179 protein-coding genes and 3 tRNA genes are annotated in these 197,156 nt (G+C 44.7%); 97 read left to right on the forward strand and 85 right to left on the reverse strand.

The genetic code is table 11. The features are described 5' to 3' along the window. Positions 1-140 precede the first annotated feature (140 nt). On the reverse strand, positions 141-623 hold the full coding sequence (locus DK187_RS08095; RefSeq protein WP_111606848.1) for a universal stress protein: 483 nt from the start codon (positions 621-623) through the stop codon (positions 141-143). Between the two features lie 40 nt (positions 624-663). Continuing rightward, on the reverse strand, positions 664-885 hold the full coding sequence (locus DK187_RS08100) for a hypothetical protein (RefSeq protein ID WP_111606849.1): 222 nt from the start codon (positions 883-885) through the stop codon (positions 664-666). Positions 886-1,074: 189 nt separating this feature from the next. Here DK187_RS08100 and DK187_RS08105 point away from each other — a divergent pair, with 189 nt between their 5' ends. Further along, on the forward strand, positions 1,075-1,695 hold the full coding sequence (locus DK187_RS08105) for a BamJ family beta-barrel-assembly machinery protein (RefSeq protein ID WP_111606850.1): 621 nt from the start codon (positions 1,075-1,077) through the stop codon (positions 1,693-1,695). A 142-nt stretch (positions 1,696-1,837) separates the two neighbouring features. Here the strand turns inward: DK187_RS08105 and DK187_RS08110 are convergent, their stop codons facing one another. From DK187_RS08110 to DK187_RS08150, 9 genes are all read right to left on the reverse strand, one after another. Continuing rightward, on the reverse strand, positions 1,838-2,254 hold the full coding sequence (locus tag DK187_RS08110; protein ID WP_111606851.1) for a GNAT family N-acetyltransferase: 417 nt from the start codon (positions 2,252-2,254) through the stop codon (positions 1,838-1,840). A gap of 24 nt (positions 2,255-2,278) precedes the next feature. Next, entirely contained in the window at positions 2,279-3,478 is a 1,200-nt protein-coding gene (locus tag DK187_RS08115) for a cupin domain-containing protein (protein ID WP_111606852.1), read from the reverse strand. A 111-nt stretch (positions 3,479-3,589) separates the two neighbouring features. Then, positions 3,590-4,963, reverse strand: a complete 1,374-nt coding sequence (purB, locus tag DK187_RS08120; RefSeq protein WP_111606853.1) for an adenylosuccinate lyase — start codon at positions 4,961-4,963, stop codon at positions 3,590-3,592. A 154-nt stretch (positions 4,964-5,117) separates the two neighbouring features. Then, a complete protein-coding gene (locus DK187_RS08125; RefSeq protein ID WP_111606854.1) occupies positions 5,118-7,337 on the reverse strand; it encodes an NADP-dependent isocitrate dehydrogenase in 2,220 nt (739 codons plus the stop codon). Between the two features lie 308 nt (positions 7,338-7,645). Then, complete coding sequence (hflD, locus tag DK187_RS08130) at positions 7,646-8,275, reverse strand: high frequency lysogenization protein HflD (protein ID WP_111606855.1); 630 nt, start codon at positions 8,273-8,275, stop codon at positions 7,646-7,648. A 17-nt stretch (positions 8,276-8,292) separates the two neighbouring features. Beyond that, entirely contained in the window at positions 8,293-9,414 is a 1,122-nt protein-coding gene (gene mnmA, locus DK187_RS08135; RefSeq protein ID WP_111606856.1) for a tRNA 2-thiouridine(34) synthase MnmA, read from the reverse strand. A gap of 75 nt (positions 9,415-9,489) precedes the next feature. Beyond that, positions 9,490-9,894: an NUDIX domain-containing protein gene (locus tag DK187_RS08140; protein ID WP_111606857.1), complete on the reverse strand. Its 405-nt coding sequence runs from the start codon at positions 9,892-9,894 to the stop codon at positions 9,490-9,492. Continuing rightward, the gene (locus DK187_RS08145) at positions 9,830-10,540 is read right to left on the reverse strand and encodes a pseudouridine synthase (RefSeq protein WP_111606858.1); all 711 of its coding nucleotides are present in this window, start codon (positions 10,538-10,540) and stop codon (positions 9,830-9,832) included. Before DK187_RS08145 ends, DK187_RS08140 begins: the two co-directional genes overlap by 65 nt. Before the next feature lie 124 nt (positions 10,541-10,664). Then, positions 10,665-10,919, reverse strand: a complete 255-nt coding sequence (locus tag DK187_RS08150; protein WP_111606859.1) for a cold shock domain-containing protein — start codon at positions 10,917-10,919, stop codon at positions 10,665-10,667. Positions 10,920-11,242: 323 nt separating this feature from the next. Between DK187_RS08150 and clpS the strand changes: the two genes are divergently transcribed. Then, entirely contained in the window at positions 11,243-11,590 is a 348-nt protein-coding gene (gene clpS / locus DK187_RS08155) for an ATP-dependent Clp protease adapter ClpS (protein ID WP_111606860.1), read from the forward strand. Between the two features lie 20 nt (positions 11,591-11,610). After that, on the forward strand, positions 11,611-13,866 hold the full coding sequence (clpA, locus tag DK187_RS08160) for an ATP-dependent Clp protease ATP-binding subunit ClpA (RefSeq protein ID WP_111606861.1): 2,256 nt from the start codon (positions 11,611-11,613) through the stop codon (positions 13,864-13,866). A 307-nt stretch (positions 13,867-14,173) separates the two neighbouring features. Here the strand turns inward: clpA and infA are convergent, their stop codons facing one another. Together infA and aat are read right to left on the reverse strand one after the other, a co-directional pair. Further along, complete coding sequence (gene infA / locus DK187_RS08165; protein ID WP_012070936.1) at positions 14,174-14,392, reverse strand: translation initiation factor IF-1; 219 nt, start codon at positions 14,390-14,392, stop codon at positions 14,174-14,176. A 265-nt stretch (positions 14,393-14,657) separates the two neighbouring features. Continuing rightward, positions 14,658-15,437: a leucyl/phenylalanyl-tRNA--protein transferase gene (gene aat / locus DK187_RS08170; RefSeq protein WP_111606862.1), complete on the reverse strand. Its 780-nt coding sequence runs from the start codon at positions 15,435-15,437 to the stop codon at positions 14,658-14,660. 571 nt (positions 15,438-16,008) lie between these two features. On the opposite strand from aat, the gene DK187_RS08175 reads away from it, so the two are divergent. The 7 genes from DK187_RS08175 to cobA all read left to right on the forward strand — a co-directional run bounded on the left by DK187_RS08175 (position 16,009) and on the right by cobA (position 24,481). Further along, positions 16,009-16,890 (forward strand): hypothetical protein, encoded by an 882-nt coding sequence (locus DK187_RS08175; protein WP_111606863.1) that lies wholly within the window; start codon positions 16,009-16,011, stop codon positions 16,888-16,890. 162 nt (positions 16,891-17,052) lie between these two features. Next, positions 17,053-19,806 (forward strand): DNA translocase FtsK, encoded by a 2,754-nt coding sequence (locus DK187_RS08180; RefSeq protein WP_373289528.1) that lies wholly within the window; start codon positions 17,053-17,055, stop codon positions 19,804-19,806. 66 nt (positions 19,807-19,872) lie between these two features. Next, positions 19,873-20,496 carry an outer membrane lipoprotein periplasmic chaperone LolA gene (lolA, locus tag DK187_RS08185; protein ID WP_223232211.1) on the forward strand — a complete coding sequence of 208 codons (624 nt, stop codon included), beginning with the start codon at positions 19,873-19,875 and terminating at the stop codon, positions 20,494-20,496. After that, a complete protein-coding gene (locus tag DK187_RS08190; RefSeq protein ID WP_111606864.1) occupies positions 20,496-21,845 on the forward strand; it encodes a replication-associated recombination protein A in 1,350 nt (449 codons plus the stop codon). The genes lolA and DK187_RS08190 overlap by 1 nt, the downstream gene beginning before the upstream one ends. 52 nt (positions 21,846-21,897) lie before the next feature. Next, positions 21,898-22,269 (forward strand): fluoride efflux transporter CrcB, encoded by a 372-nt coding sequence (gene crcB, locus DK187_RS08195; RefSeq protein WP_111606865.1) that lies wholly within the window; start codon positions 21,898-21,900, stop codon positions 22,267-22,269. Between the two features lie 67 nt (positions 22,270-22,336). Continuing rightward, on the forward strand, positions 22,337-23,638 hold the full coding sequence (gene serS / locus DK187_RS08200; RefSeq protein ID WP_111606866.1) for a serine--tRNA ligase: 1,302 nt from the start codon (positions 22,337-22,339) through the stop codon (positions 23,636-23,638). A gap of 99 nt (positions 23,639-23,737) precedes the next feature. Further along, on the forward strand, positions 23,738-24,481 hold the full coding sequence (gene cobA, locus DK187_RS08205) for a uroporphyrinogen-III C-methyltransferase (protein ID WP_111606867.1): 744 nt from the start codon (positions 23,738-23,740) through the stop codon (positions 24,479-24,481). Positions 24,482-24,604: 123 nt separating this feature from the next. Here the strand turns inward: cobA and DK187_RS08210 are convergent, their stop codons facing one another. The 6 genes from DK187_RS08210 to hpf all read right to left on the reverse strand — a co-directional run bounded on the left by DK187_RS08210 (position 24,605) and on the right by hpf (position 27,217). After that, complete coding sequence (locus DK187_RS08210) at positions 24,605-24,925, reverse strand: TusE/DsrC/DsvC family sulfur relay protein (RefSeq protein WP_111606868.1); 321 nt, start codon at positions 24,923-24,925, stop codon at positions 24,605-24,607. Positions 24,926-24,930: 5 nt separating this feature from the next. Further along, positions 24,931-25,218, reverse strand: a complete 288-nt coding sequence (locus DK187_RS08215) for a DsrH/TusB family sulfur metabolism protein (RefSeq protein WP_111606869.1) — start codon at positions 25,216-25,218, stop codon at positions 24,931-24,933. A 2-nt stretch (positions 25,219-25,220) separates the two neighbouring features. Next, positions 25,221-25,565 (reverse strand): DsrE family protein, encoded by a 345-nt coding sequence (locus tag DK187_RS08220; protein ID WP_111606870.1) that lies wholly within the window; start codon positions 25,563-25,565, stop codon positions 25,221-25,223. Positions 25,566-25,569: 4 nt separating this feature from the next. Continuing rightward, positions 25,570-25,962 (reverse strand): sulfurtransferase complex subunit TusD, encoded by a 393-nt coding sequence (tusD, locus tag DK187_RS08225; protein ID WP_111606871.1) that lies wholly within the window; start codon positions 25,960-25,962, stop codon positions 25,570-25,572. 98 nt (positions 25,963-26,060) lie between these two features. Next, complete coding sequence (locus tag DK187_RS08230; protein ID WP_111606872.1) at positions 26,061-26,717, reverse strand: Bax inhibitor-1/YccA family protein; 657 nt, start codon at positions 26,715-26,717, stop codon at positions 26,061-26,063. 182 nt (positions 26,718-26,899) lie between these two features. Beyond that, complete coding sequence (gene hpf, locus DK187_RS08235) at positions 26,900-27,217, reverse strand: ribosome hibernation-promoting factor, HPF/YfiA family (protein ID WP_111606873.1); 318 nt, start codon at positions 27,215-27,217, stop codon at positions 26,900-26,902. Positions 27,218-27,522: 305 nt separating this feature from the next. On the opposite strand from hpf, the gene DK187_RS08240 reads away from it, so the two are divergent. From DK187_RS08240 to DK187_RS08275, 8 genes are all read left to right on the forward strand, one after another. After that, positions 27,523-28,332 (forward strand): DnaT-like ssDNA-binding domain-containing protein, encoded by an 810-nt coding sequence (locus DK187_RS08240; protein WP_111606874.1) that lies wholly within the window; start codon positions 27,523-27,525, stop codon positions 28,330-28,332. Continuing rightward, complete coding sequence (locus DK187_RS08245; RefSeq protein ID WP_223232210.1) at positions 28,295-29,074, forward strand: replication protein P; 780 nt, start codon at positions 28,295-28,297, stop codon at positions 29,072-29,074. The genes DK187_RS08240 and DK187_RS08245 overlap by 38 nt, the downstream gene beginning before the upstream one ends. Positions 29,075-29,194: 120 nt before the next feature. Beyond that, complete coding sequence (locus tag DK187_RS08250; protein WP_111606876.1) at positions 29,195-29,836, forward strand: response regulator; 642 nt, start codon at positions 29,195-29,197, stop codon at positions 29,834-29,836. 18 nt (positions 29,837-29,854) lie between these two features. Continuing rightward, the gene (uvrC, locus tag DK187_RS08255) at positions 29,855-31,678 is read left to right on the forward strand and encodes an excinuclease ABC subunit UvrC (RefSeq protein ID WP_111606877.1); all 1,824 of its coding nucleotides are present in this window, start codon (positions 29,855-29,857) and stop codon (positions 31,676-31,678) included. A gap of 39 nt (positions 31,679-31,717) precedes the next feature. Continuing rightward, positions 31,718-32,278: a CDP-diacylglycerol--glycerol-3-phosphate 3-phosphatidyltransferase gene (pgsA, locus tag DK187_RS08260; protein WP_111606878.1), complete on the forward strand. Its 561-nt coding sequence runs from the start codon at positions 31,718-31,720 to the stop codon at positions 32,276-32,278. 96 nt (positions 32,279-32,374) lie between these two features. After that, positions 32,375-32,449, forward strand: a tRNA-Gly gene (locus tag DK187_RS08265). A 23-nt stretch (positions 32,450-32,472) separates the two neighbouring features. After that, positions 32,473-32,546: transfer RNA gene (locus DK187_RS08270), tRNA-Cys, on the forward strand. Positions 32,547-32,557: 11 nt separating this feature from the next. Then, positions 32,558-32,644, forward strand: a tRNA-Leu gene (locus DK187_RS08275). 383 nt (positions 32,645-33,027) lie between these two features. On the opposite strand, the gene DK187_RS08280 is transcribed toward DK187_RS08275, so the two are convergent. The 5 genes from DK187_RS08280 to DK187_RS08300 all read right to left on the reverse strand — a co-directional run bounded on the left by DK187_RS08280 (position 33,028) and on the right by DK187_RS08300 (position 39,685). Next, a complete protein-coding gene (locus tag DK187_RS08280; RefSeq protein WP_111606879.1) occupies positions 33,028-34,989 on the reverse strand; it encodes a RecQ family ATP-dependent DNA helicase in 1,962 nt (653 codons plus the stop codon). After that, complete coding sequence (locus tag DK187_RS08285) at positions 34,986-36,008, reverse strand: serine/threonine protein kinase (protein WP_223232209.1); 1,023 nt, start codon at positions 36,006-36,008, stop codon at positions 34,986-34,988. Before DK187_RS08285 ends, DK187_RS08280 begins: the two co-directional genes overlap by 4 nt. A 21-nt stretch (positions 36,009-36,029) precedes the next feature. Next, a complete protein-coding gene (locus tag DK187_RS08290) occupies positions 36,030-37,295 on the reverse strand; it encodes a response regulator (RefSeq protein WP_111606881.1) in 1,266 nt (421 codons plus the stop codon). 325 nt (positions 37,296-37,620) lie between these two features. Further along, a complete protein-coding gene (locus DK187_RS08295) occupies positions 37,621-38,874 on the reverse strand; it encodes a response regulator (protein ID WP_223232208.1) in 1,254 nt (417 codons plus the stop codon). Between the two features lie 160 nt (positions 38,875-39,034). Continuing rightward, positions 39,035-39,685 carry a 2OG-Fe dioxygenase family protein gene (locus DK187_RS08300; protein ID WP_111606882.1) on the reverse strand — a complete coding sequence of 217 codons (651 nt, stop codon included), beginning with the start codon at positions 39,683-39,685 and terminating at the stop codon, positions 39,035-39,037. Between the two features lie 276 nt (positions 39,686-39,961). On the opposite strand from DK187_RS08300, the gene DK187_RS08305 reads away from it, so the two are divergent. Continuing rightward, on the forward strand, positions 39,962-41,524 hold the full coding sequence (locus DK187_RS08305; RefSeq protein WP_111606883.1) for a methyl-accepting chemotaxis protein: 1,563 nt from the start codon (positions 39,962-39,964) through the stop codon (positions 41,522-41,524). A 32-nt stretch (positions 41,525-41,556) separates the two neighbouring features. On the opposite strand, the gene glgX is transcribed toward DK187_RS08305, so the two are convergent. The 4 genes from glgX to DK187_RS08325 form a co-directional block, all read right to left on the reverse strand. Next, entirely contained in the window at positions 41,557-43,596 is a 2,040-nt protein-coding gene (gene glgX / locus DK187_RS08310) for a glycogen debranching protein GlgX (RefSeq protein ID WP_111606884.1), read from the reverse strand. Positions 43,597-43,642: 46 nt separating this feature from the next. Next, positions 43,643-45,838, reverse strand: a complete 2,196-nt coding sequence (gene glgB / locus DK187_RS08315) for a 1,4-alpha-glucan branching protein GlgB (RefSeq protein WP_111606885.1) — start codon at positions 45,836-45,838, stop codon at positions 43,643-43,645. 26 nt (positions 45,839-45,864) lie between these two features. Next, positions 45,865-48,990, reverse strand: coding sequence for a phosphorylase b kinase regulatory subunit alpha/beta (locus tag DK187_RS08320; RefSeq protein WP_111606886.1), 3,126 nt, complete (start codon positions 48,988-48,990; stop codon positions 45,865-45,867). Positions 48,991-49,328: 338 nt separating this feature from the next. Beyond that, the gene (locus tag DK187_RS08325; protein WP_223232207.1) at positions 49,329-50,984 is read right to left on the reverse strand and encodes a methyl-accepting chemotaxis protein; all 1,656 of its coding nucleotides are present in this window, start codon (positions 50,982-50,984) and stop codon (positions 49,329-49,331) included. Positions 50,985-51,180: 196 nt separating this feature from the next. Here DK187_RS08325 and DK187_RS08330 point away from each other — a divergent pair, with 196 nt between their 5' ends. After that, positions 51,181-51,612, forward strand: a complete 432-nt coding sequence (locus tag DK187_RS08330; RefSeq protein ID WP_223232206.1) for a YqaA family protein — start codon at positions 51,181-51,183, stop codon at positions 51,610-51,612. A 126-nt stretch (positions 51,613-51,738) separates the two neighbouring features. After that, a complete protein-coding gene (locus tag DK187_RS08335) occupies positions 51,739-52,422 on the forward strand; it encodes an SPOR domain-containing protein (protein ID WP_111606889.1) in 684 nt (227 codons plus the stop codon). 212 nt (positions 52,423-52,634) lie between these two features. Here the strand turns inward: DK187_RS08335 and DK187_RS08340 are convergent, their stop codons facing one another. Further along, entirely contained in the window at positions 52,635-53,987 is a 1,353-nt protein-coding gene (locus DK187_RS08340) for a YdgA family protein (protein WP_111606890.1), read from the reverse strand. Between the two features lie 139 nt (positions 53,988-54,126). On the opposite strand from DK187_RS08340, the gene DK187_RS08345 reads away from it, so the two are divergent. Further along, positions 54,127-54,810 carry a hypothetical protein gene (locus tag DK187_RS08345; protein WP_111606891.1) on the forward strand — a complete coding sequence of 228 codons (684 nt, stop codon included), beginning with the start codon at positions 54,127-54,129 and terminating at the stop codon, positions 54,808-54,810. Between the two features lie 61 nt (positions 54,811-54,871). Here the strand turns inward: DK187_RS08345 and DK187_RS08350 are convergent, their stop codons facing one another. The 3 genes from DK187_RS08350 to argC all read right to left on the reverse strand — a co-directional run bounded on the left by DK187_RS08350 (position 54,872) and on the right by argC (position 59,070). After that, on the reverse strand, positions 54,872-56,551 hold the full coding sequence (locus tag DK187_RS08350) for an NAD(P)/FAD-dependent oxidoreductase (protein ID WP_223232205.1): 1,680 nt from the start codon (positions 56,549-56,551) through the stop codon (positions 54,872-54,874). Positions 56,552-56,634: 83 nt separating this feature from the next. Further along, entirely contained in the window at positions 56,635-58,071 is a 1,437-nt protein-coding gene (locus DK187_RS08355; protein ID WP_223232204.1) for an SLC13 family permease, read from the reverse strand. A 60-nt stretch (positions 58,072-58,131) separates the two neighbouring features. Then, on the reverse strand, positions 58,132-59,070 hold the full coding sequence (gene argC, locus DK187_RS08360) for an N-acetyl-gamma-glutamyl-phosphate reductase (RefSeq protein WP_111606892.1): 939 nt from the start codon (positions 59,068-59,070) through the stop codon (positions 58,132-58,134). Between the two features lie 276 nt (positions 59,071-59,346). On the opposite strand from argC, the gene DK187_RS08365 reads away from it, so the two are divergent. After that, positions 59,347-59,721, forward strand: coding sequence for a Fis family transcriptional regulator (locus tag DK187_RS08365; protein WP_111606893.1), 375 nt, complete (start codon positions 59,347-59,349; stop codon positions 59,719-59,721). A 43-nt stretch (positions 59,722-59,764) separates the two neighbouring features. Here DK187_RS08365 and DK187_RS08370 read toward each other — a convergent pair whose 3' ends face one another. From DK187_RS08370 to aguA, 4 genes are all read right to left on the reverse strand, one after another. Then, the gene (locus DK187_RS08370; protein ID WP_111606894.1) at positions 59,765-61,639 is read right to left on the reverse strand and encodes a cation:proton antiporter domain-containing protein; all 1,875 of its coding nucleotides are present in this window, start codon (positions 61,637-61,639) and stop codon (positions 59,765-59,767) included. Between the two features lie 61 nt (positions 61,640-61,700). Next, a complete protein-coding gene (gene hemG / locus DK187_RS08375) occupies positions 61,701-62,231 on the reverse strand; it encodes a menaquinone-dependent protoporphyrinogen IX dehydrogenase (protein ID WP_111606895.1) in 531 nt (176 codons plus the stop codon). 168 nt (positions 62,232-62,399) lie between these two features. Next, positions 62,400-63,377: a GTPase RsgA gene (rsgA, locus tag DK187_RS08380; RefSeq protein ID WP_111606896.1), complete on the reverse strand. Its 978-nt coding sequence runs from the start codon at positions 63,375-63,377 to the stop codon at positions 62,400-62,402. Positions 63,378-63,667: 290 nt separating this feature from the next. After that, positions 63,668-64,768, reverse strand: coding sequence for an agmatine deiminase (gene aguA / locus DK187_RS08385; RefSeq protein WP_111606897.1), 1,101 nt, complete (start codon positions 64,766-64,768; stop codon positions 63,668-63,670). Between the two features lie 465 nt (positions 64,769-65,233). Between aguA and DK187_RS08390 the strand changes: the two genes are divergently transcribed. Then, the gene (locus tag DK187_RS08390; RefSeq protein ID WP_111606898.1) at positions 65,234-65,572 is read left to right on the forward strand and encodes a lipoprotein; all 339 of its coding nucleotides are present in this window, start codon (positions 65,234-65,236) and stop codon (positions 65,570-65,572) included. 117 nt (positions 65,573-65,689) lie between these two features. Here the strand turns inward: DK187_RS08390 and DK187_RS08395 are convergent, their stop codons facing one another. Continuing rightward, positions 65,690-67,039, reverse strand: a complete 1,350-nt coding sequence (locus DK187_RS08395; protein ID WP_111606899.1) for a sigma-54 interaction domain-containing protein — start codon at positions 67,037-67,039, stop codon at positions 65,690-65,692. Positions 67,040-67,194: 155 nt separating this feature from the next. Between DK187_RS08395 and DK187_RS08400 the strand changes: the two genes are divergently transcribed. Beyond that, the gene (locus DK187_RS08400; RefSeq protein ID WP_111606900.1) at positions 67,195-67,665 is read left to right on the forward strand and encodes a hypothetical protein; all 471 of its coding nucleotides are present in this window, start codon (positions 67,195-67,197) and stop codon (positions 67,663-67,665) included. 60 nt (positions 67,666-67,725) lie between these two features. Here DK187_RS08400 and DK187_RS08405 read toward each other — a convergent pair whose 3' ends face one another. Beyond that, a complete protein-coding gene (locus DK187_RS08405) occupies positions 67,726-68,499 on the reverse strand; it encodes a hypothetical protein (RefSeq protein ID WP_111606901.1) in 774 nt (257 codons plus the stop codon). Between the two features lie 175 nt (positions 68,500-68,674). Then, a complete protein-coding gene (gene hisA / locus DK187_RS08410; RefSeq protein WP_111606902.1) occupies positions 68,675-69,442 on the reverse strand; it encodes a phosphoribosylformimino-5-aminoimidazole carboxamide ribotide isomerase in 768 nt (255 codons plus the stop codon). Between the two features lie 160 nt (positions 69,443-69,602). Between hisA and arfB the strand changes: the two genes are divergently transcribed. The 7 genes from arfB (at position 69,603) to DK187_RS08445 (ending at position 76,880) form a co-directional block, all read left to right on the forward strand. Beyond that, positions 69,603-70,016 (forward strand): alternative ribosome rescue aminoacyl-tRNA hydrolase ArfB, encoded by a 414-nt coding sequence (gene arfB / locus DK187_RS08415; protein WP_111606903.1) that lies wholly within the window; start codon positions 69,603-69,605, stop codon positions 70,014-70,016. 148 nt (positions 70,017-70,164) lie between these two features. Next, entirely contained in the window at positions 70,165-70,365 is a 201-nt protein-coding gene (locus DK187_RS08420) for a DUF1289 domain-containing protein (protein ID WP_111606904.1), read from the forward strand. A gap of 236 nt (positions 70,366-70,601) precedes the next feature. Continuing rightward, positions 70,602-72,176, forward strand: a complete 1,575-nt coding sequence (locus DK187_RS08425) for a cytochrome ubiquinol oxidase subunit I (protein ID WP_111606905.1) — start codon at positions 70,602-70,604, stop codon at positions 72,174-72,176. 1 nt (position 72,177) lies between these two features. Then, positions 72,178-73,314: a cytochrome d ubiquinol oxidase subunit II gene (gene cydB / locus DK187_RS08430; protein WP_111606906.1), complete on the forward strand. Its 1,137-nt coding sequence runs from the start codon at positions 72,178-72,180 to the stop codon at positions 73,312-73,314. 62 nt (positions 73,315-73,376) lie between these two features. After that, positions 73,377-73,487, forward strand: a complete 111-nt coding sequence (cydX, locus tag DK187_RS08435; protein WP_111606907.1) for a cytochrome bd-I oxidase subunit CydX — start codon at positions 73,377-73,379, stop codon at positions 73,485-73,487. A 5-nt stretch (positions 73,488-73,492) separates the two neighbouring features. Next, a complete protein-coding gene (gene cydD / locus DK187_RS08440; protein ID WP_111606908.1) occupies positions 73,493-75,253 on the forward strand; it encodes a thiol reductant ABC exporter subunit CydD in 1,761 nt (586 codons plus the stop codon). Then, entirely contained in the window at positions 75,225-76,880 is a 1,656-nt protein-coding gene (locus DK187_RS08445; protein ID WP_111606909.1) for an amino acid ABC transporter ATP-binding/permease protein, read from the forward strand. The genes cydD and DK187_RS08445 overlap by 29 nt, the downstream gene beginning before the upstream one ends. A gap of 682 nt (positions 76,881-77,562) precedes the next feature. On the opposite strand, the gene DK187_RS08450 is transcribed toward DK187_RS08445, so the two are convergent. Beyond that, on the reverse strand, positions 77,563-77,835 hold the full coding sequence (locus DK187_RS08450; RefSeq protein WP_111606910.1) for a Txe/YoeB family addiction module toxin: 273 nt from the start codon (positions 77,833-77,835) through the stop codon (positions 77,563-77,565). Then, positions 77,816-78,088, reverse strand: coding sequence for a type II toxin-antitoxin system Phd/YefM family antitoxin (locus DK187_RS08455; RefSeq protein ID WP_111606911.1), 273 nt, complete (start codon positions 78,086-78,088; stop codon positions 77,816-77,818). The genes DK187_RS08450 and DK187_RS08455 overlap by 20 nt, the downstream gene beginning before the upstream one ends. A 543-nt stretch (positions 78,089-78,631) precedes the next feature. Between DK187_RS08455 and DK187_RS08465 the strand changes: the two genes are divergently transcribed. The 9 genes from DK187_RS08465 (at position 78,632) to nadS (ending at position 84,528) form a co-directional block, all read left to right on the forward strand. Then, positions 78,632-80,299 carry a methyl-accepting chemotaxis protein gene (locus tag DK187_RS08465; protein WP_111606913.1) on the forward strand — a complete coding sequence of 556 codons (1,668 nt, stop codon included), beginning with the start codon at positions 78,632-78,634 and terminating at the stop codon, positions 80,297-80,299. Positions 80,300-80,408: 109 nt separating this feature from the next. Beyond that, positions 80,409-80,606, forward strand: coding sequence for a hypothetical protein (locus DK187_RS08470; RefSeq protein WP_111606914.1), 198 nt, complete (start codon positions 80,409-80,411; stop codon positions 80,604-80,606). A gap of 35 nt (positions 80,607-80,641) precedes the next feature. Continuing rightward, positions 80,642-81,217 carry a helix-turn-helix domain-containing protein gene (locus tag DK187_RS08475; protein ID WP_111606915.1) on the forward strand — a complete coding sequence of 192 codons (576 nt, stop codon included), beginning with the start codon at positions 80,642-80,644 and terminating at the stop codon, positions 81,215-81,217. Further along, positions 81,214-81,936, forward strand: a complete 723-nt coding sequence (locus DK187_RS08480; protein ID WP_111606916.1) for an AzlC family ABC transporter permease — start codon at positions 81,214-81,216, stop codon at positions 81,934-81,936. The genes DK187_RS08475 and DK187_RS08480 overlap by 4 nt, the downstream gene beginning before the upstream one ends. A gap of 2 nt (positions 81,937-81,938) precedes the next feature. Then, entirely contained in the window at positions 81,939-82,280 is a 342-nt protein-coding gene (locus DK187_RS08485; protein ID WP_111606917.1) for an AzlD domain-containing protein, read from the forward strand. 281 nt (positions 82,281-82,561) lie between these two features. Next, the gene (locus DK187_RS08490) at positions 82,562-83,251 is read left to right on the forward strand and encodes a hypothetical protein (protein WP_111606918.1); all 690 of its coding nucleotides are present in this window, start codon (positions 82,562-82,564) and stop codon (positions 83,249-83,251) included. Positions 83,252-83,403: 152 nt separating this feature from the next. Continuing rightward, positions 83,404-83,850, forward strand: a complete 447-nt coding sequence (gene trxC / locus DK187_RS08495) for a thioredoxin TrxC (protein ID WP_111606919.1) — start codon at positions 83,404-83,406, stop codon at positions 83,848-83,850. Positions 83,851-83,903: 53 nt separating this feature from the next. Then, positions 83,904-84,251: a type II toxin-antitoxin system RelE/ParE family toxin gene (locus DK187_RS08500; protein ID WP_111606920.1), complete on the forward strand. Its 348-nt coding sequence runs from the start codon at positions 83,904-83,906 to the stop codon at positions 84,249-84,251. Beyond that, positions 84,244-84,528 carry a NadS family protein gene (nadS, locus tag DK187_RS08505; RefSeq protein ID WP_111606921.1) on the forward strand — a complete coding sequence of 95 codons (285 nt, stop codon included), beginning with the start codon at positions 84,244-84,246 and terminating at the stop codon, positions 84,526-84,528. Before DK187_RS08500 ends, nadS begins: the two co-directional genes overlap by 8 nt. A gap of 77 nt (positions 84,529-84,605) precedes the next feature. Here nadS and DK187_RS08510 read toward each other — a convergent pair whose 3' ends face one another. From DK187_RS08510 to rnt, 7 genes are all read right to left on the reverse strand, one after another. Then, complete coding sequence (locus DK187_RS08510; RefSeq protein ID WP_111606922.1) at positions 84,606-84,857, reverse strand: YfhL family 4Fe-4S dicluster ferredoxin; 252 nt, start codon at positions 84,855-84,857, stop codon at positions 84,606-84,608. A 10-nt stretch (positions 84,858-84,867) separates the two neighbouring features. Continuing rightward, complete coding sequence (trhP, locus tag DK187_RS08515; RefSeq protein ID WP_111606923.1) at positions 84,868-86,250, reverse strand: prephenate-dependent tRNA uridine(34) hydroxylase TrhP; 1,383 nt, start codon at positions 86,248-86,250, stop codon at positions 84,868-84,870. Positions 86,251-86,419: 169 nt separating this feature from the next. Then, positions 86,420-88,579: a TonB-dependent siderophore receptor gene (locus DK187_RS08520; RefSeq protein WP_111606924.1), complete on the reverse strand. Its 2,160-nt coding sequence runs from the start codon at positions 88,577-88,579 to the stop codon at positions 86,420-86,422. A gap of 207 nt (positions 88,580-88,786) precedes the next feature. Further along, positions 88,787-89,047 carry an HP1242/YdcH family protein gene (locus DK187_RS08525; RefSeq protein WP_111606925.1) on the reverse strand — a complete coding sequence of 87 codons (261 nt, stop codon included), beginning with the start codon at positions 89,045-89,047 and terminating at the stop codon, positions 88,787-88,789. A gap of 307 nt (positions 89,048-89,354) precedes the next feature. Then, entirely contained in the window at positions 89,355-92,849 is a 3,495-nt protein-coding gene (locus DK187_RS08530; protein WP_162623485.1) for a DUF748 domain-containing protein, read from the reverse strand. Between the two features lie 26 nt (positions 92,850-92,875). Continuing rightward, positions 92,876-93,262, reverse strand: a complete 387-nt coding sequence (locus DK187_RS08535; protein ID WP_111606927.1) for a YbaN family protein — start codon at positions 93,260-93,262, stop codon at positions 92,876-92,878. Between the two features lie 65 nt (positions 93,263-93,327). Further along, positions 93,328-93,996 carry a ribonuclease T gene (gene rnt, locus DK187_RS08540; protein WP_111606928.1) on the reverse strand — a complete coding sequence of 223 codons (669 nt, stop codon included), beginning with the start codon at positions 93,994-93,996 and terminating at the stop codon, positions 93,328-93,330. A 95-nt stretch (positions 93,997-94,091) separates the two neighbouring features. On the opposite strand from rnt, the gene DK187_RS08545 reads away from it, so the two are divergent. The 5 genes from DK187_RS08545 (at position 94,092) to DK187_RS08565 (ending at position 98,860) form a co-directional block, all read left to right on the forward strand. Beyond that, positions 94,092-94,979 (forward strand): flagellar protein MotY, encoded by an 888-nt coding sequence (locus DK187_RS08545; RefSeq protein WP_111606929.1) that lies wholly within the window; start codon positions 94,092-94,094, stop codon positions 94,977-94,979. A gap of 187 nt (positions 94,980-95,166) precedes the next feature. Next, positions 95,167-96,399: an argininosuccinate synthase gene (locus DK187_RS08550; RefSeq protein ID WP_111606930.1), complete on the forward strand. Its 1,233-nt coding sequence runs from the start codon at positions 95,167-95,169 to the stop codon at positions 96,397-96,399. A 201-nt stretch (positions 96,400-96,600) separates the two neighbouring features. Then, complete coding sequence (locus DK187_RS08555; RefSeq protein ID WP_111606931.1) at positions 96,601-97,494, forward strand: ribokinase; 894 nt, start codon at positions 96,601-96,603, stop codon at positions 97,492-97,494. 75 nt (positions 97,495-97,569) lie between these two features. Then, positions 97,570-98,511, forward strand: a complete 942-nt coding sequence (locus DK187_RS08560) for a nucleoside hydrolase (RefSeq protein WP_111606932.1) — start codon at positions 97,570-97,572, stop codon at positions 98,509-98,511. A 76-nt stretch (positions 98,512-98,587) separates the two neighbouring features. Further along, on the forward strand, positions 98,588-98,860 hold the full coding sequence (locus tag DK187_RS08565) for an RNA recognition motif domain-containing protein (RefSeq protein ID WP_111606933.1): 273 nt from the start codon (positions 98,588-98,590) through the stop codon (positions 98,858-98,860). Positions 98,861-98,928: 68 nt separating this feature from the next. On the opposite strand, the gene DK187_RS08570 is transcribed toward DK187_RS08565, so the two are convergent. The 10 genes from DK187_RS08570 to metG form a co-directional block, all read right to left on the reverse strand. After that, on the reverse strand, positions 98,929-99,255 hold the full coding sequence (locus tag DK187_RS08570; RefSeq protein WP_111606934.1) for a Rossmann-fold NAD(P)-binding domain-containing protein: 327 nt from the start codon (positions 99,253-99,255) through the stop codon (positions 98,929-98,931). A gap of 169 nt (positions 99,256-99,424) precedes the next feature. Next, positions 99,425-100,750, reverse strand: a complete 1,326-nt coding sequence (gene aptA, locus DK187_RS08575) for an omega-aminotransferase AptA (protein WP_111606935.1) — start codon at positions 100,748-100,750, stop codon at positions 99,425-99,427. A 126-nt stretch (positions 100,751-100,876) separates the two neighbouring features. Further along, a complete protein-coding gene (gene nth, locus DK187_RS08580; RefSeq protein ID WP_111606936.1) occupies positions 100,877-101,512 on the reverse strand; it encodes an endonuclease III in 636 nt (211 codons plus the stop codon). Positions 101,513-101,544: 32 nt separating this feature from the next. Continuing rightward, complete coding sequence (locus DK187_RS08585; protein WP_111606937.1) at positions 101,545-102,324, reverse strand: electron transport complex subunit E; 780 nt, start codon at positions 102,322-102,324, stop codon at positions 101,545-101,547. 9 nt (positions 102,325-102,333) lie between these two features. Further along, the gene (rsxG, locus tag DK187_RS08590) at positions 102,334-102,951 is read right to left on the reverse strand and encodes an electron transport complex subunit RsxG (protein WP_111606938.1); all 618 of its coding nucleotides are present in this window, start codon (positions 102,949-102,951) and stop codon (positions 102,334-102,336) included. After that, on the reverse strand, positions 102,951-104,009 hold the full coding sequence (gene rsxD, locus DK187_RS08595) for an electron transport complex subunit RsxD (protein ID WP_111606939.1): 1,059 nt from the start codon (positions 104,007-104,009) through the stop codon (positions 102,951-102,953). The genes rsxG and rsxD overlap by 1 nt, the downstream gene beginning before the upstream one ends. After that, a complete protein-coding gene (rsxC, locus tag DK187_RS08600; protein WP_111606940.1) occupies positions 104,010-106,712 on the reverse strand; it encodes an electron transport complex subunit RsxC in 2,703 nt (900 codons plus the stop codon). Then, positions 106,712-107,308, reverse strand: a complete 597-nt coding sequence (gene rsxB / locus DK187_RS08605) for an electron transport complex subunit RsxB (protein WP_111606941.1) — start codon at positions 107,306-107,308, stop codon at positions 106,712-106,714. Before rsxB ends, rsxC begins: the two co-directional genes overlap by 1 nt. A gap of 9 nt (positions 107,309-107,317) precedes the next feature. Continuing rightward, entirely contained in the window at positions 107,318-107,899 is a 582-nt protein-coding gene (rsxA, locus tag DK187_RS08610; RefSeq protein ID WP_111606942.1) for an electron transport complex subunit RsxA, read from the reverse strand. A gap of 314 nt (positions 107,900-108,213) precedes the next feature. Beyond that, positions 108,214-110,259 carry a methionine--tRNA ligase gene (gene metG / locus DK187_RS08615; RefSeq protein WP_111607020.1) on the reverse strand — a complete coding sequence of 682 codons (2,046 nt, stop codon included), beginning with the start codon at positions 110,257-110,259 and terminating at the stop codon, positions 108,214-108,216. 232 nt (positions 110,260-110,491) lie between these two features. On the opposite strand from metG, the gene apbC reads away from it, so the two are divergent. The 5 genes from apbC to DK187_RS08645 all read left to right on the forward strand — a co-directional run bounded on the left by apbC (position 110,492) and on the right by DK187_RS08645 (position 115,648). Next, positions 110,492-111,562, forward strand: coding sequence for an iron-sulfur cluster carrier protein ApbC (gene apbC, locus DK187_RS08620; protein ID WP_111606943.1), 1,071 nt, complete (start codon positions 110,492-110,494; stop codon positions 111,560-111,562). Between the two features lie 9 nt (positions 111,563-111,571). Next, positions 111,572-112,156 (forward strand): dCTP deaminase, encoded by a 585-nt coding sequence (gene dcd, locus DK187_RS08625; RefSeq protein ID WP_111606944.1) that lies wholly within the window; start codon positions 111,572-111,574, stop codon positions 112,154-112,156. A gap of 1,093 nt (positions 112,157-113,249) precedes the next feature. Further along, positions 113,250-113,573: a hypothetical protein gene (locus DK187_RS08635; protein ID WP_111606946.1), complete on the forward strand. Its 324-nt coding sequence runs from the start codon at positions 113,250-113,252 to the stop codon at positions 113,571-113,573. A gap of 670 nt (positions 113,574-114,243) precedes the next feature. Beyond that, the gene (locus DK187_RS08640) at positions 114,244-114,996 is read left to right on the forward strand and encodes a hypothetical protein (protein WP_204355604.1); all 753 of its coding nucleotides are present in this window, start codon (positions 114,244-114,246) and stop codon (positions 114,994-114,996) included. Between the two features lie 88 nt (positions 114,997-115,084). Then, a complete protein-coding gene (locus tag DK187_RS08645; RefSeq protein ID WP_111606948.1) occupies positions 115,085-115,648 on the forward strand; it encodes a hypothetical protein in 564 nt (187 codons plus the stop codon). A gap of 321 nt (positions 115,649-115,969) precedes the next feature. Here the strand turns inward: DK187_RS08645 and DK187_RS08650 are convergent, their stop codons facing one another. From DK187_RS08650 to DK187_RS08670, 5 genes are all read right to left on the reverse strand, one after another. After that, on the reverse strand, positions 115,970-116,266 hold the full coding sequence (locus DK187_RS08650) for a type II toxin-antitoxin system RelE/ParE family toxin (RefSeq protein ID WP_111606949.1): 297 nt from the start codon (positions 116,264-116,266) through the stop codon (positions 115,970-115,972). 6 nt (positions 116,267-116,272) lie between these two features. Beyond that, positions 116,273-116,515, reverse strand: a complete 243-nt coding sequence (locus DK187_RS08655; protein ID WP_111606950.1) for a type II toxin-antitoxin system Phd/YefM family antitoxin — start codon at positions 116,513-116,515, stop codon at positions 116,273-116,275. Positions 116,516-116,727: 212 nt separating this feature from the next. Beyond that, positions 116,728-117,045 carry a CcdB family protein gene (locus tag DK187_RS08660; protein WP_111606951.1) on the reverse strand — a complete coding sequence of 106 codons (318 nt, stop codon included), beginning with the start codon at positions 117,043-117,045 and terminating at the stop codon, positions 116,728-116,730. Further along, entirely contained in the window at positions 117,045-117,290 is a 246-nt protein-coding gene (locus tag DK187_RS08665) for a type II toxin-antitoxin system CcdA family antitoxin (protein ID WP_111606952.1), read from the reverse strand. Before DK187_RS08665 ends, DK187_RS08660 begins: the two co-directional genes overlap by 1 nt. 184 nt (positions 117,291-117,474) lie before the next feature. Continuing rightward, positions 117,475-118,215, reverse strand: coding sequence for a tellurite resistance TerB family protein (locus DK187_RS08670; protein WP_111606953.1), 741 nt, complete (start codon positions 118,213-118,215; stop codon positions 117,475-117,477). A gap of 144 nt (positions 118,216-118,359) precedes the next feature. Between DK187_RS08670 and DK187_RS08675 the strand changes: the two genes are divergently transcribed. From DK187_RS08675 to DK187_RS08685, 3 genes are all read left to right on the forward strand, one after another. Further along, positions 118,360-118,692: a DUF1294 domain-containing protein gene (locus tag DK187_RS08675; RefSeq protein ID WP_111607021.1), complete on the forward strand. Its 333-nt coding sequence runs from the start codon at positions 118,360-118,362 to the stop codon at positions 118,690-118,692. Between the two features lie 143 nt (positions 118,693-118,835). Next, a complete protein-coding gene (locus DK187_RS08680; protein WP_111606954.1) occupies positions 118,836-119,717 on the forward strand; it encodes a diguanylate cyclase domain-containing protein in 882 nt (293 codons plus the stop codon). Positions 119,718-119,986: 269 nt separating this feature from the next. Further along, positions 119,987-120,985, forward strand: coding sequence for a branched-chain amino acid aminotransferase (locus DK187_RS08685; RefSeq protein WP_111606955.1), 999 nt, complete (start codon positions 119,987-119,989; stop codon positions 120,983-120,985). Between the two features lie 69 nt (positions 120,986-121,054). Here the strand turns inward: DK187_RS08685 and DK187_RS08690 are convergent, their stop codons facing one another. After that, on the reverse strand, positions 121,055-121,606 hold the full coding sequence (locus DK187_RS08690) for a hypothetical protein (RefSeq protein ID WP_111606956.1): 552 nt from the start codon (positions 121,604-121,606) through the stop codon (positions 121,055-121,057). A 209-nt stretch (positions 121,607-121,815) separates the two neighbouring features. Between DK187_RS08690 and DK187_RS08695 the strand changes: the two genes are divergently transcribed. Then, positions 121,816-122,094, forward strand: coding sequence for a hypothetical protein (locus tag DK187_RS08695; RefSeq protein WP_111606957.1), 279 nt, complete (start codon positions 121,816-121,818; stop codon positions 122,092-122,094). An 83-nt stretch (positions 122,095-122,177) separates the two neighbouring features. On the opposite strand, the gene DK187_RS08700 is transcribed toward DK187_RS08695, so the two are convergent. Beyond that, positions 122,178-122,684 carry a CpxP family protein gene (locus DK187_RS08700; protein WP_111606958.1) on the reverse strand — a complete coding sequence of 169 codons (507 nt, stop codon included), beginning with the start codon at positions 122,682-122,684 and terminating at the stop codon, positions 122,178-122,180. A 252-nt stretch (positions 122,685-122,936) separates the two neighbouring features. On the opposite strand from DK187_RS08700, the gene DK187_RS08705 reads away from it, so the two are divergent. From DK187_RS08705 to DK187_RS08715, 3 genes are all read left to right on the forward strand, one after another. Next, positions 122,937-123,623 (forward strand): response regulator, encoded by a 687-nt coding sequence (locus tag DK187_RS08705; RefSeq protein ID WP_111606959.1) that lies wholly within the window; start codon positions 122,937-122,939, stop codon positions 123,621-123,623. Beyond that, on the forward strand, positions 123,623-125,002 hold the full coding sequence (cpxA, locus tag DK187_RS08710) for an envelope stress sensor histidine kinase CpxA (RefSeq protein WP_111606960.1): 1,380 nt from the start codon (positions 123,623-123,625) through the stop codon (positions 125,000-125,002). Before DK187_RS08705 ends, cpxA begins: the two co-directional genes overlap by 1 nt. A gap of 324 nt (positions 125,003-125,326) precedes the next feature. Next, entirely contained in the window at positions 125,327-125,548 is a 222-nt protein-coding gene (locus DK187_RS08715) for a hypothetical protein (RefSeq protein WP_111606961.1), read from the forward strand. Positions 125,549-125,567: 19 nt separating this feature from the next. Here DK187_RS08715 and DK187_RS08720 read toward each other — a convergent pair whose 3' ends face one another. From DK187_RS08720 to DK187_RS08730, 3 genes are all read right to left on the reverse strand, one after another. Beyond that, positions 125,568-126,311: a class I SAM-dependent DNA methyltransferase gene (locus tag DK187_RS08720; RefSeq protein WP_111606962.1), complete on the reverse strand. Its 744-nt coding sequence runs from the start codon at positions 126,309-126,311 to the stop codon at positions 125,568-125,570. Between the two features lie 183 nt (positions 126,312-126,494). Further along, entirely contained in the window at positions 126,495-127,787 is a 1,293-nt protein-coding gene (locus tag DK187_RS08725) for an NCS2 family permease (protein ID WP_111606963.1), read from the reverse strand. A gap of 192 nt (positions 127,788-127,979) precedes the next feature. Beyond that, positions 127,980-128,840 (reverse strand): TraB/GumN family protein, encoded by an 861-nt coding sequence (locus DK187_RS08730; protein WP_111606964.1) that lies wholly within the window; start codon positions 128,838-128,840, stop codon positions 127,980-127,982. 198 nt (positions 128,841-129,038) lie between these two features. On the opposite strand from DK187_RS08730, the gene DK187_RS08735 reads away from it, so the two are divergent. The 14 genes from DK187_RS08735 (at position 129,039) to DK187_RS08800 (ending at position 144,327) form a co-directional block, all read left to right on the forward strand. After that, positions 129,039-129,563, forward strand: a complete 525-nt coding sequence (locus tag DK187_RS08735; RefSeq protein ID WP_111606965.1) for an RNA methyltransferase — start codon at positions 129,039-129,041, stop codon at positions 129,561-129,563. A 228-nt stretch (positions 129,564-129,791) separates the two neighbouring features. Beyond that, a complete protein-coding gene (locus tag DK187_RS08740; protein WP_111606966.1) occupies positions 129,792-130,547 on the forward strand; it encodes a DUF481 domain-containing protein in 756 nt (251 codons plus the stop codon). 96 nt (positions 130,548-130,643) lie between these two features. Further along, on the forward strand, positions 130,644-131,663 hold the full coding sequence (locus DK187_RS08745) for a CobW family GTP-binding protein (protein ID WP_162623486.1): 1,020 nt from the start codon (positions 130,644-130,646) through the stop codon (positions 131,661-131,663). A gap of 209 nt (positions 131,664-131,872) precedes the next feature. Further along, positions 131,873-133,678 carry an acyl-CoA dehydrogenase C-terminal domain-containing protein gene (locus tag DK187_RS08750; protein WP_111606968.1) on the forward strand — a complete coding sequence of 602 codons (1,806 nt, stop codon included), beginning with the start codon at positions 131,873-131,875 and terminating at the stop codon, positions 133,676-133,678. A 93-nt stretch (positions 133,679-133,771) separates the two neighbouring features. Then, positions 133,772-134,086, forward strand: a complete 315-nt coding sequence (locus tag DK187_RS08755) for an SCP2 sterol-binding domain-containing protein (RefSeq protein ID WP_111607022.1) — start codon at positions 133,772-133,774, stop codon at positions 134,084-134,086. A gap of 108 nt (positions 134,087-134,194) precedes the next feature. Next, a complete protein-coding gene (locus DK187_RS08760; RefSeq protein ID WP_111606969.1) occupies positions 134,195-135,892 on the forward strand; it encodes an AMP-binding protein in 1,698 nt (565 codons plus the stop codon). Positions 135,893-135,928: 36 nt separating this feature from the next. Then, on the forward strand, positions 135,929-136,489 hold the full coding sequence (locus tag DK187_RS08765) for a DUF2889 domain-containing protein (protein ID WP_111606970.1): 561 nt from the start codon (positions 135,929-135,931) through the stop codon (positions 136,487-136,489). Further along, complete coding sequence (locus DK187_RS08770) at positions 136,489-137,241, forward strand: enoyl-CoA hydratase-related protein (protein ID WP_111606971.1); 753 nt, start codon at positions 136,489-136,491, stop codon at positions 137,239-137,241. The genes DK187_RS08765 and DK187_RS08770 overlap by 1 nt, the downstream gene beginning before the upstream one ends. Positions 137,242-137,551: 310 nt before the next feature. After that, positions 137,552-138,304 carry an electron transfer flavoprotein subunit beta/FixA family protein gene (locus DK187_RS08775; protein ID WP_111607023.1) on the forward strand — a complete coding sequence of 251 codons (753 nt, stop codon included), beginning with the start codon at positions 137,552-137,554 and terminating at the stop codon, positions 138,302-138,304. Further along, on the forward strand, positions 138,301-139,230 hold the full coding sequence (locus DK187_RS08780) for an electron transfer flavoprotein subunit alpha/FixB family protein (protein WP_111606972.1): 930 nt from the start codon (positions 138,301-138,303) through the stop codon (positions 139,228-139,230). Before DK187_RS08775 ends, DK187_RS08780 begins: the two co-directional genes overlap by 4 nt. A gap of 117 nt (positions 139,231-139,347) precedes the next feature. After that, the gene (gene fadB, locus DK187_RS08785) at positions 139,348-141,498 is read left to right on the forward strand and encodes a fatty acid oxidation complex subunit alpha FadB (RefSeq protein WP_111606973.1); all 2,151 of its coding nucleotides are present in this window, start codon (positions 139,348-139,350) and stop codon (positions 141,496-141,498) included. A 27-nt stretch (positions 141,499-141,525) separates the two neighbouring features. Further along, positions 141,526-142,701 (forward strand): acetyl-CoA C-acyltransferase FadA, encoded by a 1,176-nt coding sequence (gene fadA, locus DK187_RS08790; protein ID WP_111606974.1) that lies wholly within the window; start codon positions 141,526-141,528, stop codon positions 142,699-142,701. A gap of 192 nt (positions 142,702-142,893) precedes the next feature. Next, positions 142,894-143,859: a D-2-hydroxyacid dehydrogenase family protein gene (locus DK187_RS08795; RefSeq protein WP_111606975.1), complete on the forward strand. Its 966-nt coding sequence runs from the start codon at positions 142,894-142,896 to the stop codon at positions 143,857-143,859. A 54-nt stretch (positions 143,860-143,913) separates the two neighbouring features. After that, the gene (locus DK187_RS08800; protein WP_111606976.1) at positions 143,914-144,327 is read left to right on the forward strand and encodes a hypothetical protein; all 414 of its coding nucleotides are present in this window, start codon (positions 143,914-143,916) and stop codon (positions 144,325-144,327) included. A 168-nt stretch (positions 144,328-144,495) separates the two neighbouring features. Here the strand turns inward: DK187_RS08800 and codA are convergent, their stop codons facing one another. Continuing rightward, positions 144,496-145,755, reverse strand: a complete 1,260-nt coding sequence (gene codA, locus DK187_RS08805) for a cytosine deaminase (protein ID WP_111606977.1) — start codon at positions 145,753-145,755, stop codon at positions 144,496-144,498. A gap of 268 nt (positions 145,756-146,023) precedes the next feature. On the opposite strand from codA, the gene katG reads away from it, so the two are divergent. The 4 genes from katG (at position 146,024) to DK187_RS08825 (ending at position 151,475) form a co-directional block, all read left to right on the forward strand. Continuing rightward, complete coding sequence (gene katG / locus DK187_RS08810) at positions 146,024-148,249, forward strand: catalase/peroxidase HPI (protein ID WP_111606978.1); 2,226 nt, start codon at positions 146,024-146,026, stop codon at positions 148,247-148,249. 269 nt (positions 148,250-148,518) lie between these two features. Further along, positions 148,519-150,399 (forward strand): methyl-accepting chemotaxis protein, encoded by a 1,881-nt coding sequence (locus DK187_RS08815; protein ID WP_111606979.1) that lies wholly within the window; start codon positions 148,519-148,521, stop codon positions 150,397-150,399. Between the two features lie 172 nt (positions 150,400-150,571). Continuing rightward, on the forward strand, positions 150,572-151,039 hold the full coding sequence (locus DK187_RS08820) for a DUF2127 domain-containing protein (protein ID WP_111606980.1): 468 nt from the start codon (positions 150,572-150,574) through the stop codon (positions 151,037-151,039). A 16-nt stretch (positions 151,040-151,055) separates the two neighbouring features. Further along, positions 151,056-151,475, forward strand: a complete 420-nt coding sequence (locus tag DK187_RS08825) for a GNAT family acetyltransferase (protein ID WP_111606981.1) — start codon at positions 151,056-151,058, stop codon at positions 151,473-151,475. Here the strand turns inward: DK187_RS08825 and DK187_RS08830 are convergent. Continuing rightward, the gene (locus tag DK187_RS08830; protein WP_111606982.1) at positions 151,472-152,332 is read right to left on the reverse strand and encodes a MurR/RpiR family transcriptional regulator; all 861 of its coding nucleotides are present in this window, start codon (positions 152,330-152,332) and stop codon (positions 151,472-151,474) included. The two genes, DK187_RS08825 and DK187_RS08830, sit on opposite strands and share 4 nt — an antisense overlap. A 173-nt stretch (positions 152,333-152,505) precedes the next feature. After that, entirely contained in the window at positions 152,506-153,465 is a 960-nt protein-coding gene (locus DK187_RS08835; RefSeq protein WP_188322909.1) for a sugar ABC transporter substrate-binding protein, read from the reverse strand. 469 nt (positions 153,466-153,934) lie between these two features. On the opposite strand from DK187_RS08835, the gene DK187_RS08840 reads away from it, so the two are divergent. The 9 genes from DK187_RS08840 (at position 153,935) to iolG (ending at position 165,576) form a co-directional block, all read left to right on the forward strand. Further along, positions 153,935-155,092 (forward strand): ABC transporter permease, encoded by a 1,158-nt coding sequence (locus tag DK187_RS08840; RefSeq protein WP_223232203.1) that lies wholly within the window; start codon positions 153,935-153,937, stop codon positions 155,090-155,092. A gap of 53 nt (positions 155,093-155,145) precedes the next feature. Beyond that, complete coding sequence (locus tag DK187_RS08845; protein ID WP_110573690.1) at positions 155,146-155,943, forward strand: ATP-binding cassette domain-containing protein; 798 nt, start codon at positions 155,146-155,148, stop codon at positions 155,941-155,943. An 11-nt stretch (positions 155,944-155,954) separates the two neighbouring features. Next, positions 155,955-157,121, forward strand: a complete 1,167-nt coding sequence (locus DK187_RS08850; RefSeq protein WP_111606983.1) for a Gfo/Idh/MocA family protein — start codon at positions 155,955-155,957, stop codon at positions 157,119-157,121. Further along, positions 157,118-159,076 carry a bifunctional 5-dehydro-2-deoxygluconokinase/5-dehydro-2-deoxyphosphogluconate aldolase gene (locus DK187_RS08855; RefSeq protein ID WP_111606984.1) on the forward strand — a complete coding sequence of 653 codons (1,959 nt, stop codon included), beginning with the start codon at positions 157,118-157,120 and terminating at the stop codon, positions 159,074-159,076. Before DK187_RS08850 ends, DK187_RS08855 begins: the two co-directional genes overlap by 4 nt. Continuing rightward, complete coding sequence (gene iolD, locus DK187_RS08860; protein ID WP_111606985.1) at positions 159,076-160,938, forward strand: 3D-(3,5/4)-trihydroxycyclohexane-1,2-dione acylhydrolase (decyclizing); 1,863 nt, start codon at positions 159,076-159,078, stop codon at positions 160,936-160,938. Before DK187_RS08855 ends, iolD begins: the two co-directional genes overlap by 1 nt. Positions 160,939-161,002: 64 nt before the next feature. Then, positions 161,003-161,935 (forward strand): myo-inosose-2 dehydratase, encoded by a 933-nt coding sequence (iolE, locus tag DK187_RS08865; RefSeq protein WP_111606986.1) that lies wholly within the window; start codon positions 161,003-161,005, stop codon positions 161,933-161,935. A gap of 53 nt (positions 161,936-161,988) precedes the next feature. After that, on the forward strand, positions 161,989-163,509 hold the full coding sequence (locus tag DK187_RS08870) for a CoA-acylating methylmalonate-semialdehyde dehydrogenase (RefSeq protein ID WP_111606987.1): 1,521 nt from the start codon (positions 161,989-161,991) through the stop codon (positions 163,507-163,509). A gap of 20 nt (positions 163,510-163,529) precedes the next feature. Beyond that, positions 163,530-164,345 (forward strand): 5-deoxy-glucuronate isomerase, encoded by an 816-nt coding sequence (iolB, locus tag DK187_RS08875; protein WP_111606988.1) that lies wholly within the window; start codon positions 163,530-163,532, stop codon positions 164,343-164,345. Between the two features lie 232 nt (positions 164,346-164,577). Beyond that, positions 164,578-165,576: an inositol 2-dehydrogenase gene (iolG, locus tag DK187_RS08880; RefSeq protein WP_111606989.1), complete on the forward strand. Its 999-nt coding sequence runs from the start codon at positions 164,578-164,580 to the stop codon at positions 165,574-165,576. A gap of 79 nt (positions 165,577-165,655) precedes the next feature. Here iolG and DK187_RS08885 read toward each other — a convergent pair whose 3' ends face one another. From DK187_RS08885 to DK187_RS08915, 7 genes are all read right to left on the reverse strand, one after another. After that, on the reverse strand, positions 165,656-166,069 hold the full coding sequence (locus DK187_RS08885; RefSeq protein WP_111606990.1) for an acyl-CoA thioesterase: 414 nt from the start codon (positions 166,067-166,069) through the stop codon (positions 165,656-165,658). Positions 166,070-166,179: 110 nt separating this feature from the next. Next, entirely contained in the window at positions 166,180-167,196 is a 1,017-nt protein-coding gene (locus tag DK187_RS08890) for a LacI family DNA-binding transcriptional regulator (protein ID WP_111606991.1), read from the reverse strand. Further along, positions 167,193-167,828, reverse strand: coding sequence for a protein-tyrosine phosphatase family protein (locus tag DK187_RS08895; protein WP_111606992.1), 636 nt, complete (start codon positions 167,826-167,828; stop codon positions 167,193-167,195). Before DK187_RS08895 ends, DK187_RS08890 begins: the two co-directional genes overlap by 4 nt. Positions 167,829-167,885: 57 nt before the next feature. Beyond that, a complete protein-coding gene (locus tag DK187_RS08900) occupies positions 167,886-168,758 on the reverse strand; it encodes an inositol monophosphatase family protein (protein WP_111606993.1) in 873 nt (290 codons plus the stop codon). 92 nt (positions 168,759-168,850) lie between these two features. Next, positions 168,851-169,975 (reverse strand): ABC transporter substrate-binding protein, encoded by a 1,125-nt coding sequence (locus DK187_RS08905; protein ID WP_111606994.1) that lies wholly within the window; start codon positions 169,973-169,975, stop codon positions 168,851-168,853. A 24-nt stretch (positions 169,976-169,999) separates the two neighbouring features. Beyond that, entirely contained in the window at positions 170,000-171,184 is a 1,185-nt protein-coding gene (locus DK187_RS08910) for an ABC transporter ATP-binding protein (protein WP_111606995.1), read from the reverse strand. A gap of 1 nt (position 171,185) precedes the next feature. Next, positions 171,186-173,015 carry an ABC transporter permease gene (locus DK187_RS08915; protein WP_111606996.1) on the reverse strand — a complete coding sequence of 610 codons (1,830 nt, stop codon included), beginning with the start codon at positions 173,013-173,015 and terminating at the stop codon, positions 171,186-171,188. Positions 173,016-173,209: 194 nt separating this feature from the next. On the opposite strand from DK187_RS08915, the gene DK187_RS08920 reads away from it, so the two are divergent. From DK187_RS08920 to rnk, 9 genes are all read left to right on the forward strand, one after another. Then, complete coding sequence (locus DK187_RS08920) at positions 173,210-173,824, forward strand: pentapeptide repeat-containing protein (protein WP_111606997.1); 615 nt, start codon at positions 173,210-173,212, stop codon at positions 173,822-173,824. Positions 173,825-173,856: 32 nt separating this feature from the next. Further along, positions 173,857-174,396, forward strand: coding sequence for a hydrolase (locus DK187_RS08925; RefSeq protein WP_111606998.1), 540 nt, complete (start codon positions 173,857-173,859; stop codon positions 174,394-174,396). A gap of 117 nt (positions 174,397-174,513) precedes the next feature. Next, positions 174,514-174,798, forward strand: a complete 285-nt coding sequence (locus DK187_RS08930; RefSeq protein ID WP_111606999.1) for a hypothetical protein — start codon at positions 174,514-174,516, stop codon at positions 174,796-174,798. A gap of 99 nt (positions 174,799-174,897) precedes the next feature. Further along, entirely contained in the window at positions 174,898-177,300 is a 2,403-nt protein-coding gene (locus tag DK187_RS08935) for a zinc/cadmium/mercury/lead-transporting ATPase (RefSeq protein WP_111607000.1), read from the forward strand. 339 nt (positions 177,301-177,639) lie between these two features. Beyond that, complete coding sequence (gene fucP / locus DK187_RS08940; protein ID WP_111607026.1) at positions 177,640-178,944, forward strand: L-fucose:H+ symporter permease; 1,305 nt, start codon at positions 177,640-177,642, stop codon at positions 178,942-178,944. Between the two features lie 112 nt (positions 178,945-179,056). Further along, complete coding sequence (locus DK187_RS08945; protein WP_111607001.1) at positions 179,057-179,956, forward strand: AraC family transcriptional regulator; 900 nt, start codon at positions 179,057-179,059, stop codon at positions 179,954-179,956. Between the two features lie 129 nt (positions 179,957-180,085). Further along, positions 180,086-181,432 (forward strand): MFS transporter, encoded by a 1,347-nt coding sequence (locus tag DK187_RS08950; protein WP_111607027.1) that lies wholly within the window; start codon positions 180,086-180,088, stop codon positions 181,430-181,432. A 28-nt stretch (positions 181,433-181,460) separates the two neighbouring features. Next, positions 181,461-183,122, forward strand: a complete 1,662-nt coding sequence (locus tag DK187_RS08955; protein WP_111607002.1) for a glycoside hydrolase family 3 protein — start codon at positions 181,461-181,463, stop codon at positions 183,120-183,122. Positions 183,123-183,418: 296 nt separating this feature from the next. After that, positions 183,419-183,832, forward strand: a complete 414-nt coding sequence (gene rnk / locus DK187_RS08965) for a nucleoside diphosphate kinase regulator (RefSeq protein ID WP_111607004.1) — start codon at positions 183,419-183,421, stop codon at positions 183,830-183,832. A gap of 85 nt (positions 183,833-183,917) precedes the next feature. Here the strand turns inward: rnk and DK187_RS08970 are convergent, their stop codons facing one another. From DK187_RS08970 to DK187_RS08995, 6 genes are all read right to left on the reverse strand, one after another. After that, entirely contained in the window at positions 183,918-187,916 is a 3,999-nt protein-coding gene (locus DK187_RS08970; RefSeq protein WP_111607005.1) for a non-ribosomal peptide synthetase, read from the reverse strand. A 180-nt stretch (positions 187,917-188,096) separates the two neighbouring features. Then, a complete protein-coding gene (locus tag DK187_RS08975; protein ID WP_111607006.1) occupies positions 188,097-189,338 on the reverse strand; it encodes an MDR family MFS transporter in 1,242 nt (413 codons plus the stop codon). Then, positions 189,329-190,159, reverse strand: coding sequence for an ABC transporter ATP-binding protein (locus DK187_RS08980; RefSeq protein WP_111607007.1), 831 nt, complete (start codon positions 190,157-190,159; stop codon positions 189,329-189,331). Before DK187_RS08980 ends, DK187_RS08975 begins: the two co-directional genes overlap by 10 nt. 2 nt (positions 190,160-190,161) lie before the next feature. After that, on the reverse strand, positions 190,162-191,214 hold the full coding sequence (locus DK187_RS08985) for a FecCD family ABC transporter permease (protein WP_111607008.1): 1,053 nt from the start codon (positions 191,212-191,214) through the stop codon (positions 190,162-190,164). Positions 191,215-191,250: 36 nt separating this feature from the next. Further along, the gene (locus DK187_RS08990; RefSeq protein ID WP_111607009.1) at positions 191,251-192,351 is read right to left on the reverse strand and encodes an ABC transporter substrate-binding protein; all 1,101 of its coding nucleotides are present in this window, start codon (positions 192,349-192,351) and stop codon (positions 191,251-191,253) included. A gap of 131 nt (positions 192,352-192,482) precedes the next feature. Continuing rightward, positions 192,483-193,964 carry a glycosyl hydrolase family 79 N-terminal domain-containing protein gene (locus DK187_RS08995; RefSeq protein ID WP_111607010.1) on the reverse strand — a complete coding sequence of 494 codons (1,482 nt, stop codon included), beginning with the start codon at positions 193,962-193,964 and terminating at the stop codon, positions 192,483-192,485. A 120-nt stretch (positions 193,965-194,084) separates the two neighbouring features. Between DK187_RS08995 and DK187_RS09000 the strand changes: the two genes are divergently transcribed. Further along, positions 194,085-194,600: a lipocalin family protein gene (locus DK187_RS09000; protein WP_111607011.1), complete on the forward strand. Its 516-nt coding sequence runs from the start codon at positions 194,085-194,087 to the stop codon at positions 194,598-194,600. On the opposite strand, the gene DK187_RS09005 is transcribed toward DK187_RS09000, so the two are convergent. Then, complete coding sequence (locus tag DK187_RS09005) at positions 194,592-195,164, reverse strand: hypothetical protein (RefSeq protein WP_111607012.1); 573 nt, start codon at positions 195,162-195,164, stop codon at positions 194,592-194,594. The genes DK187_RS09000 and DK187_RS09005 overlap by 9 nt on opposite strands. A 132-nt stretch (positions 195,165-195,296) precedes the next feature. Here DK187_RS09005 and DK187_RS09010 point away from each other — a divergent pair, with 132 nt between their 5' ends. Beyond that, a complete protein-coding gene (locus DK187_RS09010; RefSeq protein ID WP_111607013.1) occupies positions 195,297-196,520 on the forward strand; it encodes a pepsin-like aspartic protease in 1,224 nt (407 codons plus the stop codon). Positions 196,521-196,535: 15 nt separating this feature from the next. Beyond that, positions 196,536-197,117 (forward strand): avidin/streptavidin family protein, encoded by a 582-nt coding sequence (locus tag DK187_RS09015; RefSeq protein WP_111607014.1) that lies wholly within the window; start codon positions 196,536-196,538, stop codon positions 197,115-197,117. Positions 197,118-197,156 lie beyond the last annotated feature (39 nt).

The following is a 197,156-nucleotide window of genomic DNA, read 5'->3' on the forward strand; positions in this document are numbered from 1 at the left end:
TTGAGTGATGAAGATTTTATGATCATCACTATATATTGACATTGGTTGCTCTAAATGGATAGCCCTTTTATATATACAGTAAGTGTATCGAACCGAGGTGAACGTGGCTAGAGCGAAACGCTATTTTATCGTACAAACGGCTATTTTATTGGCACAACAAGCACGGGTATTGAGCTGGTGTGAATAACCTTGTTCGCAGTTGAGCCAATGATCATTTGACTTAAGCGGCCGTGTGTTCGGCTATTCATGACGATTAGGTCGGCATTTTTTTCTTTGGCAATACGCTGTATCGATTCGGCAGGAACGCCGTTTACTATCATCGTTTCAGGTTTTTGCTCTAAGCTAGACAGCTCTTGTGAATATTGTTCCATAAACTCAGAAAGCAGTCTTTCCATACGCGTATTGATGTCTTTGATAGCGTCTTTGCGCATCGCGGCTCTTACTTCTTCAGACATGTGGTTATTAATCATATTGGCTGCCTGTGCATTGAGTGGCTCTACCGCGTGCATCAATATGACTTTTGCGCCATGGGTATTGGCTAAGCTTAATACGAGCTCCATAGCCGCTTGTGTTTTGCCTTCTAGATCGCAAGCATAAATAATGGTGTTTATTTTAGGTAACATGGCAAGATCCTCTTTTTATGTACCTATAAGCTTAATCTTTTTAACTTTTGTTGCTCTGATCTGTATCAATGATCGTGTTGCTTATTTTATGGGCTGAATCCGACAAGCGGTTGGTAGCGTGTCGATCACTATGATTTGCAAATAAGAAACAGCTCATTGACGATAGCAATATAAAACCAATAAACAGCATTCCCCAATAATCCGTGGGTTTTTTACTGTTAGGACATTGTTTAGGGGCTGGGATAAAGTTTTTGGATTTCATAACACGCTCCTCGTAAATCGCGATTTATTAAATGATAATGAATATCATTTAATAAATCTATGGGGATGATTAATAAATTTTTAAAGCGATGTTTTTGGTAGGTGATTGGTTTGAAAAACAAGCCCATGAGATCTGCTTATGGTATGATGTGCGTCCAATTTTTTAGTCAATCAATAAGAGAGAGTAAACATGTCAGAACTGTCGTTCGACTCTAACGAAGCTAAAATCGCCTACGGTATTGGTCGTCAAATCGGTGATCAACTCCGTGGTAGTGATCTTGGTGAATTGTCTCTAACGCATCTTTTCGCTGCGATTGAGGATGCCCTAAATGGCGCTGAAATGCGTGTTCCTGGTGCAGAGCTAGAAGCGGCTTTTGCTGAGCTACAGCAAAAAATGGAAGAAAAAAGCCGTGCAGCATCTGAAGAGAATGTAAAAGCCGGTGAAGACTTCCTTGCATCAAACAAAGTCAAAGACGGTGTTCAAACGACAGAGAGTGGTTTGCAATTCGAAGTACTGGAAGAAGGTACGGGTGCGACACCAAGCCGTGAATCAACTGTTCGTGTCCATTACGAAGGTCGTCTAATTGACGGTCAAGTATTTGATAGCTCTATTGCTCGTGGTGAACCTATTGAGTTCCCTCTAACTGGCGTTATTGCTGGTTGGACCGAAGGTCTTCAGTTGATGAAAGAAGGCGCGAAGTACCGTCTTACTATTCCTGCTGAATTGGCTTACGGTGCTCAAGGCGCTGGCGCCATGATTCAACCTTTCTCTGTGTTGCAATTTGATGTTGAGCTGATTGCGGTTGTTTAATAGAACAGTTTAATAAAATGTAGGCCGGATGAGCCGAGGTACGAGGCACTTACCTGTAAAAAAATAGCGGCGAATGGTCTCAATCCAACGCCTGATTACGGTCGTTCCTCCCTCATCAGGCCTACAACTTAATGAATCACAATTAAATGTCGCGTTCCATGCGGATGTGCATCTTGCCGGCTTCTAAAAACATTTTGCCATCAGTATGGAAATTTTGTTTTTCGTAGAAGGTTTGTACATCAACTTGGGCATGCAAAAATACCTTACGAATGCCCATTTCTCTTGCCACTTTCACCGCTCGAGTTAATAGCATTTCGCCATAGCCTTGATGGCGATAGGCAGGCAACACAGCAAGTCGGCCAATTTGACCCTTCTCTGTTAAGCGACATGTTCCTGTGGGAACAGCGGTTGTACCAAAAGACACAAAGTGTACTGCGTCCTCATCAAGCTCGTCCCATTCGTCCTTTGGATCGATGCCTTGCTCGATGATAAAGACTTGTTTGCGCACAAAGGTGAGTTGATCTTTGCTACTGTTCCAGTCTGATGTTAATACCTTCATGTTATTCCCTTAATAAATGTGCTTTTATTCTTCCGCCGCCAATTCGATAAGTCCTTGCTGACGAATTAGAAAGCGTACAAGAGGCTCTAGGTCGGTATTTTGTGTCAGATCCAGCCCAGAAAAATCGAATTCAACTTGATGGCAAACCGCTTCCACAAAGCCTGTTAGTTCTGCGTCAACGAGTAGGTGTTCACCATTACAAAATACACGAATTTTGCCCTTATCTTCAGCACTTTGTTGAGCATAGTAGCAAAGACGTGCATCGCCGGGGCGAATGAAGGTTTGGCCCTGTGTTGCGCTGTTAAAAGCATTGTTTAGTTCTTCTTGATTCAGTGGCTCAAGGTATTCAGGGTATTTGCTTTCACTCATTGTTTCCCCTAACCATTCTGCCAGTAGGTCAGGCTGGTTAATAAGACGAGTCAGTTCGGTTTGCAAATATTGAATGTCATCTTTGCTGATGTGCGCGCTGTGTTGGCGAGCCGCTGTTTCTGGCGCTGCAAAACGGTCCTTTACATTGTCTGTTTCACACAGTTTATCGCGAATGCCAGTTAAAACATCCTGCATGCTTGGCGCACGGAAACCGATGGAGTAGGTCATACATTCATCATCCAATGCGCGGCCATTGTGGGCAAAGTTCGGTGGTAAATACAGAATATCGCCCGTTTCTAGTTCCCAATCCATGTCTGGATTAACCGGAAAGTTATCCAAAATATGTAATTTGATGTTCGGGATCGCCGAATCCTGGTATTCATCTGGTGCTAGAACTTGCCAGCGACGTTTGCCTGATACTTGCACTAAAAACACATCGTATTGATCGTAATGAGGGCCAACACTGCCGCCTTCTGTGGCGTAGCTGATCATCACATCGTCTAAGCGCCAGCTTGGTAAAAATTCAAATTGTTCTTTTAACGCTTGGACTTCAGGTACCCAATGGTCCACGGCTTGAACCAGTAGCGTCCATTCTTTTTCAGGTAGGGTCGCAAAAGTATCTTCGGTAAAAGGGCCTTGGCGCATTTCCCAAGGTCTGATTCCGTTTTCGATGACAATACGAGATTCAATGTCTTCTTCCATTGCCATACCAGCGAGTTCATCTGCTTCTAATGGCAGAGTGAAATCAACAAGACCACCACGAATTAATAACGGCTTTTTTTGCCAATATTCGTCGATAAAGGTTTGGGCAGTCATGCCGCCAAGAATAGTCAATGGGGTGTTTAGGTCTGTCATAAATCGCTCATTAAAAGAACAAAAGAAGTGGTGATGATCTTAGAAGCTAATGGCTTAAAAGGCAAAAAGAGCCGATAAATCGGCCCTTTTATTTACTTGTTACAGTAAGGCTTAGTTACGAATCGCTTTTGCTTGTGCAACGGCGTTACCGATATAAGTCGCAGGGGTTAGCTTTTTAAGGTCTGCTTTTGCCTGCTCTGGCATGTCTAGGGTGTCAACAAAGGCTTCAATTGTCGCTTGGTCGATCGTGCGGCCACGGGTTAGCTCTTTTAGCTTTTCGTATGGCGACTCAATACCGTAACGACGCATGACCGTTTGAATAGGTTCTGCCAATACTTCCCAAGCATTGTTAAGGTCGGCTTCAAGGCGAGGTGCATTGATTTCCAACTTGCTGATGCCTTTTAGGGTTGCTTGGTAAGCGATTAAGCTATGAGCCAATCCAACGCCAAGGTTGCGAAGAACCGTAGAGTCCGTTAGATCACGCTGCCAACGAGAAATTGGCAATTTAGCGCTCAAATGCCCCATGATGGCATTCGCAATACCCAAGTTACCTTCGGAGTTTTCGAAGTCAATTGGGTTAACTTTGTGCGGCATGGTAGAAGAACCGATCTCGCCAGCAATGGTTTTTTGCTTGAAGAAACCCATAGAAATGTAGCCCCACACGTCGCGGTCGAAATCGATCAAGATGGTGTTGAAGCGGCAAATGGCATCGTATAGCTCGGCAATGTAATCATGCGGCTCGATTTGAGTGGTATAAGGGTTCCAAGTCAAGCCGAGAGACGTCACGAAGGCTTCAGCGTGTGCTTGCCAATCCACATCTGGGTAAGCGGAAAGGTGAGCGTTATAGTTACCGACAGCACCGTTGATTTTGCCTAAAAATTCAACGTTTTCGATTTGTTTCAATTGACGCTTCAAACGTGCCGCAACGTTGGCCATTTCTTTACCAACCGTTGTCGGAGACGCTGTTTGACCGTGCGTACGAGACAACATGGATTGCTCTGCGTGCTCAATTGCTAGGTCTTCAATGGCTTTGATGACGTTTTTAAGCTCAGGAGTAATGCCTTCCTCCAACGCTTCACGCAACATCAAGGCATGCGATAAATTGTTGATGTCTTCGGAAGTGCAGGCAAAGTGAACAAATTCTGAGATGGCGGCCAATTCAGCGTTTCCAGCCATTTTGTTCTTGATGAAATATTCTACCGCTTTGACATCGTGGTTCGTGGTTTTTTCAATGTCTTTAATGGCTTGGGCATCGGCTTCACTGAAGTTATCGGCTAGCTGATCCAACAAAGCACTGGCTTCATTGCTCAAGGCTGGCACTTCAAGAATTTGTGGGTGTTTGGCAAGAGCCTGTAGCCAGCGAACTTCGACTATGACTCGCATACGCAGCAAACCATACTCGCTCACGGAGCGACGTAGTACGTTTGTTTTCGATCCGTAACGACCGTCGATAGGGGAAATTGCATTTAAGCTAGTTAATTCCATTGAGATAACGCCTCGAACATGGTTTTCAGGGAGTGGCTATTATAGGCAAAAGGGCGCAGGTAATACAGAGATTCACTGGTGGGATTGGTATAAAAAAGCCCCGATGCGGCTTAAGTCGCATCGGGGCTGGTTGATATTGCTATCAGGTTTTCGCTTAGAGCGACGCTAACGCTTGGTTGAAGGTCGCGCTTGGACGCATGATCTTAGCGACTTCTTCTAGGTTAATGTGGTAATAACCTGTCAGACCTGCTGGTTTACCTTGAACCGCTGTCAGTTCCGCAACGATCGTCGCTTCTTTCTCAGTCAGTGCTTTCGCCAATGGCGCAAATTTCGCCGCCATTTCAGTATTGTCTGTTTGCGCAGCAAGCTCTTGAGCCCAGTACATGGCTAGGTAGAAGTGACTACCACGGTTATCGATTTCGCCAACTTTACGAGAAGGGGACTTGTTGGTGTCGAGCAATTTGCCAGTGGCTTTGTCTAGACATTTAGCAAGAATTTTTGCTTTCTCGTTGTTTTGCTTGATGCCAAGCTCTTCGAAAGATACCGCTACTGCCAGGAATTCACCTAGAGAGTCCCAGCGAAGGTAGTTTTCTTCCATTAGCTGTTGAACGTGTTTAGGAGCAGAACCACCCGCGCCAGTTTCGTACATGCCACCGCCATTTAGCATTGGGACGATTGACAGCATTTTTGCAGAGGTGCCCAATTCTAAGATGGGGAACAAGTCAGTTAGGTAATCACGTAAGATATTACCAGTAACAGAAATGGTATCTTTACCGCGAATAATACGTTCCATAGAGAAACGGATCGCTTCGTTGTAGGACATAATTCGAATGTCTAAACCGCTTGTGTCGTGGTCTTTTAGGTAAGTTTCTACTTTTTTACGAAGCTCGTTATCGTGCGGACGAGCATCTTCTAACCAGAATACCGCTGGAGTATCAGATTGACGAGCACGAGTCACGCCTAGTTTTACCCAGTCTTTAATAGCCGCGTCTTTGGTTTGACAAGCGCGCCAGATGTCGCCTTTCTCAACGTTGTGTTGCATCAGGATGTTGCCGTTTGCATCCACAACGCGCATCACGCCATCGGCTTTCATTTCGTATGTTTTGTCATGAGAGCCGTATTCTTCTGCTTTCTGAGCCATTAGGCCAACGTTTGGTACAGTCCCCATTGTTACTGGGTTAAAGGCACCGTTGGTTTTACAGAAGTTAATGGTTTCTTGGTAGATACGTGCGTAAGTACTGTCTGGAATAACGGCTTTTGCGTCGTGCGCTTTGCCATCACGGCCCCACATTTTACCTGAGTTACGGATCATCGCAGGCATAGACGCGTCAACGATGACGTCACTTGGTACATGAAGGTTCGTGATGCCTTTGTCTGAATCGACCATGGCAAGTTCAGGGCGTACTTTGTATACGTCTTGGATAGCTTGCTTGATTTCTTCTTGTTTCGCTTCAGGAAGTGTTTTGATTTTATCGTAAACGCTGCCTAGACCGTTGTTTGGGTTAACGCCAATTTCTTTGAAAAGTTCGCCGTATTTTTCGAAAACGTCTTTATAGAAAACGGTTACTGCGTGACCAAATACGATTGGGTGAGAGACTTTCATCATGGTGGCTTTTAAATGCACAGACCACATGATGTTGTCTTCTTTCGCTTCTTGTAATGTTGCTTCAAAGAAAGCGCGAAGCTTTTTAGTGCTGATATTCATGCTGTCGATGATCTCGCCAGCAAGAAGCGGAAGTGATTTTTTCACTTCGACAGAACCGTCTTGACCAACAAACTCAATTTTAACGGTTTGAGCGGAATCCATAGTAACGGACTGCTCGGAAGAGTAAAAATCGCCTTCACGCATGTAATCAACGTGAGAAACAGAGGTCTTGCTCCATTTGCCCATTGAGTGAGGGTTTTTGCGAGCGAAGCCTTTAACAGCCGCTGGTGCGCGACGGTCAGAGTTACCTTGACGTAGAACAGGGTTTACTGCGCTACCAAGTACTTTTGAGTAGCGTGCTTGAATGTCTTTTTCTTCGTCGGTTTGTGGGTTTTCAGGGTATTCTGGAAGATCGTAGCCTTCAGCGTTCAGTTCTTTGATGGCGGCGTTAAGTTGTGGCAAAGACGCACTAATGTTAGGCAGTTTTACGATGTTCGCTTGTGGGTCCGCGGTGAGGTCACCTAAGAACTTTAGGCCGTCTTCTGCTTGTTTGTCTGCAGGCAAACGATCCGAAAACGCAGAAATAATGCGGCTTGCTAAAGAAATATCGGTAAGTTTTAGTTCAATATCCGCTTCTTTTGCAAACGCGCCAAAGATTGGCAGCAAAGATGCTGTCGCGAGTGCTGGTGCTTCATCGGTCAACGTGTAATAGATGGTTTGTTTCGACATATAATTCCCCTAACATTTAAGGCTAGTTGCCTATTTGAATCGAAGATGACTTTTCGCCGCCATTCCCTTATTTAAATCTTTTGAGCAGAAAACTGGTTTACAGATTTAAAAATTTGTGCCGTATAGTAACTTAAAAAACCACTTTTAAGATATTGGCCTTGAGATATACTCAAAATTGATTTCAGTTATCTCCTGAAGGCGCGACCTATTTTTTTGTAGGTCGTGCTTTAGCGCGTCAAGGGTTTTGGTTTGGTGTTACCAGCTTTTTGTCGGCCTGAAGGCGCGACCTACATCGTTTTGTGTGATAGTTAATTCCGTGCGTCTAAGGCGTTTAATAAGGCTTTTCTCTTAAAGATTAAATGCCAGCGTTTGCCGCCGAGTTGTCGCCATAGCATGGCGGCACGGATGCCTGCCATGAGGATGGCTCGAACTTGATTGGCCACATGTGGCTGTTGCAAAAATCGACTGTCGCCTTGCACTTGAATTCGAAAAGGCAGTTTGCTTAATGTGTCTTGGTACAGGCCTGAGATGGAGGCCAGCATATTTTCGTGTAAAACGCTTTCGTAGTGAGTTTTCTTCTGTTCTATCTGGGGGATGCGTTGGCCAATGATAGAGAGCATCTCAGGAGCTTTAGAAAGCTTGTTTTCAAGATGGATAAGGCTAAGAGCGTACCGTAGCGTATCTGGATTAACGCTGCTGCGTTCTTTTCCTAGCGCCTGTCGGGTAATTTTCCGGCCTAGTCCAAGGTTGCTTGAGCAATCCCATTGCCCACCATAAATGTCTTCTGTAGAGGCGGCGCTAACCATTAAAATGCTGTCTAGTAATGGTTGTAAGCTGGCGTTATCGACTTGCCCGGTTTTTGCCAAAATGGACACCAATTCCGCGGCCTGAAACACAGCGGATAGGGCGATGGTTTGCTCTTTTTCTCTACTACTCACGTTTTTTCTCTCAATAATTACTTGTTAAAAGCGACGTTGATGATGCCACCACCAAGACACACATCGTCTAGGTAAAACACCACAGATTGACCCGGTGTAATGGCTCGTTGCGGCTCGATAAACGACACTTCAACACGGCCATCAGCAAGCTCTGTGATGGTACAATCTTGGTCTGCTTGGCGATAGCGGCACTTGGCTTTGCAGGTGAGAGGGAAGGTGGGTTTTGTCCTTGCAACCCAATCGAAATTGTCGGCAATTAAGTGTGTTTTAAACAAGGATTCGTGTTGTCCACCTTGTGTCACTTTCAACACATTGCGTTCCAGATCTTTTTCCACCACATACCAAGGATCGTCAGAATACTTTGCGAGACCACCAATACCCAAGCCTTGGCGTTGCCCAATAGTGTGGTACATCAACCCATGATGGCGGCCAATTTTATCGCCTTCGAGGGTTTCTATATCACCAGGTTGAGCAGGCAAATATTGCTCTAAGAAGTCTTTGAAGCGGCGCTCGCCAATAAAACAAATGCCAGTACTGTCTTTTTTGTTGTGAGTCACTAGACCAAATTCTTCGGCTAAACGACGCACTTCAGGCTTTTCAAGTTCACCAACGGGAAAGAGGGTTTTGGCAATTTCATCTTTCCCAACAGCGTATAAAAAGTAGCTTTGATCTTTATTGCCATCTAAGCCTTTTAATAATAAAGGTTCGCCGTTTTTTTCACCGCGGCGAACATAGTGGCCTGTGGCTATGTAGTCAGCGTTCAGTGCCATGGCGTATTCTAAAAAGGCTTTAAATTTAATTTCTTTGTTGCATAAAATATCTGGATTGGGTGTACGTCCAGCTTTGTATTCTGCTAGGAAATGCTCGAACACATTGTCCCAATACTCTGCGGCAAAGTTGGCTGTGTGCAGTTTGATGCCTAATTTATCCGATACCGCTTGTGCATCTGCAAGATCGTCTTTGGCTGTGCAATATTCTGTACCATCGTCTTCGTCCCAGTTCTTCATGAACAGACCTTCAACCTGATAGCCCTGCTGCATCAAGATAAGTGCAGACACAGAGGAATCAACACCGCCAGACATACCGACGATGACTTTTTTTGAATGGTTTGCGATGTTCGCAGTAGGGCTTTCTTTCATGCGTTGTTGTGTCTCGACTGTTATTCGTAAAGCGAAGAGGCGCAGCCTCAAATGAATGTAATATTTGCTATTGTATCACTTTCTTAGTGTCGGCATAGGCCGAAGAAACTGATCGGACAAAAAGCTTAAAGGAATAATGGGGTTATTAAATGAATCTTCAATGCAGGCACGAATTAACGGACTACGATGAGGTAACTCGAGTATTTCTTCATAGCTTAACCAATGGCTAGAAACGATGTCATCATCGAGTGGCTCATTGCTTTCACTCACGGCTTCACAGACAAAACACAAGCGATGAAAAGTATCGGCCCCTTCATAAGGGGTGAAGGCATAAATGCCCAGTAAGCCGATGGGTTTTACTAGCCAGCCAGACTCTTCTTTTGTCTCACGAATCACGGCTTCGATGACGCTCTCATTATTTTCGACGTGGCCCGCTGGTTGGTTTAGGACGAGCTGGCCGTTTTGCCACTCTTTCACCATGAGAAAACGCTGGTCCTTTTTCACCAGAGCGGCGACGGTTAGGTGAGGCAGTCTTTCTCTTTCTTTGTGCTTCAAAATGAGTCACCTCTTTCAATAAACTATCGGTTGGTGTTATATGATTCCATTGGCCTACAGGGGTGTTTTCTAGTGTATAAGGACCAATGGCATAGCGAATGAGTCTAAGTGTTGGAAAGCCAACCGCGGCTGTCATTCGACGAACTTGTCGGTTTTTTCCTTCGCGAATTTGCAACGACAACCAGCTAGTGGGAATGTTCTCCCTGTGTCTGACCGCTGGTATTCTTTCCCAAATATTAGGTTCTACTATGCGTTCAGCATGAGCTGGTTTCGTCAGCCCATCTTTCAGTTCGACACCTTGTTTTAGTTTGTCTAACGCGTCGTCTGATATTTCTCCTTCCACTTGAACCCAGTAAGTTTTGGGCAGTTTGAAGTCGGGGGAGGCGATAATATGCTGCAGTGCCCCTTGATTCGTGAGCAGTAATAATCCTTCCGAGTCAAAGTCTAGCCGCCCAGCAGGGTAAAACTCTGGTATGTCAATATAGTCGGCTAGGGTAGATTTATCGCCTTCAGCAGAAAACTGGCTGAGTACTCGAAAGGGTTTGTTAAATAAAATTAAGTTGGAAGACATGGGTGCTATATATGTTTAAGAAGAACGGAAAGCGTAAAAAATACGCGAAAAAACACGTATCTTACTCCTCGAGTGTGAGGAGTAAGATAGCAAATCCGTAAGAGGATAGCGATGACGTTCTGTTTTAAGCGGGCTGGGCTTTTTTGTCGGTGGAATGAGTATCCTCTTGTTTCGTTGTTGTGGGATTAATCTCAATGGCGTGTAGGCCCCTTTCCCCAGGCTCAACATTAAATGTTACTGTCTGTCCTGCTTTGAGGGTTTTATAGCCTTCGACATTGATCGCCGAATAATGAATAAACAAATCTTCATTAAAATCCTCTGAGACAATAAACCCGTAGCCTTTTGCGTTGTTAAACCACTTCACTGATCCGTGATACATGAGTTACTCCTTACGACTCTGATCGTTGTAAAACGTCTAACCATATGGTTGCCTGCATCATCAAAAATGCGCCATGATGTTGCTGGGCACCTTAAAAATTCAACCCGAATAGCGTAGATTACTAAATAGGTGCAACTTGTTTGTGTTGGATCAATGCTAGAATTTTAAGCATAAACATTGATTGCACATTTAGTTACCCCAATAAAGAGCGTAGAAGCCCTTTTAGGATTTGTAAAATCCAAGTAGCTAAGTGTTGCGTATATAAGTCGTAATGCGTCAAGTTTGGCAAATTACGTAAAAAATTGTAGCCTCAGAGGCATGGGATGATTGTAGATCAACAAATTAGACTAGTATCAGAAGATGAGCAGCACGGACACTCCAATATCGCGATTGCTCCTGAAGAAACAGAATTAAAACCACCTTCCATGTATCAGGTGGTGTTGTTTAATGATGACTATACGCCAATGGATTTTGTCGTGTTTGTGTTACAGCGTTTTTTTTCTATGGATGGGGAGAAGGCCAAGCAAGTAATGTTAGAAGTGCATACAAAAGGCAAGGGTGTTTGTGGTATTTACCCTTTTGATATTGCCGAAACCAAAGTCGCAATGGTACAACAGTTCGTGGAACAAAATGAGCACCCCTTAATGTGTGACCTACAAAAGGTCGACTGATTCAGAGTGAGGGAATAGCAATGTTAGATAAAGAACTAGAACAAACCCTGAATATGGCTTTTAAAGCGGCGCGTGATAAGCGCCATGAATTCATGACGGTAGAGCATCTATTACTCGCTCTTATTGAAAATGGCGCTGCTTCAAGCGTCCTAAAAGCATGTGGTGTTAATTTAGAAACCTTAAGTCGGGAGCTTGAGGAATTTGTAAACAGTACAACACCGTTGATTCCAGAAAACGATGATGAGCGTGAAGTGCAGCCTACGTTAGGTTTTCAGCGCGTATTGCAGCGTGCTGTTTTCCATGTTCAGTCATCAGGTAAACGAGAAGTGACTGGTGCTAACGTATTGGTGGCTATTTTTAGTGAGCAAGAAAGCCAAACGGTTTACCTATTGAAGCGTCACGGCGTGGCGCGTATTGATGTGGTTAACTACGTGGCTCATGGTATTTCTAAACTAGGTGACTCTTCCTCGCATGAAGCGGAACACGATGACGAAGCAGACGATTCCGTCGCGGCGCCGTTGCAAAAGTTTGCGACCAACCTAAACGAAGAAGCCAAAGCTGGGAAAATCGATAAGCTAATTGGTCGAGAATACGAAGTCGAGCGGGTGATACAAACCCTTTCGCGTCGTCGTAAAAATAACCCCTTGCTTGTGGGCGAGTCCGGAGTGGGTAAAACAGCGATTGCTGAGGGCCTAGCAAAACGAATCGTAGATGGACAGGTTCCTGATGTGATTGCGGATGGCGTTGTTTATTCGCTTGATTTAGGGGCTTTACTCGCAGGCACAAAATATCGTGGGGATTTTGAAAAGCGTCTTAAACAATTATTAGGCGATTTGAAAAAACTGCCCAACGCTATTTTGTTTATCGATGAAATTCACACCATTATTGGTGCGGGTGCGGCCTCTGGTGGTGTTATGGATGCCTCCAATTTGCTTAAACCCGTGCTTAGCTCTGGTGGTCTACGCTGTATTGGTTCAACCACTTTCCAAGAGTTTCGCGGTGTGTTTGAAAAAGACCACGCTTTGGCTCGTCGTTTTCAGAAAATCGACGTCAATGAGCCAAGCGTAGACGATACGTATCAAATTCTGAAAGGCATTATCGGGGCGTTTGAAGAACATCATAAGGTGAAATATGAAGAGCCTGCTTTGTTGGCAGCGGCAGAATTGGCGCAGCGTTATGTGACCGATCGCCACATGCCAGACAAAGCCATTGATGTTATTGACGAGGCGGGTGCTTATCAGCGTTTGCAACCAGAAGGCAAGCGTAAGGCCATTATCACGGTTGCCGATATTGAAGACATCGTTTCTAAGATTGCTCGGGTGCCTGTGAGGGCGGTTAACTCTGATGATAGACAAGTGTTGTCTAATTTAGAGCGCAACTTGAAAATGGTGGTGTTTGGACAAGATAAAGCCATTGATTCTTTGTCCTCAGCGATCAAGTTGTCGCGTGCGGGATTGAAAGCAGAGCAAAAACCAATTGGTTCTTTCCTCATGGCTGGGCCAACGGGCGTCGGTAAAACCGAAGTCACTAAGCAACTTGCTAAACAGTTGGGCTTGGAGTTAATTCGTTTTGATATGTCGGAATATATGGAACGACATGCGGTGTCTCGCTTGATCGGCGCTCCTCCAGGTTATGTGGGGTTTGATCAAGGCGGTTTGTTAACGGAAGCCGTGACTAAGAACCCACACAGTGTGGTGTTGTTGGATGAAATTGAAAAAGCGCACCCAGAAGTCTTTAACTTGCTGTTGCAGGTAATGGATCACGGTACTTTGACCGATAACAACGGGCGTAAGGCGGATTTCCGCAACGTGATCTTAGTGATGACATCGAATGCGGGAGCAGAAGAATTAGCGCGTCGTTCGATAGGCTTCTCGAGTCAAGATAACTCTACCGATGGCATGGAAGTGATTAATCGCACGTTCACACCTGAATTTAGAAACCGTCTTGATGCGGTGATTCAATTCCAGCAGTTAGACGAACGCATTATCTTTAATGTCGTGGATAAGTTCTTGGTGGAGCTGCAGGCTCAATTGGATCCTAAAGGCGTCTTGTTGGAGGTCTCAGACACCGCCAGAGGCTGGTTAGCAAACAAAGGCTACGATCGTCAAATGGGCGCACGTCCAATGGCTAGGGTCATTCAAGAGCATCTGAAAAAGCCGTTAGCGGATAAGATACTGTTTGGTGATCTGCATGAAGGTGGTCATGTTAAAGTGGCTTTGGATGAGAAAAGTGATGAACTGAAATTCGAAGTGATCAAAGAAGAGGTGGTTCATTAAACGGTCACAAAACGAATTCTATTGAGCTTGTAGGTTGCGCTTTAGCGCGTCAAGGTTTTTAGTTTGGTGTTATCGGGCTTTTGACGGCCTAAAGGCCGACCTACATGGGATTGGTTTTTAGTTTGGTGTTATCAGGCTTTTGACGGCCTAAAGGCCGACCTACATGGGATTGGTTTTTGGTTTGGTGTTATCGGGCTTTTGACGGCCTAAAGGCCGACCTACAGGTATTAGAGACATAAAAAAACCGGACTCAGTCCGGTTTTTTTATGTCATCGATTTAAGTAGGCCGATTGAAGGCTACTTAATATTAACGAGCACGGTACACGATACGGCCTTTTGAAAGATCGTATGGTGTTAACTCAACTTTTACCTTATCGCCAGTCAAAATACGAATGTAGTTTTTACGCATTTTTCCAGAGATATGAGCAATTACAACGTGTCCGTTTTCTAATTCGACACGGAACATGGTATTAGGCAACGTATCAATGATAGTGCCCTCCATTTCTAAGCCTTCTTCTTTTGCCACAATAAGTGTCCTATGGTGTTAATACTTACATTTAGAGAGCTTTGCACGACTTAACGTCCTGCAAAGCTCTCATTTAGTAGGCGCCGCTGTTACAGTGTGTCGCGCTACTTTTGTCAGTTTAGTGCTGCTTTTTATCGGTTAGGCACTAATTATCACGTGCATTAAGCAACGCCTGAATTTTGATCGAGCGTATTTTGCCTAAAAACGCAGCGTAAGGCAAACCTAGTTGTGCGCTTATCGCCTCTATTTTTAGTGATCCTCTTGCTTAAATGCGTTGTTTTTGTGTTTTTTGCCCCAGTTGAATGAGTGCTGGGTTGGTTGTTGTGGCGGGTATGAGTTGCTCCAATTGTTTTGAAAACACTTCTCGCTCGATTAATTTGGCACCCAGCGAAAGCAAATGCTTTGATTCGACTTGGCAATCGATGAGTTCGATATGGCAGTTTTGTGCGAGTTCGCAAAAAAGCTTTAGGGCCACTTTTGAGGCGTTGGGAACCAGCGAAAACATGGATTCGCCAAAGAACATGTTCCCCATCGCGATGCCGTAAAAACCCCCAATAAGTGTTTCATTTTGCCATATTTCAATGGAGTGGGCGTAGCCCAATTTATGCAACTTTTGATAAGCGGTTTTGATGTCTTTTGATATCCACGTTCCTTCTTTGTTGACCCTTAACCCCGCGCAATGATTGATCACGGCAGAGAAATCTTGGTTTATTGAAAAAAACCATTGCTCATGCTTTGACGCGGTTTGGTCTATTTTTTTAAGGGCTTTTTTGAGTGATTTTGAAAGATGGAAATCGGCGGGTTTTAGTACGCATCGCTGTCTAGGATGCCACCATAGAATAGGGTCTGGATCACTGAACCATGGGAAAAACCCTTTGCTGTATAAATGGATTAATCGCGTGGTAGATAGGTCTCCTCCAATGGCTGATAAGCCCTCAGGGTCTTGTAATGCTTTGCTTGGATTTGGTGTGTCGTAGGGCGACTCGGTGAGTAAAACGAGCTCTTGTGTGTCATCGGTATCTGAATCGGTGGTAGAGGTTTGCATAGGGTGAGGATTATCCTGATGGATCTCGTTTTACAGCATTGTGTGGTGAGTATTTATTAAAACGACCGACGAAAAAAAAGTCTATGAAAAAAAACCTTAAAAGCGCATAAAAAAATTAAAGAAATAAGTTTCCGATCCGTTAAATAGGATAAGTGGGTCGAATTAAGTAAAAAAAAATATTAGACTTGCGACTTGCTGACACAATCTCATGCTCAATTGATTGAACTGTGCATGAATAAACGAAAAAAAATGTTCTTCGTTGTCTTTATTGGGTGTTTTTTGTCCAAAAAAGGCTTCAAGATGAAAAAAAAAAGAAAAAAAGTGCAAGGAATGCTTGACCGATAATAGAAAACTTGGTTTTAATCAATGCATTCCATAACAGTAATTCGAAAGCATAATCGAATGCAGTATTGGGAATTAAGATAACTGGCTTTTTTGGCAATTGTCACAAAAGTGAAATCGATCGGTTTTAAGATACATGAGTCGTTGATTTAGCAACGTTTCTTGGTTTGACGAAAATCTATCAATAGGTCTACAAGGCCACACAATATAATATAAAGGGGAATCTTGAATGAAAGCGATTAAACTTGCTTCTGTGTTTGCAGTATCTGCTGTTGCGGCTGCTGTTTCTACTGCCACTTTCGCTGCTGATGCCATCATTACTGGTGAAGCTGGTGTTGAGTATGTTTCTTACAATAGCAGCGCAAATATGAATGATGCTGCTGACGGTACTGGTCTTGGCGAGCTAGAATTGCACGTTGATACTGGTCTTGTTTACGCTGAGCTTGAGTTCAAAACAACTGATGACAGCGAAACCGGTTACGGAAACGACGAAGCCGTTAAAATTGGCATCGAGAAATTGTATGTTAAGCAAGGTGCCGTGTCTTTTGGTCGCTTTGATGGCTCAGTAGCAACTGGTTCTTTCTACGGCATGGATGAGATTTTCGATGGTGTAGACCTAGTAACGAGTGCAAAAAATGATACTGATAACACTGGCGTTCGTTACAAAGTAACGCCTGAGTTGACAATTGCTCTAGAAGCTACTTCTCCAACTGCAGCAGAAGATTCTGAAGTGGGTGTTGCTGCGTCTTACAAAAAAGACTTCGGCTTCATCAAAGCAGGTATCTCTGGTGGCGCTGTAGGCGATGCTAACGCAGCAAACGTAGGTATTCAGACAGTATCTGGTCCTTTCACTGTGTCTTTGAACTACGGTGTGGGCGAGAAAGGCGCGACAGGCCAAACTGATGTTGAGCAAATGACCTCTTCGATTGCTCTTGCTGCGACTGATGCTTTGACTTTCACTCTAGAATACTCAAATGATCTAGAAGCAGAGCAAGATGGCACTTACTTCATCGGTGAGTTGGCTTCTGGTGACTTGACTTACTACGTGAAAAACTACAACGGTGATTTGACTGTTGAACGTACTATTGTTGGTGTAAAAACTTTCTTCTAAGATTTTTCTTTACAAGGCTTTTTCAATCAGAGAAAGCCTTTCTTAGTAAAAGCGAAAGCCAGCCCTTTGGGTTGGCTTTTTTTATGGTAAGCTTAGCCAACTTGTGGCTCCGCTGGATGGAGTGTGGTTTGTTTTGATTAGCATAAGATAGGAAGGCGCGTTTTGTCAGAAGAAATGAGTGAGTCGGTACGATCACCAATTTGGGAATTGTTTGCCAAACAAGCGGCGTTTATTGCCGCTTTGCTAATGTTGTTTTTTTTCGCGTTGGCAACGTATTCTTATAGCCCTCAAGATGCGGGTTGGTTTTATTCCGGTAGTGGTGGTGCTATCCAAAACTCTATGGGCCCCATTGGCGCGGTTATTGCGGATTTGGTGTCGGGTTTTTTTGGTTCTTTGTTTTATTCTTTACCTCCGCTGTTTATTTGGGTGGCTATTATTCTATGGCGTAACCCCCATTCTTTATTGCCGCTTAATAATGCGCTGCTTTGCACTATTGGTAGCATTTTGTATTTATCCTTTGGTTCTGTGTTGTGTTTTTTGCACACAGTGGGGGAATACTCATTGCAATACGGATCCGGTGGCATATTGGGCCGCGGTCTGGGGACATTGCTGTATGGCTTTATAGGTTACGACGGTGCCACGTTGGTGAGTTTAGCCTTAGTTGTTTTATCTTTTACCCTGTTGGCTCAATTGCATTGGCTGCATTTAATGGATCGCCTTGGTGAGAGTGCTTATAAAATGGTGGTCTTTATCCGTCATAAGTGGGCTGACCGTCAAGAGGCAAAATCGACTCAACGTGCCGAAATGGCCGATTTGTTTGTGGATGAGGTGGAAGTTGAAGAGCCAGCCATTGTTCGTAAACGAAGAAAGGCGGCGACTGAGCCGTCAATAAATACCGTACCGTCCGATGGACATGCCAAAACGGATCCCTTATTTGAGGACGTTCGCATTGACAGCGAGCATTATGACGATGGCGGGCAAGCTAAAAAATTCAAGTTTCGTCTGCCTGCGTTGTTTTCGCGTTCAAAAGCTGCCAACACAGAAGACGCCCCAAGTGATGTGGTGACGGTTCATGAGGAGCCAGAGTTTAGTGGTCTAGATGATTTATCTATCCATGACGATGATATTCAGTTTGGTGACACGCTGTATATTGAGGAGTCGTGGGACGATCCTAGAGAGAGTGCAGCACAACACAAGGCAATGGCTCCCAAGCAGCCCCCGGTGAGCAAGCCAGTTGCATGGGAAGACGAACAAGATGAGATGACGTTTGGTATTTCGAAAGAACAAGCCGACGCTAAGTTGTTTCAGCACGATAGTGAAGACATGGTTCCCCCTGCACATAAACCCGCGTTTCGTACATTGTCTGAAGCTAAGCAGTTGGATTCGCTGGGTGGGCCTTATGCGGATGAAGTGGAAAACAAAAGAAAGGTAGAAACCTATTCGTTGCCAGATCGTTCGGTATTGACCACGCCTAAGCCCAAGCAGGGTGGTTACTCAGAAGACGAACTGTTGGCTTTGTCCGAGTTGTTGGAGCAGCGTCTTCAGGACTTTGGGGTGAAAGCCGATGTGGTGGAAGTGAATCCAGGTCCGGTGATTACGCGTTTTGAAATCCAGCCTGCACCGGGTGTAAAAGTGTCTCGTATTACCAATTTGGCGAAAGATCTTGCGCGTTCGTTAAGTGTGATGAGTGTGCGCGTGGTTGAAGTGATTGCGGGTAAATCCACCATAGGCATAGAGATTCCGAATCAGGTTCGCGACACCGTTTATTTTTCAGAGGTGATTAATTGCGAGGCCTATGATAGATCCTCTTCGCCCCTGACATTGTCGTTAGGTCACGATATTTCTGGTGAGCCTGTTGTGGTCGATCTTGCCAAAATGCCCCATGTGCTGGTTGCTGGTACGACAGGGTCAGGTAAATCGGTTGGTGTGAACGCCATGATTCTGAGTATGCTACTCAAATCCACTCCGGATGAAGTGCGTATGATCATGGTGGACCCGAAAATGTTGGAATTGTCCATTTACGAAGGCATTCCTCATCTTTTGACCCCTGTTATCACAGACATGAAAGACGCTGCTAACGGGTTGCGCTGGTCTGTCGATGAGATGGAGCGTCGTTATAAGCTGATGTCCAAGTTAGGGGTGCGAAATATTGCGGGTTATAACAAGAAGGTCCGTGATGCGATTGAAGCAGGTAAACCCATTCAAGACCCATTATGGCAGCCTGAGATGGCCATGTTTTCAGAAGACGGTGTAGCGCGTACCGTGCCCCATTTAGAGCCTTTGCCTTACATTGTTATCATCGTTGATGAGTTTGCTGACATGATGATGATAGTGGGCAAAAAAGTAGAAGAGTTGATTGCGCGAATTGCTCAAAAAGCCCGTGCGGCAGGCATTCATTTAATCTTGGCGACTCAGCGCCCTTCGGTAGACGTTATTACGGGTTTGATTAAAGCCAACATTCCAACTCGTATGGCGTTTCAGGTGTCGTCAAAAATAGACTCACGAACCATTCTTGATCAGGGTGGTGCGGATCAGCTGCTGGGTATGGGGGATATGTTGTATCTTCCTGCTGGTTTGCCAACGCCAATTCGAGTGCATGGTGCCTTTGTTTCCGATGAAGAGGTGCATGCGGTGGTGGAAGAGTGGAAACAGCGAGGGGAGCCAGACTACATTCAAGATGTGGTGGTGAACCCAGAAGATCTGATGTCAGGAGAGGATAGTGAAGATAAAGACGCACTTTATGACGAAGCCGTGAAAATTGTCATTGAAACGCGTAAAGCCTCTATTTCCTCTATTCAACGTCGTCTTAAAATAGGGTACAACAGGGCGGCTAATTTGGTTGAGTCTATGGAGGCGGCGGGCTTAGTTGGACCAATGGGAACCAATGGTCAGCGTGATATTTTGATTCCAGAATAAAAGCGTCAATTTGGTGTTCTTGTATTGTGGGGCATTACCTTTTTAATGTGTTAGTGGAGAGTCATTTTGTTAAATAAAATCGTCACTGTGATTATGTTTGTTGTCATCATCGCAGCTCAAGTGGCAAGCGCTCAAGCGGAAGAGGCTGGCTCAATAGAAAATTTGTTAGAGTCAAATCGAAACATTGAGGGTGAGTTTCGACAGGTTACGTATGATGAGAAAGGCAAGCAGTTACAAGTGAGTGAAGGTGTCTTCCTGCTTGCGCAACCTAATCAATTTGTTTGGGACAGTGTCACGCCTTTTGCGCAGCGTATCATCTCTGACGGTAAAACAGTTACGATTTGGGATGTGGATTTAGAGCAGGCGACCAAGAAACCGCTATCGGGTACCGTAGGGAACTCTCCGGCCGCGCTGTTAGGGCAACCCGCAGCAGACGTTCTTCCTCATTACAACGTGACGGCGTTGGGTGATGAAAAGTTTCGTTTAACGCCAAAAGAGAATCAGGATCTCTTTCAGACACTGACTTTGTCTTTTCGAAATAAAGTCATTAGTGCCATGAGTATTTTGGATTCTTTGGGTCAGACAACGGTGATTGAGTTTAAAAATGTTGAGACTCATGAAGGCGTTGCAAAAGAGAATTTCATTTTAGATTTGCCTGACAATGTGGATGTGATAGTAGAAGGCCAGTAATGAAAGATCTTTTTTCGGACATACCTGCCGAGGCATATCAGCCTTTGGCAGCGAGAATGCGACCTGTCAGTCTTGATGATTACATTGGGCAGTCGCATTTGGTCGGTCCGGGAAAGCCATTGCGAAGAATGGTTGAAACAGGTCATTGCCATTCTTTTATTCTATGGGGACCGCCTGGGGTGGGGAAAACCACCTTTGCTCAGTTGTTGTCCCACGCCCTTGATGCTCAGTTTATTGAGATTTCAGCGGTCATGTCTGGGGTCAAGGACATTCGTGCGGCGGTAGATCAGGCGAAGCAATTGCGCATGATGAACGGCACTCAAACGGTTTTATTTGTTGACGAAGTGCACCGTTTTAATAAATCTCAACAAGATGCTTTCTTGCCTTTTATTGAAGATGGCACCTTTTTGTTTATTGGTGCCACCACGGAAAATCCCGCTTTTGAATTAAATTCAGCGTTATTGTCGAGAGCGCGAGTGTATCGTTTAAAAACGCCGAGTGTTGACGAAGTAAAGTGTGCTCTCCTGCGGGCGTTACAAGATCATCAGAAAGGTCTGGCTGCCAATGCTTTCTCTGGTGGCTTGCAAATAAACGATTACTTTCTGTCTGTGTTGGCTCAAGCGGCGGATGGGGATATTCGACGTGGGCTGAATTTCTTAGAGATATTGTCTGATCTTGTGGAGCCCGGAAGCAAGGTCACTCAAGAGCAGCTAGAAGATGTATTAGGCGGCAGTGTGCGTCGTTTTGATCGTAAAGGGGATGTGTTTTACGATCAAATTTCTGCTTTTCATAAGTCGGTTCGTGGTTCTTCGCCAGATGGCGCCTTATATTGGATGGCGCGCATGCTAGATGGCGGCTGTGATCCTTTGTATATCGCACGGCGTTTATTGGCGATTGCTTCAGAAGATATTGGCAATGCGGATCCTCGTGCCTTGCAAATTGGTTTAAATGCTTGGGATGTTTTTGAGCGTGTGGGACCGGGGGAGGGGAATCGTGCCATTGCCCAAGCGGCCGTGTATATGGCGTGTGCGCCTAAAAGTAATGCTGTTTATAAAGCCTTTAATCAGGCCATGGCGGACGTCGCTGCGCAACCCAGTTACGAGGTGCCTGTGCATTTGCGTAATGCGCCGACCTCATTGGCAAAAAGCATGGGGCATGGTGATGAATATCGCTATGCTCATAACGAAGAACATGCGTATGCGGCGGGTGAGAATTATTTGCCAGAGGAATTGGCCGAGATGCGTTATTATCAGCCAACTGACCGCGGTTTAGAGAAAAAAATCTCTGATAAATTGACTTGGTTGGAGAATCTAGACGCTCAAAGCCCACTGCGACGTTACGAGTCCTAAGGTTTGTAGTGATCTGATTTGTTCCTGTAAAAGACACGCGAGAGAGACGCACATGATGTATTTTATGATTGCTTTTGGTGGTGCTTTTGGTGCCTTGAGTCGTTATGGCATGACGAAATGGGTGAATACCTATTGGCATCATTATTTTCCCTTTGCCACCATGCTGATTAATGTATTGGGCAGTGTGCTAATGGGCGTGGCGTTTGTTCTGATAAGCGAGCGCATGCCATCACTTGAACCTTATCGACCGCTTGTTATGGTCGGATTTTTAGGGGCGTTTACGACTTTTTCGACTTTTTCGTTGGAAATTGTGTCACTTATTAATATGCAGGCTTGGCTAAGTGCCGTAAGCTATTTATTATTAAGCTGCATTTTAGGTGTGGCTGGTTTGGCGATTGGAATGACGTTAACTCGTGCATTCTGATTTCTATGCTAGATTGAAGACACCCTAATTTATTTTTATAGACTGTTTGAAGGATATTGTTGCCGAGATGTTAGACATTAAAGCCTTGCGCACTGACCCAGATGCCATTGCGGCTCAACTTAAAAAGAAAGGCTACGAGTTGGACGTGGCGACCTTTTCTTCCTTAGAGGAGCGTCGTAAAGCCATTCAAGTAGAAACGGAACAGCTGCAGCAAGCTCGCAACTCGGTATCCAAAGAAATTGGTCAGGCGATGAAGTCTGGCGGCAAAGATAAGGCCGCAGAGCTAAAAGCACAAACCGCCACCTTAGGTGATGACCTTGAAGCGGCTAAGATTCAGCTGACACAGATACAAGATGCGATGGAAAGCTTCTTGGAAGGTATTCCGAATATTCCTCATGCTTCTGTGCCAGAAGGTAAGTCTGAAGACGACAACGTAGAGATTCGTCGTTGGGGTGAGCCGAAGCAGTTTGAGTTTGAGCCTAAGGATCATGTGGATCTTGGCGAAGCCATGGAAATGTTAGATTTCGAAGCGGCTGTAAAGATTACCGGTTCTCGTTTCGCTGTGATGCATTCTGATTTAGCGCGTCTACATCGTGCTCTAACACAATTCATGATCAATACTCACGTTGATCTTCATGGGTATTCAGAAGTGTATGTGCCTTATTTGGTCAATGCAGCGTCGCTAAAAGGAACGGGGCAACTGCCTAAGTTTGAGGCGGATCTGTTTAAGGTGCCAGTGGATAAAGACAGTGGGAACAATGATTTTTATTTGATCCCAACGGCAGAAGTGCCGGTCACCAATTTGGTGCGTGATGAAATTCTTAATGATGCGGATTTACACAAAAAATTTGTCGCCCATACGCCTTGTTTCCGTAGTGAGGCTGGCAGCTATGGTCGTGACACGCGTGGCATGATTCGTCAACATCAGTTTGAAAAAGTAGAACTGGTGCACGTTTGTCGTCCAGATATGTCCGAGCAAGTGCTTGAAGAGTTGGTTGGGCATGCGGAAGTGATTTTGAAGAAGCTTGAGCTTCCCTATCGTACCGTAATTTTATGCGGTGGTGATCTTGGTTTCTCTGCCCATAAAACCTATGACATTGAAGTGTGGTTGCCCGGTCAGGGCAAGTACCGTGAAATTTCTTCTTGCTCTAATATGTGGGATTTCCAAGCACGTCGCATGCAAGCGCGCTGGCGTAACCCTGAAACCGGTAAGCCAGAATTGGCACATACCTTGAATGGTTCAGGTTTGGCGGTGGGTCGTACACTGGTTGCCGTACTTGAAAATTACCAAAATGCCGACGGTAGCGTGCGTGTTCCTGATGTATTGGTGCCTTATATGGGCGGAAAAACACTGTTAAAGAAAGCCTAACGCTTTTGTTTTAGGGTGCTTTTGCGCTGACGTGCGATCGGTTTTAAATGAAAAAGCTTCTTAGAGGCTTTTTTTATATGAAGTGGAAAACAGAAAACTATGACGGGCAAGGTCTATTTGATTGGTGCGGGTCCAGGCGATCCAGAGTTATTGACGCTGAAAGCGTATCGATTATTAAAACAAGCGGACGTGGTGCTATATGATCGCTTGGTTGGTAAAGAAATTATCGAACTCATTCCTGAATCTGCAGAAAAAATGTATGTTGGAAAGGCCAAGTCTTTGCACAGTCTTCCGCAAGAAGAAATTAACAGCCTACTTGCCGCTAAGGCGAAAGAAGGCCACATGGTAGTGCGTCTCAAAGGGGGTGACCCTTTTATATTTGGGCGCGGTGGTGAGGAGCTTGAGGAGTTAATTGAAGAGGGTGTGCCTTTTGAGGTAGTGCCAGGTGTGACTGCTGCGGCCGGATGCGCGGCTTACGCGGGCATTCCTTTGACCCATCGTGACTACGCGCAATCTGTGCGTTTTTTAACGGGGCATTTAAAAGACGGTACAACGGATTTGCCTTGGGAAGAATTGGTTCATCCTGCACAGACCTTGGTTATCTACATGGGCTTAACGGGCTTAAAAGACATCAGTCAATCATTGATCCGATTTGGTATGAGTCCATCGATGCCAGTCGCGATTGTAGAGAAAGGCACGACGAGTGAGCAGCGTGTTTTTACCTCGACGATCCAAGATGTGTATGGTGTATCTATAGAGAATGAAGCCAAATCTCCCGCTTTGTTGATTATCGGTGAAGTGGTGACCTTGCAGAAAAAATTAGAGTGGTACGGAAAATATTAGTAGTGGCTTGATGGATTGTTGTAGATCGTGCTTTAGCGCGTCAAGGTTTTTGGTTTGGTGTCATCCGGCTTTTGACGGCCTAAAGGCCGACCTACATGGTTTTTTGTCGGCATAAATGCGGACCTACAAGCAATTCGCAGGTTTTGGGAGGCCGGCAATTTTAGCAGCTAGCTTAGGGGGGCTGCCGGGAAATAAGGTCATTAGATAAATGCTTCGACCTTTTTCGGCCCCAAGTTTTTTGCTCACGGCTTTGACCAATGGGCGCATAGCTGGCGATACTTCATATTCTTGGTAAAAATCACGCAATATATAAATGATTTCCCAATGGGCTTCCGTTAGTGCAATGTCAACGTCTTGTGCTAATTGATGGGCAAGTTCGGGTGTCCAATCTTGTAGATTGAGCAAGTAACCTTCTTCATCTAAAACGGCGGTTGTGTCTGTCATATTGGTTACCAACTAATGTTCGCTTCGGCGGCAAAGGTTAAATCCACCCACTCTTGATCCGATAGCCCAATGCCAATTTTTGGCGATATCCCATACGCTACAGCATCACTTTGCAAATAGTAGAGTTGAGTGTTTTTTGTCTCAATGGCTGTTTGTAGGGGTGCGGCATTCTGGACAGTACGCAAAATCCCACTTTCTATCAGTAATACCTGATCATTGGTTTGCAAGCTATTTTGCCATGTGCTTTCCAGTGGTTCAGGGTAGGTAAGTTGATTGATTTGATGAAGTCGCATGATTAAAACCGGAAAACTTGTTGATAGTGGGAGAACATTGCTTGCCATTCTGCCTGATTAAGCGGCTGAACGCCTTGCCAAGTCTTGGTGTTGTCTAGCCCTGAATTGGCCTCGATGAAAACGTTTTCGATGTCGTAAAACTCTAGTCCTGCCAGTAGCTTGTGAAGATTTTTACCGTGCTCTACGGTCGGCTGTTGGTCGTCTGTTAAGAGGGCTAAAGCGGCGCCAGATAGACACAAGTCGACAGGTTGTTCAAAGGTGGCCAATACCAAGGCGAGATCAAGGCCTTCTTTGCACGCTAGGCTAGAATAAGGGCTGGTATTTAGGTGAATCAGAGTGTGTTTCATAGGTTTACCTAAATTGGATGACTTTATTGGTGGTGTTCATCAGGTCAACGAATGTGCCCAAGCCTTCCAGTTGGAAACCTTCGGCTAGGGTGTGCTGCTCTAGTTCATAACGACGGCTTTCAGTGTCGTTAATAATGCCGCGTCTTACCGCCGCGGCGATGCATAAATACAGCGGAATGTTGTGCTGCTGTGCGATGTCTTGCCAAGCTTGAGTGATATTGATTTCGTCCCTTGGTGGCTGTGCTATTTGGTTGCCAATGAGCACGGCATCTTCATAAAAAAATACACCCTTTATGCTGTTGGGATATTCTAACAAGGCGGCTTTTATAAAGCGCAGAGCGCTATGGCACGCTTTAGTTTGATAGGGGGAGCCTGTGATAAGCAGGGTGTATTGCATTAAAAAATGACCTTTTGAGTAAACTGTAAAAGCGAATTAACCGATTTTACACAGAAAAAAGGCCGCAGTCAGCGGCCTTTTCGAATGGCTAAATAGAATTACTCGTCGCGAGCCATACCAAGTAGAGACAGAATGCTTAAGAACATGTTGTATAAAGACACATACAAGTTCACTGTTGCCATGATGTAGTTGGTTTCACCACCACGAACGATTTGGCTAGTTTGCAGCAAAATAACCGCCGCTGAGAAAAGCGCAAAACCCGCAGAAATGAAGATCTGTAGAGCTGGCATTTTTACAAAAATACCGGCGATAACAGCAAACAAGAGAACAAAGAAGCCAACAGTAATGAATCCATTTAGGAAGCTAAAGTCTTTCTTTGATACCAGTGCATAAGCAGACAGACCAAGAAATGATAGCCCTGTGATGCCCAGCGCACTCATGATTAAGCTAGCACCATTAGACAAACTTAGATAAGCGCTTAAGATAGGACCAAGAGTAAGGCCCATAAAACCAGTCAAAGCGAACACACAAAGAATACCAGCAGAGCTGTTCTTAAATTTATGTGTTAGGAAAAGCAAACCATAAAAGCCTACTAATGTGATAATAAGACCTGGATGGGGTAAGTTGAAAGCCATGCTCATGCCCGCAGTGAAGGCGCTGAACAAAAGGGTAAGCGACAACAGTCCGTAAGTATTGCGGAGCGTTTTGTTGGCCGCTTGTGACGAGTGTGTCGAAAGGGCTTCAGTATAACGCATGGAATTACTCCTTTAGGGTTTAAGACAATCAATAGACTTAATATGCAGCCGAAAGTTCCAAACTTCAAGCGTGATTGTTTTTTTAGGGGGTAAATACAAAAAAACACCGCAACATGGCGGTGTTTTTTCCAGTATTTACAGTGACAAATTAAATGACCATTAACGGGTCGTGTCTTACCGTATTAGTGTGTTATCGGCATTTTGTGTGTGGTGCTTGATTGCTTGGTCTTGTGCTTATCAATTTGCTTTGCCAATTTATCGACCATTTCGTCTATGGCGTAAAATAATCTGTCTTCAGATGAGGCGGCGGCAAAAATTTCTTTGCCAGGAATGTGTACTCTCGCTTCCGCCTTTTGACTTTTGCTGTCTTTGAGTAAGGTGACATTCACTGAGGTTATTTGGTCGGTAAGTTTTGATATTTTACTGAGCTTGTCATGGATATGCTCTTTTATTGCAGGGGTTACATCGATATGGTGACCAGAAATTTTGGTAGTGTGCATACTGCATTCCTCCTGAGTAACATTTGCAAAACAAATAACAGATAGGATCTAGAACACGTAATCTAGAACAGGTATAGCGAGGTGTAATTACCATCCTGTTGTTATCAGCATAGGCCTGCTTTTGGCTTGTGTCAAAGCTTTTCAATCGACTGATATTGGCAATATATTAGGGTGAAGCCTTGTCATTTTTAGGTGTGCTTGATCACAGTTCATTGAAGGTTCTCGTGCTTATGGGAACGGCTTTTGATAGACTGTTAGGCTAACTGTTGTGTTAGGTATGCAAAGCAAAGCGCAAAGCGAGATTTATGTTGGATAACGACTATTCATTACCGATATCATTTTCAATGGCAGCCAAGATCGGCTTAGAGGAAACGGTATTGCTGACTTTTTTGAAGCAGCAAGCGTACCTAGTCAGCTCCCATGTTTTACGAGTTGAAATGAGTCGACTGAGTGCCCAGTTGCCATTTTGGACTGTGCCGATGCTGATGCGTTTATTGGCGAACTTGCAAATCAGTCAGCTGTTGAGTTTTCAGCGCCAAGAGGAAATATTGGAGATTCATTTGTCCTCACCTCAAAAAGTCGCTCAAACCGTGATGCCAGCGGCGCCAATAGCAGAAAAAGACGACCCATTAATGAATAAAATGGACCGTTTACACAGGGCGGCTCGAGAAAAAAGCGAAGAGTTCACGCCGCAACCTAAAAGCTATCCACCAAAGCAGCCAGCTCGGCAATATGATGCTCCGTCTTCTCCGCCCGTGGTGAACGATCGTCGCGGTGTCACGGATTTTGATTTGTATTTGGAGCAAAAAGAGCGTGCTCGACAACCAGACCAATGGCAACCTGAAGAAGCCACGTTAGAGCAAATTGGGCAGGCCGGTATTGCCCGTGAATTTGCTTTGTCGTTACAGACTGAATTTTTGTTAAGAATCAAAGAACAGCGCAAAAATGTTCGAACTTGGAACAGTGAATTTTTTAAATACGTAAAACGTCAGTGGCAATACAAACAATCGGATCGGTCTTCATATGAAGGAACCTCAGACAGTACAAAATTTACTAAAACCTCTCGAGAACAAGTTAGTGACGCCCTCAACAACATCCACGACACAGACTGGTGAGTACGGTTCGGGCGCTTATGCTAATAGTGGCCACACGGCGCGCGAATCAGGTCCAACAGAGGCAGAACAGCAAACCCGAGTGTTAGTGAACATGTTGTTTGCACGCTTTAAGGCAATTTACACTCATAAATTTGCTTCTGCTTACAGCACCACAGACGAGGTGAAGTTGGCAAAGCGCGAATGGGCTATTGCCTTAAAAGGCTTTCAAGAGCCCTTGTTGGCGTATGCGGTAGAACGGACAAAAGAAGTTCACTCTTGGCCACCGACCATCGCGGATTTTTTAAAGCTGATTAATACGGCTTATAAAGCGTATGGTTTAGTCGATCCTCGTTCTGCGTACCTTGAAGCCTGTGCTTGTCGCACTGATCCGTTACAATATAAATGGAGCCACCCTGCGGTTTTTTTTGCTGGTTCAGAGGTGGGCTGGTACAAAATCAAATCTGAAGAAGAGCGCATTAGTTGGCCGCTCTTTGAGCAAAGTTATTTGAAGGTGGTTGATCGTGTGATTGCTGGGGAGCGCCTAGTGGTGCCAAAAGTCATTATGATTGAAAATCAGCAACCACTTGCCGTGAAGGATTTGGCCAGTAAAATTGCTAAGGTTTTGTCTGTCGATGAAGCGCAAATCGCGCCTTTGCTGTATTACACGCAAAAAACGTATGGATCTGGTGTACGTAATCGTTATCGTGACATCAGTCAGAAAAAGCTGTTAGAAATGGGCTATACAGAAAAGTTGCCAGAATAACGGTGCGTTTTTTCTATTTCTTATATAACATAATTTTTTATTAGCAGGATGCTATAGGCGGTTTCATTCTAGGTAAGGTGGAAATCGACACAAGGCGTAGGAAAGTTTGGTGAGGTTGTTATGTTGAAGGTATTGATTGTTGACGACCATGATGTGGTGAGCCAAGGCATTAGTCGTGTATTACAGGATGTAAAGGGTGTTGAAGTGGTTGGTGTGGTGCATTGTGGTGAAGAGGCTATTATTCATGCCAAAAAATGGTTGCCAGACATCGTCTTAATGGACGTGCATATGCCGGGCATCGGCGGCTTAGGGGCGACAAAAGAGATAAAGCGTCTTCTGCCTAAAACCAAGATCATTGCGTTGTCCGCATTGGATGACAACTTATACCCCGTAAAATTACTTGAGGCTGGAGCCTCTGGCTATTTAACGAAAGGTACCAACACCTCCGAGTTGCTCGAAGCCATTCAAATTGTGTCGAGAGGTGAGCACTATATTTCCAAGGGTATCGCCCAAAAAATGGCGTTGTCTAAATTCTCGATCGATGGTCAAGGGTCTCCTTTGGGGCAGCTATCAGACAGAGAGTTGCAGGTGGCGCAAATGATTGTGGATTGCAAAAAATCCAATGAAATCGCTGAGCATTTAAACGTGAGCCCTAAAACCGTAAGTACCTACCGTACTCGTATTTTTGCAAAGCTGAATATCGAAAGCGATGTTGAACTGATTCATTTAGCAGTACGTTATAATGTGCTTGGTATGGGCTAGGCGAAAAACGAGGTTTGTTTGAGCCATTCAGAATTTGATCCTAAACACTTTGTCAGCAATTTAACCACTCGGCCAGGCGTGTATCGCATGTACGATGTAAAAGGTGAGTTGCTTTATGTTGGCAAAGCTAAAAATCTTAAGAACCGTGTGGCGAGCTATTTTCGCGTGACGGGGTTAACCACCAAAACCATGGCTTTGGTGAGTCGTATCCACACCATTGAGATAGCGGTTACCAAAAGCGAAACGGAAGCGTTGTTGCTTGAGCAAACGCTGATTAAACAGCATCGTCCACCGTACAACATTTTGCTCCGTGACGATAAATCTTATCCCTATATTCTGCTATCCAATCATTCTCATCCGGCGCTGTTGTTTCGACGCGGCGATAAAACGGATAAAGGAACGCTATTTGGCCCCTTTCCGAGCGGCAGCGCGGTAAAAGACAGTTTGATCACCATGCAAAAGGTGTTCAAGGTGCGTCAGTGCGAGGACAGTACCTACTCGAATCGCTCTCGGCCATGTCTACAATATCAAATTAAGCGTTGCTCCGGGCCTTGTGTTGGGCTAATCAGTGATGAAGAGTATGAGCTGGACGTTCGTCACGCTCGCATGTTTTTGCAGGGAAAAGACCAAGAGTTAACAGCAGAAATTTCTTCCCAGATGAGCGCGGCTGCAGCCGACATGGAGTTCGAGCGCGCCGCTGAGCTACGTGACCAAATCATTCAGCTTAAACACATTCAAGAACAGCAACATGTCTATGGACAAACGGGCGAAGCTGACGTGATTGCTTCGATTATTCAGCCGGGTGGTTTGTGTGTTCATGTGATGATGGTGCGCAAAGGTAAAGTGGTTGGGAGTAAAAGTTATTACCCCAAAATGCCCATTGAAATCACCGAAGGCGAATTATTGTCGTCTTTTATTGCACAATTTTATCTTGGTGGTATTCAAGAGTTACCGAAGACGCTTATCATAAGCCATGAGTTAGAGGATGGTGATGCGTTGGTAGAAGGCATTTTTGAAACCACGCAGAAAAGAATCGAAGTGTTAAGCAATGTCAGAGGGCAGCGTGCCCGTTGGTTGGATTTGGCGAAGCTGAATGCCGAGCAAGGCTTGCAAGCTCGATTGTCGGATAAGCGTAATCATTTTAGCCGTATTACGGCATTGCAAAAGCTATTGGGCTTTTCCGAACCGCCAAAACACATGGAATGCTTTGATATTAGCCACTCTAGTGGTGAAGCAACGGTGGCATCTTGTGTCGTGTTTGGGCCAGATGGGCCGGACAAAAAGCGATATCGCTCCTTTAACATCGAAGGGGTTGAGCCTGGTGATGATTATGGCGCGATGAAGCAAGCCTTAACTCGTCGTTACAAACGAGTGAAGAGTGGTGAGCTTGAAGCGCCAGATGTATTGCTTATCGACGGTGGTAAAGGTCAGTTGACGCAAGCAGAAAATGTATTGAAAGAATTGGGGTTGGTGAACATATTTTTGTTGGGTGTCGCCAAAGGTGACACTCGTAAGCCAGGCCTTGAAACCTTGTATATTGGTTCAAAAGAGGATGAGGTGGTTTTGCCGCCTGATTCAGCGGCGCTGCATTTGATTCAGCATATACGTGATGAAGCGCATCGGTTTGCCGTAAAAAGTCACCGACGTAGACGAGATAAGAAACGTCGTCACTCGGTGTTGGAAGATATTCCTGGTATTGGGCCAAATCGCCGTAAAGAGCTGCTGACGGCGTTTGGAGGGTATCAAGAATTGTTATCGGCAAGTCAGGAAGATATTGCTAAGGTGAAAGGGATTAGTGTCAAAAAAGCAGAAGAAATTTACCTCCACCTTCATAAAAGCTAGGGTTTGCTAAGTGCATTTAGCGTAATAATTGGGAATAATATGAACATACCGAATATATTAACGTCCGTACGGATCTTTATGATTCCGATTCTTGTGGTAATTTATTATTTGCCGTGGGAAGGGCGCTACTACACCTGCGCGATTATTTTTGCCTTGGCAGCTATTACGGACTGGTTAGACGGTTACCTAGCAAGAAAACTGGATCAAACCACCGCGTTTGGCGCTTTTTTTGATCCCGTTGCCGATAAACTTATGGTATCCATTGCCTTAGTTCTGCTGGTGGCCAGCTATTCTAATCCATTATTAACCTTAGCCAGTGCTGTCATTGTTGGTCGTGAGATTGTGATCTCGGCACTACGCGAATGGATGGCGGAAATGGGTAAGCGTGCCAGTGTCGCCGTGTCGTATATCGGTAAGCTAAAAACCACCATGCAAATGTTGGCCATTTTCATTTTATTGGGTAGCCGGCCAGATACACTAGAAGCCCACGTAGGGGAGGCGGTCTTAATTGCGGCTGCGTTATTAACGCTTTGGTCTATGTATGTCTACTTAAAAGCCGCTTGGCCTGAGCTAATGTCTAAAGAGTCGAACAAAAACTAAACAGATTTAAAAAAAGTGCCTAAGTTAGCTATTTATTTGGATTTTTTCCTTGACGTGAAAGCTCAAATACATAGAATAGGCACCGTCTTTTGAGACGCGGGAATAGCTCAGTGGTAGAGCACAACCTTGCCAAGGTTGGGGTCGCGAGTTCGAGCCTCGTTTCCCGCTCCAATCAAAAGATGTATCTGATATGAGGCCGGATGGCAGAGTGGTCATGCAGCGGACTGCAACTCCGTGTACGCCGGTTCGATTCCGACTCCGGCCTCCAAAATCAGATATGCCCGGGTGGTGAAATAGGTAGACACACAAGACTTAAAATCTTGCGATAGAAATATCGTACCGGTTCGATTCCGGTCCCGGGCACCATTTATGGTGCCTTTTTTTATGCCCAAACTTTCTTATCCCCTTCAAACCCTCGCCATTTCTGGCTTTCAGCGTTTTCTTTCCATTATTAAAATTTTAAACTCCTCCTATCTTATGCTATGTTTTTCTGAATTTAGCGCATAAACAGCAGACTCTTTAGCACACATTTGGAGTTCAAAATTGGCAACCGCATATAAGTACGGCAATGGATGGCGAGCACAAACTTGGATAAATGGAAAAAGAAAAAGCGGTTTTTTCGACAAAGCGCGAGGCTGATCTTGGGCGCTTGGCAAAAAAACCAACAAAATTGAGAAAAAAGCAGACGTATGACTGTAATTCCGAGATAAGATTAGTATTGTTCCATTGATGCTTTTTAACTTTTTATTTTAACGAGAAAGGCACTGTTGTACGACATTTAATACGGTCAAATAGTTTTGTTCCTCATACACACCAAACCCGCTAAGCTGACGGGCTTTTATTTTGGTGAAGATAGGTTGTGTTAGGCCTGTTAAAAAACGCGTTATTAAGACGGCTGTCACCGGTGTGGCTGGGCTTTTGCTTCCAACATGCGCAGTGAACTCCTGTATATAGCCAGCCAAATCTCCCCATTTTTCTATATCATTGTTTAGGCCGGATGGCTGAGCAAATATAAGTACTTTTCCCCGACAAACCGAGCAATGCCCGCAATGCTCTGGTGAATCCTGATCCCCAAAATAACGGGCTAGATTGTGGTTTAAGCAGCGATCCAATTGAAAGAAGCGAATCATAGTGGCAAGACGTTCAATTTCGGCTGTTTGTTTTTCTTCAACGTATTGCTGTAATTGATTGGCCAAGGTTTGATGATGAAAGTGCTCGGTATGAACTTGATACACTTCGGTTAAGCCTTTACTTTCGAGGGTAAGAACATGGTAATCGGCGGCGAATTCTAAGACTTGCAAGACATCGCCTCGGGATAATCCCGCTTCCTGAAAAAGTTTGTCGAAATTGGGTGTGCCCCAAATTTTCTTGTATTGAATGCCTTTTAATATGGCCTGGTAGGCGGCTTGCCATTGGGTTGGGATGTGTTGTGCAAAAGCAATAGGGTCACCTTCCCATTTTAGGCGAACATCAGCGTAATAGCTGTATTTTGGCGTGATGGCACCCAATAGTTCGAGTTGTACCAGCAAGGTTTTTAAAGGCAAAGAGCGAATATTTGTCTGCTGAGATAATCCATAAAGCTGTGTTTCCCATTCACTTTCATGAGTCTGTTCGGCTGTTTGCGCGGTAATGCAGCTCAGTAAATTGTCAATGTCGTGGGGCTCTGGCGTGTCACCATAGACAAAATTTTCTAAAGTATTTAATCCTTCTAGATTAGCAAGCAATACACAACGGCTTGGCTGATTGTCTCGCCCTGCGCGGCCAATTTCCTGGCTGTAGTTTTCGATTGATTTGGGCAGATCAAAGTGTACCACTAAGCGAATATCTGACTTATCGATCCCCATACCAAACGCGATGGTGGCCACGATAATACGCGTTTTGCTGACCATGAAATCGGATTGGATTGCACTGCGAATCTCACTGTCCAAACCTGCATGGTAGGCGACAGCCGAGTAGCCATCGGCTTGTAGAGCGTGAGCGACATCTTCGGCCGTTTTCTGCTGAGTAACATAAACGATACTCGCGCCTTGTGTTTCATTGAGAATATTTTTTAAGGCGTTTAGTTTTTGATGGCTTTGTATGGGGATAAGATCAATATCTAAGTTGTGTCGATAAAAGCCCGTTTGCACTATGTGCTGAGGGTGAATTGCAAACTTTTGTGCCATATCTCGTTGCACACGACGCGTCGCGGTGGCGGTTAGCAGTAAGACCAATGGTATGGCGAGTTCTTGTTGATAAGAGGGTAGCTTTAAGTAGTCAGGTCGAAAGTTATGGCCCCATTCTGAAATACAATGGGCTTCATCCACCACTAGCATAGAAATGGGGATGTGTTTGATAAAGCGTCGAAAACGTTCGTTTTTAAAGCGCTCAACCGAAATCATCAAAATCTTAATGGTGCCATTCTGCACGCCAGACATAACAGCTTGGCTTTGATCTTTGCTTTGGCTGGAATCGAGGCAAGCGGCTGGAATGCCTTTGGCGTTTAAAAATGCCAATTGGTCATGCATTAAGGCGATTAATGGCGAGATGACCAATGTTAAATGGGGAAGTTGGGTCGCCGTAAATTGATAACACAGGGATTTTCCGGAGCCTGTCGGAAACACCGCAAGCGATGAATGCCCTGCGAGTAATTGTTCTATTGTTTGTTGTTGTCCTTCTCGGAATTCGTTAAAACCAAATATATTATGCAGTCCTTGCGCTAATGGTATCATTTAGACATTTCTCCCCATTCTAGTTCACAGTTTTTCAGCTCATTAAGATGGTTTGTCCAGTACTCCTCACTGCCAAACCATGCGAAAGCCTTATTAAACGCTGGGTCATCCCAACGACTTTGTAACCAAGCCGCGTAGCTGATCACACGCGTACTTTTGAAAACATCTATTAGACTGAGTTCTCTTCTATCGAAGGGTAAATAGGTCTCATACCCTTCAATTATTTCACTCAACTGCAGTTGTGGATTTTCTGTTTGAGTGATGTGTAGCCATAAATCTTGCACAGCGACGCCGTTTTGGCAATCGTCAAAGTCTAACAAATGAAATTGTTCATTGTGTAGCATCAGGTTGCTGCGATGGCTATCGCCATGTATAGGTCGTAAAGACACTGGCCAGTATGCGTTTATCGCAGCTTGGCTCATATCGCGCAATTTGGCGATTTGCTTTTTGTAAATAGGCTTGAGTTTTTCAGGCAGCTGGCATTTTGTAGAAAAAGTATTTCCCACAAGAATCTGGTTAGCGGCGTTATCTATTTGCGTTAAAGGGGAAACCGTAATGCGCTCTACAAAAGGTGATGACATGGTGTGGTGTAACTGACCAATTAGCTCACCAAGCTGATACAGCTGATCCAAATTATCCGCTTCAGGATGCTGTCCAATTAGCCGAGGAGACAAGCAAAAGAACATGCTGTTATGACGCAATACACTGTCGCCGTTAAATTCCAATGGTGCGACAACAGGTACCCCTGCCGCTTTTAACGTTAGTAGTGTTTGATGCTCTTCTCGAATTTGTGCTTCTGTCCAGCGTGCTGGACGGTAAAATTTAGCAATGACAGGTGTGCCATCTTCAATGCCGATTTGATAGACACGATTTTCATAGCTGTTAAGTGGGTAAATACGCGAGTCACTCCACAATCCAGTGGATTCGACTGCGTCTAAAATGGCATCTGGCACTAAGGTCGAAAAAGAATGGGTAGCCGTCATAGTCTGCTGCTCTGGCGTAATAAAAAATGAGCGCATGACGATAACGGTGTCGCAGGATTATAGCAAGCCGAGGCGCTTTTTAAGCGTATACTTTTGAGCATCACTGAGTGGGGAAGCGTGACCAGATTTAATCAATCGATTCCACTGTTTCCAAGATTTAATGGCTTCACCTAGGTGGTCACGAGCTAGGTATTGTTGTATCTCCGCGCGGAAAGAGTTAGACACGGCCGCTGGATTGCCTTTTCCGAATGTACGTAGGCGAATGAGAGTACGTTTAAATTTATCGGCTAATTTTGAGTTATCTGTGCTGCTTGCCATCATGTTTGTTAAGCATTTTAAATAGTCGTAGTAGAACTCGACTTTTTCATTGCTGGTTTCTCGCGTTAGGCGAATGACCCGAGAGTAGGCTTGTTCAGCGCAGGGCCAATCTTCTAGCCGCATGCTTATCTGTGCAAGTCTAAGGGCTCTTTCATATGATCGGGGCGACACTTCCAAGACACTTAGCATTGCGGACTGAGCGGCTTCTAAATTGCCTAGACTTTCTTGTGCGTCAGCAAGTAGATCGTAAGCGGATAAAAAGTGTCGGCTTAAGCTGATGGTGTGTTCGAATTTTTTTATCGCGGCAGCGATCGCGCCAAGTTTTAACTCGCACAAGGCGATACCAAAATGCGCCCAAGCCAAATTTTTGCTTTTTTGGGTGATCAGCATATAGTGGCTTTTTGCATCCTTGTAGCGACCCCGAGCATAGAGTGACTCACCAATGACTTTTAGGCATTGGCTCGCAAAATGCGGATATTGCACCATGACGGATTTGGCTTGAGATTCCATGGTCTCAAAATCGTTTATTTTTCGTGCGTTGTTTATACTCTCAAAAGTTTTCTTTTGCGTTTCGACTCGCTCAAAGCGGCGAAAAAAAGCAGCGGGGGGAAAGGGTTTTACCAAATAACTATCAGGTTGATATTCCAACACACTGACCACACTTTCGTAAGCGGTGTCAGCGGTAATCATAATGAAAATAGTGGAGTGATCTTGTGAATAGTTTTTACGAGAGGTTTCTAGAATTTGCTGACCATCTATGGTTCCACCTAAATTATAATCGGATAACACCACATCATAACGCTTTTCCAAAATGCGTTTTATAGCGGCTTGTCCTGAGGGTTCGACATCTATATCGGAGTAGCCCATCGATACCATTAAGGATTTGAGCATCAATCGCATTTCACCAAGATCTTCAATGATCAAAACCCGTTTTTTTGCGGTCTCTGTTGATTTTCGCTGAATGTTATTGGTGTTTTCAACGCCTAGAGTGATTGCATCTGTCAAAGGGACTACCTGACTCTAATAGGTTCTGGTTAAATCTAATTTTTCATTTATATCATTTGATAAATTAAAAAACCTATAGTTATCGTAAGTTATCGTTTAAATTTGTGATGATTTATTTCTTTTCCTTTTGAATCAACGTCTTAACTTATTCTTAAAATTGTTACAGAATGTAATTTTGTTTTTGTAAATCATTATTAAAAGTGAATCAGGTAGCGTTACTTATGAAGCAAGTTGTCTCTACGAGACCGTTTATTTTTTTAATAAAATAGGCCGCTTTTGATTGACGATATCAAGTACATAAAAACATGTATTTTGCACTTGATAATCAGAATAGTCCAAGTCTTCTTTTTAGCGTTAGTTCCTGTTCTTGTGTAATGGAGGAGGCCTTTCCAGATAAGATTAATTGTTTCCATTGCTTCCAAGATTTAATAGCGTCTTGTTTGCGTTCCCTATGAAGGTGTTGCTGAACTTCGACACGAAAAGAATTTGAGACAACAACAGGGTCGTCTTTCCCTAACAGGCGCAACCTTGTTAAAGAGCGCTGGAGTTTTTCGGCTGTCTGTAGTGAAGGCTCTTCAGTTTCTTGCAGTGCGAGAAGACATTTAAGATGTTCGTAATAGAATTCTATTTTTTCGTGCTGGGTATCTTTAGTTAAGCGAATCACTCTTGAATAGGCCTGCTCTGCCATTTGCCAATCTTTTAGTTTTACGCTGATTTTTCCTAGTTTTTTGGTTCTGGCTAGTGATCTAGGAGTGATTTCTAAACTTGCTAATATCGCCTTTTGTGCGCCTTTGAGATTGCTAAGTTGTTCGTGAGCATTAGCAAGAGTGTCATAAGCGGGTAAAAAATGGCGACTGATGCCGATGGTTTTTTCTAGACTTTTCACAGCAGACAGTGGCTGACCTAGAGACAGATCTGCTTGAGCAACCCCATAATGTGCCCAAGAGGCTTCTTGGTTATTTTTGAGTACGCGCATGTAGTGAATTTTAGCGGCTTTATAGTCTTTTCTAGAAAGCAAAGATTCGCCAATAGCCTTTAGACATAAGCTGATGTATTGAGGGTGTGTAGCCATAATCGCTTTGGCTTCGCTTTCCATGGCCTCAAAATTCATTTTGCTTCGATGATCATCCATTGTTGAGAAGATGCTTTTTTGTAGCTTGATACGGCTTAGTCGACGATGCAAAGTGGCAGGAGTAAACGGTTTTACCATGTAACTGTCGGGACGATGCTCGATTGCGCTGACCACGCTGTCATAACCCGTATCGGCGGTGATCATGATGAAAATAGTCGAGTGACCTAAGATGTTATTTTGTCGAGAAATTTCTAAAACTTGTTGGCCGTTAATTCGGCCACCAAGGTTGTAGTCAGACAATATGATGTCAAAATGTTTAGAAGCAATACGTTTCAGGGCACTTTGTCCTGAAGCCTCCACTTCTATGCTTGTATAGCCTAATGAAAGCATCATGGATCTGAGCATTAGACGCATTTCGTTCATATCTTCGATAATCAATACTGATTTTTTACTGAGATCTTCCGTAATATTTCTATCTTTTTCCTGTGTGGTATGCACTTTTGTCACGGGGTTTTCCTTGCTGACTCACGGTGTGAGTACAAAAAATTACAAATTTTTACATTTGTAATTTATACCATGTTTAGTTGTATCCCCCATAATGCTTTTTGATTGATTCAACAAGGAAAAGCGCTGTATCAGGTGTATTGTGTTTGTCCGTAGTGCTTCGCTAATGCACTAAATTTGCTGTAAGCACAAAAATATCCATGTAACCTTGCTCATCATTACGTGGCTTTATGGGCAGAGCGCTATGGAAAAACTTTCGGTCGTTTAGCACCACAAATTCTCCTCTGTCAAAATCGTGGCTGATCAGCGCAGGACTATTTTTTCCGAGATGAACATGGATTTTGCCACCTTCGATATTATGACGTTGCATCACATAGATTCCTATGCGGTCAAAGCCATCTTGGTGAATGCCCTCTGGTGCGACCTCGGCACTTTTATGGTCGGCGAAGATTCGTAATTGGTGCACTTCGATAGGCGTGTTATCAGCCACGTCGGCCATCGTTTGGAAGTGTTCAAATAGTTCGAGGAAGGCAGGGTCGTTGACTATTTTATCGTCGATCTCTTCATAACGGCGCACAATATTGCCTTGGAAATGATTAATGCTTTCGTCTTGAACAAATGCCTGAGACGGTAAACGATGAATCTTGTTTTGAGTGAGAGTAAAACGTGAATAGCGACGTAATCGAAACGCGCCATCGGCATAAGGGTTCGGTGGTAAATGATCAAAAGAAGGAATCAGGTGGTTAACACTGTCTGATGTTAGCTGACCTAGTTCAAGGTAAAAGGGGGTATTTTTTGTTTTGTTGGTGATCATGGTTTTATCCTCAAGACTCTCATCGGCAGATTGTGCGCGATGGGGAAATTATTTTTTAGCGCCTTGTGAGCGTATTTTTAGTCTAGTCGGGTTTTGATAAAAAAACCTTTTTTTTATGATTCTTGCTATCAAGAATTGGCTCTACGGTAGGCCGTGGTTGTTTTGATGGATTGATGAGGGTACGACTTTAGTCGCAAACTTCTTGTTTTACATTGATCTTTTAGAAGTGTCGTTCAACACTAGCAAAAAAATAATAGTCAACAAAAGGGAAGACTGATGCTTTATCTCCGCTTAGGTAGTGTTTTAGGACTGTTTGTACTCTTTACTTTGGGATATGCGCAAAATGTTATTTCCCCGCCATATATTATTGCCGGTTTATTGCTGAGTGGCATCTTAGGTGTTTCTGTGTTATTGCAGAAAAAAGATCCCTCTCAAATGTCCGTAGTCGCGTTAGACGGGGCTTCGTCAGCCGTGTTTTCAGACGTCAGTAAAACCGTAACTCATGCCACATCAAAAATGGCGATGGGAGCCGCCGAAGTCTCGCATTTTGTGGATACGCTTAGCAAGGACATTCACCTTACCCGTGACGACAGTCAGCAAATTACACAAGCGGTTGGAGCGCTTTCAGAGACAGGACTGACTCTTTCAAATCATTTAGGGCAATTAGCTCAGACAATGAGTGTGACGGCCAAATCCAGTCAGACGGCACAGCGCGCGCTTTTACAGAGTGCGGAGCAAATCAATCAGCTCACGCAAAAAGTACAGACTGCCAGTCAGCAGTTGGCTTTACTGACAAAAAGTGCCGATGATATTGATAGCATTACAGCGGTGATTAAAGGCGTTTCCGAACAGACCAATTTACTGGCTTTGAATGCGGCTATTGAGGCCGCTCGGGCTGGTGAGCAGGGTAGGGGCTTTGCTGTCGTGGCGGATGAAGTTCGCGCTTTAGCGGGTAAAAGTGCTCATGCATCGGAGCAAATCTCAAGCTTGTTAGCGGACGTACGTCGCAATAGTGAACTGACAAATAATGAAATGGCAGCGCTACAAGAGTTAACAGAATCCTTATCCAATACCTTACTGGGGGAAACCCAGCGTTTCCTCTCGTTAACAGAAGAGGTTCAAAATGCGTCCATGGTGTTGTCCGAAGTGGAACAGGCAGGGGAAGATCTAGGCACCACAAGCACGCAAATCAATGGTTCTATTTCACGTATTAGTCAGTCTTTACACGATATTTCTGAGCGCAGTGATCGGCTTTCTCAGGAAGCCGCGCATTTGAGTCAGGGGGCTGAAGTGGTCTTTAGAGAATTGGATAAAGTCGATCAGTCGTTGTTTTTCTCTGAGTTGCTTAAGGTTGGTAAGGCGTCTGCCCAGGCGATTGGGCATTTGTTTGAAGAGGCAATCTCGAAAGGCGAGTTGACTCAACAAGCGGTATTTTCCACCGATTATCGCCCTATACCGGGTACTAAGCCGCAAAAGTTCAGTACGTCTTATGATACTTTTAGTGACCGTCACTTTCCTGCTATTCAGGAAGCGGTATTAGATAATTGTAAAGAGGTGATGTTTGCCGGGGCGGTGGATGTGAAGGGGTATTTCCCCACTCATAATAAAAAGTTTAGTCAGCCATTAACCGGTGATTATGAAAAAGATTTATTGAATAACCGAACCAAGCGAATTTTTAACGATGCGACAGGCCGTCGTTGTGGCGCCCATACAGATTCGTTTTTGCTACAAACCTATAAACGGGATACTGGCGAAATATTGCATGACCTTTCTGTGCCTATTTTTGTTAATGGTAAACACTGGGGCGGTTTTCGAATGGGATTCAAACCCATATCTTAGGGAGTTTGAATCCTCTGTTTCGAGTTTGATGGTTAACGTTTAGCAACAAAAACGCCACGATAAGCGCAGTGAAGAGTATTGTCTTTAATACTGAAGCCTGGCGTTTGGTAAACAACTTCTAGTGCATCACTTTCTGCTGGAAAAGGAACGCGAATAGGCGTATCGCTGCTGTAAAAGACGATCCAAAAATAACTAGAAAGGTCGGCAGACGTTAGCGTTAATGCGATAAAGTGACGCTCTTTATCGGCCCAATTTTCTGCGCTCATGGGTTCGCTGTGTTGGTTGAGCCAATGGATGTGATCAGATGAGGTGTGCTGATAAAGCGGGTCGTCTTCAAGACGAATTTCAGCCAATATTGGGTAGGTTTTGCGCAGTGTCATTAAGGTAGAAATGGTATGCTGCATGGCGTCTCTTGCAAGACGTGTTTCCTCATCTATATCCTGCCAAATTTGCCATGTCATGTCGTTGTCTTGGCAATAGGCATTGTTGTTTCCTTGCTGAGTGTGGGAAAGCTCGTCCCCCCCTAAAATATGAGGCGTGCCTTGGCTTAGTAGCAGTGTCGCCATAAAGCAAAGTTGCTGGTTAAGGCGCTGTTGTTGAATATTTATGTCGTCAGTGTCGCCTTCTGTACCAAAGTTTTGGCTAAGATTGTCACTGTGCCCGTCACGGTTGTCTTCCATATTGGCAAGGTTATGGCGCTGGTGATAGGACACCAAGTCTTTCATGGTATAACCGTCATGATAGGTGATGTAGTTGACTGAAGTTAGAGCACTTTTTTGTCCTTTGTGAAACAGGTCTCTTGAACCTAAAAGGCGTGTCGCAAATTCAGGTACCATGCCTTTGTCACCGCGCCAGAAGCGACGCACCGTATCGCGGTATTGATCGTTACATTCGAGAAAACCTCTTGGAAATTGACCCACTTGATAGCCGTTTGGACCAATGTCCCAAGGCTCCATCACTAGGCAAGTTTCGCTTAAGATAGGGTCTTGAAGAATGGCTTGCAGTAAGGGCGCTTTAGGGGTGAAATCATGATCAGTGCGACCTAGATCAACCCCTAAATCAAAACGAAAGCCATCCACGCCCATCACTTCTACCCAATAACGCATGCTGTCGCAAATAAGACGAATGCTATTGGGATGGTAAGTGTCTATGCAGTTTCCGCATCCTGTGTAATTTAAATATTGGCCCGCTTGGTGACGATAATAGCGCGCATTGTCTAGACCTCGAAAGCAAACGCTAGAATGATCTAGCTCGCTTTCTGCTGTGTGGTTATAGACAACGTCTAGAATGACTTCAAACCCTGCCGTTCTTAAGCCATCAACCATTTGTTGAAACTCCAAAACAGCGTCTTGTTTAGCGTAGGACGGTTCTGGTGCAAAAAAACTGATTGGATTGTAGCCCCAATAATTATTGAGCTCTAGCAACTCTAAATGGCGTTCGGTCATAAAACTGAAGCAAGGCATTAACTGAATGGTGGTAATGTTCAGGCTTTTTAAATGTTCAATACCCGCGGCGGAGATGACGCCAAGGTACGTGCCTTTTATTTCATCATCAATGGGGAGACTTTTGCTAAAACCTTTGACATGCAGCTCGTATAAAGCACGGCTAGACGGGGTTACTTTCACCCTTGCCGGGCGGTTATGTTTGGCTGTCACGGTACGAACAATCGATTTCGGCACACAATAAGCCGAATTGACGCTGTTTAGCTGGCCTTCTTGGTTTATGGCTGATTGATCTTCATGCCAGACAAGTTTGTGACTGAGATCTCTTGCATAGGGATCTATTAGCAGTTTATGTTCGTTATAAAGCTGTTGCTGTTCTGGATTGAATTCGCCTTTAGCGCGTAAACCGTAATATTGGCCTTCTTTGAGGCCAAGCACTTCCATGTACCAAATGCCTTTATGTTTATTAATAAAAGGCAGCGGTTCTTGCTCCTTTCCATCTTGATCAAACAAACATAAATACAGTTGGCTGGCGTCTTCTGCGACCACGGCGAAATTAACACCGTCGTCGGTCACCGTCGCACCTAGAGGAAAACAGGCGCCATTGGAAGTCTGATGTGCTTGGTTCATTAATACCTCTAGATGCTGTCTGCGTTACTTTGCTGAGCGTTAGTGATTAGGGTTTAGCTAGCCATTTTAACAAAACACCTGCCAGTGGTGGCACTTGCAGTTCAATGCTTTGCTCGCGACCATGACTGACGATTGCTTGGGTCTGGTATGTTTTGACCTTGGCATAACCACTGCCTGTGTAGCTCACCTCATCCGTGTCCATGACAATCTCATAACGGCCTGCTTTGGGCACGCCAATTCGATAGTTGCCATGTGGTGTTGGTGTAAAGTTAATGACCGCAATAACATGCTCGTCACTGTCTTTGGCTTTACGTGCAAAAACCAGAATGCTGTTGGCGCTGTCATCGTAACTGATCCATTCAAAGCCTTGGTAGGAATGATCAAACTGCAAACTTGGCTCATTTGTATAAAGATGATTCAAGTCTTTTGATAACGTTTGCTGGGCTTTGTGGTAGTCGGTCTCTAACAAATGCCAATCCAAAGAGCGTTCATGGCTCCATTCTTGGCCTTGGGCGAACTCATTGCCCATGAAGTTGAGTTTTTTGCCTGGATGAAAATACATGTAGGCCGAAAACGCACGTAAATTGGCAAATTTCTGCCAAGCATCCCCTGGCATTTTAGTGATCATGGAACCTTTACCATGGACCACTTCATCGTGAGAAATCGGTAAGACAAATTGTTCATCAAAAGCATAAACCATACTAAAGCTGAGCTCGCCTTGATGATGTTGACGATAAATCGGATCGCGTTTGATATAAGCAAGCGAGTCGTTCATCCAGCCCATGTTCCATTTGAAACCAAAGCCTAAACCATTCATATAAGTCGGCTTGGACACCCCCGGAAAAGCGGTGGATTCTTCCGCGACGGTAAAACAACGGGGATGATTCAAATACACGGTTTCGTTCAAGCGACGCAAGAAATCGATGGCTTCGTAATTATGGTTGCCGCCGTCCTTGTTTGGAATCCATTCACCGTCTTCACGGGAGTAGTCTAGGTACAACATAGAGGCCACGGCATCCACACGAAGACCATCGATGTGGAATTCTTCTAACCAATATACCGCATTACTAATGAGGTAATTGACCACATGCTCTTTACCAAAGTCGTAAATAAGCGAGTTCCATTCAGGGTGCCAGCCTTTTTTGGGATCTGGGTATTCGTACTGCTTGGAGCCATCGAAATTGGCTAAACCATGGCTGTCGGCTGGAAAATGCGCGGGCACCCAATCCATAATCACGCCAATATTGGCTTGATGGAGCGCATCAACTAGGGCTTTGAATTCTTCTGGCGTGCCAAATCGTGATGTGACCGCGTACAGGCCGACAGGTTGATAGCCCCAAGATCCATCGAATGGGTATTCTGTGATGGGCAATAATTCGACATGGGTATAGCCCATTTCAACCATATAGGGAACCAGCTGATCTTTGATTTCCAAATACGTCAATGGCTGGTTATCCGCTTTACGACGCCATGAACCAATGTGTAGTTCATAAATGCTCATGGGCTGTTCGTAGATGTCTTCGATAGGCCGCTTAACCCAAGCGTCGTCTTGCCACTGGTGCTTGTTATCAAAACAGGTCACGCTGGCAAAAGAGGGGTATTGCTCAATACGTTGGGCATAAGGATCGCTGCGATGGGGCAAAATATCACCGGCGTTAGAGCGGATTTCAAACTTATAACGCGCCCCATGATTAACGTCGGGAATGAATAGACGCCATATGCCGTCACCATTACTAGACATTGGATGAATGCGACCGTCCCAGGCATTAAAGTCACCAACTACAGACACGGAACGTGCTGCAGGGGCGTAAACCGCAAAGCGTGTACCTTGAATAGTGAGTTGATCGTTGACTTTTGCATTGGCCCGAATGGCGCCTTGGCTTTTGTAAAGATTCGCTTGGTGATGATCAGGGTCTACAAAGGTCGTGTTAGGAAACTGGTACGGATCGACCAGCGTATAGGTACTTTTGTCTTTGTAAGTGATTTCGAGACGATAATGAAAGCGCGTTTTTTCTTTTGGCCATGCGGCGTGAAACAAGCCTTTGTCTTCTGTTTCAGTCATTGTCGCCAACTCTTGGTCTGAGTCTATGGCCAATACGCGAACAGAAATCGCTTCTGGTTGCCACACAAGCAGTGACAAGCCTTTTTTAGAAGGGGATGATTGAAGTCCTAAACAGCCAAATGGGTCTGAACAGCGAGTGTTCAATACATCGTTAATTAGGGCATTTTTTATTAAATCCATTCACTTCTCCAGCAAGGGTGAGCGTGTTAACTCAATGAGTGTTGGTGCTGATGACTGTGAAGTTTGCTCACGGCCCAACGCAAATATTGATTGACTTTATTTGGTGTTATTTGTGCGAAATCATCCAATGCAGCTTCAGCCCAGTTATCTTCCACATGTTCGGCTTGGTGCTGTCTAGCATGATCTAGTGCTGCTTTTGAGACTAAAACAGGTAGATTGATTTCTTGTTCAAACTTACAGTTTTTATGTTGTTTACAGAACTGTATGAAAGCATATAAGCCTTCAAAAATAAGACTCTTATACCAACTTGGATGAATGTCCGACGTTAAGGTTTCAATCAGCAATGCGAAGGTGTCTTCTCCTGGCGTCATAGAGCTGAGTGCGCGTTTACAATCGAGAGCGGTGTTGCTTTGTAAGTCACCAAATACAATGGTGTTTGCGTGACTTAAACTGTCCCAAAGCTGCAGTAGCATAGATTCTGGCAGCTTGGTGATCATACCCTGCTCAGAACGCCAGTCAAACCAGTCCACATCTTTCATCTTACTTTGCGCGTCGGTACTGTTGTGGTAGCGCATGTTGTTTGCCACGTGAGCAAATTCGTCATGCTTTTGTTGTAACACTTGTTTGAGGGCTTCGTAAAGCTTGCTTGGCGACACTCTGGATAAGGTTTCAAAAACGGGAGCATCGTCCTCGGGATCAAATTGACGAGCACATAACATCGCTAAGTTGTGAATTCGTATGGTACGAACGCCAGAGAAAAACTCAGGATGCACCTTAATCAGAGTCCCTGCAATGGCGATTAGCTCATGACAAATCACCAGACCAATCGGCGAGGATGACACACTTCTCAACATATCGAGAATCACGTCCTGATGCAACGGAGTGCTGATATCGATCTCGGTTTCAGGGGTTTCACCAATAACCAGCAAACGCTGACGAACCGTGATATCGGCAATATAGGTAGCGAGATCCGTTGAAGGCTTTAAAATCAAGGAATACAGTTGTCGAGCACTGTGCCAGTTCTCAGAAAGTAAGGCTTGCAGATACACACTGTTCAACACCTTATAGGCGGTGACGGCCGGAGTTGAATTGGGGATGGTGTTCATTAATGCGCGACGACTGCCTAGCTCGATCAAGCAGTCGATGGCTTCGTGAATGTCTGGCTGTGCGGTGAAGCGACTCAGTAAGGTGTTCGTTTCTGCTGTTTTGATCGATTGCGGATCATAAGCTTTTGGCTTAGCGGATAATGGCCAAGGAGTGTCGTGAATGGGCAGTTTTGCACCTAGCTGGTTATGGTCCACAGCATTGATCATGATGGTGCGACGGTTACCCGATTTGAATGCATTTTTAGCCGATTGCGGAATAACACGAAATTCTTCGTGTTCGCGTTTCTGTAACAAGCGAATGAATTCAAATAATTCATCACTGCCTTTCATGTCACTGATGGCTTCGTCAATCAGTATGCTAAAAACCGCATTGGCTTGGTAATACCAATGGTCAGCAATGTTTTTTAATTCGTTACGAATATGAGCTTGGAACAACGCTGGATCGATTTTTCGATAATCTTTGTCTTCGTTCTGAATCCAGGACAAACACAAATAGCTTTCATTGTTGATACTGAATGCTTGCGACGTTGCTAAGCTGTTTAATGCGCGGTTTGGCCGTCCGGTTAAGCCTAACGTTTCTGAGGCACCTAAATGTCGATAAGTAGCCACTAACTGCTCGGCGCTGATGGCTTTAATAGGCAGAATATCATCGAGCGTTTGGCATAGGCAGCCAGCATCAAGCAGTTTCTGTTTCACTTTGTCGTTTTGTGCCAAGATAACCATGGAAGTAGTGGCCTTGTTTGGCTTGTACTGGACACGATGTAAGCCTAGTGGGTCAAGATCATCTGTTTTAATGAGTTCTTCATCGAGCATTTTCCCCACTAAAAAGAGACTCTGTGCCCACACTAAAGGGAGGTTATCATTGGGTACACGTTTTTGTGAACCTGGTTTTTCCTTTTCAGCCAGAATACTTTCTTGTGGTACATAATAGAGTTCAGGGAGCAACATTTGCCCATCTTTTTCGACCATCAAGGATTCGAGTTTGTGGCGATAAAAGTTGGCGCTTTCCCAATCACGAGCAAATAAACGATCGATATAAAGGTAAGTGAAAAACAATGGCCATTCGGACTCAATGTGTTCGAAATTAATCAGTTCGTTGTATTCATAGTATATTCGACTTTGATCTTCTAATTCCGATTGATGCCCATCTAATAAGAAGCGTTTACAGCCATATTCTCCGCCCAGTTTATTGATGATTTCTTTGCGAGTGCGCCTGACAAGTTTTTCATCGTTAACGGCAAACGCAGGAAAACCTATGATACTTAGGATTGCGCTGTCGACTTCTTTAGAACGTGATTCTTTAGGTAGTAGGGATTGCAATACAGAGCCTGCGCGGGCAACCGCATCGGCAAAAGAGTGCACCACCGCCCATTCAGGACCGTCCTCACCAAATAGATTTAGCCCATCCATGGCTTCCATGGCCGCCTTTGCCATGCCCACTGAGCTGGCATTAATTTCAGCTTTGCCATTATTGACCTTATTGCCGCGTTCCCAAATCCCGTAATCGGGTGTGCGATAGGTGCGTGAAATATAGTAAATGAGATTTTGGATGAAATTAAATTCGTCGCGAGAAAAGATTAACTTACTGCCGGCTTTGGTCATTTGCGCCAGCATTAATAAATAAAAGCTGGTGGCATCAATTTGCAAATGTCCCCAAGCATCATCCGCCACGGCTTCTAAGCCTGTTTTAGTGTCGTATTTCGCGTGCAAGGCGTCTTTAGGATCTAGGCTGTGCTTAAAGGCTTCCACTTTGTGGGATTGACGCATCATGGCGAAAAGTAGACCGCGCATCATTTTTATACAGGCAAATTCAAGCTCGTTAGCACGTTTTTGCGGGTTAGAAGCGCGCTTGTACGCTAAATGTAATGCCCATACCGCCTGAATGCTGTAGACGTTATCGCGTACCCAGGCGTCGGTATAATTACCGTGATTGTTAATGCTCGTGCTGGCAGGGAAGAGTCCAGTAACTGGGTGCTGACGGGATAAAATTACCGCTTGAATATGTTGATAAAGGGAATCTAGCTTATCTTGTGTATCAGACGCCATGTTTGATCCTTTGTGTTCGAGACTTGTTGCTTAATGTTTACCTTGGTTTTGATTTACCTGTAAAACCACTATACCCAAACATAATGGGACTCACCAATAAGTTAAAGTAGTAAAGGCTCTTCTTTTTCACTTAATTTTTGAAAATACGCTTTTTTGCATAAAATCAGACGCCTATGCACAAAATCAGAGCATGTATTAACGATTAAGTTTAGTTTAAGAGCGTTTTTCGCTGTTATTTGATAAACAGATACACGGCTGGATTGGCTTTTTGAAAACCTAAAAATCGTGCTTTTGCCTTTGCATGATTTTTAGGCTAACGGGTTAAAGAGCGGAGAAAACTAAGTGCTAAACTGATGAACTAATTGACGCAGTCTACTCGCACATTCTTGCAGATTGTTGACCGAGGTCTGAATGTCAGTAGAGTTATGATTGGTTTCTTCACACACATTGGCAATGCTTTCTAGCGTCTGATGAACCATTTGAGAAGACGAGTATTGACGATCCGCCGCTTGGCTAATGTTACTGTTTAACTTGGAAATCGATAACACACCATTGGCGATTTCTGTAAAGGCTTGACCAGCTTGGGAGGTTTGCTCCGCGCCTTGGTTTGCAGTATTGCGAGCGGATTCCATGACTTCTACAGTGGTCAGTGTTTGTTGGGTTAATTGATCAATCAGTCCGCCTATCTCCGTTGCCGCCAGTTGTGAACGCTGAGCAAGGTGACGAACTTCGTCGGCGACGACAGCGAATCCTCTGCCTTGCTCGCCAGCACGTGCCGCCTCGATAGCGGCATTGAGGGCAAGTAGGTTGGTTTGATCGGCCACTTCTGCAATGATGCCTAAACGTTCGTTGATATGCGTCACGTCTTCACGCAGTTTTTGAATTTGCTGAGCGGCATCGCCGACTTCAATAGAAAGCTGCTGAATATCTTGGTTGGCTTTATTCATCACACCAAGACCTTGTTTGGAGTGCTGTCCAAGCTCTTGCGTGGTGGTGTTTGCTCGTTCTGCAATGGCCAGTGTGTCTTCCACAGACGTCATGACACTCTGCATAAGTTCAGCGGCTTTGCTAGTGTTGGATAGTTGTTTTGATACGCCTTGGGCTGTTTTATTGGTGGACTTATTTGTTTGTCCTACGATGCTATCTAGCGTTTCGCTGGAATGACTAACGTTACGGACAATCGATTGAAAGTCATTCATCATGCTGTTAAAGGCACGAGCCATTTCTCCCATTTCATCTAAGCCGCTAAATTCAACTCGTTGTGTAAGATCACCTGAATGTTGTACCGATGTCATGGTTTTACACAGGGTGGTTACGCGACTGGTGACAAGATGGATAATATAAAGGGCGGTTCCGCCCACTAATACAGTCAAGACGCTGACTAGAATGGCATAATCCACCAGGGCGCTCAGAAAAAAACGTATTACCGCGTTCATGGACGCTGTGGCAATAATGGTGATATTCCATGGGGTAAAGGTGGCGGCGCTGGCAATCATTCTATGGGCAATGCCATCGTTGCCTTGATACTCAAACTCGATGGATTGATATGGTTTTTTGCTCGCTAAGGACGCTGTATTGAGTGTTTCGCTAAGCGATGAGGGGATGTTGCTACCTTTGTAAGTGATCGGTGCGTTCATCAAGGTACGATTGTTATTATCGATGATCCACAGCTCTTGTTGATCGCCATAGGTTAAACTTGATAGTAGAGTAATGCCTTGCTGCTTTGCTTGCTCGGTCGTAAGCTCACCTGACTGTTGTTTTTGATAAATCGAGGTGAGTGTTGTGTTGGCTATGTCTAAAATATCTTGCGTGCGATCTTTTCGAGCATCAACATGGCTATTAAACAGAGAGGTCAAGGATACGAGAATAAGTGCCGTGGTTCCCATAGACATCAGACCTATAATGGCCCACAACTTATAACGAATCTTTATATCATTGATGCGATCCAGCATGTCGCCTCCGTTTAGATGTTTGGCATTATTGTTGGAATTCATATTAATCAATCAAATCAGTCGTTATTGCTATTGTTGTAAAAAAATTGAATTGATTGTTTTCATTGTGTAAAAGTTCAGCACTATTCCTAGAGTAAATGTTTTTCTAGACCTTGCCTAGTGTATAAAAATGAGCTGAGTCATTGTTTTTGAATTTAGGTGTTTAATTTTTCCAATAAAATAGGTAAGAGACGCGTTGTTGGATTATTTTTTTATACTGATCGTTGCTTTTTTATCCGCGACTATCTTGCCTTTGGGATCCGAAGGTCTGTTACTCTATTATGCTAACGATACGTCGCTATCGATATTTTTTTTGTGGTTTTGGGCCAGTTTAGGTAATACATTAGGGGGCGCGACAAATTGGTGGTTGGGGCATTATTTGGTTCGATATGAGCACAAAAAATGGTTTCCAGTAAGCCCTAAGGCTCGACAGAAAGCGGAATATTTTTTTAATCGGTATGGTGTGTGGAGTCTGTTACTTACTTGGCTTCCTGTCGTTGGTGACGGGATTGCTTTAGTATCAGGCGTGTTGCGAACCCCTTTTCGGTATTTTTTACCTTTAGTTTTAGTTGGCAAAGCAGCACGTTATGCCTTAATTTTGTGGGGGCAACATTTACTACTGACTTTATAGAAGGGCTAGAAACTAGCCAATACACGAATGAGTTCTTTGGTGTCACCATGAGACAAAGAGATCGCTTCGTACTTTAGTCGGAATAATAAGTGAATACTCTCAATGACGTACATGGAGATGAGAATAATGGAAATATCCAAAAAGCTGGTCGTTATTATGGCTGGATTATCACTAGGCGCTTGTTCATCTGTGGACGAAAAAAATACCTTTATGACCTATACGGACCTGCAAGATAAAGTTCGTATGCATGAAGAGCAATGGCAGACTGTGCAGCCAAAGTTGGATCGTATTGATGAATTGGAAGCGGAAATTGTGGCGCTTAAACAAGGTAAACCTCTCTCATCAAGGGCGACTGCTCGATCAAATAATATCGACAGTAACGGCTTGATGGCCGATGAGAACTTTATGGGTGAAAGTGTTTCCGCTATCAATGTCGCACCAGCAATAGTCCCTGCACCTTTAATTGATTCGACTGAATCAGAGGAGAGTATGATGGCTCAAGAGGCTACGCCACTTGCCTCTGCTAGGTCGAATGCCGATGAACAGTATGGTGTTCAAGTCGCTTCTTATGGCAATTCTGATGAAGCGGCTCGTGGTTGGCGAGTACTGCTAGAATCGTACCCAACGTCTTTCGATGGTTTGGTGCCATTAGTTAATCAAAAAAACGTCAATGGTCGCACTATGTATCAACTAAAAGTCGGGCCCTTTGTGAATAAATCTTATAGTGCCGATTTTTGTAGAATGCTGAAGGAAAGAGGCAGAGATTGCCTGCTGACACAATACAATGGTGAGGCTATTCCCAATACTTAAATAGCAGGAGATACGGAAAGATTCTGTGTTCTATCTGTTCTTGTGTTGCCCAGTTCTGATGGCCAGTACGCTGGTCGTCATGCTTCATTAAACACGATTAGGTATGAAGTGATGAACTGAGACTTTAGGCATGAAAAAGGCGCGTCTTGTTGCTGTTGATCAGAACATGAGACGCGCCTTTTTTGTGTGGCTTGATGTGGTGTTGACCCTTATTACATTAAGGGAAAACTGAGATCGAATACCTTACCTTGGCCATTTTCTACTGTGATCTCACTCTTATATTTGGCGTTCTTTAATCGAATGAGACCTTGTTGTGCCAAACCATCAACAAACAGTAAAGCTTGCTGTTTCACTTCTGGTGCGTTTAATGGCGCACGCATTTGACTGGCGATGAATCGTTCAGCAAGTTTGGTTACAAGGTTCTGATCCGCTTCGATCTCTGCCTTTACTATGGTGTTATAAAACCAAAACTCTGGCGTAACCAGTGTTTCCACTGAGGGTGTGCTGATGTCAGCTAATCGACTCGTTAGCGTTGCATTAAAGCTGCCCTCAGGAAATGAGCCGCTGAATTTGGGTATGTTGAACTCTGGTTTTGCTGCTAATACCTCACCAAGATTGTCTTGCATGAAAATAAGCAATGTTTCGTACATATCCTCAAAACTAGCGTTGTTCGTTGAGAAATTATCAGAGAAGTTTTTATAGTCAATAAAGAACTGGTTATCGAGATTATCCAGCTCAGTGACTAAAATAAGATCGTTGGCTTTAAAGTTATCAGAAGTAATCTCGTTAATGAGGTAGCTGACTTCCATATGGCCAAGCTGGGTTTCTTGATTTAAATTAGACCCCATTTCGATATTTAGCCCAGAGAGTTGGGTGTTAGCACCTATATTCAGTCTCTCTAAACTAAAATCAGTTGTGCTGTCGTAAAAACCACCTTGCATAATGGTGTCTAAGCTGGCATTAAGTTCTACTGATACATTAAAACCTTCGGCCTTTAATGGTGAATAGGTATCGTCCACATTAATGCTTTCTAGATTTCCTTCATAGCTAAATGCTGTACTGGTCAGCTCGCCCTTTCCGCTGTAACCACTAAAGTGAAAGGTATCTTCTAAATTGCTGAAGGCGGGAATGTTATCCGCAACTTTTATGTTACCCATAACGCTGCCGAAGACAGACAATTGATATAGCGGGGTGCTCTCATCCCAATTCAAAATGCTTCTTTGTTCATTGCCATCAATCTTGATAGTGGTTGTATAAAGGCCAAACAGTCCTTGGTTTGAAAATAACAACGGGCCATAATGCGTATCGAGTACAAGCTCAATGTCAATATTTTGCTCTTGCAGTGATGGGTCCATTTGAGCCGTGTTCAAAGTGAACAAGACTTTATTTTCAGAGCCAAACCAAGCGGAATCTGTGGAAATAATTTTGGCAGAATAACCAGGCGTTTTATTAATGTTGTCAATCAGCTCAACGACTTTCTCTTGATGTCTCGGCGCAATAAACTTAGGGGCAATTAGACAAGCAGCGACAAGTATGAAAACCAGTACAGCAAGGGTCTTTTTCACTAGAAGTTCCTTTTCATTGAATGGATTTTAGGAGCGCGTATATTACAGGCTAAGCGCTGTGAAATAAAGGTTACATTGCCATCGTTAATTCGTATTCTTTACCTAATAATCTCATTATTTTATAAAGGCTTAGTATCAGATGATTTTTGAAGAGTATGCAAAGATAGTAAAAAGCTTTCAATACGAAGCTTCCTTGTCATTGACGGAGACTTTTGATGCTGTTTGCGCAGCACAGGATGCTCTTATTGCCAAGATTCTTGGAAAAGGGGCAACGATTGCGGGTTGGAAAGTGGTCGATAAGGAGGGGGTGATTATTCTATCTCCTATTTTTGACTTTCAAGTATTCGCGAACCTTGGTGAAACACTTTCCTGCCAAGCCTTGCGTGGCACCGAGTTGGAAATTTGTTTTCAATTTTTCGTACCAAGTAAGATTGACGACATGCATTTGTCAGTGGCTAAGCTCGTGCCTTTTGCGGCGGTTGAATTGATTCGTGCTGAGATTCACCCAACTAATCATTCGGCATGCGATTTTTACTTTAATTATGGTGTGTTCGTGTCCTCGAAACCAGTATCTGGTGAACTGATTTTTGAAGGAGGTGATCAGGGATATGCCTTTTCTGCGGATGTTGAGCAACTTGTTGAGGCAAAGAAAGAGGTTCTCAAAAAAGGAGCGCTTCAGTGTATACAGCGTGGCTATGGCAATAAAGACTATTTTTTTATTACCGGTACCTTAAATGGGTTAGTGCCAGCGGCTGAGTCTTTAGGAGAAAATCGCGTGGTAAACCAAGGCGAAGTGCTAGTGCAGTTTAGTCTAGTGCCATAAAGGCGAGTATGTTAGTTGAAAAACGGGAAGATTAGCGTACCAATCTTCCCGTTTTTTTATATCAACGTGCGGTTTTGCTATTGATGCTCAATGCCATGGCTTCGGCGATTTTAATGCCGTCGATGGCCGCTGACATGATACCGCCCGCGTAGCCGGCGCCTTCACCAGCTGGGTATAAGCCTTTGGTGTTGATGCTTTCTAGGCTATCGTTATCACGTTTGATATTGATCGGAGCCGATGTGCGTGTTTCTACACCCGTTAATAGCGCATCATCAAAAGCAAAGCCTTTTATCTTTCTATTAAAAGCGGGAATGGCTTCACGGATGGCCTCGATACAAAAATCGGGCAAGGCATCGGCAAGGTTGGTGAGTCTAATACCAGGCTTGAAAGATGGCTCCACTGTACCGAGCTTTTCAGGTGTTTCATTACGCAAAAAGGCACCGACCGTTTGCGCTGGTGCGTCGTAGTTACTGCCGCCCAACTCATAGGCAAGACTTTCTAGTTTGCGTTGGAATTCGATGCCAGCGAGTGGTCCACCAGGATAATCGGACGGATCAATACCTACCACGATGGCACTGTTGGCGTTACGCTCATTACGAGAATATTGACTCATACCATTGGTCACCACACGGTGTTCTTCCGATGTGGCGGCCACCACGGTACCACCCGGGCACATACAGAAGCTGTAAACCGAACGACCATTTTTACAATGGTGAACCAGTTTGTAATCGGCGGCCCCTAAAATTTCGTTACCGGCATTTGGGCCAAAGCGCGCTTTGTCGATAGCGGATTGTTCGTGTTCGATACGGAAGCCAACCGAGAAAGGTTTGGCTTCGATATAGACGCCTTTGTTGTGTAGCATCTCGAAGGTGTCACGAGCACTATGGCCAATGGCGATAGCAATGTGTTTTGAATACAGTTTTTCACCGTCAGCCAGTGTCACTCCTGTTATTTGCCCGTCTTCAATGTGTAGATCGTCGACACGGCAGCTAAAACGAATTTCGCCACCTAACTCAATAATTTGCGCGCGCATTTTTTCGACCATGGCGACCAGTTTAAAGGTACCAATGTGCGGCTTACTGACGTATAAGATTTCATCTGGTGCGCCCGCTGCAACAAATTCGTTGAGTACTTTGCGGCTGTATTGTTTTGGGTCTTTCACTTGGCTGTAGAGCTTACCATCAGAAAAAGTCCCCGCACCGCCTTCACCAAATTGCACATTAGACTCGGTGTTGAGGATTTTTTTGCGCCAGAAACCAAAGGTATCCTTGGTGCGTTCACGTACTTCTTTACCGCGTTCAAGTACGATGGGCTTGTAACCCATCTGAGCCAAAACCAAAGCCGCTAATAAACCACAAGGACCAAAGCCAATCACGATAGGGCGCTCAGTTAAGTTTGCAGGAGCTTGTGCCACAGGGTGATAGTTAAGATCTGGCGCGACTTTTACTTGTTGGTGATCGGCAAATTGGCTTAAAAGTGCTTGGTCACAGGTGGTTTCAACATCGATAGTGTAGATAAGAAAAATATTGCTTTTCTTTCTGGCATCGTAACCACGGCGAAAGATAGTAAAGCGAACGAGTTTCTCGGCTGGAATGTCCAGCAAGGACAAAATGGCGTTTTCTATCGCGTTGGTGTCGTGATCAAGAGGAAGTTGGATATTGGACAGTCGTATCATAGGAATCAATTGTATAAATGCTGGGTAAATGGCTAATGGCGGAGATAATACGATATTTCCGCCCAAAAAGCTGTTCTCAAATGACAGAAGTGACCTTCTAAATGTGGCCGCCTCTGTCAAAACGTTTTATGTGGAAACTAAGCATTAGCTTAAAACATACCCAAAGCGTACCACCAAAGAAAGTTCAACGGCAGCAGCACCATGCTTGTCAGTACAAAGGTAGCCAAACAAACTTTGGTGACCGCACTGATGGATAAATTTCCCAAAGCGATGGCCGTAATCAGTGGCGGTGCTTGATAAGGCAGCAAGACGTTAGAAAAGGCCAACACCTGCGTCATCAGCACGGCATGATTAGACAGCCCTGTTATGTTGGCAAGATGTTCCGCCATTGGCGTCATAATAGCAGGCACACCGGCTAAGTTAGTGACCACCGCCACGCACGTTGAAATAAAGGTCAGCAAGCTTAGATTTAATAAGGGGGCATTGGCTGAGAAAGGAATCACGTCAGTTAAATAGTTAACTAATATATTGCCCAGTCCCGAGTAAGCAATGATCGCGCTTAGCCCTATAATACCAGCGGCAAACAACAGTGTGCCGTATTGAATGTCTTTATCTATGCTGTTTTTTGCCATTAAGCCAAGGCTTGGCCACAGGCAAACTAGTGCGGCAATAAGGCCAATCCAGCCCGCAGAAATATGGTGCAGGGAATCCGTAAACCAAAACGCAAAACACGTACATAGCACAATTAAGAGGCGTGTTTCTATTTTGGTTATGGCCGATTTTTCGATTGTTGCTTGTACGGCTTGATTCGGGGCTTTATCAGGGAACAGCCATAAAATGACGCCGATGGTCATGATTAGCTTTCCGAATCCTAAGATGGGAAAATGCAATAATAGATATTCCCCATAAGACAAAGGTGCGTCATATAAGGCTTCTGTCATTCCCGACAACAACATGTTGGGGGCGTTGGCAGGTAAAATGGAAAAGGCGGGTAAAAATGTTCCGAATGCAGCGGCTAATAACATGCCCTTTCGGCCATTAGAATCTGAGTCGTAACCAAAATGATCTGCAAGAGAAACAATAATAGGGATTAACAATACGACCCGACTCACGCCAGATGGGATTAAAAACGCTAACCCCATAGCAAACAGCGCAATTTTAATAATCGTGCCTTGATAGCTGTTGCCAAGAATCAGCATTAGTAAGCGCGTAGCGCGTGAATTGATTCCCGTATGATTAATGGCGGCACCAAACACCATGCCACTGAATAGTAGCCAAAATGTTGACGATTGGAAGCCCGAAAATATCACCTGTGTTGGTGCCAACTGGGTGGCGGTGGCAAATGCAAACAATCCCAATGCGGGCCAATACGCGGGCACCAGAGACGTCGCCCAAAAGGCGATACAAATGAACAATAACCCAGCTGTCAGAGATTGCGCTAGCGATAGAAATTGATAGGAAATAGCGCCTATGGTCAGTGTCATCACGACAATTAAATAAAGCGGCCAAGCTGGCTTGCTTGGTTTTTTCAATGAGGGAATGGGATACGCTTCTGCAGCCTGCGAAGGATGGTTTTTATTATTCATTTGACACTCTAAGGTCACATTCCGCCTTCTAAGCAATATCAAAGAAGGCGGAATAGAGGGTTAGCGAAGGTTAACCGCAATGTCTTCGGCAAAACCCAACATGATATTAAGGTTTTGTACCGCGGCACCAGAGGCGCCTTTGCCGAGGTTGTCGAGCTTAGCAACCAAGATACCTGACTTATTACCGGGCTCGCTTAGAACAGAGAGCTCGATTTGGTTAGTGTCTTCAAGGCCATGTGGCGTCAAGAAAGGGGCTGCACTATCAACGACTAGGTTAAAGTCGTTTACGGTGACAAAGGTGTCATTGGCATATACTTCCGCCAATTTAGCCTGCAGTTGCGCCATAGTGACATCGCCTTTTAAGTTGATTGGCAAGAAAGTCAACATACCTTGGCGGAAGTTACCCACACTTGGAACGAAAATAGGCGCTTTGTCTAAGCCTGACCATTTTTTCATTTCGGCTAGGTGCTTGTGGTTGAAAGATAAGCCGTAGGCGCCAAATACCGGAGCATTGTTGGCACTTTCGTAACGGTCAATCATGGAGTTACCGCCACCGCTATAGCCGGACACTGCGTTGATTGAATAATCATAAGATGCTGATAATAAGCCGGCTTCGATCAATGGTTTTAACAGCAGAATCGCACCAGTTGGGTAGCATCCAGGGTTAGAGACAAACTGCGCGGCTTTGATGTTGTCACGTTGAGTGGCATCTAGTTCAGGCAGACCATATACCCAGCCGTCAGCGACACGATGAACTGAACTGGCGTCCAAAATACGGCAGCCTTCTTCTTTTGCCAAAATCACGCTGTCTTTCGCGGCGTCATCAGGTAGACAAAGAACCGTGACATCGGCTTCTTTCATCAAGCGACGCTTTTCTTCCACATCGCGTTTTTTGTCTGGATCGATACTGATGATTTCAATGTGTGGGTGATTGACTAGGCGGTCTTTTACTTGCAGCCCTGTGGTGCCTGTTTCGCCATCAATAAATACTTTTTTCACAGTGTGATTCCTTACTGGATGTCTTAAACCAAAACACATCAGGTCATCTTGATCGATTTCCTGTCTTTATTGTTTCTTTGGTTGGTGATTAATATTTGTTAAATAGTGTAATGCATCAAGGTGCGGCTGAATAGTTTATAGAAACGCTTAATGATCAAAAAAGCATTTTTATCCCGATTGTGTTCTGGAGTGTTTGAGGATGTATTTGTTTGTCTGTGTTGGTTCAGGTTCTGCGACAGGGTACACTTTGTCTTCTTAAATTCCTTGCGTATTGTTATGAAAAAGTCGGATAAAAAAATAGAAAATGCTATTCGTGATGCGTTAACCAACGTATGTGAAGTGGCATTGGAATCGGTTGATGGGTTTGTTTGGCTAACGCATTTAGTGAATTACAATGCGTTTCCTAATTCCCTCAAGATCATTTGTGTGTTCGAAACGGACGAGTCTTTGTCTCAAGCCATTGAAGCTAAGCAAGATGACTACCTTTGTCAGCTTATCCACCAAGAGTTAAGCGGTGTCGGCATCGCTATCAAACTCAACCAACTCCGTCAGCTGGTGAGTTTTGACAGCGAAGAGGCTTGTGAGCGTTCTCATGCGGGAAAATGGAGCGAGCGACTTGCTAAGCGGCAAAGTAGCGTGACGTTGCATTAATGTAACTTGCGTTGCTTATACCAAATAACCGAGTGTGAGTTGTTTAATCATCGGCTTGCTGTTGAATGTCTTGCATGGCTTTTTGAAGCTGCGGGTTCTTTTCTTCGAGGTATTTTTTAAGTCGAGCAATAAAGATTTTATTTTCATGGGCTGGTACGCCGATTTGATGGGCGTCGGCCACTTCTACCATGGACACCTTATCGTGTTGGTTAAAGATGTTAATCATCTGTTCTGCTTTGTGATGAGAAATGCCCAAAGCCTCAAAAGCGGAACGCCCCATACGCAAACTGCTGTCGTAATTTTCTCGAATGATGTCTCTACAGCCAGAAGCCCATAAATCGTAAACGTGATTGTTGTCAAAGGCTCTGGCAATGATATGCAGATCCGGGTAGGTTGCTTTAATATATTTGACGAGCTTGGTGACTTGTTCGGCATCATCAATGGCAATAATAAATAATGACGCCTCACTTATACCTGCGGCTTCCAATAAATCGGGTCGAGTGGCATCACCGAAGTAGTTTTTTACACCAAAATTTTGCAATGCGCGTAGGCGCTTCACGCTGAAATCAATCACGGTCGAGTGATAACCAGCGAGCCGTAAAAGATTGTCTATGGTGCTGCCCATTCGTCCAGAGCCCGCGATAATGATTTTATTATCATCGGGCATATCGTCCTGTGTCCCCGCCGTTTGGTCTGTGGCGTAACGGGGGGCAATAACGCGATCATACAGAATGAATAGCATAGGGGTGAGTAGCATAGATAACGCGACTACCAACAGCAAAATGTCAGCCACATCTTTTGAAATGACAGCGTTGCTGACAGTAAAAGACAATAAAACAAAACCAAATTCCCCCGCCTGAGCAAGACCTAGAGCAAACAGCCATTTGTTTGAACCACGAATACTGAAAATACGACCCAATATAAACAGCGTAGTGGCTTTCACCATGATCAATCCAAGCGTCAGGCCAAGGATGGATGGAAAGTGGCTGAACAAAAGTGAAAAGTTAATGCCTGCGCCAACCGTCATAAAGAACAGTCCTAGTAACAATCCTTTAAATGGTGCTATGTCACTTTCTAATTCATGTCGATAAGGCGAGTTGGCTAGCACCACGCCAGCGAGGAAGGTGCCAAGAGCCGGAGACAGCCCAACCAATGACATCAACAAAGTGGTGCCAATAACGAACATCAGCGCCGCGGCAATAAAGAGTTCGCGCAGTTGCGCGACAGCAATAAAACGGAAAATAGGCGTCACTAAAAAGCGACCACTCAAAATAACAATGGCAATGGCGCCTATGGTGACGAAAGCGGTTTGCCACGCCTCTAATCCTGCGACCAGAGAGACAGAGTCTGAGTGATTGCCTGTTTGTGTCACATCGGCAGAGTGACTCAGGGCTGCGATTAATTCCGGTGTGGCAAGCAACGGAATAAAAGCCAGCATGGGGATGACAACAATGTCTTGCGCTAACAATACGGCGAAAGAGGATTGGCCACCATCCGACTTCATTAAACCTTTTTCGGTTAGGGTTTGAATCACAATGGCTGTTGACGAAAGGGCGAGTACCAAACCAATGGCAAGGCTGGTGCGCCATTCTTGTTCAAGCAGCATGCCTGCCGCCATGATAAGAAGGGCGGTCAGCACAACTTGCCCACCACCTAGGCCAAATAATTTGGACCTTAACGCCCACAGTTTTTTAGGATTTAATTCAAGCCCGACCAAGAACAACATTAAGACAACACCTAATTCAGCAAAGTGCTGAATGGATACAATATTCACATCGAACAGGCTCAGTAATGGGCTGATAATAATGCCGGCTAGCAGATAACCTAGCACTGAGCCTAATCCTAAGCGTGATGCAATGGGAACCGAAATGACCCCAGCTACTAGAAAAACAAAGGTTAACAGCAGCGCGTCGGTCATCTCATCAGGTCCTAGTGTTGTTGTAAGTGAATTTTATCGGTGTGTGGCTTTGCCAATTGGCCTAAGGCATATCGCAGACGGCTTGTGCAAAGCGGTCAACGCTCTGCCAATCGGTAAATTCCATATTGGTTTTTGGGTCGGTAGGGCCTTTGGTCATCCACATAATAAAACGAATCATATTTCGATCGATAAAGCCGTATTTTGGGTAATTAAGTTTCCCCGCAAAGACGCCTTTTAAGGCTGGTTGCCAATGAAGCTGGTCGAGAAATTTGATGATATAGGGGTTGGTATCTGGCTGGCATTTCTCGGGTTTTCTGGCAACAAGGTTAACGGTGTAAAATGCGCTGGATTTGCTTTCAAGTTGGTCCTTGTGCTGGGTAATAAAATCGGCAACGATCTTTTGATGTTTGCCGTAACGAATACTGGCACCAATGACAATCTTGTCATGGCTGGCAAGCGTCTGCGCGGTGGCATCTTCCACCGCAACGAGCGTGACGGCATCGCCTTGGCTTTCGATAAAGGCTTGCATTTTTAGGCTGATCTTTTTTGTGTGACCGTCTGTAGTGGCGTAAATCAGTAAAGTATTAGACATGGTAATTCAGAAAAGCTGCCTCGTTTGGTTTGGCGTAAAAAATAAATAGTGAGCGGGTTGTTATAAACACTCAAGAGCGTGCTGTAAAGGGCGCGAACTTTTTATTCTAAGGCGCATAAAAAAAGCGGCTCATATTGAATGGCCGCTTTCTGTTTTGCAAATCGTATTTTATTCCGCAGAGCTGTGTTTTCGAGCGCGTATGTCAGATTGTGCACTACGATAAAACTTTTCCTGAGGCTTAGACTTGGTTACTTGATCATCGTCGCTGTCTTCGCTGCGCAACAGTAAAAAGTCCGCAACGCGGTGGGCGTCTAAGCGGTTGGCTTTAACGGCGGCTTTAATGGCGCAACCTGGCTCACCTTCGTGTTGACAGTCACTGAATCGACATTGCTTTTCAAGTGCAATGATATCGGCGAAATTGGCAATCGCACTGCTATCGAACTGCGCAAGCTGTAATTCACGCATGCCCTTCGTATCGAGCAAAATCGCGCCAGATGGCATGATTTTTAATGCTCCTGATTGGCCGATATTTCTTTGTGCTTTACCGCTTTCCGAGGATTGCATCAAAGTATTAATCAAGGCCGACTTTCCAGAGCCTGCCGCACCAAGTAGGGCAATGGTTTTGCCTTTTTTAAGGAAAGGCGACAAACAGCGTAGGCTGTTCGCATCGAGAGCGTTAACCGTTTCAACGATGAGCAACGGATCCAATTTTTCGACCTGAGCGCGTTTTTCTGCTGTGTCTTCACAAACATCGGATTTTGTGAGCACGACAACCGCATCCGCTTGGGCTTCATGGGTGATTTCCAAATAGCGTTTAATCAGTGCCAGATTGAAATCTTGATTCAGTGCGCAAATTAAAAACACCGTATCGATATTTGAGGCAATGCCTTCGAATACAGAGCTTGGCTCCAAAAGGCGCAAGAAATGATGTTCTGTATCAGTGACAATCCAGTCTCCCACAGTCATGCTGGGCATATCTGGATGGCTCTCCAAGGTGAATAAGCCAAACTCACTAACAATCTCGTATTGACTGCCTTGCTGAGAACAGATGCGTGCAATGCGATTCGATTCTAAATCATCCAATGATAACTGTTGTTGAAAGTAAGCTTGCCAGCCTAACTCCAATAAAGTAAACGTGGAATCCATTAATATTACCCCAAGCGAAATACGCCATCGTAAATAAGAAGCAATGTGCTTCAATTAGTACAACCGAACATAAATGCATTTTATGTTCTAGCCAGAAAATTACACTAACGTGTTATGAACCATTTATACACTGTGCTAATTTATGAGATTAGCACAGTGTGAGAGCTCTACAAACAGAAATATCGTTGTCATGAAAAAGCATTATGATGATTGTTTTTATGTTGGAATATTCTCATAAAATCGATAACAAAATATTACTTTTTAAGACCATTTAAGTACGCAATAAGCCATTATACGGATTGCTTTTTAGGCACTTGTTGAGTAATACAGTGAATGTTTCCACCGCCGAGTAATATGTTTCTCGCTGGTACACCGATCACTTGGTGGTTGGGAAACGCATTCTGTAGAATCTGTTTGGCTTGCTCATCCGTTTTTTCATCAAGTAACGGAAACACAATGCCATTGTTACAAATTAAAAAGTTTGCATAAGAGGCGGCGAGGCGTTCTCCCACTTGGCGGTTCATGTAAGGGCTTTCTGTAAGATTTTCGGCTTCGTCTGCTGAGACAAAAAGCGGACCTGGCAGAGGCAGTTTGATAATTTCTAACTGACGTCCTTTGGCATCTCGCGTTTGGTTCAGTAGGTTGAATGCCGCTTTGCTGATAGCGTACTGTGGATCATTTGGGTCTTCACAATCGGTAAGAGCAATAACGCCAGGACGTATAACGTGCATGATATTATCCACATGCCCATTGGTTTCATCATTGTATAGCCCGTCTTTTAACCAAATGATTTTATCGACATTTAAATATACTTTTAGCAAGTCTTCGATATCGGCTTTGCTTAAATGCGGGTTACGGCTTGGATGAAGCAAACATTCTTCTGTGGTGTATAGCGTGCCTTCGCCATCCACGTGAATAGAACCACCTTCTAAAATGAAAGGCGCCTGATAAACATGGTCACCTGTGATCGCCGCCATTTTTTCTGCAACGGCGTTGTCTTGTTCCCAAGAGTCGTACAAGCCGTCTAACTCGCCTCCCCACGCGTTAAACTGCCAGCTGTTCGCGCGGCGCTCACCGAGATTGTTCACAACATAGGTTGCACCAATGTCACGCATCCAGCAGTCATCGGAAGGAATCTCAATCAGCGTAATGTGTGCAGGTAAAGCTGCACGGGCTTGTTCAAAATGCGCCTTGTCGACAATAAAGGTCACAGGGGTGAATTGGGCGATAGCGCAAGCGACAGCAATAAATTCCTGTTGGGCGTATTTGCCTTGTTCGCGCCAATTATCTTCGCGAGTAGGCCAAGCCATCCAGACTTGTTCTTGTGGTTCGTGTTCTGCAGGCATGCGAAAACCATCAAGTTTAGGAGAGGTATACAATGTGGTGTTCATAAGCTGTCCTTAATCGTGCTTTATATCAAGCAAGGGCGTTGTGCCAATTCATTGAAAGATGCGCCAATTCTATGGGAGATGGGCAAACATTCAAGGGGATTTTTGTCTATTTCAGTATAAGGCTTGTATTCGGCATGGTATGGCTGTGTAGGGGGGATCGCCACATTGTTTGCGTCTTTACAATTACTCGACGGAAATTGTTACCGAGGCGTTTTGTAAAAACTACTTGATAACAGTATAAAAATAAAAAAAGACAATGGCTTGTTTTCTATAAAATCATTAATAATCAATTGGTTATGTGTTTTTTTAAAAGTTGGCACGGGCTTCGCAATAGCTTAATGGAAATCAATCACCAAGTGCAGAAATGTGTTTCTGTGTTGGTGTTATTGAGTTGATTATTTGGAAGCATGGTCATCAGACTTTTATTGCTTTCTGTATTTTAAAGACTAAATGGAGGTTACCATTATGAATATGAAACGCACTCTACTAAACACGGCCTTGGTTCTTGTTACAGCGGCTACGTTAGCTGCATGTGGTCAAGACGCTGAAGAAAACAAAGTAGAAGATGCTATGTCCAATACTGGTGAAGCAATTGAGCAAACCATGGACAATGCCGGTGACGCTTTGAATAACGCTGGTAACGCTATCGAAGATACCATGACAGATTCTAGCAATGCCGTTGAAGACACGATGAACGATGCTGGCAATGCTGTTGAAGACACAATGACGGATACTGGCAACGCAATTGAAGACGCGTGTGAAGAAGCAAAAGAAGGTGTCGAAGCGAAAGACACTGATTGCTAAGTTGAGTTGAAAAAAGGCCGATATTATCGGCCTTTTTTATAGGTTTTTTTGTGAAAACTTTGATCTTGTAAAGAGTACGTTAATCAGCGAAGTGGCGCAGTATATACAACACAGTTTTTATAAAAAGTCGACGTGTTCATATTTGTCGAGCTTGTTGTAAAGCGTTTTAATGCTGATGCCAAGTTGGTTTGCGGTATCGGTTTTATTGCCATCGTTCTTTTTTAATGTTTTGAGTATGGCGATTTTTTCCATATCGTCTAAGCGCATACCGGTAGGAACGCCATAGGTTGCGTCGTGTTTTGCCTGATCATTGAAATCATGGGTAATGAGATGTTCGGGATGAATGATATCGTCAGCCAGTATGTAGGCGCGTTCAATCGCATGTTTTAGTTCTCTGACATTACCAGGCCAAGTGTATCGGCCTATTTTTTCTAGGCTTTGAGATGAAAGCTGTTTGCGTTGGCCATCTTGAGTATTGCGGTAAGCTAAAAAATGTTGCGCAAGCCCACAGGCATCTCCTTCTCTGTCTCTTAGTCTGGGCGCCATGATGGGGAACTGCGCCAAACGGAAGTACAGGTCTTCACGAAAGATTTCGTCGCGAATGGCGTCTTTTGGTGTGCGGTTGGTGGCTGAAATGATTCGAACATTGGCCATTTTGACTTGTTGAGCACCGACGGGTTTGTATTCGCCACTTTCGAGCACTCTTAGCAGTTTGACTTGTTGTTCGTAAGGCATTTCGGTGACTTCATCTAGAAATAAAGTGCCGCCTTCAGCTTGTTCGAAAACGCCTTGGTGATCTTTATGGGCGCCAGTAAAAGCGCCTTTAACATGGCCAAATAATTCGCTATCAATAAGCTCAGGACTCAGTGCTCCGCAGTTGATAGCAACAAAGGGACCTTCGGCTCGCTGACTAAAAACGTGCAGCGTATTGGCAATGAGTTCTTTGCCTGTACCACTTTCACCGACGATAAATACGTTGGCTTTGGTTGCAGCGACTTTACGAATGGTTCGATAGAGTGAATGCATGGCCGTTGAAGAGCCGACTAACAAACCGAATTGGTCTAGATAACTGGTTTGTGTGCAAATGTTCTCATGGGAACGATTCAGCTCACAAAAGACTTCCTCTAACGAAGACTGAATCAGCTTAATATTGAAAGGAGCGCGATAATGAAAACCAGCACCTTTACGCATAAGACAATCCAGTATGGGATCGGGCGTTCCACGACTGAAGAACAAAAACTCGGTTTTGTAGAGTATCGGGCTATCAACTAATGCTTTTAGAGCAATGTCATGCAGCGAATTGACTTCGATAAGTGCTACATCACATTGGGCGTTAGTGAGCTGGTCAAGCCAGTTTTCACCCTGCTGGCTAATATTAAGCTCATATTGGCGAACGCTCTTTAGCGAAAGTAGGTTTGAAGCTAATAATGGATCTTGAACATGCATAAATAGCTTTGGGGAAGACATTATTATTTACCTGAATAGACCTTAAAAAAATTATGTGGCAATACAATCATAGGGTTGACGCTTGTGATAGCGCCCCTTATGAAACTTTGCAGTAAACACGACCTTAATCATCCTTATTTGCACAAAGCTCACCCTTTTTTGAAAGGAAACAGAGAATGCTTGACGCCCCGTTTTTACCAAAAGAGCCGTACCAAAATGCGGATATCCGCATCTTGTGTGACATATTTTCAATGTGCTTTGATGGTTTCTTTGCCAATTCCGCATTATGTGGTCGTGTCGGCAATACCTTGGATAAGCACGTTTTTAAAAAAGTATCGTCTTTGTATCGTCGCTTGGCCGAACGCTTGTTGCTTAACGTAGGTGCTTTACCAGAAGACACAGGCACAATGAATCCTGAACCTGGTTACGTAGCAACCGCTTATTTGTCAGCGCTCAATGCGCCCGATAGATATGCTCCTAGTCGGATTATGTTGGTGAATTGGCAGGTAATAAAACGTATTGGTAAGTTGGTGAGAAAGCTTGAAAATAAAATATTTGCCAACACGATCGTTGACTATCTGGCCTATATTCAGATCGTATTGGACAATACAGAACACAGACGGAAAACGGCAAAACTGCTTGGCTAGACAATCCTAGCGGTAACAAAGGCCTAAAGGTTTTTATAATTCCCCTAGGCCTGTATTCAATTATTTATTATCGACAATGCGATAATCTAACTTGCCAATAATATTGCCAGTATTGTTGTGTGTGGCAACATCAAAGCTGGCACTATTTTTGGTTTTGTTAGGATTGATGATGGATATCACATCACCATTGATGATCAACTGATAGGTTTCAGAAAACGTCACTTGCAAATCTTCCGACATGGGATTTTCAAATAGAATATTGTCTTTTAAGCGAATGACTCGGCTTTCACCGCGAACCCATTGTCCAACCAGTGGTTGTGCTTTAAATGTCGCATTATCATGGGACACCGTCGCTTCAGATAAGAAGATTTGTATGGTGTCTCCACGTGCCATGGTTTTCTGGCGCTCATTAACGCGAGCATTCAGTGAGGCCAGCTCCGTGCTGGTTTTGCTGATGTAAGTTCGTAGTGCCTGAATCGCGGCCTTAAGCTCTTTTGAGTTTAATTGCTCTATCGGGCGTAAGCTCGGTTGCTCAGTGGCTTCACCGACACGACTTTTGAGTTCTGTATAATTTTTTGTCGCTACTTGCTCTTGAGCTTTAAACTGTTCAACCAAGGTGTTTTTGGGTGAGCTACCTGTTGCGCCATTTAGATTAGGCTTCTTGTTGTCATTGATTTGAGCGTTATTAGCCTGTGCAGCCGCATCAGTGTTCGCTTTTTGTCCCTGAGGGATGATCTTCTCAGCTTTTTTAGGGGGGAAGTCTTGTAAAATTGGCATCGAGCAAGCGCTAATAATAAGCGTTGCAAGTAAAAGGCCAGTACGAAATATAGACATTAAATAATCCTAGGATTAGAGACGAAAAATAAGCTACCAAGTATGCGGTATGGTGAATAGTATGTCGAGCTGAGAGCGAGAGTATTTAAGGCATGATGGTAAATACAACGGCTTAAAAGAATACTCTCAGTCTCTGAACTCTTTTAGTAAAAGAACTTGGTGTGCGTTTTCCGCTCTACACTGAATGTTGAGATTGGTTCCACAAGATGCATTCGTCAAGTGTAATGCCATGGCCACCAAATATATCCAACGCGCTGCCTATGGTTAAATCGACTTTGCCATTAGACAACTCGTGAACGCGCTTAAGATCCGCCAACGAGCGCGCTCCTCCTGCGTAGGTGACAGCCACTGGGCAACCTTGTCCGAGAAGTGTCACTAGGTCTTCGTCAATACCCGCTTGTAAACCTTCTACGTCCGCAGCATGAATGAGAAATTCGTCGCAATGATTAGCCAGTTCAATCAAGTTTGCTTGATTCACTTGCGTTGAGGTGATCGTTTGCCAGCGATCAGTGGCAATGTACCAGCCATTTTCAGTCCGGCGACAGCTCAAATCCAGTACTAAACGGTCTGTACCTGTTTCACGTTTGATTTTGTCCAATCGATCCCATGAAAACTCACCGTTTTCAAATAGGTAAGATGTGACGATAACATGTGAAGCGCCAGCCTCTAAGTAGCTTGCGGCATTGTTGTCTTTTACGCCACCACCAAATTGTAAACCGTTAGGATAAGCACGAAGTGCGCTTAACGCTTCTTCTTGGTTGCCTTTTCCTAAAGCAATAACATGACCACCGACAAGACCATGTTCGCGATACATCAATGCATAATGTTCCGCATTATATTCACTGATAAAGTTCTCTGTGGCGCCTTTGTCATTTAGACTTCCACCGACAATTTGCTTAACCTTGCCTTGGTGCAGATCGATACAAGGACGGAACTGGGTCACAAAAAAACTCCTACTATTGTTAGTTTGAATAAAAAAGCGTTTCAAATAAAAAATGATTGTAACCGATAATTTATCGATAAACGATGCGTCAAAGCATATAGTTGCTAAGCCTGTTATAATCCTGTTCCATTCCAAAAGACAGACATATTAAGCAATCATCATGCTGCAAATAACGCTCGCCGTGGCGATCCCAGACCACGAAATTGAACTAACCGCTATCCGAGCGCAAGGCGCAGGCGGTCAAAATGTGAATAAAGTCTCTTCCGCCATTCATCTTAGGTTCAATGTTGCCCATTCTTCTTTGCCTGAATTTTATAAGGAACGTTTGTTAGCCCTTAGTGATTCGCGTTTAACTAAAGAGGGTGACATTGTGATTAAAGCGCAACAACACCGTACCCAAGAGCTGAATCGAGAGGACGCTTTGGCTCGCTTGAAAGCGCTTATTCTTGAAGCGGTTCGCGTGCAAAAAGCCCGTCGTCCCACCAAACCTACGCGTTCTTCACAGAAAAAGCGTATTGATCAGAAAAAGCAAAAAGGGCAAATCAAAAGTTTGCGGCGTAGCAATTGGGATTAAATTTTCTCTAACGTTATGAGCAATACTTATTTTTCTACAGTGTGATAGCCATGTAGTATGACGGGGTTACTTTCTTCAGCTTGTTAAAAAAGATGTGCTTGAAGCGGCTTACCACTCTTTTTGAACGTACGAACAAGAGACATAAACCATGCCAGAAAATCATGAACTGAACCCAATCATAAAAAGCCCTTGTATCCGTCAGTGCTGTCTTAATAGCGAAGACGTATGTGTGGGCTGCTATCGAACGATTAATGACATATTAATGTGGCAGGCAGCAACAAACGAGCAAAAAACCGAGATGTTGGCTAACGCCTTGCACCGCAAGAATAGAGCATTTGATGGTTCTTGAACGAAATACCTCCCCCGTTTTTATCTAAAGTCATGGTTTTTTACCTACTTATTTCTTTCACTCTCTTTATCTTGATCTAACGCAATGTTTTAAATCGAAACTGCACTCATAATCTGGCCTTATAGTAAGCCTCAAAAGGTTTGAGGCTACGGTGGGCGTTGGATAATAAGAGCACGGCAAAATGTTAAGTGTCTGCAAGCGCCTTTTTCTCAATCAAATGAATGGGTTGAAGTCATATGATTAACGAAGCTGTAGTGGAATTATCACGCTTTCAGTTTGCTTTCACAGCTCTGTACCACTATTTGTTTGTCCCTTTAACATTGGGGATGTCTTTCTTACTGGCAATCATGGAATCTGTCTATGTGATTACGGGTAAGCAAGTCTACAAAGACATGGTGAAGTTTTGGGGTAAATTGTTCGGTATTAACTTTGCATTGGGTGTCACAACCGGTTTGACGATGGAGTTCCAATTCGGAACCAACTGGTCTTACTACTCTCATTATGTTGGTGATATCTTTGGTGCTCCTTTGGCCATTGAAGGCCTCATGGCTTTCTTCCTTGAATCCACACTAGTGGGTTTGTTTTTCTTTGGTTGGGATCGCCTAAGCAAAGTAAAACACTTAATGGTGACATGGGGGGTTGCATTAGGGTCTAACTTATCCGCTTTGTGGATTTTGATCGCAAACGGTTGGATGCAAAATCCAGTTGGCTCTGAGTTCAACTACGAAACCATGCGTATGGAACTTGTGGATTTTGGCGCTTTGATTTTAAACCCAGTAGCGCAGGTTAAATTTGTTCACACTGTTTCGGCTGGTTACACCACCGGTGCCATGTTTGTCTTAGTGATTTCAAGCTACTATCTATTAAAAGGGCGTGATCTTGCTTTTGCTCGTCGTTCTTTTGCGATCGCGTCTGCGTTCGGCTTGGCGTCTATCTTGAGCGTTATTCTTCTAGGTGACGAGTCTGGTTATGAACTAGGCGAAGTTCAAAAAGTGAAGTTAGCAGCGGTTGAAGCAGAATGGGAAACCCAAGAAGCGCCAGCGGATTTCACCTTGATTGGTTTTCCGAATCAAGAACTTCAAGAAACCGAATTTGCTATCAAAATTCCTGGCTTAATGGGGTTAATTGCAACCCGTTCTCTCGACAAGGAAGTGGCTGGTATCAAAGAGCTGAAAGAGCATAACCGTCAGCGTATCATTAACGGTATCTATGCGAACCAACTGCTGGAGCAATTACGCAGTGGCTCAACAGATCCATTGGTGAAAGAAAACTTTGAAAAAGTCAAAGATGATCTAGGTTACGGTTTGTTGGTGACCGCCTTTAACGAAGACATGAACAAAGTGACTTCAGCAGAGATCGACCAAGCAGTAGAGTACTCTATTCCTCAAGTAGCGCCTTTGTTCTTCGCCTTCCGTATCATGGTGGGTTGTGGCTTCCTAATGCTGTTTGTGTTTGCTGTGGCCTTTTATCAAAACGCTCGTCGTCGTATTGGTAAAAATCCTCTGTTTCTTAAACTGATTATGCTGTGTTTACCGCTTCCTTGGATTGCGAATGAAGCTGGCTGGTTTGTGGCCGAATATGGTCGTCAGCCATGGGCGATTGGTGAAATTTTACCGGTTCATGTTGCTGTATCCAGCTTAACTGCAACGGAAATTTGGATAACGATCGCAGGCTTTGCGGTGCTGTACACCTCGTTCTTGGTTGCCGAAATGTATTTGATGATTCGTTTTGCGAAGCAGGGACCTTCTAGTTTGCATACAGGTCGCTATTCACTTGAACAAGAAACCGCTCAGCTAAAGCAAGGGGTGTAATATGGATTACGAATTATTAAAAGTCATTTGGTGGGTTTTGATTGGTGTCTTACTCATCGGCTTCTCAGTCACCGACGGTTTTGATATGGGTGTAGGAAGCTTGCTAAAAGTGATTGGTGGTACGGACTCTGAGCGCCGCATCATGATCAACTCGATTGCGCCTCACTGGGATGGCAACCAAGTTTGGTTTATCACCGCGGGTGGTGCTTTGTTTGCGGCTTGGCCGGTGGTGTACGCGACCTCATTCTCTGGTTTTTACTTTGCGATGATGTTGGTTTTGGCGGCGTTGTTCTTCCGTCCAATCGGTTTCGACTATCGCTCTAAGCTAGAAAATTCTAAATGGCGTACTAGCTGGGACTGGGGCATTGTGTTTGGTTCCGCTGTTCCGCCGATTATTTTCGGTGTGGCGTTTGGTAACTTGTTGCAAGGCGTACCGTTTCAGTTTGACCAATTTCTACGCGTGACTTACACAGGCTCTTTCTTTGGCTTGTTAAATCCATTTGCGATTCTTTGTGGTTTGGTTAGCTTAATGATGCTAATGACACAAGGCGGTGCTTGGTTACAAATGAAAACAGATGGCAATTTGCACCGTAAAGCCTGCATAGCCACCACAGTAACAGGTACGTTAGCCGCGGTTTTCTTCATTATCGCGGGCATCTGGTTGGCCTATGGTATCGATGGTTATGTGTTGACCAGTGTTATTGACGGTAATAAAGCCATGACACCTTTAATGAAAACCGCAGAAGTGCAAGCCGGTGCTTGGTTAGCCAACTACGATAAAGTGCCAGCATTAATGTTAGCGCCGATTGTGGGTATTGTAGGGATGTTAGTGGCCGCGTTGGCTGGCGTGATGAGAAAGGCAGCTTTAGCCTTCTTGAGTTCATCGCTTGGTATTGCGGGCATTATTATCACAGCGGGTGGGTCCATGTTCCCGTTCTTGATGCCGTCTTCAAGCTACCCAAGCATGAGTTTAACTTTGTGGGATGCCACATCAAGTCATAACACCATGATGATTATGTTTGTTGTTGCTTGCATCTTTGTCCCCATCGTTCTTGGTTATACATTGTGGAGTTACCTCGTAATGTATGGTCGCTTGACGAAGAAGCACATAGAAGAAAATACACACTCATTGTATTAGTCATGAGTTAGCGATAGAGCTCCATGAGCTCTATCCTTGAGTACTAAATAGAGGAATCAGTTATGTGGTATTTTGCTTGGATTTTGGGCATTTTATTAGCCTGCTCTTTCGGTATTATCAATGCCGTTTGGTTAGAGTTTAGTGGTTACGAAGGTGAAGAGGAGCAGAAGTAAGCCTTATGACGAGAGAGAAGGGAACACAAAAGGCTCGTCGACCTAGTCGAATCAAAACGCCAGAAGCGGTATTTTTAGGGCAGCTAGCGAATCAGCAGGCTTCAAAATACCGAATGGCGCAAGGTTTTGGGGTATTGTTTTCGGTGTCTTTGGTGTTGCAGGCTTGGGCGTTAGCGAATGTTTTTTCGGACATGGCGCTGCATCAGTCTGTTTCACTGTCTCTCTTAGTTGTGGGTTTATTTGCTCTACTGATCCGTGCCTTGGCTAACTTTGGCCGAGAGCGTATTTGCACCAGCGCAAGCCGTGATATTCGCTACGGCTTGCGTCGTCAATTGGTATCGCATCTGACAAATCTTGGGCCTGCGCGCTTAAGAATCGAGGAAGATGCGGCGCTGTCTACACGTGTTTACGAACAAGTTGACGCGTTAGACGATTTCTTTAGTCGCTATAAACCCCAAGTGTTTATGGTGACCTTAATTCCCTGCGTGATCCTGCTTTCTGTGGTGTCTATCTCTTGGATCACCTTTTTTGTTTTTATGCTGACGGCACCTTTGGTTATTGTTTTTATGATCTTTGTCGGCCACAAAGCGGCTCAGGCCAACCGTCGCCAATTTAATGTCTTGGCCATGTTGTCCAATCAATTCATGGATTTGAGCCAAGGGCTGGCTGAATTAAAACGTCTTAACAGAACCAAAGAAGCACGAGAGCGTTTGTCTGATAGCGCAACGGCCTACCAGAAAACCACCATGGGCGTCTTGGTGTTGGCCTTTTTATCGACCGCAACCCTAGAGCTATTTGCATCACTTTCTATTGCCATGATTGCCTTATACTTAGGGTTAGGCTTATTGGAAATCCTACCTTGGCAAACTGGTTCATCGCCGGTTACCTTAACCCAAGCCATGTTCCTTTTATTACTTGCCCCAGAATTTTATTTGCCGTTGCGCCAGCTTGGTAACGACTACCATGCCAAGCAAAAAGCCGAAGCCGCCGCGACAGATTTATTAGAGATTTTAGAGGCGCCTGCGCACGCTATTTCTTCACAAGAGCAAAACCTCCCCGTCGCAGCGAGTGACGCTAAGCTTTTAGGCCAACGGGGATCTATACGATTTGATAACCTAAGCTGGCATGATGCGGGTCGTTATCGATTGGCTCCCATCACTGCCAACATCAACGCTGGCGAACGTATCTGGTTGAGTGGTGAGTCTGGTGTTGGCAAGTCCAGTCTTTTACATCTTTTACTGGGATTTGAAGAAGATTATCAAGGCCAACTTTTGGTGAATGACAACCCCTTTCAGGAAATAAATTTAGCCGCATGGCGAGCAAAACTGGCTTGGCTACCGCAAACACCGGAATGGGTAAACGGCAGCATTCGCCGCAACTTACTGTTGGGTATTGAAACGCCCAGCGAAGAGACCTTGCAGGCGGCGTTAATTGAAAGCCAATGTGATGCCTTTATTCAGCCGCTTCCGGCGGGATTAGACACCAAGCTCACGGAATTAGGCGCCGGCTTATCAGGCGGACAAATGCAGCGTCTTTCTATCGCCAGGGCGTTGTTATCAAACGCCGACATATGGCTACTCGATGAGCCTTGCTCTGGATTGGATAAAGAGACTGCTCAGGCGGTATTAGCAACGTTAAAACGCGTATCAAAAGGCAAAACCTTGCTCATTGTTAGCCACGACACTCACCCAATACTCTGGGCCGACAAACATTGGGCTCTAACCAAAGGAGGGTTGCATGAACAACGTACCCAAGCTATCGCTTAAACGTCTTTTGCTGGCTAACCCGTGGGGTTTTATTATCCCTGTTGTGACTGGTATGGCTGCCACCTTGGCTGGTGTTGCGTTACTAGGTCTTTCTGGCTGGTTTATCTCCGCGGCGGGCTTAGCAACAGCGATGGGCGTTGGAATGGTTTTTAACTATTTAACACCTGGCGCGATTGTGCGCGGTCTGTCTATTCTTCGTACCGCAGGCCGCTATGGCGAGCAAGTGACCGCTCATAATCATCTATTTGGACTACTGCGTATTTTACGCCTTTGGGTATGGGATCAGCGCGTCGCTAAAGACGCCGCCAATTTGCACGAACAAAGCCGAGGTGATTTGTTACAACGCCTAGTGAATGACCTTGACCAGATTATTCGCTGGCCCTTGGTGGTATTTTTGCCTTGGATATACGCTTTATCTGCTTACCTAGCGGTGTCTATTTTTGCCTACTTCATCACACCTGTTTTACTATGGCCGATTGCCATCGCGGCGCTGCTACAAATTTTAGTCGTGCCTTATGTGTGTGGACGTTTTGCCAGCCATGCTGTGCATGTTGGGCTGATTTTAGGGGTTCACCGTCGTAGTCGCTTTGTGAGCTTATTTTCTGCCTTAATCACCTTGACCATTCGTGGTCATTGGAAAGATTACGCGCAACGCCTAGGCGAACTGGATGAGCGTCAGCGCCGGATGGAAATTCGTATTCAACAAGCCATCAGCCTTGGTCGTTTACTGTCTTATGGCGTAACCATCCTACTCATCGCCAGCAGCTTTTTTCTACTCAGTGAACGCAACCCAGAGACCAACCACTGGACGCTTATTGCTGGTGTACAAGGTACTTGGGTCGTGGGGTATGTTTTATCTTTATTGGCCGTGAATGAATTGGTATTGCCCCTAGTACAATCCTTCGTCGCTCAAGGTCAATCTCAAGTAGGCTTGCGCCGTTTAAACCAACTACACCAAGATGCCCAAGCTCAGCCAGAAGGCAAAATAGATCGCATTCAACAGATGGTATTCAAACACTGGCGCGGCTTTCATGCGTCCAGCGGTATGGGCAATACCGCCATCGACCTGTCTGCTAATTTGGGCGATACCCTCTGGCTTCGTGGTGCCAGTGGCTCAGGAAAATCCACCTTACTGGCAGCCATCGCTGGTGACTGTTTGTCATCAGGTGAAGCCATTATCAACAATGAAAAATGCGATCTGTACAGTAATCAGAATTATCAAGCGCAGCTAAGCTACCTGCCACAATCACCATACATCTTTCAACAAAGCATCGCGGCTAACTTATACCTAGGCAACCCCAATGCCAGCGACGAACAACTCTGGGCGGTACTCGACGCCGTCTGCCTCGCCGACTGGGTCAAAAGCCTACCGAACGGACTGGAAACCTTACTCAGCTCCCAAGGACGCAACCTATCCGGCGGACAACGCAAACGCCTCGCCTTAGCACGTCTTTTATTGCGAGAAGCCCCCGTCCTGCTGCTAGACGAACCCTTCGACGGACTCGACAAAGCCACTATCGAAAGAATTTGTCATTCACTACAGAACGACTACAAACCAGACATCTTAATCCTCGTCAGCCACGTTGGCAGTCGCATCGGCGACAACGCGAGAGTGATAGAGCTGTAGCTCTTTTTCCCTCCCCTTATGTCTTCCAAGGGGAGGGTTAGGGAGGGGTTATTCTCTTCTTTGGGTTCTATTCAAACGCTTTGCATTCCCGACCTTTTTTCCGCTCTGCTGAGCGGGTTACTTTTGTCCAGATCCACAAAAGTAACCAAAAGGTCTCTTTAAGATCTTTAATGCCTGATTTTCTTCATCGAGAAATAGCTTTTGCGACGCTCTGGGACAGTAAGGCATAGATTGGTTTTGCTGTTCGAGAGAGTTTTTCTGTTAATGACCCTGAAACTCCATAAAGTCGCGCAACTTCGTCGCGTCGAACTGACTTCACTGTAGTAAGACCAAAGCGTAGTGCATCATAAGCACAGTGTCATGTGTCGGTTGTTGTAGGTCGTGGCTTCAGCCCGACGCGGAATTCATGTTCCATGCAAACGCTTTGCATTCCCAACCTTTTTTCCGTTTTACTGAGCAGCTGAGACAAGTCATTACCGCGAAGGCGAGAATCAATCTTTTATGGGTTAGAGTAGGTCGCGGCTTCAGCTCGACGCGGAATTCATGTGCGATTGGGATAATTAGTCCCAGAAAAGAATGATCTCTTCACAAAGATGCTCGCTTGTCGTTATGTTATTTCACGTTGACCTACTATATCGGCCATTGTCATCAATTTAGCTAAGACAAACTGTCGTGTTAGATGTTAGGGCTGATCATAGTGACCGCCAATAGCGAAGACATAAATAGACTTTTCGTCGAACCGATATATTAAACGATCTTTCAGCGATATCCGCTTAGACCACAGGCCTGAGAGGTTGTGCTTTAATGGTTCCGGTTTACCTAGACCAGTAGACGGGTCATTTGATCGCAGCATTTCCTTGAGCAGTTTGCATAAGGCTTTGTGTAATCGTTTGTCTTTTTCACGCATAGTTTCATACGCTTCCCAAGTATTGCCTTCAAATACCAGTGATTTCATCCATTTGCTCGCTAGTTGGTTGATAACCGGTTCCATGAGTGTGGGTCTCAATAGAGTCGGCAATTTGTTGCATGAGACTCTTGCTTTTCAGAACGTGAATGGTTTCCTGTTCTTGCTCCCAGTCGTCTGCGCTTATTACAATAAAAGCCTCTCCGGCTCTTCGGGTTACCTTAAGCGGCTCATGCTTGTTAACCACTTGCTCTACAACGCTTTTCAGATTGTCTCGGAATTTGTTTACACTGATCGTATCCATAGCGGCACCTTAATGTACTGAATATCCGTACAAGTATACGTTAAGAAGCATAAACAAACCATTCGCCTTTGGGGGGCAAGCCATATCAAGGAATTAACATTATAGACAGCGCCATTGGCAAGAAATCAATGAACCAGATGAAAAGAGCTGAGGGATAAGGCTTGCCAATTGCGTGAAGTCGACGTAAAAAAGACATAGCGTAAAAGCTCAAGTTCAGCAAAGTTCGCCAACTAAACAGTGTCCAACTATCATCTGTTAGCATTAGTTTCGGCATTTGGGGCGGTTACTTTGATTTTTAATGAAACTATTATAACTGCTTCTCTTTTTGCTTGTTTTTCATACAGAAAAGACCAGCACGCTCTAGCCAAAGCATCACTTCACGACAGCCATATTATTCCTACTCAAAAAACACTTAAATAAGCCCGTCAACATAGAAATAGTTATATGGATATTCTTTTTTATTTGATATATTCACAAAAAATAACTTAAAGACACAGTTTGTGTCTTTATTAATTAAAAATACCTAAGGACAGAAGAAAAAACATGTCAAATTTGACGATCAAAGCGCGTGTCTACGGGCTTTCTATCATTCCCTTGTTATTAATTAGCTTTGGGATGATTTTCATCTCTTACCAACAAATTTCTAACTTAAATCAGAGCCAGCAAGAGTTGATCCACCAACGACTCTCAGAGCAAAAACGCTCCGAAATAAAGGCTTATATAGAAATTATTGATTCATCTTTGACATCACTGAAAGAAAAAAATGCAGACCTACAAATGGTAGTGGACACGCTTTCTCACATTCGTTTTGGTGATAGTGGTTATGTTTTTGGCTACGACAGCAAGGGCAATCGTTACTTCCTTGGAGACACAGGCAAGGACATAGGTGAAAACTTCTGGGACATGCAAGACACGAAGGGAAATTACCTCATCCGCAATCTCATCAGCCAAGCCAAAAATGGCGGTGGATATTCGAGCTATTATTTCCCCAGACCTGGCGAGACAATTTCGTATGAAAAGCTAAGTTATTCTATTTACGAACCTCAGTGGGATATGACTATAGGTATGGGATTCTACATCGACGATGTTGAATTGATTACTGCACAAATGGCAGACAGAGCAAAACAAAAAATGTATGAAAGTTTTATGTGGATGGCAATCATGGGGGGCAGCATCTTGATCCTTGTCTCTATTGTCACCATTTTATTCAGCCGTAGCATTATAATCCCTTTGCAACGCTTTGATCAGTCCATTGCCCGATTTGCTAATGGTGATGCTGATTTAACGGCTCGAATGGAGTCATATTCTATTCCTGAATACACTTCACTCAGTCAAAACTTCAATCGATTTGTTGAAAATTTACAAAGTATTATTCGTCAACTAAGAGTCAACAGTGATTCCATCAATAATGAAACCGGACGCATGCTTGAGCGTTCTAGTCAGGTTGATCAGTTATCGAATACACAACGAGAGGAAACCGAGCTGGTCGCTACTTCCGTAACACAAATGACCGCTACAGCACATGACATTTCTCAAAATGCCTCAAGCGCTGCATCAGCTGCCCAGTCAGCTGATGGCAAAGCAAAAGAAGCCATGTCGACTGTAGACTCCGCTGTTGATTCTGTCTCTATATTAGCTAACAAACTTGAATCAGCAAGCGCAGTTATGGACAAGCTAAAAAACAATGTCAGTAACATTTCCTCTTCTCTGGACGTAATTCAGGAAATTGCAGAGCAAACTAACCTATTAGCTCTGAATGCCGCGATCGAAGCCGCTCGAGCTGGAGAACAAGGTCGTGGGTTTGCTGTAGTAGCGGATGAAGTTCGACAGCTTGCTAGCCGAACTCAACAGAGTACAGGTAGTATTAAACAGATCATTGAGCAACTAAAAGACGCAACTCAAGCAGCCGTTCAATCTATGCTGGACAGTCGCTCGCAAAGCGAAGATACCGTACTAAAAGCGCGTCAAGCAAGTAACGCACTGATAGAAATTCTTGATTCTGTTAGTAAAATAATGGACATGAACAATCTAATAGCAACCGCCACCGAAGAACAAAGCCAGGTTGGTCAAGATATTTCAAAGCGTGTTGAACTTATTTCTGACCAAAGCTTACAGGTGGCACAAGTGTCGGATAAAAACCGTCAAGGAAGTCATGAATTAAGAGATCAAACTCTGGAGTTAAAATCTCTCGTGGATCGATTTACGGTGTAATAAAGGTTTACATGTCACCATCAAGAACCAGCCTAATTAGGTTGGTTCTTATCTCTTCAATGCTTTTGTAAAGCTGCTCACGTGACAATCAGCGCAAATTAAGGGTCAGATGAAAAATAGGGTGGGCATTTTTCGTTCCATCGATTGGTTTCGTGATAAACAAGCAACCCACTTAAAAGCCAGTCATTCCAAGAATAATTTAGGGTTAGATGAGTCCTTCAAAGCGTTAGCTGATGAACTCGTTTCCTTCCTCTCAACCCAGTCTATTTCCCACAATTCTATTGACTTTCGTTTGTTCTTTATATAGAACGTTCTTTATATAGAACGAATTTGAGAAGTATGATGAATAAACCGATTCTCGGCTCGTTGGGCCGAAATATACAAAATTTGCGTATGACAAAGGGTTTATCTTTGTCTCAGTTGGCGCAGGATGCGGGGCTGGCGAAGTCGAACTTGTCTCGGATTGAGCAGGGCGACGGTAATCCGACTTTAGAAACGATTTGGCGGTTGGCGGTGCAGCTGAATGTTCCCTTTGGGGATTTGGTTGCCAGTGTGGAATCCCCGCTAGGAGAAAACGGTGTGCAGGTTAGGCTGATTGATCAAGGCGACGACAACCCGAGGGTGGATGTGTATTGGATGTCTTGTGCGCCCAATACCATTAAGCAATCTGAGCCGCATATTGCTGGCACGACAGAAGCCATCACCTTAATCAGTGGGAAATTGCTGGCGGGTGAAAATGATGACTTGCGCTATTTAGACATTGGTAAAACGCATACGTTTGCCGCCGATGTGCCGCATCGTTATCAAACAGACGATTCATGGGCAACCTTAATGATGGTCATTACCTATGCTAAACAGGAATGTGCTAAACAGGCTTATGTTAAACAGGACGACACTAAACAGGATCTTTTATCATGAATACAACAACTCAAACTCTTGCCGGAACACCTTGGAAACAAGGGGTAAAAGATGCGATTCCACTGCTTGGCGGTTACATTCCGGTGGCGATTTCTTTTGGTCTGATTTCGATCCAGTCTGGCTTTAGTGTGTTAGAGACAATTCTTATCTCTACCTTTATTTACGCTGGCGCGTCACAGTTTTTGTTTGTTGCCATGGCCGCTTCTGGAGCGCCGCTCTGGTTAGTGGTCATCATGACCTTGTTGATCAATGCAAGGCATGTTGTTTACGGTCCAAATCTGTCTCCCTTTTTAAACCATGACAAAAAGTGGTTGCCATTGATGCACGGGTTGACGGATCAAATCTTTGCGTTGTCTCACAGCCGTTTGCCTCAGCTGCCAGAGCAAGCAAGGATAGGTTGGTACACGGGGGCAGCGGTGTTAGCTTGGTTAAGCTGGATTGCGGGTACCGCACTGGGTGCCATTGCTGGTGACGAATTGACACAACGTTGGCCATTAATCAATGATATTTTACCATTTGCACTGCCGGCTTTATTTCTCGTTTTAATCATTCCACGTTGCAATAATCGTTTGTGGTCAATGACCATTGCGTTGTCTGCGATCACCGCGGTGATTTTGAAAATGTTAGGTTACCCCAATGTCGCTATTCCATTGGCGGCTCTGTGTGGCGCGTTGTTGTTTTATGCGTTGAAAGATCAACGTATTGTAGGAGGACACTAAGCATGGACACTTCTATGTGGCTGGCGCTTGTCAGTATTGCGGTTGGCACGTATTTATTGCGTCTTTTACCCTATGTTTGGATGAAGCGAAGTCTGGCGAAAAAACAAATGGAAGGGGGGATTGGCGCCATGCCAATTTGGTTGACAATACTAGGGCCAACCATGATCGCCGCTATGTTTGGGACGTCTTTAGTGCCGATTCATTCTGATGCAGTGTCTTGGTTGGCGACTGGAGTTGGTACGCTCATTACTTTCGGTGTTTGGACACGTACTCGCTCCATGGGCTTGCCCATTTTATGTGGGGTAGTGGCATTTGGAATCATTACGTTACTTTTACCAGTATGAACCAAGATAGATTTCGCTGATAAGGAATAGAGCATTCAATGTGTGGAAGATAAAAAATAGAACGTCTTTATCATTTGCCACAAAGCACTTATCTGCATTGAACTTGGCTGGCGGTGTTGTGTGAAGCGATTCCAAAACATTTCTGCCTATAGATAGCATGTTGCTGCCACTCCCTGTACATTGGTGACTCGGTCTGTTTCTTTATTAAGATCAATATTGGCTATTTACAAAGCCTCCCAGTGTTATTTCCTGCAATGTTAGCGTTCAAATAGGAGTGCTCGATGCAAGTTAAGTTTACCGTTCAAATCGATTCCTTTAAGAAGATTAGTAAGATTCCAAATGCGTGGTCTGGTGACGAATACAAAGCGCTTCTGACGCTGATGGATTTTGATGACGATGTCGAAGCCATGGATGCAGCAGAGCTGCGCGAGATGTGCATGATGTCGCTCAATGATCAAGAGCCTGCAGGCGCTGCAAAGGTCGTATTAACGCATCTATTTCCTGAGCTATCTGCAGGGAAGGTAGACCAAATAAGTCATGATATGTTGGATGATCGCTCATGGGAAGAATACCCAGATTGCCTGTTACATGAGCGTTTTTTTAGTGCTTATGCCTTGTTGCGCGAAGCCTTTAATGGCACCTTCGCGAAGCCTACTGGGGTCGAGCTTGCGATGACAGTGACTGCGGAGCATATTGAAGATATGGCGATTTTTGATGAGTCGTTACATTCTTCCATTGTACGCTTATTGGCGAATGGGCAAGGCGATGATGCATTAATCAATCGTTTATACGAAGATCAAATTAAAGGCACACATTTCCCTGAAGCGCCGGGTTTGGTGTGGCAGCTTAAGCAAGTGGCTGGCGAAGGCACAACCCGCCAGTTTAGCTTGGTGAGTTCCTATTTCTGGATGGAGAACTTCGAGCAGGTGGAAAGTTTTGAAGCCGAATCTCATGCGGATGAAGAAGAATAGCTTAGTGGCGTGAGTTGAATTTAGTACACTAAGACAATAAAAAAGCGGATCAAGTGATTCGCTTTTTTCGTTTCCGAGGTTGGCAAACATGCAATATTTCGATTTAATTCCGATCTGTTTATGAATGAAAGCACTTAATCACGAGGCTCAAAATGACCAATTCACCGATACAAATAGTTTGTCAAAGTTGCACGACCAAAAACCGTGTACCGAAAGACAAGCTGGGCAATAAGCCTCTTTGTGGCAAGTGTAAGAACCCTGTTCTTTCTACCAGTCCTGTTAAAGGCAGTGATCAAAATTTTAGACGTTATATTACAGACAATGATTTACCCGTAGTGGTCGATTTTTGGGCGTCTTGGTGTGGGCCGTGTCAGCAATTCGCGCCTGTTTTTGAACAGGTAGCTGGTGAAATGTCGACAAAAGCGTGTTTTGTGAAGCTGGATACCGAGCATAACCAAACGACGGCAGGCGGCTTTAATATTCGCTCCATTCCGACTCTGATGATCTTTCATCATGGCAAAGAAGTGGCACGCCTATCCGGCGCTTTACCGAAAGCACAATTCCAGCAATGGTTAGCTCAGAACTTACCAGATGTTTGAGTAGGGAGATTCTTGCTTTGCATTAAGTAATCCATTGGATTACAATTTTTCTTATGCAGAATACTATTACCGAATTACCAGAATACATCAAACGGGCGGATTCTTTGCTTTCTGAATCTGAACGTAAGGCTGTAATAGATTACCTTTCTGAACACCCAAAAGCTGGAGATGTTATGGAGGGTACTGGTGGCATTCGTAAGCTTAGATGGAGTCGTGGCAATACAGGGAAGAGTGGCGGTGTTAGGGTGATTTATTATTACCACGACGAGAGAATCCCCCTTTATCTTTTAACTATGTTTGGAAAAAGTGAAAGGGCTAATTTGTCTAAAACAGATAGAAATTCTCTTGCTAAATTAGTTGGCATTCTCGTTTCAACGGCTTTGGAGAAAAATTATGATTAGCGCATTTGACAGCATTGCCCAAGGGCTTCAAGAAGCAATTGACCTAAACAATGGTAAAGAGGTTGCGGCTAAAACACACCGTTTAGAATCTGTTGATGTTGCAGAGTTACGTCGCAACCTTGGATTAACTCAGATGGAATTTGCTTCGAAATTCTGTATTAGTGTATCGACTCTACGGCATTGGGAAAGAGGCGATCGTACACCTCATGGGCCAGCATTGGCATTGCTGAATGTGGTGGCAAAAGAGCCGCAAGCTGTTATGCGAGCGCTTGCTTAACACTGCATTCTGTTTATCTATTTTTGCCTAATTATTTTGATAGTATTGTTTGAAGCTCTCGGTTTCAAACATCAGCTTTAAATCTCAAAGTACATATCTACAAACTTTTCGTATAACGCTTCTTCGGTTTCGCGTCTGTCTGGGTCGGGTTTCACACAGTCGATAGGGCAGACGGCGACGCAGGTGGGTTGGTCGTAGTGACCAACACATTCTGTGCACTTATCGGGATCGATGACATAAATCTTCTCGCCCATGGTGATGGCGTCATTAGGGCATTCCGGTTCGCACATATCGCAGTTGATGCAGCGGTCGTTGATGAATAATGCCATGTCGTCGCCTTTATGCCGTTGCGCTAGCGTGCGGTTGGCGGGTGGTTTGTCCTTCCGCTAGATTTCTTAGCAAGATGCCCATGGACGCATCGATACCTTGTGGACAAGGAAGTGACACCACGTGACCGCTGCCTTTGGCGACGTCGATAGGGCGGCCATGTTTATCGTTCAGCTCGCTTAACTGAAAGCTGATATTGCCTTTTGGGGTCATCAATTCCAAAGAGTCGCCCACACTGAAGCGGTTCTTCACTTCTATGGTGAGTGAATCGTCGTTGGTAGCGATGACTTCACCGACAAACTGTTGCTGTTCGCTAATGGAATTGCCTGTTTCGTAGTTTTGCAAATCTACATGACGATGGCGTTGTAAGAAGCCATCGGTGTAACCTCGGTTGGCAAGGTTTTCTAAGCTGCTCATCAGGCCTTTATCGAAGTGCTTGCCTGCCACGGCGTCATTAATGGCTTGGCGGTAGATTTGTGCGGTTCTGGCGCAATAATAAAATGACTTGGTGCGGCCTTCGATTTTTAATGAATGTATGCCCATTTTGACTAAGCGCTCCACGTGTTGAATAGCGCGTAAGTCTTTTGAGTTCATGATGTAGGTGCCGTGTTCGTCTTCAAACGCGGGCATGTATTCGTCTGGACGACCGCGTTCTTGCAGCAAAAAGAGCTGATCAGTGGGTTCTTGAATGTGCACAGCAGTCTTTTGGTATGGTGTAGAAGCGCCGCTGCTGGCGATGATCTGCCCCACGTCGTCTTGTGTTGCTTCATGGGCATTGTATTCCCAGCGACATGCGTTGGTGCAAGCACCTTGGTTGGGGTCGCGCTTGTTCATGTAGCCAGACAGTAAGCAACGACCAGAATAGGCCATACACAAGGCACCATGAACGAAGACTTCCAGTTCCATATCGGGTACTTTTAAACGAATTTCTTCGATCTCGTCTAAGGACAATTCACGCGATAAGATAACGCGGGAAATACCCTGTTGTTGCCAGAACTTCACTGTTGCCCAGTTGACTGCGTTGGCTTGTACAGAAAGGTGAATTTGTTGATCGGGAAAAGCGTCACGCACCAGCATAATAAGTCCAGGATCGGACATGATGAGCGCGTCTGGTTTGAGATCTATAACCGGTGCCAAGTCTTGCAAGTAGGTTTTTAATTTTGCATTGTGAGGCGCAATATTGCTGACCACATAAAGTTTTTTGCCCAGCTCATGGGCTTCATTGATGCCAATTCCCAGCTTTTCTAAATCAAATTCGTTATTGCGTACTCTTAATGAATAGCGTGGCTGTCCTGCATAAACGGCATCTGCACCGTAAGCAAAGGCATAACGCAGGTTTTTTAACGAACCCGCTGGAGAAAGTAATTCTGGCATGAAGGCTTTTTCTTGAGACATGAGTTTCACCGATCGATCAAAACGGGCGGAGTTTACCTGCGTGTTGATTGAACTCAAGCTCTGAGAAGGGCATTCGTTGGCTAAATAAGGTATGGTTGATCTAGGTCAAAAGTTGAGTAAGTGAAAGGGGGGAGATAAAGAAATCTGCCCCCTTTATAGATTGACTACGTTAGAAGTCGTAGGCGGCGGTGACGTAAACGCGACGGCGTTCGCCAACAAATGAGCCTATGGTTTCAGTGAAGCCGCTGACGGCGTATTCTTTATCGAACAAGTTTTTGATGTTCAACTGGAATTTCCAATCTTCATAGCGAGTTTGCCAAGACAAGTCGTACACTGTATAGGGTTTGACGGTTTGTCCCTGACGGTTGATTTGATCGCTAACGTAGTCCGCACCTACAGCAATAGAGGAATCTATGCTTGGGAAGTCGTAACGAGTCCAAGCGCCAAATTGATTATAGGGCGTATTGGCAAAGCGGTCGCCATCAGCATATTGAATACCATCGGTGGCTTCTTTAACGACAGTATCATTATAGGCGTAACTTACATTGGCGACCCAGCGAGGAGTGATGTCTGCCATGATATCCAGTTCTATGCCTTGGCTGCGAACCTTACCAAAGGAAACCAATAAGTTGCTGTCATTTGTGTCTTCTTGCAATATGTTTTCACGAATGATGTGGTATGCAGCAAGGTTGACATTGAGCTTGTTGTTAAACCAATAGCTGCGTACCCCCACTTCGACTTGTCGGCTTTCTTCTGGATCAAACAAACTGCCATCGGCTGATTTCTGTTGGTCTGCAGCGTCTTGTGGCACGAATCCGGTAGAGATAGAGGTGTAAGGTTTCCAGTTGTCATTGATTTTATACGTCGCACCAATGCGGCTGGAATAACCTGTGTCGTTGTAGTCTAGTTTGCCAGCGCTGGTAGTATGATCTTGATATTCTTCCTCGAAACGATCTACCCGTATGCCAGTCAATAAATCCAAACGCTCTGTTAGCTTCCATTGATCTTGAACATAAAGTCCTAGGCGATCGGTGGTGGTGATTTCATCCGTTTTTAAATGCATGGTATAGCTATTAACATCGTCTTGGCCGTAGATAGGGTCTGTTAAGCTAAGGTTAGAGACGCCGTCGGCTTTGTTTGCATAACTGTAGAGGAAACTATTTTTTTGATGAAAATAGTCGCTGCCCACAAGCACCGTATGATCACCTAATTCGGCAATTAAATTGCCAGCCAACGTAATGCCTTTACGGGTGCGGACTTGGTCACGGTACTGACGCTGAGTGGTGTCTACTGTGCCGTCACTGTCGCTGTCTATTAGCTTGCTAATTTCATGGTATTTCTGAGTTTCTGTGTTTTCGAAGTAACGAACAGACACATTACTGTCTAGCCATGAGTTGATGCTATGGTCTAGGCGTGCTTGAAAGACTTGCGCGTCCAGTTCTTGGTAGTCGGATTTCTCATTATTGTTCCATGAGGTATCGGCTAGGAAGTTGCCCTCGTCATCGGTGGGAATACCCCGTAAGCGCGCACCAGAAATGTATTGGTGAATGTCCGTGTACTGAACGGTGAGCGTGTTATTGCTGTCTATGTCCCAAGCGTAACCCAGATCAATAATCTGGTTTTCTTCTTCTACATTGTTGCGGTAAGAGTCTTGGCCGTCTGAGTAGATACCAATACGGTAACGTTGCGAGGCGTCTTCGTTGGCAGGGCCAGACGATTCAATGCTGCCGCTTAGGAAATCTTTATTTCCTGCGCTGACTTTGAGTGTGTTTTTCTGTTCGTAGGTCGGCTTTTTCGTCACATAGTTAATGACACCGCCCGGTTCACCTGCGCCATAGACGGCGCCCGATGGGCCTTTGAGAACCTGTATTTGTTCTATGGTAAACAACTGAGGAATGGAGAAGTCGCCAAAAGGGTCGCCTTTTAGGCCGTCATAGAGCACTTCGTCTTGGCTAAAACCTCGCAATGTCACTGTGGACACATTGTTTTGCGACATGCCAGAAATAGAGCGATACAAGTCGGTGATCTGTCTTGCGGCTTGGTCTTCAATGAGCGCCTCGGTTACCACTTGAACAGACTGCGGTGTTTCATCTATGGGGGTTGAGGTGCGAGTGGCTAGAGCGGCTTCATCTTCTTTGTAATGGGATAGGGCGCGGCCTTGTACTTGAAGTGTTTGCAGTTCGATGTCGGATCCTTCCTTAATTTTTGTATCCCAGTCATTGAGATAATCATCATAGGTAATGCTGCTTGAAGTTTCTGCGAAAAGCACACTGGAGAAGACAAGTACTCCACAAGCCTGCATCATCATTAAGGAGGTTTTTAGCGTCATAATGTAAACCAATAGAAGATGAAAAGGATGTGTATAGTAATTGCTATGATAGTCATTATCAAATGAGAATGAGCTTACATTACTTACGATAGGTCTATTTAGGTGTGTTTATGGATTGGATGTGGTTATGTGTTGGATGTGCTTAGGACTGCTTGCTAAATAAAGCCACCACAGGCTCAGGTTTGCTCTTGTGGTGGCCCTAGGGGATTAAGCTTTTTCAGCCGCGAGTCTGGAGGCTTTGATGTAGCCTTGCAGTGTATCTTTTAATTGCAGGCGTTGTTTTTTGAGTTTTTCTTCTTCCAAGGTGGTCGAAGGGATAATTTCTTGTTCCATTTTTTCCACTTCTTTTGTTAAGTGGTGGTATTCGTCATAGAGTTTTTTAAAGTGTGCATCGTCCATTTTTAGCTGGTGGATGTCGTCTTTGAATTCAGGAAATTCGTTCACTAAACTATGGTCTTCAATTGGCATAATTGCCTCCTATATTGATTCTATCTTGATTAAGATTAACCTAGTTGTGCTGATTTTCTCTTGATGCTGGTCAGGCTTTGTTCACTCTATAAAAATTTAACCTGTTGTTTTTTGCATCCATTTCGGCATCTGTGTTTCTTGTGCCTCACCTACTGTTATGGCCTGTTTATTTTGTTTTTCAATGGTGGGCGTAAAGTCTAGGGAAGGTTGCACTTTTGCGTGAGGTTCTTTGCCCTTTTTTGACATAAAAAAAGCCGCGTTATTGGCTATCGCGGCTTTGCTACGTGGAATGCTGGTAAGTTGAACTCTAAAAATTCAACTCTACCCTTGGTTTGCTGCTGTTGGAAAGGTCGATTTCAGGCGAGCAAAGAAAAATTCGTGATGAAGCGATACCTTCATTGACCAAATAGTCTTTTAAATGATCCGCACGTTTTTGTGCCAGCATTTTGGCCTTGTCCCTAGTGTCATCATCGATCGCGACGGGAGGCTTCTGCAAGCCCAGATCGAGATAACTGGCGATACCACAGGCCTTTAGTTGGCTGTCTTTTTTGTCTTTCATCAACGCGCTGAGCTGTTGTAAGAAAATGGTTTGAGATTCATTTAAGTTACTGTCTTGCGCTGTGAACATCAGCGGTTCTACACGAATTCTCAGTAGCTGGTCTCCGGCAAATTGAGCAATGCTGATGACGTTTGCGTAGGGCACGAAGGTTTGCATTAAGTAAGTACTCGAGGCACTAAACAGTGCTTTTCGAACCGGTAAGAGTAAGAAGTCTTGCCAACCAAATGCTGGGTTTTCGATATCACCAGACAGTGGAATATCTAAGTCAATATTGTTGTTGCTGTCTTTTAAGACGCTAACAGCAATATTGAATGGTACGGCTCCCGCCTTGACAACAGTACTGCTGTCTTGGCGACCGCCTAGATCAAACTCTCTTAATAGAATATTTGAATTGCCACTCAGTATACCGTTTTTAGATTTGAGCTTTAGATCAAGATCTAATTGTCCTGAGTCAATCTGATAACCCAAAACAGTGGCAATGTAGGACGAATAAGGCGGCAGTTCGGCTTCTTTTATGATCACTTCACTGTCTAAAGTCAGTTTGTCGGCAAGAGGCCAAATGGTTACATCACCTTGTAAGATGGTATATTTGCCGTTGCGAGCTTTCAAGGCCAGTACTGTGGCTTGATCTTTCTTTTGCGTGTTGAGGTTGCGCAAAGACAAGGTATCGATTTCTAATGTGCGCTGCAAGGCAGGCGAAATGCTGTTATCTTGCACATAAATACTGGATGATCCAGTAGTGTCATAAGCGTCTAAAATCACATAATAAGGCGCTTTGAAAGCGGGGTTTTGTTCTGCCTGTTGTGTGTTTTTAATGACATTTTTAGCGTCTTCTTCCCTAGGCGACGTGCGATTTTTCACTGACGTTTGTGGCGGTTTCTGTTGTTCGGTCTCGACAAAAACAAGGTTTTCAATGCGTTTTTGCGCATCTAATATCAGGTTTACCTTGGCGGAGTCTACAGTGATCTGCTTGATTTTAGCGCCGTCTTGAGTCGCGTTTGCCTGTTCGATTTTGATGTTGCCAATTTGGCTTAACGGCAGCAGTGCTCGATTGTCATTGGACCCAGAAATCGCTTCTGAGACAATTAAATTGGCAATGTTTAATTGCGCTAGGGAAGCGTCAAAATCTTTGTCTTGTTGGGTAAAAGTCAGACCTGTGATGTCCGCATTGCGCCAAGAGGCGAGGCGTTTTGTATCACTCAGCAAGCTATCGACTGATTCACTGGTAATATTAATATTACTGCCTTTTATGGCGGGTGGCTGCTGATTGATTTGTTCAACGTTTAGCTGTTCGGCGGTCAATGTTGCGCGACCTAGTGAAAATAGCTTCTGATTGCTTTGTGTTGCTTTTAACCCTTCGATATTAATGTTTAGCTGCGTGTTTTTGGCTGAAACAGTATCGCCATCTTTTTGTAGGGCAAGTGTGTTTGACAAGTTGAACACATCGTAATTCGCCGTGTTCCCAGCTTGTTGTACAGCGAGGTCACTGCTGCGTATTTCCGTAAATAGTGAGGCCGTTAAGATATCTTTGGTGTCCACATTAACCGCTACATTATCAAGTGACATAGCAAGTTGCTTGTTTTGCAAAGCAAGGCTATCAAGTGAAACGGCCAATATGTCTAGGTTTACTTGTGTTGAGTCGAGGTTGGCCGTGAGCCCTAATTGCTCATCTTGTTTGACGTTAAAAGGTGCATTGAGCGTTAGCTGATCAAATTGTACCTTTTGCTCTGCTTGTGTCAAAAATACGCTATTGAGCGTTAATGTAAAATCTCCAATAGCGGTTAAGCTGAGTTCATCTTGTTTTACGTCGAATGGTGTGGTCAATTTCATTGCATCAAGCTGTGCTTGTAAATCGTCTTGAGTGAATGCAAAGCCTTCGATTTGTGTATCCAGCGTCCCTGTTGTTGCTAACCCAAGTTCGCCTTGTTGTAGACTAAATGGGGTGTTTAATGAAAGCGTATCAAACTGTACTTTTTGATCTGATTGGCTGTAGGACAGTTGTTCTAGTTGCGCCTCGACATGACCTTTTGTTGCGAGTCCTGCGGTATCTTGTTTTACATCATAGGGGGTTTTTAGTGACAGGGTAGCCAGCTGTGCCATTACTTCGCCTTGAGTAAAAGCGAGCTCTTTAAGTTGTACAGCGACGTTGCCTGTGGCGGATAGCCCAGATTCACCTCGTTCGAGGTTAAAAGGTGTCTCTAATGCTAGCCTTTCAAAGGCGATTTTTTGCTCAGCTTGGGTAAAAGATGACTGCGTCGATTGCAGATTAATAGCGCCTGCTGCCATTACCTTATCAGCAGAGCTGAATTGAAAAGCCGATTGTGACAGCGCAAGAGAGGTGGATTTTGTCGTGACTTTATCCTGTGCGTTGAGAGGAAATTCAAGTTCATCAATCTGTGTGTTGATTGTGAGGTTTTTTATATCAAAAACGGGAGCGCCATTGGCTTGTGTTTGCGCGAACTGAAAACGTCCTGTTAAGTCTAGTTGTCCTTTGCCTTCATGGTAGGGTGAGGGCAAAAAATGACGCAGACTTTGAATCGGTAGGTATACCTTGGTGATATCGATGTCCGCAGTGGCTTGTTCTGGCGAGTAGTCAAATTGACTGTCTAAAGACATGGTTGCTTCGTTCAACAGGGCGGATAGAGAAACATCGCCTTTCCAACTTAACCCTTGTCCTGATAAATCATTGACCGATAAATTTTTCAAGATAAAGGTGTCTGACGTTGCCGGCAGATTTAGGTCTGGTTGGCGAGATAGATTGACTTGGCTGTTGGTAAATGAAAAAGATGGCAGTGTGATCGTCCAAGGCGTTGCTGGTTCAGACTCTTGTTCCGGCGGTTGTTGATCTTCTGGGGTAATGAATTGTGCGGTATTAATACCCGCAACGATCCAATCTTTTTCAAGTTGAGTAACGACCAAGTGTAGGTCTTCAATTTTGGCTTCAGATAAGTGGACGGTTTTAGTGAAAAGAGGCCATATTTCTACTTCAACAATAGCGCGTTTGAGCGTGAGTGTATCTTGGGTGTTATCTTGAATCACAACGTCTTTTATATCGATTTTAGGCGGGAAAAAATCGACTTTTAGTTTGCCAATCGACAGTGTTTGCCCTTGTTGTTGAATGTAAGACGTTAAATAGTGTTCCGCAACAAAAGGAGTCGCCAACCATAAACTGGTAATAAGCGCGGTTACGCCCGCAAATGGGTAGAATATAAAGTGGCGAAAGTGTCGGCGTGTCATCATCATAAAGCTTGTCAAAATACCTGTAAAAATTAGCGGGTTTTGTCGTTGTCTTCTGTACGAATTGGCATGCGCAGTAAGTAAGTCATGACACATAAACCGATTATAAGCAGCCCAATGGTTGCCCAAAAACGCGAGACAACAAACATAGAGATAGTCATACCGATCCACATGAAAAGAATAGCGCGGTTTCGTGCGCGTCGTGGAATGCCATCGGAGGACTGCCAATCATGCACAATAGGACCAAAAAATTTGTGATTGAGCAACCAAGAATGAAATCGTTTGGACGATTTAGAAAAACACCAAGCGGCTAACAATACGAATGGCGTGGTAGGAAGCAAAGGTAAAAAAATACCAATAATGCCGGATATGAGAGAGAACCATCCCAATAGCAGATACAGAATTCGCTTTCCTTGCATAGGCAGGCCCATCTTAGTGAGAAGAAAAACGGGCTTTCATGATGCTGCCCGTTTTTATTATGGCGTTATTTTCCCGAATGGAAAATAGCCTCCATGCTTTCTTCTTCTGCATTTTCGACAAGAGGCCAGCCACCAAGACGCTTTAAACGATTGACCATTTCACAGAACAGCTCAGCTGTTTTTTCGGTATCGTATTTTGCTGAATGGGCTTCTGAGTTGCTAAACGGAATAGATGCCGCTTCACAGGCTTTTGCCAATACGGTTTGTCCAAATACCAAGCCTGCTAGGCTGGCAGTGTCGAAGCTAGAAAAAGGGTGAAATGGATTACGTTTAATATCCGCACGCTCAATGGCGGCATTTAAAAAGCCATGATCAAAAGACGCATTGTGGCCAACTAATATGGCACGCTTGCAGCCAACGGACTTTAGCTCTTTACGCACTTTAGTAAACATTTGGTTGATGGCCTCGCTTTCTGGCATGTCTTGTCTGCCGGGAGCAAAGGGATCAATGCCAGTAAAGTCGAGTGCGGCTTTTTCAAGGTTGGCACCTTCAAATGGCTTGATTAAAAACTCTAAGGTTTCATGGATATACATGTCGCCATTTTCATCCATTCGTAGGATGCTGGCGGCCATTTCTAATAAAGCATCGGTTTTTTGATTAAAGCCTGCGGTCTCTACGTCGATAACAACAGGTAGGAAGCCGCGGAATCTATCTTTGATTTCATGGTTTGACAAAAGAAGGTCCTTAATTCTGCCGCTTGATCAACAGTAACGGTATACAATAGGATCGGATCATAACACATTTGATAATGCTTGAACGAGATGTCTAAATGGGAATTCCCCAACAACTTCTAATTCGCACCACATTTATGCTCACTATGGCCATGCCATTTGCGCACGCTAATGCCATTATTCATTACCAATCCGGTATTTCCGATTCTGAGTGGCTGCTTTCCGGCGATATATTTTCGTGCAGTTTAACGCATCCGGTGCCGAATTATGGTGAAGGTCACTTTATCAAAGAAGCGGGTGAGCCAATGAAATTTATTTTGCAGCCGCAAAATGAAAAATTAGGCCCCGGTCAAGTGTACATTATTTCTCAAGCACCAGATTGGTCTCCCGGAGTGAAGCCCGAGACCTTGGATATTTTGTCTTACCCAGGTTACGGTTTGACCGTTGAAGTGGGTGGTAAAGTGGCTGAAAGAATGTTGACGAGCCTAGATCGTGGGCGTCACCCTGTGGTGGCGGGAACGGCGTGGGAAAATAGCCGTGAGACTATAGAAGTGGGGTTGTCGAACATTAATTTTGCGCCAGCTTACACAGAATTTCGGCGCTGTTTGGCCAGCTTATTGCCGGTAAATTACGATCAAATTGCGAGAACGGCGGCGTTATTTCCAACCAATGGGGTGAACCTGACAGATCGGATTAAGGCGCGTTTGGATCTCGTCGCCTTGTATGTTTCTTCAGACCCTAGTGTGGAATATATTTATATTGATGGCCATACTGATTCGATTGGTTCGCGTCGAGATAACCGCGAGCTATCAAAAGAGCGTGCTGAAAGGGTGACGTCTTATCTTTTGGAGAAAGGGGTGCCTGCTGACAAAATTATTTCCCGTTATCATGGTGATCGATACCCAGCGATGACAAACAATACCGCTTCAGGTCGAGAGCGTAACCGACGCGTAACGATTCGTTTAGAAAAGATAGATGCGAATTGATTTTCCAACTTTTTACCTGTTTTGAAACTAGGTTAACGCCCCACTTTGCTGAATTTATCTGAGCAAAGAGGGGCTTTTTGCTTGCTAAGCAAGAATCGAGATCTTACACTTACAGCCCCTTTTTTAAATTATTAGCGCCGCCATGTACTGGTGTGGGAGCGCGAGCTCGTTGAGGAGAATAGAGATAATGTCTGACGTGAAGAAGGTAGTGCTTGCCTATTCTGGCGGCCTGGATACTTCCGTAATCGCGAAGTGGCTTCAAGAAGAGTATAACTGTGAAGTGGTTACCTTTACCGCTGATTTGGGTCAGGGTGAGGAAGTTGAACCAGCTCGTGCTAAAGCTCAAGCGTTGGGTATTAAGGAAATCTACATTGAAGATTTGCGCGAAGAATTCGTTCGCGACTTCGTTTTCCCTATGTTCCGTGCCAACACTATTTACGAAGGTGAATACCTATTAGGTACATCTATTGCGCGTCCTTTGATCGCGAAACGCTTGATCGAAATCGCCAATGAAACTGGCGCTGATGCGATTGCCCATGGCGCGACTGGTAAAGGTAACGACCAAGTCCGTTTCGAGCTTGGTGCATATGCTTTGAAACCTGGCGTAAAAGTGATTGCGCCTTGGCGTGAATGGGACCTAACGTCTCGTGAAACCCTAATGGCGTACTGTGAAAAACACAATATCCCAGTGGATTTCTCAACGAAGAAGAAAAAATCTCCTTATTCTATGGACGCTAACCTACTGCACATTTCTTTTGAAGGTGATCAGTTGGAAGACCCATGGACAGAGCCAGAAGACGATATGTGGCGCTGGTCCGTGTCTCCTGAAGACGCACCAAATGAAGCGACTTACATTGAAATCGGTTACGAAAAAGGCGACCCAGTGTCTATTAATGGCGAAGTCATGTCTCCTGCCACTATCTTGGAAACATTGAACAAGGTTGGCGGAGCGAATGGCATTGGTCGTGTTGACATCGTAGAAAACCGTTTCGTAGGCATGAAAGCGCGTGGTTGCTATGAAACACCTGGTGGCACCATCATGATGAAAGCACACCGTGCGATTGAGTCTATTACGTTAGACCGTGAAGCGATGCACCTAAAAGATGAGATGATGCCGCGTTATGCGAAGTTGATTTACAATGGCTTCTGGTGGTCGGAAGAGCGTCGTATGATTCAAGCTTTGATCGATACGTCACAAAAATACGTGAGCGGTACTGTGCGTCTTAAACTGTACAAGGGCAACGTAAGTGTGGTTGGTCGTCAATCAGCAAACAGCTTGTTTGACAGCAAAATTGCGACATTTGAAGACGATGCAGGTGCATACGATCAAAAAGACGCAGCGGGCTTTATTAAGCTAAATGCCTTGCGTATGCGTATTGCCGCTCAAAAAGGCCGTGGTTTTCTAGATTCTGATAAGTAATCGTTGGTTACGTTAAAAGTAGCGATTTAGAAAAATAAGCTTTCAAAAAACGCTCCGTTCTTGCAGAATTGGAGCGTTTTTTATTTTTGTACACTTGGTCAGTATTCGCTGGTGAATTGACATAGCATGTCGTTTTGCAGAATGAACAGTAGAATGAAATGTGCCGATACGTAAAGCACGCTGATCTGAAGGAAGAGAATTATGACAATTTATAACTTTGGTTCGATTAACCTCGACCACCTTTATCAGCTAGATCATTTTGTTCGCCCTGGCGAGACCATGGCGTCTAATAGCTACCAATGTTTATTGGGTGGCAAAGGAGCAAACCAATCTGTTGCGCTTGCTAAAGCGGGTGCTGATGTAAAACACGTCGGTGCGATTCACCACAGTGATCAAGCGGTTATTGATCAGCTAGAATCCCTTGGTGTGAATACAGACCTAATAAGCCGAATTGATGTGCCAACGGGTCATGCGATTATTCAGCTAACCAAAGAAGCAGAAAATTCGATCATTTTGTACCAAGGCGCGAACCATGCGCTGACGGAAGATCAGGTTGATCAAGTGTTATCCAATGCTAACGCTGGTGATTGGGTGTTATTGCAAAACGAAACGAACCTTATTGAATATATCATGCGCAAAGCGCAAGAAAATAAAGTTAAGGTCGCGTTTAATCCAGCACCAATGGACGCTGAACTCACCAAGAAAGTGCTTGATTTTGTTGACCTGTTAATTGTGAACGAAGTTGAAGCCATGGATTTGATCGGCACAACGGATATCGACAGCACCATTGAAGCCTTCCCGAAGGTTTACCCAGATTTAGCCGTATTAATGACGCTTGGTAAGGCCGGTGTGTGTTACTTTGATGGAGAAGAGCGTTTGTCGGTAAAGGCATTTTCTGTCGACGCGGTTGATACCACAGCGGCGGGAGATACTTTTATTGGTTTCTGCTTGTCGTCTCTTATGAAGGGCGATGACATGAAGCAAGCCATAACGCGTGCCTGTGCAGCATCTGCTATTTGCGTTACTCGTTTAGGTGCGGCGTCATCCATACCAACACAAGATGAAGTGACGGCCTTTCTTGCCAAACACAGTTAGTTAAAAGCAAGGCATTCAGGATGTCTAGCCAAGAATACATAGCCAAAAATGTACAGCGAAAAGAGGAAGTGAAACATGGCTCGTAAAATTATTATTGATACCGATCCAGGAATAGACGATGCAATGGCGATCTTCTTCGCCTTTCAAGCACCACAGCTTGATGTATTGGGCTTAACAACCACATTTGGTAATGTGTCTGTGGATTTAGCGACACAAAATGCCATTACCTTGACCGAGATTGCTAAGGTTAATGTGCCCGTTGCAAAAGGCGTTGCTGTCCCAAGTAAAATTGCACCACGCCCACACCCTGACTTTGTTCATGGCAAAGACGGCTTCGGTAATATCGACTGGCCAGCACCACAAGGTAAAGCTATCGAGAAAAGCGCCGCTCAGTTTATCGTGGATACTGTTCGCCAATACCCAGGTGAAGTGACGATTATCGCACTTGGTCCATTGGGCAACCTAGCGAAAGCCCTTGAGCTTGACCCAGAAGTAGCCAGCCTAGTAGACGAAGTGGTTTTGATGGGGGGAACGGCCATTGAATACGGTAATGTCTCTCCGGTTGCGGAAGCCAATATTATGAACGACCCACACGCGGCGGACATTGTCTTCACGGCGCCTTGGCAAGTGACTATGATTGGTTTGGATGTAACCCATCAGGTGTTGTTGGACAACACTGTGTTGGAGCGTATTAAAAAAGCCAATCCAGTCGAGGGTGGTTTCTTGTACGATTGCGCTCAGCATTACATTAATTTCTACAGTAGCCGTTTCGATATGGATGGTTGTTATTTCCATGATGCTTCGACCATTGCTTATGTGATGGACCCGAGTATTTTTGGTGTAGAGCTTGGTGCTGTGCGTGTTGCCTGTGACGGTATTGGTATCGGCCAAACGATTTTTGCACCACAAGGTATGACTTTCCCAGAGCCACATTGGAACGATGTGCCTATGACACAAGTCTGTATGGAAGTGGATAGCGAGAAATTGCTCAAACTGTTTGAGACAACCTTGTCTTAACGGGTTAGAATGGCGCAATCTAACGCAAAGGCATGGCAGTATTGTCCATGCCTTTTTTATTTATGAAGAGAAAAATATGAAACTATTAGTCAGAAACCTTGCCCGCAACACCACAGAAGAAGAATTGAGAAGCTTGTTTGCCGTTCACGGTACATTGCAGTCTTGTACTATTGTGATGGACAAAGAGACAGGTGAATCGAAAGGCTTTGCCTTCGTTGAAATGCCAAAAGTGGGTGAGGCGAAAGTCGCCATCAAAACGCTTAATGGCATGGACGTAGATGGCTCTAAAATTCGCGTTAAGAAAGCGGAAGAAGCAGCACCTAAAAAATCGGCAGACGATGCTGAATAAATCCATATAAACACACATTAGGTCTGCCGATTTCCTCGCTTGTTAGTATGTGATAAGCGAGGAGTGAACTAGGAATGAGCGTCGGCAAATTCTTTGATGAAAGCCACGTCTTTGCTTGAAATAGTATGATAGCTAAGCTTTATGTAATGTTTGTTATGTTCGTTAAACACATCTAATTGCGGATCACACAATATCTTGATTGTGGCTGTTTTTCCCTCATGAATCGCTTTTAGCTCTAGCTTTACCATTTTTGACCCTTGTAAACCTTCTGGCGCTTCCACTTCTATCATTTGAGTTGATATGTGTGTGCAATGGATCGGCATAGTTTTACCGTTGGTTAAAAACAGTGTCCCTGTCCAAAAACAACGAACATAAGGGGAATGTGAAATAGACATTGCTTTACCTTTTGTAAAATGAAGACTCAGGCCAAAAATGACGCTTTTGGGAGTGCCATTATAGTGTAAGATTGCAGAGATGTGATAGCTAGATAAAATTGATATGGATCAAGATGTTGCGCCATGTCTATGAGCAACATCTTGATTATTGGGGATACATTAGTCTTGTTTAGCTTTGTTTTTGTAGTGTTTCGCCCAATGCGTTGATTAGACTGTCTATTTCGGATGGTTCGGTGGTGAAGGGCGGTGCTAATTGAATGGTATCGGCGCCATAACGAACGTAATAGCCTTTGTCCCACATGGCCATGGCGATTTGGAACGGACGTTTGGCGGGTTCGCCATTGATAGGCGCAATGGTGATTCCTGCTGCGAAACCGTAATTACGGATATCCGTAATGAGTGGGCTGGCGTCTTTTAGCTGATGCACGCTGTTTTCCCAAGTCGCGCTCATACTGTTGACTCGTTCTATTAAGCCTTGTTTTTTAATCTCACCGAGCGATGCTAAACCCGCAGCGCAAGCAATAGGGTGAGCAGAATAGGTGTAACCATGCGGGATTTCTAACATGTATTCTGGGCCGCCATTGTCCATGAAGGTATCGTAGATTTCTTGTTTGAAGGCCACTGCTCCCATTGGAATGACACCATTGGTGACTTGTTTCGCCATGGTAATCACGTCAGGCGTTACCCCAAAGGCTTCTGCGCCTGTCTTTGCGCCCATGCGACCAAATGCGGTAATCACTTCATCGAAGATAAGCAAAATATTGTGTTGATCGCAAATCTCACGCAAACGCTTCAAATAGCCTTTAGGTGGCACAATCACGCCTGCTGAGCCTGACATAGGTTCCACAATGACCGCCGCAATATTCGACGCATCGTGCATCATGATTAGATTAAGCAGATCTTCAGCACGCTCTTTACCTTGTTCTGCCATACCTTTGGAAAACTCACTGCCTGGCACTTGGGTGTGAGGCAAGTGATAGGATTCTAAGCCTTGACCATAAAGTGTGCGGTTCGCAGGAATGCCGCCAACGCTGAAGCCTGAAATTCCTGCGCCATGGTAACCTTTAGCGCGTCCTATAAACTTGGTTTTTGTGCCCATGCCTTTCTTACGCCAATAAGCGCGAGCGACTTTTAAAGCCGTATCAACAGACTCTGAGCCAGAGCCCGTGAAGAAAATCCGGTTTAGTCCTATGGGCATGAACTCGGTAATTTGCTCAGCCAGCAAAAAAGACTTCTCATGACCGAATTGAAAAGCAGGAGAGTAATCAAGTGTTTTGACTTGTTGTGCGACGGCCTCGTTGATAGCCGCAACACTATGACCCAAGCCGCATGTCCACAAGCCAGATAAACCGTCGAAAATCTTTCTGCCATCGGAATCGGTGTAATATTTTCCTGCGGCCGAGGTGATGATACGAGGGTCTTTTTTAAACTGACGATTGCCTGTATAGGCCATCCAATGGGCATCAAGCTGGGCTTGGGTTAGATGGTGACTCATAGCATCCTCTCTCTATAAAGTGAAATATCAATAGAGTAAGCATGCCGAGCTAGAAAGGTTTAATAAATGCGATGTTATTTAAATTTAGGTTAGTCTTTAGTTAACTAAAGAGCGTTGATTAAAAGATTAGGTTGAGGTCTTATCTTTAAATTCGCACAAGTCTTCAATCACGCATGCGTCGCATTTAGGTTTGCGAGCGACGCATATATAACGACCGTGAAGTATCATCCAGTGGTGCGCATCCAGAAGAAATTCTTTTGGGACGAATTTAAGCAGTTTCATTTCTACTTCTAGGACGTTTTTGCCTGGCGCCACCTTGGTACGATTGCTAAAACGAAAAATGTGAGTATCGACGGCCATGGCGACTTGGCGAAAAGCGGTATTAAGGACCACATTGGCGGTTTTGCGGCCAACACCTGGCAGCGCCTCGAGCTCTTCACGAGTCTCAGGGACGATGCTGTTGTGCTTTTCGATGAGGATTTGGCAAGTCTTGATGGCATTTTCGGCCTTAGCGTTAAATAGGCCAATGGTTTTGATGTAGCTTTTTAGACCATCCACACCCAGCGCCAGCATTTTTTCTGGTGTGTTCGCGACAGGAAAAAGCTTGCGCGTGGCTTTGTTGACACTCACGTCTGTGGCTTGCGCAGAAAACAACACCGCAATCAAAAGCTCAAAAGGTGAGCTGTATTCCAGCTCGGTTACGGGATTTGGGTTTTCAGCTCGTAAGCGAGAGAAAATCTCGTAGCGTTTGTCTTTGTTCACGTTTGATTGCCTTATTTCTTTTTAGATAAAAGTTAACTAACTTGCCCAGTAACACGAACTCGTTTTGACGCACTTGGGCCGTCTTTGGCTTTCTGTGTGGCGATACGTTGCTTTTCGCGTTCATCAAGATAATTTTTGCCTGCGATTAACAAACCTAAGCCAATAAACGCGCCTGGTGGTAAAACAGCAAACAACACATTAGGATAGTTTTCGAACACCACCCATTTCCACCCAATGGCGACATCACCAAACAATAGTTGCATATCAGAAAATAGCGTACCTTGGCCAATCAGTTCGCGCATCGCGCCTAGAGTCACTAGGATAAACATGAAGCCTAAGCCCATCATAAAGCCATCTATAGCCGATGGTAGTACGGGATTGCGGCTGGCAAAGGCATCTGCTCGGCCAAGGATGGCGCAGTTAGTTACGATCAGTGGAATAAAAATCCCTAGAATTTGATAGAGTTCATAAGTATAAGCCTGCATCACCAATTCGATACAGGTGGTGAACGAGGCGATGATCATCACGAAGGCTGGCAGACGAACCGCATCAGCAACATAATTACGGATGATGGAAACGGCAATATTGGAGCCCATCAACACAACCATGGTCGCTAAACCAAGGCCTAAGGCGTTGACCACGGTACTGGTTACCGCCAACATAGGGCACAAGCCGAGCAACTGAACCAGAGCCGGATTGTTTTTCCAGATACCGTTATAAATGATTTCTGCGTAATTGGCGCTTGGCGTACTTTTGTCTTGATATTCGTCTTGAGTCGCGTTGACGGCGTCTGTTTCGGCACTCATTTTCATTGGTTTATCCTAATAAGCTAACAGCGTATCTTGGTGTTGTTCAAAATAGATCAGGGTATTTTTAACCGCACGAACCACGGCGCGAGGGGTGATAGTGGCCCCTGTGAATTGGTCAAAATCCCCGCCGTCTTTTTTCACGCCCCAGCCTTTAAGGTCTGGATTGTCTAACGATTTGTTAGAGAAGCTGAGTATCCATTTGGATTTTTTAAGCTCCACCTTGTCGCCTAGCCCCGGTGTTTCTTTATGACTGATGACTCGGCTACCAGTGACAACACCGTTTTTATCAATGGCAACCAACATGTCTAAATTGCCGTTATAACCGCGAGGAGCGATGGTCTCGAAAATAATAGCAGTGACTTCGCCATCTTTGCGAGCGATGTGAATTTTAATGCCTTCTTCACTCCCCAATAACGGATCGGCAGGAAGAAAGGCTACGTCTTTGGTTAAATCGTTATCGTACAAATTGGCTGGCAATATTTCATTGAAAGCGGAAATTTGCGCTTCCAAAATATTGTTCTTAATGGTGTGGTCGGTCAATTGATGCGTGATGGCAATGAGACCAGCAGTCAGCACGGCAAAGATCGCCAGACCTAGACTGTTGCGACGAATAGAGGCGAACAATTCCATTAGTTATCCTCCCCGACTTTTAAGCCTGTTTTGGCTTTTTTGTGGCCGTAGGTTCTGGGTTGTGTGTAGTAATCGATTAAAGGTGCCGCGAAGTTCATCAGTAATACGCCAAACGCCACACCATCAGGATAGCCGCCCCAAGAGCGAATAATATAAATCAAGATGCCAATGCCAGCACCGTAAATCAGTTTGCCGCGATTACTGGTGCAAGAAGACACTGGGTCGGTGGCAATAAAGAAGGCGCCAAACATCGCCGCGCCCGTGATGAGGTGGAAAAACGGCGTTGCTGTGTTCGTTGGGTCCAATAAATGAAAGGCGCCAGACATGACCAACAAAGCACCCAATAGTGCCACTGGTGTGTGCCAAGTGATAATACGCAACCCAATCAGAGCAAGACCACCCACAAGATACGCTAGGTTGACCCAAAGCCAGCTGTTTAGACTTGGGCCTTGCAGCGCGGCAATGCTGCTAAAAGCCGTTTGGCTATCCAGCAAATCCTTGTGTTTAAAGCCGTCTAAGGGGGTTGCCATGGTGTAGCTATCAATCACTGGCAGCTGATGGAAAATCGCCTGCAGGCTTTGCATGAAAGACATAGTTTCGCCGGCTGACACCATGCTATGCACGCCTAGCCACTGACTCATTGGCACAGGAAAAGACACCAGTACAATGGCGTAGCCGACCATGGCTGGATTGAATGGGTTATTCCCTAAGCCGCCATAAAGCTGTTTGGCAAAGATAATCGCAAAAGCGACCGCTGTGACCGTTACCCACCAAGGCACAACGGGGGGAAGGGCAACGCCTAATAACACAGCGGTTAATAGCGCGCTGTAATCTTTCAAGAAAAAACCCACCTGACGGCGACGAATCGCCAGAATAGCCGCTTCACTTAATAATGCCGTGATGCAGGCAATCATTAGGTTGATTAGCGTGCCCCAGCCAAATAACCAAGTCTGTACCACGATGCCAGGAATGGTCGCTAAAATGACCATCTGCATCACCCAAGCGGTGCGACGTCCTGCACGTTGTGTGTGGGGGGAGGTGATCCTCAATAATGCCATTTAGCGATTCTCTTGCAGGTTGGTTTGCGAATGAATAAGTTTTTCTAACAAGGCCTCGGCGCTTTGCAGACGTTGTTCTGTGGACGTAATCTCTTGATTAATACTGTCCGCGTCTTCTGGTGCGCTTTCTAAACGCTTATTCAGTTTATTGATTTGCGCTTTCGCTAAAGCCACGGCAATTTTTTCCTTTTTGATCTGATTGGCCAAATCCATTTCTGGCTCCGCTTTGGCTTGGCTTTTGGCAATCGCCTCCGTTGTGCCTTCTACGTGAGTCGCAACGGAAGTGGTCACTGGTGTGCTTTCTTCTGCTTCAAGAGCGGCCAGCTTTTCTTGCGCTTCTATCAGTTTTTTAGGCCATTCTGACGCTTCTATTTCGCTTTCGTCTTTGCCTTGTTCTTTCAAAAGCTGGATGTTTTTCTCGGCTTTTTTCACGCCTGCTTTGGCGATGGCAAGATCAATTTTACGTTTCTTAGCGGCATCGGCATCCACACTGTTTGGCGCCACTTCGGCTATTGTTTCTGTCTTTGTCGTCGTGGTTGCTGGATTGGCTAAGGCGTTTTCCAGTTCGTCCGCTCGCTGTTGCGCTTCTTTTAGCTGTTGGCGAATGGCGTTGATTTCCGGGGCTTGAATCTCTTCTGCTTTCTTCAAGGCTTTTTCGACCTTCTTCACCGCCGCTTTGGCAATGGCCGCGTCGATTTTGAGCTTTTTCAACTCGTCGCTAATCGCTGTTTTCGGCTCAGTGGTTGAGGCGCTCATGGTTGTCTGAGTACTGTCACTTAGCTTACTGACTGTGTCTTGAGCGGTTTTTAGATCGGCTTCAAACGTGGTGATCTTATCTTTTAATTCCTGATCATCAGGTGTATCGGCAAGTTGCTTTTGCAGTTTTTTCAGTTTTACACCAATTAAAGCAACGTCCACTTTGGCCTTTTTCAATTCGTCATTAACCGGCGCAGGGGCAGGCTTAGTCGCATTGGCTTCAGCCGCAATGGGCGCGGCTTCAACGGTTTTGGCGAGCTGCTCTTCAAGTAAAGCGACGGCTTTTTCTTGTTCAGTCACTTGTAGCTGCAAGTTGCTGATTTCTTCAACATGTTCGTTTTCTTGTGCTTCAAGCAGTTGTTTTTGTAGCTTTTTCAATTTGGATTTGCCGATGGCGATGTCCACTTTGAGTTTTTTCGATTCGTCAGTCGTTGCAGGCGCAGCAGCGAGCGGTGCGGCTGCGTTTGCCGGTGCGGCTTTTTTCTCTTCCGCGGCTTTGCTTGGTGTCGCTTTTTGACGAGCAAGGCGCTTGGCTTCTTTTTCAGCGGCTTCAGCGTCTTGGCGGGCTTTGCGCGCCTCAAAGCGTTGCTTAGCCAAGTCTGATTTCACGGTCGCTTCACGGGCTTCGCGTATGCTGCTTTTGGTATGACGATAATACTGCACCAATGGAATGCTACTTGGGCACACATAAGAACAAGCGCCGCATTCGATGCAATCAAATAGATTATGGTGTTCGGCTTTTTCGAACTCTTGGCTTTTGCTAAACCACAACAACTGCTGAGGTAATAAGCTGGCAGGGCAGGCTTGTTCGCACATGCCACAGCGGATGCAGGCTTGCTCAGGTGCGGGTGGTGGAAGCTCTTTTTTACTGGCGGCCAAAATGCAGTTACTGGTTTTGACAATCGGAACAGCGGCGGAATTTAATGTGTAACCCATCATTGGGCCACCCATAATCAAGCGGTTGAGTTTTTTCGGTTCAGATTCCGCGTAATCCAATAAGTGCGCAACCGGTGTGCCAAGCAACACTTCGACGTTTTGCGGTGCTTTTAAGGCATCGCCTGTTAGCGTGGTAAAGCGTGAGATCAGAGGTTTTCCAAACGTAATGGCATCGTGAACTGCCACGCAGGTTCCGACGTTTTGACATAATATGCCGATATCCGCTGGATACTGTCCGCTTGGTACTTCTTTGCCTGTTAATAACTGAATTAACTGTTTTTCACCACCAGAAGGGTATTTGGTTGGCACCACGGCAATTTGAATCTTGCTGTTGCGCTTGCCTAATACGGCTTGTAAGGCCGCAATAGCGGTGGGTTTATTGTCTTCGATGCCAATAACAACGTGATCCGCCTGCACAAGGTGTTGCAGTATCTCGATGCCGAGCACTAATTCTAGGGTTTTTTCACGAATTAGCATGTCATCGGCCGTGATGTAAGGTTCACATTCTGCGGCATTGATAATGAAATGCGTGAGTGGGTTCTTATAGGCGCCTTGAAGTTTCACTTGTGTCGGAAAGCCCGCACCGCCCATCCCGATAATGCCCATTTCAGACAAATACGCCAACACATCGGTTTTACTGATGTCTTGCCAATGATGTAAAGGCTCAAGTGTGGTCCAAGTATCGTGGCCGTCTGGCGAGATAATAATACAAAGGTCACTTAATCCAGAAGGATGGGCAATTAGGCGTTCTTCAATAGCGGTAATCGTACCCGACGTTGGTGCGTGTAAAAAACTGCTTAAAAAGCCATTGTTGATGGCGATGGTTTCGCCTTTTAACACCTTATCGCCTACCTTGACTAAAGGACGAGAACTTTGGCCTATGTGTTGTCCAAGTGGCAAAATAAGCTCGCTTGGTAGACTCGGTCGGCCTAAAGGCAATTGTAAGGATTGGGCTTTGTTTTCCGCTGGGTGAATACCGCCATGGAAAGAAAAAATCTTGGCTGCTTGCATTAGTGTGCAACCTCCGTTTGGCGATCGGTGGCAATAATATTTAATGAGGTTGCGGCAATACCTTGTGGTTTGTCCCAAGACCAAGTTTTCGCTGTCACGCCTACTTCTACCATATCAATACAATCTACAGGGCAGGGCTCTACACAAAGGTCGCAGCCTGTGCATTCATCTGCAATGACGGTGTGCATTTGTTTAGCTGCACCTAAAATAGCATCCACAGGACAAGCCTGAATGCACTTAGTGCAACCGATGCACTCGTCTTCACGAATCACCGCAACGCGTTTTGCTGTTTCGGTGCCGTGGTCGCCGTCTAAAGGAATGGCTTCCACATCCAATAAATCGGCTAACGCTTGGATCGTCGCTTGCCCCCCGGGAGGGCAATGATTAATGGCTTCGCCGTTCGCAATGGCTTCCGCATAGGGACGACAACCAGGATGGCCACATTGACCGCATTGGGTTTGCGGCAACAGGGCATCAATTTGGTCAACAATTGGGTCGCCTTCCACATGAAAGCGCACATTGGCGTAACCGAGGATGGCACCAAAAATAAGCGATAAAAGAACTAAGATTCCAATAGCGAGTAGAACGGTTAGCATCGTCGACTCCTAAATCTGTACAAGGGCGGTGAAGCCCATGAAAGCCAAAGCCATCAGACCGGCGGTAATCATACCAATCGCTGAACCTTTAAAAACCGTTGGCACATCGGCCACGTTAATGCGCTCGCGCATAGCAGAAAACAGAACCAATACAAAAGAGAAACCGACCGCAGCACCAAAGCCGTAAAGAATCGATTCGACAAAGCCATTTTGTTTGCTGATGTTCTGTAGCGCCACACCTAATACCGCACAGTTGGTGGTGATTAAAGGCAAGAAAATACCTAATACGCGATAAAGCAGAGGACTGGTTTTATGCACCACCATTTCAGTGAACTGCACAACAACGGCAATCACCAAAATAAAGGAAATGGTCTGTAAGTACTCGAGTCCAAATGGCTGCAAAATATAGGTGTAAGTGAGATAGCTGCATAGACTCGACAATGTCAAAACAAAGGTCGTGGCCATGGCCATACCAATAGAGGTTTCTAATTTGCCAGATACGCCCATAAAAGGGCAAAGTCCCAAAAACTGTACCAATACAAAGTTGTTAACCAAGATGGTACTGACCAGTATCAAGAGATATTCAGTCATCTCACTTCCAAAAATATAGGAGACCTATGCACAATGTTGTGTAAAGGTTTCATTAGGTGAATATGGTGATTTTAGATGCTTTTGCTGAAAAGTATCTTTGAGCGTAACTATACCAATCTGCTTATAACTAACAAGACTAAAGCTTTTGTATTTCTAGTCCGATTTAGTATATAGATAATAAGTTATGCTTATATAAGTTCGGTTTATGTTTCTCTATTAATGCTAATGCCCACATTATTAAGAATGTTTCTTATTCACTAAGGTGGGCATGGTTATTTATCGCATTATTGAGAACAACACGGATGTTTTCTGTCTTACATCACTCGTTGACCGGGTTTGGCACCAGTATGTGGTTCAAGCAGATAAATGTCTTCCCCACCTGGGCCTGCGGCCAGTACCATGCCTTCTGACATGCCAAACTTCATTTTGCGTGGCGCAAGGTTAGCGACCATCACAGTGTGTTTGCCTTCTAGATCTTCTGGCTTATAAGCTGACTTAATACCAGAGAACACAGTGCGAGTCTCTCCACCGATATCCAACGTCAGTTTTAACAGCTTGTTGGCTTTTTCAACGTGCTCGGCTTTGACGATCAAGGCAATGCGCAAATCCACTTTGGCGAAATCATCAAAATTGATTTCCTCTGCGATGGGGTCTTTGCTTAGCTCTGTTTCAGCAGGCAGTGCAGCGGCTTTTTCGGCGGCGTCGGCTTGAGCTTCTTCTTTGCCTTCTTCAATCATGGCATCGATTTGTGTTTGCTCAATACGACCCATTAAAGGTTTAAAGGTATTGACCGTACGACCAAACAGCAATTCGCTGCGATTGTCCCAAGTCAGTTCTTTACCAAGGAAGGTTTCCGCATCGGCGACCATGTTTGGCATCACAGGCTTCAAGTACGTGGCTAAGATGCTGAATAGGTTCAACGCAACCGTACACACGTCTTGTACTTTCGGTAAGGTGGCTTCGTCTTTTGCCAATACCCAAGGCGCTTGAACGGCAATGAATTCGTTTGCTACATCGGCTAAGCGCATCACTTCACGAATGGCTTTACCGTATTCGCGGCTTTCAAAATGCTGAGCGATGATGTCGCCAGAATCGATGAAAGATTGAATCATCTCGCCTTCGCTTTCTGTGCTGGCCAATTGACCATCGAACTTTTTGCTAATGAAACTGGCGGTACGGCTGGCAATATTCACCACCTTGCCGACCACATCCGAATTGACGCGCTGAATGAAGTCTTGCAGGTTTAAATCGATGTCATCCACGCTGGCGTTTAGCTTCGCAGCAAAGTAGTAACGCAAATACTGTGGATCTAAGTGGTTCAAGTAAGTACGGGCTTTAATAAAGGTACCGCGTGACTTGGACATCTTAGTACCATTGACCGTCACATAGCCATGGGCATTGACTTTGGTCGGTGTGCGGTAACCCGCACAATCCAGCATGGCTGGCCAGAATAGCGCGTGGAAGTTGATGATGTCTTTACCGATAAAATGGTATAGCTCGGCATCAGAATCTTTTGCCCAGTAATCATCAAAGTTCAAGCCTTCCGTGCGGTCACATAGGTTTTTAAAGCTCGCCATGTAACCAATCGGCGCATCTAGCCAAACATAGAAATATTTGCCTGGTGCATCGGGAATTTCAAAACCAAAGTACGGCGCATCGCGGCTGATATCCCATTCTTGTAAACCAGAATCTAGCCATTCGGACAGCTTATTAGCGACTTGATCTTGCAAGGTGCCGCTGCGCGTCCATTTTGCTAAAAAGTCTTGGAAATCAGGCAGTTTGAAGAAGTAATGCTCAGACTCTTTTTCGATCGGGGTGGCGCCGGAATACACTGAGCGTGGATTGATCATTTCCATTGGCGTGTAGGTCGCCGAACACACTTCACAGTTGTCGCCGTATTGATCTTCTGCTTTACACTTAGGGCAGGTTCCCTTAATGAAACGATCCGCTAGGAACATCTCTTTTTCTGGGTCATAAGCCTGTACGATAGAGCGAACCGCGATTTTGCCATTGTCACGCAAGGCGGTGTAAATGCGGTTTGAAATCTCACGGTTTTCGTCAGAATGGGTAGAATAGTAGTTATCGTAACCGATCAAAAAATCGTTGAAATCCGTCATGTGTTCTTGGCGAACGCCATCGATCAACTCTTCAGATGTCATGCCCTGTTGGTCGGCTTTGATCATGATTGCCGTACCGTGAGCGTCATCCGCACACACCGCAGTACAAAGGTGGCCGCGCATTTTTTGAAAACGCACCCAGATGTCGGTTTGGATGTGTTCCAGCATATGCCCTAGATGGATAGAACCATTGGCATAAGGAAGGGCGCTGGTGACTAAAATTTTGCGTTGCGTTTGTGCCATTTTTGATAAGCCTGCTGGATTAAAAAAGGTCGGGTATTCTAGCAATAAATAGGCACCAATGACGAATAAATAACGTGCCTAGGCTATGAATAGAATGTAGAGAGCGTCATTATAAGACCCAGCTCCCTCTGTGCAAGTCTTCACACTTGCTTTTCCGTAATTTGCCCCCACATTTGGCACAAGTTCAAAAAATTAAACACTATTCGATATTACCGCCTCACTAGGAGTTCCCATGTTAACTGATGCCCAATTACAGGCGAAAGTAGAAGCCCTTATCGATGACAACACGGGGCAAGCGTACGGCCCTGTATGGCAAGTCCTCGCGGACAATAATCGTATTCATGTCACCTTGACCCTAGGCTATCCAACACAAACACAACAAGTGGCTTTAGAGGCCAAGATAAAAGCCATCATGGCAGATCCCCGTGAATTGGTACTAGACATTGAGTGCCAAATCACAAGCCATGCGACGCAGGGCAACATCGCCGGGCTAAAAGGTGTGAAGAACATCATCGCCGTAGCGTCTGGTAAAGGGGGGGTGGGTAAATCCACTACCACGGTAAACTTAGCGTTAGCCATGGCAAAGGAGGGCGCGCGCGTTGGTATTTTGGATGCTGACATCTATGGCCCAAGCCAAGGCATGTTGCTCGGTTTCGCCGAAGGCACACGCCCTCAAGTTCGTGAAGATAAATTCTTTGTGCCGCCTACCGCGTTCGGCGTGCAAGTGATGTCCATGGCGTTCTTGACCACCAAAGACACGCCTGTGGCGTGGCGTGGCCCTATGGTAACGGGCGCCTTGATGCAGATCTTGACGCAAACTGACTGGAATGATCTCGACTATTTATTCATCGACATGCCACCGGGCACAGGGGACATTCAATTGACGCTTGCGCAAAAAGTACCTGTAGCGGGTTCTGTTATCGTGACGACACCACAAGACATCGCCTTACTGGATGCGCGCCGCGGAATCGAAATGTTTAACAAGGTGAAAATTCCTGTGTTGGGCGTGGTGGAAAATATGTCGACGCACATCTGTTCCAACTGCGGCCATCACGAAGCCATCTTCGGTGACGAAGGCGGTGCCAGCCTAGCAAACGAATATAATGTCAATGTATTGGGCAAATTGCCACTTAGCCTCGCCATTCGAGAACAAAGCGACGCAGGCCGCCCCATCGTCGTTAATGCGCCAGAAAGTGATACGGCAGGCATTTATCAGTCGATTGCGCGCAAGCTTGGTGCTACCCTTGCATCCCAACAGAATGAACAAATAGCCATGCCGACCATTGGCATGAGCGACGACTGAGGAAAAGTAATGCGTTTGTGTGACCGAGATATTATAAAAGCCCTCGATGAAGGTTCTATTGTGATTGAACCTCGCCCTGATAACAGCGTCATCAGCGGTGTGTCTGTGGATTTGCGATTGGGCAACTCGTTTCGAGTTTTTCAAGGTCACCCAGCGCCTTACCTTGACCTAAGCAGTTCAAAAGCCGACTTAAGCAAAGTCATCGAATCCGTCATGAGTGATGAGATCCTCGTTGAAGACGGCAAGCCTTTCTTTATCCATCCGGGCGAACTCGTGCTTGGCGTGACCAAAGAATCTGTCACTCTTCCTGACAACCTAGTCGGCTGGCTCGATGGTCGCTCTTCCTTAGCGCGCCTCGGCTTAATGGTTCACGTTACCGCGCACCGCATCGACCCAGGTTGGAGCGGCGGCATAGTGTTAGAATTCCTCAACGGCGGCAAACTGCCCATCGCCCTAAGTCCGGGCATGACCATCGGCGCCATCAACTTCGAGACCATGTCGGGCTCGGCGGATCGCCCTTATAACAAACGCGCCAACGCTAAATACAAAGACCAAACCTCCGCGGTTGGCAGCCGGATCTCCGGCGAGAACTAGTTTTTCATTGCGAATTTTTTTAAGAAAGAGGCTCCGGCCTCTTTTTTTGTGTCTAAATTCCTTCCCCTTATGTCTTCCAAGGGGAGGGTTAGGGTGGGGTTATTTCTTTGGGCTTTAAAGGATATTTGTTTCTTCTCAATTGCTTTTAGCTGCAGGTTTATTCCGCTCTGCTGAGCGGGTAACTTTTTGCTAGCGCCCAAAAAGTAACCAAAAATTCGCTTTAAGATCTTTAATGCCTCCTTTTCTTCATAGGCGCATGATTTTTACCTACGCTCTGGGGTAGTAAGGCATAGATTGTTTATTCGGTGGGAGGTGATTAGTCAAACAATGACCCTGAAACTCCATAAAGTCGCGCAACTTCGTCGCGTCGAACTGACTTTATCGTAGCCAATAGTCAGCTAGCAGATGCGGGGTCTTATTCCCTCCCCTTATGTCTTCCAAGGGGAGGGTTAGGGTGGGGTTAATCTCTTCTTTGGTTTCCATTCAAACGTTTTTTATTCCCAACCTTTTTTCCGCTTTTTAATTCAGGAAAAAGCTGAGCTGGTAACTTTTTGCTAGCGCCCAAAAAGTAACCAAAAATTCGCTTTAAGATCTTTAATGCCTGATTTTCTTCGTAGGTGCATGATTACTTCCTACGCTCTAGGGCAGTAAGGCATAGATTGTTTTTGATGATTTTAGAAATGGTATTTTTAACTGACCCTGAAACGCCATAGGGTCGCGCAACTTCGTCGCGTCGAACTGACTGCTTCATAGTTATTCGTGTAAAACCAAAACGTAGGGCATCATAAGCGCAGCGTAATGTGCCGCTGAAAGCGAAGCTTTCATTATATTGTCGTTGTTTTTTTGTGGCTTAATTTGGTATGTTCTTAGGTTGATAAATGTACAGTTTGTTGACATTCACGTCTGAGATAGCGATACTAAACGGGTAGATGACGTGGCGGTAGAGGCATCCCCACATGAAAAACACCAACCTCATTTGAAGTCGCGGCGGTAGAGGTATCCCCGCAATAAATAGCATCAACCTCAATGGAAGTTCTACTCAGAAAGCCCTTATTTTATAAGGGCTTTTTGTTTTTTTATAACAAGGATAGTTATGAAAATCAGGCTGTTAACAGAAGCTGCTTACAATCGAATAATTACACTTAAAGAAACCATGAGTAAAAAAGACCGTGGCTATGGTGTGATTCCAATCAAGATTCAAAATATCACTTTTGCGATTCCATTTAGAAGCAATATGGCTCATAAACATGGCTTTAAAACCATATTCCACAATGGTGTATGGAATGGTGTTGACTACTCTAAAGCCATCATCATCACAGAAGACGACCTACAGCCCAAAGCTTTTAAACTTCGTAGCGAAGCGGAATACCAAAAAGTAACAGCGACAAAATTCAACGGCAATTTGAGAAGTACGTAAACGACTATATTTCACAGGCAAAATTGGGAAAGCTCCCAAATGTACAGCGATTCGGCTACACAACATTGGTAAATTACCATGGCGAGCTTGGGTTGTAGAGCGTTATGAAAGCAGCTGCTATCAAATCAAAAAAACGCCGTTGAAAGCGAAGCTTTCACATGTCGTCCTTCAGGGCGACGCGGAATTTTAGTTCCATTCAAACGCTTTGGATTTCCAACCTTTATTTATTTCCTAAGGCAGTCGTTCTTCAGGACGACAAAAACTAAACGAGCATGCGCACTATTAATTGCTGAACTAAGCCGCTTTGTGGAGCGACGGAGAAGAGTAAGTTCTAAAAAGCGCATCAGGTCATAAGGACTGATGGAATCGCTTGCCTCGCGGGTGAAATCGCGCTACAAAAGAGCTAATAAAGAACCAACATAGCGGCGATCAAAGATCATCTGAAGCGGCATCGTCCAAACAGACTTTGGTATTTAGCAAGTTATATAGCAGGGAAGTCCTACCATGAAAAAAGTAAATCCCCTATATAAACAACGCAGCCGTTCAACTGTGGGTTATAGCCACAGCTATGCTGCTGTATAACCCTTAATTGTTATATGTTTAGGGAGATTTGGTGAACGGAATCTGTGCATTGTGTAAAAAAACGGCAAGACTTAAAGGTAGTCACTTTATGCCTAAAGCTATTTACCGCGCAATTAGTAAAGGCTTTCCTGAGCATGGGCAAGAAATTGTTTTAATTACTGGTTCAGATAGATCAGCAGCTTACACAGATAAACAAGTTAAAAAACATTTACTTTGTGAAGGCTGTGAATTGAAATTCAGCAAAAATGGGGAAGATAAAGTAATCCCTCTTATGGCTCGACCTAATGGCTTTAAGCTAGCTACAAAGATAAAGAAATTTAAAGAGCTGTCTCATGTAAAAGGTGAAACATGGTACTTCCCACCAAATTACGAAACAGCTCTAGATTTCATGTACTTTGCTATCAGCATTGCTTGGAGGTTATCTGCGACAGATTGGAGCACTTTCGGCCTTCCTGAAACAAAGAACTCAATTCGTGAAGAGAGTATGGTTGCCTTTTCAGATTTTCTACTAGGAAATACTGAGCTTCCAGCAAATACTTATCTAGCTGTATATGTTGATAATCAAATAGTAGATGCACCGTTAATGGGCTTTCCGACAGTTAAAAACCACGATGGTTACCAACACATCGTGTTCAACATTCCTGGTATGAAACTAAGCCTAATATCAGGTAGTAGTCCTGGAGCAGGAATTCTAGAAACTTTCTCTATTAATGCAAATAACGTTTATTTTATTAGTTGTAGTTTAAAGTCCCATCCAGATTACCATTTCATGGTTAACTTTCTAAAAAATGAATCAGTTGCAAAGGGGCGGTTAAAGAATGAACGTCGAAAAAGCGTATAACAAGCGTATGTAGTCGTACTGTTTTTCCACTGCGCTCCAAACCAACCGCAAATGCGGACGTTAGTTGCTTTAAATAATAGGTAAGTACATGAAAGAGAAGTTGGTATCATTTGATCTCGAAACAGACCTAGTCATGTCATTGCGGTGCTTACTTGACGCTATGTCTAAAATCGAAAGAGGGCAAAACACATATTTAAAATGGTCAGTGATCTACGGACATAACTCTGTTCAATCGGCAATGTGTTTAGCTCTCATTACATCGGACTCACGCCTAGTTCGGAAAAAAGATAGTTATCACTTAGAGTATGGTGATTTAGATAATATCGAATGGCTTTACGAAAAACTACGGAAAGATGGCTTTCTTCCTTACATGGGTAGTAAAGTGATAGATAGTCAGCGATTTGAAAAAGAAAAAATTAGTCGTTTACAGACAGTTAGGAATACATTCATCCATCAACACCCATCACTCTATGTCTTTACGTTTAATGAATTAGTAGAGTTAGTCTGTATTTCTGTTGATCTAGTTGGTTTCTTAGTAAATGAAAGTGAGCGTTTAGCTATAAATGGATGTACACAATCTCAAATAAAGGGTTTGGTGGACGAGTTGAGCACGCAACTAACAAACTGTTCAAAAGGGATTTGCAACGCTTAGCATTTTTGTAATGTGTTGGTTTTCATGATTATGATGCCCTACGTTCTGGTTTTACACCAATAGCTACGAAGTAGTCAGTTTGACGCAATCCCGATTGCGCGACTCTATGGAGTTTCAGAGTCATTAACGGAAAGATTTTCTCGAACGGCAAGACCAATCTATGCCTTACGATAAAAGTCGTATTGCTAGACGTGATGTTTAACAATGTGAATGAGACGTTTGGGCGAAAGCTCGATAAAAGAACAACCCCATCCTAACTTTCCCCTTGGAAGACAAAAGGGGAAGGGATTCACCCTTGCCCAGCAGGGGTTAATGTCTTAACTACAAGTGGTTTTGTGGGCGTTGCGATTGGGCTAGGACTGCCACTATCAAAATAAAACCGTCTTCTTTTGTAAAGTAAGCCGTGTGTTTACCAATGGGAAAGTAAAAACCGCTTGGATAAATTTCATCGCAACGACGACCCACGGCTGGATTGTCGGCGAGCATTTGAAACCCAGTTAGTAATGTGTGTTTGTAGTTTTGCCACTGTGTTTCAGAAAAATTGTGGACGGTATAGGTTTTGATTTTTTGTAAATGGGTCTGAGCCAATTTACTCAGTTTGTATTTTGTCTTTTGCATAATGGGTTACAAGGCGCTTAGGAAGTCTTCACCATCAACCACGTTGCCTTGCGCCAAGTCTTGTTTAGCTGACTCAAAACAATGTTTAAGGTAGTCTGTTTTCATTGCTTCTAGTTCTTCATAGTCTCTGATAGACATTACCACTACGGCATCTTTGCTGTTTTTGCTAATTTTAACTGGCTCACGTTGGGCGCTTAGCAGAAGTTCACCAAAATTACGCTTAGCATCATTTGCTGTTAATGTGTGCATATTCAATCTCCAAATTTGGAACTAAAGTAATATTATAGTTAGTCGCATGAAATGATCAATCTAATTAAATCGTGTGATTTGTGTGAAAAGTAGACTAGCAAAGCATTTAAGATGGATTCCCAGCGCTTGGCATTTTTGCATCGATTGGCAAAAGTTACACGCCCAGCAGGGCGGAATTAAGGTCGTGAATCTTGCTGTTCGCGGGATTATCTTCAAAAGCCTGTCACTGCAAAGTCTAATGCGCTAAGTATGTCATCTCTGAGGTGGGCGAGTGAGCCTATTGGTTCTTTTAAGATGCTGCTAGGAACGGAAGCGATTTGTGGTGTCAGTAGAATGAGTTTCTCATCCTTGTATTCGATGATCGGGGTAAGTATCTGCATACTTTCTTTTTTAAAGTATTCCAGCTTTCCCAAGGGGATGACGATTCTTGTAGCTAGGTCTGAGAGGATGGGGTTTTGTATGTCGAGAAGAAATGGATAGGCTTGTTTTGTCGATTTGCTGGGATTTATATAGACATCAAATTGTGTCATTAGAAAGTCCTATATTCGTCACCAAAACAACCGTTTTCTTCTACAAATTCATTGTATGACTGAATCGCGGCTCGGTTGTCTGCTTTCCATTGCTCTGCCTGATTCTTGGCGAGTTCTTCTTTTAGTGCGTTTTCTAACATAGCAGATAGGTTGATTTTTAGCGCCCGAGATTTGGCCAGCAAATCGCTGTTGATGCTTAGGTTGGCCGCTTTTTTGGGGGCTGTTGAATCAAAGAGTGTTTGCATGCTTCTCACCGTCTATTTATGCGTATGTCTATGCGCATATTGGCTTATTTTATATAGGCTGGCAAGGCAATAGGAGAAATGATGAGAGGCATAGAGTCAAAGTAAAACAAAAAGGCGCTCCGGATGTGTTCTAGAGCGCCTTTTTAGAAGGTATTGTTTTTTTAAAGGGTCGCTTTGTGCTGAGTTAAGGCGTTTGCATGTAGTTCACTTCGTATTCAATGTTCTGACGCAGTTCAGTGGGTAGGCGTAAGGCGTCTCCGAGACGATCTAGGTAGCGTCGTTCTTCTTCTGTGTCGATATCCACTGCGAGCATGGAGACGAGGTAAATTTCTGTGGCTTGTTCTTCGCTTTCCGATAGGCGTGCGATGGTAATCGGGTCGCTGGTGGCACGCAGTTGTTCGATTAAGAATGTTTGTTCTTCTTTTGTAATGCCGAGGTCGCTGATTTGTTGTTCGATGCGTGCGCGTTCGGTCGCATCGATATGACCATCTGCTTTGGCGGCGCTGATCATGGCGCGTATGAGGATCAGATGTATACTTTTGGTGGGTTTATTCGTGTCTTCTTCCGCGAGGTCGAAGATGCTACCAGCGGGTACGGTCGGTAGTGTGTGTGAGGAATTTGAGCGGGCGCTCTGATTCGATGTGGTATGCGTGGTTTGTGAGGTGGGTGTTGTTTGGCTTGCTTGATGATCTCGCCATGCTTTGTATGCCATTCCACCTATGGCCGCCATACCGCCATATTTGATGGCTTTTCCCCCCATTTTTCGGGCTTTTTTGTTGGTCAGTAGCATTGCTGCCAATCCGCCTGCCGCGGCACCGCCCATCAAGCCACCAGGCATAGAGCCTGACTTCGCTTTGGTAACGGCTTTATCCATTCCTGAGCCTGCGCTGCCCATAATGCTGTTTAACAATGAGTTTATATTCACAACCGAGAACCTCTCGTTAATGTATCTGTTAGTTATTCAGACCCAAGAAGTTCGGCAGAGTTCATTTTTCATCGATTGTGCTGCGTCTTTTAAGAGCAGTCCTGTCTGTGTGGTAAGAAGTGCGTGTTTGAGAAGCGTGCTAAAATGCCTCTTTTAAGTTGTCGAATGGTGTTTATGTCAGTGGAATACCTTGTGTTATTGAGTGGTTATGGTTTGTTGAGTCTGATTACTTTTTGCTTTTATGGCGTTGATAAGTCCGCAGCCAGGCGAGGAAGGCAAAGAGTTCGAGAGTCGACTTTGCATGTTTTGTCGTTAATGGGAGGTTGGCCAGGTGCTCTTTTAGGACAGAAGGTATTTCATCATAAGACAAAGAAGGTGCGCTTTCTTGTGGTGTTTTGGTTAAGTGTGATGGTGAATCTTGCTGTATTGTGGGGTTTTATCCATTGTGGTTTTTTTTCTTGTTCTTATTTTGTCTAATCTCGTTACATTATGTAATTTTCATAGGCTTTTTATGCAAGCTCCATGGATAATAAGCTTTTAGGTAGGCTACGCTTTGTTGACGCTGGCTTTCAGTGTCATCTTTCTGCTGCTGTTTCTTTTATGTTTGGGCGTATCCGTTTATGAATAACAATGAACTCGCAATTAGTCTTGCTGATTTGATGGAGCTGATGTTAGACGCTGTTTGCGTTGTTGATCGTTCTGGCCATTTTGTGTTTGTTAGTGCGGCGTTTGAGGATATGTTCGGTTATGCGCCGAAGGAAGTGATAGGTAAGCCCATGGTAGATTTTGTTTACCATGAAGATAGGGGTAAAACACTGAATACGGTCGATCATATCCTAGCTGGTGTACCATCCCCGCGTTTTGAAAATCGTTGGGTCAGGAAAGACGGTAAAGTGGTGTATATTTTGTGGTCTGCTAGGTGGTCTGAGGAGCATCAAGTAAGAATTGCGGTGGCGCACGATATCACGGAGCGTAAGGAAATGGAGGCTCAGCTGCTTTATGCTGCGGGCCATGATGATTTGACGGATTTGCCTAATCGTACTTTATTGTTAGATCGTTTACAGGCGTCCTTAGCGTTGGCTGACAGAGAAAAAGAGGGGCTATCAGTGTTGTTTGTGGACATTGATGGCTTTAAAGAGATTAATGACAATTATGGTCATGCCGTGGGTGACGTCTTATTGCAAAAGATCGCTCAGCGGTTGGTTGATTGTGTGCGCAAATCAGATACGGTTGGGCGTTTGGGTGGTGATGAGTTTTTGATCATTTTAAACAAGACGAAATCGATCGAGTCGGTGTTGGCGGTGGCAGAGAAAATCCGCGCTAAGCTGGCTCAGGCTTTTGTGGTTGATGGTTTGTCATTACAGATTTTTTCCAGTATCGGTGTGGCGCGTTATCCAGAATGTGGTAAGGATTCGTTGGCATTAGTGCAAGCTGCTGACCATGCTATGTACAAAGCAAAAAACAGTGGGGGTGATGACGTGATTTTGGCACCTTCTTTGTGATTTTTACGTTGGGTTATTGAGCCAGTGTTGGCGAGAAGGTAATATCTTCTTGTATCTCGTCACTCTTCTGTCAGTCGATTTTCTGGTGCAAATTGGCAAATACACCGGAAATACACAGTCTGTTCGATCCGTGGTTTACGATTTGCTTTCTTCAAGCGGGTTTCCGTTTTACTATCGGGTAATTGGGCGATAAGCAAATTTTAGAGTCCTTATAATGTCAGTCTGATGGCTGATGTTGCGGTAATCATTTAATTATATAGGAAACAATAATGGCGGCTTTTGGTAGCGTGTTTATGCCTAAGATGGCATTGGCAACATTCGAAAATAATCAATGGAGTGAAGCAAGTATTGTTGCGTCGGATAGCATTCAATTGCATCCTGGTGCACACGTTTTGCATTACTCAAGTACATGTTTTGAAGGTTTGAAGGCGTTTCGTCATGCTGATGGCAGCGTACATGTGTTTCGTATGGACCAGAACATTAAGCGTTTAGCGCAAAGTAGCCGTCTATTGTCTTTGCCTATTATTGATGAAGCGCAAGTGTCTAAAATGATTCTTGATGCGGTTGCTGAATTTGCGACAGATGTGCCTGAGCCACCAGGGTCTATGTACATTCGTCCTACTCACATTGGCACTGAGGCTGCGGTTGGTAAAGCTGCGGCGCCAACGTTGACGTCTATGCTGTATGTTTTGTTATCGCCAGTAGGGGACTACTTCACTGGTGGTGCTAAAGCACTTCGTCTTCTATTGGATGAAACCGGCATGCGTTGTGCTCCTCACATGGGGATGATCAAAAGTGGTGGGAACTACGCGAGTGCTTTGGGGCCAATTTCTAGAGCCAAAGTAGAAGTGCAAGCAGACCAGATTTTGTTCTGTCCAAATGGCGATGTACAAGAAACGGGCGCCGCCAACTTCTTATTGATTGATGGCAATGAAATCATTACCAAAGGCTTGGATTCTAGCTTTCTGCATGGTGTGACGCGTTCTTCTATCCTAACACTTGCTGCGGATTTAGGTATGACAGTGACTGAGCGTGATTTGACGGTTGCTGAATTGCTTGAGCGTTCGGCGAAGCCTGAAGTGGAAGCGGTTTTGTCTGGCACCGCTGCGGTATTAACCTCTGTTGGTACCTTTATTCATAATGACAAAGAATACAAAGTCGGTACTGGCGAACCTGGCCCTATTGCTCAGAAGCTGCGTCAAGCATTGAATGATATTCAATGGGGTAAAGCCGAAGACAAACATAACTGGTTAACCAAAGTTATTTAACAGTTGTTGCTGAAAAATAGAAAACGGACTAACTCATGTTTAGTCCGTTTTTTTTAGAGTGTCTTAATATTATAAGCTGAGTCTTAGTGAGGCAAACATAGCGTTTTGGTCGTTTTCGTTTATTTCAGCGACGTCGTAATTTGCGGCAATAGAAAAGTTTCTTGTTATGTAAAACCTAAGACCTAAGGCAAAACTAGAATCGGTTTCTGAAAAGACGTCGTCATACTTTAGCTTTCCTTCTATCTCTAGGCGATCCGCTAAAGAGCTGCGTAGCCCAGCAGTTAATCTATAACCTGTATCGTCATCGTTATTATTGTTCCAATCAACATCAACAAATTGCAATATACCAAATAAGCTAGATGCTCTTCCGACAGGGGCGTAGACACCAGCACCAATCGCCATTAAATCGATAGAGCCGTATTCTGTTGATTCAGCTGCAATAAAAGCTCCTTTACCAAATTCAAAGGCACCAGAAAGAGAAGAGAAATCATCGTTTGCAACGGTATAATCGGGATCTATGCTGCCAAAACCATAATCTAAGTATGTAAATGTGTTCGCATGAGCTGTCATTGATAAGGTGAAAGCCGTTGCTGCCAAACTTGAAAGTAGTAATTTTTTCATTATTTTCTCCATCCATCTAATGAGACATACTCGAAAGAAAAAAATCGAATACTTATTCTTCTCTCTGTCATCGGCTTTATTTGTTCAAAGTTTAGTGAGATTGGCTGGTTATTTTTCATGAAGTATCTTATTTTTTATTAACTTAATGATATAGAAGCTATTCTGCTTTGAGAATACACTATGAATTTACATTGTGAAGGCGGTTGCCGATGAAAAAAATGCTAACAAAGCTCTGCTCTCCAATACTGGGAATGTTTGAATCTGTGGAGGGGGAATATGATTACAAACCGTCCCATCGAACGATTTTGATTGTCTTGGGAGGGCTTTGTTTGGTGATCGCAAGTGTTTCCTTGATCATGACACTAAAGACTGGTGAGGTGGCGGGTTTTATACCGATTATGCTGTTTTTTCTAACGGGCTTGGTGTGCGAAGTGGTTGGCTGGTTAGGCAGTGACAGAGCAGTGGCAAGAATTTGGAAACGCCGTTAAATGAGCGCTGTATCTTGCTAAGATTTTTGCCGTGTTGAGTTCAAAAAAAAGCGACCAGAAGGTCGCTTTTTTTGATTTTTGTATTAGTTACGATCTTTACCATGATGGCGAGGCATGTCGTCAGCACAGTCTTCCATGCGTTCTTTTTGCAGTTCAATAAAGGCTGCTTTTTGTTCAGGGGTTAAGATGCTTAGCATTTTATGCTGATTGCTTAGCATGTTTACTTGGCGCTCTACCTGTTTATTTGCCATCTCTTGAGCCAATGCAGTGGCTTTTGCTGGGTCGAATTTGTCAGCCAAAAGTAAGTCGTTTAGTTTGTTAAAATGCGCATCACGCATTGCGTCATCCGCCTGTGGTTTGTCTTTAAATCTTTCTTTCATTGCTTCTTTGTTGGACTGACGAAGTTCTTTGAATTGTTCTTTCTGGCTATCGGAAAGGTTCAATTCTTTCATCATGTCGCGGTCTAACCCTGGGCGACATTCATGACGAGGCCCCTGAGGTTCTTTGCCACCGTGAGCAAATACGCTAGTAGTGCTTAATATCAATGGTAGAACAATAGAAGCTAAAATCAGTTTTTTTGCCGTTTTCATACTTTCTTCCTTTTATCGGGTGAGATACTTTGATGTTTCATTAACACTGCGCTTTTTGCGCATGGAGGTAGAATACAGATTGCTAGGTAAAGTGACGTATTAGGAAAGTAAAGTAGGGTAAAGGCGGCATCAGTTTGCTTTTTTCGACGTAAAATAGCGTTAGAGAGTTGATGAGGTGACGGGCTCTTCATGTTTGACGTGACCTCTTATGTTTTACTGATGTGCAGGAACCGTTTTAGATAGGAAAAATGAATGCCACATATTTTGATAATTGATGACGATGTTGAATTAAGCGATTTACTCAAAGAGGTCTTGTCGTTTGAAAATTGCACCGTTTGCACAGCTTACGATGGTATGGCGGGCTTAGAGGCGATGGACAGCCGCGTTGATTTGGTCTTGCTTGATGTCATGATGCCGAAATTAAACGGTTTTGAAACCTTGAAGCAGTTGCGTGAAAAGTGGGATGTGCCTGTTTTAATGTTGACGGCAAAAGGGGATGAGATTGATCGTGTGGTGGGTCTTGAGCTGGGTGCAGATGACTATTTACCAAAGCCGTTTAGTGAGCGTGAACTATTAGCCAGAATACGTGCGATTTTGCGCCGTACTCAGAACAATAAAGAGTCGTTGCAAAATGATGCGGTTGTGTATCGGGATATCAAGCTTTATCCCGGTAAATTAGAGGCGTATTGCAATGGTGGTTTGTTGGAGTTGACCAGCACTGAATTTGCTTTGCTGCATTATTTTTTGCTTCATCCTGGGCAAGTATTAACCAAAGAAATGTTAAGTCTTGATGTGCTGGGTAAGCGCTTGGCGGCATTTGATCGAGCCATTGACATGCATGTATCGAATTTGCGTAAAAAGCTACCTGATTGGCCAAATGGTAAACCGAGAATCAAAACCTTGCGCGGGCGTGGTTATTTATTGGTGGAGGGGGATTGATGCGTTTGCCAAAGATCACCAGTTTGTATGGGCGTATTTTCGCTATTTTTTGGTTTACTATCTTTTTGGTGATTTTGGCTGTTTTGGCCTTACCGCATTTTGATCCTCGCAAGAGTAGAGACATCGCGCCGCCGCATTATGAGCGGATGTTGGAGATAAGAAATCGAGTAGAACAAGCTTTTTCATCTGTTCCGGATTTAGCTGTGGTGTTAGAGCATTTAGAGGGGCGTTCGCACCGAGGCCCTGGGCCTGATGATAGGTTACGGCTTTTTATTACGGATCGTGATGGCAATATTCAAACCTCAGATCGACGTCCTGATTTTATTTTTAAGGCGTTACGAAATTTTGTGACCACCATCGATAACCCTCAAAATCCTCAGCAGAAACTCTATGGTAAGACGATGATTTCGGGGCCGCTGCCGATTCGTTTAGCCAATGGTGACTATTATCTTTATATCGGTACTCGATGGAGTGAGCCGCCACACTTTTTATTGCAACTGTTCGATCACCCATTGCGTTTGTTGCTCGCGGTCATGCTGGTGAGTACCCCCTTATTACTCTGGTTGGCTTGGGCCTTAAGTCAGCCTGCTCGCCGATTAGAAAAGGCAGCTCAGCGAGTCGCGCAAGGGGTTTTTGAAATTGATCCAGAGTTGGAAAGAGGCACCTCAGAATTTCGCCAAGCCGGGGCCAGTTTTAACCAAATGGTGGAGGCGGTGAATGTGATGATTTCCCGTCAACAGCGTTTATTATCGGATATCTCCCATGAGTTGCGTTCCCCTTTGACGCGACTACGGATGGCGCAAGCGTTAGCCAGAAGAAAGATGGGAGAAAGTCCAGATTTAGCGCGCATAGACATTGAGGCCCAGCGTCTGGAGCAAATGATTGGTAAATTGCTCGAATTGTCGAGTGTACAGGTGGACAGTCATCTTAATCGAGAAGTACAGCCGTTTTCGAGCTTGTGTGAAGCGCTACTAGCAGACTGTCAATTTGAAGCGGAGCAAATGGGTAAGACCCTTTCGGTATCGGATATTCCTGATCGAATGATAACGTGCCATCCTCAACTGCTGATGAGCGCGCTGGAGAATATTGTTCGTAATGCCATTTATTATGGCAATCAGCAAATTCGAGTAGCCTTGACCGCTGAAGTTAACCGTTTGGTTATTCGAGTGGAAGACGATGGTGAAGGCGTGCCAGAAGATGAGTTGGATTCTATCTTTCGACCTTTTTACCGTGTTTCAACGGCGCGAGATCGGCATAGTGGTGGGGCGGGGTTGGGGTTAGCGATTGCCGAAAATGCGATTCGTCAGCATAACGGTACTATAACCGCGGCTCGGAGTGAGCTTGGTGGGTTGTTGGTTGAAATCATTTTGCCATTGTGAAATTGAGTTTAATAGAACAACGTAATGGGGTATTTTTCAGGTTATTTGCTTTTAATGGAAAGGATTAGTAGACAAAGCCATGGATTCGGCTCATATTAGTGTGATACGTCGTGCTTAGGGAAGGCACGGCTCAGTCCTTCTGTTTACGCATATGGATCAAAACCGTATTCGAGGCGAATTCTGAATTTCTTCAAGTACTCTGCCCATTACTTATCCCAAAGTCACATATAAGTCTGCTCTTTTTCTTTTATTTGAAATGACGCTTTAATTTAGTAGTAAGAAAGAAGGGGGAGTCACGTAATTTTTTTACATCATAGGAACCATATGATAAATAGCGCTAAAGAGTTTGTACTACAACGTATTTGTGTGTTTGCCAGCCAAGTGTTCGATCCTAATTCAGATTCACAGGTTGTGAATATACTAAAAAGTAAATTCAATATACGTTTACCGCAAAGACGTTCAATGAACGAGTCTTTATCTTCTACCGTTAGTGACCATGAAATCATTGCCTTGATATTAAAATATCGCTCTATGAACGAATCTTAAGCTCGTCACTTGCCTGCTCTTATTTTTTTACGCACAAAAAAATAGCGTTGCCTGATTGTTTGTTCCATGCAATGATTTTGTCGTGTTCATGCTCGAAAACATGAACGTCAAAATAGGGCGTTAATAATTCTTGTAACTGGTTGAAGTTCAACGCCACCATAGGATGTTCGTCAGCCCAGACCTGTTTTGCCTCAGCGTTTGTTTTTTCTATGCTTAGTTTGAGTGTTTGTGTTTCCCCTTCACCACGGTAGTGCCAAGAGGATACAAAAGAAAACTGGCTGTCTCCTTCTACAACGCTGTGTTTTGCCGATATAGCATTATTTATCTGGTCCTTATCGACAGCGTTAAAGCAAAATACGCCACCGGCGTTAAGTGCTTTATGAACGCTTTCGATACAGTCTGTTAAACGTCCAATATCGCCGCTGTAATGAATTGAATACAAAAAACAGGTAATGAAGTCATAGGGAATGGCCACGTCAAACTCACACATGTTACCTAATTCGAATTGCGCCTGAGGGCAACGTTGCTTAGCAATATCGAGCATGGGCTGATTAATGTCCAATCCGCTGCATTGATAGTTTTCTTGGCTAAGATAGTAAATGTGTGGGCCCGTGCCACACGCCAAATCCAAATGCCGTCTCCCGCCGTTGCCGAAAATTTGATGAAGACGATGGGCATTATTGCTTTGAGCGTGATAATTAATATCGGCACACATTAAATCATAGTAGCCGGATAAGTCCGTATAGAGCGCATTGTCAGACATGTTTGCTTCGCTTGGAGGGTAAAAAAAGATGGCGAATCATATAGTAGATACAGCGATAGGACTACTGGATTCAGTTGTGCTTTATTGAAAATAGAGGGCAACAGGGGTTTTACTTCTTGGGGAAAGTAAAAAAGCAGAAGCAAAGTGAGACTTTACTTCTGCTTGTTGGTTTTTCCGTTCTTGTTAAACGAAAATAAAGAATTTGGCAATAAACAAGGCCGCTAGAATATAGACAGCAAGACTGACTTTTTTACCTTGACCAGATAATAGCTTGATAACAGCGTAGCTGATAAAAGACAACGCGATGCCGTCTGCTATGGAGTAGGTCAGCGGCATAGTGAATGCAGCAATGAGTACTGGTGCGGCTTCGGTAATATCGTCCCAATCCACATGAGCGAGACTGCTTGTCATCAAAACCGCCACGTACATGAGGGCACCCGCTGTTGCATACGCAGGAATGGAGCCAGCTAACGGTGCAAAGAAGAGGCTTAATAAAAATAATAAAGCCACGACCACAGCCGTTAATCCCGTGCGTCCGCCCGCAGAAACGCCAGAAGCACTTTCAATGTAGCTGGTGGTAGAAGAGGTGCCTAAAGCCGCCCCGACCACAGTGGCACTTGAATCGGCAAGCAGCGCTTTTTTCAAACGTGGTAATTTACCGTCTTTGTCTAATAACTTGCCACGCTGACCCACACCAATCAGTGTTCCAGATGTATCAAATAAATCCACAAAGAAAAACGCAAAGATGACGCTTAGCATACTGAGTTGGAAGGCACCTTCAATGTCCATCGCAAGGAAAGTCGGTGCAATGGATGGTGGTACAGACACCAATCCACCAAATTCATTTTGACCGAATAGCATAGACAGGACAGTGACCAGTAGTATACCGATCATCACGGCACCGGTGACATTTAGATAAGACAAGGCACAGATCACGAAGAAACCAAGCAAGCCATAGATGGCAGAAGGTGATGATAGGTCTCCTAATGACACCATTGTTGCTGGGTTTTTAACAATGATCCCTGAGTTTTGTAGCGCGATCATGGCAAGGAAAAGACCAATGCCCGCCGCAATCCCTAGCTTTAAAGACGAAGGAATGGCGTTAATAACCCATTCTCGGATACGGAAGATACTGATAAAGATGAATAAAATACCAGATAAAAACACCGCCCCTAGCGCTTGTTCCCAGGAGTAGCCCATGCCTAGGACAACACCGTAGGTGAAAAAAGCGTTTAAGCCCATACCAGGCGCTAGTGCGATTGGGTAATTGGCATAAAGGCCCATGATCAAGCAACCAATCGCGGCGGCAAGACAGGTGGCAACAAATACTGCGCCTTGATCCATGCCTGCTTGTGCCAGTATTGAAGGGTTAACAAAGATGATGTAAGCCATGGTCAGGAAGGTGGTGATACCACCAATGACCTCATTACGTACCGACGTGTTATGAGCTTTAAGTTGGAAATAACGTTCGAGCATAGGGGAACCTTTTGCTAGTTGGCCGACGATATTCATTCTATTGTTAGCCGACATACTAGAATGCAGGCTGGCAATAGAATGCGCCGAGAGGGGTTTTGACACTGATCATTTGGTCAGTTAACTATTTCGGCGCCAAGTATAAAAAATTCGTGATGATTTGGGGAGAAAAATTGCAATAAATAATCGTTTTCTTTAAAGCTTGGTGACTTGATAACCGTTGGTTTTGAGTTTTTCCAATAAACTGTCAGGGCCAGCAAGGTGCATAGCGCCTACCATGATAAACTCAACCCCAGTGTTTTCTAACATCTGTTCAATTTGGGGGAGCCAAAGATTGTTACGAGTCACCAACAACGACTGATAGACTTCAGGATAATCGGTTTTGAAATCTTTTAATTCTATGTCTGCCATGGCTTCCATATCACCGCTGCGCCAGCTTTGTCTTAGCTTTTCCATATTGCTCGGCATGTCTTTTATGTCTGTTAGGGCATAATTGATAACATCGTTGCTGTTTTCTGTACTAATGTCGCTGAGTATCTCAACCTGTTTTTCGGGTTCTTCAAGCCAGCCGCTAGGCTTGTTATCCTGCTTCGCTTTTTGAGCGTAAAAATGATCCACGCCCTCACTGGTAAATCCTAGATGTTTGAGTTCAATCATACTAAGAGAAATTGCTAAGGCACTGGGTTTTAAGTTTTGTACCGCGGTAAAGGGGATTTGTCGAGCATCGAGGTAAATCTTTAATGATTGGTAGGTGTCAGGTGAGATGATTTGATCAATGGTGGTGCCGTCAGAATAGGAGAGCTCTTTTTTCATTTGTTGCTTAAAAGCATGGTTACTAATGGCGTCCATATTGGTTTCAAACACAACTTTATCTGCCGCTTGATAGGCTTTTTCGTATGCCAAGGGCAAGGGGTAATCTTGTGGGGTTAATAAATGAATGGTACCGCCAATGTAGATGGTATTGGTGCCAGAGGTGACTTTCCAAACAGAGGCTGCTTGTGTTTCAAAGGTCGCAGCGGCTAGCAGGGTTAAACCAAGTTTTTTAAGGCGGTTCATAGTTGTCCTAAATAGGGTGTCGAGATGCGTTTAATCCCTTCAGTGTACTCATCTTCTTGGTTAGCGGAAGGGATCAGGGGAGGATGTATTTGTTTTTTCTTATTTTTTGCTCAACCTACAATGCGTTCTAACGCCTTCCCCCCGCTAAAATAATGTTATTATTCTGTCTCTTTTCCTGGTGAGTGATGTGAGTCTGTAATGAAAAAAGAGTGTGTTTCTATTGGCTTAATCAATCCTAAAAGCGCATCCAATGTTGGCTCTGTCATGAGGGCTGCTGGGTGTTATCAAGCAAATCAGGTTTTATACTCTGGGCATCGTTATGATCGCGCTGTCAAAATGTCCACGGATACCAAAAAGGTGAGTACCTCGATTCCACTAATTAATATTGAGTCTTTAGGGGTGGATAGCTTAATTGACGCTGTGACTCCGGATACAAAGATTGTCTGTGTTGATTTGATTCAAGGAGCAACCCCGTTACCTGCTTTTTCGCATCCAGATAATGCCCTCTATATATTCGGTCCTGAAGACGGAACGATTGACCAAAAACTGGTGGATAGAGCCGATTTTGTGGTGTTCGTTCCAACGATTGGCTGTATGAATCTCGCTGCATCCGTCAATGTTTTGCTGTATGACCGATTAGCAAAGTCCGCCCGTGCTTTTGCAGGTGATGACCTCATTTGTCAGAGTAAAGATATAAATAATAACGTTAAAGTGCGTGTTTGAGCTGTTGTGTAAGGCTTCTGTATTTTTTATCTATTACTTTTCAAATAGTTAACGAAATTTTGACTGTGATATTTTGCTATCAATGTAAGAATGTCCCTAAGCCTGATGGTCGTTAAGGAAAGGGGACAAGTCTTGGCGTTGTGTTAGTCTTTTATGTTTCTGTTTCCCCCCTTTTTTCCTTTTAACCACTTCGGAGTTTGTTTGATGAGATAAAAGGAAGACATTCCAATGAAACCGCTTCTGTTATCGATATTGACCGGTTTGGCTTGTTCAGTTTCATCGCTTCATGCGGTCGAGCCTGAACAGTTAGAAGTACCTTTAGAGCCACTAAGTGCTGAGGTTGAGCTTGGGGTGATTGCAACAACAGGAAATACAGAAAGTTCAGCTGTAAAAGGTAAAGCAACGATTAAGCAAGATTTTAGAGAGTGGAAAAACAAATATCAGTTCGATGCTTTGTACAAACGCAATACTTATGAAGGAGATGATCAAACAACCGCTCAAAAAGTATTTTTCTCGGCGCAAAGTGATTATAAGTTAAGTCCTGAGAATTCATCAGTGTTTGTTTATGGCTCTTACACTGACGACCGTTTTAGTGGCTATGATTATCAAAATACTGTTGCCATTGGTTACTCTACAAGATTGTTTGCTGACCAAGACTCATTTTTAGACTACAACATCGGTCCTGGCTATTCTTTTAACCGAACGAACGAAGGGGAGTTGGATGACGCATTTATTGTGCATTTACAAATGGAGTATGAATACAATTTTAGCCCTGAGGTAAAATTCACTCAAATGCTAGGCAGTGATGTGGCGCTGGAAAGTAACAAGAATACAGCGTCTAAGTCGGAGTCTTCTATCACCTCGAAGTTAAGAGACAATCTGAGTATGAAGGCGGCTTACAATATTACACATAATAGTCTCTCTTTGGACATGAGAGAAAAAACAGATTCCATCACAAGCGTCACGTTAATTTATGCTTTTTAGACGCGCATAATGTTGTTTTTATTGTTTGATGCTGTCATGTTTTGCGCTCTCGTTATTTTCTGAGTGTGTAAAGCTATGCGTTATCAAGGGATAAAAGTGACTTTGATCACAGGATTTCTAGGGGCCGGTAAAACTACCTTGATTCGGCAGCTGTTAACACAAGCACCTCCTCATGAGCGTTGGGCTGTGCTGGTGAATGAATTTGGTGATATTGGCCTTGATGGCGCCTTCTACGCAGATCTAGGTGTGGCGATTCGTGAGGTGCCGGGTGGGTGTGTTTGTTGTACCACGTCGGCTGCATTCCAGTTGGGTTTGAATCAATTAATTCGTCAACATAATCCTGATCGCATTTTCATAGAGCCTTCGGGCCTTGGTCACCCGCAACAAATCATTGCTAAATTACGAAGTGACTCATATCACAACGTTTTGTTATTCACGGGGGCATTTTGTGTGCTGGATGCCCGTCATTTAAACGATGAACGTTATACAAAGCACGACATTTTTCATGACCAAATTGAGTCAGCCGATGGCATTGTTTTTAGTCATGTAGATCGCTATCTGCAAGCTGATAAACAGAATATCACGTCGCGATTCGGTGAGTTTTCGCCTTCAGCAAAGCCTTTACTTTATCTATCGGACCCCATGCATCTTGATCTTGATGCTCTGGATATTGGCTTGGCCGATTTATCGCATCCAGACTCTATGTTGGTCACTCATAATATTGCCCGCTCTTCTTCTGCCCATGAACACGAACACGAACACGAACACGACCATCAGAGTCATGATTCGTCTTCTCAAGAGGTTGGCTGGCATTATCAAAAACAACAGGATGCTATGCAGGTATTGGGTTGGAAGTGGTCAAAAGATAAGGTTTTTGATGCAATCGAGCTAAGATCAAGCATCCAGTCTATGGTGATTCTTGAAGGGGTTTATCGTATTAAAGGTGTGTTTGTTACTGGCCTAGGCGAAGCACTTTTTGTCAATGCATCACAGGGAGAAATTACCTTATCGGTATTCCCTTGGAGCGAGTCAAGCCGCTTGGAGATCATAGGGGACGTAGAAGGGACATGGCCATTTTCTTGTAAGCAGACGCTTTCGATAGCGGGCCAATTCTAGAGTAGGTTTGATGGTGCGTTCGTAGAGAGTATGGTGTTTAACCAATTACTTGATGGTTTAGGCTAACTGGAAAAATCACATCTTGGTCTATTTTGTCATTAACTTTGGCATCTTTTGTTATTGAGAGAAAGTCTCTGATAGAGGAACCTTTCTGGTATTAAAGGTTCCTATGAAACATATGGAATAAAAACAATAAGAGGTCACAAGTCATGCCAGAATATAAAGCGCCCTTGCGCGACATCAAGTTCGTAACGGAAGAAGTACTCGATCTTCATGGACACTACGCCAAGTTGCCAGGTGCCGAAGAAGCCACGCCAGACATGGTGGCGGCCATTCTAGAAGAAGGCGCCAAATTTGCTGAGCGTGTCCTTTCGCCTCTAAACCGCATTGGCGACCAACAGGGTTGTCAGTTCAAAGATGGCGTGGTGACGACGCCAGATGGTTTCAAAGAAGCCTATAAGCAATATGTGGAAGGTGGCTGGCCGTCCTTATCACACCCAGAAGACATGGGTGGTCAAGGTTTACCCGATTCATTAGGGATGTTGGTTACTGAAATGATTGCCACGTCTAACTGGTCATGGGGAATGTACCCAGGCTTGAGTCATGGTGCCATGAATACCATTGAATTGCATGGTACAGATGAGCAAAAGCAAACCTATTTGACCAAATTAGTGTCCGGTGAGTGGACGGGGACCATGTGTCTTACCGAGCCTCATTGTGGTACCGACCTTGGTATGTTGAAAACCAAGGCAGAGCCACAAGCTGATGGCAGTTACGCCGTGACTGGGACGAAAATTTTCATTTCGGCAGGCGAACACGATATGGCGGACAACATTGTTCACATCGTATTGGCTCGTTTGCCAGATGCACCTGCGGGTACCAAAGGTATCTCATTGTTCATTGTGCCTAAGCACAATGTTAATAGCAGTGGCGAAATTGCTGACCGAAATCAAGTTTCCTGCGGTTCCATTGAACACAAAATGGGCATTCATGGTAACGCGACTTGTGTGATGAATTTTGATGGCGCCAAAGGTTTCCTTATTGGAGAGCCAAACCGTGGTTTGAACTGCATGTTTACTTTTATGAACGCTGCTCGTTTGGGAACCGCATTGCAAGGTTTAGCACACGCTGAATGGGCATTACAAAACTCTGTGGCGTATGCAAAAGACCGTTTGCAGATGCGTGCCTTATCTGGGCCTAAAGCACCGGAGAAAGCCGCAGACCCTATCATAGTACACCCAGATGTTCGCCGTATGTTATTGACGCAAAAAGCGTTTGCTGAGGGTGGACGGGCATTAATTCATTATTGTTCTATGCTGGTTGATACCATGAAACGAGGTACCGCCGAAGAAAAAGCAGAGGCAGATGAATTAATGTCGTTGCTGACTCCAATTGCTAAAGCCTTTTTAACCGAGACGGGTTTTGAAGCGGCAAACCAAGGCTTACAAGTGTTTGGTGGCCATGGTTTTATTGCAGAGTGGGGTATGGAGCAAAATGTACGAGATTGTCGTATTTCTATGTTGTATGAGGGCACAACGGGCATTCAGGCGCTGGATTTACTAGGTCGTAAAGTATTGATGACTCAAGGTGCCACATTGCGACGCTTTACCAAAATCATTCATAAATTCTGTAAAGAACACAAAGGCGATAAGCGTCTTAAATCTTACATTACCGTTCTCGATAAATTGAATGGTGAGTGGGGCGATGTGACGATGAAAATCGGTATGAAAGCGATGCGCAATAAAGAAGAAGTCGGAGCAGCGTCGGTGGATTATTTGATGTTCTCAGGCTATGTCGTTTTGGCGTACTTTTGGGCGCGTATGGCCGTCACGGCGCAAGCCAAATTAGATGCAGGTACAGATGAAGTGGGCTTCTATACCGCCAAGTTACAGACAGCTACTTTTTATTATGAGCGTTTGTTGCCACGTACGCGTGCCCATGTTGAGGCAATGTTGTCTGGCGCGGATAACTTATTGGCAATGGACGAAGAAAACTTCGTCTTCTTAAATGCCTAATATGTAGCAAATTACGTCTCGCTCAGCTTTGCTTCAGTTAGAAGCGGGATGAGCGAGACACAATATTTTTGACGGGTTGAAGAGGGTACTATGATGAGCGAAGCAAAATCAGTGTTTGAATCTATGTTGGGTCGATTTGATGCCGATGAAGCCGATGATATGGAGGCAACATTTCAATTTGACTTAGACGATGCGGACAGCTATCACTTAACTATCGCGGATGGCGAATGTGAGATGGGAGAAGGGGAGCATGATGATCCTACGGTGACTCTAAGTATGGATTTAGATACCCTCAAAGCAGTCATGAGCGGTGAATTAGACGGCATGGCGGCTTTTATGCAAGGTAAAATTAGAGCCGATGGTGACATTATGTTAGCAACCAAGTTGACGCAAATTTTTCCAATTTAGGTTTGATTTGATGCGCTTGAATGCTCTGAAGCTCAACGGCAATTTGCACAGTTGAGCTTTTGCGTTTACTTATTCTCCTAAATAAAAAAAACAAATGGAGCGTTTATTATGTCAATGGATACTACTCGTCACAGCACGGCCGATGTTGGAAAAGCGCCAGGAAGCTACTTGCCAGCGTCGCTTAATCCTAATGGCTATCAGTCGTTAACGGATGTCCTCGCTGCGGCTGTCAGCAAATACGCTGACCTACCGGCCTTTACGAGCGTTGGAAGAACACTAACGTATCGTGAGTTGAATGAAAAATCCGATCAGTTTGCCGCTTATCTTCAGCACGAAACGGATTTGATACCTGGGGATCGCATCGCGATCCAATTGCCTAATGTGATTCAATATCCTGTTGTTCTTTTTGGTGCGATGAAAGCCGGGCTGATCGTGGTTAATACTAACCCTTTGTATACCCCGAAGGAGCTTGAGCATCAATTTAATGACTCTGGTGTTAAAGCCTTGGTCGTGTTTGCCAACATGGCACATAACGTCGAAAAAATCTTAGCCAAAACCTCGATCAAACACGTCATTATTACTGAAATTGCCGATTTTCACTCCCCGCTAAAACGTTTGTTGGTCAACTCAGTGGTTAAATATGTTAAAAAAATGGTGCCAGCCTACCATCTTCCTCATGCGCTTGCGTTAAACGACGTATTGGCAAAAGGTAAAGATAAACAGGTCGATAAAGTCGCTTGTCAGCCAGAGCAAATTGCGGTGTTGCAATATACTGGGGGAACAACAGGCGTTGCCAAGGGTGCCATGCTGACGCACGCTAATTTGATCGCCAATTTGAACCAACTAAGTTCTCGTTTAAGTTCGATTATTGAACCCAAAGCTGAACTCTACATTGCGCCTTTGCCCTTGTATCACATTTACGCCTTTCTTATTCATGGTTTGACCCTAGTTGAGAAAGGTGCGCATAGCGTATTAATCCCAAATCCACGAGACTTGCCAGGTTTTATTAAAGAACTAAAAAAATGGCCATTTACAGGCTTTGTTGGGCTAAATACGTTATTTGTTGGGCTTTGTAATAAAACCGATTTTCGCGCGTTGGACTTTTCACACTTGAAACTGACCTGTTCGGGCGGTATGCCGCTCACGCATGCGGCCGCCGATGAATGGCAAAAAGTGACAGGATGCAAAGTGGTCGAAGGGTATGGTTTAACAGAAACCTCTCCTGTCGTGTCTTTTAACCCTATTGGTAAAGAACGTATTGGTACAATTGGTGTGCCAGTGGCCGAAACAGATATCAAAATTCAAGGCCAAAATGGTGAAGCATTACCGCAAGGAGAAGCGGGCATGCTGTGCGTGCGTGGTCCACAGGTGATGAAAGGCTATTGGAATCGCGAAGAAGCGACGCGCGATGTCATGACTGAGGATGGCTTTTTAATTACGGGTGACATTGCGGTGCAACATCCAGATGGCTATTTGCAAATTGTGGATCGAGCCAAAGACATGATCATTGTCTCAGGTTTCAATGTGTACCCAACAGAAGTGGAAGATTGTCTTTCTTCTCACCCATCGATTCTTGAGTCGGCAGCGATTGGCGTGCCAGACGATAAAACGGGTGAAGCGGTTAAAGCCTTTGTGGTGTTAAGAGCGAATGTTGACTCATTGGACGAAAAAGCGCTACGGGCATACTGTAAAGAGAACTTAGCTGCTTACAAAGTGCCTAAGTTTGTTGAAGTGCGTAAAGAGTTGCCTAAGACAAACGTAGGGAAAGTGTTGCGTCGTGCCTTGCGTGAAGAGAAGCAAGCCTAATTTAGGCTTGCTCAAATATCGATCAGGAGGGCGATAATGACACAAATAAAGCGCAAGCTAATGCATCGGCGCTGTATCGAATCGTTTGGTTTTTTACGCGAGGATGGTCTTTGGGACATAGAAGCCACTATGCAAGATTTGAAGTCTTACGATGTTAATCGTGAGTTTGATGGCAGTGTGGTGCCAGAAGGCAGTCCTTTTCACGATATCAGTGTTTGCTTAACGCTCGATGACACTTTTTTAATCAAGGGAGTGTCTGTTTCCATGGAGGCTTTCCCTTTTCCAAACTGCGCAGGTGCGGTGCCCAGCTTTTCCGTTTTAAAAGGCACGCGCATTGGGCCTGGTTGGAATCGTTGGCTGAAGCAAACCTTTAGTGGAAAAGTGGGTTGTACTCATGTGTTGGAGTTGTTTCCTGTGATTGCAACGACCGCTTTTCAAACTATGTGGCAACCCCTAGGAGAGAAGTACCCAACGCATGTCCCCGATGCTTTAATTAAGTTGGTGAATTCTTGCCACGGTTGGTCTGAAGACGGACCTATGGTGCGCAAATTGGTTGAGGAACAGGTGCTTCATCTACCATCAGAGGAGTGTCAGTAATGAATGATTTTGTTACTGAAAGTATGGAGTCAGGTATACAGGTTTTGTGTTTGAACCGAACCGATAAGAAAAACGCCATTACCTTAGACATGTACCAAGCATTGACGAATGCATTGCGTAGCGCAGAACATAACGACCAAGTCAAAGTCACCATGTTATATGGCCTTGGAGGGGATTTCTCTTCGGGGAATGATATTAATGAATTTGTACACATCGCTCAAACACCTGAAAAAATGGAAGCAATAATGGCTTTCTTGCAGGTGTTGAGTTGCTATAAAAAACCACTCATTGCGGGTGTTGAAGGTCGTGCAGTGGGTGTGGGGGCGACCATGCTGTTGCACTGCGATTTGGTACTGGCTTCCCGCGAAGCGCGGTTACAGTTTCCATTTGTACAGTTAGGTTTGGTGCCAGAAGCCGCATCCAGCCACCTATTGCCTCAGTTAGTAGGGCATCAAAAAGCCTTTGAAATACTTGTGTTAGGAGAAGTGGTTAGCGCAACACAGGCCCATGAAATGGGACTAGTAAATCACTTGTGCGAAGAAGGTGAGGCCTACAAGTTGGCTTTATTCTATGCACAAAGAATCGCTGCTTTACCGGTTGAAGCGGTGGCTTTAAGTAAAGATTTACTGAAATTCAGAGGGCAAGACGATGTGCAGATGGCATTGATGCGAGAAGGGCGTATTTTCAAGGATCGATTACGATCGACTGAGGCACATCAAGCCTTTACCGCCTTTTTATCGCGCAATAAATAAGTGGCGTGTAGCGTATGACAGAAAGCTTCACTTTTTAGTGGGGCTTTTTTTTATCTTAGGCACTAGACTGAAAGACCTAGAAAGGGGACGAATCAGTCCTTGTTGTCCGCTGAAAATATTGTGCGGTTTATGTCTGAATATTTTTGTCAGTTAACTGGCGCTTTTTTGTTATTGATGAAAAGCATTCCCAAACTACTATAGAGGGTAAGTAAAGCGTTCTATTGATAGGGAATGTTTGCATGACATGGATCTGGCAATATGGGTCAGTTTAATGCATGAAAGAAAGCTTAATAATAAATACGAGGGGCTTATGAAAATCTTAGTATCTGTAAAGCGAGTGATAGATTACAACGTCAAAGTTCGCGTCAAAGCCGACCATACAGCGGTCGATCTTACCAATGTCAAAATGTCCATGAACCCTTTCTGTGAAATCGCTGTGGAAGAGGCCATTCGTCTAAAAGAAAAAGGTATCGCTTCTGACGTTGTGGTGGTCTCGGTGGGGTCTAAATCTTGCCAAGAAACCTTACGCACGGCATTGGCTTTGGGTGCTGATCGCGCGATCCAAGTGGAAACAGAAGACGGTTTGGATTCTTTATCGGTTGCCAAGTTAATTGCTAAGGTGGCCCAAGAAGAAGCCGCTGATTTAGTGATCATGGGTAAACAATCTATCGATTCTGATAATAACCAAACCGGCCAAATGCTGGCGGCTTTATTGGATTACCCGCAAGCAACGTTTGCCTCAGAGGTGGTGATTGAAAACGGTGAGGCGCACGTCACCCGTGAAATTGACGGTGGTTTGCAGACACTGGCTATTACCTTACCTGCGGTGATTACCACAGATCTGCGTTTGAATGAGCCACGTTTTGCTTCTTTGCCAAATATTATGAAAGCGAAGAAAAAGCCATTGGATGTCAAAACCCCAGCCGATCTTGGTGTAGAAGTTGGCTCTAATGTCAGCATCGTATCGGTTACACCCCCGCCACAACGTGCTGGTGGTATCAAAGTGGGTTCTGTAGCGGAACTGGTAGACAAACTTAAAAATGAAGCGAAGGTGGTGTCATGAGCATTTTAATCCTTGCCGAACACGATAATAAATCTTTAAAACCTGCGACATTAAACACAGTGACCGCAGCCACTCAGATTGGTGCCGATGTGCATTTATTGGTGGTAGGTTTCGAATGCCAAACCGTTGTTGAGCAAGCGTCGCAAGTGGCTGGTGTCAGTAAAGTATTGGTGGCTGATAACGCCGTTTATGAGCATCAATTGGCTGAAAATGTCTCCAAATTAGTTGTTGATATAGCCAGTGGCTACGGTCATATCTTAGCGCCTGCAACCACAACAGGGAAAAATACCTTGCCACGTGTGGCGGCGCTTTTAAACGTGGCGCAGTTGTCTGACGTTATTAAAGTCGAATCCGCAGACACCTTTGTTCGTCCAATTTACGCAGGTAACGCCATTGCTACGGTAAAAACCACAGACGCGGTAAAAGTGTTGACGGTTCGTTCAACCGGTTTTGATGCAGCAGCGAGCACAGGCGGCAACGCCGAGCGTGAAGTGCTTTCGCAAGTGATTGCCTCTGATCGCAGTCGCTTTGTGAAGGAGCAGCTAGCCGAATCTGACCGTCCTGAATTGACGGCCGCCAACGTGATTATTTCAGGTGGTCGTGGTATGGGGAATGGCGAAAACTTCAAATTGCTAGAAGGCGTTGCAGACAAACTTGGTGCTGCTATTGGTGCATCACGTGCTGCTGTCGATGCGGGTTTTGTGCCAAACGATTTACAAGTTGGCCAAACAGGTAAAACCGTTGCGCCGGATCTTTATATTGCCGTTGGTATTTCGGGTGCGATTCAGCATTTGGCCGGCATGAAGGATTCCAAGGTGATTGTTGCCATCAACAAAGACGAAGACGCGCCCATTTTCCAAGTAGCGGATTATGGCTTGGTAGCGGATTTGTTTGATGCTGTGCCTGAGCTGGAAAAAAGCTTGTGATTTTTGAGAGAACAGTCGGTTTAGCTGAGTAATCTTACGTCTAAACTGCCTTTAAATACCGGATGACGGTGAGCGCAAATGCCATCGTCATCAAAATAAAAATAATGGGAGACCAGCATGATTTTCGAAGGACAAGCAATCAAGGTTGCAGTCGATGATGCCGGCGTGGCAACTGTCACTCTGGATTTGGTCGGTGAATCGGTCAATAAGTTCAATAGCCTTACCTTGAATGAATTGGCCGAAGCCGTTACTGCGCTCAAACACATTGATGATTTGCAAGGCGTTATTTTTGCCAGTGCGAAAGACGTTTTTGTCGTAGGAGCTGACATAACTGAGTTTACTACTTGGTTTGAACTCGAAGAGGATGAATTGTCCGATAAACTTCGCCTTGCTCATACTATTTTTAACGACATTTCGAATCTATGCTGCCCAACGGTTGCGGCCATTAATGGTATTGCGCTTGGCGGTGGTATGGAACTGGTGTTGGCCTGTGATTATCGAGTGATGGCGGATTCTGCGAAAATCGGTTTGCCAGAAACACAATTGGGTATTTATCCTGGGTGGGGTGGTACGGTTCGTTTGCCTCGCTTAATCGGTGCGGATAATGCTTGCGAATGGATTTGTGGTGGCGCTCAAAAACGCAGTGAAGAAGCGTTCAAAGATGGCGCGGTTGATGCGGTGGTCCCGGCGGCAAAAGTGAATGAGTCGGCACGTCATCTTATCCAACAAGTGCTCGACGGGAAGTTGGATTACCATGCACGTCGTGAAGAATTGCGTGCCCCTATGGTGTTTTCACCCATTGAAAAAATGATGATTTTCGAGTCCGTTCGTGGTGTGGTTGGGGCTAAGGCAGGTAAACATTATCCTGCGCCTATGGCGGCCATCAAGACTATCGAAAAGGGCATTAGCCAAGATATGGAAAAAGCCATAGAGACAGAGATAAAAGGCTTTGTTAAATTGGCCAAAGGCCCTGTGGCTAAAGCACTTGTGAATCTTTTCTTAAGCGATCAACAGATTAAGAAAACCGCAGGTAAATATGCGAAAAATGCTACGCCAGTCAAACAAGCCGCTGTTTTGGGAGCAGGGATTATGGGGGGAGGTGTGGCTTATCAGTCCGCCTCTAAAGGCACGCCAATCATCATGAAAGATATTCGCCCTGAAGCCTTAGAGTTAGGTTTGAGTGAAGCGAATAAACTGTTTAATGGTCAGGTAGAACGCGGACGTTTAACCACAGATCAAGCCTTTAAAGCCATGAATGGTATTATTCCAGCGTTAAGTTATGGCGAATTTGAGCACGTTGATCTAGTAGTCGAAGCGGTGGTTGAAAACGTCAAAATCAAAAAATCTGTGTTGGCTGAGGTAGAAACCAAAATAGCCGACGATGCTATTTTAACGTCGAATACCTCGACGATTTCCATTACTGAATTGGCGAAAGATCTAAAACGCCCAGAAAATTTCTGTGGTATGCATTTCTTTAACCCTGTGCATCGTATGCCATTGGTGGAAGTGATTCGCGGTGAAAAAACCAGCGATGCGGCCATTGCAAAAACCGTAGCCTATGCTCAAGCCATGGGCAAAACACCTGTCGTGGTAAATGACTGTCCAGGCTTCCTTGTAAACCGTGTATTGTTCCCTTACTTTGCTGGTTTCTCCTTGATGATGCAAGAAGGCGCAGATTTCCAAGTAGTGGATAAAACCATGGAGAAATTCGGTTGGCCAATGGGTCCGGCTTACTTGCTTGATGTGGTGGGTATTGACACAGCGTACCATGCCGATCAAGTGATGGCGGAAGGCTTCCCTGATCGTATGAAACATGACGGCACCAATGCGGTAGATCGTTTATTTGAGTTGAAGCGTTTTGGTCAAAAGAATGGTCATGGCTTCTATCGTTACGAAGCAGATCGTAAAGGTAAGCCGAAGAAAGTTTTTAACGACGAAATTAATGACTTACTTGCGCCTGTAGTGAGCTCTCATGCTGAATTGACAGAAGACGATATTGTGGCTCGTATGATGATACCACTTTGTATCGAAACAGTGCGTTGCCTAGAAGAAAACATAGTCGCATCAGCTGCAGAAGCGGATATGGGGTTAATTTATGGTATTGGTTTCCCTCCATACCTTGGTGGTGCCTTGCATTACCTAGACCAAATGGGACTGCAGGCGTTTTGTGATCTTGCAGACAAATACAGCCACTTAGGTAAGTTGTACGAGCCAACCGCGAAGATGCGTGACATGGCCAGTAACAACGATACTTTTTACGGCGCATAACTTCCCATAGGTTAGAGGAGAATTTTCATGAAACTGAATCCAAATGATGTCGTTATTATCGACGCCGTTCGCTCACCAATGGGTAAAACGAAAAATGGCGTATTCCGTAATGTACGAGCAGAAAATTTATCGGCAGCGTTAGTAAAAGCTTTGTTTAAGCGCAATCCAACGGTAGATCAAAAAGACGTGGAGGATCTTATCTGGGGGTGTGTGAACCAAACTCTAGAGCAAGGCTTTAATATGGCCCGTGCCGTGTCTTTGTTGGCAGGGTTGCCGATTACGAGCGCCGCTCAGACGGTGAACCGCTTATGTGGTTCGTCTATGTCCGCCATTCACACGGCGGCTCAAGCGATCATGACAGGCCAAGGTGATGTGTTTGTGGTCGGCGGTGTTGAGCATATGGGCCACGTGGGGATGATGCACGGCGTAGACGTTAACCCAGCACTGTCCAAACATATGGCAAAAGCCTCGATGATGATGGGGGTAACGGCGGAAATGCTAGGGAAAATGCACGGTGTGAGCCGTGAAGCACAAGATGCTTTTGCTGTACGCTCCCATCGTTTAGCCCATGAAGCGACGCTACAAGGTCGTTTTGCTAATGAAATTGTTTCTATAGAGGGTCACGATGCGGAAGGGAATAAGATCCTAGTGGAAGTGGATGAAGTTATTCGCCCAGAAACCTCGCTGGAATCTTTAGCGTCTTTAGCGCCCGTGTTTATGCCTAAAGTGGGGACGGTAACAGCAGGCACATCTTCTGCTTTGTCTGATGGTGCATCGGCTATGTTGATGATGTCGGCGAAGAAAGCACACGAGTTAGGTTTAACGCCGATTGCCAAAGTACGTAGCATGGCGGTAGCGGGTTGTGATCCAGCCATTATGGGATACGGCCCTGTTCCTGCGACGAAAAAAGCGCTGAAACGTGCAGGATTGACCATAGCGGATATTGAGATTGTTGAACTAAACGAAGCCTTTGCTGCCCAGTCTATTCCAGTATTAAAAGATCTTGGTTTACTGGATCTTGTTGATGATAAGGTGAATTTGAACGGTGGCGCGATTGCATTGGGTCATCCACTAGGTTGCTCCGGCACGCGTATTTCAACAACGCTACTCAATGTGATGCGCGAGAAAGACGCGACGATTGGCCTTGCTACTATGTGTATTGGTATGGGGCAAGGTATAGCGACGGTATTTGAGCGTGTGTAAGGCGTCTATTTTTACGTCGTCTTGATTTCGTTCGTGACGTTGTAAGACGTTGCGATCAATGCGTAAAGGTAATCTCTGTCTTTAGCCCCACCTAACGTGGGGCTTTTTTTGCTCTGGTGTTTTGCATTCACTTGACGGATGATAAGCGCAATTTAATAGGTAACAGCAATAGGATCGAAAGAGGGCTTTCTCGTGAAAATAGCGGTATTGGATGATTATCAAGATGCAGTCAAAGATCTTTCATGTTTTTGCCTTTTGCAAGGCCATGATGTGCATGTGTTTAATGAAACCTTTAGCAAGACGGATGATTTAGTTGATAAGTTAAAGGACTTTGAGGCGCTTGTTCTGATACGGGAACGCACGGTGATTACGGAAGCTTTACTGGCCAACTTGCCTAATTTGAAACTGATTAGTCAAACGGGAAAAATCAGTAATCACATTGATGCCAAGCTTTGCCATCAGTACGGTGTGGCAGTGGCTGAGGGTGTGGGTTCGCCTGTAGCCCCCTCTGAGTTATGTTGGGGGTTAATCATGTCAGCCAGTCGACATATTCCTGAGTATGTTGCGCAATTTTCGCAAGGTCACTGGCAACAGTCTGGCTCTTTGGGTTTAGGTCGAGTGTTGAATGGCTCTGTATTAGGGATTTGGGGCTACGGTAAAATTGGACAACGAATCGCGCAATATGCCAAAGCTTTTGGTATGAAGGTGTTGGTTTGGGGCAGTGAAAGTTCTAGAACGTTAGCGCAACAACATGGCTTGACTGCGGCATCATCTAAAGCCGAATTCTTCCAAAGTGCAGATATTGTTACGCTGCATTTGCGACTTAACGATGCGACCAAAGCGATTGTGACTCAGAAGGATTTGGCATTGATGAAGCCAGACTCTTTATTGGTAAACACCAGTCGAGCTGAGTTGATTGAAAGCGATGCCTTGTATCGTGAAATGTTGTCTAACCCGAGCAAACGGGCAGCTGTCGATGTATTTGAGACCGAACCTGCGAATGCTGATAATCAGCCTCTATTGTCTCTGCCAAATGTGCTTTGTACACCGCATATAGGATACGTTGAAAAGGCCAGCTACGAATTATATTTTGAGAAAGCGTTTGAAAATGTCGTAGCTTTTGCTGATGGGAAGCCACAAAATATAGTATTGGTGTGAAACGCGAAATCGTTTCGTTTTTTGGTGATTTTTTAAACGCATAGGATAGAAATTATGAAATCTTGTTTGTCTGCATTGGTTGCGATAGTGCCACTTATGGTTTCTTCTACGCAATTGGCGGCAGAGGACACCACAGAGTTACCCGTTTGTGAAAGTAAGGACATCACATCTTTTTCTTACATGGAAAACCTTCAGCCTAATTCTGATGTGGATGTGGGAGCGATTTATAAATCCAAAACACAAGAAGTGATCGCTTTTGGTAAAAAGAACAAACTAGAAGAATTCCAAATAATAAGCCAAGACGCATCGTTTACGCCCAATAATTTTGGCGCTCAAATCAATATGAATTACACGGTGAGCTACAAGCCTAATTATGATGCATTCAATGCTTTTCGTAAGTTTGCCGACATGAGTACCGTTTCCACTTATCGCGTTGGCATGGAGAACTGCCCAACAGATAAGCCATAATGAATGAAATGACCTTGCTCTTTAACCACGGTTAAAGAGCAAGGTTGCTTTTGTTAAGAAAGTGCGTTTCTTACCACCATCAATCCCCCCTTTAGACTTTAAAGTTGCCAACTTCCTTATTAAGTGTTTTATACAAGTCGGTTATCTCTTGATCTATTTATTGAAGATTTAGCGCGTTGTTGCACCAGTAATCCAAGGCGGAGAAATGACTTTAGAGGGCTGGCGTTGCATGATGATTTCGCCATGGCGTACCGAAAGCCGTACTTCGCCTTGCTGACGTAAAACGCTGTAATCATCGTGTCCATCCAGCAAGATAAAGTTTGCAGCGTTGCCGACTTCTATGCCATACCCTTGTAAGCACAAGGTACGAGCACTGTTGTCAGTAATCATATCTAATGCCCGAGCGTAGTCTTGATATCCCATCATTTGGCAGATATGCATGGCGTAATCTAAGGTGCGAAGCAACTTACCATTGCCTAATGAATACCAAGGATCAAAGATAGAGTCCTGTCCTAGGCAGACGTTGATATTGGCTTCTCTAAGCTCTTTGACTCTCGTGACGCCACGGCGTTTTGGGTAGCTGTCAAAGCGACCTTGCAAGTGAATGCTTTCCGTCGGACAGGATATAAAGTTAATACCGGAGTGTTTCAATAAACGAAACAGCTTCGAGCAATAGGCATTGTCATAAGAGTGCATGGCGGTGGTGTGGCTTGCAGTGACTTTGGATCCCATATCATGGAATAACGCTTCACAGGCAAGGAATTCCAAAAAACGAGAATTGGGATCATCGATTTCGTCGCAATGCACATCGATCAACCGATCGTACTTTTTGGCCAATTCTATAATCAGTTTGACAGATTTTTCACCCAATTCTCGAGTGTATTCGAAGTGCGGAATGCCACCAACCACATCGGCGCCAATTTCCAACGCTTCTTCCATCAGTTTTAAGCCATTGGGGTAAGACAACATGCCGTCTTGGGGAAAGGCTACCACCTGTAAATCAATTTTGTCTTTTAGCTCATCACGAAGCGCGCAAAGCGTGCGAACACCGACTAGGGTTGGGTCAGTGGTATCCGCATGAGTTCGAATAGCCTGTACGCCGTTTTGTACCAAAAGCTCTATGGTGGATAAGGCGCGACGTCGAATATCCGCTTCATTCAACATGGGTTTGCGTTGACTCCAGCGCTCGATGCCTTCGAATAAGGTGCCGCTTTGGTTCCATTCTGGCTCACCAGCGGTTAACGCTGCGTCCAGATGAATATGGGGTTCGACAAAAGGAGCGCAAACGAGTTTTCCACCTGCGTCAACATGGTTTTCTGCTGCGACTAACCTATCGTTTTGAGGTGTTATCTTGCTGAAAATACCATTGGTAATCTGAATGGAGAATAGCTCTGGGCGGTGTCGCAAACGAGCATTGATAATATGCATGATGCTTTCCTAAATCGTGAGTTAAGTCATGTTTATCTAAGTAAAGCATGCTTTATGATGAATGAGTACTACTGGGTTATTGTCATGTGATGTCATGAAAAATGAGGCCTTTTGTGGCGTAGCCTATTGGAATATTAGGTTTTATTTATTAGCAACTTGGTCCATCAGGGGCTATAACTATTAGGACAAGAGAGAAGAGTATTTTATTTTGTGTCACAAAACTCGTGTAGAGTGAACAAACAGTCAGTCAGAATAGCAGGAGAAGAGTATGTCTAGTGAAGGTAAATGTCCTTTTAATCATGGCGCAACGAGCGCAACAAGTGCCGGACAATTTGCAGGCCGTGGAACATCCAATAAAGATTGGTGGCCTAATCAGCTGAATTTAAAAATTTTGCATCAGCACTCGGCGAAATCCAATCCTATGGGCGAGGATTTTGATTACGCTAAAGAGTTTAATAGCTTGGATTTAGACGCTGTGCGTCAAGATTTGTATGCTTTGATGACGGACTCACAAGATTGGTGGCCAGCGGATTATGGTCATTACGGTCCATTTTTTATTCGTATGGCTTGGCATAGTGCGGGTACTTATCGTACAGCCGATGGCCGCGGTGGAGCGTCATCTGGTACCCAACGCTTTGCACCATTAAATAGCTGGCCTGACAACGTCAACTTAGACAAAGCGCGCCGTTTGCTTTGGCCTATCAAGCAAAAATATGGCCGTAAGATTTCTTGGGCAGATTTAATGATTTTAGCGGGCAACTGTGCATTGGAGTCCATGGGATTTAAAACCTTTGGCTTTGCTGGTGGCCGTGTTGATGTGTGGGAACCAGAAGATGATATTTACTGGGGCGCTGAAAAAGAGTGGTTAGAATTAAGCGGTGGTGAAGAGAGTCGTTACTCGGGTGACCGAGATCTTGAAAACCCATTAGCGGCGGTACAAATGGGCTTGATTTACGTTAACCCAGAAGGCCCAGACGGTAAGCCTGATCCGTTAGCGTCAGCCCATGACATTCGTGATACGTTTGAGCGTATGGCGATGAACGATGAAGAAACGGTTGCATTGGTCGCGGGTGGCCATACGTTTGGTAAAACTCATGGTGCTGGTGATGCCGCTCAAGTTGGGGCAGATCCTGAAGCCGCTGATATTACTGAGCAAGGTTTCGGTTGGCGTAACAGCCAAGGTCAAGGTAACGGCGTAGATACCATTTCCAGTGGTTTAGAAGGCGCTTGGACACCGAACCCAATTCAGTGGGATAACGGCTACTTTGACACCTTACTTGGCTACGACTGGGAGCTGACTAAGAGCCCTGCCGGCGCCACTCAGTGGAAACCTAAAGATGGTGCCTTAGCGGATGCTGTGCCGGATGCTCATGATCCATCAAAACGTCATGCTCCGATGATGTCTACAGCGGATATGGCGCTAAAGGTGGATCCAATTTACGCAGAAATCTCTAAGCGTTTCCACGAAAATCCAGATCAGCTTGCGGATGCGTTTGCGCGTGCATGGTTTAAATTAACACACCGTGACATGGGGCCAGTTTCTCGTTATTTAGGGCCTTTGGTTCCTCAAGAAGAGCTGATTTGGCAAGATCCGATTCCAGCAGTCACCCATGAATTGGTCAATGAACAAGACGTCGCTGATTTGAAGGCAAAAATTTTAGCATCAGGCTTGAGCGTATCGCAGTTGGTTTCAACGGCGTGGGCGTCAGCGTCTACTTTCCGTGGCTCGGATATGCGTGGTGGTGCAAACGGTGCTCGTATTCGTTTAGCACCGCAAAAAGACTGGGCTGTTAATCAGCCTGAGCAACTTGCTAATGTCTTGGCAACATTAGAAGCCATTCAAGTTGAGTTTAATAAAGCACAGTCTGGCAATAAGCAAATTTCTCTTGCAGATCTTATTGTGTTAGCAGGTTCTGTTGGTATCGAGAAAGCAGCGAAAGCGGCAGATTTGGACGTGACAGTGCCGTTTACTCCCGGTCGTGGTGATGCCACTCAAGAACAAACGGATGTGGAATCTTTTGCTGTTCTTGAGCCTATTGCGGATGGTTTCCGTAATTACCAAAAAGGTCGGTACACAGTGTCAACGGAAGAGTTGTTGTTAGACAAGGCGCAGCTGCTCACGCTATCAGCACCAGAATTGACGGTGCTCGTCGGCGGATTGCGAGTACTGGGTGCTAATGTCGCACAATCTTCTCATGGGGTGTTGACACAGCAGCCAGAAACGTTAAGCAATGATTTCTTTGTGAATTTATTGGATATGGGAACGAAATGGTTCGCCACTTCTGAGAAAGAGGACGAATTCCAAGGCCGTGATCGCAAAACGGGTAAAATTAAATGGACAGCCACACGCGCCGATTTGGTGTTTGGCTCCAATTCACAACTTCGTGCAATTGCTGAAGTCTATGCTTGTGCTGATTCACAAGAACGCTTTGTGAAAGATTTTGTCGCTGCGTGGACGAAAGTAATGGAGCTGGATCGTTTTGATCTAGCTTGATCTCCTAAGGGCGTTTTGTCCTTTAGTTAGTGCTGCCAACAGCCAGCCCCCACTTTTCTCAAAGATTGTGGGGGCTTTTTTATTCTCTGCCTAAACTTTAGTTACCACAAAAAACAATGGTTAAAGGTGGTGCTTTGATGAGCATTAAGATAAATTCCACTGAAATTCGTTAAATTGACACAATTTTATGGTCATATTAAAGGTCGTTTGGATTTTGCAGGGAAGCAGGTATATGGCTTGCTTAAATTTAATATTGGTAGGTAAAGTGAATGAAAGTCTCTCATAAAGTGGTGTTGTGTGCTTCCGTGGTCGTTGTGTTGGCATTCTCGATGTACTCTTGGTTGCAATACTCAAGTCTGCGTGCGGCACTGTTTGAAAAAACCATGACCAGTACGCAAGAAAGCAGTAAAGCCTTGGCGTTACAGGTGGATAATTGGCTTAAAAATAAAATGGATTTAATTGAGTCGATTTCACAGACAGTGGATGCCGATTTTAGCCCAGAGACGATTCAAAACGCCTTTGATCTTCCTATTTACCAAAAAGAATTTTTATTACTATTTGGTGGTTTGGACAGTGGTGGTCCTCGTTTTACGAACGATCCTAATTGGAATCCACCGGGTTGGGATGCTCGCAAACGCCCTTGGTATGATATGGGCAAAAACCAGAAACAAGCTATATTGACTGAACCTTATGTGTCTACGGAAGGGGACATTTTGATTTCAGTGATTGCCGATTTTTCGGACCGCGGTCAATTCAAAGGGGCGTTTGGTGGAGATCTGAGTCTCAAAACCGTATCAGATGCGGTGAACACCTTAAATTTTAACGAGACCGGTTATGCCTTTTTGTTAAATAAATCGGGCAAGATCATCAGTCATCCAAACGCCGATCTGAATGGCAAATCCGTAGCGGATTTATTGCAAGGCGGCGTGCCAACTTTGAGTAATGATTTGTTGCCAAATACACTCGCAGATGGCACATCGGTTTATGTGTCGTTTAGTCCATTACCGAATTTATACGGGGCTGATTGGTACATTGGCGTGGTATTGGACGAGGCTAAATTATTTGCTGACGTGCGCTCCTTTGGTTGGATAGCCTTATGGAGTACCTTGATTGCCGGTTTGCTGGTTTCGATTATCTTGTATGTTGTGGTTACTCGTCTGTTGGAACCTTTGCGCGCCTTGCGTGAGTCTTTACAGGAGATCAATGGTGGAGAAGGGGATTTAACCAAGCGCTTAGACATCATCAGCAATGATGAATTTGGTGCCGTATCGAGTGAGTTTAATCAGTTTGTTGATTACCTACAGCAAATGATACGTGAAGTAAAAGGACGGTCTTTACGTGTCCGTGAAAATACCGATAAAACGGCAGCCTCTTCTGCACGTTCTTCCTCAGAGCTTTATACTCAGCTGAATGAACTGGATCAGTTAGCGACGGCCATGCACCAAATGTCAGCCACGGCTCATGATGTGGCGGATAACGCTCAAACGGCCGCCAGTCGCGCTAATCATGCCGATGCAGCAGCGAAAGAAGGCTCTCTTGTGGTGGAACGTACGACGGCTTCGATTGCGCAGTTGACCGATAAAATGGGCGGCGTAGTTACGACCATCAATGAGTTAGTCGTATACAGTAATAATATCGAATCTATTTTGACAGTGATAACCGATATTGCGGATCAAACGAACTTATTGGCTTTAAATGCTGCGATTGAAGCGGCCAGAGCGGGCGAGCAAGGTCGAGGGTTTGCTGTTGTTGCGGATGAGGTGAGAACATTAGCCTCGAAGACACAAGAATCGACCGAACAAATTCAGAAAATGATTCAGCAACTTCAAAATGGTGTGAGAGGGGCTGAGAAAGTCATTCTTGAGAGTCGAGAAAGTGCCAACGCCACTCAGCACATTGCGAATCAGGCGAAAGCGTCGTTAGAAGCCATTCGTGCCAGTATTAATGAAATTAATGAGATGACGGTACAAATAGCCGCTGCAGCGGAAGAGCAAAGTGCAACGTCCAACGAAATTAATCGCAATACGACGAACATTCGTGATATCAGTCAGTCGGTTTCTGATGCGGCGACTGAACAGTCTAGCTTGTGTGAGACCATGGTAGAAATAACGATAGAGCAAGCAAAATCTTTGGATAAGTTTAAAGTGTAGGCTATTTTTAATTCTGTAAAGGCGAGTTGGGCTTTTGAGTTTGGCTCGCCTTTTTTGTTTGTTCTATTGGGTACCAAAAACCATCAAGCAGAATCAAAACAAAAAGATATCGCTATCACTTTTTTTTCATCTATTTTGTGTATGCTGATTTTTTTCAGAAAAAGTCGAGTTTATGAAGTTTGAAGGTTTAAAAGCAATTGCGGTAGTCGATGGGATAAAAGGTGTGTTGGCCTTATGCTTGGCTCTGAGCGTCAATGCAATTGCTAAACAAGACCTTCACCAGCTTGCTGTTCAAGTAATGCAAAACTGGCCAATTTCACCAAGTAATTATTATGTTAATCTGCTGTTAACCTTTGTCGAGAGAGCCACTCAGCAAGATCATATATTAGTTATCTCCATTTCTCTGATGTATGCCTGCTTTCGCTTTGTTATAGCCTATGGGTTATGGCATAAACTGCGCTGGACGGAATGGTTCGCTTTCATCAGTGGCTCACTTTATATTCCCTTTGAGCTCTACGCTATTTATCAAAATCCCAACCATGTTAACTTCGCAATACTGCTGCTTAACTTATTGGTTGTGGCTTATTTGTATTGGGTGCTTAAACGTGGTGAAAAAGCGTTAGCGATGACCGCCAAATAGGAGAGATTTTAGTTTTATGAATATCCGTCAATACGAAGAAAAAGACAGAAAAACGGTGATTGCTCTATGGAATCAATGCGGTTTGGTAGCCCCTCAGAATGACCCGCATAAAGATATTGATCGCAAACTGAAGGTGGATGCTGACTTGTTTCTTGTTGGCGTTGTTGATAATGAGCTAGTCGCTACTGTAATGGGAGGCTATGAAGGTCATCGTGGCTGGATTAATTATTTGGCCGTTAGCCCAGATCACCAAAGAAAAGGCTATGGACAAGCCATTATGAAAGCAGTTGAAAGGTTAATCATAGCCAAAGGTTGTCCTAAAATTAATTTGCAAGTGCGTAATACGAATCAAACCGTCATCGCATTTTACAATGCGATTGGTTACGGCAATGATCAAGTTGTTAGCTTAGGAAAGCGCTTCGAAAACGATAATTAATGCTTCCATTCGATTTGTTTGGTATCGCCCATCTTGCCGTCACTGTTGAGGCGATACGCCAAAGCGACGAGTAGGGTTTGAGCCAATGTCATAGAGGAAGTAAGGGAGCGAAACCCTAGCACTTCCGCTTCTTTTATATCAAAACAAACATTTGAAAGAGCGGCTAATGGGCTGATTTTACTGTCGGTAATGGCAATGATTTGTGCGCCCGTTTTAAATGCATATTCGCTGACATTGACGGTTTCTTTAGCATAAGGACTGAATGCGGTGGCAATGACGACGTCACCTTCACGAATGTTGCTGGCTTGTTCAATTAACATACCGCCTCCACCGTCGATAAGGTGAGTGGTTTTGTTTAAATGTCTTAAACTGTAGGCAAAGTAGCTTGAAATAGGAAAAGCGCGGCGTAAACCAATGAGGTAAATGTTGTGCGCGTTTTCGAGTAAATCGACCGCCTTGTTGAGCATTTCTTGAGAGAAGTGGTGGTTCATATGGTTCATCGAGAACGCATTACTGCTGCTGAATTCTTCTAGAATATGCGAGGCATCAATCGTGGTACTGAGGGTGCTTTTGCTTAACTTAACCCGTTCGCTATAGCTGGATGTTTGTTCGACGAGCGCTTGCCGAAACAAATTTTGCATTTCACTAAAGCCGTTGTATTCAAAAGCTGCCGCAAAACGAACCAATGTGGAGGGTGGGACATCGCATTGCTCAGCCAGACTTGCCACTGTTTCTAGGGCAACTGTATTGGGGTGCTCTAGTAAAAAACGCGCCACTTGTTGTAAGCGTTTACTTAAATCGTCGTAGTTTCGACTAATGGCTTGCTGTAGTTGGTCAAGAGAAGTTGGTGCGCCCAAAAATGGCTCCTAAATTGTGATCTATATAGTTGTTTAACGGTTCGCATTATAGCGATATTTCGTTGTAAATACTTATTGGTTTCTCAGCCAGCGACAAGCTAGATCAGCATTGCCGATGGTTGAGAAGTTGTGCTGAGATCAATCATGACCTCGGCTATTTTGATTAAATTGAATTAACGGAATTCACCTGCGTATTTTTCAACCAGTGCAATGTTGTCTTTGGTGATGAAACCAGGGCCAGAGTTCACATCGTTACTTGGAATCAAGCCGTAACGAGTGTAAAGCGTCAAGAAGCTGATAGGTAGGTAACCTTGTAAGTAGGGTTGTTGGTCAATAGCAAAGTTAATTCGACCATCTTTAATGGCTGCTGAAATTTCCCCACTTAAATCAAAAGTACCGAAGTAAATGTCTTTAAGATTGCGGTTTTTTTCCAGCGCTCGCAACGTTGGATGCGCTGAGGTTGGCCCTAAGGTTAGAATTGCTTCAGTATTTGGGTTCTTACGCAGGTAAGCCGATACTTTGGTTTCTACATCGGTCGGATCCGATCCAGAGTCGATCATCTGACTACCTAATTCAACACCTAAACCTTTGGCAAAGCCCATGCAGCGCTCTACAGACGCTGGGTTAGTAATATAGTGGTTAACACACAAGAAGGATTTCACTCCTTGCTTCTTCGCTCGCTCACCAGCGCCCAAACCTGCTGCAAATTCAGGCTGTCCCACATGCAATAATGCCCCTAATGCTTTGGATTGTTCTTGGGTGCCTGAGTTCATCGTAATGAACGGAATGCCTTTTTTAGCGGCTTTTTCTAATGGGCCTTCTAAGGTATCGAAGTCTGCAATTGATAGCACAATACCATCAGGGTTAGTAGCCACGGCTTGTTCAACGATTCGTGCCATATCGGCTAAATCCCCTGTGGGTGGGTTACGATATTCGACGGTGACGTTCATATCGGAAGCAGCTTGTTTAACCGCGTTTTTAATTACGTTCCACCATGAATCAGAATCTGGTGCGTGGGAAATGAACACATAGCGTTCGCCTTCAGCGTGCGCCGCGGTGGACATTGATATCACGCCTAATGTCGCAGCACCTGCGACTAATATGGCTGTACTTTTCTTTAGAAAGTTTTTCATTACCACTATCTCCGTTTCGTTTAATTATTTTTGTTATTACTTATTTTTGGATTTAGCAAACACAGCTTCTGATCTATTTTTAATCAGAATTGAAGTGATATTAGAATGAATGTTTCATAATTGCAATATTTTGAAATTTTTTATTCTGACGTGATGGTTTTCTTATATTTATTTGTTTTTAAAGGATTTATAGTTATTTTTTGACGGTTTATCTAGGTTTTTTAGGCACTTTTTTTTGTGTCTAATGTAAATTTTTATTTTGCCTATTGAATAAAATGAAATAAATATTCTATTATGGTTTCATTGTTGAAATGAAAAGACATTAAGCTCTATCGTGTTACTGAGTGCGCTTTAAACAGCAACTTATGCGAGAGTCAGAGACGTAACGAGTTGTTAGCAAAATACAACAGTTTGCTGGTACACGGTTAGAAATCACAAAAATAAATATAAAAAAGTAAGGTGTGACGCTATGACTGATCAAACTCAATCGGTTGATTTATCTAAAATGGCAGAAGATAACTCAACAGAAGAAAAATCGACTGGAGATGAACGGGTTCGCAAGGTTCCTGCTTGGAAGCGACTGTTGCATCGACCTGAGTTTGGGGCGATTTCTGGTACAGTATTGGTATTTGTTTTCTTTTTGATCACCGCGGGAGACTCCGGCATGTTTGCCTCCGATGGCATCATGAATTGGACAACCGTATCAGCGCAATTAGGCTTAATTGCGATCAGTGCATGCCTATTGATGATTGCGGGTGAGTTCGATTTGTCGATTGGTTCGATGATTGGTTTCGCTGGCATGATGATGACGATTCCTGCTGTTTATTGGGGCTGGCCAATCTGGGGGGCGATTCTTTTTGCCTTTGCTGGTGCCATGCTAATTGGTTTTTTGAATGGCTATATTGTCGTTAAAACCGGTTTGCCGTCCTTTATTGTTAGTCTTGCTTTTCTTTTCATGTTGCGCGGTTTGACCATCGCCCTGTCTATTTTATTTACTAATCGCACCATAGTGGGTGGTATCGACAAATACGCCGATGGAGATTGGCTCGCGGCGGTGTTTGGCGGTGTCATTGGTAAAAGTCTGTTTGTCTGGTTTGCTAATATCGGCTTGATTAGCTCTTACGATGATGGCACCCCAGTGGTTGAAGGTATTCCTATGGTGATTGTCTGGTGTGTATTTCTTGCCATCGCTGCAAGCTGGATTCTATTACGTACGAAATACGGTAACTGGATTTTTGCCACAGGTGGTGATGATAAAGCTGCTCGTAACGTTGGTGTGCCAGTTGATAAAGTCAAAATATCTCTGTTTATGTTCACGGCATTCACCGCAACGGTTTACGCTGCTTGTCAGGTGTTTGAATTTGGTTCCGCCTCCGCTGACCGCGGTGTTTTAAAAGAGTTTGAAGCCATTATTGCCGTGGTAATCGGCGGTGCGTTACTGACTGGCGGTTATGGCTCGGTGATTGGCGCGTGTTTTGGTGCCTTGATATTTGGTGTCGTGCAAATGGGCATATTCTTCACCGGTATCGATTCAGATTGGTTCCGCGTGTTCTTGGGAGCCATGTTGTTAATCGCGGTTTTGTTCAATAACTACATTCGTAAAAAGGTGACAGAGGCGCGTCATTAGTGGCGTGCCCGTATTCGAGTTTACTTTTTAGAAAAAGAATTTAGGAGAACAAAATGAGCGAATTTATTATTGAATTGAAAAAAGTGAGCCGCTATTTCGGTTCGGTTATTGCCATTAAAGACATCGATATGAAGGTGAAACTGGGCGAAGTGCATTGTTTGTTGGGTGATAACGGTGCAGGCAAATCTACCTTGATTAAAACCCTAGCAGGTGTTCATGCGCCAAGCGATGGTGAGTATTTGTTTGAAGGCAAACCAGTGGTTTTCGAATCGCCAGTGGAAGCCCTTGATTCCGGTATCGCGACGGTTTATCAAGATCTCGCATTAGTGCCCTTAATGAGCGTGACACGTAACTTTTTTATGGGGCGTGAGATCACCAAAGGGCGCGGGATTTTTAAGCGTTTTGATATTGAAACCGCGAACCAAATTGCTCAAAAAGGCATGGCCGAAATGGGCATTAATGTCCGTGATCCTTCCCAAGCGATTGGCACCATGTCAGGCGGTGAACGGCAGTGTTTGGCGATTGCTCGCGCAATTCATTTTGGTGCCAAGGTATTGATCCTAGATGAACCAACGGCGGCACTTGGTGTGAAGCAATCGGCCAATGTTTTAAAAGTCGTCGCGAAAGCCAAAGCCAGAGGTTTGGCGGTGATTTTGATTACTCATAACGTTCATCACGCTTATCCGATTGCCGATCGTTTCACTTTATTGAATCGTGGTCAGAGTCTAGGTTCCTTTATGAAATCCGAAGTGAGCCGTGAAGATGTATTGGAAATGATGGCAGGCGGTCAGGAGCTAGATGAACTCACGGCTGAGTTAGAAGAGTTTAGCCGCTTGGATGCTACCGCATAAGGAACGACATCATGACAAAGAAACAAATGCGCGTTGGTTTGGTGGGCTCTGGATACATGGGCAAAGCTCATGCAATAGCTTACCGAAATGCGATGGCGGCTTTTGCCATTCCCCAAGATCAGTTGCACTGCGAAATGTTAGCTGATGCGACCCCTGAATTAGCGAAAACGAAAGCCTTAGAGTTGGGTTTTAATCGTTCGACAGGTGATTGGAAAAGCCTAATTAGCGATGCTGATATTGATGTGGTTGATATCTGCGCACCGAACTTTTTGCATAAAGAAATTGCCCTCGCTGCTATTGCCGCAGGCAAGCATGTTTACAGTGAAAAACCATTGGCACTAAACGCCGATGATGCCAAAGAAATGACCGAAGCGGCAGAAAAGGCTGGTGTGAAAACACTGGTTGGCTTTAATTACATCAAGAACCCAACGGTGCAATTTGCTAAGCAATTAATCGCTCGTGGTGATATCGGTGAGGTAGTGCATTTTCGCGGAGTCTTTAATGAAGATTATCTTGCTGACGCAAACTTACCCTTTAGCTGGCGTTTACAAAAGGAGTTTGCCGGCACGGGAGCACTGAATGATTTAGCCTCACATCTTGTGCAATTGGCCATTCATCTTGTTGCACCGATCACGTCATTGTGTGCCGATTTAAAAATCGTGCATCAGCACCGTCCACTATCTCAAACGTCCGACGACTCGAAAGCGGGTGTTGGCGAAGTCGAAAACGACGACCAAGCACATATGATGGTGCGTTTTGCCAATGGTGCTCAAGGTACATTGGAAGCATCACGTATCGCGTGGGGACGTAAAAATGGTTTGTCGTTCGAAATTACAGGAACCAAAGGAAGCTTAATCTTCGATCAAGAAACCTTATCTGAATTGTCTTTGTATATCGCAGAGGGCAACCCTCAAACCCAAGGTTTTAAACGTATTTTAGTGGGACCGGAGCATCCCGATTATCAGGCTTTTTGTGTATCAGCAGGTCATGGATTGGGCTTCAACGACATGAAAGCGGTTGAAATTCGGGACTTGTTCCAAGGTGTCGTTAACAACGCTCCTTTGTGGCCAGATTTTCGAGCCGCGACTCAGGTCAATATTGTTCTCGACAGCGTGGTGGAATCTGTTGATAAAAGAGCGTGGGTCGAGGTAGAGCAATACGATGGGGATCACAGATGAATAATAAAAATTTGGATGTTATTTGCTTAGGGCGTGCTGCGGTTGACCTCTATTCGGAACAAATTGGCGCGCCACTAGAAGACGTGAGTAGTTTCAAAAAATACCTTGGTGGTTCGTCTTGTAATATCGCCTTTGGAACGTCTCGAATGGGATTAAAATCAGCCATGCTAACCCGCGTTGGTGATGAACACATGGGGCGTTTTGTGCGCCAAGAGCTCGCGCGAGCGGGTGTGGATGTTTCTCATGTGGTGACGGACAAAGAGCGTTTAACCGGCTTGGTGTTGCTTGGTATTAAAGACAAAGATACGTTTCCATTGATCTTTTATCGTGAAAACTGCGCGGACATGGCAATCAGTGAAGGCGATTTTGATGAAGCCTATATTGCTTCTGCAAAAGCCTTGCTGATTACCGGAACGCATTTTTCTACCAAAGGCACAGATCAAGCGGCTAGAGCAGCGATCGAATACGCCAAAGCTAATAACACAAAAGTCGTGGTCGACATCGATTACCGACCTGTATTGTGGGGTTTAACCGGCAAGGGCGAAGGCGAAAATCGTTTTGTATCCAATGACTCTGTTACCCAGCATTTGTTGTCTATTATGCCTTTGTGCGATTTGGTAGTAGGCACTGAAGAAGAGTTTCATATTGCGGGTGGCTGTGAAGATACCATTGAATGTTTAAAACGTATTCGCAAAGTGTCATCCGCTGAATTTGTGGTGAAGCGTGGTGCCTTGGGATGTTCTGTTTTTAAAGCAGAGATTCCTGAAACCTTGGACGAAGGTATCACTCGTTATGGTGTCACCGTGGATGTGCTGAATGTACTGGGTGCTGGCGATGCCTTTATGAGTGGTTATTTACGTGGCTGGATTTCAGGTGAAGCGACCGAAAATGCTTGTGATTATGCCAATGCTTGCGGAGCGATTGTGGTTTCCCGCCATGGTTGTTCGCCTGCTATGCCTAGTCTTGAAGAGCTGGATTATTACTTGGCCAATCGCAATGACATACCAAGACCCGACCTTGATCCAGTATTGAACTATTTGCATCGGGTCACGACTCAGCGCATGTTGCGTGAAGAGCCAACAAAAGAATGGCAAGATATGTGTATTTTGGCGTTCGATCATAGACGCCAATTTGTCGATATGTGCCGTGAAGCGGGCGCACCTTTGTCACAAATATCGAAAGCAAAGAAATTGATTCTGCAAGCCGCTTATGAAGGGGCTTCTGCTTTAGAAGGTAAAGTCGGCGGCACGGGAATCTTGGCGGATGGCACGTTTGCCCAAGACGTTTTGAATGATATTACCGGCAAAGACTTTTGGATCGCTCGACCTGTGGAATTACCCAGCAGCCGTCCGCTGCGCTTTGAACTAGGCAATAATGTCGGTCAAGCGATTGCTACATGGCCAGCCAATCATATTGTGAAATGTTTGGTGTTTTATCACCCAGATGATGACGTCAGTTTGCGTAATGAACAAGAACAAAAGGTCATGGATCTGTATCGTGCTTGCTGCACAACGGGCCATGAATTGCTGGTGGAGATTATCCCGCCTGTGGGATCCGAGGTAAAAGACGATACCTTGTCGCGTTCCATCGAGCGTTTCTATAATTTGGGCATATTTCCAGATTGGTGGAAATTGCCGTCACCAAGTAAAGCCGCTTGGCAAAATATTAGCGACTTGATCAAGGTGCGAGCGCCGTATTGTCGCGGTGTTGTCTTGTTAGGCTTGGATGCGCCAGTGGATGCACTAAAAGCAGGTTTTGAAGCAGCCGCAGGGCAAGACATTTGTAAGGGTTTTGCCATTGGTCGCACGCTATTCTCTGAGCCGGTAAAAGCTTGGTTAAGAAAAGACATTGATGATGCTGTGCTTGTTGAGCGTGTAACGCAAAACTACTTAGAAATGAGTGCATTGTGGCAGCAGCGAAACGACAGCCAGATGATGAAAAGGAAGGAGGCATGATGGACACGATACGTTTAACAATGGCGCAAGCCTTGGTAAAGCATTTGCAGGCGCAATTTACCGTGGTGGATGGCATAGAAGTGCCTTTATTTGGCGGCGCTTGGGCCATTTTTGGTCATGGCAACGTGGCTGGCATGGGCGAAGCCTTGGCTCAAGTCAAAGACGAGTTCACTACCTTTCGAGCGCATAATGAACAAGGTATGGCATTAGCGGCTTGCGCTTATGCTAAGCAACATCGTCGTCAACGTATTATGGCTTGTACCTCTTCTATTGGTCCCGGTGCACTTAACATGGTGACGGCGGCGGGCATGGCGATGGCGAATCGTTTGCCAGTGCTGTTTTTGCCCGGTGATGTTTTTGCTACGAGAACGCCTGACCCAGTACTGCAACAGGTCGAGCATTTTAATGATCCGACCCTGTCGGTGAACGATTGTTTTCGTCCTGTATCGCGTTATTTTGACCGAATCAATCGACCAGAACAGCTGATTACCAGCTTGCCTGTGGCGATCAATACCATGTTAGATCCAGCCACTTGCGGACCAGCCACCTTAGCATTGCCGCAAGATGTGCAAACCATGGCGTTTGATTATCCTGTTAGTTTTTTTGCCAAAAAAGTGCATAAGTTACGCCGTAATCGTGCTGATGTGGATCAGTTGGCGGCAGCGGTTGCGGCGATCAAACAAGCGAAGAAACCCTTAATTTTGCTTGGTGGTGGAGTGCATTACAGCTTAGCACTTGAAGAGGCCACTGCTTTGATTGAGCAATGCCATATTCCCGCTTGTGAAACGCAAGCAGGCAAAGGCGCATTGCCTTGGGATCATGAATTTAATCTTGGTTCTGTGGGCGTGACTGGTTCAAGCGCTGCGAATACGGCGGCACAAGAAGCGGATTTAATTATTGCGATTGGCACGCGTTTGCAAGATTTTACCTCAGCGTCGCGTACCTTGTTTGCCAATCCAGATCACATCTTATTAAGCATCAACGTAACGCCTTTTGATGCAGAAAAACACAATGCCGTGCCTCTAATCGGCGATGCAAAAGTCACCTTACAAGAGTTGTTGGCCGAGGTTGATGGTTACCAAACACCTGCGACTTGGACTGATAAGGTGAAAGCCTTGAATCTTGATTGGCTCGCTGCAGTGGATCAACTTACCGCCTTACCAAAACAAGCAAGCGATCACGACTATTTGCCAACTGATGCGAATGTGATTGGTGTGATTAATCGCGCGGCAAGCGCCAACAGCACCTTAGTGCAAGCAGCAGGCGGTTTGCCTGGCGAATTGCACAAGTTGTGGCGTACTTCGTCAGACCTTGGTTATCACGTGGAATATGGTTTTTCCTGTATGGGTTACGAGCTAGCGGGCGGGCTGGGTGTAAAAATGGCGACACCAGAGCGTGAAGTGATTGTGATGGTGGGGGATGGTAGTTATTTGATGCTGAACTCTGAAATCGCCACGTCGGTGATGTTAGGTTTAAAGCTCATCATCGTTGTTTTGGATAACCGCGGTTACGCCTGTATCAACCGCTTACAACAAGCCTGTGGTGGCGAATCATTCAATAATTTATTGCAGCACTGCCATACCGTAGAAGCCGGTGCACCAAAGACGGACTTTGCCGCTCATGCCAAAGCCTTAGGGGCAAATTCCGAACAAGTCGCTTGTCTGGCAGATTTAGAACCCGCCTTAATGCGGGCAAAAGCCAGTGATAAAACCTATGTGATCGCTATCGACACGGACCCCATGCCAAGTACACAAGCAGGCGGCGCTTGGTGGGATGTGGCGGTGCCAGAAGTGTCGAGTCGTGAGCAAGGTATGAAAGCCGAGCGGCAATACAAAATAGCTAAAAAACAGCAACCTTATTAATTTTCACTTTTACTTTTATTTAAATAGAAAATAGAAGATAGAACAGAGATCTTGGAGCAACTTCATGAACAGCACGAATAAAAATAACAATGCGACAACGGAATCAAAGATCAGAATTGGCATTAATCCTCTTACTTGGACCAATGATGATTTGCCATCTTTGGGTGCCGATACACCGCTAGAAGTGTGCTTGAGCGAAGCGCGTCAGGCAGGTTACAGCGGCATTGAGTTAGGCAATAAATTTCCCCGTGATGCCAGTGTGCTTGGACCAATCCTCAAGCAACACGACATATCATTGGTGTCTGGCTGGTACAGCGCACGTTTGTTAGAGCGTAGCGTGGAAGAAGAAATTGCTGCCATGCAGGATCACCTTAATCTACTAAAAGCCTTGGGTTCTAACGTCATGGTATTTGCCGAGGTGAGTGGTTGTGTTCATGGGGATCAATCCGTGCCTTTATCCCAGCGTCCACGCATGACCCTAAGTCAGTGGGAGGAATACACAAAACGCATGACAGCTGTCGCGGACTATATGGCGTCAGAAGGTGTAAAAATGGCTTATCACCATCATATGGGCACCGTGATCGAAACCGCGGAAGAGGTCGATAAACTTATGCAAATGACGGGCGACAATGTGGGGTTATTGTTGGATACCGGACACATAACCTTTGCTGGAGGCGATGCGTTGGCGATGGCGAAAAAACACGCCAAACGTATTGTTCATGTGCACTGTAAAGACATTCGCCCCGCTGTTTTGCAAGACAACCTTAATCGCGACAGTGCCTTTTTGAACGCGGTTCTGGATGGTGTTTATACCGTGCCAGGAGATGGCAGCATTGATTATTTTCCCATTTTTGAAGTACTGAAAGCCGCCAATTATCACGGCTGGGTTGTGGTAGAGGCTGAACAAGATCCTGCTATTGCGCATCCATTAACCTATGCGACAAAAGGCTATGAGTATTTGTCAGCGAATTTAGCAAAGGCCGGTTTTCATTTTTAATCTGGCATTTGTCATTCACGTACTTTAAGCGATAAGAAAGAAGAGAGAATAAAATGTCTAATAAGGTCATGGGTAACTTCATCAATAACCAGAGGGTAGCAAGTGCTTCTTCACGCCAAGCCAAGGTCTTTAATCCTGCAACAGGTGATGTGTCATTACAGGTTGCCTTGAGTACCGTTGAAGAAACACAGGGGGCGATTGCCGCTGCACAAACCGCGTTTGAAACCTGGTCTCAGGTAACGCCATTAAATCGCGCTCGTGTATTCTTTAAGTTCAAAGCCTTGGTAGAAGAACATAGCCATGAGTTGGCGGAATTGATTTCCAGCGAACACGGCAAAGTCTATTCCGACGCCATGGGTGAATTGACCCGAGGTCTGGAAGTGGTGGAATTTGCTTGTGGTATTCCTCATCTACAAAAAGGCGAGCACAGTTTGAATGTAGGACGTGGTGTCGACAGCTATAGCTTGATGCAACCGCTAGGCGTTTGTGCTGGTATCAGTCCATTCAATTTCCCCGCCATGGTACCTATGTGGATGTTCCCCGTGTCCATCGCCTGCGGCAATACCTTCGTGATGAAGCCGTCTGAAAAAGACCCAAGCACCATTATGCGTCTTGCCGAATTGTTAAAAGAAGCGGGTTTACCAGACGGTGTGTTTAACGTGGTTAACGGTGATAAAGAATCGGTTGATGTCTTGCTGACCGACGAACGCATTCAAGCGGTGAGCTTTGTTGGTTCTACGCCAATCGCAGAATACATTTACGCCACGGCGAGTGCTCACGGCAAACGTGTTCAAGCTCTGGGCGGCGCAAAAAACCATATGTTGGTGATGCCTGATGCCGATCCAAATCAAGTAGTGAATTCACTAATGGGCGCGGCTTATGGTTCGGCAGGTGAGCGCTGTATGGCGATTTCCGTTGCTGTATGTGTCGGTGATGATGTTGCTGATAATTTGATTATCAAGTTGAAAACAGAAATTTCCACCATGACCATAGGGCCGGGTTTGTACAAACAATTTGGCATTGAAGAAGAGCCACACATGGGGCCGCTAATCAGCAAAGAACATGCGCAAAAGGTTCGTGATTACATTACTTCAGGTGTTGAACAAGGCGCAACTTTGGTCGTTGATGGTCGTGATTTTGTGCGTAAAAATCACGAGCAAGGTTATTTTGTCGGACCAACTTTGTTTGATCATGTGAAAGCAGGCATGCGTATTTATGACGAAGAAATCTTCGGTCCCGTTTTGTGTGTCGTGCGGGTGGATTCGTATGAAGAAGGCTTGGCACTCATTAATCAGCATGAATACGGTAACGGCACGGCGATTTTCACTCGTGACGGAGATACGGCACGACAGTTTACCGAGAAAGTTCAAGTCGGCATGGTGGGGGTAAACGTACCAATACCTGTACCAATGGCGTTCCATAGTTTTGGGGGTTGGAAGTGTTCTTTATTTGGCCCCCTACACATGCATGGGCCAGATGGCGTGCGTTTTTACACTCGTATGAAAACCATTACCGCGCGCTGGCCAACGGGTTTACGTGCGGGCGCTGAGTTCTCAATGCCAACCATGAAATAAGTGATTTCGAGGTTTTTAATATGTCACATCTACTAAGTAAAAGAAGCCAGCAAGCAGGGCAGTCACAGACTCAATTAGTGACGCCAGAAAGTGCCCATTGGCGTTATGTGGGATTTGAAGCGCACCTGCTTAAAGCTGGTGGGTCGGTTGTTATTCAAACCGGAACCGATGAAGTATGCGCGGTGATTTTGTCTGGTAAAGTCAACGCGAGCACTCAAAAAGAAGCATGGGAAAATATTGGCGACCGCATGAGTGTGTTTGAGCAAAAAGCCCCTTATTCTGTGTATTCCCCAGCGCACGATGAAATTCGGATCGAAGCCATTACCGATGTGGAAGTCGCCTTTTGCAAGGCACCGGGGAAAGGCGGATTTCCAGCGAAATTGATTACCCCTGAGCAATGCCAGTACGAAACTCGCGGTGTGGCCAGCAACACCCGTCATGTGTGTAATATCCTATTTGGCAATGAGCCTGCTGACAGTTTACTGGTGTGCGAAGTGATTACACCAAGTGGCGGTTGGTCTAGTTATCCGCCTCACAAGCATGATACCGATGCGGCGCCTGCGGAAACACAATTGGAAGAAACTTATTACCACAAGATTGATCCACCACAGGGCTTTGTCTTCCAACGAGTTTATACCGATGACAGAAGCATCGATGAAACCATGGCGGTGGAAAATGGTGATTTGGTCATGGTGCCAGAGGGCTATCATCCAGTTGGCGTACCGCATGGTTATCAATCCTATTATTTAAACGTCATGGCAGGGCCAAGTCGGAATTGGATTTTTCATAATGATCCGGATCACGCTTGGATTATTGAACGAGATAAAAAATTATAAATGGTTTTAATTTTTGGGCGACTACTGTGCTCGCCAATACTTTGTTGAAAATAGGAATAAGAAGGTTTTTGAAAGGTCTTCATTCATCGTCGCGACGTTACGAGCGAAGTAAAGACAAGGCAAAAACGAACGAGAAAACGGAGTTTATAGGTATAAATGAGTATTTCGAGTTCGTTTTTAACACAGTATTTACAAGCACAGTAGTCGCCTTAAATATACCTAAGGAAATATCATGCTTAATTTTGCGTTATTCGGTGCGGGTCGAATCGGAAAGATGCACGCTCAAAATATTCAGGCGTTTGCTCAATCTAACTTAAAATATGTCTTTGATGTCTATGCGCCGGCGGCAGAGGCCGTTGCGAAAGCCACTGGTGCAAAGGTTGCCGAAAGTGTGGAGATGGCCTTGGCCGATCCAGATGTGGATGCGGTATTGATTGCCACCAGTACGGATACCCATGTGGAGCTGATTATTAAAGCCGCCAAAGCGGGTAAAGCCATTTTATGTGAAAAGCCGATAGATCTAGACACAGCGACAGTAAACGCCTGCTTAGAGCAAATTAAAGATTGCCATGTGCCTATTCAGATTGGTTTTAATCGTCGCTACGATCCAAGCCATGCAGCCGTGGTAAAAGCCGCGCAAGATGGCAGTATTGGCAAATTAGAACAGATCATCATTACCAGCCGTGATCCGGGCATGGCGCCTGTGGAATACCTTAAATCGTCCGGTGGTATTTTCCGTGACATGATCATTCATGATTTTGATATGGCGCGTTTTGTCTTGGGTGAAGAGATTGTGGAGCTGCAAGCGTTTGGCAGCGCCATGGTGGATGAAAAAATCACCGAGATTGGCGATGTGGATAGTGTGATGGTCATCATGAAAAGCCAATCTGGCCGCTTGATTCATATCAACGGTTCACGTCGCGCGATTTATGGTTACGATCAACGGGTTGAAGCGTTTGGCTCAGAAGGCATGGTCATCTCGAATAACCAAACGCCGACTTCCGTCACCCGTTACACCAAAGATACAACGCAAGTAAAAGACCCATTGTACAACTTCTTTATTGATCGTTATGTGGATGCCTACAACTTGCAGCTAACCTCTTTTATTGAAAATGTTCTTGCAAAGAAACCTGTCTCCCCAAGTTTCGAAGATGGACGTCGTGCGCAAATGCTCGCCGATGCAGCACAGAAATCTTTGGAAACAGGGCAGAAAGTAACCTTGAGCTGGTAATTTCTAAACCGTGTTCTTTAGAATGCAAAAGGGCGAATAGCCCTTTTTTATTATCAGTTTTAACGTCATTTTGTTGGGTCTATTCAAATTCGGCAATAGATTGCTCGACTTTTTGTCTTATATCATCAGGAAACGGAATAGCTGCTTTTGCGGCTTTGGAGAAGCATACATAGGTGACATCGGCTTCAACGACGGGGGTGTTTGTTTCTACATTGATGATGGTTTGTTTCATGGTGATACTACGATTACCGATCTTAGTGTAATGGGTCTGTACTTCGAGCAGGTCGCCGAAGTTGGCTTCGGATTTAAAGTTGATGTTTATATTCACCACAGGCCAGACCAGATCTTGCTGCATCCAGTCGTCTTTATCGAAAAACTCATCAAAAAATGCCCAACGACCTTCTTCAATAAATTCTAAATAGCGGGCGTTGTTGACGTGTTGGAACAAATCTAGGTGATAACCACGTACTTTGATTCTTGTTTTGTTGAACATGCTGTTTTTCCCCACATAAAAATATCAGTCAAGAAGGTTACGGTTCTTCAAAAGGGAAGCAAATAACAAAATCGCTCGATTTTACTAACAGAGAATCTTGATGGTTGCGTTTAGCGTGGACGAACCGAGTGTCTCCAAACGGGCGGAGCGTGAAATATTAGATGCTGTTTTTTGCGCTCTTTATCAGAAGCATTTTCCAGTAATGTTGAAATGGCATCGGCCATTGCGCCAAGTGGTTGCGCAAAGGTGGTGAGTTGATAGCCAAGCCAACTGGCTTGTTCTATGTCATCGAATCCGACAATGCAAATATCTTCTGGAATACGTAGACCAAATTCCTTTTTTGCAACATCCATAAAGCCACAGGCGATCAAGTCGGTAACACAAAAAACACCATCGGGTCTGTCCCGTGAAGCCAATAAACGCCGTGCTGCATCAACGCCCGTTTGGTAGCTGGTGGGGCCAGCCCGTAGTAGGGTACAAGCTTGATTGGCGTTTTCTGCCGCTTTAATGAACAAGTTTTCACGGGCCAATAAGCTGGGTGATTGAATCGTAGACGAGACAACCGCAAGATTGCTACAGCCCGCTCGTAGCAGCATGTGATGGGCGTCAGCCATGGCAGATTGGTAATCTATGCTGATGTGGTCTGTGCCTTCAAATTGTCCGGCACGGTTCACAAGGATCACTTGTTGACCACTTTGTACACAAGTTTCAATCAAAGTAGTTTGTGGTGTGCCAGATAAAACAATGGTTGCCGAGGCGCGATAATTTAACGTTTGACGTAACGCCGCATCTGCACTGGCTTCGCCACCAGAGGTATTGATTACCATGACGGCTCGACCTGCTAGTTGAAGGCGCTGGGTGAGAGCGTCGAGCAAACTGGCTTGGTATGGGGCGTTAAGATTGGCACCAAGAATACAAACAGGGCGACTTTTCTCGCTGGATAAACCACGGGCAAGATGATTGACGTGGTAATTCAGTTCTGCCGCAGCAGCAAGTACGCGTTCACGTGTGTCTTTGGAAACGCTCGCACCTTGTGTAAAGGTGCGAGAAACAGCGGACCGAGAAACGCCAGCGAGTCTGGCAACCTCTGCAGCGCTGGCGATGTTTTTCGGTGGTTGTTTTTTCATTTATTTTTCATATCCTGACCAAAGCCTGCTTTGCGTAGTATTTTTTCCATGCTCGCTGCACGTTCTGCTAAGTGAATCAACGCCGGTTTTGGGGTTTCAAACCATTCATCGGGATGAAGCTCTCGTGTTTTACGAATGTGTGCGATGGCAGAATCCAGCGTCGGGTAGCGATCAGGGTATTCAAGATGTAAAAATAAGGCAACTATGATGACAGAACGGCTGCGTCCACCGCGACAATTCACTAAGATATTGCCTTTTTCGCGAACTTTATAAGAGGCTTTCTCAGGCAGTACTTGATCCAGTGCTGAACGCATTAAGTGATAACCTGCCAAGACCATAGATTCAGGATTACCAGGGCCGTCAATAAGGCCAATTTTATAATAACGAACACGAGCCGAACCATGCTTTAGTAAATGTTCTGGCGTATCTGGTTCCATCGAATCAACTAGGTCAATGTCTAGGTTTACAGCACAGTTTAGCACGACTTTGATGTTGTGTTTTTCAAGCAAATCCGCGTCGGCAACACCTGTGGAGCCGCCGATATAAATGTCAACGTCCCAGCCAGGAGTCTTGCTTTCGATTAAGCTAATCGGTGGACGCGGATAATGCTTTATTAATTTTTCAGATGTCATGATGTTTCGTTCTCTTTTTTGCGCTTGTCTTTTATAAGGTACAAATAAGCCAAGGTGTTAGGCAGTAAGTTCAAGTTCAGTCGCATGTTGGCTATTCATCGCTTCTTGGTCATTATGTTCAGCTGCAAGCGAGATCATGGTGTCATTGGAAAACTGTTCTGCCACACCGGGTGCAACAGCGAGAATGGGGCCGCCATGCGCTATCTCTTCGTGATTTTTAGGATAAACTCCCGTTCGTCCACCAGCCTCTCGAACCATGAGTAAACCTGCCAAGCAATCCCATGCGTTCATGTGTGACTCTGCGTAGCCATCGGTTCGGCCTTCAGCCACCCAAGCCAATGCCAATGCACCGGAGGCACCACGTCGAATATTGGTACCGCTTGCCAAAAGAGAAGAAACTATCGTCAAGTAGATTCCTTGGGGAACCCGTGTAGACCATCCTAATTCAAAGGAGGAACTATGAGTATCTCTTATGCCAGAAACACGTAGAGCTTGACCATTTTTGGTGACGTATTGGTCTTTTCTAGCCAAGTACATTTCGTTCGTCGCTGGATTATAAATCGCGCCAAGTAATGTCTCGCCATTATAAACAAAGGCGATGGAAATACAGAAATGATCTATGCCACGAGCGAAGTTGGCGGTGCCGTCAATCGGGTCAACTACCCAGAGTGAGGCATTGGTGACTGAACCTCCTGTTTCTTCCCCAAGTAATCCATCTTCAGGAAAAAGACGATAAATAGCCTGACGAATGTGTTCCTCGACCAGTGCATCGGCTTCAGTTAAAAAGTCTTGCTGTCCCTTCATGGTGAAGTCGCCGGGTTGTCTGGCGCGATAGCGTTCCAGTGCTAATGCGCCTGCGGAGAGAGTGATAGAATGTAGGGCGGCTTCGCGTTTTTCTAGTTCGCTTTTTTTGATGGTGTTGGGTGTCAAGGATGGATCCTTTTCTAAAATGTGGGATTGAGATCAGCTAAGAGTATTCTCGTCCTAACTGATCTCTTTTTTCGTTATTAATTAAGCTATCTCTAGTTTATTTTTTTAAAGCTTAGGCTCCATAGATCTTGCCAGTCTTGACGGCTTTCCCAGTCAGATTTTGCTGTAGACGCATCGTACCCCATGATTTGGTCGCGGACTTTATCGATACCTGCTGGTTCGTTATCAGGTAATTTAATGGTTTGATTGGTTGACATTTTACCGTCAACACCCTGTGGTGCGATGCCTTCGGCTGTCATCATGTAATGAATGAACAATTTTGCTGCGTTGGGGCTTTTCGTTCCCGTGGTAATGAAGCCTAAACCTGGATAGCTCCAACCACTAAATGGTACCATATCGGCACAAAGGCCTAGTTTCATGCCATTTTCGTTTTGACGAAATTTCGCTGCGCTCACCATGCCGACAAAGCTGTCTTTCACATCTGGTGCACCAACGGCATCAGCGGCTTCTGTATCAGAACTTGTGACTAATGGATGATTTTCTGCGAGTGCCTTTATGAAAGCCGCGGTGGCACTGTTTTCTTTGGTCTTTAGTGGCTTGCCGAATTCAGCTTGATAGGCATCGGCCATAGCTTTATCATGATGTGTGGCCAGCTGGTTAAACCAATCAGTGTAAGATGGCTTGCCAAGTGGGTCTTGCATGGCGACTTTGCCACGCCATTCAGGTTTGGTCAGTTGCCAAATATTGGTGACTGGACAGTTGTCATAAAGACCTGTGTTATAAGCCCAAATGTTGGGCGCTAAAACCACGGTAAGTGGGCTTTGATAGGTGGCTGGAATATGCTCAGCAAGATCCGTAGGAACCCAGCTGGTGACATAACCTTTAGATAATAACTGTTCCATACCTGCTGGCGCATCAGCAAGTATAGCGACGTCTGCTTTCACATTACCCGCTTTGGCTTCACGACTTACAATTTCTAGAATTTGTGACGCTTTGGCTTTTATGCCCGTTGCTTGAACACCGTATTTTTCGCTAAAAGATTCTGCCTGTTTAACAATTTTCCCTGTGGAATCATACACAGTCAACGGCGCTTCTTGTTTTGCGGCTGCGATTAATGCTTGAAGATCAAACGAGTCTGCGGCAGAAGCAGAAATAGAACTGAGAGCTGTTAAGCTAACACTCAGAGCAAGAAGGCTTTTTTTCATCGGGAAGTTCATAATAGTTTCCTTTTTAAGATTAGCTTATGCTTGTTTAACGAAGGGTTGATTGGTGTTTTTGGGGTTAGCTTTTTTAGGGTTAGGCAATGCTGAGCTGAGCAGTAAATGGCTGTAATCAAGGTGAGTTTCTGACAAAACAAGACGCTTCTCATCATGATCAAAAAAGTGCAATGAGTGTGTGGGTAAATAGGCGTTAATTTGCTCACCTTCACGCCATTTAGGACGTGACTGAGTGGAGTGGAATAATCGGTCTTCATCCAAGCTCAATTCAATTACCCAGCTACCGCCTGTGGGCATGATGTTTTCAATGTTCATTGGCAGAGTGTTGGCGTTTGCCGTGTCGGTCAGAATGATTTCTTCAGGACGAATGGCGCAGACATCAGCGAATTTGCTTTCTGGCAGTCTGGCTAGGATATGACTGGCAAGATTCATGAGTTCATCATTGGATTCTTTTAGCTTGATCAGATTGATTTTCGGATTACCAATAAACTCCGCCACAAAGCGATTGCTCGGCTCGGCGTAAATTTCGTCTGGTGTGCCGATTTGTTGTAGCTGTCCCTTATTCATCACCGCAATGGTATTGGCAAGGGTCATGGCTTCCCATTGGTCGTGGCTGACAAAAATAATGGTGGTGCCAAAGGTTTGATGCAAGCGACGCAGCTCGGCGCGCATTTCGAGTCGAAGAGTCGCATCAAGGTTTGATAAAGGCTCATCTAATAGCAGCACACCTGGATTTACCGCCAGCATGCGTGCTAAGGCAACACGTTGTTGCTGACCGCCCGACAATTGCGACGGGTAACGGTCTGCGTACTCAAGAATGCGTAACTTGCTCATCACATCAACGCAACGTTCTTTGCGTTCTTGGGCTGGCACCTTTTGTAAGCGCAAACCAAAATCCACATTGCGTTCCACTGTCATGTGCGGCCACAGAGCATAGTTCTGGAAGACTAAACCAATACGACGCTTTTCAGGTGGAATGAAACAAGACTGATGAACAGAATCGACAACTAAATCGTCTACGGCAATCTCCCCGCTGGTGGAATGTTCAATACCCGCAATCATACGCAAAATGGTGGTTTTGCCACAGCCCGATGGGCCTAGCAAACACATGAATTCGCCGTCTTCCACTGTCAGTGATACTTGGTCAACGGAAGGTTCAGTATTGCCGTCGTAGCATTTTGTTAGATTGGTTAATGTGATCGTAGGCATATTAATTCTCCAGACCTTGAGCCAAACCGGTACCAGAGATCTTTTGGATCAATACGGTGCCAAGCCAAGCGATAAGCGCAATCATTAAGACCACCGCATTGGCGGCTTGGTCGTAGTTATAATCGAGTAAACGCAGTGAATACGTGGTGAGAACATCGGTGGATGGAATCGCCAAGATAATGAACAGGCTGACGCCTTTAATACCGGAAATGAACGGCAACAGAATCCCAGTCGCCAATGGTCCAGCTTGTATTGGAATAATGATTTTGCCCATGCGGCTCAACCAATTGGCACCGGCAATACGCGCCGCTTCTTCGGGTTCTTTACCCAGTTGCGTCATGGCTGCGATGCCAGATCGGCTCGCAAAGGGCATTTTTTCTGCTACGAGAGCGATGATGAGAATCAGCGGTGTCCCATACAGCGCTGGAATCGGGCCACGCGCCACCGCGAACAAAGATAAAAACGCTGCCGCAAAGGCAATGCCGGGAACCAAGTAAGGCAAGAAGGTAATTTGGCGTAAGAAAGAGCTCACACTTTTGAATGAGCAACGTAACACCGCGTAACCGACTAACAAACCAAGCACACCAGAGATTATTGAAGACGAACCGACAATCACAATAGTGTTCCATGCGGCTTGCCAAAATTCTGGTGTCAGTAAGATGCCGTTGCGAAGGGCAACCGTGTCTAAATTACTGCCTATCCAATAGTCGAACGTGAAGTTTTCAAGGGTAAAGCGACCGGGCAAAATCATGATGGTGGATAAAAACAGGGTCAGTAGCGGTAGAACCACACCGATCAATACAAAGGCACCCGCAAAGCCAGATGCAGGTATGCGCATACGGCCCAGCTTGCGTAATCTGTCCATATTGCCTTTGCCGCCAACAGTAACGAAGCGACGGGCTTCTTTCATCATGCGTACATCAATCAGTAAGGTCATCACGCCAATGATCATAATCACACCGGCAATGACCGCGGCTACGCCATTTTGTCGTGTGTCTAAGGCGCGATATAGTCCAGTTGCTAATGTGTCGTAGCGCACTGGTAAACCTAAAATATACGGCACCGCAAATTCGCCAATACAATCGGCAAATATCAATAAAACCGCTGACATTAGTGCAGGGCGAATCAAGGGTAATACGATAGAGAAGGTGATGACTCGTGATGGTGCACCGAGTACACGAGCGCTGTCTTCCATTTGTGTATCAAGACGGCGTAACGCATTGCCGACAATCAGAATTACCAATGGCGTGTAATGCAAAACCAAGATAAAAACGATAGGAAAGTAACCGTAAGCCACACTGTTTGATGTGGTTATGCCTAAGGATTCTAGCCAACCGGGTTGTCCGCCAACAGTGCGGTTTTTAAAAATCGTCGTCCAAGCAAGGGCGAACGTCCACGTCGGTAACATAAAAGGCACAATCAGCGCCGTGGCGAACCAAGCGCGTCCCGCCATGTTGGTGCGATTCACTAACCATGCCAGCACCACGCCAATACTCATAGAAAACATCACAGTGCCAGCGGCAATGGCTAAGGTGTTGTAGAGTGGTTGCCATAACAAGATTTCAGAAATACGTGAAAACAGCGTACGAACAATATAGTAAAGGGTAAAGCTGCCTTCGTCTTGATGGGTTCTTACTTCGTCTCCGGATTGCACGATAAAGGAATCCACAAGAATGGAGAGCACAGGTGCAAGAATCAAATAAGCAAAGAAAATAGCCAGAACCAGACCCATCAAATTAGCGGGTTCATGTCTGGCAACAGCAAATGAATGCCTTGCGCGTCGCCAAAGATTTGGCTTCTTTTGCTCTGTTGCGTTGAGCAGGGTGGACATAGGTTATTCCCTAGAGGTGTATTTAATTTTCTAAACAATAATCTTCCTCTATGACAAGCCGATGACATTTTGCACATATGTGCAAAAATTTTTACCTTACATTCACACTCATGTTGACGATGGACGTAGCATGATTCGATTGAGCGTACTGAGATCTCTTGATACCTTTGTTTTTCTAATCACAGGAGAATTTGATGGCCAATTTAACGAATCCACAGCAATTGCTGAACGATGAGGCTTTTTATGGAAAGACCTTTACTGATTTGTCTATGGTTCAGGAAAGTGTGAGCCGTAAGGTGTTTGAGTCTTGTGTGTTTGAGTCATGTGATTTCAGCGAAGCATTTTTTGATGCCTGTACTTTTAAAGATTGTCAGTTCCGTAAGTGCAAATTAACCGCAGTGAATGTGAGAAACAGCAAGTTCTCCGACGTGCAGTTTTATGAATCAAAGGTGTTGGGTGTGGATTGGACCAAAGCCTATTGGCGAGGCTTGGAGCTTGGTGCGCCGCTATTTTTTAAAGAGTGTCTGCTCAATGAATCGTCGTTTTATGGCTTGAAGCTATCGGGAATTGTTCTCGAAGATTGCCGAGCGCATGACGTGGATTTTAGAGAAGCAACGATTTCCCGGGCGCGTTTTACTGGTACCGATTTAACCAATAGCTTGTTTGTGAATACCAATCTAACTGGTGCCGATTTTAACGGTGCGACCAACTATGATATTGATGTGAAGAAAAATACCATTAAAAACGCCATCTTTTGTCGTTACGAAGCGGTCAGTTTGCTGACGTCACTGGGTATCAAATTGGTTTAAAAGTAGCGTGTAACAATAAAAAGGAAAGCAGCATGTTAAGAAAAGACAAAACGGGTTTGGTGGTGATCGATGTTCAAGGAAAGCTAGCGACGATCGTTCATGACAGTGAGGTGTTTATCGCCAATTTGGTTAAGCTGGTAAAAGCCGCCAAACTATTGGGTTTACCCATTTTGTGGCTGGAGCAAAACCCAGAAAAATTGGGCGCAACGGTGCCTGAGTTACGCGAAGTGTTGGATAGGGTTGAGCCCATTGCTAAGTATTCCTTTAGCGCCTGTGGTGAACCTGCTTTTGTCGAGGCAGTGAAAAAAGCCAAGATGAATTCGTGGCTGATTACCGGTATTGAAGCGCATATTTGTGTGTATCAAACCGCGTTAGGCTTGCTGGATTTAGGTTATGACGTGGAGCTGGTCAGCGATTGCGTGTCATCTCGAACGATAGAGAATAAAGACATGGCGCTTGCTAAATTGGCTCGTAAAGGCGCGGAAGTGACCAGCCTTGAAATGTGCTTATTTGAACTGATTGGTGATTGTCGAGCGGATGAGTTTAGAGGAGCGCTTAGTCTAATTAAGTGATTGACCTCCTGTAGGGTGGGGTTATTTTGTGTTTAATTTACCTTGATTGGTCTGCTTTGTGGTTTAATCCAAAGATTCGTTTTCCTTGTAATTACCTTTTCCCTTTAGGCAGGCCGCATGAACATAGATAAATCGAAAAAACGTATCGCAAAGAAAGTCAAAATGGGTTTTAAAGGTTATCCGCAACTGTCCATTGCGTATTTCGGTGACACAAAAGACATCGCTACAGAAGTTGTGGTGACTTTTACTGCAGAAGAGGGCGCAGAGCCGCAAGCACAGCGTTTTGCAGGACAAAGTGATGTACGCGAAGACGAAGTGATTCAATCGGCCTTGGTGAAAATTATGGAACGCACCGATGCCAAAACGGTATTAGAAGTAGAAGGTGTTTCAATTAAGAGCTAAGACTCTTTTTATTTTTTAAATAATAGGCAGTAGATGCTTGACCTTGGAGTATGCTCCAAGGTCTACACTCTTGTTATAGACTCATAACAGGAGAGATTTATGCATCACTCATCAGGTAAACATACAGAAAATTGCCAATCTCATTCTTCATGTCAGTGTTACCTTTCTAGTCAATCACAAGTTCATGTTCATCGAGCTCATTATCATCAAGAGACAAGCGGGTCTTGTTGTTCAGCGCCAAGTGACGTTTCCTCTTGTTGCGCAAGCGATGATAGTGGCTCAAAAGAAAGTCAGTGTTGTTCTTCCAGTGAGGAAGACGACGCCAGTTGCTCTGCCTCTACTAATACAAATGACGATGCCTCTGTAGCGCAAGAAGTCGGAAAGCAAATATATAGTTGGCGTGTCAGCGGTATGGATTGCGCCAGTTGTGCGCGCTCTATTGAGAAAGCGGTTTCTTCCGTAGAAGGTGTAGTAAGTGCCAATGTGGTTTTCTCTACTGAAAAACTTCGCGTGTCGGTGAATGCTGATGTGTCTGACAAAATTCAACACGCTGTAAAAGGCATTGGCTTTGACTTAGTTTCTTTGAGTGACAGTGCTGCCAAGCAGCAGAGCCAAAAGCCTACCCACTCTGAACAACAAATGACGTCATGGTTTTCTCGCCAAAAATTAACCGAATACGGTCCAATCATCGCTTTGGCTGTACTGATGTTATTGAGCTGGGGGATAGCCCAGTTTAACCCTGTGTTTGGCGAAACGGCTTTTATTGTCACGACCTTGGTTGGCTTAGTCCCCATCATGAAAAAGTCATGGCGCATGATGCGCAGCGGTTCGCCGTTCGCCATTGAAACCCTAATGAGCGTGGCGGCAATCGGCGCGTTATTCATTGGCGCTACGGCAGAAGCGGCCATGGTGTTGTTGCTGTTTATGATTGGCGAGAGCTTGGAATCCTTTGCGGCGAATCGTGCGCGCAAGGGCGTTAGCGCCTTGATGGCCTTGTTGCCAGAAGAAGCGTTGATTATCAAAGATGGCGAGCGCCAAAAAATCGCTATTGTGGATTTACGTCCAGGTGATGAAATTGAAGTATCACCGGGTGAACGCTTGCCGGCGGATGCTGAGCTGTTGTCCGGTATGGCAAGCTTTGATGAAAGCGCCTTGACGGGGGAATCTGTTCCTGTTGAGCGTTCATCTGGTGAAAAAGTGCCAGCAGGGAGTCTGTTGGTCGATAAGGTGGTGCGGCTCAAGGTAGTGTCAAAGCCGGGTAAAAACGCCATAGATCGAATTTTACAGCTTATTGAAGAAGCGGAAGAGCGCCGAGCACCACTTGAGCGCTTCTTAGATAAATTCAGTCGTATTTATACGCCCGTGATCATGCTGATTTCTGTCTTGGTGATCTTGATTCCGCCTTTGGCTTTCGCTCAATCTTGGGATACGTGGATTTATCGCGGTTTGGCTTTGTTACTGATTGGCTGTCCTTGTGCCTTGGTGATTTCGACACCAGCAGCGATAACCTCTGGGTTGGCAGCGGCAACTCGTCGAGGCGCTTTGATTAAAGGGGGCTTGGCGTTAGAGCAGCTTGGTCGAATCAAAACCATCGCTTTCGATAAAACGGGTACGTTAACCGAAGGTAAGCCAAGTGTGACAGATGTGGTGACTTTTCATAACGTTAATGTGAATGATGTATTGGCGGCAGCAGCGTCCGTTGAGATGGGATCGCACCATCCTTTGGCGAAAGCTATTGTGCATTACGCCGAACAGCAAGGCGTTGCTTTCGTTCACGCTGATAATCGTAAAACCTTGGCGGGTGTTGGTGTGGAAGGGGATTTTGCGGGAAAGAAAATCAAGATCAGTTCCCCTAGTAAGCTGGATCAGGCTTTAGACGAGTCGATTCAACAGCAAGTGATGGGCCTTGAAGAAGAGGGCAAAACAGTCGTTATTGTACTGGAAGACGGCGAGCTAACGGGTTTGATCGCATTACGAGACAGATTGCGTGATGATGCGAAGGCGGCATTGAAAGACTTGGCGGATCTGGGGATTAATGGCGTGATGTTAACGGGGGATAATCCCCGTGCCGCGGCGGCCATTGCTACCGAGCTGAACATAGATTTTCGCGCGAGTTTATTACCAGAAGACAAGGTCGCTGCTGTCACTGAGCTTAACCAACGACAAGCCACCGCCATGGTGGGCGATGGCATCAATGATGCGCCCGCGATGAAAGCGTCTACGATAGGTATTGCCATGGGTAGCGGCACAGACGTGGCGTTAGAAACCGCCGATGCTGCCTTGACCCACAATCGTTTGCAAGGCTTGGCTGAGATGATTCGTTTATCCCGCGCGACGAACGTGAATATTCGTCAAAATATTACCATCGCCTTAGGCTTAAAAGCCGTGTTTTTAGTGACAACTTTGTTAGGTATAACGGGGTTGTGGTTGGCGGTATTGGCGGATTCTGGTGCGACAGCATTGGTGACAGCGAATGCTTTACGCTTGTTAAGAAAGCGCTGAGTAGAGCATGGTAGTAGTGCCCTAAATGAACCGCCAGTCATAAATATTTCATTTATGTTAATGAAATGGGTAAGAAAAAATTAATAACCGCCATAAGCTACGAAGTTTTGCTTTGTAGGCTCATCTTTATAGAAAGTTGGTGATAGGATTTCGCACCTTGTGTTTGATGTTGGTCGTAGAGCGGATGTTTTTGGTGGTGTTAAACCAACCACAAAACGCTCACACTGCGGTTAGCCTATATCAATGTCTGATGCTGGTGAGGTGCTTTTAGTCTGTCTTTTTGAAGACGGCAAGCACGTCCTATCATCCAACTATAAAATAATAGATGTTGTTTGCTTTATGAAAAATCAAAATACAGCTCCTGAAAAGTCCCTCTCTGCCCCGTTCGTTTATCCGAACATGAAAATCGCGTTTATCCTATTGATTACCTGTTTTGCGGCATGGGGCGTTGCGGCCAACATGACCGATCCATTGGTAAAAGTGTTTAGCAAGATTTTTACCATGAGCACCTTTGAATCCGCCCTTGTGCAGTTCGCTTATTACGGCGCATATTTCTGTTTGGCGATCCCAGCGGCGTTTATCAACGCACGTTACTCTTATAAAGCGGGTGTATTGACTGGTTTAGGTTTGGCTATTTTAGGGGCCTTGGCTTTTTATCCTGCCAGCGTGTCGATGACTTATGGTTTCTTTTTGGCGGCGCTGTTTATTTTGGCAGCAGGCTTGTCTATTTTAGAAACCTCAGCGAATCCTTTTGTGATGACCATGGGGCCAGAAGGCAGCGCAGCGCGTCGTTTGAACTTAGCTCAGGCGTTCAATCCGGTTGGTACTAACATCGGTGTATTTCTTGCTGCGACATTGATTCTTCCTAACCTAAACACAGCTTCAGCCGAAGAAAGAGCCAGCATGGCGCCAGAAATGCTACTGAGCATTCGTGCGGATGAGCTAAACAGCGTGATGACACCTTATGTCGGCATGGCGTTTGTGTTGATGATTATCTGGGCGCTTATCTATTTCATGCGTATCCCTAAATCAGAGAACAAGGTTAATGTTGACGAAGTTCAGACGATTGATTTCATGGCGACATTAGGCCGATTACTTGCCCGAAAACAGTACCGTTGGGGTGTAGTAGCGCAGTTTTTTAACGTAGCGGCGCAAACTTGTACTTGGACCTTTACCATTCAATACGTACAAGAAACTCTAGGTGGCACCGAAGCCAGCGCGTCTGATTATTTACAGTACAGTTTGATTATTTTCTTGATATCGCGTTTTGTGATGACCTGGTTGATGGGCTTTTTCCGTCCCGCTGTGTTGTTGAGTATCTTGGCGCTATTGGGTACGGCTTTGTGTTTGTACGCTGTTATGGTGCCAGATGTAACCGGTGTTTGGGCTATCGTGTCTATTTCTGCCTGTTTATCTTTGATGTTCCCAACCATTTACAGCATCGCGTTGGACGGTCTTGGTAGCGATACGAAATTTGGTTCTGCGGGTTTGGTCATGGCTATTTTGGGTGGTGCGGTTATGCCGCTTGTGCAAGGCGCAACCATTGATGAATACGGCGCGATTATTTCTTATGTTGTGCCTGCAGTCTGTTTCTTAGTGGTGGCAGCGTACGGCATGTTCTCAGTGAAAAATACCACGGTTTAATCACTGATAAACATCTATAAAGAGCCTCGCTAATGCGGGGCTTTTTTTTGCCTGTGACTTTGTGCCTTAACTTCCTTATCATCCGGTAAACTATTAAGGAAGTAGGTTTGTTATGTATTTGTCGAACAGAGCGGAAATATTAGAAGAAGAAAGCCGCGTATTTGCCCATTCTGTGACGCAGTGCGAGTTGCATCATCACGATGCACATGAGTGTTTGTGGGTAGTAAAAGGCCGTATTCGCGTACAAGTCATGGATGAGATATTCGCTTTACAGGAAGGCGATGTGTTATTCATCAATAAAGACTTACCTCATGCCACACAATCGATAGAGGACGATAACCTAGTACTTTGTCTGCAACACAATTTTGCCAGTTTGGCTTTGGATAGCAGGCCAATGAAAGACTGGAACTTAGTCCAGAAAAGTATGTTGCCGAACATTAAGCAGCTCATAGCGCACCTCTGGTGGGAACAGCACTATAAAGCGGATCATTGGCAACAAGCACAAACGAGCTTATTGGCTCAACTTGGATTGTTATTTACTCGATATTTTCCTCCTACAAATCCCACTAAGCCTGATTTGATGGAATCTACTCTATTAATGAATGACTTGCTAAGTCAAATTTCTTCGCGTTATCAAGAGCATATTTCTTTGTCTCTGTTAGCCGAGGAGCTAGGTTTGTCGGAGGCCTATTTAAGTCGCTACTTTAAAGCCAAAGTTGGCGAGACTTTTTTGCGTTATCTGACACTTTATCGGTTGGAAAAGAGCTTGTCTGATCTTGCTCAAAAACCGAAAAAGGCCATATCAGATATTGCTTTGGATCACGGTTTTCCTTCGGTGAAAGCCTTTAATATGGCGTTCCGTAGAGAATACGATTGCACACCAACAGAGTTTCGTCTTAAACATGAGAAAGTAGCTTTGGTGAGTGTTGGCCAAGCGTATGCTGGAATTGATATTGCACTGTTAAAGATGCGAATTATGCCTTGGTTGGATAAGCAATTTTTATACTTATAACCTACGCTGATTTTTCAGGTTAAATTTTCAGGTCAAAAAAAGGCTATTGAGCAGGTCAAAAATCGGATAGCGTGTTTGATATTAATTCCCATAATGAAGCCAAACAATAAATACAAAAAAGGTTTCATTATGAAGAAGTTGTCGTTTTTCGATAAGGTTAGTTATGGCTTTGGTGACTTAGCCAGTAATGTGGTGTTTACTGCGGTTGGCACCTATTTAATGTTTTTTTATACCGATGTGTTTGGAATTTCTGCGGCTTTGGTCGGGACTTTGTTCTTTGTCACCCGAATGTGGGACGCCATATCCGATCCCATTATGGGTATGATAGGTGATAGAACCCAAACGCGGTTTGGTAAGTTTCGACCTTATTTACTCTATGTGCCTATTCCTTTAGCGATTGTCGCTGTACTCACGTTTACGACGCCTGATCTGGATGAATCCGGCAAGATCATTTGGGCATTTGTCACCTATATTCTATTGATGACACTGTATACGGCCATCAATATTCCATACTCTTCTTTACCAGCCACCATATCGGATAGCCCAATTGAGCGCGGTCAAATGGCATCGTTTCGTATGGTGTTGGCGTTTACAGGTGCCTTGTTGGTTAACGCCGGAACCCTTCCCTTAGTGGAATTCTTTGGCAATGGCAATAAACAGCAGGGTTTTCAATACACCATGATGTTGTTAAGTGCCATTATGGTGGTGATGTTTTGGTTGTGCTTTTCCCGTGTTAAAGAGCGAGTTCCGGTTATCAAACAAGACTCTTCCCTAAAAGACGATTTTGCTGTGGTAATCAAAAATCGTGCATGGTGGGTGACATTATTAGTAGGGATACCGACTTTCACCTTTGCTTTATTGCCTTTTTCAGTAGCTATGTACTTTTTCACCTATAACGTGGGGGATGTCAGTGCAGCAGGACTGTTTTTTACTTTTGGTACGTTAGGCATGATTGCGGGAGCTCTCCTGACGATTACAGTCGTAAAGTATCTATCTAAACGCATTATTATGATTATCTCAGCGCTGGGCAGCATGCTTTGCATTGGTAGCTTATATTGGCTTTATGTTGTCGATGTTAAAGTCATTTACGCCATTATTTTTGTTAGTCAATTCTTTATCGGCATGTGCGCTTGCGCTCTTTGGGGAATGGTATCGGATACCGCGGATTATATTGAGTGGAAATCGGGTCGACAAGTTGTTGGTTTATCAACGAGCTCTGTTACTTTTTCACATAAATTTGGTATGGGTTTAAGTGGAGCCTTTGTTGGGGCAGGGCTTAGTTTTGTTGGTTATCAGGCAGGTGTAGAACAAAGTGAAGAATCTAAACATATGATTTTATTACTGATGAGTCTAATTCCTGCTTTTGGATGTGCATGTATTGCTTTGATTGCCAATTTTTATCCAATTACTCAAGCCGTAGAGAACGCTATGCAATCTGAGTTACGAGCTAATCGTGAAGCCAAATTAAGAGTGTAAGCTAATATTTAATAAAGGAATTGTTACTATGTATGAGTCTTTTCGAAAGACACCGTTTTATCTAAACGATCAAGCCATTGAGTGGGTTAGTAAGACTTATTCAGAATTAACATTGGAACAAAAAGTTGGACAACTTTTTAATCTAATGATTTTAAATAACTCAGATGAAGAATTATCTTTAGTCAAATTAATTCAGCCAGGTGGCATAACGAAGTTTATAGTGGAGGAGCTTGATAGCGAAGTGAAGATTATGAATCAACTTCGTGATCATTCTAATCTTCCTCTTTTGGTGAGTGGCGACCTTGAAGGTGGTGGCATGAGCTTTTCATTTGGTGCTCAAGTGCCAAACCAGCTTGGCCTTGCGGGACTAAAAGATGAAAGGGCGGTGGAGTATTGTACTCAGGTTATTGCACAAGAATCGAAACTTTTGGGGTTCAACTGGTCTTTTACCCCAGTTATCGATATCAATGCTAAGTTTCGTAGTGCCATAGTGGGTACCAGATCTTATGGTAGCGATGTTGATATCATTGAACGCATGAGTCGGGCAAATATTACGACTTTCCAAAACAATGGCATTGCGGCCACGGCTAAGCATTGGCCGGGTGAAGGTTTCGACGATCGAGACCAACATCTAGTCACGACGGTCAATCCACTAAATATGTTGGAATGGGAAGAGCGTTATGGACGACTTTATCGTAGTGCGATTGAATGCAATGTGATGTCGATTATGTCGGCGCACATTGCGTTGCCTGAGTACGTAAAATCCCATGATGACAACCCTGAAGAATGGTGGCGACCAGCCAGTGTAAGCAAATTGCTTAATGAAAAACTGCTGCGTGGTGAGTTGGGCTTTAATGGCTTAATTGTTTCTGATGCGACTACCATGGCTGGTGTGAGTGGTTGGGCAAAACGAGAAGACGTGGTGGCTGAGATTATTGAAAATGGCTGCGATATGCTGTTATTTTGCAAAGACCCAGTCGAAGATTATGCGTTTATGTTAAAAGCGGTGCGTGAAGGTCGAGTATCGGAAGCGCGACTAGAGCAATCTGTGCTGCGTATTTTAGCGATGAAAGCGGCCTTGGGTTTGCAGAACAAACCGGAAGAAATTAGTGTCGATAAATTTAATGCACTGTTGGCTTCTGACTACGCCGATAAGATATCTGAGTTAAATCGTCGTACTGTGCATTTAGTCAAAAATCGTAATGATATTTTGCCGATTAGTTTAGACCATCATAAGCGAGTGTTGATTATTTCCACAGGTTTACGACATACTTTTGTTGCTGAGCCTCTGCCACTGAGCGTGGCGAGTATATTAAGGAATGAAGGCTTTCAGGTAACAGAGTTTCATGCAGGAATGGCTTTAAATGTGAATGATTATGATTGGGTGCTCTATCTATCCGCAGATGAATCCATGTTGTTGAAGTCGCATATTTATATTGATTGGATGGCATTACAAGATGGTTTTGTGAATGCTACCTATCGTCCTTGGGTGGATATTCCAACGGTGATGGTGTCTTTTGGTCACCCTTATCTTTTGTATGATGCGCCGAAAGCGCCAGTTTACATTAACGCTTACAGCCCTTTATTAGAGGTTCAACAGGCCGTTGTCGATGGTTTATTAGGCCGACTGAGCTTTAATACCGATGCTGCTATTGATCCGTTTTGTGGGTTAGAGCAGCTGCGTTATTGATCGATGGGGGTTTTGATAACAAGAGCTTGTGTGCTTTATGCATACAAGCTTTTTTTGTTTGCTGACTTTGTGTTTAAACTCGCTTATGATGGTCCATTGTGGTGCAAAACCACCGCTCTACTTGGAAAGAGCGAGTGTTATAAAAACAAGGAAGGTTTCTTGCCAGAGCAAATTCCCCTTCCACTATACTTTTTACACACGAAAAAATTTCTGAATCAAGTCGTAGGTGACTCGTTTACTTACGGCTTTTTTCTATTTTAAGCAATAGGTTAGACCAAGAGAATAATAGGTAGATTATGATGCAAAGACCGCAAATAACCATTTCATCATTAGATGCTGTGAGACTTGAGAAAATACTGGATTCGCTCAGCTATGCGCAATTTCCTAACAAAGATGACTTGCAGGAGGAAATTAACCGCGCCGACATTGTTGAACCACAAGAGATGCCAGACAATATTGTGACGATGAATTCAACGGTGACGTTTCGCGTTTTGTCTTCAGACAAGTCGTTTTCAAAAACCTTGGTGTATCCAAAAGATGCCAACGGCGCTGAAGATACGGTTTCTGTTTTAGCCCCTGTTGGCAGTGCCTTACTGGGTTTAAAAGAGGGCGATCAAATCGATTGGCCAAAGCCAAATGGTGATGTACTGTCGGTTGCCATTATTAAAGTGGAGTATCAGCCTGAACGTGCTGGGGAGTTTCAACGGTAGGGGGGGGGCCTGTATTATTGTGCCGATAAACAATAACCCCTTACGTTGCGTTTGGGGTTATTGTTATCTTTTTGACTCTTTAAGCTTAGGTGTTTGTTTTTTCAGCCGAAAGTCGCAGATGGTCATTGATAATAGGGCCAATGAGGTTCAATGGGTCAGAATCCAGCATGTCTTGGTGTCTACATGGAATGTGGTGAGTCTCTATCTTGCCTGTAATTCTCGACGCCCAAGCGTTGGATTGATGCTCAAGGATGTTGCCCATTGAACCATTGGCGCTGTCCTCGGCGACAAAAAACAGTAAATCTGCATCCACCTTGCCAGGTTTAAAGCGCCCTGCGAGTGCTAGATTGTTCTCTATGACAGTTTGGACTCGATCCATAATATCCGCTTGTTTTTTTTGTATATCTTGTACCACTGACATGGATGAGTCGTCGTAATTTCGCCATAGCAGTGAGGCCAGCTCTTCTTTGTTAACCGGTAGCTTTTCTAGTGTGCTGAGATCATAACCAAGAAAGAGCAAAGCGGCCCTGATAATATCCGCTTCATTGTCAGGCTGTTGGTAGTCAAGTTTATATGGGTAGCTGTCTAGCATGCATAAAAAGGACACCGTTTCCTGTTCTGTTTGCAGCTTTTCTGCAATAGCATGAGCAACCAACCCACCAAATGACCAACCTAGTAGACGATAGGGGCCTTGAGGTTGCACGCGCTTAATCTGTAATAAATATTCTTCTGCCATTTCTTCGATGGAGGTTGGTAAGCGTGCTGAATGGCGTAATCCTATGGCTTGCAAGCCAAATACAGGTGTGGACTTGGCTAAATGACGCAGTATACCTGCGTATCCCCAAGAAAGCCCCAGCGCAGGGTGAATGCAAAACAACGGTGAATCCGTACCGCTTGATTTGATTGGTAGCATGCTAATCATGGGATCCCAGTCGTCGCTATGACTGAGATAATCTGAAAGATCGGCAATGGTTGACGCTTTAAAGAGCACGCCCAGTGGCACTTCAATTAACAGGTTCTTTTGAATGTGATTTAAAATTCTTGTCGCCGATATGGAATCGCCGCCAATTTCAAAAAAGTTATCGTGGATGCCAACTAATGTAAGCCCCAGCGTTTCCGCCCACAGATTGGCCAGCATTTCTTCTAACTGATTTCTTGGTGCCTCGTAACTATTCGATGCTTGCCAAGTTGGCAATGGTAAGGCTTTTCGATCCACTTTTCCGTTTGCGGTTAATGGTAAGTCATTTAGCAATATAAAGTGTGCAGGGACCATATAGTCAGGTAGCACATTTATCAGCTGTCTACGCAGTTCATTGGTGTCTAGATTTTTATCGACAGGGATGACATAGGCAACCAGTTGTTTGTTTTCATCGGGTGAGGTTTGAGCCACGACAATGGCTTGTGTCACTTCTCGACACGCAAGTAATGCGGATTCTATGTCGCCTATTTCAATACGGAAGCCGCGGATTTTAATTTGATGATCGTCGCGACCTTGATATTCCAGTAGCCCGTCTTGGCGCCAACGGGCTTTGTCTCCTGTGCTGTATAGGCGGCTGCCTTTTTTACCGTATGGATTGGGGATAAAACGTTCTTTCGTTAACTCCGGTCGTTGGTAGTAGCCCAGTGCTAAACCGTCTCCGGCAATGTACAAATCCCCTGTTACTCCCACAGGGACAGGCTCCATGGCGTGGTCTAAAACATACATTTGAGTGTTTAGTAGAGGTCTACCAATAGGAGGATGATTGAGGTCCGTTGGCTTAACAAGCGGCATAATACTCGACCAGATGGTGGTTTCGGTTGGGCCATAAAGATTGATAACAGGGTGCCCCAAATTTGCCATGGTTTGAGCCAGTTGACCTGGTAACGCTTCACCGCCCACCAAAGGTTGAATACCTTTGAGTTCATTGCTGTAGGTTGGTAACAGTGCCTGCCAAAGCGAAGGGGTCGCTTGAAGCAAGGTGACTTTTTCTTTGACTGCGAGTGCGGTTAATGCCTGTGGATCACGAACGGTTTTTCTATCCGCAATAACAACGGATGCTCCGCTGGTAATCGGCAAGAAGAGTTCAAGGATAGAAATGTCGAAGGAAATGGTTGTCACCGCCAGGAACGTATCTTTACCGGTAAGATTGAGTTCTTTTTGCATGGCATATAAAAAATTCATTAAGGCGCGATGCGGAATTTCTACGCCTTTTGGTCGCCCAGTAGAGCCCGACGTATAGATAACATAAGCGGGGCTGTTTCCTTGAATTGATACGTCAGTAGGGTGCGTAATATGGCTGTCTAGGGGGATATCCGAATGCAGTTCATCAATCAATATGATCTGAGTGTCTACTTTGGGTAACTGTTCGATGGCGTCTCGACAACTGAGTATTAATTTGGGCTGAGCGTCTTCGAGTATGCTGCGAAGGCGCTCCTCTGGAAAATCTGGATCCAGTGGTAAATAGGCGGCTCCGGCTTTTAGTGTGCCCAGTAACGCCACTAGCATGTTGCTATTGCGAGTGAGCGCAATCGCTACCAAATCCCCTGAACCTATGTGTTCACTGATCAGTTTGTTTGCCCACGCATTAGACAGAGCATCCAGTTCTGAATAGGTTAATTTACTTTGCTCAGAAGAGACCGCGATGGCAGTTGGCGTACGGAGTACTTGGTCTCTAAAGGCTTCAACTATGGACTGTTGTGGAATCGAATAAGCGGTATCGTTCCAAGTATGCAGGATTTTATGACGCTCATCCTCTGATAATAATGTGGCTTTACTGACTGGGTCGCTTGGCGCAGCAAGCATTCCGTTGATCAGGCGTTCAAATTGCGCAAGATGGTTCTCTAATTCACGTTCTGTGTAGCGAGTAGGATTCGCATCGAATTCTACTTTTAGGCCATTGTTGTCGTGTCGATCGAAGATAAACACCGTCAAGTCATCAATTAAAGCATTGCTTAAGTTATGCAAAGACGTTTTGCAATCACCAAAGGTTAAGTCGTAATCAAAAGGTTCAATATTGACCCCTAAAGAGGCTATTTGTTGCCCTGCCGACATGAGCCCAAGTTCACGCTTGAGATCTTCATAGCGATACTGTTGGTGTCTTAGAGCATTCAGTACGACTTTAGACACTTGTTTGATGAGTTGTTCTAGTGTTATCTCTGTGGTTAAACGCAGCCGAATGGGTACGGCATTGGCCATCATTCCTGGAATACTGCGTTGTAATCGATTGGTTCTTGCTGTGACAGGCATAGCAAACACTAAGTCATCAGCTCCCGTCACGCGATAAAAATACGCCGCCACGAAAGCAATAAGGGTTTGCGGCAAACTGGCGCCTACACGCTGTGCCAGCGTCGATAATGCGTTGGTTAATGTCTGGGATAAGTGCACATTTTTTCGCAGCTGTTTTTGATTAGATGGCGTGACCCTTTGTGAGAGTGAAGTGGTTTCTGGTAAGTTGATTAGGTTTCCTAGCCAGTATTGGCGGTCTTTTTTGTAACGCTTAGAGGATTTATACTCATGCTCACTTTCGATAAGCGCCTTTAAAGAGCCAAACGGATTTTCTTCCTCGTTCTGGTTGGTGAGCCTCGCTTGATATATGTCAGCAAGTCTTTGCGTCAGTAAATTTCCCCCAAAGCCATCTAATGCAACATGATGACAACGATGGTACCAGTAATAATGTTGTTCGCTGATTTTTATCAAAGCACTCAACCATAACCTATCATGAGGTTGGGTGAGTGGTTGTTGCATGTCATCTTTCATCCATTGCATGGCAGTCTGGTGGGGAGTGTTGGTCGAGCTGACATCAAAGAAACAGAAGTAGTTATCGCCTGCTTCGTCGATGACTTGCATCAGTTGATCGTCCTTTTCGACGATACGAGTACGAATACATTCCGCTTCGGTAATTAATTGCTTAATAGCCTCGGTGAAGCAATCTATGTTAAGAGCACCTTGTATCTCGATGTATTCAGCGATATTAAAGGCCGTATTTTTAGAAGAGAGTTTTTGAGCAATCCATTGCCCGCGCTGTGCGGTTGAAAGAGGTAAGGTTAGTGATTGTTTTAACGCAGTATTTTTTGAACCATAGGGGGGATTTTGAGTGTTAATCATCACTTGCTCCTGCAAAAAACATAATCCGTGTAAAGTACGTGATCAATTTGTACTTAATTTTTACATAACTTAACATGAATCAATTCATTGGTTAAGTGTATCTGAGATAATTTACATATATATGAATTTAATAAGTATGGGGAAATTTACCTACGCAAGTTTATAACAGGTGGACTCGCTCTAAGATGAAAGAGCGATATCCTGCTCTTTTGTCTGGTTTGAGACCTGTATAAATAACAACATACCTGATAACGCACCAGCACAAGCTAAGCCAAGCCAAATCCAGCTATGATTAACCTCAGTAGAAGACAGTAGCCAACCTGTGCTGATATTGCCAGCAAAGGCATACAATCCGCCAATACAGGAGTACAAGCCATAATGACTGCCTAATTCTTTAGGAGGACAAAATTTAGGGACATAAGCGCCTAAAAGTGGAAACACCAGCATGGAACCGATACTAAAAAAGACAGCGCATATAATAAAAGGTAAGGCCGGTAGCCAAGGTGTGCTTAGAATAAGCCAAAGATAGCCAGTCCCCATTATTGTCATACCCAATCCCATTCCTCGAGCGACGCCTAAATGGGAGTCTACAAAGCGGCTGACCGGCATTTGCATTAAGACGCCCATGATTGAAGACGTGGCAAAGACCCACGTGATGATACTGACATCTTGTGTCACGATACGAATTTCATGAGGAATGGCAATGTAGAGCTGATGAAATAATAACTGATATATTGAACCGCATAAGACGAATTGCATGAAAGCTTTGTGCGTTAGCATGCGCCCCCATTGCTGCCAAAATGGTTGGTTAGGTATTTTAGATGGCTCTTTTTGAGATGCCAATTCAGGCAAAAAACGCCACTGGATCACGAATAATATACTAAATAAGCTCGCTGAGACTAAGCCTACTACGGCAAAATCGATATAGAGTAGGATTAAACCAACTAATGGCCCTAATAACATTCCGGCTTCTGAGGTGAGATTCTGCAGAGCAAAAACTTTGTTTCTAGCGTTCTGATCAGGGTACTCAGAGGCCAAGTAAGCTTGACTACTGGGAGTAAAGAGTGCGCCAGCAAATCCTGAAAAGAAAGCACCTAGTATTAAAATAGGAATGCTTTGTCCGATACCCAATAAGGCAAAACCTGCGATACGAACAGCACAACCTAGAAGAATAAGACGTTTATAGCCGAGATGATCACCAAGGGTTCCACCTACTAAAAATAAGCCTTGTTGGCTTAAAACGCGAAGACCGATAATCACACCAACGTACCAGCCACTAATGCCGATTTTGTGCTCTAAATGATCTGCTAGATAAGGCAGCAGCATATAAAAACCGAGATTAAAGGTGAAGCCGTTAATGACCAACACCTGGCCGGCTGGAGAGAGGAGCTGCCAATCTCTTAAAAAGTGTCTTAAATGCATATAGTACGTTTCGACTGTAAGTGCTGTGATTTTATCGTGGGTTGGTGTGGTGTGAAACCTTGCCGAATGGTTCTAATAAAGGGAATGCCATATGAATCTTTGGTGACTTCAGCATTGACATCATAGACATCTTTCACCAAGGCGGGCGTCAGAATCTCGCTTGGGTGACCACTTGCAATGACATTACCGTCTTTTAACACTAATAAGTTGTCCGCGTACTGAGCGGCCAAATTAAGGTCATGTAAAACCATTAAAGTAACCCAGCCTTGTTGCTTGGTTTCGGTATCTAGATGATCTAATAAAACATGTTGAAAATGCAGATCTAATGCACTGACAGGTTCATCAAGCATGAGAATTTTCGGGGTTCTCATGAGTGCCTGAGCAAACAATATCATCTGACATTGTCCGCCACTTAATCTATTGACCGGACGATTTGCGAGGTGAAGCAAGCCAATCTTTTCGAGTGCAATTAAGGCTTTTTTTATTAGAGCATCGTCCAGACGTAAGCTTAAGGCATCGAGTTTTCCTAGCAACACGACCTCAAGTACACTAAGTTCAATATCCAGCTTAATGTCTTGGGGCATGTAACCGAATTGCTCGCGCCATTGGGAAAGTTGCTTGCGTTTTAAGCTGGCTTCGTTAAAAGAGATATCACCAGACTCAGGTAAAATATCACCAAATAAGGTTTTTAACAGTGTACTTTTCCCCGTACCATTTGGCCCTATGATGACATTCACTTTGCCGGGTTCTAGGGAAAAAGACATATCCTTTGCAAGAGTGAGATTATCCAATGAAACGTTCAAATTCTTAATTTTCAGCATAATTAGCGTCTCTTTCCCAGAATGAGCCAGAAGAAAAAAGGCACGCCGATAATAGCCGTGACAATGCCAATCGGAAAAAGTGCACCAGGAACAATAACCTTTGATAGTACGGAGGCACTAGAGAGCAGAAAAGCACCAATTAAAAATGATAAGGGTAAGAAAAAACGCTGATCCTCACCGACTAAAATTTTAGCGATGTTAGGTGCAACTATGCCAATAAAGCCAATGATACCAACAAAGCTTGTCACGGTGGCGGTCATGATAGCGACAATAAAAAGTGTTTTTAAGCGTAATCTACTCACGTTTACCCCTAAACTTTTGGCTCTTTCTTCCCCTAATCGCAATGCGGTCAATTTCCATGCATCACGAATCAAGAAAAATATACAGACAGAGGTGATGCCGGCAATAATCGATAAGTTTGACCAAGATGCTTTGGATAAACTGCCAAACAGCCAGAATAAAATTTGCTGGCTTAATTCCGGTGAAGAGACAAACTGCACTAAGGATAATAAAGATTGAAATAGGAACAGTAAGGCGATCCCCGCCAGAATCAGCTGACCTGAGCTAATGTGTCGCATCGTGGCTAACGCAAACAAAAAGGCAGCAGCCAGCATGCAGCAGACAAAAGCACCCAATGGAACCGCCACATTTGCATTCAGTCCCAATGAACCAAAATAGAGAGTGAGTGCTGCGCCAAATCCCGCCGCGGCCGCCATGCCTAGCGTATACGGACTGGCCATCGGGTTGTTTAATAGAGTTTGCATCTCGGCACCGCCAACGCCTAATACGCCACCGACAATGACCGCCATGATGGCAATGGGCAAACGCAGACTGGAGACAATGACTTTGGTTGTGGGGTCGACTTCGATAGGGAAGCCAATTAAATGCAGTAGGGCATTAGCAACCTCTTTGACATTCAATAAGGACGGCCCTGTCGCAATATCCAAAATGAAAGAAGAGACTAACACGATAAGCAGAATGCCAATAACAGACCAGCGACGCTTTTCACTGCGTCGCTGGTTTGAGAGGGCATCAGAAAGTAGATCTGATTGCATAAATTATCTATCTGTTGGAACGCATCCTGACAGATTTTACTCCGTAATGTTGACGGTGAAAGTACCCATTGGGGTAACCGGAAGGTATTTCTTATAAAAATCCAAATAGTTTTGTTCTGGGTTCACGTCTTTAAACAAGCTTGGGTACATGGATTTTGCCATGAACTGAACCATAGAAGCATCAAGAATAGTACGAGAAGCTCCATGATACAGTCCAAAAACCCTGTTGTTTTCCACGGCTGGCATATGAGTCCAACCAGGGCGTTGCGTAAATCCTTTTAAGCGTGAAATAGCGAGTTTTCGATCAATTCCCTGTCCCATAGGAAGTGCATTACCCTCTATGCCAGATTCGGTGCCACTAAGGAAAACCACCTCAGGCTTTGAGGCCAAGACTTGCTCTGGATTCATAGGTCCCCACCATTCAACAAAGGGCGCGGCAATATTATCACCACCTAACATGGTAATCAGCGCTCCCCACATGTTTTTGCCAAAAGTAAAGCTGTATTGCTCTGGTCCCTTATTGGCAAACTCGACGTAAGTGCGAGGTTTTGGTAAATTTGAAGCTTGTATCGTTTCTAGGGTGGATTCAATAGTTTGCTGGTAATCATCGGCTATTTCTTTAGCGCGTTTTTCTTGTCCTGTTAACTGGCCAATGAGCTGAGTACTTTTGATATGGCGATCCAGCGTTTGCGCATTGTAATCCACAACCACAATTGGAATACCGGCCTCTTCAAGGCGACCCACATCCGTTCCTAACCCCTGATATTGCCAATCCGCTAATAGAATTACGGTAGGTTTAAGACTCAATATTTTTTCAATGGAAAAGGTTTGCGCCTCTATTTCACCTATGTCAGGTATATCTTTTAAAGATGGACGATACTCCGTGTAAAGATTCCAACTGGCAGGGCGCCATCCTTCCCATGTGTCTCGTGACAGACCAACCACATTATCAAAGGCTTTTTCTGTGCCAATTGCCATATAATCTTCAGCGTAAAAACCTAATATAACGCGTTTGGCGGGTAGGTCTACCTCCACTTGCCTATCTAATACATCATTAATAACCGTTACTTTTGCTTCCAGTGAACCTGCAAAAGTAGCTATGCCTAACACCAATGTAAGCAGCGAACGTAGAGCCATCAACCGTATCCTTTTATTGAGAATGATTTTTGTTTGGCATCTTACTGATAGGTTAGAAATTATCAAGAACTTTATTAAGATTTAAGGTGTATTTAAGAATCATTCTTTCTTTTTAATAGAAGATACATTTATTACACCGTAAAACACCAAAAATTAATGCTGTAAGGGCTAACGAGGTTGAGCTTAGACAGTTTAGGGAAGTCGCTCAATTTTACTTTGCCATTTTTAAATTTAGGTCTAATGCCGTTAATACGGATTTTTTTTGATGTCAGCGAATCGGCGGTGATTTCAAAGCGCTTCTTTTTTGAACCAAAGCCGTTGCAGTGAAGGATTTTGGGCTGAGCAGACATGTTGATGATGAGGAGGGTGCATTTGCCTTCTTTTTTTGCGCTATGGCAATAGATTTGCACAAAGGGATCGTTGCTTTGCACGTCGAAAACGTCTTCTCCCATAAGCTTTCCCCATAACCAGCTAATCCAATAGTCTGGATTGGGTTTCAAGGTCTGCCGATTGATAAGAGCGTAGTCACCACCAATGAGGCTTTGTCTTACCATGACTTTTTGCCCGATTTTTGCCCCTCTTCCCAATTGATCTGCCCACCAAAAAGAAGACACAAAACGATCGGATAGCTTGGCTTGTCCACCACATTGAGCAGAACCCGTTTCCCCGGTCCAGAGTTGCGCGCTTGGTTGATACTTATTGCGCAATTGTTCTAATTGTCGAGAGTATTTTTCATAGTCCATGAGAGAGTTGGGTGACAGAATATTATTGACCGTGGCAGCGCGGGTCTTGACCGGTGACCGGCTGCTTTGGAATGGATAATAATGCCAATCAACGATATCAAGGGTTTCTGTTAGATATTCTAAAAAAGGAGCGGAGAGGTTACTTAAGGGTTTGATGGCCTCTCCAATTCTCGGCCAAAAGGCACTGCCTGGGCCGGATATTTTGCTGTTTGGACTGTGCTGTCGCACACATTGAATGAAGGTATCGTAATCTTTCGCTAGGTTTTTTGCGCTTGGCTGTGAGGTGAAACCATGAAATGCCCAATAGGCATTGAGCTCATTGCCCAGTTCGCAAATGTCGATCTGTTGTTGGTGAGCTTGGCTGTATTTTAATAGATCAATGACCTCTGTTGCGTCCCAACGCCCTTGTTTACGGCGTTCAAAAAGACCGTACTTTAGCGTGAATATCAGGGCTAAATCATGGCGTTGGCAAAAATGATGAAGGTTATCCCACATGGTTTGGCTAAGTAATAGGCCATCATGTTGCTTTTCATAAAGAGGTTTTTGGCTGGTAAAATATTCCACCTTGTCCGCTTCCGATCCACCAACTCGAACGTAGGCGGGTCCGAGGGCATCCACGAGCAAATCTAATTTAGACTGATTCAAGTCCAGAGGGGCGACACGTTGGGTTCCTAATCCTTGCTGTGTGCCTGTGCTGCCTTCCCACCAAAATCCTCCTGCTAAGACCGAGATATCGATTGAAAAAGACAGATATCTGGTGTCAATTTTAGTTATGGGGTGAGTGCTGGTTAAGTTGACGACAAGAGATTTATTTTGGCGATTACTGTATTGTCCTCGATGCCAAGGGCGAATTAGTCTATTACTAAACAAGGCGTGTTTTCCCTCATAAACCGTTTTGGGGGCGATTTTAATAGACTGCGATAAAAGTATGACATTTGTGTGATGGTAATAACGATCGCACCGTTTTAGATTCTGTTTAAAGGTATGGGTATGAAGTGGTTTGTTTGGGGAATGATGTTTCTGTTGGCGGGTTGTACTAGTGCACCGAAGGACATCGATCCTGTGACACAGTTTCAAGTTGAACGTTACCTAGGGACTTGGTATGAAATCGTGCGCCAAGACCATGCTTTTGAAGAGGGCTTATCTAACGTAACGGCAAGCTATTCCATGCGCGAGGATGGCGGTGTTGCGGTGTTGAATCGTGGCTATTCTGCAGAGGATAAAGAGTGGCGAGAAGCGGAAGGCCGTGCGTATTTTGTTAATTCTTCCGATGTGGGTCATTTGAAAGTGTCGTTTTTTGGCCCCTTTTACGGCGCATATGTCATTTTTGAGTTGGATAAAAAAGACTATCAATACGCCATGATTTCAGGTCCAAGCCGAGACTATTTTTGGTTATTGTCACGCACGCCGACTATGCCGGCGGCGGTTAAAAATCGATTGTTAGCGCAAGCCCAAGCTTTGGGGTTTCCAATGGATAAGTTGATTATGGTCACGCATTCAAAATAATGAGCAAGTAATAGATCGCTTCGCGTTTGCGTTCGAGCAGACAGCGGCGTATGCTGTAGGATTTTGAAGAAGAGCATAATGGGCGTCAGAATTTCGGCAGTAGGCGATAAAGGCTTCATGTTGCTGATTAAAATCGGCTTTCGTGAGTTCAAGATCGATGAAAGCGCTATTATCATCCTTACCTTCTTCTAATGCGTCTACCTTTGCTCGTTGTATTAAATAGCTAATTTCGTTGTATTGATAGCGTATCTGATGGCAGTAAGCACTATTGGGATTGGTGGCTGCGCAGTCTGCTATGATGGCTTCTAGCTCTGCTTTTTCCTCTTGATAAAGATCTATATCATTTCTTGCATGATGAGTTTGCCCCTGTGTTCTATTTGCACTCAAGGATAGGGCATCGAGTTCGTCTTTAGCGGTTTTCAAACGTTCCTCTTTTGCTAAACATTCCTTTCCAAAGGCGATCAAATCGCTGCTATGGGCTAGGCTTATGGTGGTTAACCCTATCAAAACAATGCCAACACGAAGAGCTGGGCGACACATAGGACTTTTCTGTTTGTTTTTCATATGTCATTAAATCTTTAGATCAAGTATAAGTGAATGAAAGGTTTTTTATTTTACAGTGTTGTTTTAGGAGATTTTTTAGTTCTGTTTTTGTTGTAAGACAAGCTGAGTATACACGTGCTCATTGGGGAAAATATGAAAAAATCCGTATTAGTAAATGATAACGCAACAGGCCTTTCCATCTCGCTCGACCGTGGTCCTTTTCAGAATAATGGTGCGTCACCTTGGTATGCGTATGTTGGGGTTGGCACCCCCGCGCAAGCGTTGAAGTTCGCCTTTGATACGGGCAGTAACTTTATGTGGGTTACCTCAAGTCTGTGCAAAGCCGATACTTGTCATCATTATGGCGATCAACAATTTGTTTATCAATTATCGTCCAGCTTCTCATGGGTAGATCAACAGACGATTGCAGTGGACTTTGGCCCGTGGGGCAGCATGGCGGTTAAAACAGGCAAAGACATATTGACGTTAACGCCTGATGCACTGGGGCAAATCGATAGTGGGCCGATATCTTTGATCTCCGACCTGTATTTAGCGCAAGCCTATGAAGGTGTGCAGTTTTATGAGTTAGATTGGGACGGTGGTATTGGCATTCCCAGTACAACAGAAGTATCGGATGCGCCTTTTGCTGCTTTTTCTTACCGCGGGATAGTGACACAACAGACGAGTGAGCCGACGTCATTTCATTTTTTCCAAAGTCTGGTTGAGCAAGGGGTCGTTAGTGCTAAGTGCCCCTATGTGGCATTTTTAACCGACATGGATGAGGGGCATGGGCAGGTTGAATTTGGACAATTAAATCAAGATTATCGAAACAGTAGAGAATATGTATTTTTGCCATGGGACAAATACAGTGTGCCCTATCTATGGACCAGTAAAATAAACTCTCTTGCTTTGGGGGAAACACAAATTATTGCTCCAGAGTCCACGACTAATCCACCTTATTTTTTGGCACTAGACTCTGGGTCTTCTCAATTTAAAGGAGACTTTGATGTCATGACAAGGCTTTATAATCTTGCTTCTCATACCAAAGACAACCTCATTATTGAGATTGGTCAAACGGATTTGGGTGAAGTTGGTAAATTAGTGGTGACCTCAGAAATGTATGATGTCCTGATTGAAGCAGGCCAGCAAAAGGGCAAAGTGGTCACGCAATTCCAGCCAATGGAGGGCGCTGATTACATTGCTTTAGTTGGCTCAGTACTCATGGATTATCTTTATACCGTGTATGAATTTAATGTGGTGGAAGCGGCGGGCAACGTCTCCTTGCTTCCTGTCGGTATGTGGGTTTTTAACAAATCTACTGGGCCTAAAGTCATTACGACAACGCAAAGTAAACCGGCACGAATTTTTCACTATTAGCGTAAGGAGAAAGCAATGGCATTGGTATTGAATGGAACATGGGAAAACAGTTATGGCTCCACTATGGTGTTAGACGTTGATGAAGAGGGGTTCATTTTTGGTGAATATCGTTCTCATACGGGGTCAACAGGCACGTATTTGGTGATCGGACATTGTTCTCCAAGTGATCCAACGAGCGATGTTGGGCAGCCGCTTGTGTTGTCTATTTATTGGCGCTCCATTGGCGGCGAAGAACCGGATGATGGTTCACATTGGGTATCTACCTATTGCGGTCAGCTTGATAACAATGGCCATATGACGGTCATTAATTCTTTGGTAACCACGACAAGCTTCCAAGGCTTTTCCCCAGGCGATTATATTGACAAGCTTATATTCACTAAGCAATCCAGTTTGCACCGACCATCAACAAAAAATATCGCTTTCCTGGCTCAACCTAAAGTGCCAATTGCGAATCCGATTAACGGCGTGTGGTCAGATAAAGAGCAGGGTATTGAATTATCCTTGTTTTTACAGGATCAAGAATACGGCGTGGTGAATGGTTGGCTTTCTTATAACAACGAGATAATGAGTCAGGGCGAGAGCGTGAACATATTTTGAACAGTTTTGCCCCACCTCATTCACTCTTCTGCCACAGCT

It is taken from the genome of Marinomonas arctica (assembly GCF_003259225.1).
Lineage (GTDB): Bacteria > Pseudomonadota > Gammaproteobacteria > Pseudomonadales > Marinomonadaceae > Marinomonas > Marinomonas arctica.

Excerpts from the sequence above, each read along its gene's own strand:
- DK187_RS08095 (WP_111606848.1), bottom strand. The coding sequence starts at position 623 with ATGTTACCTAAAATAAACACCATTATTTATGCTTGCGATCTAGAAGGC.
- DK187_RS08100 (WP_111606849.1), bottom strand. The coding sequence starts at position 885 with ATGAAATCCAAAAACTTTATCCCAGCCCCTAAACAATGTCCTAACAGT.
- DK187_RS08105 (WP_111606850.1), top strand. The coding sequence starts at position 1,075 with ATGTCAGAACTGTCGTTCGACTCTAACGAAGCTAAAATCGCCTACGGT.
- DK187_RS08110 (WP_111606851.1), bottom strand. The coding sequence starts at position 2,254 with ATGAAGGTATTAACATCAGACTGGAACAGTAGCAAAGATCAACTCACC.
- DK187_RS08115 (WP_111606852.1), bottom strand. The coding sequence starts at position 3,478 with ATGACAGACCTAAACACCCCATTGACTATTCTTGGCGGCATGACTGCC.
- purB (WP_111606853.1), bottom strand. The coding sequence starts at position 4,963 with ATGGAATTAACTAGCTTAAATGCAATTTCCCCTATCGACGGTCGTTAC.
- DK187_RS08125 (WP_111606854.1), bottom strand. The coding sequence starts at position 7,337 with ATGTCGAAACAAACCATCTATTACACGTTGACCGATGAAGCACCAGCA.
- mnmA (WP_111606856.1), bottom strand. The coding sequence starts at position 9,414 with ATGAAAGAAAGCCCTACTGCGAACATCGCAAACCATTCAAAAAAAGTC.
- DK187_RS08140 (WP_111606857.1), bottom strand. The coding sequence starts at position 9,894 with ATGGTGAAAGAGTGGCAAAACGGCCAGCTCGTCCTAAACCAACCAGCG.
- DK187_RS08145 (WP_111606858.1), bottom strand. The coding sequence starts at position 10,540 with ATGTCTTCCAACTTAATTTTATTTAACAAACCCTTTCGAGTACTCAGC.
- DK187_RS08150 (WP_111606859.1), bottom strand. The coding sequence starts at position 10,919 with ATGTATCACGGATCAGTGAAGTGGTTTAACAACGCAAAAGGCTACGGG.
- clpS (WP_111606860.1), top strand. The coding sequence starts at position 11,243 with ATGATTGTAGATCAACAAATTAGACTAGTATCAGAAGATGAGCAGCAC.
- clpA (WP_111606861.1), top strand. The coding sequence starts at position 11,611 with ATGTTAGATAAAGAACTAGAACAAACCCTGAATATGGCTTTTAAAGCG.
- aat (WP_111606862.1), bottom strand. The coding sequence starts at position 15,437 with ATGCAAACCTCTACCACCGATTCAGATACCGATGACACACAAGAGCTC.
- DK187_RS08175 (WP_111606863.1), top strand. The coding sequence starts at position 16,009 with ATGAAAGCGATTAAACTTGCTTCTGTGTTTGCAGTATCTGCTGTTGCG.
- DK187_RS08190 (WP_111606864.1), top strand. The coding sequence starts at position 20,496 with ATGAAAGATCTTTTTTCGGACATACCTGCCGAGGCATATCAGCCTTTG.
- crcB (WP_111606865.1), top strand. The coding sequence starts at position 21,898 with ATGATGTATTTTATGATTGCTTTTGGTGGTGCTTTTGGTGCCTTGAGT.
- serS (WP_111606866.1), top strand. The coding sequence starts at position 22,337 with ATGTTAGACATTAAAGCCTTGCGCACTGACCCAGATGCCATTGCGGCT.
- cobA (WP_111606867.1), top strand. The coding sequence starts at position 23,738 with ATGACGGGCAAGGTCTATTTGATTGGTGCGGGTCCAGGCGATCCAGAG.
- DK187_RS08210 (WP_111606868.1), bottom strand. The coding sequence starts at position 24,925 with ATGACAGACACAACCGCCGTTTTAGATGAAGAAGGTTACTTGCTCAAT.
- DK187_RS08215 (WP_111606869.1), bottom strand. The coding sequence starts at position 25,218 with ATGCGACTTCATCAAATCAATCAACTTACCTACCCTGAACCACTGGAA.
- DK187_RS08220 (WP_111606870.1), bottom strand. The coding sequence starts at position 25,565 with ATGAAACACACTCTGATTCACCTAAATACCAGCCCTTATTCTAGCCTA.
- tusD (WP_111606871.1), bottom strand. The coding sequence starts at position 25,962 with ATGCAATACACCCTGCTTATCACAGGCTCCCCCTATCAAACTAAAGCG.
- DK187_RS08230 (WP_111606872.1), bottom strand. The coding sequence starts at position 26,717 with ATGCGTTATACTGAAGCCCTTTCGACACACTCGTCACAAGCGGCCAAC.
- hpf (WP_111606873.1), bottom strand. The coding sequence starts at position 27,217 with ATGCACACTACCAAAATTTCTGGTCACCATATCGATGTAACCCCTGCA.
- DK187_RS08240 (WP_111606874.1), top strand. The coding sequence starts at position 27,523 with ATGTTGGATAACGACTATTCATTACCGATATCATTTTCAATGGCAGCC.
- DK187_RS08250 (WP_111606876.1), top strand. The coding sequence starts at position 29,195 with ATGTTGAAGGTATTGATTGTTGACGACCATGATGTGGTGAGCCAAGGC.
- pgsA (WP_111606878.1), top strand. The coding sequence starts at position 31,718 with ATGAACATACCGAATATATTAACGTCCGTACGGATCTTTATGATTCCG.
- DK187_RS08280 (WP_111606879.1), bottom strand. The coding sequence starts at position 34,989 with ATGATACCATTAGCGCAAGGACTGCATAATATATTTGGTTTTAACGAA.
- DK187_RS08285 (WP_223232209.1), bottom strand. The coding sequence starts at position 36,008 with ATGCGCTCATTTTTTATTACGCCAGAGCAGCAGACTATGACGGCTACC.
- DK187_RS08300 (WP_111606882.1), bottom strand. The coding sequence starts at position 39,685 with ATGATCACCAACAAAACAAAAAATACCCCCTTTTACCTTGAACTAGGT.
- DK187_RS08305 (WP_111606883.1), top strand. The coding sequence starts at position 39,962 with ATGCTTTATCTCCGCTTAGGTAGTGTTTTAGGACTGTTTGTACTCTTT.
- glgX (WP_111606884.1), bottom strand. The coding sequence starts at position 43,596 with ATGAACCAAGCACATCAGACTTCCAATGGCGCCTGTTTTCCTCTAGGT.
- glgB (WP_111606885.1), bottom strand. The coding sequence starts at position 45,838 with ATGGATTTAATAAAAAATGCCCTAATTAACGATGTATTGAACACTCGC.
- DK187_RS08320 (WP_111606886.1), bottom strand. The coding sequence starts at position 48,990 with ATGGCGTCTGATACACAAGATAAGCTAGATTCCCTTTATCAACATATT.
- DK187_RS08325 (WP_223232207.1), bottom strand. The coding sequence starts at position 50,984 with ATGAATTCCAACAATAATGCCAAACATCTAAACGGAGGCGACATGCTG.
- DK187_RS08335 (WP_111606889.1), top strand. The coding sequence starts at position 51,739 with ATGGAAATATCCAAAAAGCTGGTCGTTATTATGGCTGGATTATCACTA.
- DK187_RS08345 (WP_111606891.1), top strand. The coding sequence starts at position 54,127 with ATGATTTTTGAAGAGTATGCAAAGATAGTAAAAAGCTTTCAATACGAA.
- DK187_RS08355 (WP_223232204.1), bottom strand. The coding sequence starts at position 58,071 with ATGAATAATAAAAACCATCCTTCGCAGGCTGCAGAAGCGTATCCCATT.
- DK187_RS08365 (WP_111606893.1), top strand. The coding sequence starts at position 59,347 with ATGAAAAAGTCGGATAAAAAAATAGAAAATGCTATTCGTGATGCGTTA.
- DK187_RS08370 (WP_111606894.1), bottom strand. The coding sequence starts at position 61,639 with ATGACCGACGCGCTGCTGTTAACCTTTGTTTTTCTAGTAGCTGGGGTC.
- hemG (WP_111606895.1), bottom strand. The coding sequence starts at position 62,231 with ATGTCTAATACTTTACTGATTTACGCCACTACAGACGGTCACACAAAA.
- rsgA (WP_111606896.1), bottom strand. The coding sequence starts at position 63,377 with ATGGATTCCACGTTTACTTTATTGGAGTTAGGCTGGCAAGCTTACTTT.
- aguA (WP_111606897.1), bottom strand. The coding sequence starts at position 64,768 with ATGAACACCACATTGTATACCTCTCCTAAACTTGATGGTTTTCGCATG.
- DK187_RS08390 (WP_111606898.1), top strand. The coding sequence starts at position 65,234 with ATGAATATGAAACGCACTCTACTAAACACGGCCTTGGTTCTTGTTACA.
- DK187_RS08395 (WP_111606899.1), bottom strand. The coding sequence starts at position 67,039 with ATGTCTTCCCCAAAGCTATTTATGCATGTTCAAGATCCATTATTAGCT.
- DK187_RS08400 (WP_111606900.1), top strand. The coding sequence starts at position 67,195 with ATGCTTGACGCCCCGTTTTTACCAAAAGAGCCGTACCAAAATGCGGAT.
- DK187_RS08405 (WP_111606901.1), bottom strand. The coding sequence starts at position 68,499 with ATGTCTATATTTCGTACTGGCCTTTTACTTGCAACGCTTATTATTAGC.
- arfB (WP_111606903.1), top strand. The coding sequence starts at position 69,603 with ATGCTGCAAATAACGCTCGCCGTGGCGATCCCAGACCACGAAATTGAA.
- DK187_RS08420 (WP_111606904.1), top strand. The coding sequence starts at position 70,165 with ATGCCAGAAAATCATGAACTGAACCCAATCATAAAAAGCCCTTGTATC.
- DK187_RS08425 (WP_111606905.1), top strand. The coding sequence starts at position 70,602 with ATGATTAACGAAGCTGTAGTGGAATTATCACGCTTTCAGTTTGCTTTC.
- cydB (WP_111606906.1), top strand. The coding sequence starts at position 72,178 with ATGGATTACGAATTATTAAAAGTCATTTGGTGGGTTTTGATTGGTGTC.
- cydX (WP_111606907.1), top strand. The coding sequence starts at position 73,377 with ATGTGGTATTTTGCTTGGATTTTGGGCATTTTATTAGCCTGCTCTTTC.
- cydD (WP_111606908.1), top strand. The coding sequence starts at position 73,493 with ATGACGAGAGAGAAGGGAACACAAAAGGCTCGTCGACCTAGTCGAATC.
- DK187_RS08445 (WP_111606909.1), top strand. The coding sequence starts at position 75,225 with ATGAACAACGTACCCAAGCTATCGCTTAAACGTCTTTTGCTGGCTAAC.
- DK187_RS08450 (WP_111606910.1), bottom strand. The coding sequence starts at position 77,835 with ATGAAATCACTGGTATTTGAAGGCAATACTTGGGAAGCGTATGAAACT.
- DK187_RS08455 (WP_111606911.1), bottom strand. The coding sequence starts at position 78,088 with ATGGATACGATCAGTGTAAACAAATTCCGAGACAATCTGAAAAGCGTT.
- DK187_RS08465 (WP_111606913.1), top strand. The coding sequence starts at position 78,632 with ATGTCAAATTTGACGATCAAAGCGCGTGTCTACGGGCTTTCTATCATT.
- DK187_RS08470 (WP_111606914.1), top strand. The coding sequence starts at position 80,409 with ATGAAAAATAGGGTGGGCATTTTTCGTTCCATCGATTGGTTTCGTGAT.
- DK187_RS08475 (WP_111606915.1), top strand. The coding sequence starts at position 80,642 with ATGAATAAACCGATTCTCGGCTCGTTGGGCCGAAATATACAAAATTTG.
- DK187_RS08480 (WP_111606916.1), top strand. The coding sequence starts at position 81,214 with ATGAATACAACAACTCAAACTCTTGCCGGAACACCTTGGAAACAAGGG.
- DK187_RS08485 (WP_111606917.1), top strand. The coding sequence starts at position 81,939 with ATGGACACTTCTATGTGGCTGGCGCTTGTCAGTATTGCGGTTGGCACG.
- DK187_RS08490 (WP_111606918.1), top strand. The coding sequence starts at position 82,562 with ATGCAAGTTAAGTTTACCGTTCAAATCGATTCCTTTAAGAAGATTAGT.
- trxC (WP_111606919.1), top strand. The coding sequence starts at position 83,404 with ATGACCAATTCACCGATACAAATAGTTTGTCAAAGTTGCACGACCAAA.
- DK187_RS08500 (WP_111606920.1), top strand. The coding sequence starts at position 83,904 with ATGCAGAATACTATTACCGAATTACCAGAATACATCAAACGGGCGGAT.
- nadS (WP_111606921.1), top strand. The coding sequence starts at position 84,244 with ATGATTAGCGCATTTGACAGCATTGCCCAAGGGCTTCAAGAAGCAATT.
- DK187_RS08510 (WP_111606922.1), bottom strand. The coding sequence starts at position 84,857 with ATGGCATTATTCATCAACGACCGCTGCATCAACTGCGATATGTGCGAA.
- trhP (WP_111606923.1), bottom strand. The coding sequence starts at position 86,250 with ATGTCTCAAGAAAAAGCCTTCATGCCAGAATTACTTTCTCCAGCGGGT.
- DK187_RS08520 (WP_111606924.1), bottom strand. The coding sequence starts at position 88,579 with ATGACGCTAAAAACCTCCTTAATGATGATGCAGGCTTGTGGAGTACTT.
- DK187_RS08525 (WP_111606925.1), bottom strand. The coding sequence starts at position 89,047 with ATGCCAATTGAAGACCATAGTTTAGTGAACGAATTTCCTGAATTCAAA.
- DK187_RS08530 (WP_162623485.1), bottom strand. The coding sequence starts at position 92,849 with ATGATGATGACACGCCGACACTTTCGCCACTTTATATTCTACCCATTT.
- DK187_RS08535 (WP_111606927.1), bottom strand. The coding sequence starts at position 93,262 with ATGCAAGGAAAGCGAATTCTGTATCTGCTATTGGGATGGTTCTCTCTC.
- DK187_RS08545 (WP_111606929.1), top strand. The coding sequence starts at position 94,092 with ATGGGAATTCCCCAACAACTTCTAATTCGCACCACATTTATGCTCACT.
- DK187_RS08550 (WP_111606930.1), top strand. The coding sequence starts at position 95,167 with ATGTCTGACGTGAAGAAGGTAGTGCTTGCCTATTCTGGCGGCCTGGAT.
- DK187_RS08555 (WP_111606931.1), top strand. The coding sequence starts at position 96,601 with ATGACAATTTATAACTTTGGTTCGATTAACCTCGACCACCTTTATCAG.
- DK187_RS08560 (WP_111606932.1), top strand. The coding sequence starts at position 97,570 with ATGGCTCGTAAAATTATTATTGATACCGATCCAGGAATAGACGATGCA.
- DK187_RS08565 (WP_111606933.1), top strand. The coding sequence starts at position 98,588 with ATGAAACTATTAGTCAGAAACCTTGCCCGCAACACCACAGAAGAAGAA.
- DK187_RS08570 (WP_111606934.1), bottom strand. The coding sequence starts at position 99,255 with ATGTCTATTTCACATTCCCCTTATGTTCGTTGTTTTTGGACAGGGACA.
- aptA (WP_111606935.1), bottom strand. The coding sequence starts at position 100,750 with ATGAGTCACCATCTAACCCAAGCCCAGCTTGATGCCCATTGGATGGCC.
- DK187_RS08585 (WP_111606937.1), bottom strand. The coding sequence starts at position 102,324 with ATGAAAATGAGTGCCGAAACAGACGCCGTCAACGCGACTCAAGACGAA.
- rsxG (WP_111606938.1), bottom strand. The coding sequence starts at position 102,951 with ATGGAATTGTTCGCCTCTATTCGTCGCAACAGTCTAGGTCTGGCGATC.
- rsxD (WP_111606939.1), bottom strand. The coding sequence starts at position 104,009 with ATGGCATTATTGAGGATCACCTCCCCCCACACACAACGTGCAGGACGT.
- rsxC (WP_111606940.1), bottom strand. The coding sequence starts at position 106,712 with ATGCAAGCAGCCAAGATTTTTTCTTTCCATGGCGGTATTCACCCAGCG.
- rsxB (WP_111606941.1), bottom strand. The coding sequence starts at position 107,308 with ATGCTAACCGTTCTACTCGCTATTGGAATCTTAGTTCTTTTATCGCTT.
- rsxA (WP_111606942.1), bottom strand. The coding sequence starts at position 107,899 with ATGACTGAATATCTCTTGATACTGGTCAGTACCATCTTGGTTAACAAC.
- metG (WP_111607020.1), bottom strand. The coding sequence starts at position 110,259 with ATGGCACAAACGCAACGCAAAATTTTAGTCACCAGCGCCCTTCCTTAT.
- apbC (WP_111606943.1), top strand. The coding sequence starts at position 110,492 with ATGTTAACTGATGCCCAATTACAGGCGAAAGTAGAAGCCCTTATCGAT.
- dcd (WP_111606944.1), top strand. The coding sequence starts at position 111,572 with ATGCGTTTGTGTGACCGAGATATTATAAAAGCCCTCGATGAAGGTTCT.
- DK187_RS08635 (WP_111606946.1), top strand. The coding sequence starts at position 113,250 with ATGAAAATCAGGCTGTTAACAGAAGCTGCTTACAATCGAATAATTACA.
- DK187_RS08640 (WP_204355604.1), top strand. The coding sequence starts at position 114,244 with ATGCCTAAAGCTATTTACCGCGCAATTAGTAAAGGCTTTCCTGAGCAT.
- DK187_RS08645 (WP_111606948.1), top strand. The coding sequence starts at position 115,085 with ATGAAAGAGAAGTTGGTATCATTTGATCTCGAAACAGACCTAGTCATG.
- DK187_RS08650 (WP_111606949.1), bottom strand. The coding sequence starts at position 116,266 with ATGCAAAAGACAAAATACAAACTGAGTAAATTGGCTCAGACCCATTTA.
- DK187_RS08655 (WP_111606950.1), bottom strand. The coding sequence starts at position 116,515 with ATGCACACATTAACAGCAAATGATGCTAAGCGTAATTTTGGTGAACTT.
- DK187_RS08660 (WP_111606951.1), bottom strand. The coding sequence starts at position 117,045 with ATGACACAATTTGATGTCTATATAAATCCCAGCAAATCGACAAAACAA.
- DK187_RS08665 (WP_111606952.1), bottom strand. The coding sequence starts at position 117,290 with ATGCAAACACTCTTTGATTCAACAGCCCCCAAAAAAGCGGCCAACCTA.
- DK187_RS08675 (WP_111607021.1), top strand. The coding sequence starts at position 118,360 with ATGCCTCTTTTAAGTTGTCGAATGGTGTTTATGTCAGTGGAATACCTT.
- DK187_RS08680 (WP_111606954.1), top strand. The coding sequence starts at position 118,836 with ATGAATAACAATGAACTCGCAATTAGTCTTGCTGATTTGATGGAGCTG.
- DK187_RS08685 (WP_111606955.1), top strand. The coding sequence starts at position 119,987 with ATGGCGGCTTTTGGTAGCGTGTTTATGCCTAAGATGGCATTGGCAACA.
- DK187_RS08690 (WP_111606956.1), bottom strand. The coding sequence starts at position 121,606 with ATGAAAAAATTACTACTTTCAAGTTTGGCAGCAACGGCTTTCACCTTA.
- DK187_RS08695 (WP_111606957.1), top strand. The coding sequence starts at position 121,816 with ATGAAAAAAATGCTAACAAAGCTCTGCTCTCCAATACTGGGAATGTTT.
- DK187_RS08700 (WP_111606958.1), bottom strand. The coding sequence starts at position 122,684 with ATGAAAACGGCAAAAAAACTGATTTTAGCTTCTATTGTTCTACCATTG.
- DK187_RS08705 (WP_111606959.1), top strand. The coding sequence starts at position 122,937 with ATGCCACATATTTTGATAATTGATGACGATGTTGAATTAAGCGATTTA.
- cpxA (WP_111606960.1), top strand. The coding sequence starts at position 123,623 with ATGCGTTTGCCAAAGATCACCAGTTTGTATGGGCGTATTTTCGCTATT.
- DK187_RS08715 (WP_111606961.1), top strand. The coding sequence starts at position 125,327 with ATGATAAATAGCGCTAAAGAGTTTGTACTACAACGTATTTGTGTGTTT.
- DK187_RS08720 (WP_111606962.1), bottom strand. The coding sequence starts at position 126,311 with ATGTCTGACAATGCGCTCTATACGGACTTATCCGGCTACTATGATTTA.
- DK187_RS08725 (WP_111606963.1), bottom strand. The coding sequence starts at position 127,787 with ATGCTCGAACGTTATTTCCAACTTAAAGCTCATAACACGTCGGTACGT.
- DK187_RS08730 (WP_111606964.1), bottom strand. The coding sequence starts at position 128,840 with ATGAACCGCCTTAAAAAACTTGGTTTAACCCTGCTAGCCGCTGCGACC.
- DK187_RS08735 (WP_111606965.1), top strand. The coding sequence starts at position 129,039 with ATGAAAAAAGAGTGTGTTTCTATTGGCTTAATCAATCCTAAAAGCGCA.
- DK187_RS08740 (WP_111606966.1), top strand. The coding sequence starts at position 129,792 with ATGAAACCGCTTCTGTTATCGATATTGACCGGTTTGGCTTGTTCAGTT.
- DK187_RS08750 (WP_111606968.1), top strand. The coding sequence starts at position 131,873 with ATGCCAGAATATAAAGCGCCCTTGCGCGACATCAAGTTCGTAACGGAA.
- DK187_RS08755 (WP_111607022.1), top strand. The coding sequence starts at position 133,772 with ATGAGCGAAGCAAAATCAGTGTTTGAATCTATGTTGGGTCGATTTGAT.
- DK187_RS08760 (WP_111606969.1), top strand. The coding sequence starts at position 134,195 with ATGTCAATGGATACTACTCGTCACAGCACGGCCGATGTTGGAAAAGCG.
- DK187_RS08765 (WP_111606970.1), top strand. The coding sequence starts at position 135,929 with ATGACACAAATAAAGCGCAAGCTAATGCATCGGCGCTGTATCGAATCG.
- DK187_RS08770 (WP_111606971.1), top strand. The coding sequence starts at position 136,489 with ATGAATGATTTTGTTACTGAAAGTATGGAGTCAGGTATACAGGTTTTG.
- DK187_RS08775 (WP_111607023.1), top strand. The coding sequence starts at position 137,552 with ATGAAAATCTTAGTATCTGTAAAGCGAGTGATAGATTACAACGTCAAA.
- DK187_RS08780 (WP_111606972.1), top strand. The coding sequence starts at position 138,301 with ATGAGCATTTTAATCCTTGCCGAACACGATAATAAATCTTTAAAACCT.
- fadB (WP_111606973.1), top strand. The coding sequence starts at position 139,348 with ATGATTTTCGAAGGACAAGCAATCAAGGTTGCAGTCGATGATGCCGGC.
- fadA (WP_111606974.1), top strand. The coding sequence starts at position 141,526 with ATGAAACTGAATCCAAATGATGTCGTTATTATCGACGCCGTTCGCTCA.
- DK187_RS08800 (WP_111606976.1), top strand. The coding sequence starts at position 143,914 with ATGAAATCTTGTTTGTCTGCATTGGTTGCGATAGTGCCACTTATGGTT.
- codA (WP_111606977.1), bottom strand. The coding sequence starts at position 145,755 with ATGCATATTATCAATGCTCGTTTGCGACACCGCCCAGAGCTATTCTCC.
- katG (WP_111606978.1), top strand. The coding sequence starts at position 146,024 with ATGTCTAGTGAAGGTAAATGTCCTTTTAATCATGGCGCAACGAGCGCA.
- DK187_RS08815 (WP_111606979.1), top strand. The coding sequence starts at position 148,519 with ATGAAAGTCTCTCATAAAGTGGTGTTGTGTGCTTCCGTGGTCGTTGTG.
- DK187_RS08820 (WP_111606980.1), top strand. The coding sequence starts at position 150,572 with ATGAAGTTTGAAGGTTTAAAAGCAATTGCGGTAGTCGATGGGATAAAA.
- DK187_RS08825 (WP_111606981.1), top strand. The coding sequence starts at position 151,056 with ATGAATATCCGTCAATACGAAGAAAAAGACAGAAAAACGGTGATTGCT.
- DK187_RS08835 (WP_188322909.1), bottom strand. The coding sequence starts at position 153,465 with ATGAAAAACTTTCTAAAGAAAAGTACAGCCATATTAGTCGCAGGTGCT.
- DK187_RS08840 (WP_223232203.1), top strand. The coding sequence starts at position 153,935 with ATGACTGATCAAACTCAATCGGTTGATTTATCTAAAATGGCAGAAGAT.
- DK187_RS08845 (WP_110573690.1), top strand. The coding sequence starts at position 155,146 with ATGAGCGAATTTATTATTGAATTGAAAAAAGTGAGCCGCTATTTCGGT.
- DK187_RS08850 (WP_111606983.1), top strand. The coding sequence starts at position 155,955 with ATGACAAAGAAACAAATGCGCGTTGGTTTGGTGGGCTCTGGATACATG.
- DK187_RS08855 (WP_111606984.1), top strand. The coding sequence starts at position 157,118 with ATGAATAATAAAAATTTGGATGTTATTTGCTTAGGGCGTGCTGCGGTT.
- iolD (WP_111606985.1), top strand. The coding sequence starts at position 159,076 with ATGGACACGATACGTTTAACAATGGCGCAAGCCTTGGTAAAGCATTTG.
- iolE (WP_111606986.1), top strand. The coding sequence starts at position 161,003 with ATGAACAGCACGAATAAAAATAACAATGCGACAACGGAATCAAAGATC.
- DK187_RS08870 (WP_111606987.1), top strand. The coding sequence starts at position 161,989 with ATGTCTAATAAGGTCATGGGTAACTTCATCAATAACCAGAGGGTAGCA.
- iolB (WP_111606988.1), top strand. The coding sequence starts at position 163,530 with ATGTCACATCTACTAAGTAAAAGAAGCCAGCAAGCAGGGCAGTCACAG.
- iolG (WP_111606989.1), top strand. The coding sequence starts at position 164,578 with ATGCTTAATTTTGCGTTATTCGGTGCGGGTCGAATCGGAAAGATGCAC.
- DK187_RS08885 (WP_111606990.1), bottom strand. The coding sequence starts at position 166,069 with ATGTTCAACAAAACAAGAATCAAAGTACGTGGTTATCACCTAGATTTG.
- DK187_RS08890 (WP_111606991.1), bottom strand. The coding sequence starts at position 167,196 with ATGAAAAAACAACCACCGAAAAACATCGCCAGCGCTGCAGAGGTTGCC.
- DK187_RS08895 (WP_111606992.1), bottom strand. The coding sequence starts at position 167,828 with ATGACATCTGAAAAATTAATAAAGCATTATCCGCGTCCACCGATTAGC.
- DK187_RS08905 (WP_111606994.1), bottom strand. The coding sequence starts at position 169,975 with ATGAACTTCCCGATGAAAAAAAGCCTTCTTGCTCTGAGTGTTAGCTTA.
- DK187_RS08910 (WP_111606995.1), bottom strand. The coding sequence starts at position 171,184 with ATGCCTACGATCACATTAACCAATCTAACAAAATGCTACGACGGCAAT.
- DK187_RS08915 (WP_111606996.1), bottom strand. The coding sequence starts at position 173,015 with ATGTCCACCCTGCTCAACGCAACAGAGCAAAAGAAGCCAAATCTTTGG.
- DK187_RS08920 (WP_111606997.1), top strand. The coding sequence starts at position 173,210 with ATGGCCAATTTAACGAATCCACAGCAATTGCTGAACGATGAGGCTTTT.
- DK187_RS08925 (WP_111606998.1), top strand. The coding sequence starts at position 173,857 with ATGTTAAGAAAAGACAAAACGGGTTTGGTGGTGATCGATGTTCAAGGA.
- DK187_RS08930 (WP_111606999.1), top strand. The coding sequence starts at position 174,514 with ATGAACATAGATAAATCGAAAAAACGTATCGCAAAGAAAGTCAAAATG.
- DK187_RS08935 (WP_111607000.1), top strand. The coding sequence starts at position 174,898 with ATGCATCACTCATCAGGTAAACATACAGAAAATTGCCAATCTCATTCT.
- fucP (WP_111607026.1), top strand. The coding sequence starts at position 177,640 with ATGAAAAATCAAAATACAGCTCCTGAAAAGTCCCTCTCTGCCCCGTTC.
- DK187_RS08945 (WP_111607001.1), top strand. The coding sequence starts at position 179,057 with ATGTATTTGTCGAACAGAGCGGAAATATTAGAAGAAGAAAGCCGCGTA.
- DK187_RS08950 (WP_111607027.1), top strand. The coding sequence starts at position 180,086 with ATGAAGAAGTTGTCGTTTTTCGATAAGGTTAGTTATGGCTTTGGTGAC.
- DK187_RS08955 (WP_111607002.1), top strand. The coding sequence starts at position 181,461 with ATGTATGAGTCTTTTCGAAAGACACCGTTTTATCTAAACGATCAAGCC.
- rnk (WP_111607004.1), top strand. The coding sequence starts at position 183,419 with ATGATGCAAAGACCGCAAATAACCATTTCATCATTAGATGCTGTGAGA.
- DK187_RS08970 (WP_111607005.1), bottom strand. The coding sequence starts at position 187,916 with ATGATTAACACTCAAAATCCCCCCTATGGTTCAAAAAATACTGCGTTA.
- DK187_RS08975 (WP_111607006.1), bottom strand. The coding sequence starts at position 189,338 with ATGCATTTAAGACACTTTTTAAGAGATTGGCAGCTCCTCTCTCCAGCC.
- DK187_RS08980 (WP_111607007.1), bottom strand. The coding sequence starts at position 190,159 with ATGCTGAAAATTAAGAATTTGAACGTTTCATTGGATAATCTCACTCTT.
- DK187_RS08985 (WP_111607008.1), bottom strand. The coding sequence starts at position 191,214 with ATGCAATCAGATCTACTTTCTGATGCCCTCTCAAACCAGCGACGCAGT.
- DK187_RS08990 (WP_111607009.1), bottom strand. The coding sequence starts at position 192,351 with ATGGCTCTACGTTCGCTGCTTACATTGGTGTTAGGCATAGCTACTTTT.
- DK187_RS09000 (WP_111607011.1), top strand. The coding sequence starts at position 194,085 with ATGAAGTGGTTTGTTTGGGGAATGATGTTTCTGTTGGCGGGTTGTACT.
- DK187_RS09005 (WP_111607012.1), bottom strand. The coding sequence starts at position 195,164 with ATGAAAAACAAACAGAAAAGTCCTATGTGTCGCCCAGCTCTTCGTGTT.
- DK187_RS09010 (WP_111607013.1), top strand. The coding sequence starts at position 195,297 with ATGAAAAAATCCGTATTAGTAAATGATAACGCAACAGGCCTTTCCATC.
- DK187_RS09015 (WP_111607014.1), top strand. The coding sequence starts at position 196,536 with ATGGCATTGGTATTGAATGGAACATGGGAAAACAGTTATGGCTCCACT.